The 223,398-nt window shown below is 66.1% G+C and carries 229 protein-coding genes, 2 tRNA genes and 1 pseudogene (2 of these 232 cut by a window edge); 135 read left to right on the forward strand and 97 right to left on the reverse strand.

The genetic code is table 11. The features are described from left to right. The 9 genes from coaBC to WD430_RS03025 all read left to right on the forward strand — a co-directional run. Positions 1–866, forward strand: the 3' portion of a protein-coding gene (gene coaBC, locus WD430_RS02985; RefSeq protein WP_339104546.1) for a bifunctional phosphopantothenoylcysteine decarboxylase/phosphopantothenate--cysteine ligase CoaBC. It extends 355 nt beyond the left edge of the window; 866 of the gene's 1,221 nt are visible here — the last part of the coding sequence; its start codon lies beyond the left edge, outside the window; it ends in the stop codon at positions 864–866. Positions 867–1,048: 182 nt separating this feature from the next. Then, the gene (locus tag WD430_RS02990) at positions 1,049–1,741 is read left to right on the forward strand and encodes a hypothetical protein (RefSeq protein ID WP_407067134.1); all 693 of its coding nucleotides are present in this window, start codon (positions 1,049–1,051) and stop codon (positions 1,739–1,741) included. A gap of 101 nt (positions 1,742–1,842) precedes the next feature. Then, positions 1,843–2,412, forward strand: a complete 570-nt coding sequence (hpt, locus tag WD430_RS02995) for a hypoxanthine/guanine phosphoribosyltransferase (protein WP_339104547.1) — start codon at positions 1,843–1,845, stop codon at positions 2,410–2,412. A 121-nt stretch (positions 2,413–2,533) separates the two neighbouring features. Further along, positions 2,534–4,177 carry an ABC transporter substrate-binding protein gene (locus WD430_RS03000; protein WP_339104548.1) on the forward strand — a complete coding sequence of 548 codons (1,644 nt, stop codon included), beginning with the start codon at positions 2,534–2,536 and terminating at the stop codon, positions 4,175–4,177. A gap of 22 nt (positions 4,178–4,199) precedes the next feature. Then, a complete protein-coding gene (locus WD430_RS03005) occupies positions 4,200–5,153 on the forward strand; it encodes an ABC transporter permease (protein WP_339104549.1) in 954 nt (317 codons plus the stop codon). A 24-nt stretch (positions 5,154–5,177) separates the two neighbouring features. Then, entirely contained in the window at positions 5,178–6,248 is a 1,071-nt protein-coding gene (locus WD430_RS03010; RefSeq protein WP_339104550.1) for an ABC transporter permease, read from the forward strand. 1 nt (position 6,249) lies between these two features. Next, positions 6,250–7,335: an ABC transporter ATP-binding protein gene (locus WD430_RS03015; protein WP_339104551.1), complete on the forward strand. Its 1,086-nt coding sequence runs from the start codon at positions 6,250–6,252 to the stop codon at positions 7,333–7,335. Next, entirely contained in the window at positions 7,332–8,684 is a 1,353-nt protein-coding gene (locus WD430_RS03020; protein WP_339104552.1) for an oligopeptide/dipeptide ABC transporter ATP-binding protein, read from the forward strand. The genes WD430_RS03015 and WD430_RS03020 overlap by 4 nt, the downstream gene beginning before the upstream one ends. Further along, positions 8,681–9,214, forward strand: a complete 534-nt coding sequence (locus WD430_RS03025; RefSeq protein WP_339104553.1) for a hypothetical protein — start codon at positions 8,681–8,683, stop codon at positions 9,212–9,214. Before WD430_RS03020 ends, WD430_RS03025 begins: the two co-directional genes overlap by 4 nt. A gap of 3 nt (positions 9,215–9,217) precedes the next feature. On the opposite strand, the gene WD430_RS03030 is transcribed toward WD430_RS03025, so the two are convergent. The 6 genes from WD430_RS03030 to WD430_RS03055 all read right to left on the reverse strand — a co-directional run bounded on the left by WD430_RS03030 (position 9,218) and on the right by WD430_RS03055 (position 16,962). Beyond that, positions 9,218–10,198, reverse strand: a complete 981-nt coding sequence (locus WD430_RS03030; RefSeq protein ID WP_339104554.1) for a phosphatase PAP2 family protein — start codon at positions 10,196–10,198, stop codon at positions 9,218–9,220. Then, positions 10,198–11,973: an ABC transporter substrate-binding protein gene (locus WD430_RS03035; RefSeq protein WP_339104555.1), complete on the reverse strand. Its 1,776-nt coding sequence runs from the start codon at positions 11,971–11,973 to the stop codon at positions 10,198–10,200. The genes WD430_RS03030 and WD430_RS03035 overlap by 1 nt, the downstream gene beginning before the upstream one ends. A 438-nt stretch (positions 11,974–12,411) precedes the next feature. After that, positions 12,412–12,486, reverse strand: a tRNA-Met gene (locus WD430_RS03040). A 66-nt stretch (positions 12,487–12,552) separates the two neighbouring features. Next, positions 12,553–12,999: a GtrA family protein gene (locus WD430_RS03045; protein ID WP_339104556.1), complete on the reverse strand. Its 447-nt coding sequence runs from the start codon at positions 12,997–12,999 to the stop codon at positions 12,553–12,555. A 302-nt stretch (positions 13,000–13,301) separates the two neighbouring features. Then, positions 13,302–13,568: an HAH_0734 family protein gene (locus WD430_RS03050; RefSeq protein WP_339104557.1), complete on the reverse strand. Its 267-nt coding sequence runs from the start codon at positions 13,566–13,568 to the stop codon at positions 13,302–13,304. A 133-nt stretch (positions 13,569–13,701) separates the two neighbouring features. Beyond that, complete coding sequence (locus tag WD430_RS03055; protein ID WP_339104558.1) at positions 13,702–16,962, reverse strand: cbb3-type cytochrome c oxidase subunit I; 3,261 nt, start codon at positions 16,960–16,962, stop codon at positions 13,702–13,704. Positions 16,963–17,140: 178 nt separating this feature from the next. Between WD430_RS03055 and WD430_RS03060 the strand changes: the two genes are divergently transcribed. The 5 genes from WD430_RS03060 to WD430_RS03080 are packed head-to-tail and all read left to right on the forward strand — an operon-like array spanning position 17,141 to position 19,364. After that, positions 17,141–17,422, forward strand: coding sequence for a 50S ribosomal protein L44e (locus WD430_RS03060; protein ID WP_339104559.1), 282 nt, complete (start codon positions 17,141–17,143; stop codon positions 17,420–17,422). A gap of 5 nt (positions 17,423–17,427) precedes the next feature. Continuing rightward, complete coding sequence (locus tag WD430_RS03065) at positions 17,428–17,601, forward strand: 30S ribosomal protein S27e (RefSeq protein WP_339104560.1); 174 nt, start codon at positions 17,428–17,430, stop codon at positions 17,599–17,601. Then, the gene (locus WD430_RS03070; RefSeq protein ID WP_339104561.1) at positions 17,598–18,398 is read left to right on the forward strand and encodes a translation initiation factor IF-2 subunit alpha; all 801 of its coding nucleotides are present in this window, start codon (positions 17,598–17,600) and stop codon (positions 18,396–18,398) included. The genes WD430_RS03065 and WD430_RS03070 overlap by 4 nt, the downstream gene beginning before the upstream one ends. Positions 18,399–18,401: 3 nt before the next feature. After that, positions 18,402–18,581: an RNA-protein complex protein Nop10 gene (locus tag WD430_RS03075; RefSeq protein WP_008896252.1), complete on the forward strand. Its 180-nt coding sequence runs from the start codon at positions 18,402–18,404 to the stop codon at positions 18,579–18,581. Positions 18,582–18,587: 6 nt separating this feature from the next. Then, positions 18,588–19,364, forward strand: coding sequence for a proteasome assembly chaperone family protein (locus tag WD430_RS03080; protein WP_339104562.1), 777 nt, complete (start codon positions 18,588–18,590; stop codon positions 19,362–19,364). A gap of 84 nt (positions 19,365–19,448) precedes the next feature. Here the strand turns inward: WD430_RS03080 and WD430_RS03085 are convergent, their stop codons facing one another. Next, positions 19,449–19,580 (reverse strand): hypothetical protein, encoded by a 132-nt coding sequence (locus tag WD430_RS03085; protein ID WP_339104563.1) that lies wholly within the window; start codon positions 19,578–19,580, stop codon positions 19,449–19,451. A 379-nt stretch (positions 19,581–19,959) separates the two neighbouring features. Next, positions 19,960–20,787, reverse strand: coding sequence for an amidohydrolase family protein (locus WD430_RS03090; protein WP_339104564.1), 828 nt, complete (start codon positions 20,785–20,787; stop codon positions 19,960–19,962). Positions 20,788–21,086: 299 nt separating this feature from the next. On the opposite strand from WD430_RS03090, the gene thsA reads away from it, so the two are divergent. Together thsA and WD430_RS03100 are read left to right on the forward strand one after the other, a co-directional pair. Beyond that, positions 21,087–22,631 carry a thermosome subunit alpha gene (gene thsA / locus WD430_RS03095; RefSeq protein WP_339104565.1) on the forward strand — a complete coding sequence of 515 codons (1,545 nt, stop codon included), beginning with the start codon at positions 21,087–21,089 and terminating at the stop codon, positions 22,629–22,631. 163 nt (positions 22,632–22,794) lie between these two features. Next, complete coding sequence (locus WD430_RS03100; protein ID WP_339104566.1) at positions 22,795–23,133, forward strand: HalOD1 output domain-containing protein; 339 nt, start codon at positions 22,795–22,797, stop codon at positions 23,131–23,133. An 8-nt stretch (positions 23,134–23,141) separates the two neighbouring features. Here WD430_RS03100 and WD430_RS03105 read toward each other — a convergent pair whose 3' ends face one another. After that, positions 23,142–24,023 carry an SAM-dependent chlorinase/fluorinase gene (locus WD430_RS03105; protein ID WP_339104567.1) on the reverse strand — a complete coding sequence of 294 codons (882 nt, stop codon included), beginning with the start codon at positions 24,021–24,023 and terminating at the stop codon, positions 23,142–23,144. A gap of 142 nt (positions 24,024–24,165) precedes the next feature. Beyond that, positions 24,166–24,684: a nicotinamide-nucleotide adenylyltransferase gene (locus WD430_RS03110; protein ID WP_339104568.1), complete on the reverse strand. Its 519-nt coding sequence runs from the start codon at positions 24,682–24,684 to the stop codon at positions 24,166–24,168. Between the two features lie 268 nt (positions 24,685–24,952). Here WD430_RS03110 and lonB point away from each other — a divergent pair, with 268 nt between their 5' ends. Genes lonB through WD430_RS03125 form a run of 3 tightly spaced genes read left to right on the forward strand, consistent with a single transcriptional unit; the run spans position 24,953 to position 28,608 of the window. After that, positions 24,953–27,145, forward strand: coding sequence for an ATP-dependent protease LonB (gene lonB / locus WD430_RS03115; RefSeq protein WP_339104569.1), 2,193 nt, complete (start codon positions 24,953–24,955; stop codon positions 27,143–27,145). 13 nt (positions 27,146–27,158) lie between these two features. Continuing rightward, positions 27,159–28,223 carry a type II CAAX endopeptidase family protein gene (locus tag WD430_RS03120; protein WP_339104570.1) on the forward strand — a complete coding sequence of 355 codons (1,065 nt, stop codon included), beginning with the start codon at positions 27,159–27,161 and terminating at the stop codon, positions 28,221–28,223. 25 nt (positions 28,224–28,248) lie between these two features. After that, the gene (locus WD430_RS03125) at positions 28,249–28,608 is read left to right on the forward strand and encodes a hypothetical protein (protein WP_339104571.1); all 360 of its coding nucleotides are present in this window, start codon (positions 28,249–28,251) and stop codon (positions 28,606–28,608) included. A gap of 91 nt (positions 28,609–28,699) precedes the next feature. Here WD430_RS03125 and WD430_RS03130 read toward each other — a convergent pair whose 3' ends face one another. Next, a complete protein-coding gene (locus WD430_RS03130) occupies positions 28,700–29,170 on the reverse strand; it encodes an MGMT family protein (RefSeq protein WP_339104572.1) in 471 nt (156 codons plus the stop codon). A gap of 508 nt (positions 29,171–29,678) precedes the next feature. On the opposite strand from WD430_RS03130, the gene trpC reads away from it, so the two are divergent. From trpC to WD430_RS03160, 6 genes are all read left to right on the forward strand, one after another. Then, positions 29,679–30,467, forward strand: coding sequence for an indole-3-glycerol phosphate synthase (trpC, locus tag WD430_RS03135; RefSeq protein WP_339104573.1), 789 nt, complete (start codon positions 29,679–29,681; stop codon positions 30,465–30,467). A 31-nt stretch (positions 30,468–30,498) separates the two neighbouring features. Beyond that, positions 30,499–31,776, forward strand: coding sequence for a tryptophan synthase subunit beta (gene trpB, locus WD430_RS03140; RefSeq protein WP_339104574.1), 1,278 nt, complete (start codon positions 30,499–30,501; stop codon positions 31,774–31,776). Continuing rightward, positions 31,773–32,642: a tryptophan synthase subunit alpha gene (gene trpA / locus WD430_RS03145; RefSeq protein ID WP_339104575.1), complete on the forward strand. Its 870-nt coding sequence runs from the start codon at positions 31,773–31,775 to the stop codon at positions 32,640–32,642. Before trpB ends, trpA begins: the two co-directional genes overlap by 4 nt. A 24-nt stretch (positions 32,643–32,666) precedes the next feature. Further along, a complete protein-coding gene (locus tag WD430_RS03150) occupies positions 32,667–33,464 on the forward strand; it encodes a 2-amino-3,7-dideoxy-D-threo-hept-6-ulosonate synthase (RefSeq protein WP_339104576.1) in 798 nt (265 codons plus the stop codon). Positions 33,465–33,797: 333 nt separating this feature from the next. Further along, a complete protein-coding gene (locus WD430_RS03155; protein ID WP_339104577.1) occupies positions 33,798–35,039 on the forward strand; it encodes a divalent metal cation transporter in 1,242 nt (413 codons plus the stop codon). 41 nt (positions 35,040–35,080) lie between these two features. After that, positions 35,081–35,671 carry a poly-gamma-glutamate hydrolase family protein gene (locus WD430_RS03160; RefSeq protein WP_339104578.1) on the forward strand — a complete coding sequence of 197 codons (591 nt, stop codon included), beginning with the start codon at positions 35,081–35,083 and terminating at the stop codon, positions 35,669–35,671. Positions 35,672–35,883: 212 nt separating this feature from the next. On the opposite strand, the gene WD430_RS03165 is transcribed toward WD430_RS03160, so the two are convergent. Together WD430_RS03165 and WD430_RS03170 are read right to left on the reverse strand one after the other, a co-directional pair. Further along, on the reverse strand, positions 35,884–36,711 hold the full coding sequence (locus WD430_RS03165) for a hypothetical protein (RefSeq protein ID WP_339104579.1): 828 nt from the start codon (positions 36,709–36,711) through the stop codon (positions 35,884–35,886). A gap of 103 nt (positions 36,712–36,814) precedes the next feature. Next, a complete protein-coding gene (locus WD430_RS03170; RefSeq protein WP_339104580.1) occupies positions 36,815–37,804 on the reverse strand; it encodes a phosphorylase in 990 nt (329 codons plus the stop codon). A gap of 397 nt (positions 37,805–38,201) precedes the next feature. On the opposite strand from WD430_RS03170, the gene WD430_RS03175 reads away from it, so the two are divergent. The 8 genes from WD430_RS03175 (at position 38,202) to WD430_RS03210 (ending at position 46,676) form a co-directional block, all read left to right on the forward strand. Further along, a complete protein-coding gene (locus WD430_RS03175; protein ID WP_339104581.1) occupies positions 38,202–39,986 on the forward strand; it encodes a hypothetical protein in 1,785 nt (594 codons plus the stop codon). A 268-nt stretch (positions 39,987–40,254) separates the two neighbouring features. Continuing rightward, on the forward strand, positions 40,255–40,827 hold the full coding sequence (locus tag WD430_RS03180; RefSeq protein ID WP_339104582.1) for a SprT-like domain-containing protein: 573 nt from the start codon (positions 40,255–40,257) through the stop codon (positions 40,825–40,827). Positions 40,828–40,952: 125 nt separating this feature from the next. Further along, positions 40,953–41,489, forward strand: a complete 537-nt coding sequence (locus WD430_RS03185; protein WP_339104583.1) for a hypothetical protein — start codon at positions 40,953–40,955, stop codon at positions 41,487–41,489. Positions 41,490–41,657: 168 nt separating this feature from the next. Then, complete coding sequence (gene pyk / locus WD430_RS03190) at positions 41,658–43,412, forward strand: pyruvate kinase (RefSeq protein ID WP_339104584.1); 1,755 nt, start codon at positions 41,658–41,660, stop codon at positions 43,410–43,412. An 82-nt stretch (positions 43,413–43,494) separates the two neighbouring features. Next, positions 43,495–43,872, forward strand: coding sequence for a hypothetical protein (locus WD430_RS03195; RefSeq protein WP_339104585.1), 378 nt, complete (start codon positions 43,495–43,497; stop codon positions 43,870–43,872). A gap of 153 nt (positions 43,873–44,025) precedes the next feature. Then, positions 44,026–44,604, forward strand: a complete 579-nt coding sequence (locus WD430_RS03200) for an NfeD family protein (RefSeq protein WP_339104586.1) — start codon at positions 44,026–44,028, stop codon at positions 44,602–44,604. Positions 44,605–44,676: 72 nt separating this feature from the next. Then, a complete protein-coding gene (locus WD430_RS03205) occupies positions 44,677–45,882 on the forward strand; it encodes an SPFH domain-containing protein (RefSeq protein WP_339104587.1) in 1,206 nt (401 codons plus the stop codon). A 176-nt stretch (positions 45,883–46,058) separates the two neighbouring features. After that, on the forward strand, positions 46,059–46,676 hold the full coding sequence (locus WD430_RS03210) for a MarR family transcriptional regulator (RefSeq protein ID WP_339104588.1): 618 nt from the start codon (positions 46,059–46,061) through the stop codon (positions 46,674–46,676). A gap of 58 nt (positions 46,677–46,734) precedes the next feature. Here WD430_RS03210 and WD430_RS03215 read toward each other — a convergent pair whose 3' ends face one another. The 3 genes from WD430_RS03215 to WD430_RS03225 all read right to left on the reverse strand — a co-directional run bounded on the left by WD430_RS03215 (position 46,735) and on the right by WD430_RS03225 (position 48,507). Continuing rightward, entirely contained in the window at positions 46,735–47,385 is a 651-nt protein-coding gene (locus tag WD430_RS03215) for an HAD-IA family hydrolase (protein WP_339104589.1), read from the reverse strand. Between the two features lie 120 nt (positions 47,386–47,505). Beyond that, positions 47,506–47,739, reverse strand: coding sequence for a hypothetical protein (locus WD430_RS03220; protein WP_339104590.1), 234 nt, complete (start codon positions 47,737–47,739; stop codon positions 47,506–47,508). Between the two features lie 240 nt (positions 47,740–47,979). After that, positions 47,980–48,507 carry an inosine/xanthosine triphosphatase gene (locus WD430_RS03225; protein ID WP_339104591.1) on the reverse strand — a complete coding sequence of 176 codons (528 nt, stop codon included), beginning with the start codon at positions 48,505–48,507 and terminating at the stop codon, positions 47,980–47,982. Positions 48,508–48,725: 218 nt separating this feature from the next. Here WD430_RS03225 and WD430_RS03230 point away from each other — a divergent pair, with 218 nt between their 5' ends. Continuing rightward, a complete protein-coding gene (locus tag WD430_RS03230) occupies positions 48,726–49,715 on the forward strand; it encodes a transcription initiation factor IIB (RefSeq protein WP_339104592.1) in 990 nt (329 codons plus the stop codon). 594 nt (positions 49,716–50,309) lie between these two features. Here WD430_RS03230 and WD430_RS03235 read toward each other — a convergent pair. Both WD430_RS03235 and WD430_RS03240 read right to left on the reverse strand, forming a co-directional pair. Next, the gene (locus WD430_RS03235; RefSeq protein WP_339104593.1) at positions 50,310–50,456 is read right to left on the reverse strand and encodes a hypothetical protein; all 147 of its coding nucleotides are present in this window, start codon (positions 50,454–50,456) and stop codon (positions 50,310–50,312) included. Positions 50,457–50,517: 61 nt separating this feature from the next. Beyond that, positions 50,518–50,925, reverse strand: coding sequence for a PPC domain-containing DNA-binding protein (locus WD430_RS03240; RefSeq protein ID WP_339104594.1), 408 nt, complete (start codon positions 50,923–50,925; stop codon positions 50,518–50,520). A 148-nt stretch (positions 50,926–51,073) separates the two neighbouring features. Here WD430_RS03240 and WD430_RS03245 point away from each other — a divergent pair, with 148 nt between their 5' ends. Both WD430_RS03245 and WD430_RS03250 read left to right on the forward strand, forming a co-directional pair. Further along, on the forward strand, positions 51,074–52,246 hold the full coding sequence (locus WD430_RS03245) for an MFS transporter (RefSeq protein ID WP_339104595.1): 1,173 nt from the start codon (positions 51,074–51,076) through the stop codon (positions 52,244–52,246). A 344-nt stretch (positions 52,247–52,590) separates the two neighbouring features. Next, positions 52,591–53,499 (forward strand): NAD(P)-dependent oxidoreductase, encoded by a 909-nt coding sequence (locus WD430_RS03250; protein WP_339104596.1) that lies wholly within the window; start codon positions 52,591–52,593, stop codon positions 53,497–53,499. Positions 53,500–53,568: 69 nt separating this feature from the next. Here the strand turns inward: WD430_RS03250 and WD430_RS03255 are convergent, their stop codons facing one another. Then, positions 53,569–54,009 (reverse strand): universal stress protein, encoded by a 441-nt coding sequence (locus tag WD430_RS03255; protein WP_339104597.1) that lies wholly within the window; start codon positions 54,007–54,009, stop codon positions 53,569–53,571. Positions 54,010–54,189: 180 nt separating this feature from the next. Between WD430_RS03255 and WD430_RS03260 the strand changes: the two genes are divergently transcribed. Next, entirely contained in the window at positions 54,190–54,792 is a 603-nt protein-coding gene (locus WD430_RS03260; protein ID WP_339104598.1) for a GNAT family N-acetyltransferase, read from the forward strand. Positions 54,793–54,853: 61 nt separating this feature from the next. Here the strand turns inward: WD430_RS03260 and WD430_RS03265 are convergent, their stop codons facing one another. Both WD430_RS03265 and WD430_RS03270 read right to left on the reverse strand, forming a co-directional pair. After that, positions 54,854–56,335: a tripartite tricarboxylate transporter permease gene (locus tag WD430_RS03265; RefSeq protein WP_339104599.1), complete on the reverse strand. Its 1,482-nt coding sequence runs from the start codon at positions 56,333–56,335 to the stop codon at positions 54,854–54,856. Further along, a complete protein-coding gene (locus tag WD430_RS03270) occupies positions 56,335–56,850 on the reverse strand; it encodes a tripartite tricarboxylate transporter TctB family protein (RefSeq protein WP_345786459.1) in 516 nt (171 codons plus the stop codon). The genes WD430_RS03265 and WD430_RS03270 overlap by 1 nt, the downstream gene beginning before the upstream one ends. 223 nt (positions 56,851–57,073) lie before the next feature. On the opposite strand from WD430_RS03270, the gene WD430_RS03275 reads away from it, so the two are divergent. Further along, a complete protein-coding gene (locus tag WD430_RS03275) occupies positions 57,074–57,754 on the forward strand; it encodes an MBL fold metallo-hydrolase (protein WP_339104601.1) in 681 nt (226 codons plus the stop codon). A gap of 191 nt (positions 57,755–57,945) precedes the next feature. Here the strand turns inward: WD430_RS03275 and WD430_RS03280 are convergent, their stop codons facing one another. Further along, positions 57,946–58,989 carry an alcohol dehydrogenase catalytic domain-containing protein gene (locus tag WD430_RS03280; RefSeq protein ID WP_339104602.1) on the reverse strand — a complete coding sequence of 348 codons (1,044 nt, stop codon included), beginning with the start codon at positions 58,987–58,989 and terminating at the stop codon, positions 57,946–57,948. Between the two features lie 182 nt (positions 58,990–59,171). Here WD430_RS03280 and WD430_RS03285 point away from each other — a divergent pair, with 182 nt between their 5' ends. Next, a complete protein-coding gene (locus WD430_RS03285; RefSeq protein WP_345786457.1) occupies positions 59,172–60,173 on the forward strand; it encodes a tripartite tricarboxylate transporter substrate binding protein in 1,002 nt (333 codons plus the stop codon). Positions 60,174–60,214: 41 nt separating this feature from the next. Here WD430_RS03285 and WD430_RS03290 read toward each other — a convergent pair whose 3' ends face one another. Beyond that, the gene (locus tag WD430_RS03290) at positions 60,215–60,865 is read right to left on the reverse strand and encodes an MBL fold metallo-hydrolase (protein WP_339104604.1); all 651 of its coding nucleotides are present in this window, start codon (positions 60,863–60,865) and stop codon (positions 60,215–60,217) included. Positions 60,866–61,070: 205 nt separating this feature from the next. On the opposite strand from WD430_RS03290, the gene WD430_RS03295 reads away from it, so the two are divergent. From WD430_RS03295 to WD430_RS03315, 5 genes are all read left to right on the forward strand, one after another. Continuing rightward, positions 61,071–61,760 (forward strand): 4-carboxy-4-hydroxy-2-oxoadipate aldolase/oxaloacetate decarboxylase, encoded by a 690-nt coding sequence (locus tag WD430_RS03295; RefSeq protein WP_339104605.1) that lies wholly within the window; start codon positions 61,071–61,073, stop codon positions 61,758–61,760. A gap of 182 nt (positions 61,761–61,942) precedes the next feature. Further along, positions 61,943–62,719, forward strand: coding sequence for an IclR family transcriptional regulator (locus WD430_RS03300; protein ID WP_339104606.1), 777 nt, complete (start codon positions 61,943–61,945; stop codon positions 62,717–62,719). Between the two features lie 246 nt (positions 62,720–62,965). Further along, positions 62,966–63,907: an NAD(P)-dependent oxidoreductase gene (locus WD430_RS03305; protein WP_345786460.1), complete on the forward strand. Its 942-nt coding sequence runs from the start codon at positions 62,966–62,968 to the stop codon at positions 63,905–63,907. 779 nt (positions 63,908–64,686) lie between these two features. Next, positions 64,687–65,334 (forward strand): rod-determining factor RdfA, encoded by a 648-nt coding sequence (rdfA, locus tag WD430_RS03310; RefSeq protein ID WP_339104608.1) that lies wholly within the window; start codon positions 64,687–64,689, stop codon positions 65,332–65,334. Between the two features lie 93 nt (positions 65,335–65,427). Further along, entirely contained in the window at positions 65,428–67,389 is a 1,962-nt protein-coding gene (locus WD430_RS03315) for an archaea-specific SMC-related protein (protein WP_339104609.1), read from the forward strand. A gap of 955 nt (positions 67,390–68,344) precedes the next feature. Here WD430_RS03315 and WD430_RS03320 read toward each other — a convergent pair. Beyond that, the gene (locus WD430_RS03320) at positions 68,345–69,346 is read right to left on the reverse strand and encodes an LLM class flavin-dependent oxidoreductase (RefSeq protein WP_339104610.1); all 1,002 of its coding nucleotides are present in this window, start codon (positions 69,344–69,346) and stop codon (positions 68,345–68,347) included. Between the two features lie 937 nt (positions 69,347–70,283). Between WD430_RS03320 and WD430_RS03325 the strand changes: the two genes are divergently transcribed. The 6 genes from WD430_RS03325 (at position 70,284) to WD430_RS03350 (ending at position 74,253) form a co-directional block, all read left to right on the forward strand. After that, positions 70,284–70,847 (forward strand): amino acid-binding protein, encoded by a 564-nt coding sequence (locus tag WD430_RS03325; protein WP_339104611.1) that lies wholly within the window; start codon positions 70,284–70,286, stop codon positions 70,845–70,847. Next, the gene (locus WD430_RS03330; RefSeq protein WP_339104612.1) at positions 70,847–71,794 is read left to right on the forward strand and encodes a homoserine dehydrogenase; all 948 of its coding nucleotides are present in this window, start codon (positions 70,847–70,849) and stop codon (positions 71,792–71,794) included. Before WD430_RS03325 ends, WD430_RS03330 begins: the two co-directional genes overlap by 1 nt. A gap of 485 nt (positions 71,795–72,279) precedes the next feature. Beyond that, entirely contained in the window at positions 72,280–73,023 is a 744-nt protein-coding gene (locus WD430_RS03335) for a type I 3-dehydroquinate dehydratase (RefSeq protein ID WP_339104613.1), read from the forward strand. A gap of 253 nt (positions 73,024–73,276) precedes the next feature. Continuing rightward, complete coding sequence (locus WD430_RS03340) at positions 73,277–73,417, forward strand: hypothetical protein (RefSeq protein ID WP_339104614.1); 141 nt, start codon at positions 73,277–73,279, stop codon at positions 73,415–73,417. Positions 73,418–73,530: 113 nt separating this feature from the next. Further along, the gene (locus WD430_RS03345) at positions 73,531–73,944 is read left to right on the forward strand and encodes a zinc ribbon domain-containing protein (RefSeq protein WP_339104615.1); all 414 of its coding nucleotides are present in this window, start codon (positions 73,531–73,533) and stop codon (positions 73,942–73,944) included. Positions 73,945–74,094: 150 nt separating this feature from the next. Then, a complete protein-coding gene (locus WD430_RS03350) occupies positions 74,095–74,253 on the forward strand; it encodes a hypothetical protein (protein WP_339104616.1) in 159 nt (52 codons plus the stop codon). Positions 74,254–74,275: 22 nt separating this feature from the next. Here the strand turns inward: WD430_RS03350 and WD430_RS03355 are convergent, their stop codons facing one another. Further along, positions 74,276–75,394 (reverse strand): NADH dehydrogenase subunit, encoded by a 1,119-nt coding sequence (locus WD430_RS03355; RefSeq protein WP_339104617.1) that lies wholly within the window; start codon positions 75,392–75,394, stop codon positions 74,276–74,278. Positions 75,395–75,611: 217 nt separating this feature from the next. Then, complete coding sequence (locus WD430_RS03360; RefSeq protein ID WP_339104618.1) at positions 75,612–76,817, reverse strand: 3-dehydroquinate synthase II; 1,206 nt, start codon at positions 76,815–76,817, stop codon at positions 75,612–75,614. Positions 76,818–77,027: 210 nt separating this feature from the next. Between WD430_RS03360 and WD430_RS03365 the strand changes: the two genes are divergently transcribed. Then, positions 77,028–77,600: a hypothetical protein gene (locus WD430_RS03365; protein WP_339104619.1), complete on the forward strand. Its 573-nt coding sequence runs from the start codon at positions 77,028–77,030 to the stop codon at positions 77,598–77,600. Between the two features lie 343 nt (positions 77,601–77,943). On the opposite strand, the gene WD430_RS03370 is transcribed toward WD430_RS03365, so the two are convergent. Next, positions 77,944–78,786 (reverse strand): DUF6293 family protein, encoded by an 843-nt coding sequence (locus tag WD430_RS03370; RefSeq protein ID WP_339104620.1) that lies wholly within the window; start codon positions 78,784–78,786, stop codon positions 77,944–77,946. 195 nt (positions 78,787–78,981) lie between these two features. On the opposite strand from WD430_RS03370, the gene WD430_RS03375 reads away from it, so the two are divergent. Further along, a complete protein-coding gene (locus WD430_RS03375) occupies positions 78,982–79,674 on the forward strand; it encodes an HAD family hydrolase (protein ID WP_339104621.1) in 693 nt (230 codons plus the stop codon). Between the two features lie 599 nt (positions 79,675–80,273). Here WD430_RS03375 and metG read toward each other — a convergent pair. Then, positions 80,274–82,379, reverse strand: a complete 2,106-nt coding sequence (metG, locus tag WD430_RS03380; RefSeq protein WP_339104622.1) for a methionine--tRNA ligase — start codon at positions 82,377–82,379, stop codon at positions 80,274–80,276. A 258-nt stretch (positions 82,380–82,637) separates the two neighbouring features. Between metG and WD430_RS03385 the strand changes: the two genes are divergently transcribed. Next, complete coding sequence (locus WD430_RS03385; RefSeq protein WP_339104623.1) at positions 82,638–83,984, forward strand: sodium-dependent transporter; 1,347 nt, start codon at positions 82,638–82,640, stop codon at positions 83,982–83,984. A gap of 305 nt (positions 83,985–84,289) precedes the next feature. Here WD430_RS03385 and mfnA read toward each other — a convergent pair whose 3' ends face one another. Beyond that, entirely contained in the window at positions 84,290–85,375 is a 1,086-nt protein-coding gene (gene mfnA / locus WD430_RS03390; protein WP_339104624.1) for a tyrosine decarboxylase MfnA, read from the reverse strand. A 229-nt stretch (positions 85,376–85,604) separates the two neighbouring features. Between mfnA and WD430_RS03395 the strand changes: the two genes are divergently transcribed. The 3 genes from WD430_RS03395 to WD430_RS03405 all read left to right on the forward strand — a co-directional run bounded on the left by WD430_RS03395 (position 85,605) and on the right by WD430_RS03405 (position 87,922). Next, positions 85,605–86,897, forward strand: a complete 1,293-nt coding sequence (locus WD430_RS03395; RefSeq protein ID WP_339104625.1) for a glycosyltransferase family 2 protein — start codon at positions 85,605–85,607, stop codon at positions 86,895–86,897. Between the two features lie 82 nt (positions 86,898–86,979). Then, the gene (locus WD430_RS03400) at positions 86,980–87,642 is read left to right on the forward strand and encodes a bacterio-opsin activator domain-containing protein (RefSeq protein WP_339104626.1); all 663 of its coding nucleotides are present in this window, start codon (positions 86,980–86,982) and stop codon (positions 87,640–87,642) included. An 88-nt stretch (positions 87,643–87,730) separates the two neighbouring features. Continuing rightward, positions 87,731–87,922 (forward strand): hypothetical protein, encoded by a 192-nt coding sequence (locus tag WD430_RS03405; protein WP_339104627.1) that lies wholly within the window; start codon positions 87,731–87,733, stop codon positions 87,920–87,922. Between the two features lie 94 nt (positions 87,923–88,016). Here WD430_RS03405 and ppsA read toward each other — a convergent pair whose 3' ends face one another. The 4 genes from ppsA to WD430_RS03425 all read right to left on the reverse strand — a co-directional run bounded on the left by ppsA (position 88,017) and on the right by WD430_RS03425 (position 92,508). Then, entirely contained in the window at positions 88,017–90,362 is a 2,346-nt protein-coding gene (ppsA, locus tag WD430_RS03410) for a phosphoenolpyruvate synthase (RefSeq protein ID WP_339104628.1), read from the reverse strand. A 170-nt stretch (positions 90,363–90,532) separates the two neighbouring features. After that, the gene (locus WD430_RS03415) at positions 90,533–91,363 is read right to left on the reverse strand and encodes a methyltransferase domain-containing protein (RefSeq protein ID WP_339104629.1); all 831 of its coding nucleotides are present in this window, start codon (positions 91,361–91,363) and stop codon (positions 90,533–90,535) included. A 1-nt stretch (position 91,364) separates the two neighbouring features. Next, positions 91,365–91,745 carry a nascent polypeptide-associated complex protein gene (locus tag WD430_RS03420; RefSeq protein ID WP_339104630.1) on the reverse strand — a complete coding sequence of 127 codons (381 nt, stop codon included), beginning with the start codon at positions 91,743–91,745 and terminating at the stop codon, positions 91,365–91,367. Between the two features lie 268 nt (positions 91,746–92,013). After that, positions 92,014–92,508: a PUA domain-containing protein gene (locus WD430_RS03425; RefSeq protein ID WP_339104631.1), complete on the reverse strand. Its 495-nt coding sequence runs from the start codon at positions 92,506–92,508 to the stop codon at positions 92,014–92,016. Between the two features lie 174 nt (positions 92,509–92,682). On the opposite strand from WD430_RS03425, the gene WD430_RS03430 reads away from it, so the two are divergent. Continuing rightward, positions 92,683–92,865, forward strand: coding sequence for a hypothetical protein (locus WD430_RS03430; RefSeq protein ID WP_339104632.1), 183 nt, complete (start codon positions 92,683–92,685; stop codon positions 92,863–92,865). A 22-nt stretch (positions 92,866–92,887) separates the two neighbouring features. Here the strand turns inward: WD430_RS03430 and WD430_RS03435 are convergent, their stop codons facing one another. From WD430_RS03435 to WD430_RS03445, 3 genes are all read right to left on the reverse strand, one after another. Next, positions 92,888–93,385, reverse strand: a complete 498-nt coding sequence (locus WD430_RS03435; RefSeq protein WP_008896190.1) for an NYN domain-containing protein — start codon at positions 93,383–93,385, stop codon at positions 92,888–92,890. Between the two features lie 118 nt (positions 93,386–93,503). Then, the gene (locus tag WD430_RS03440; RefSeq protein WP_339104633.1) at positions 93,504–94,397 is read right to left on the reverse strand and encodes a M48 family metalloprotease; all 894 of its coding nucleotides are present in this window, start codon (positions 94,395–94,397) and stop codon (positions 93,504–93,506) included. Between the two features lie 129 nt (positions 94,398–94,526). Then, positions 94,527–95,351 carry a M48 family metalloprotease gene (locus WD430_RS03445; protein WP_339104635.1) on the reverse strand — a complete coding sequence of 275 codons (825 nt, stop codon included), beginning with the start codon at positions 95,349–95,351 and terminating at the stop codon, positions 94,527–94,529. Between the two features lie 329 nt (positions 95,352–95,680). Between WD430_RS03445 and dapA the strand changes: the two genes are divergently transcribed. The 7 genes from dapA (at position 95,681) to WD430_RS03480 (ending at position 102,858) form a co-directional block, all read left to right on the forward strand. Then, the gene (dapA, locus tag WD430_RS03450; RefSeq protein ID WP_339104636.1) at positions 95,681–96,628 is read left to right on the forward strand and encodes a 4-hydroxy-tetrahydrodipicolinate synthase; all 948 of its coding nucleotides are present in this window, start codon (positions 95,681–95,683) and stop codon (positions 96,626–96,628) included. Further along, on the forward strand, positions 96,625–97,392 hold the full coding sequence (dapB, locus tag WD430_RS03455) for a 4-hydroxy-tetrahydrodipicolinate reductase (protein WP_339104637.1): 768 nt from the start codon (positions 96,625–96,627) through the stop codon (positions 97,390–97,392). Before dapA ends, dapB begins: the two co-directional genes overlap by 4 nt. Next, positions 97,389–98,225, forward strand: coding sequence for a 2,3,4,5-tetrahydropyridine-2,6-dicarboxylate N-succinyltransferase (locus tag WD430_RS03460; protein WP_339104638.1), 837 nt, complete (start codon positions 97,389–97,391; stop codon positions 98,223–98,225). The genes dapB and WD430_RS03460 overlap by 4 nt, the downstream gene beginning before the upstream one ends. Positions 98,226–98,396: 171 nt before the next feature. Beyond that, positions 98,397–99,773, forward strand: coding sequence for a diaminopimelate decarboxylase (gene lysA / locus WD430_RS03465; RefSeq protein WP_339104639.1), 1,377 nt, complete (start codon positions 98,397–98,399; stop codon positions 99,771–99,773). A gap of 4 nt (positions 99,774–99,777) precedes the next feature. Then, positions 99,778–100,608: a diaminopimelate epimerase gene (gene dapF, locus WD430_RS03470; protein ID WP_339104640.1), complete on the forward strand. Its 831-nt coding sequence runs from the start codon at positions 99,778–99,780 to the stop codon at positions 100,606–100,608. Next, on the forward strand, positions 100,605–101,801 hold the full coding sequence (locus WD430_RS03475; protein ID WP_339104641.1) for a M20 family metallopeptidase: 1,197 nt from the start codon (positions 100,605–100,607) through the stop codon (positions 101,799–101,801). Before dapF ends, WD430_RS03475 begins: the two co-directional genes overlap by 4 nt. Before the next feature lie 124 nt (positions 101,802–101,925). Next, positions 101,926–102,858, forward strand: coding sequence for a hypothetical protein (locus WD430_RS03480; protein WP_339104642.1), 933 nt, complete (start codon positions 101,926–101,928; stop codon positions 102,856–102,858). A gap of 81 nt (positions 102,859–102,939) precedes the next feature. On the opposite strand, the gene WD430_RS03485 is transcribed toward WD430_RS03480, so the two are convergent. After that, the gene (locus WD430_RS03485) at positions 102,940–103,713 is read right to left on the reverse strand and encodes a CPBP family intramembrane glutamic endopeptidase (RefSeq protein WP_339104643.1); all 774 of its coding nucleotides are present in this window, start codon (positions 103,711–103,713) and stop codon (positions 102,940–102,942) included. 70 nt (positions 103,714–103,783) lie between these two features. After that, the gene (gene purB / locus WD430_RS03490; protein WP_339104644.1) at positions 103,784–105,169 is read right to left on the reverse strand and encodes an adenylosuccinate lyase; all 1,386 of its coding nucleotides are present in this window, start codon (positions 105,167–105,169) and stop codon (positions 103,784–103,786) included. A gap of 177 nt (positions 105,170–105,346) precedes the next feature. Here purB and purH point away from each other — a divergent pair, with 177 nt between their 5' ends. Both purH and WD430_RS03500 read left to right on the forward strand, forming a co-directional pair. After that, positions 105,347–106,984 (forward strand): bifunctional phosphoribosylaminoimidazolecarboxamide formyltransferase/IMP cyclohydrolase, encoded by a 1,638-nt coding sequence (gene purH, locus WD430_RS03495; protein ID WP_339104645.1) that lies wholly within the window; start codon positions 105,347–105,349, stop codon positions 106,982–106,984. 462 nt (positions 106,985–107,446) lie between these two features. Continuing rightward, entirely contained in the window at positions 107,447–108,295 is an 849-nt protein-coding gene (locus WD430_RS03500; RefSeq protein ID WP_339104646.1) for a hypothetical protein, read from the forward strand. A gap of 215 nt (positions 108,296–108,510) precedes the next feature. On the opposite strand, the gene cysK is transcribed toward WD430_RS03500, so the two are convergent. After that, complete coding sequence (gene cysK, locus WD430_RS03505; protein WP_339104647.1) at positions 108,511–109,452, reverse strand: cysteine synthase A; 942 nt, start codon at positions 109,450–109,452, stop codon at positions 108,511–108,513. Between the two features lie 130 nt (positions 109,453–109,582). Between cysK and WD430_RS03510 the strand changes: the two genes are divergently transcribed. The 3 genes from WD430_RS03510 to WD430_RS03520 all read left to right on the forward strand — a co-directional run bounded on the left by WD430_RS03510 (position 109,583) and on the right by WD430_RS03520 (position 112,656). Then, on the forward strand, positions 109,583–110,347 hold the full coding sequence (locus WD430_RS03510) for an SIMPL domain-containing protein (RefSeq protein WP_339104648.1): 765 nt from the start codon (positions 109,583–109,585) through the stop codon (positions 110,345–110,347). Between the two features lie 133 nt (positions 110,348–110,480). Then, positions 110,481–111,665, forward strand: a complete 1,185-nt coding sequence (locus WD430_RS03515) for an ABC transporter substrate-binding protein (RefSeq protein WP_339104649.1) — start codon at positions 110,481–110,483, stop codon at positions 111,663–111,665. Position 111,666: 1 nt separating this feature from the next. Continuing rightward, complete coding sequence (locus tag WD430_RS03520) at positions 111,667–112,656, forward strand: NAD(P)/FAD-dependent oxidoreductase (protein ID WP_339104650.1); 990 nt, start codon at positions 111,667–111,669, stop codon at positions 112,654–112,656. A gap of 5 nt (positions 112,657–112,661) precedes the next feature. Here WD430_RS03520 and WD430_RS03525 read toward each other — a convergent pair whose 3' ends face one another. Together WD430_RS03525 and carA are read right to left on the reverse strand one after the other, a co-directional pair. Next, positions 112,662–113,105 carry a DUF5518 domain-containing protein gene (locus tag WD430_RS03525; protein WP_339104651.1) on the reverse strand — a complete coding sequence of 148 codons (444 nt, stop codon included), beginning with the start codon at positions 113,103–113,105 and terminating at the stop codon, positions 112,662–112,664. 175 nt (positions 113,106–113,280) lie between these two features. Beyond that, entirely contained in the window at positions 113,281–114,360 is a 1,080-nt protein-coding gene (gene carA / locus WD430_RS03530; RefSeq protein WP_339104652.1) for a glutamine-hydrolyzing carbamoyl-phosphate synthase small subunit, read from the reverse strand. A 102-nt stretch (positions 114,361–114,462) separates the two neighbouring features. Between carA and WD430_RS03535 the strand changes: the two genes are divergently transcribed. Next, positions 114,463–114,876: an Lrp/AsnC family transcriptional regulator gene (locus tag WD430_RS03535; RefSeq protein ID WP_339104653.1), complete on the forward strand. Its 414-nt coding sequence runs from the start codon at positions 114,463–114,465 to the stop codon at positions 114,874–114,876. A gap of 577 nt (positions 114,877–115,453) precedes the next feature. Here WD430_RS03535 and WD430_RS03540 read toward each other — a convergent pair. After that, positions 115,454–116,161, reverse strand: a complete 708-nt coding sequence (locus WD430_RS03540) for a PHP-associated domain-containing protein (protein WP_339104654.1) — start codon at positions 116,159–116,161, stop codon at positions 115,454–115,456. A gap of 54 nt (positions 116,162–116,215) precedes the next feature. Between WD430_RS03540 and WD430_RS03545 the strand changes: the two genes are divergently transcribed. From WD430_RS03545 to WD430_RS03565, 5 genes are all read left to right on the forward strand, one after another. Further along, positions 116,216–117,166, forward strand: coding sequence for a YegS/Rv2252/BmrU family lipid kinase (locus WD430_RS03545; protein ID WP_339104655.1), 951 nt, complete (start codon positions 116,216–116,218; stop codon positions 117,164–117,166). Between the two features lie 85 nt (positions 117,167–117,251). Beyond that, positions 117,252–117,812, forward strand: coding sequence for an NUDIX domain-containing protein (locus WD430_RS03550; RefSeq protein ID WP_339104656.1), 561 nt, complete (start codon positions 117,252–117,254; stop codon positions 117,810–117,812). Between the two features lie 245 nt (positions 117,813–118,057). Then, positions 118,058–119,431, forward strand: coding sequence for a glycosyltransferase family 4 protein (locus WD430_RS03555; protein ID WP_339104657.1), 1,374 nt, complete (start codon positions 118,058–118,060; stop codon positions 119,429–119,431). Positions 119,432–119,433: 2 nt separating this feature from the next. After that, entirely contained in the window at positions 119,434–120,156 is a 723-nt protein-coding gene (locus WD430_RS03560) for a methyltransferase domain-containing protein (RefSeq protein ID WP_339104658.1), read from the forward strand. Continuing rightward, positions 120,153–121,208, forward strand: a complete 1,056-nt coding sequence (locus WD430_RS03565; protein ID WP_339104659.1) for a prenyltransferase — start codon at positions 120,153–120,155, stop codon at positions 121,206–121,208. Before WD430_RS03560 ends, WD430_RS03565 begins: the two co-directional genes overlap by 4 nt. A gap of 398 nt (positions 121,209–121,606) precedes the next feature. Here WD430_RS03565 and WD430_RS03570 read toward each other — a convergent pair whose 3' ends face one another. The 3 genes from WD430_RS03570 to WD430_RS03580 all read right to left on the reverse strand — a co-directional run bounded on the left by WD430_RS03570 (position 121,607) and on the right by WD430_RS03580 (position 123,698). After that, on the reverse strand, positions 121,607–121,783 hold the full coding sequence (locus tag WD430_RS03570) for a hypothetical protein (protein ID WP_339104660.1): 177 nt from the start codon (positions 121,781–121,783) through the stop codon (positions 121,607–121,609). Positions 121,784–121,863: 80 nt separating this feature from the next. Beyond that, positions 121,864–122,610, reverse strand: a complete 747-nt coding sequence (locus WD430_RS03575; RefSeq protein WP_339104661.1) for a class I SAM-dependent methyltransferase — start codon at positions 122,608–122,610, stop codon at positions 121,864–121,866. Continuing rightward, entirely contained in the window at positions 122,607–123,698 is a 1,092-nt protein-coding gene (locus tag WD430_RS03580) for a hypothetical protein (RefSeq protein WP_339104662.1), read from the reverse strand. The genes WD430_RS03575 and WD430_RS03580 overlap by 4 nt, the downstream gene beginning before the upstream one ends. A 213-nt stretch (positions 123,699–123,911) precedes the next feature. Here WD430_RS03580 and WD430_RS03585 point away from each other — a divergent pair, with 213 nt between their 5' ends. After that, a complete protein-coding gene (locus WD430_RS03585) occupies positions 123,912–124,235 on the forward strand; it encodes a hypothetical protein (RefSeq protein WP_339104663.1) in 324 nt (107 codons plus the stop codon). 87 nt (positions 124,236–124,322) lie between these two features. On the opposite strand, the gene WD430_RS03590 is transcribed toward WD430_RS03585, so the two are convergent. Together WD430_RS03590 and WD430_RS03595 are read right to left on the reverse strand one after the other, a co-directional pair. Beyond that, entirely contained in the window at positions 124,323–124,613 is a 291-nt protein-coding gene (locus tag WD430_RS03590; protein WP_339104664.1) for a hypothetical protein, read from the reverse strand. Positions 124,614–124,877: 264 nt separating this feature from the next. Further along, positions 124,878–125,903 (reverse strand): zinc-binding dehydrogenase, encoded by a 1,026-nt coding sequence (locus WD430_RS03595; protein WP_339104665.1) that lies wholly within the window; start codon positions 125,901–125,903, stop codon positions 124,878–124,880. 142 nt (positions 125,904–126,045) lie between these two features. Here WD430_RS03595 and WD430_RS03600 point away from each other — a divergent pair, with 142 nt between their 5' ends. The 6 genes from WD430_RS03600 to WD430_RS03625 are packed head-to-tail and all read left to right on the forward strand — an operon-like array spanning position 126,046 to position 130,261. Then, the gene (locus WD430_RS03600; RefSeq protein WP_339104666.1) at positions 126,046–126,918 is read left to right on the forward strand and encodes an ABC transporter permease; all 873 of its coding nucleotides are present in this window, start codon (positions 126,046–126,048) and stop codon (positions 126,916–126,918) included. Further along, positions 126,909–127,817 carry an ABC transporter ATP-binding protein gene (locus WD430_RS03605; RefSeq protein ID WP_345786458.1) on the forward strand — a complete coding sequence of 303 codons (909 nt, stop codon included), beginning with the start codon at positions 126,909–126,911 and terminating at the stop codon, positions 127,815–127,817. Before WD430_RS03600 ends, WD430_RS03605 begins: the two co-directional genes overlap by 10 nt. Positions 127,818–127,838: 21 nt before the next feature. Continuing rightward, complete coding sequence (locus WD430_RS03610; protein ID WP_339104669.1) at positions 127,839–128,417, forward strand: hypothetical protein; 579 nt, start codon at positions 127,839–127,841, stop codon at positions 128,415–128,417. 1 nt (position 128,418) lies between these two features. Beyond that, a complete protein-coding gene (locus WD430_RS03615) occupies positions 128,419–128,715 on the forward strand; it encodes a transcriptional regulator (RefSeq protein ID WP_339104670.1) in 297 nt (98 codons plus the stop codon). Between the two features lie 60 nt (positions 128,716–128,775). Next, positions 128,776–129,519, forward strand: coding sequence for a molybdopterin-binding protein (locus WD430_RS03620; RefSeq protein WP_339104671.1), 744 nt, complete (start codon positions 128,776–128,778; stop codon positions 129,517–129,519). 1 nt (position 129,520) lies between these two features. Further along, positions 129,521–130,261 (forward strand): 5-formyltetrahydrofolate cyclo-ligase, encoded by a 741-nt coding sequence (locus WD430_RS03625; RefSeq protein ID WP_339104672.1) that lies wholly within the window; start codon positions 129,521–129,523, stop codon positions 130,259–130,261. A gap of 494 nt (positions 130,262–130,755) precedes the next feature. Here the strand turns inward: WD430_RS03625 and WD430_RS03630 are convergent, their stop codons facing one another. The 4 genes from WD430_RS03630 to WD430_RS03645 form a co-directional block, all read right to left on the reverse strand. Next, positions 130,756–131,082 carry a CTP synthetase gene (locus WD430_RS03630; protein ID WP_339104673.1) on the reverse strand — a complete coding sequence of 109 codons (327 nt, stop codon included), beginning with the start codon at positions 131,080–131,082 and terminating at the stop codon, positions 130,756–130,758. After that, entirely contained in the window at positions 131,079–131,996 is a 918-nt protein-coding gene (gene guaA, locus WD430_RS03635) for a glutamine-hydrolyzing GMP synthase (protein WP_339104674.1), read from the reverse strand. The genes WD430_RS03630 and guaA overlap by 4 nt, the downstream gene beginning before the upstream one ends. Further along, positions 131,996–133,690, reverse strand: coding sequence for a glutamine hydrolyzing CTP synthase (pyrG, locus tag WD430_RS03640; protein WP_339104675.1), 1,695 nt, complete (start codon positions 133,688–133,690; stop codon positions 131,996–131,998). Before pyrG ends, guaA begins: the two co-directional genes overlap by 1 nt. A gap of 175 nt (positions 133,691–133,865) precedes the next feature. After that, the gene (locus WD430_RS03645; RefSeq protein WP_339104676.1) at positions 133,866–134,291 is read right to left on the reverse strand and encodes a hypothetical protein; all 426 of its coding nucleotides are present in this window, start codon (positions 134,289–134,291) and stop codon (positions 133,866–133,868) included. A gap of 244 nt (positions 134,292–134,535) precedes the next feature. Between WD430_RS03645 and WD430_RS03650 the strand changes: the two genes are divergently transcribed. Then, a complete protein-coding gene (locus WD430_RS03650) occupies positions 134,536–135,438 on the forward strand; it encodes a PH domain-containing protein (RefSeq protein WP_407067144.1) in 903 nt (300 codons plus the stop codon). Positions 135,439–135,464: 26 nt separating this feature from the next. Continuing rightward, positions 135,465–135,839 carry a cyclophilin-like family protein gene (locus WD430_RS03655; RefSeq protein ID WP_339104678.1) on the forward strand — a complete coding sequence of 125 codons (375 nt, stop codon included), beginning with the start codon at positions 135,465–135,467 and terminating at the stop codon, positions 135,837–135,839. A 9-nt stretch (positions 135,840–135,848) separates the two neighbouring features. On the opposite strand, the gene WD430_RS03660 is transcribed toward WD430_RS03655, so the two are convergent. Beyond that, the gene (locus WD430_RS03660; RefSeq protein ID WP_339104679.1) at positions 135,849–136,052 is read right to left on the reverse strand and encodes a hypothetical protein; all 204 of its coding nucleotides are present in this window, start codon (positions 136,050–136,052) and stop codon (positions 135,849–135,851) included. Positions 136,053–136,136: 84 nt separating this feature from the next. After that, on the reverse strand, positions 136,137–137,936 hold the full coding sequence (infB, locus tag WD430_RS03665; protein ID WP_339104680.1) for a translation initiation factor IF-2: 1,800 nt from the start codon (positions 137,934–137,936) through the stop codon (positions 136,137–136,139). Between the two features lie 301 nt (positions 137,937–138,237). Between infB and WD430_RS03670 the strand changes: the two genes are divergently transcribed. Both WD430_RS03670 and WD430_RS03675 read left to right on the forward strand, forming a co-directional pair. Beyond that, complete coding sequence (locus tag WD430_RS03670) at positions 138,238–138,483, forward strand: PRC-barrel domain-containing protein (protein ID WP_339104681.1); 246 nt, start codon at positions 138,238–138,240, stop codon at positions 138,481–138,483. Between the two features lie 4 nt (positions 138,484–138,487). Then, positions 138,488–138,946 (forward strand): NOB1 family endonuclease, encoded by a 459-nt coding sequence (locus tag WD430_RS03675; protein ID WP_339104682.1) that lies wholly within the window; start codon positions 138,488–138,490, stop codon positions 138,944–138,946. A gap of 33 nt (positions 138,947–138,979) precedes the next feature. Here the strand turns inward: WD430_RS03675 and WD430_RS03680 are convergent, their stop codons facing one another. The 5 genes from WD430_RS03680 to WD430_RS03700 form a co-directional block, all read right to left on the reverse strand. Further along, complete coding sequence (locus WD430_RS03680; protein WP_339104683.1) at positions 138,980–140,104, reverse strand: type II CAAX endopeptidase family protein; 1,125 nt, start codon at positions 140,102–140,104, stop codon at positions 138,980–138,982. A 166-nt stretch (positions 140,105–140,270) separates the two neighbouring features. Beyond that, positions 140,271–141,572, reverse strand: a complete 1,302-nt coding sequence (locus tag WD430_RS03685; RefSeq protein ID WP_339104684.1) for a glucose-6-phosphate isomerase — start codon at positions 141,570–141,572, stop codon at positions 140,271–140,273. Between the two features lie 63 nt (positions 141,573–141,635). Continuing rightward, positions 141,636–142,451: a helix-turn-helix domain-containing protein gene (locus WD430_RS03690; protein ID WP_339104685.1), complete on the reverse strand. Its 816-nt coding sequence runs from the start codon at positions 142,449–142,451 to the stop codon at positions 141,636–141,638. Between the two features lie 384 nt (positions 142,452–142,835). After that, on the reverse strand, positions 142,836–143,306 hold the full coding sequence (locus tag WD430_RS03695) for a response regulator (RefSeq protein ID WP_339104686.1): 471 nt from the start codon (positions 143,304–143,306) through the stop codon (positions 142,836–142,838). A 38-nt stretch (positions 143,307–143,344) separates the two neighbouring features. Continuing rightward, positions 143,345–143,647, reverse strand: coding sequence for a hypothetical protein (locus WD430_RS03700; protein WP_339104687.1), 303 nt, complete (start codon positions 143,645–143,647; stop codon positions 143,345–143,347). Positions 143,648–143,822: 175 nt separating this feature from the next. On the opposite strand from WD430_RS03700, the gene WD430_RS03705 reads away from it, so the two are divergent. Continuing rightward, on the forward strand, positions 143,823–144,296 hold the full coding sequence (locus tag WD430_RS03705; RefSeq protein ID WP_339104688.1) for a DUF5812 family protein: 474 nt from the start codon (positions 143,823–143,825) through the stop codon (positions 144,294–144,296). A 23-nt stretch (positions 144,297–144,319) separates the two neighbouring features. Here the strand turns inward: WD430_RS03705 and WD430_RS03710 are convergent, their stop codons facing one another. Then, positions 144,320–144,592 carry a hypothetical protein gene (locus WD430_RS03710; RefSeq protein WP_339104689.1) on the reverse strand — a complete coding sequence of 91 codons (273 nt, stop codon included), beginning with the start codon at positions 144,590–144,592 and terminating at the stop codon, positions 144,320–144,322. A gap of 181 nt (positions 144,593–144,773) precedes the next feature. On the opposite strand from WD430_RS03710, the gene secF reads away from it, so the two are divergent. Continuing rightward, positions 144,774–145,658 (forward strand): protein translocase subunit SecF, encoded by an 885-nt coding sequence (gene secF / locus WD430_RS03715; RefSeq protein ID WP_339104690.1) that lies wholly within the window; start codon positions 144,774–144,776, stop codon positions 145,656–145,658. Beyond that, positions 145,655–147,280 carry a preprotein translocase subunit SecD gene (locus WD430_RS03720; RefSeq protein ID WP_339104691.1) on the forward strand — a complete coding sequence of 542 codons (1,626 nt, stop codon included), beginning with the start codon at positions 145,655–145,657 and terminating at the stop codon, positions 147,278–147,280. The genes secF and WD430_RS03720 overlap by 4 nt, the downstream gene beginning before the upstream one ends. A 663-nt stretch (positions 147,281–147,943) precedes the next feature. On the opposite strand, the gene WD430_RS03725 is transcribed toward WD430_RS03720, so the two are convergent. The 3 genes from WD430_RS03725 to WD430_RS03735 all read right to left on the reverse strand — a co-directional run bounded on the left by WD430_RS03725 (position 147,944) and on the right by WD430_RS03735 (position 151,256). Beyond that, on the reverse strand, positions 147,944–148,957 hold the full coding sequence (locus tag WD430_RS03725) for a sodium:calcium antiporter (protein ID WP_339104692.1): 1,014 nt from the start codon (positions 148,955–148,957) through the stop codon (positions 147,944–147,946). Between the two features lie 89 nt (positions 148,958–149,046). Beyond that, the gene (gene rnhB / locus WD430_RS03730; protein ID WP_339104693.1) at positions 149,047–149,796 is read right to left on the reverse strand and encodes a ribonuclease HII; all 750 of its coding nucleotides are present in this window, start codon (positions 149,794–149,796) and stop codon (positions 149,047–149,049) included. A gap of 86 nt (positions 149,797–149,882) precedes the next feature. Next, positions 149,883–151,256: a tRNA pseudouridine(54/55) synthase Pus10 gene (locus tag WD430_RS03735; RefSeq protein ID WP_339104694.1), complete on the reverse strand. Its 1,374-nt coding sequence runs from the start codon at positions 151,254–151,256 to the stop codon at positions 149,883–149,885. A gap of 179 nt (positions 151,257–151,435) precedes the next feature. Between WD430_RS03735 and WD430_RS03740 the strand changes: the two genes are divergently transcribed. From WD430_RS03740 to WD430_RS03750, 3 genes are all read left to right on the forward strand, one after another. Next, a complete protein-coding gene (locus WD430_RS03740) occupies positions 151,436–152,551 on the forward strand; it encodes a trypsin-like peptidase domain-containing protein (RefSeq protein WP_339104695.1) in 1,116 nt (371 codons plus the stop codon). Positions 152,552–152,836: 285 nt separating this feature from the next. Further along, positions 152,837–153,028 carry a hypothetical protein gene (locus tag WD430_RS03745; RefSeq protein WP_339104696.1) on the forward strand — a complete coding sequence of 64 codons (192 nt, stop codon included), beginning with the start codon at positions 152,837–152,839 and terminating at the stop codon, positions 153,026–153,028. A gap of 16 nt (positions 153,029–153,044) precedes the next feature. Continuing rightward, entirely contained in the window at positions 153,045–153,233 is a 189-nt protein-coding gene (locus WD430_RS03750) for a hypothetical protein (RefSeq protein WP_339104697.1), read from the forward strand. A gap of 126 nt (positions 153,234–153,359) precedes the next feature. Here WD430_RS03750 and WD430_RS03755 read toward each other — a convergent pair whose 3' ends face one another. Continuing rightward, positions 153,360–153,545, reverse strand: coding sequence for an HVO_A0556 family zinc finger protein (locus tag WD430_RS03755; RefSeq protein WP_339104698.1), 186 nt, complete (start codon positions 153,543–153,545; stop codon positions 153,360–153,362). 210 nt (positions 153,546–153,755) lie between these two features. Here WD430_RS03755 and trmY point away from each other — a divergent pair, with 210 nt between their 5' ends. After that, entirely contained in the window at positions 153,756–154,355 is a 600-nt protein-coding gene (trmY, locus tag WD430_RS03760; protein ID WP_339104699.1) for a tRNA (pseudouridine(54)-N(1))-methyltransferase TrmY, read from the forward strand. A gap of 91 nt (positions 154,356–154,446) precedes the next feature. After that, positions 154,447–154,519 (forward strand) — tRNA-Pro (locus WD430_RS03765). A 189-nt stretch (positions 154,520–154,708) separates the two neighbouring features. Here the strand turns inward: WD430_RS03765 and WD430_RS03770 are convergent. Both WD430_RS03770 and WD430_RS03775 read right to left on the reverse strand, forming a co-directional pair. Further along, the gene (locus WD430_RS03770; protein WP_339104700.1) at positions 154,709–155,497 is read right to left on the reverse strand and encodes a hypothetical protein; all 789 of its coding nucleotides are present in this window, start codon (positions 155,495–155,497) and stop codon (positions 154,709–154,711) included. Positions 155,498–155,621: 124 nt separating this feature from the next. Next, positions 155,622–157,202: an acetolactate synthase large subunit gene (locus WD430_RS03775; RefSeq protein ID WP_339104701.1), complete on the reverse strand. Its 1,581-nt coding sequence runs from the start codon at positions 157,200–157,202 to the stop codon at positions 155,622–155,624. 135 nt (positions 157,203–157,337) lie between these two features. Here WD430_RS03775 and WD430_RS03780 point away from each other — a divergent pair, with 135 nt between their 5' ends. The 3 genes from WD430_RS03780 (at position 157,338) to WD430_RS03790 (ending at position 158,689) form a co-directional block, all read left to right on the forward strand. Beyond that, complete coding sequence (locus WD430_RS03780; RefSeq protein ID WP_339104702.1) at positions 157,338–157,628, forward strand: hypothetical protein; 291 nt, start codon at positions 157,338–157,340, stop codon at positions 157,626–157,628. Between the two features lie 22 nt (positions 157,629–157,650). Further along, on the forward strand, positions 157,651–158,130 hold the full coding sequence (locus WD430_RS03785; RefSeq protein WP_339104703.1) for an Lrp/AsnC family transcriptional regulator: 480 nt from the start codon (positions 157,651–157,653) through the stop codon (positions 158,128–158,130). Positions 158,131–158,458: 328 nt separating this feature from the next. Continuing rightward, entirely contained in the window at positions 158,459–158,689 is a 231-nt protein-coding gene (locus tag WD430_RS03790; protein WP_339104704.1) for a hypothetical protein, read from the forward strand. A 24-nt stretch (positions 158,690–158,713) separates the two neighbouring features. On the opposite strand, the gene WD430_RS03795 is transcribed toward WD430_RS03790, so the two are convergent. Continuing rightward, complete coding sequence (locus tag WD430_RS03795) at positions 158,714–159,121, reverse strand: PPOX class F420-dependent oxidoreductase (RefSeq protein WP_339104705.1); 408 nt, start codon at positions 159,119–159,121, stop codon at positions 158,714–158,716. 130 nt (positions 159,122–159,251) lie between these two features. On the opposite strand from WD430_RS03795, the gene WD430_RS03800 reads away from it, so the two are divergent. From WD430_RS03800 to WD430_RS03825, 6 genes are all read left to right on the forward strand, one after another. Further along, positions 159,252–159,500 (forward strand): hypothetical protein, encoded by a 249-nt coding sequence (locus WD430_RS03800; RefSeq protein WP_339104706.1) that lies wholly within the window; start codon positions 159,252–159,254, stop codon positions 159,498–159,500. 152 nt (positions 159,501–159,652) lie between these two features. Continuing rightward, positions 159,653–159,970, forward strand: a complete 318-nt coding sequence (locus WD430_RS03805; protein WP_339104707.1) for a hypothetical protein — start codon at positions 159,653–159,655, stop codon at positions 159,968–159,970. Positions 159,971–160,092: 122 nt separating this feature from the next. Continuing rightward, positions 160,093–161,310: a polysaccharide deacetylase family protein gene (locus WD430_RS03810; RefSeq protein ID WP_339104708.1), complete on the forward strand. Its 1,218-nt coding sequence runs from the start codon at positions 160,093–160,095 to the stop codon at positions 161,308–161,310. 64 nt (positions 161,311–161,374) lie between these two features. Further along, positions 161,375–162,103, forward strand: coding sequence for a hypothetical protein (locus WD430_RS03815; RefSeq protein ID WP_339104709.1), 729 nt, complete (start codon positions 161,375–161,377; stop codon positions 162,101–162,103). Between the two features lie 156 nt (positions 162,104–162,259). Further along, a complete protein-coding gene (locus WD430_RS03820; protein WP_339104710.1) occupies positions 162,260–163,552 on the forward strand; it encodes a DUF4397 domain-containing protein in 1,293 nt (430 codons plus the stop codon). A 205-nt stretch (positions 163,553–163,757) separates the two neighbouring features. Further along, on the forward strand, positions 163,758–163,997 hold the full coding sequence (locus tag WD430_RS03825) for a hypothetical protein (RefSeq protein ID WP_339104711.1): 240 nt from the start codon (positions 163,758–163,760) through the stop codon (positions 163,995–163,997). 88 nt (positions 163,998–164,085) lie between these two features. Here the strand turns inward: WD430_RS03825 and WD430_RS03830 are convergent, their stop codons facing one another. Beyond that, on the reverse strand, positions 164,086–164,361 hold the full coding sequence (locus WD430_RS03830) for a PadR family transcriptional regulator (protein ID WP_012941940.1): 276 nt from the start codon (positions 164,359–164,361) through the stop codon (positions 164,086–164,088). 176 nt (positions 164,362–164,537) lie between these two features. Here WD430_RS03830 and WD430_RS03835 point away from each other — a divergent pair, with 176 nt between their 5' ends. Next, positions 164,538–165,092 carry an NUDIX hydrolase gene (locus WD430_RS03835; RefSeq protein ID WP_339104712.1) on the forward strand — a complete coding sequence of 185 codons (555 nt, stop codon included), beginning with the start codon at positions 164,538–164,540 and terminating at the stop codon, positions 165,090–165,092. A 165-nt stretch (positions 165,093–165,257) separates the two neighbouring features. Here the strand turns inward: WD430_RS03835 and WD430_RS03840 are convergent, their stop codons facing one another. Then, complete coding sequence (locus WD430_RS03840) at positions 165,258–166,304, reverse strand: hypothetical protein (protein WP_339104713.1); 1,047 nt, start codon at positions 166,302–166,304, stop codon at positions 165,258–165,260. 320 nt (positions 166,305–166,624) lie between these two features. Beyond that, positions 166,625–168,001, reverse strand: coding sequence for a hypothetical protein (locus tag WD430_RS03845; protein WP_339104714.1), 1,377 nt, complete (start codon positions 167,999–168,001; stop codon positions 166,625–166,627). A gap of 465 nt (positions 168,002–168,466) precedes the next feature. Here WD430_RS03845 and tgtA point away from each other — a divergent pair, with 465 nt between their 5' ends. After that, positions 168,467–169,942 carry a tRNA guanosine(15) transglycosylase TgtA gene (gene tgtA / locus WD430_RS03850; protein ID WP_339104715.1) on the forward strand — a complete coding sequence of 492 codons (1,476 nt, stop codon included), beginning with the start codon at positions 168,467–168,469 and terminating at the stop codon, positions 169,940–169,942. A 345-nt stretch (positions 169,943–170,287) separates the two neighbouring features. Here tgtA and WD430_RS03855 read toward each other — a convergent pair whose 3' ends face one another. Then, on the reverse strand, positions 170,288–170,623 hold the full coding sequence (locus WD430_RS03855; RefSeq protein ID WP_339104716.1) for a HalOD1 output domain-containing protein: 336 nt from the start codon (positions 170,621–170,623) through the stop codon (positions 170,288–170,290). A gap of 134 nt (positions 170,624–170,757) precedes the next feature. Further along, positions 170,758–171,231: an Lrp/AsnC family transcriptional regulator gene (locus tag WD430_RS03860; protein WP_339104717.1), complete on the reverse strand. Its 474-nt coding sequence runs from the start codon at positions 171,229–171,231 to the stop codon at positions 170,758–170,760. 114 nt (positions 171,232–171,345) lie between these two features. On the opposite strand from WD430_RS03860, the gene WD430_RS03865 reads away from it, so the two are divergent. After that, on the forward strand, positions 171,346–171,723 hold the full coding sequence (locus WD430_RS03865) for an RNA-binding protein (protein ID WP_339104718.1): 378 nt from the start codon (positions 171,346–171,348) through the stop codon (positions 171,721–171,723). 348 nt (positions 171,724–172,071) lie between these two features. Then, positions 172,072–173,829 carry an archaeosine synthase subunit alpha gene (gene arcS, locus WD430_RS03870; RefSeq protein ID WP_339104719.1) on the forward strand — a complete coding sequence of 586 codons (1,758 nt, stop codon included), beginning with the start codon at positions 172,072–172,074 and terminating at the stop codon, positions 173,827–173,829. A 363-nt stretch (positions 173,830–174,192) separates the two neighbouring features. Here arcS and WD430_RS03875 read toward each other — a convergent pair whose 3' ends face one another. Both WD430_RS03875 and WD430_RS03880 read right to left on the reverse strand, forming a co-directional pair. After that, positions 174,193–175,128 carry a 2-dehydropantoate 2-reductase gene (locus WD430_RS03875; protein ID WP_339104720.1) on the reverse strand — a complete coding sequence of 312 codons (936 nt, stop codon included), beginning with the start codon at positions 175,126–175,128 and terminating at the stop codon, positions 174,193–174,195. A 73-nt stretch (positions 175,129–175,201) separates the two neighbouring features. Continuing rightward, on the reverse strand, positions 175,202–175,348 hold the full coding sequence (locus tag WD430_RS03880) for a hypothetical protein (protein WP_339104721.1): 147 nt from the start codon (positions 175,346–175,348) through the stop codon (positions 175,202–175,204). Between the two features lie 155 nt (positions 175,349–175,503). On the opposite strand from WD430_RS03880, the gene WD430_RS03885 reads away from it, so the two are divergent. After that, a complete protein-coding gene (locus WD430_RS03885; RefSeq protein WP_339104722.1) occupies positions 175,504–176,346 on the forward strand; it encodes a formyltransferase family protein in 843 nt (280 codons plus the stop codon). 424 nt (positions 176,347–176,770) lie between these two features. Next, positions 176,771–177,172, forward strand: a complete 402-nt coding sequence (locus tag WD430_RS03890; protein WP_339104723.1) for a metal-dependent transcriptional regulator — start codon at positions 176,771–176,773, stop codon at positions 177,170–177,172. A gap of 30 nt (positions 177,173–177,202) precedes the next feature. Here the strand turns inward: WD430_RS03890 and dpsA are convergent, their stop codons facing one another. From dpsA to WD430_RS03910, 4 genes are all read right to left on the reverse strand, one after another. Then, complete coding sequence (dpsA, locus tag WD430_RS03895; protein WP_339104724.1) at positions 177,203–177,748, reverse strand: DNA starvation/stationary phase protection protein DpsA; 546 nt, start codon at positions 177,746–177,748, stop codon at positions 177,203–177,205. 178 nt (positions 177,749–177,926) lie between these two features. After that, the gene (locus WD430_RS03900; protein ID WP_339104725.1) at positions 177,927–179,621 is read right to left on the reverse strand and encodes a bacterio-opsin activator domain-containing protein; all 1,695 of its coding nucleotides are present in this window, start codon (positions 179,619–179,621) and stop codon (positions 177,927–177,929) included. Further along, positions 179,618–180,082: a response regulator gene (locus WD430_RS03905; protein WP_339104726.1), complete on the reverse strand. Its 465-nt coding sequence runs from the start codon at positions 180,080–180,082 to the stop codon at positions 179,618–179,620. Before WD430_RS03905 ends, WD430_RS03900 begins: the two co-directional genes overlap by 4 nt. Positions 180,083–180,653: 571 nt before the next feature. Continuing rightward, positions 180,654–181,673 (reverse strand): Cdc6/Cdc18 family protein, encoded by a 1,020-nt coding sequence (locus WD430_RS03910; protein ID WP_339104727.1) that lies wholly within the window; start codon positions 181,671–181,673, stop codon positions 180,654–180,656. Between the two features lie 1,069 nt (positions 181,674–182,742). Here WD430_RS03910 and WD430_RS03915 point away from each other — a divergent pair. Next, positions 182,743–183,228, forward strand: coding sequence for a ParA family protein (locus WD430_RS03915; RefSeq protein WP_339104728.1), 486 nt, complete (start codon positions 182,743–182,745; stop codon positions 183,226–183,228). A 207-nt stretch (positions 183,229–183,435) separates the two neighbouring features. On the opposite strand, the gene WD430_RS03920 is transcribed toward WD430_RS03915, so the two are convergent. Then, positions 183,436–183,642, reverse strand: a complete 207-nt coding sequence (locus WD430_RS03920; RefSeq protein ID WP_339104729.1) for a hypothetical protein — start codon at positions 183,640–183,642, stop codon at positions 183,436–183,438. A gap of 160 nt (positions 183,643–183,802) precedes the next feature. Here WD430_RS03920 and WD430_RS03925 point away from each other — a divergent pair. The 10 genes and pseudogenes from WD430_RS03925 to WD430_RS03970 form a co-directional block, all read left to right on the forward strand. Further along, positions 183,803–184,042 (forward strand): annotated as a pseudogene (locus WD430_RS03925) (transposase); the annotation flags it as partial. A 430-nt stretch (positions 184,043–184,472) separates the two neighbouring features. Beyond that, positions 184,473–185,351, forward strand: a complete 879-nt coding sequence (locus tag WD430_RS03930) for a GNAT family N-acetyltransferase (RefSeq protein ID WP_339104730.1) — start codon at positions 184,473–184,475, stop codon at positions 185,349–185,351. Positions 185,352–185,458: 107 nt separating this feature from the next. Continuing rightward, entirely contained in the window at positions 185,459–185,839 is a 381-nt protein-coding gene (locus tag WD430_RS03935) for a hypothetical protein (protein ID WP_339104731.1), read from the forward strand. Positions 185,840–185,986: 147 nt separating this feature from the next. Continuing rightward, positions 185,987–186,373, forward strand: coding sequence for a hypothetical protein (locus tag WD430_RS03940; RefSeq protein WP_339104732.1), 387 nt, complete (start codon positions 185,987–185,989; stop codon positions 186,371–186,373). Between the two features lie 152 nt (positions 186,374–186,525). Beyond that, entirely contained in the window at positions 186,526–187,044 is a 519-nt protein-coding gene (locus WD430_RS03945) for a hypothetical protein (RefSeq protein WP_339104733.1), read from the forward strand. A gap of 63 nt (positions 187,045–187,107) precedes the next feature. After that, complete coding sequence (locus tag WD430_RS03950; RefSeq protein WP_339104734.1) at positions 187,108–187,458, forward strand: hypothetical protein; 351 nt, start codon at positions 187,108–187,110, stop codon at positions 187,456–187,458. Positions 187,459–187,553: 95 nt separating this feature from the next. Beyond that, positions 187,554–187,844: a ubiquitin-like small modifier protein 1 gene (locus tag WD430_RS03955; protein WP_339104735.1), complete on the forward strand. Its 291-nt coding sequence runs from the start codon at positions 187,554–187,556 to the stop codon at positions 187,842–187,844. Positions 187,845–188,057: 213 nt separating this feature from the next. After that, the gene (locus WD430_RS03960; RefSeq protein ID WP_339104736.1) at positions 188,058–189,434 is read left to right on the forward strand and encodes a carboxylate--amine ligase; all 1,377 of its coding nucleotides are present in this window, start codon (positions 188,058–188,060) and stop codon (positions 189,432–189,434) included. Between the two features lie 99 nt (positions 189,435–189,533). Further along, a complete protein-coding gene (locus WD430_RS03965; protein ID WP_339105788.1) occupies positions 189,534–190,304 on the forward strand; it encodes an AzlC family ABC transporter permease in 771 nt (256 codons plus the stop codon). Continuing rightward, complete coding sequence (locus tag WD430_RS03970; protein ID WP_339104737.1) at positions 190,297–190,611, forward strand: AzlD domain-containing protein; 315 nt, start codon at positions 190,297–190,299, stop codon at positions 190,609–190,611. The genes WD430_RS03965 and WD430_RS03970 overlap by 8 nt, the downstream gene beginning before the upstream one ends. Positions 190,612–190,692: 81 nt before the next feature. On the opposite strand, the gene WD430_RS03975 is transcribed toward WD430_RS03970, so the two are convergent. Both WD430_RS03975 and WD430_RS03980 read right to left on the reverse strand, forming a co-directional pair. Further along, positions 190,693–192,342 (reverse strand): ABC transporter permease, encoded by a 1,650-nt coding sequence (locus WD430_RS03975; protein ID WP_339104738.1) that lies wholly within the window; start codon positions 192,340–192,342, stop codon positions 190,693–190,695. Then, on the reverse strand, positions 192,343–193,224 hold the full coding sequence (locus WD430_RS03980; protein ID WP_339104739.1) for an ABC transporter ATP-binding protein: 882 nt from the start codon (positions 193,222–193,224) through the stop codon (positions 192,343–192,345). Between the two features lie 142 nt (positions 193,225–193,366). On the opposite strand from WD430_RS03980, the gene WD430_RS03985 reads away from it, so the two are divergent. The 3 genes from WD430_RS03985 to WD430_RS03995 all read left to right on the forward strand — a co-directional run bounded on the left by WD430_RS03985 (position 193,367) and on the right by WD430_RS03995 (position 194,587). After that, complete coding sequence (locus WD430_RS03985) at positions 193,367–193,627, forward strand: hypothetical protein (RefSeq protein WP_339104740.1); 261 nt, start codon at positions 193,367–193,369, stop codon at positions 193,625–193,627. Next, positions 193,627–194,070: a hypothetical protein gene (locus WD430_RS03990; protein ID WP_339104741.1), complete on the forward strand. Its 444-nt coding sequence runs from the start codon at positions 193,627–193,629 to the stop codon at positions 194,068–194,070. The genes WD430_RS03985 and WD430_RS03990 overlap by 1 nt, the downstream gene beginning before the upstream one ends. A gap of 64 nt (positions 194,071–194,134) precedes the next feature. Continuing rightward, complete coding sequence (locus WD430_RS03995) at positions 194,135–194,587, forward strand: pyridoxamine 5'-phosphate oxidase family protein (RefSeq protein ID WP_339104742.1); 453 nt, start codon at positions 194,135–194,137, stop codon at positions 194,585–194,587. Positions 194,588–194,626: 39 nt separating this feature from the next. On the opposite strand, the gene WD430_RS04000 is transcribed toward WD430_RS03995, so the two are convergent. Then, positions 194,627–194,776: an FmdB family zinc ribbon protein gene (locus WD430_RS04000; protein WP_339104743.1), complete on the reverse strand. Its 150-nt coding sequence runs from the start codon at positions 194,774–194,776 to the stop codon at positions 194,627–194,629. Positions 194,777–194,914: 138 nt separating this feature from the next. Then, a complete protein-coding gene (locus WD430_RS04005) occupies positions 194,915–195,583 on the reverse strand; it encodes a helix-turn-helix domain-containing protein (RefSeq protein WP_339104745.1) in 669 nt (222 codons plus the stop codon). Positions 195,584–195,810: 227 nt separating this feature from the next. Between WD430_RS04005 and WD430_RS04010 the strand changes: the two genes are divergently transcribed. Then, positions 195,811–196,194, forward strand: a complete 384-nt coding sequence (locus WD430_RS04010; RefSeq protein ID WP_339104746.1) for a helix-turn-helix domain-containing protein — start codon at positions 195,811–195,813, stop codon at positions 196,192–196,194. A 435-nt stretch (positions 196,195–196,629) separates the two neighbouring features. Here the strand turns inward: WD430_RS04010 and WD430_RS04015 are convergent, their stop codons facing one another. Continuing rightward, the gene (locus tag WD430_RS04015; RefSeq protein WP_339104747.1) at positions 196,630–198,555 is read right to left on the reverse strand and encodes an aldehyde ferredoxin oxidoreductase family protein; all 1,926 of its coding nucleotides are present in this window, start codon (positions 198,553–198,555) and stop codon (positions 196,630–196,632) included. A 225-nt stretch (positions 198,556–198,780) separates the two neighbouring features. Here WD430_RS04015 and WD430_RS04020 point away from each other — a divergent pair, with 225 nt between their 5' ends. Next, the gene (locus WD430_RS04020; RefSeq protein ID WP_339104748.1) at positions 198,781–199,635 is read left to right on the forward strand and encodes a hypothetical protein; all 855 of its coding nucleotides are present in this window, start codon (positions 198,781–198,783) and stop codon (positions 199,633–199,635) included. A gap of 170 nt (positions 199,636–199,805) precedes the next feature. Here the strand turns inward: WD430_RS04020 and WD430_RS04025 are convergent, their stop codons facing one another. The 3 genes from WD430_RS04025 to WD430_RS04035 all read right to left on the reverse strand — a co-directional run bounded on the left by WD430_RS04025 (position 199,806) and on the right by WD430_RS04035 (position 201,768). Continuing rightward, positions 199,806–200,216 (reverse strand): helix-turn-helix domain-containing protein, encoded by a 411-nt coding sequence (locus tag WD430_RS04025; protein ID WP_339104749.1) that lies wholly within the window; start codon positions 200,214–200,216, stop codon positions 199,806–199,808. 143 nt (positions 200,217–200,359) lie between these two features. Continuing rightward, positions 200,360–201,469, reverse strand: coding sequence for a molybdopterin dinucleotide binding domain-containing protein (locus WD430_RS04030; protein WP_339105789.1), 1,110 nt, complete (start codon positions 201,467–201,469; stop codon positions 200,360–200,362). Beyond that, positions 201,466–201,768, reverse strand: coding sequence for an amphi-Trp domain-containing protein (locus WD430_RS04035; RefSeq protein ID WP_339104750.1), 303 nt, complete (start codon positions 201,766–201,768; stop codon positions 201,466–201,468). The genes WD430_RS04030 and WD430_RS04035 overlap by 4 nt, the downstream gene beginning before the upstream one ends. A gap of 113 nt (positions 201,769–201,881) precedes the next feature. Between WD430_RS04035 and WD430_RS04040 the strand changes: the two genes are divergently transcribed. Continuing rightward, positions 201,882–202,175 (forward strand): winged helix-turn-helix domain-containing protein, encoded by a 294-nt coding sequence (locus tag WD430_RS04040; protein ID WP_339104751.1) that lies wholly within the window; start codon positions 201,882–201,884, stop codon positions 202,173–202,175. Between the two features lie 77 nt (positions 202,176–202,252). Then, positions 202,253–203,356, forward strand: a complete 1,104-nt coding sequence (locus WD430_RS04045; protein WP_339104752.1) for a GTP-binding protein — start codon at positions 202,253–202,255, stop codon at positions 203,354–203,356. Between the two features lie 14 nt (positions 203,357–203,370). Here the strand turns inward: WD430_RS04045 and WD430_RS04050 are convergent, their stop codons facing one another. Next, positions 203,371–203,529 carry a hypothetical protein gene (locus WD430_RS04050; protein WP_339104753.1) on the reverse strand — a complete coding sequence of 53 codons (159 nt, stop codon included), beginning with the start codon at positions 203,527–203,529 and terminating at the stop codon, positions 203,371–203,373. A 149-nt stretch (positions 203,530–203,678) separates the two neighbouring features. Between WD430_RS04050 and WD430_RS04055 the strand changes: the two genes are divergently transcribed. After that, on the forward strand, positions 203,679–203,846 hold the full coding sequence (locus WD430_RS04055; RefSeq protein ID WP_339104754.1) for a hypothetical protein: 168 nt from the start codon (positions 203,679–203,681) through the stop codon (positions 203,844–203,846). Between the two features lie 91 nt (positions 203,847–203,937). Here WD430_RS04055 and WD430_RS04060 read toward each other — a convergent pair whose 3' ends face one another. Next, a complete protein-coding gene (locus WD430_RS04060) occupies positions 203,938–205,098 on the reverse strand; it encodes a glutathione-independent formaldehyde dehydrogenase (protein ID WP_339105790.1) in 1,161 nt (386 codons plus the stop codon). Between the two features lie 345 nt (positions 205,099–205,443). Here WD430_RS04060 and WD430_RS04065 point away from each other — a divergent pair, with 345 nt between their 5' ends. The 3 genes from WD430_RS04065 to WD430_RS04075 all read left to right on the forward strand — a co-directional run bounded on the left by WD430_RS04065 (position 205,444) and on the right by WD430_RS04075 (position 208,413). After that, complete coding sequence (locus WD430_RS04065) at positions 205,444–205,863, forward strand: heme-binding protein (RefSeq protein WP_339104755.1); 420 nt, start codon at positions 205,444–205,446, stop codon at positions 205,861–205,863. Positions 205,864–206,091: 228 nt separating this feature from the next. Next, positions 206,092–207,189, forward strand: a complete 1,098-nt coding sequence (locus WD430_RS04070; protein ID WP_339104756.1) for a sodium:proton exchanger — start codon at positions 206,092–206,094, stop codon at positions 207,187–207,189. 81 nt (positions 207,190–207,270) lie between these two features. Then, positions 207,271–208,413 carry a sodium:calcium antiporter gene (locus WD430_RS04075; protein WP_339104757.1) on the forward strand — a complete coding sequence of 381 codons (1,143 nt, stop codon included), beginning with the start codon at positions 207,271–207,273 and terminating at the stop codon, positions 208,411–208,413. 132 nt (positions 208,414–208,545) lie between these two features. On the opposite strand, the gene WD430_RS04080 is transcribed toward WD430_RS04075, so the two are convergent. From WD430_RS04080 to WD430_RS04090, 3 genes are read right to left on the reverse strand one after another with little or no spacing between them, the layout of a single operon-like run. Further along, a complete protein-coding gene (locus WD430_RS04080) occupies positions 208,546–210,069 on the reverse strand; it encodes a plastocyanin/azurin family copper-binding protein (RefSeq protein ID WP_339104758.1) in 1,524 nt (507 codons plus the stop codon). A gap of 40 nt (positions 210,070–210,109) precedes the next feature. Next, positions 210,110–211,819 (reverse strand): PQQ-binding-like beta-propeller repeat protein, encoded by a 1,710-nt coding sequence (locus tag WD430_RS04085; RefSeq protein ID WP_339104759.1) that lies wholly within the window; start codon positions 211,817–211,819, stop codon positions 210,110–210,112. A gap of 7 nt (positions 211,820–211,826) precedes the next feature. After that, entirely contained in the window at positions 211,827–212,729 is a 903-nt protein-coding gene (locus WD430_RS04090) for a hypothetical protein (protein ID WP_339104760.1), read from the reverse strand. A gap of 288 nt (positions 212,730–213,017) precedes the next feature. On the opposite strand from WD430_RS04090, the gene WD430_RS04095 reads away from it, so the two are divergent. The 4 genes from WD430_RS04095 to WD430_RS04110 all read left to right on the forward strand — a co-directional run bounded on the left by WD430_RS04095 (position 213,018) and on the right by WD430_RS04110 (position 216,605). Beyond that, positions 213,018–214,292, forward strand: a complete 1,275-nt coding sequence (locus tag WD430_RS04095) for an ABC transporter substrate-binding protein (RefSeq protein ID WP_339104761.1) — start codon at positions 213,018–213,020, stop codon at positions 214,290–214,292. Beyond that, on the forward strand, positions 214,289–215,083 hold the full coding sequence (locus WD430_RS04100; RefSeq protein ID WP_339104762.1) for an ABC transporter ATP-binding protein: 795 nt from the start codon (positions 214,289–214,291) through the stop codon (positions 215,081–215,083). Before WD430_RS04095 ends, WD430_RS04100 begins: the two co-directional genes overlap by 4 nt. Beyond that, complete coding sequence (locus WD430_RS04105; protein WP_339104763.1) at positions 215,080–215,856, forward strand: ABC transporter permease; 777 nt, start codon at positions 215,080–215,082, stop codon at positions 215,854–215,856. The genes WD430_RS04100 and WD430_RS04105 overlap by 4 nt, the downstream gene beginning before the upstream one ends. Before the next feature lie 236 nt (positions 215,857–216,092). Further along, positions 216,093–216,605: a hypothetical protein gene (locus WD430_RS04110; protein ID WP_339104764.1), complete on the forward strand. Its 513-nt coding sequence runs from the start codon at positions 216,093–216,095 to the stop codon at positions 216,603–216,605. A gap of 182 nt (positions 216,606–216,787) precedes the next feature. Here the strand turns inward: WD430_RS04110 and WD430_RS04115 are convergent, their stop codons facing one another. From WD430_RS04115 to WD430_RS04140, 6 genes are all read right to left on the reverse strand, one after another. Then, positions 216,788–217,693, reverse strand: coding sequence for an ABC transporter permease (locus tag WD430_RS04115; RefSeq protein ID WP_339104765.1), 906 nt, complete (start codon positions 217,691–217,693; stop codon positions 216,788–216,790). A 111-nt stretch (positions 217,694–217,804) separates the two neighbouring features. Continuing rightward, the gene (locus WD430_RS04120) at positions 217,805–218,881 is read right to left on the reverse strand and encodes an ABC transporter substrate-binding protein (protein WP_339104766.1); all 1,077 of its coding nucleotides are present in this window, start codon (positions 218,879–218,881) and stop codon (positions 217,805–217,807) included. A gap of 132 nt (positions 218,882–219,013) precedes the next feature. Beyond that, on the reverse strand, positions 219,014–219,778 hold the full coding sequence (locus WD430_RS04125; protein ID WP_339104767.1) for a class I SAM-dependent methyltransferase: 765 nt from the start codon (positions 219,776–219,778) through the stop codon (positions 219,014–219,016). An 87-nt stretch (positions 219,779–219,865) separates the two neighbouring features. After that, positions 219,866–221,788, reverse strand: coding sequence for an aldehyde ferredoxin oxidoreductase family protein (locus WD430_RS04130; protein ID WP_339104768.1), 1,923 nt, complete (start codon positions 221,786–221,788; stop codon positions 219,866–219,868). A gap of 229 nt (positions 221,789–222,017) precedes the next feature. Beyond that, the gene (locus WD430_RS04135; protein ID WP_339104769.1) at positions 222,018–222,209 is read right to left on the reverse strand and encodes a DUF1328 family protein; all 192 of its coding nucleotides are present in this window, start codon (positions 222,207–222,209) and stop codon (positions 222,018–222,020) included. Positions 222,210–222,307: 98 nt separating this feature from the next. Then, a protein-coding gene (locus WD430_RS04140; RefSeq protein WP_339104770.1) for a bacterio-opsin activator domain-containing protein crosses the window boundary here: on the reverse strand, positions 222,308–223,398 show its 3' portion. Its footprint extends 835 nt past the window's final position; 1,091 of the gene's 1,926 nt are visible here — the last part of the coding sequence; the start codon falls outside the window, past its right edge; its stop codon occupies positions 222,308–222,310.

Here is a 223,398-nt window from a genome sequence, read left to right on the forward strand (position 1 = left end):
TGATCGCCCCCGCGATGCACGAACCGATGTACGACCACCCAGGCGTCCTCGAGGCCATCGACACCGTCGCGGAGTGGGGCGTCGACTTCGTCGACCCGCGCCTCGAGGAGGGGAAGGCCAAGATCGCCGGCGAGGACGCGATCGTCACCGACGTCGCCCGCGCGGCCGGCGAGCGCCCGCTCGAGGGCCAGCGCGTCGTCGTCACCAGCGGCGCGACGGCGGAGTCGATCGATCCGGTGCGCGTGATCACCAACCGATCGTCGGGGAAGATGGGACGCGCGGTCGCGAGGGCCTGCTACGCTCGCGGCGCGGACGTGACGCTGGTCCACGGCGTCGTCGGCCCACGATCGATCGCGGCCGACGGCGGACCGCCCGAGACCGACGGGGAGGGCGACCTCCCCTACGCCGCGGTTCGGAGCGTCGAGAGCGCGAGCGAGATGCTCGCGGCGACCCGCGAGGCCTGTGCGGACGCGGACGCGCTGGTTTCGGCGGCCGCGATCGGCGACTACACGGTCGAGGGCAGCGACGAGAAGATCCGCTCGGGCCAACAGCTCTCGCTCGACCTCGAGCCGACGCCGAAACTCATCGACGAGATCCGCGAGGAGCGACCCGACCTGCCGATCGTCGGCTTCAAGACCGAGACCTCGGGAGACGAGCGGGCGATGATCGAGAAGGCCCGCGAGACGCTCGAGCGCGCGGGCCTGGCCTTCGTCGTCGCCAACGACGCGAGCGTGATGGGGGCCGATCGGACCGCGGCGCTGCTGGTCCACGAAACCGACGCCGCCCGCTACGAGGGGACGAAGGCGGGACTGGGCGGCGAGATCGCCGACTCGATCGCGGCGGTCGTCGACGACAACTCTTTGTAACAGAACTGAAGTTTCCGAAATCGGGGTCAAGCGGGGCAAGAGAATTATATACGAGGCGTTCGTGCGACGACGTAACAGCTATGCGAACAGTCTCAATGGATGGTTCGATCACGGGATGGGTGTCCTTCGCTACCGCTAGCGGTTTCGAGCGGGACTCGATCGACGGCGCGAGGTGACTCGACGTGGCCCAACAACAGCGACGACGACCCGAGGAAACCGACGGAACGGACAGAACGGACGGAGCGGACAGAACGGATGGAACGAACAGAACGGACGGAGCGGACAGAACGGACGGGGCTGACGGAGCCGACGAGCCCGACGAGAGCGGCCCGCTTTCGAAGGGCGAAATCTTCGAAGTGCTGCGCAATCAGCGGCGACGCTACGTCCTCCAGTACCTGAAACAGGACAGTCGCCCCGTCGAACTCGGCGATCTCGCCCAGCAGGTCGCCGCCTGGGAGTACGACACGGTCCCCGAGGAGGTGACGCCCGAACAGCGGAAACGCGTCTACACGACCCTTCAGCAGACTCACCTCCCGAAGATGGACGAGTCGGGCATCCTCGTGTTCGACTCCGACGAGGGCGTCATCGAGGCGACCGACCGAACGCGGGACATCAGCATCTATCTGGAGATCGTCCCCGGCCACGAGTTCGCCTGGCGCGAACTGTACCTCTCGCTCGGGGCGATCAGTTCCGCGCTGGTGGCCGCGCTGTGGCTCGAGATCTATCCGCTGACGCTGCTGTCGGACCTGACGTGGGCCGCGATCATCGCCCTGACGGTGACGCTGGCGGCGGCGGCCCACATCTACCACGAGCGGAACATGCGACTCGGCCACGGCGATCAGCCGCCCGAACTCAGTTTCACGAGCGAAAAGTAGCGGCGGCCGTCGACGCCGGGCCGCCGTTCGTCCGTGGGAGTCGACCGCATACGGCTCGAGCGGATCGTCAACTTTTACTCCGCCACCGTCCGACCCACGGCATGGATCAGTTGAAGCGGTCCCTTCTCGAGGCGCCGATCATCGAGAAAAACGGCTACCACTACTTCGTCCACCCGATCAGCGACGGTGTCCCGAAGCTCGACCCCGGCCTGCTCCGAGAGATCGTCATCCGAATCATTCGGAAAGCGAAACTCGAGGACGTCGACCGAATCGTCACGCCCGCCGCGATGGGCATTCACATCTCGACCGCGGTCTCGCTGATGACCGACATCCCGCTGACCGTGATCCGGAAGCGCCAGTACGGCCTCGACGACGAGGTCGCCATCTCCCAGAAGACCGGCTACTCGGAGAACGAGATGTACATCAACGACGTCCGCGAGGGCGAGCGCGTGCTCGTCCTCGACGACGTCCTCTCGACGGGCGGCACGCTCGCGGCCGTCCTCGACGCCCTCGACGAGATCGGTGCGGAGGTCATCGACACGGTCGCGGTCATCAAGAAGGTCGGCGGCGAGAACAAGGCCGCCGACGCCGGCTACGACGTCAAGACGCTGATCAACGTCGACGTCGTCGACGGCGAGGTCGTCATCGTCGACGAGGACGGCGACTCGTAGGCGTCGCGCATCCGGCGAGTCGATCGGTCACGAATCGATCGGATATCACTATTAGTGACAAAATCGACAGCTGAGCGCTCGGTGACAAGGAATATAGTAGCGGACTGGGTATCCATTCCCAATGGGACACACTGGTGAGGGTGATTCCGTCCGACTCCCTCGTCGATCGGTGCTCGCCGGACTCGGGGGGTTCGGCGCCGTCGGCACGGCCGGCTGTATTAGCACCGACCAGGGGATCGAACTCGATAGCGATCCCGAGAGACTCATCTTCGAGGGGTTCCGGGAGGCGGGCGTCGAACCGCCCGTCGAGACGACGATTTACTCCAATGCCGAGACGAACGGGCGGAAACGGTGGGCGCAGCTGGTCAAGCGCGAACTGGACAGTACCGACCTGTTCACCGTCGAGTTCGAGACTCTCGAGTGGACCTCGTACATCGATCTGGTCAACAACATGGCCGCCAACGAGGAGAACGCGCTGGTCTGTCTGGGATTTATCGGCGGCTGGGATCCGCATCAGTACGTCTATCCGGGCTTTCACTCCGACAGTTTCGCCCCGACCGGCCTCAACATCAACCACTACGAAAACGAGCGGGTCGACGACCTCATCGACGAGGGGGTCGCGACCGTCGACGGCGACGAGCGCGTCGAGATCTACGAGGAGTTACAGGAACTACTCGTCGAAGAATCGCCGCTGTCGTTCGTTCGCGCCCCCGAAGAGATCGTCACCTATCGAGCCGACGCGATCGAGGGATTCCGGACGTATCCGGTCCCCGGTGACGAGTACAAATCGATCTACGCGCCGACGCTCGGAACCTACACGGAACTCACCACCGGAGCGACCGAACTCGTCGGCGACGCGGGAACGGAGATCGACAGCTACGATCCGGTCCAGACGGCCGACGACGTCTCGTATATGGTCACCGGCCTCGTCTACGAACAGCTCCTCGAGATCGACTTCGACGGGAGCGTTCGGCCGCTGCTCGCGACCGATTGGCGCCGAATCGACGAGACGACCTGGCGGTTCGACCTGCGAAAGGACGTCCGATTTCACACCGGCGAGCCGTTCACCGCCGCGGACGTCCGTGCGACCCTCGAGCGATACGAGGGGACGCCGAGCGAACGGGACGTGTACAACTGGTACGAGAGCGCGGAGATCCTCGGCGACCACGAGATCGAGATCTCCCTCCGAAAGCCGTACGGACCGCTGGAAACGGCGATCGCGCAGGTGCCGATCCTCCCGGAAGCCGTCGCGGACGGTACGCACGACATCTCGAAGCGGCCGGTCGGAACCGGCCCGTACGCGTTCAAGAAACACGAGCCCGCCACGCTCTGGCGGCTGGTCGCCAACGAGGACCACTGGCACGACGGGAGCAACGGCGTCCCCGCGACTCCGCCGATCGAGACCGTGACGATGCGGATTATCACCGACTCGTCGGCCCGACGCGGCGCCCTCGAGGCAGGCGATATCCACCTGACCACGGGGCTCCCGAACGAGAGCCTCGAGACGTTCGAAGCCGACGACGCGTTCGTCGTCGACCGGACGACCGGCGCCGCCGTCGACTTCCTGGGCTATCCGAGCTACCTCGAGCCGTTCTCCAATCCGAAGGTCCGGCGGGGGATCGGCCAGCTGATCCCGCGCGAGCGGATCATCGAGGACGCGTTCCACGGCGCCGGAACCGCGGCCTACACGCCGATCTCTCCGATGCACGAGCGGTTCGTGGATCCGGAGTTCGAAGCGCGCATCGTCGACGAGTACTTCAGCTGAGCACCGATCGAACTCGGTTCAGATGACCCTGGCGAACTACGTCGTAAAGCGGGTGTTGGTGACGGTTCCGGTACTGCTGGGTGTGACGGCCCTGACGTTTTCGCTGCTCCACCTGACGCCGGGGAGTCCGGTCGACGCCGCGCTCGGGTTTCGGGAGGTCGACCCGGCCGTCAGGGAGGCGCTGGAAGCCGAGTACAACCTCGACCGCCCGATCTGGGAGCAGTACCTGCTCTGGCTGCGCGACGCGATCGTCCTCGAGTTCGGCGAGTCACCGATCACCGGTCGCGACGTCGGGGCGACGATCGCCGATCGGTTGCCCTACACGCTCGCACTCGGCGGCGCGGCGTGGCTCTGTTCGCTCCTGATCGGGATTCCGGCGGGTATCATCGCGGCCGTCAAGCGGGGCGAGCCCGCCGACGAGGTCAGCCGCGTCGCGGCCCTCGCCGGCATCGCGACGCCGAACTTCTGGCTGGGCCTGGTTCTCCTGTTCGTCTTCGGCGTCCGCCTCGGCTGGTTCCGGGTCATTCCGCCGGACGCGCCGCTGCTGAGCCTCGAGACCCTGCGGTTTCTGGTCCTGCCGACGATCACGCTCGGCACGGCCTCGGCCGCGCTCATCACTCGCCTGCTGCGCTCGTCGATGCGCCGGGAACTGAACGCGGCGTACGTCCGGACCGCCCGCGCGAAGGGACTGCGCGAGCGGACGGTGATCTGCAAGCACGTCCTGCGCAACGCCCTGATCGCCGTCGTCACCGTCGCCGGCCTCCAGTTGACCCTCCTCATCGACGGCGCGGTGGTCGTCGAGCAGGTGTTCTCCTGGCCCGGCACGGGGCGGCTCCTCGTCGGCGCGATCGGACGGCGCGACGTCCCGACCGTCCAGGCGACGGTGCTGGTCATCGCCGTCTCGGTCGTCGTCGCGAACCTGCTCGTCGATATCGTCTACGCAGCGCTCGACCCGCGGATCAGATACGAACGGTGACACACGACTGATGACACACGACCGATGACACGCGAAACACGGGACCGATCCACGACCGATCGCGGCCGCATTCGAATCGAGGGGTTCGACGAGGCCGTCGCGGCCGACCGCGCCGACGCCGCCGGCGACCCCTGGGCCGACGGCCGGTCGACCGATGACCGAGCGATCGAGCCAGATACCGTCTCTCGAAGGCGTCTCGAGGACTTCTGGCGCCGCTTCCGAGCGAACCGAACGGCCGTACTCGGGCTCGCGATCATCGCGGTGCTCTCGGTCGTCGCGGTCTTCGCCCGGCCGATCGCGTTCTCGGTCGCCGAGTACACGATCACCGTCCAGCCGTTCTCGCTGGCGCCGTACGATCCCGCCGAGATGTACGTCGGCCCCACCAACGCCGGTCCGTCGCCGGCCCACCCGTTCGGAACCGACTGGGCGGGCCGCGACCAGTTCTCGCGGGTCCTCGTCGGCGGCCGGTTCAGTCTCAGCATCGGGGTCGTCGCCGTCGCGCTCGCGCTGATCGTCGGGGTCCCGCTGGGCGCGATCGCCGGCTACTTCGGCGGCTGGGTCGACGAGATCATCATGCGGCTGGTCGACATCCTCTACGCGTTCCCGTTTCTGGTGCTCGCGATCGCCGTCGTCGCGGTCGTCGGCCGGGGCTACTGGAACGTCGTCGCCGCGCTCGCGCTGACCGGCTGGATCGGCTACGCCCGCCTGTTGCGCGGCGAGATCCTCTCGGTTCGGGAACGCGAGTACGTCACTGCCGCGAAGGCCCTCGGGACGCCGGACCGAATCATCATCGCCAGACACGTCGTTCCGAACGCCGTCGCCCCCGTCGTCGTGCAGGCGACGCTGAACGTCGGGACGGTCGTTCTGACGGCCGCGGCGCTGGGCTTTCTCGGCCTCGGACTCGAGCCGAGCACCGCCGAGTGGGGGTCGATGCTGGCGGACGGACGAGACGCGATCGCCAGCGGTCACTGGCATCTCACCGCCTTCCCCGGGCTGGCGATCTTCCTGTTCGTGATGGCGATCAACCTCGTCGGCGACGGGATCAACGACGCGCTGGATCCGCGGGGCGACACCGCCGAACGGAGGCGTCGATAGCGTGGCGCTGCTCGAAGTCGAGGACCTCGTCGTGCAGTTCTACACCGACGACGGCGTGGTCCGCGCGGTCGACGGGATCAGCTACGAGGTCCACCGGGGCGAGACGGTCGCCGTCGTCGGCGAGAGCGGCGCCGGCAAGACCGTCACCAGCCTCGCCCTGCTTCGGCTGATCGAGGGGCCCGGCGAGATCGTCGGCGGCGAGATCCGCTTCGACGGCCGCGACGTCCTCGAGTGCTCCGACGAGGAACTCCGAAGGGTTCGCGGAAACGAGATCGCGATGGTGTTTCAGGACCCCGAGACGGCGCTCAACCCCGTCTACACCGTCGGCGAACAGATCGCCGAGGCGATCCGCGCCCACAGGGACGTCACCGACGAGCGGGCACGCGAGCGGGCGATCGAGCTCCTCGAGCGCGTCGGGGTTCCCGACGCCGCGAGCCGCTATACCGACTACCCTCACGAGTTCTCCGGCGGCCAGCAACAGCGGGTCGTCATCGCGATGGCGCTGTCCTGCGATCCCGACCTGCTCGTTTGCGACGAGCCGACGACCGCACTCGACGTCACGGTCGAGGCCCAACTCCTCGAGTTGCTCGAGGACCTCGCCGCGGAGTTCGACGCGGCGATCCAGTTCGTCTCGCACGACCTCGGCGTCGTCGCCGAACGCTGCGATCGCGTCCTGGTCATGTACGCCGGGCAGGTCGTCGAGCGCGCGCCCGTCGACGACCTCTACTACGACCCGAAACACCCCTACACGGTCGGACTGATGGCGTCGATCCCCCGGCTCGGCGACGACCGCGACCGGCTACCGACGATTCCCGGGACGCCGCCGGATCTCGTGGACGCGCCGACTGGCTGTCGATTCCACCCGCGCTGTCCCTACGCCGAGGACTGCTGTGCGATCCGCGAGCCGTCGCTCGTCGAGGCGGAGACCGGCAGCGCCGCGACGCCGGTCGACGTACCGCCCGACGACCACCTCGCCGCCTGCCACGAGTACACCGGCGACCTGGAGGGGGGACTGGACTACCACGTCGTCGTCAGGGACGCGGACGGAGACGGGGACGGAAACGGAACCGGAGGCGAGTTCGAATGAGCGACGGCGATACCGACAGAGACGGCGGGTGCGATCGAGACGACGAACCGCTGCTTCGCGTCGAGGGCCTCGAGAAGGAGTACACGACGTCCGACGGCTTCCTCGATCGACTGCTGGGCAACGAACGCACGGTCACGGCCGTCGACGGCGTCGACCTCGAGGTCCGCGAGGGGGAGACGCTCGGGCTGGTCGGCGAGAGCGGCTGCGGCAAGAGTTCGCTGGCCCGGTCGCTGCTCCGGCTCACCGAGCCGACCGCCGGCGCGGTGTCCTATCGCGGCACCGACCTGACCGATTGCACCCGGTCCGAACTCCGGGCGATGCGGACGAACGTCCAGTACGTCTCCCAGAACCCCGGCGCGAGCCTGAACCCGCGGCTACCGGTCGGCGACATCGTCGGCGAACCCCTCGAGGTGCACGACATCGTCCCGCCCGAGGAGCGCGACGCTCGCGTTCGGGACCTGCTCGAGACCGTCGGGCTCGCGCCGAACCACGCCGATCGATATCCCCACGAGTTCTCCGGCGGCCAGCGCCAGCGGATCGCCATCGCCCGCGCGCTGGCCGTCGAACCGGAGTTCGTCGTCTGCGACGAACCGGTGTCGTCGCTGGACGTCTCGGTACAGGCCCAGATCCTCAATCTATTGGCCGACCTGCAAGACGAGTTCGGCCTCTCCTATCTCTTCATCGCTCACGACCTCTCGGTCGTCGAGCACGTCGCCGACCGGGTCGCCGTCATGTACCTCGGCGAGATCGTCGATATCGGCCCGACCGAGGCGGTCTTCGACGGGCCGTCACACCCCTACACGGCTGCCCTCCGCTCGGCGATCCCCGAACCGGACCCGCGCTGGGAGGGCGACCGGATCGTCCTCGAGGGCACCGTCCCCGATCCCAGCGACCGCCCGTCGGGCTGTCGGTTCCACACCCGCTGTCCGAAGGTGCTCTCGCCGGCCGAGTACGACCTCGAGTCCGACACGGTCCGGGCGATCCTCCGCCTGCGGAGACGGCTCGCCGACGCCGAGGACGGTCTCGAGTCGATACTCACCACATCGGCGGCCGACGCGGACGTCCCCGCGGCGATCCGCGACGCGTTCGATATCCCGGTCGAACTCCGGGACGATGCCGCCGAGCGTGTCCTCTCGGACGCACTCGAGGTCGTCGCGGCCGGAGAACTCGACGACGGGCGGGCCCGACTCGCGTCGGCCTTCGCGACGCCGTGCGAGACCGATCGGCCGCGGCTCGAGTCCACCGATGACGGCGAGAGCGACGGCCGCTCGATCGCCTGTCACCGGTTCGACGAAACGTACGCGGACCACCTGTCGGACGAGTCCGAGACGGCACCGTTCCACCGATGACGCGAAAACGAGCCGACGACTCGAGCGCGCTCGAGCGAGACGCGGACGATCCGTTCGCGCCCGCGGCGAACGCGGGCGAGAACGGTCGTCGCTCGATCGACTGGGACGCGTTCAGCCACGCGTTCGCGCCCGTCGCGCTTCGCACGCGGGCCATCGAGGTCTCGATCGCGACCGACCGCGACGTCTACGAGCGCGGCGAGTCCGTCGCCGTCGGCATCGAGTTCCGCAACCGGCTCCCGTTCCCGGTCCGACTGCGGACCGACTCCCCGGAGCGCTGGACCTGGACCGTCGACGGAGCGACGGCCGCCTCGCGGCTCGAACGGTCGATTCCCGACCGTCCCGACGTGTTCTCCTTCGCTCGAAGCGAGCGCAAGCGATTCAGTCGCGAGTGGCCCCAGCGGATCCGTATCGCGGAGAACGAGTGGAAACCCGTCGATCCCGGACGCTACACGCTCGCGGCGCGGGTCAATCGCGAGGACGCGGCCGACCGCGGACTCGTCGCCGCGACCGAGATCGAGATCCGGGAGTGACGGTCACGTCTCCTCTGACCGTCGGCCCGTCGGCGGCTCGTCGTTCGACGGACTCTCGACGTCGGCCCCGTCGTCGGCGTCGCCGTACTCGTCGTCCTCGGCGGACGGAGACGGATCGACCGGCGCGTTCGTCCCCGTGAGCCGCCGGAGTCGGGCCGCGTACTCGTCGACCTCGAGGCCGAAGTCCTCCGAGAGCGACCACCGGCCGACGAGCCGGTCGGCGGCGTACACCGTGAAGGTCGCAAGCAGGATACCTGCGACGACGTCGATCGCCCAGTGGATGCCCAGATACATCGTCGAGATCGCGATACTCGCCGCCAGCGGAACCGCGACGGCGAACCAGATCGGGTACTCCTCCCTCGTTCGATAGGCGAAGATCGCGATCGTCGCCGACAGCGAGGTGTGCAGCGAGGGGAAGACGTTGGTGTTGTGGTTGACCTCCCCAGTCAGGTACTGATACTGCGGCCGGAAATCGTACAGCACGGTCCCGATCTCGGTGGGCATGATGTTTCGCGGCCCGTAGGCGATCACCAGGAGGTAGAGGAACAGTCCGAGTAGGTAGTTGAGCGCGTAGGCGGACAACAGTTCTCTGAGCGGTCGCGTATCCGACAGCGCGAAGTACGCGATCACGGGGAAGATCAGAATGAAGACGTAGCCGTAGATGTAGACGAACGAAAAGTACCGCGTGACGGGCGGGCTGGCGAACTGCTGAAACCAGACGATCGCCTCTCCTTCGATGGCGTAAAACGTCGGCGTCAGGTTCCAGTCGATCGCCCAGGAGAGATCGGGAAGGTGCTGTCGAGTGAACCGGTTCGCGAGCAACACGACGAGCACCACGCCCGCGACGGGTGCGGACTCTCGCATCCGGTCCCGCCACTCGCGGCGGGTCCTCCGAAACCGGTGTCGGCCGATACAGAGGGGGACGAACCCGACGAGCAGGACGACGATGACGACCGCTACCTGCGTCAATAGCTCGGCGAGCATCAGGACCTCACGATGTATTCTCCGTCTTCGTCGTACTGAAATCCGTGCCGTTCGAAGGCTCGCTTCGCCCGTTCCACGTCCAGTTCACTCGTACCCTCACTGTCCGTTTCATCACGGAAAAAGGGCGCGTATGGTGCCTCGCCGTCCCACTCGAGGTCGTCGGGAACCCACTCCGCTGCGACCGGTGTGACGGTCGGGCTCGCCTGCCCGTTGAAGACGTCCGCCACGATCGATTCCCTGTCGATCAATCGGGCGACGTTTCGCCGGAAGTGGAGGTTGCTGAACGGCGAATTCCTGACGTTGAACCCGATGTGGTAGAACGTCCACGATTCGGACTCGACGAGTTCGAGGCCCGACGGGACCTCCCCGACAGTCTCCGATCCGAGAATGGAGGCCGTCATGTCGGCGTTCCCCGCCTCGAGCTGGTTGACGGCCGCACCGCTGTTCGGTTCGACGTGAAAGACGAGTTCGTCGACGTGCGGTTCCGGAAGGTCGACGTATCCGCGGCGGGTGAAGTGGTCGTCGAAGCGCTCGAATCGGAGGTGCGAACGCGGTTCCTGCTCGGTGAGCGCGAACGGACCGCTGCCGATCGTCGGGATCTCGTCCGTGGTCACGATCTCCCACGTCCCCTGTATGGGCTTCGCACCGCTCTCGAGGCTGTCTTCGACCGCCGTCTTCCAGATGTGTTTCGGGAGGATCGGCACCGTAAACGCCAGTTCGCCGACCTCGTCGCTCGTACTGAATCGCATCCGAACGGTTCGATCGTCGACGGCCGTGACCGATTCGACGGCGTCTCCCAGTCCGCGGTACCTCGGCGCCGGCGACAGCCCCTCGCGCGCTCCGAGCGAGGTGTCGTTCAGGAAGTCGTACGTGAACTTGACGTCGTCGGCGGTGACCGGTTCGCCGTCGTGGAACCGACAGTTCGATCTGAGCGTGACCGTCGCGACCGCGTCGTCCCACTCCCAGTCCTCGGCGAGCCACGGCCGAATCTCGCCGTCGTCCTCGGTCGCCACCGAGTCGTAGAGGAGATCGACGAACGCGCCCCGATAGCGGTACGGCGCGGCCAGCGGGTTGATGTTTCTGGAGGGGCTCGAGTCGGTGATGACCGCGTTCAGGACCACGTCGTCCTCGAACGCGTCGTCCTTGGGCTCGAGGCCGAGAAAGCCGAGTCGCGTCCCGAGGTGGTGGTCGTTCCAGCCGTCGAACCGATCCGTTCTGACGAGTCGACGCTCGTCGGGAACGCAGATCGGGACGATCGGATGCGTTTGCGCCAGTCGGTCGAGAACCTCGCCGACGGCTTGCTCGCGTTCCGAGCCCGCCGTCGAGCGCTGGCGCTCGAGCGCGTCGTCGATCTCGGTGTTCACGAGGCCGTAGGGGTTCTGCCAGCCGGCCTCGGGGGCGAACTTCGAGTGAAACGTCTCGTAGAGATAGTCGGGGTCGTGGCCGCCCGGATGGCGACTGATGTAACAATCGAAGTCGTGCTCGAGCAAGACCGTCTGCAGCAACTCGGGATCGGCGCGGGGCTCTATCCGAACGTTGATACCGACCGCCTTGAGCTTCTCCTCGAGTCGGCGGGCGATCTTGATGGCCTGCCGATCGTTGTCAGTCGGCAGCGTCAAGATCGTTATCGAGAGCTGATCGCTGGCGGTGCCGGTGATGAGCTGCTGTATTCGGTCCGTACAGCCGGCTACCGAGCCGGCGATTCCTGTACTTCCAGCGGCGAGCACGGCACGTCTACTTACTCGGTCGTTAGACCGATCCGACGGGAGGGTCATCCAGGGCTACTAGTTGGGTCTGCGTTTCAAATATAACAATTTTGCGAACCGGTGCCGTGATATTTAGATCCGTGTACCGCTCGCATCGGGCGAGCGTTACGCCGTCTCGTCTCGAGTACGGATCGGGACGCGCTAGTGAACCATCTCGTTATCCTCACTCTGTTCGAGAGCCGCCCAGTTAAACTCCGCCCATGCTATGGATGGCGCTCACTGTTTCGTTTGCGCCGAAGCATCGAAGGAGGGAGGTTTGAACTACGCCGAGACGTGCTCGCGACCGCTGTGCGCGTCTCGTCTGGTTCAAATCTACTCGTCGTCTTTTCAGCGACTCAGGACTCTCTCCTCGTGGTTCGAAAGACGCTACGCGTCTTTCGTCATCACGAAACAGCGAAGCTGTTTCGAACGACTACGCTCGTCGTTCGTCGTTGAATCCCTGAAAAGTAGCGGGAGGTAGATTTGAACTACCGATCTGCGGGTTATGAGCCCGCCGGAATCTCCTGGCTATCCCATCCCGCTACCACATCATACCCGAGTGCACTAGTTAAGGGTTGTGATTCGACTGCCGTATGGGGATTTCTACCGTCAGTCGTGATGGACTTTCCACGTGTAGAGGCTTTCGCAGGTGTAGTTGACGAAGAAACCGATCGCGATCCCGATTATGTTCGCCACTAAATACCAGACGTCGAACCGATCGACGAGCACTGCGTACACCGTCAACGTCACCAGAAAGCCCGCGAATCGAACCGCGTTCGAGCGCAGAAACCGCCGCGCCAGCGCTCGAGGCGTCATGACGCCGTAGTTGGCGAACGTCCAGCGCTCGTTGATCGCGAAGATGACCACGATCGACAGCTCCCACGAGATCGTCTTCGCCCCCAGATACCAGAGCTCGAGCACGTCGACCAGCAGCGCGAGACCGACCATATCGACGGTCGCACCGACGATCCCGACGCCGGCGAACTGGCCGAACCGCGCCGTCGAGAGCAACGCGCGAAACCGGGTCCGAACGGCCTCGGCGAGCGAATCACTCATCGTCGGCTCTCTCGGGGGATCGTTCGGCGGTCTCGATCGACGTACGCACGATGGTACCGACTCCTGACTCGAGCGTCGGTATCGGTTTTGCGACCCCGCCGGGGACTCGATCGCCGGCCGCGACGGCCTCGAGTCGGTCCGCGTAACGGAGCGTTCGGGCGCGTTCAGCGTCGCCTTCCTCGCACGTCGCCGGCCGGGTGTCGTGGGAGCTACACATCTGTCCGTGGCCGCGACAGTATCGACCGTGGACACAAAAGAATTCGGGGATGCGTCGGCGCCGACATCGGATCGGCGGGCAGCGTTCAGACCGCGAGGTTGGCTTTCGTCCGGACGACGTCGACGTCCTCGGCGTCGACGCGGTCGACATCGAGGAAGTGGGGCGTGTAGTTGCGCTTCTCGTAGTCCTCGTACTCGTCCTCGGTGCCGACGGTACACCACAGCTGGACCTCCTCGGGACCGTGCCACTCGCCGTTGCGATTGATCCCGAAGCAGACCAGTTCCGTCCCGTCGTAGTCGACGATGGCCCCCTTCCGGATCCCGGGATCGCCGTGGATGATGAGCCGCTTCATACCGGCGCCTTCTCGCGAGAACGGATTAAGCCTTCTGACTCCGGTGCTATCGGTCGAACGACGGGTACAGCGGAGATCGGACCGACGTCGAGCGACGCGAGAAACCGCGAGGGCTCGAGCGACCCGCGAGCCGTCACTGGGTCGCCAGCCGCTGCTTCCGGGCGTCCCAGAGGTGGCGTATCGACGCCGCGGTGAACGCGAGCGCACCGAGGATCATCGGCGTGTCGCCGAGCGTTCGGGCCCACAGCAGCGTCTGGACGTGGTCCTGTTCGTAGAACTCGAGGTCGCGCGCGGCGGCGTAGCCGTCCTGATAGGCGGTCTGCAGCTGTAGGAACCCGATCGGGAGCAGCGAGGCGACGGTCATGACGGTGAGCCCGATATTGGTCAGCCAGAACGCGCCGCGGAACCACGTCGGGTTCCACGCCGATTCGGGGGTGACGACCCGCAGGATGTAGGTGCCCAGTCCGAGCGCGAGCAGGCCGAAGGCGCCGAACATCGACGTGTGCGCGTGGGCGACGGTCAGGTAGGTCCCGTGCTCGTAGTAGTTGATCAGCGGCAGGTTGATGAAGAAGCCGAGCACCCCGCCGCCGACGAAGTTCCAGACGGAGGAGCCGACGATGAAGAGCAGCGGGAGCGTGTAGGGGAACTCCTCGCCCTGGGCCCGCAGCGAGCGGTACTCGCCGATGCTCCGGTAGAGGACGAAGACGAGCGGGACGAACTCGAGCGTCGAGAACGTCGTGCCGATGGGGACCCAGACGTCGGGGAGGCCGACCCACCAGTAGTGGTGCGAGACGCCGACGATGCCGGCGGCCATGATCGCGAACACCTCGAAGAGGATCGCCTTCTCGGCGTCGGCCTTCTCGATCAGGTCCATCGACACCAGTGCGGCGGAGATGACGGCAGTGACGAAGAACTCGAAGACGCCCTCGACCCACATGTGGACGACCCACCAGCGCCAGAACTCGGTCACGGCCATGTTCGTCTCGGGCGTGTAGAGCATGCTCGCGGCGAACATGAGCGCGATCGAGCCGCCGGCGTAGGTCATGAAGTGTCCCAGGCCGGTCGGCGATTCGTCCAGTTGTCTGACGCCGCGGAGCACCAGCCCCGTCCAGACGCCGAAGCCGGCGAGCAGTCCCAGTTTCCAGACCCGACCGACCTCGAGGTACTCGAGGCCCTCGCTGCCGAGCCACCACCAGAGGTCGCCGTCGTCACTGCCGCTCCCGGGCGAACCGAACGCGCCGCGGGTACCGAGCCAGACGCCCGCGAACGCGCCGACCGTGATGGCGACGAGCGCGCCCAGCAGCGCGGTCGCGCCCTCGGCCTGCCACGGCGGATCGCACTCGCTGAACAGCCCCGGCAGGAAGAGCCCGCCCGCGAGCCACAGCGTCGTGATCCAGAGGATGCCGAGATTGACGTGCCAGGTGCGACCCACCGAGAACGGCACCAGCGACACGAGATCGATATCGAGCGCGTCGCCGATCCCGTAGAAGCCGGTTCGTTCGACATAGTAGTGGGCCAGATAGGCGCCGACGAGGACCTGCGCGACGAACAGCGCGCCGGCGACGGGAACGTACCGCGCCGCGGCGTACTGGCTCGGCGTCACGGAGACGGAATCGGGCGAGGGAACGTCGACGAGCTCGGTCGTCGGTTCGGCCACGTCGAAGGAGTGGTAGGCCCAGACGCCGAACCCGCCGCCGCCGATGAGCAGGACGACGGCGATCGTGCTCCAGACGACGACCTGTCCGGTCGGCCGATTCCCGGCCGCGGGCACGTACGGCCAGTCGTTCGTGTAGGAGTGGTTCGAATCGGGTCGGTTGGTGTGGGCCATCCACGCCGTCCAGCACGCGAAGTCGGCGATACGGGCGGCTTCCTCGGGCGAATCGACGTACCCCTGCGGGATTCCGCGCTCGGGGGAGCCCCCGTAGTAGCGGTCGACGTACTGGTCGCGAATCCGGCGATGGGCGAACACCTCTGCGTCGGAGTAGCGGGCGACCGACCCTTCGGGCGCGTCGGAGTCGAGCTCCCGTTCCACGCGCCGTTCGACGGCCGCCTGATCGCCGTCCGCGAGCTCCTCGAACGAGTCGCTCCCGCGCTGGCGCGCGTAGTACTCCCGCATGTACTCGGCTTTCAGGTCGAGCGCGTCGGCCGTCAGATCGACGCCGAAGTACGAGCCGTTCCCCAGGATCGACCCCTGATTCATGAGCCCGTTGGCCTGGAACGCCTTCTTCCCCAGCTTCACCTGCTCGTCGGTCACGACGGTCTCGCCGTTCGGCCCGCGGATCTCGTCGGGGATCGGCGGCGCCCGCTCTCGAGAGACGTAGGCCCCGAGCGTCATCGCGGCGAGGTTGGCCACGAACAGTCCCACGAGCGCCAGCGAGCCGGTCGAGTTCGACCGGAGCGCGTCGAGGTCGAAGCCGAGGTCGCTGTTCGCCCCCGTCTGCAACAGTAACGGTACCAGTTCGCTGAGAACCCGTTCGGTCGGGACGCCGCTACCCCCGTCACTGGCCTGTAACAGCCCCGTCGCCAGCTCCCCGACCGCGGGATCGACGCCGTCGCCGTCCGAGAGCATCGTCGTCGCCGCGACGGCCATCGCGACGGCCGATCGGACGCTCCCCGAGTGGACGCGTCCCGACCGACCGTGCGCCGTCGAGCCGCCGTCGCTTCCCTCGTTCGGGGCCACATTGAACGACCTCGTTCTCGAGCCCGCGCGGTCTTCGGCCTCTAGCTCCGCCATCTCCGATTCCAGTTCCGCCGCGAGCGCCGGCAGTTCCTCCGTGAGCACCCGCTCGAGTTCGTGGCCGACCGCGATGGCGTCGCGCTCGAGGAGGTCCTCGAACAGACCGTCGACGGGTCGGTCCGCCGTCCCGTCCAGTCGCGCGCGGAGTCGCGAACACGCTTCGGCGAGCGGATCGTCGGTCGGAAGCTCCGTCTCGTCGGCCGAGTCGGATCCCGACGTCGACCGCCCGCTCAGCACCTGCTCGAGTAGTTCCTCGGGATCCACGTCGGCCCCGGCGACCGACAGCCGGGTCCGGATCGCGTCCAGCGTGCGGTCGTCCAACCGATCCTCGTCGAGACCGTACCGTCGCAGGAAGTCCTCGAGCGCGCGATCGAGCGGATCGGTCGGTCCGAACTCGGACTCATCGTCGCCGCGGCCGAGTCCCGATTCCGTGAGCAGTTCGTCGGCGCTCCGATCGATCGCGCGCTCGAGCAGTTCGTCGACGGCCCGCTCGGCGGCGTCGGTCGCCCGCTGGCTCACCGCGTCGCGGACCCGCGTCGACAGTTCGCCGACCGCTTCGGTACTCGACTCGAGTCGATTCGTCACGGAGTCGGTCACTTCCCGGCGGCCGTCCGTCCCGAGACGGTCGGAATCCGGGAGGAGATCGCTGATACCCATCGCTTGCTGTCACACTCTGTTACCGTGGTACAAATTTCCAAACATTGGGATAAGAGTACACGCGTCAGTCGCCAGTCACTTATTCCCGGGTGACAGTTTCCGCACCCGATCGACTGACGGCGACGAACCAAACGGGTTTTAAACAGCGCTGCCTTAGCCCACGCCAAGTGAGATAACCATGCAGATGCCACGCCGATTCAATACGTACTGTCCGCACTGCAACGAACACCACGAACACGAAGTCGAGAAGGCCCGAACCGGCCGTTCCTCGGGCCTAAAGTGGGACGCTCGCCGAACTCGGCGAAGCACCTCGAGCATCGGTAACTCCGGTCGCTTCTCGAAGGTGCCCGTCGGCGAGAAGCCCACCAAGAAGACCGACCTCAAGTACCGCTGCAGCGAGTGCGGCAAGGCCCACCTCCGCGAGGGATGGCGTACCGGCCGACTCGAGTTCCAGGAGTGATTCCAATGGCAGGAAATTTCTACAGCGTTCGATGCAGTGACTGCGAGAACGAACAGACCGTCTTCGGCAAGGCCTCCTCGGAGGTCGCCTGCGCCGTCTGCGGCACGACGCTGGCGCGACCGACCGGCGGCAAAGCCGAGATCGAACACGAGATCGTAGACACAGTCGAGTCACGATGAAATACAGCGGCTGGCCCGACCCCGGCGAACTCGTCGTCGGGAAGATCGACGAGATCGAGGACTTCGGCGTCTTCGTCGATCTCGAGGAGTATCGGGACAAGCGCGGCCTGATCCACATCTCCGAAGTCGCGAGCGGTTGGATCAAGAACGTCCGCGATCACGTCCGCGAGGGCCAGATCGTCGTCTGCAAGGTCCTCGAGATCGACGAGGAGTCCCAGCAGATCGATCTCTCGCTGAAAGACGTCAACGACCACCAGCGCTCCGACAAGATCCAGGAGTGGAAAAACGAGCAGAAGGCCGACAACTGGATGGGTATCGCGCTGGGCGAGGACGTCGACGACGAGACCTACACCGCGATCGCCAACGAACTGATCACCGAACACGGGAGCCTCTACGACGGCTTCAAACAGGCCGCGATCCACGGCGAGGAGGCCCTCGAGAACACCGATCTCTCCGACGACGAGATCGAGTCGATCGTCGACACGGCCCGCGAGAACGTCTCGGTGCCGTACGTCAACGTCACCGGCTACGTCGACCTCGAGAACCCGTCGCCGAGCGGCGTCGACGGCATCCGTACCGCCCTCGAGGCCGCCGAAGGCAACGGTGAAGTGCCCGACGAAGTCGACCTCGAGGTCAGCTACGTCGGCGCGCCCGAGTATCGCATCGAGGTGCAGGCGCCCAACTACAAGACCGCCGAGAGCCAGCTCGAGGAGAGCGCACAGCGCGCGGTCCGAGCGATCGAGAGCGAAGGCGGTTCGGGCGAGTACCACCGCGAGCGTCGCACCGACGACGAATAACGCATGAAGTCGGATATCCGGGTGTGTTCGGCGTGGCGCGACGCACACGACCGCCCGGTGTATACCCTCTCTGACTCCTGTCCCGACTGCGGCGCCGACGCGGAAAACAGCGCGCCGGCCCCGTTCGATCCGAACGATCCGTACGGCGAGTACCGACGCGCTCTTAAACGTCGCCGTCGCTGATACGGTATGGACGAACTCGAGATCGACGCCGTCGCCGAGGTCGAACTGGACGACCCCGTCCTCGTCGAGGGGCTGCCGGGTGTGGGACACGTCGGAAGCCTCGCCGTCGAGCACCTGCTCGAGGAACTCGAGGCCGACAGCACGCTCGTGCGCCGGGTCTACTCCCGGGAGTTCCCGCCGCAGGTGAGCGTCGAAGACGGCGTCGCGGACCTCACGTGTGCCGAGATCCACGCCGTCTCCGTCCCGGAGGGTCGGGACCTGTTACTGCTGACCGGGGATCATCAGGCCCAGACCAACGACGGGCACTACGTGCTGACCGACGCGTTCCTGGATATCGCCGAGGAGTTCGGCGCGAGCGAGATCTACGCGCTGGGCGGCGTCCCGACGGGCGAACTCATCGAGGAGTACGCCGTCGTCGGCGCCATCAGCGACGAATCGATGCTCGAGGAACTCGAATCGCTCGGCGTCGAGTTCCGCGAGGACGAGCCCGCCGGCGGCATCGTCGGCGTCTCCGGGCTCCTGCTCGGACTGGGCCAGCGGCGGGGCCTCAAGGCGGCCTGCCTGATGGGCGAGACCAGCGGCTACCTCGTCGATCCCAAGAGCGCCCGCGCGGTCCTCGAGGTCCTCGAGGATCGACTCGGCTTCGACCTCGAGTACGAGTCGCTGGACGAGCGGGCCGACGAGATGGAGGAAGTCATCGGCAAGATCCAGGAGATGGAACAGCAACAGCAGCAACAGCAGATGGACGTGCCGACGGACGACGACCTGCGGTACATCGGCTGAGCGAGCGCCCACGGAACGATCTCCCGTACTGTCGGTCGCTGAACGACCCGGAGCGACGGGTGTCGTCCGGCGGGCGCCGCTCGCTCAACCGACCAGCGCCACCGCGAGGAAGCCGACGGCGATCGCTGCCGTCAGCGTGATCGCGACGGAGAGACCGACGCCAACGACTGGTGAAATGGGGCGTGCCGAACCGCGCGTCGCCGATCTCGGAGCCATATCTTCTACCTCTACCGGAGTCTCGAGTCCCTCGGGAGAAGAACGTACGCATCGACTCAGCGCTCGATTCGCGCGCTGTACCCGCCGGCGGTCAGTATCGCTTCGCTCGGCGGTCGTCCCGTGTCGGTGCCGGATCGCCACAGCCGATCGGTCGGTTACCGTCGGCACGTCGGCGATCGACTTACGGTTTCGCCGCCGGAGACCGAAACAGCGCGCAGTTCGGACACCAGATCGAGCCGTCGGCGCGTCGCTTTCGCTTCCCGTTACAGTCGGCACAGCGCTCGGCCGCGTATTCCACCATGCGGAATCGAAGAAACCTTCGTCCCTCGAGCTATGAACCTTTCGGCGACGTGAAATTTAACGAGCACGTTCGACGCAGTCACGCGTCTCCGTCCGGTGCGAGCGCGTCGATGACTCGGCAGGCGTTCTTCGAAAATACCCGCCACAGTTTGTCCTCCGAGACGTCGAGCGTGAGGATTTCCATGACGGCGACGTCGGGGTGACAGGCGGGCGCGCCGCTGCCGAACAGGACCCGATCGGGGTGTTCGAGCAGCGCCCGCTCGAGGGGGTCGCGGTAGCGGACGAAGCTCGTCTCGAGGTAGCAGCCGTCGTACTCCTCGAGCAGGTCGATCAGGTCGTGCATGAGCGACCGATCGAGGGGGTGGCCGCCGAAGTGCGCGACGATAACGGGAAACGAGCGCTCGAACAGGGTGTCCGCGAGGGTTTCGGGGGTGGCGTCGGCGCCGCCGCGAACGATGACGGGGAGGTCGACGGCCTCGAGGGCCGCGAGGACGTCCTCGTCGGGGTACTCGTCGGCACCGGGGTCGAGGACGAAGCCGTGGAACCGGTCGTCATAGGCGTAGCGTTCGATGTCCGCCGGCGACGTGTGGTGGTCCTCGCGGCTCCGGACCGCGTTGCGCAGGCGGTCGGTCGCCGACGCCGTCGGCCGCCGCGTGCCGTTGATCCGCGCGAAGGCGACGAACGGGCGGTCGACGCTGCGGCGGGCGACGCCGTTGTTCGGCGCGAGGTAGCGCCGGTCCGGCCGCACGGGCGGGAAGACGACCGATCTCGTGATCCCCGACTGGTGCATCTCCCGCTCGAGCTGATCGGGCGTGACCGAGCGACCGTCGACGCGGGAGCCGGTATCGCCGGGGGAGAGCCGCGCGTAGACGTCGACGACGCGAAACCCGTGTTCCAGCTCGAGCATTCCTGTCGGCCCTTTCCACCGGAACCATATCTCCCTACCGGCCCGCGGAGCGGTCGGCGTCGACGGTGGGTGAGTCGCGTCTCGGTACGTCCGACTGCGACCGGCACACCGAACCCGATACCTGAGTCCGCGATTCGCGGGCCGAAGACGGGGAATCCGGGATACAGTGGGTGACGTTCTCATCCGTGCAATCGCCAGACGGAGCGGTGACGAGTGGGAAACTTTTATATAGAAGTGCTGACGACATAGGTAGTGAGGATTCAACTATGGCACAACAGCGACGCATGGGCGGACAGCCTATGTTCATTATGAGCGAGGATAGTCAGCGAACGCAGGGCCGCGACGCCCAGTCGTCCAACATCATGGCCGGCAAGGCCGTCGCCGAGTCGGTACGCACGACACTGGGTCCCCGCGGGATGGACAAGATGCTCGTCGACTCCAGCGGCGAGGTCGTCATCACCAACGACGGCGCCACGATTCTCAACGAGATGGACATCGAACACCCCGCGGCCCAGATGATCGTCGAGGTCGCCGACTCCCAGGAGGAAGAGGTCGGCGACGGGACGACGACCGCGGCCGTGATCGCTGGCAACCTGCTCGGTGAGGCCGAAGACCTCATCGAACAGGACGTCCATGCGACGACGATCGTCGAGGGCTACCACGAGGCCAGCGAGATCGCCCTCGAGGCGATTTCGGAACAGGTCAGCGAAGAGGTCGTCGACGACGAGGTGCTCAAGCAGGTCGCCGAATCGAGCATGACCGGCAAGGGAACCGGCGGTCTCACCGCCGAGTCGCTGGCCGAGACGGTCGTCGAAGCGATCCGTCACGTCGAACTCGAGGACGGCGTCGCCCGCGACAACGTCACCGTCCACACCCAGATCGGCGCCTCCTCGAACGCGACGGAGCTCGTCCCGGGGATCGTCATCGACGAGGAGCCCGCCCACGACGGCATGCCGAGCGAGGTCGAGGACGCCTCGATCGCCGTCCTCGACGTCGAACTCGGCGTCCGCACCGGCGAGATCGACGCGGAGTACGCAATCGACTCGATCGACCAGCTCAACAGCGCCATCGACGCCGAGGAGAGCGAGGTCCGCGGCTACGCCGAGACCGTCGCCGAGAGCGGCGCCGACGTCGTCTTCACGACCGAGGACGTCGACGACCGCGTCGCCTCGTATCTCGCCGGTGAGGGCGTGCTCGTCTTCGAGGGCGTCGGCGACAGCGACGCCAAGGACATCGTCTCCGCGACCGGCGCCACCCGCGTCGGCGCCCTCGACGACCTCGAGGAGGCCGACTTCGGCGCGGCCGACCGCATCAGCGCCGAGAACTACGGCGACGACGACCTCGCGTTCGTCGAGGGCGGCGCGGCCGCCGAGACGGTCACCGTCTTCGTCCGCGGCGGCACCGAACACGTCGTCGACGAGCTCGAGCGCGCCATCGGCGACGCGCTGGACGTCGTCGCGACCGCGCTGGCCTCCGGCGAGGTCGTTCCCGGCGCCGGCGCGACCGAGATCGCCATCGCGGACAAGATCCGCGAGGAGGCCGCCGGCATCGAGGGCCGCAAGCAGCTGGCCGTCAACGCCTTCGCCGACGCGCTGGACATCGTCCCGCGCACGCTGGCAGCCAACACCGGCCGAGACCCAATCGACGCGCTCGTCGATCTCCGTTCCGCCCACGACTCGACGGGACGGGCCGGCCTGATCACCAGCGGCGAGGAGGTCACGATCGACGATCCGTTCGACTACGGGGTCGTCGACCCGGCCGACGTCAAGCGCGAGGCCATCGAGAGCGCCACCGAGGCCGCGACGATGATCGCCCGCATCGACGACGTCATCGCCGCCGAATAACGCACCCGCCACACCGTCGCTCGGCCCAGTTCCGTTTTTCTCGTTTCGATGCGTTCGGTCCGTCTTCGCGCCGTAGACGGCGGTCCGTCGGTCGGCCATTATCGTTAAGTGATATCACACGACAGCTTGAATTATCATGTCCAGAACCGATCCGAGAGGAAGGTTGACGCCGATCGACGACACCGCCGGACACACGATCTACTACGACGAGGATCGGAAAACCTACCACACGTGGTGTGACGACGCCGACGACTCGGCGATCACGGCCGTCGTCGCCGCTATCGCGTCGGCGCTCGAGGTCGAGCCCGACGAACTCGACCCGCTCTCGGACGCGATCGATCCGGACGCACTGGACGCGCTGGTGGACCACTGGCGAGGCACCGCGAGGGCCAGCGACGGCGCCGTCACGTTTCCGTTCGCCGACCACTCGATCGCGGTGCGCTCGAGCGGCGAGGTCGTGATCGAGCCGATCGACCGGCGCGTCCGCGCGAGCGACGACTGAGTCCGTCCTCAGTTTCCGCCGTCCGCGACCGGCTCGAGGACGACCCGATCGCCGGCCTCGAGTCCGAACGCCGCCGCGCCTCGCCCCCGATTGACGTCCAGTTCCACGTAGCCGTGGCTCCCGACGGTCGCGAGCCACTGGCCGGCCGGGACGGCAGCGAAGGTCTCGCCGACGGGAACCGTCTCGCCGTTCGCAATGATTTCGTCGCGCCCCGCCAGAAAGCCGCCGGGGACGTTCGTGACGACGTTTCCGAACCCGTCGACGACCAGCACCTCGCCCGTCGCGCGGTCGTCCTCGAGGGTCGCGTCGGGGAGGCGACAGTCGACGGGACCGCCGTCGAGCGGGGCGAGCCACTCGAGGTCAGCGAGGGCCTCGAGTCCGGCCTCGTGGACGTCGCCGGCGGCGGGCGCGAAGACGTCTCGTCCGTGGAAGGTGGCGCTGGCCGGCCCCTCGCGATCGTCGCCGCTGTCGTCGTCGCCGGTCTCGCCACCCCTCGAGAGCGTCGTCGCGCTCGGACCGACCGGGCCGCCGGCGGGCTCGACCGGCTCGAGACGGTTCTCGTCGACCACGTAGGGCTCGAGGCTTCCGCCGCCGGCGAGTCGGCGCGCGGCGGGGAGCAGGACGCCGTTGTCGGGACCGACGAGCGCGTGGTCGCCCGCGCGGACGACTACCGCGTTGCGGTCGGTGCCGACGCCGGGATCGATCACGATCAGGTGGATCGCCGGCGGGAAGTAGGGCAACACCTCTCGGAGCCAGAAGGCGGCGGCGCGAACGTCCTGCCGGGGGAAATCGTGGGCGACGTCGACCAGTCTGGCGTCCGTTCGCCGACAGAGGACACCCTTCATCGCCGCGGGATACGGCGTGCCGAAGTCCGACGCGAGCGTGATCATGGGCGGCGATACGAGGCGAACGATGAAAATCGATGCGTCTCGGTGTCGGCCGGCCGTCTCGAGGGTGTTCGGGCGGTCTCAGGAGCGGTCGGGCGGTCTCGGTAGCAGCCCGGGACCGCGATCGGCCGTGACTCGAGGGCGGTCAGGCGCCGTTCGAGTCCGAGTCGCTGATCATCTGAATCCGTTCGATACCGCCGATCTCGGTGACGACGTCGGCGACGGCGGCGGGAACCAGCGACTCCCAGTCGCCGCCCGTTATCATCCGCTCGCGGACCTCGCTGCCCTCTAGGACCTCCCGGTTGAACATCGGCGACTGGCGGATCTCGATATCGGCCTCGCGGAACAGCTGGATGACCAGCGGGTTGTTCGAGTAGGCGACGTCGAAATCGGGGCTCATGCTCTGGACGTGGCTCACCCACACCGAGTTCCGTTCGAGGTCCTCGATCGGCACGGCGTAGGTGACGAGGTCGTAGTCGACGAGCGACTTCGTGATCATCATGATGCGTTCGCCCGCCGTGAACGGGTTGCGGACGGTGTGCGAGTCGTCGGCGCTCCCGATCCCGAGCACGAGCTCGTCGACGTCCTCGGCGATCTGTTCGACCATGCTGAGGTGGCCGTTGTGGAAGGGCTGAAACCGGCCGATGTAGAACCCCCGGGTCATGCCGGAAACTGCTCGGGCGGCGTGCTTAAGCGTGGCGAGTTCGGCGACGCGACGACCGGGTCGCGGAGAGCGGGACGACAGCGACGTACTGTGAGTTATGCTACCAAACGTTTCGCTCCGAAATACCGCTCGACGAGAACGCCACACCGAAACGCTGAACCACCCCGTCGGGCGCTGTGGGGCCGGGTTTCAGCCACTGTCACCATCCTCCGCATGGAGAAAGTATATCAGTCCCAATCCCTTCGAATCAGGTACTGAACAGAGTTCTATGAGTAACGATACGAACGTTGACGACCCTCCCGAAGACGCCACCGACGCTGGACCTGACGAGGAGCAGGCCCAGCCACGGCCCCAGGACACGGAGCCGGAGTCGGAGCGTCAGGGAGATCGGTCGCCGCTCGAGGAGGACGGTGACCAGCGCGACGACGTCGACGACGGGGACGAGTTCGACGATCCGATCGACGAGTTCGAGCCCGACTCGAGCGAGGACGACATCGAAACCGTCGAAGACCTCGGCAGCGAGGTCGAGGTCGATCCGGGCGTCGAAATCGACGAGGACGCCGCCGAGGACGATCTGCTCGGCGGCCTCCAGATCGATTCGACCGAGGAGATCGAGGTTCCCGACCGACTCGTCGACCAGGTCATCGGCCAGGACGAGGCACGAGATATCATCATTAAGGCAGCCAAGCAACGTCGCCACGTCATGATGATCGGCTCGCCGGGGACCGGCAAGTCGATGCTGGCGAAGGCGATGAGTCAGCTGCTTCCCCAGGAAGATCTCCAGGACGTCTTAGTCTATCACAACCCGGACGACGGCAACGAGCCGAAGGTCCGTACCGTCCCGGCCGGGAAGGGCGAACAGATCATCGACGCCCACAAGGAAGAGGCTCGCAAGCGCAACCAGATGCGCTCGATCCTGATGTGGATCATCGTCGCGATCATCCTCGCGTACGCGATCCTCATCGCCCAGAACATTCTGCTCGGCATCCTCGCGGCGGGGATCGTCTGGCTGATCTTCCGCTACACGAACCGCGGAAGCGACGCGATGGTGCCCAACATGATCGTCAACAACGGCGACAAGCGCACCGCGCCCTTCGAGGACGCGACCGGCGCCCACGCCGGCGCGCTGCTGGGCGACGTCCGCCACGACCCCTTCCAGTCCGGTGGGATGGAGACCCCGAGCCACGACCGCGTGGAACCCGGCTCGATCCACCAGGCCAACAAGGGCGTGCTGTTCGTCGACGAGATCAACACGCTCGACATCCGCACCCAGCAGAAGCTGATGACCGCGATCCAGGAGGGCGAGTTCGCCATCACGGGCCAGTCCGAGCGCTCCTCGGGCGCGATGGTCCAGACCGAGCCCGTCCCCTGTGACTTCATCATGATCGCGGCGGGGAACCTCGACGCCATGGAGAACATGCACCCCGCGCTCCGGAACCGTATCAAGGGGTACGGGTACGAGGTCTACATGGAGGACACCATCGAGGACACCCCCGAGATGCGGCGCAAGTACGCGCGCTTCATCGCTCAGGAGGTCGAACGCGACGGTCGCCTCCCCCACTTCACCGACGAGGCCGTCGAGGAGGTCATCCTCGAGGCCAAGCGTCGCTCGGGTCGGAAGAATCACCTCACGCTGCACTTCCGGACCCTCGGCGGACTGGTCCGCGTCGCGGGCGACATCGCCCGCTCGGAGGACCGGGAGTTCACCACCCGCGAGGACGTCCTGCAGGCCAAGGGCCGCTCGCGCTCGATCGAGCAACAGCTCGCCGACGACTACATCGAGCGCCGCAAGGACTACGAGCTCGAGGTCGCCGACGGCGGCGTCGAGGGACGGGTCAACGGCCTCGCCGTCATGGGCGAGGACTCGGGCATCATGCTCCCGGTCATGGCCGAGATCGCGCCCGCACAGGGCGGCGGTCAGGTGATCGCCACCGGGAAGTTAAAGGAGATGGCCGAGGAGTCGGTCCAGAACGTCTCCGCGATCATCAAGAAGTTCTCCGACGTCGACCTCTCGGAGAAGGACATCCACATCCAGTTCGTCCAGGCCGGCCAACAGGGCGTCGACGGCGACTCCGCCTCCATCACCGTGGCGACCGCCGTCATCAGCGCCTTAGAGGACATCCCGGTCGACCAGTCGGTCGCGATGACCGGCTCGCTGTCGGTCCGGGGCGACGTGCTCCCGGTCGGCGGAGTCACCCACAAGATCGAGGCCGCCGCGAAGGCCGGCTGCTCGAAGGTCATCATCCCGAAGGCCAACGAGCAGGACGTGATGATCGAAGACGAGTACGAGGAGATGATCGAGATCATCCCGTGTTCGAACATCAGCGAAGTGCTCGACGTCGCGCTGATGGGCGAACCGAAGAAGGACTCGCTGGTCGATCGCCTCAAGTCGATCACCAGCAACGCGTTCGAGGGGAGCCAGGGGTCCGTCGGCAGCGGCTCCAACCCGAGTCCGCAGTAACGACCTACCGAGAATGGCCCAGTGGGCGACGTTCGCGGGCGTTACGGGCGTCGTCCTCGTTTTGCTGCTCGCTCTCTCGCATCTGACACAGAGCGCGTTCTCCGACGACGATTCGACCGCCAGCGGCGGCACCGTTTCCGATACCGACGCCGCATCGTCACGGTCGGCGTCCGCCTCGAGCGCTCGAGGCGACGCGTCGCCGCCCGAATCGACGACCGACGACGCGTCCGAACCGGACCTCGATCGTCGCGACTCGAGCGGGGATACAGACGCGGGAACGGGGATCGGATCGGATTCCGACGGCTCGTCCGGTCGTAACGCTCCGTCCAGCGGCGACGTCGATCGGACGGCCGCCGCCGAACGCGCGGCCGAGAACGGGGTCGGTCAGTCGCCCGAATCCGCGACGCGATCCGGATCCGAATTCGGCACGCGCTCCGGCGACCGACCGCGGCAGGGAGTCGATCCGCAGTCGCTGTCGCCGGGGGAACTGCTGGCGAACGTCGCGCTCTCGCAGGGGCTGTTCGCGAGCGTCCTGCTCGGAGCGGTCCTCTACACGGGCATCCCCGTCGATGCGCTGGGGATCGAGTTCTCGACGGCGTACCTCCTACAGGGGCTCGCGTGGGGAACGGCGGCCGGCCTCGTCCTCTACGCGGCCAACGAGGTCGGTGCGGCGGCGGCGACGCACCTCGGGTTCGACCACGACGAACAGTTGCGGACGCTGCTGGCGCCGGACACGGCGCGGGGATGGCTGGTGCTGCTGGCGTTCGTCCTCCCGCTGATCGCCGGCTTCGAGGAGTTGCTGTTCCGCGCGGCGCTGATCGGCGCGCTCTCGGCCGGCTTCGGCGTCGACCCGTGGCTGCTGGCGGTCGTCTCCTCGATCGCCTTCGCAATCGGTCACGGGATGCAGGGGTCGGTCGGGATCGTCGTCACCGGCCTGCTCGGATTCGTCCTCGCGGCGATCTTCGTCGTCACCGGGAGCCTCCTGGTCGTCGTCGTCGCCCACTACCTGATCAACGCCCTCGAGTTCGCCGTCCACGAGGGCCTCGAGTTCGACTGGGCAGAGACCCTCGAAAGCTAAGGGTTTGGACTCGGTCGGTACTGGTATGGCTACGAACGGGCTCGACGAGGTTCCGGCGGCGGTCTACCGCGGGATCTTCCTCGCCGTCGTCTTCTACTTCGTCCTCCTGCTCTACGGGCAGGTGGCGGCCGAACCGCTGGCGACCTACGCCGCCGAGTTCGTCTTCGGGGTGATCGCGATCGGCGTCGGAACGGTCCTCTTCCTGCAACGCGAGGCGACTCGCGCCTCGCGGGCGACCGTCGGCGCGGCCGCCTGCCTCGTCGCCGGCGGCGTCCTCCAGTTGACGTTCCTGTTCACTCGAGTGCCGTCGCTCGATCAGGCGTCCTCGCTGGTCGTCTTCGCCGGCATCGGACTGTACATCTACGCCGTTTGGATCGTCGACTAACGGGGAACTCAGGGATAGTCAATACGGGACCGAGAAACCGATCTGCTGCTTCGAGCGCCGTCCGCCGGACGTCGAGGGGGTCGCGGTGGGGTTACAGCCCCTCGAGCGACCGCAACTTCTGTTCGACGGCCGGCGGCGCGGCGCTGGGGCCGTCGCGCACGCGATGGTCCGGGATCAGAATCGGTGCCGGGTTCTGATCCAGCGCGGTTCGCACGAGGATGACGTCGTCCTCGTCCTCGTGATCGAGTCCGGAGGTCATCCGCGCCAGCGTGTCGACGGTGACCTGGTCGCCGTAGGGGATCTCCCGGACCGACTCGAGGACGGCCCGCTGGTCGGTCGGCACCGTCAGGGCGACCTGTACGTCGTCGAAGGTGATCTCCTCGAGGCCGTCGAGGTACTCGAAGACCCGATCGAGCACGGGGTGGTCCGCCTCGGCGTCGTCGTCGGGCCGATCGGGAAACGTGACGCTCAGCACGCGCCCGCTGGCGGCGCCGAGCTGGACGTATCGATCGAGGTACGACGATTCCCGCGCGTAGATTCCGGCGTCCGTGACGTCCTCCATACGTCGTCGTAGGCGATAGGGACTTGAATAATCGCCGGTCGCCGTTCTCGGACCGGGACCGATAGGAAGCCGGTCCGTAGCAGCTCCGTATCCGACGAAGACACGAGTGTTCCGCAGCTCCTGGCAACGATGAGGGCCACCCCTCCCCAACCGACTGCGGTCCTCGCTCACGGGCCGTTCCTCCCCGTTCGCTGTCCGAGGCGCGAGCGCCTCGCGATGCTCCCACGGGTCGCTGCGGTCCTCACCCACTGGAAGACGCTTCGCATCTTCCAAGCCGTCACTCGCTCCGTCTGCTCACGGGCCGTGCGCGGCGCGCAGCGCCGCGAATTCGAGGCGGTGAAACCGCCTCGTACGGCCGTTCGCACGGTATGCGAGACCGAAGGTCTCGCACTACTCGCGACGACCTCGCACGCTGTCGCCGATCGATGCGAGCGGATGTGGGGATCGATCGACCGCGCGTTCCGATGGCGCAAGCCTTTTGTACATATGAGTACGTCGATGTACAACAATGGAGACTGATACGGATCTCGCACCGGCGGTCGAGTCGATCCTCGAGGCCGCCCGGGAGCGCACCGGGGGCGACGAGGTCGTCGACGTCGACGCGCGGTCGCTGCCCGACGCCGTCGCGCGGGCCGAGGCCGACGGCCGGGTCCCGGTGATCGCCGAGGTAAAGCCGACGAGTCCCACCGCCGACGGGACGCGCGACGACGACCCCGTCGAACTCGCGGAAGCGATGGTCGAGGGCGGGGCGACGGCTATCTCGGTGCTCACCGAACCGAGCCACTTCGGCGGGTCGCCCGAGGCGCTGACCCGGATCCGCGAGGCCGTCGACGTCCCCGTCCTCCGGAAGGACTTCGTCCTCGAGGAGGAGGGGATGGACGTCGTCGAGGCCGATCTGCTGCTGCTGATCGCCCGCTTCGTCGATGACCTCGAGGGCCTCGTCGCGGCCGCCCGCGAGCGCGGCTTCCAGCCGCTCGTCGAGGTCCACGACCGGGCGGAGCTCGAGACCGCCGTCGAGGCGGGCGCCGAGATCATCGGGGTGAACAACCGGGATCTGGCGCGACTCGAGGTCGACCTCGAAACCTTCGAGTCGGTCGCGCCCGAGGTTCCGGACGACGTGACGCTGATCGCCGAGAGCGGCGTGTCCTCGCCCGCGGACGTCAGGCGGATGCGCGCGGCGGGCGCCGACGCCCTGCTGGTCGGCAGCGCCATCATGGACCACGGCGCGGGCGACAGCGACGTGACCGAGAACACCCGGCGATTGGTGCGGACGGGAGACGGAGACGATCAGACATGAGCGACCACACGCACGACCACGGAGACGAGACATGAGCACGAGCGACCACTCGGACGACCGCAACCGTAATCGCGACCGCGACAGCGAGGCCACCTTCGGTGACTACGGCGGCCAGTACGTCCCCGAGGCCCTGATGCCGGCCGTTCAGGAGCTCGAGGACGCCTACGAGCGCTACGTCCTGAACAACGAGGACGGCTTCATGGACGAGTTCCGCGAGCGGATGCGCGATTTCGGCGGGCGACCGACGCCGCTCCAGCGCGCGGATCGCCTCAGCGAGCGCTACGATCGGGAGGTCTACCTCAAGCGCGAGGACCTGGTCCACGGCGGCGCCCACAAGCTGAACAACGCCCTCGGACAGGTGCTGCTGGCCAAGTACATGGGCAAGGAGCGCGTCATCGCCGAGACCGGCGCCGGGCAGCACGGCACCGCGACCGCGATGGCCGCGGCCCACCTCGACATGCCCTGCGAGATCTACATGGGGCGGACGGACGTCAACCGACAGCGGCCCAACGTCTACCGGATGCGGATGAACGGCGCCGAGGTCAACCCCGTCGAGGCCGGCAGCGGGACGCTGAAGGAGGCGATCAACGAGACGTTTCGCGACTGGGCGACGACCGTCGAGCGGACCCACTACGTCATCGGTAGCGTGGTGGGGCCACACCCCTTCCCGAAGCTGGTCCGGGACTTCCAGGCCGTCATCGGCCGGGAGGCCCGCGAGCAGATCCGGGAGAAGACCGGCCGCCTCCCCGACAGCGTCGTCGCCTGCGCCGGCGGCGGTTCGAACACGATGGGGACGTTCCACGAGTTCATTCCGGACGACGGCGTGGATCTGTACGCGGTCGAGGCCGGCGGCTCGAGCCTCGAGATCGACGCCGAGGAGGGGCTCGCGCCCAACTCCGCGACGCTCTCGACGGGCACCGACGGCGTCCTCCACGGCGCGATGACCAGACTCCTCCAGAGCGAGGAGGGTCAGATCATGGAGTCCCACAGCGTCAGCGCGGGACTGGACTACGCCGGTGTCGGTCCGGAACTCGCCCATCTCGTCGAGACCGGTCGCGTGACGCCGGTCAACGTCGACGACGAGGCCGCGCTCAACGGCTTTCACCGACTGTCGCGACTCGAGGGGATCATTCCGGCGCTCGAGTCGAGCCACGCCCTGGGGTACCTGGAAGAAGCGCACGACGAACTCGGTGACCTCGTCGTCGTCAACGTCTCCGGCCGCGGCGACAAGGACCTCGAGACGGTGCTCGAGGAGACGGAGAAACGCGATCTCGAGGCGGCGCCGGACGTCGAGGTGTTCGACGGATGAGCCGCGAGGATCGACGACCGGCGGGACGCGGCAGCGACATCGAGGCCGCGATCCGCGAGAATCACCCCGCGCTGATCACCTACCTCACGGCGGGCGATCCCTCGCTCGAGGACACGAAGGCGTACGTCGAGGCCCTCGACCGGGGCGGCGCGGACCTGATCGAACTCGGGCTCCCGTTCTCGGAACCGGTCGCCGAGGGGGCGACGATTCAGGCCGCGATCAACCGCGCGCTCGAGGCCGGCACGACGCCCGAGGGCTTCTTCGAACTGGTCGACGACCTCGAGACGGAGGCGCCGCTGCTGGTGATGACCTACTACAATATGATCCTGCAATACGGATCCGAACCGGACGTTCGGCCCTTCGTCGAGCGGGCCGCTGAGGCGGGCCTCTCGGGGATCATCGTCCCCGACCTGCCCGCCGAGGAGGCCGATCCGCTCCGCGACGCGTGCGATGAGCACGGCCTCGATCTCGTCTTCATCATCGCGCCGACGACCGAGGGCGAACGCCTCGAGCACATCATGTCGCAGGTCTCCGGGTTCGCCTACGTGCAGGCCCGGCTCGGGACGACCGGCGCCCGCGCGGACGTCTCGACGGCGACCCACGAGAGCCTCGAGCGCCTGTCCGACTACGACGTTCCGAAGGCGGTCGGGTTCGGCGTCAGCGAGGGCGACCACGCGGCCGAAATCGTCGAGGCCGGCGCCGACGGCGTCATCGTCGGCAGCGCGCTCATCGATATCGTGGCGAGCAGCGACGATCCGGCGGCCGACCTCGAGGCCAAGGCCGAGGAACTCAAACGCGGCGCGGTCCGCGGTGCGGAGTCCCTCACGGTCGATACAGAAGATACACCGGAACCAGAACAGCCATAACCGCAAGATTGCTACACACTCGCAATGACTACCACAGGCATTGACGCGCGACTCGACAGGATCGGTACAGACGACTCGTACGTGATCATCCCGATGGACCACGGCATCACGATGGGCGCCGTACAGGGGCTGAAGGACATCGAATCGACCATCGACGGCGTGACCCGCGGCGGCGCGGACGCCGTCCTCACCCAGAAGGGGATCGCCCCCCGCGTCCACGAGAACAAGAACGACAAGGGATACATCGTCCACCTCAACGGCTCGACGACGATCGGTCCCGACGAGCAAGACAAACGGATGACCGGCACCGTCGAGGAGGCCGTCCGCGTCGGCGCCGACGCCGTCTCCTTCCACATCAACGTCGGCTCCGATCACGAACCCGACCAGATCGCCCAGCTCGCGGAGGTCACCGAAGACGCCCAGCGCTTCGGCATGCCGGTCCTCGCGATGGCCTACGCCCGCGGTCCGGGCGTCGACTCCGCGGACCCCGAGGCGCTCGGCCACGCCGTCCGCCTCGCCGAGGAACTCGGCGCCGACATCGTCAAGACGGGCTACAGCGGCGACGCCGAGAGCTTCCAGCACGTCGTCGAGTCGACCCGCCTGCCGGTCATCATCGCCGGCGGCTCGAAGGGCACCGACCGCGAGACGATCGAGATGGTCCGCGGGACGATGGACGCCGGCGGCGCGGGCATCTCGATGGGCCGTTCGATCTTCCAGCACGAGGACCCAGAAGCCATCGCGACGGCCGTTTCGGGCGTCGTCCACGAGGATCTGTCGACCGAAGAGGCGCTCTCGAAGGCCGGGCTGGCCCTCGAGGCCTGAACTGCGTCGGTCCCGCTCCCCACCGACTCGAGGCGATTCCGTTTCGATATCTGTTCGATAACCGGTGTAATCGACCCACAGCGGAGACTACAGTCGACGTGTACTGGATTTCGTGACGTACCGCGAGCCGTTCCAAGCGACTCGTCTCCGAGACCGACTGTCCGGCTATTTTTGATATGAGGCGGCTTGCAGCTGCCGGCCGCTTATCCGTCGGTGGCCGGTGCAAGCCGAACCCACTCCCCCATCTTGGCGCATTGCTCTGTATGGAATCACGTTCCGCTGCGGTACCCCAGACAATCGCGCCGTCCGATCGGTATCCGGAGGTGGTCGTCGATGGCAAGTGAAACGTACCGTGTCGGCGGCGTGCAGGCGAAGGTCGCCGATCTCCTGGAAACGTACGGGCTCGGCGTGCTGTTCGCGGCGAACGTCTTCGGAGCGGGATCGGTCTACATTCTGGCCGACACCGGCGCGAACTTCGCGTTCGCGCTGCTGTGGGTGCTCCCACTGGCCTTCCTCATCGACATCGCCCTCCACGACATGTCGGCCCGACTGGCGGTCTCTCGGGAACCGCTGACCGACTACATCGTCGACTACCTGCCCGGCGCCAGCGGTCGCGCCCTCATCGTCTTGATGGCCGCGATGAGCGCTCTCTGGTCGATCTCGAACTACGCGATCGCCGGCGCGGCGCTGGCGTGGCTCGTTCCGGGACTGGACAACGTCCTCATCGGCATCCTGCTGGCGGCCGGCGTCGGCGTCGCACTGGTGCAACTGCGGGTCTACGAGCGCATCGAGGGCGCGATCGCCGCGATGGTGATCACCGTCTTCGCCTCCTACGGCCTGCTACTGGTCGGACTCGATATCCCCATCGGTGACGTCGCCGCCGGACTCGTTCCGGCACTGGTCAGCGATATCGGTTATCTCACGGCCGTCATCGCGCTGCTGGGGACGACCGTCTACTGGCCGAACTTCTTCATCCAGTCGAGCATGGGCCCGACCAAGGAGTGGACCGACGTCAACAGCTACCGGCGCGACAACGCCGCCGGGATCATGACCACGCTCACGATCGGCGCGTTCGTGATGATCGTCTCGGCGATCACGCTGACCGAGGGGACGATGACGCTCACCGGCCCCGGCGAACCGCTGGCGGCGTCCCTCGGGCAGGGCGCGCTCTACGTCTTCCTGATCGCGGCGCTGCTCGCCAGCTTCAGTTCGGCGACCGGGACGCTGTTCGGCGCCGGCTACATGGTGCCACAGGCGCTCGGCCACCACACCGTCTTCGGCGACGCGCGGTTCCGCGCGACCGTCGTCGGCCTCATCGTCCTCTCGGCGCTGGCCGCGTTCTGGCTGCTGCTCAACACCGGCCTCACGCCCGTCCGGATGGCGATCATCATGCCCGCGATCAACGGGCTGATCGCCCTGCCGGTCACCGTCCTCGGACTCATCGGCGCCGTCAACCGGTACGGCGACGTCTCGAAGAAAGAGAACGTCGCCTTCGCGCTCGTCGCGCTCATCCTGTTGGTCGGCAGCGCCATGACGGCCGAGTCGCTCGCGACGACCCTCGCCGGCTGGCTCTAGACGGGCCGAGAACTTTTTCGGACGATCGCGTACCCGACGTCGTGACTCGAGCGACGGTTCGGACCCGCAGACTCGAGGAGACCGACACCGGCCACTACACCGAGTTCCTGTCCGACGACGGCGAGAACGACGAGGTACTGGTCTGTGCCGCCCACGGCGGCCAGGTCGAGCCCTGGACTGCAGAACAGGCGATCGACCTGAGCGCCCGGCTCCCGAACGCCAGCTGCTGGGCCTGTCTGGGTTTCGACGACCGGCGGCAGCCGTTCGAGCTGTGGCACCCGCCCTCGAGCGCCTTCTCCCCCGAGGAGTACCCGCTGCTCGGCGAGATCGCCGACCGCGGGTTCGAGACGGTCGTCAGCTTCCACGGCCTCGGCGACGATCGCGTGCTCGTCGGCGGCGCCACCGACGCCGAGACGAAACGACGCGTCAGCGACCGCCTCGGGACGGCGGTCTCCGATCCCGTCGAACCGGTCTCGTCGGGGCCGTACGCCGGCGTCAGTCCGAACAACTTCGTCAACTGGCTCTCGCGGGACGGCGCCCTGCAACTCGAGCAGAGCCGGGCCGTCCGCGACGACGAGCGCGAGGCCGTCGTCGCCGCGCTCGAGGCCCTCCGGGACGACGGCGTGCTCTGACGTTCGCAGGGACGAGTTACCGGATCGGGAGCGGTATCAGTAGTCGGTACCCGGGCTCGTTACTCGGAGTTGGCCGTGAAAACGGCGCCCAGTACGGGCGACGTAGATACCGAAGCGACGAGCGAGTTATCTGGAAGATCGCAGAAACTGCGTGCCGAATACAGCGGATGGATCGATCAACCGGGCGACCCGGTCGGTATCGAGCCGAGTAGTTACGACCCCGCCGCGTCCGCCACCCAGTCCGGTTTCTCGACGTCAGTGCTCCCCACGTCGGACAGGGTGTACGCCCGCGAAAACTTCAACCGAGTACGGCGTTCGGGAGGTTTCTCGAACGTGTACTCGTAGTGGCGGATGACGCCGTCTTCATCGAGCAGGAGCGTCGCGGAGAACTCCTCGAAGTTCGAGCTCGCGTTCTCGCCCCCCGCCCACCGGTCGGGCAGCGCGTCGACGCCGGTGGCCTCGTACCGCATCACCGGAACGCCCTGGAACCACTCGACGCCCTCGCGCTCGTAGGTGGCGTTAATCGCAGCGAAATCGTACCCGGGGTCGCTGTCGTTGTTGAACCATCCATTCCAGAGATAATACTCGCCCGATTCGTTGAACACCGACACTCGGGAGAGTTCCCTCACCTCCGTCCAGTCGTTCTCCCGTGACAGCACGTACTCCGCACTTCCGTTCGAGTAGGTGGAACCGTTCCCCGAAAAGTAGCCGGTGGTGTGTTCGAGGTACTGGGAGGCGTCGGGCTCGACGAGAGTCCGGCTCGTATCGTTCATGTGGCTAAAATCACCCTCTCTGCCTGGGAGACTTCGGTCTGTCCGGTTTTGCTGGAACGTGAGCGTGAAACTCGTGTTCCCCATCTCGGTCGCGTGGGTGTCGAACACCGACGGACCGATCTCCGACGCGTTCGGGAACTCGTTGGGGGACACGTCAGGGGGCGTGTCGGGCGACGACTGGTTCTCACTCGCGTTCGGAAGCCCAACACACCCCGCGAGGACCAGCAGGGCGACAACGGCGATCACTGAGAGCGGAGACGTACGCATAGGAAACTATTCAATCCTATTATAATTAAATCTATGGATGATTCAGCGGTCAGAGAGGATCGTTGCCACCGTAACCCGGTGTCGTGGCTCTCAGGAGCTACTGTTACGCGGAGCGCTCTGCGCCGATTCCGAGCGGATCCGCCTCGATCAGGGCCTCGACGATCGCGCTCCCGACGCGGGCGGCGTTGTCGATCGCCAGTGCCAGACTCGCCGGGTCGCCGTCGAAGCTCTCGGCGACGGACTCGCCGGGGGCCGGACGGTCGTAGTTCGAGACGGCCCGCACGCTCAGGTAGCGATCCCCGAGATCGAACCGCTCGAGGGCGGTCGCCGTCGCAGCGTCTTCCATCTGGGTCGTCACGTACGGGCCGACGCCGTACTCGTCGCAGAGCCACGCGACCTCCCGCGCGTAGCGGGGCCCGTGCCAGAACTCGTCGCCGCAGACGGTCGTTCCGCGCTCGATCGTCGGCCCCGAATCGGGCGCCGCGGGATACGTCCGCTGGTACGCTCGAGCGTCGTCGTCTTCGAGCAAGTCGACGTCGCCGGCGGCCGCGAGTGCGCGCTCGACGAGGGCGTCCTCGAGTCGGTGGACGTAGTCCCGCGGACGGTAGGCCAGCAGATCGATCGGGCGTTCGCGTTCGTCAGCCGAGTCCCCGATTTCGCCGGTGTCGTTCCCGTCCGTGTCCCCGTTCCCGTGATCCCACCGGTGTTTCCGGTCCCAGTCGACGACCGCGTCCGCGATTGCGACCGAACCCAGCGCGGTAGTGTTGGGCGACGACCCCGCGATGCCACAGGAGACGACGTAGGCCGACTCGAGGTCGATGCCTGGCGCCGCGAGCAGGGCGGTGACGGTCGTCGCCGCGTCGCTCTTGCCGATGCCGGTGGTCGTGACGGCGATTCCCGCGTCGGTCAGGTAGACCGGCGTCTCGGCGCCCGGAACCTCGAGGGCGTCGGTGATCTCGTAGCGCTCGAGCCATGGTCGGCGCTCGTCGAGCGGGTCCTCGAACGCTGCAGTGAGGACGAGCGCAGCGGGGACGACGGGGTCGTCCGGGTCCGGACTGCGAGCGATCGAGAGCGCGTTATCGCTGGCGGCCATGGGTGGTCCTCGCCGAAGCAAACGGTCCGTTCAGTTGCACGGCTACCGAGTAACGCGTCTCCGCGAGACGATAAATCATTTCGACTCGGTATTCGTCCTCGATAGCGAGCTGACCGTACGGCGTAGATCAGTTCTCCTGCGCTGTCCCGGATATAATCTGGCAGTATGGGCATTTATTCACGATTCTATGAGCGGTATAAGCACCTATCACAGGGCGATACCGGAATGGAAGTAAATCACTGATTTTTACCGAGGGATACGTAGAACATTACCAGCAGAATAGTTAGGACGCAATCGGATACTTATAAGTCTTCTAGGAGGTACTGACCATGGTATGGGGAATCAAGGCATACGTGACGACCTTCGAAACGTCAGTAGACGTCGATTTGTAGCGGCGTTGAGCGTCGCGACGGGGAGCGTTCTCGCAGGCTGTTCGGACGGGAGCGTCGAAGGGCAGTCGGAACCGAACGATCCTCCCGAACCGGGCGATCGGATCACAGACGCACGTCGTATCGGCCCGCGCGACGTCAGCGACTTCGGATACAAGGATCTGTGGGGATACCGAAAGCGACAGGCCGTCGAAACGGTGCTCGCAGATCCAGCGGTGAACGATGTAGCGAGCGAGTGGGTGGCGTCGTTCGAAGCCTACGATCCGCTAACCAATGATCTCGATGCCATCAGCGTCCAGGGGACGACCGGAATGAGTGTCGATGGTAGCCGCGAATCCGGGGAGTTCGAGGTCACAGCGGAGCAACGGCAGGTCGCTTACGGTCTCGTCGATCGGCACACGGAGGAGCTACGGGCACTCCACATCACCGATCCAATCGATGTAACGTGGAACCGCGACTATCCGGACGAAGAGGGGCGTCGACGCCACGAGTACGTCCTCGATCACGACGAGGTCTGGCAACACCTCGAGGGGAATGACTGGTATCCCATGGAGAAGGCCGCGGAGATCATCACCGCGTACGGCGACTACGCCCACGGGGAGGTCTCGCCCGCGATGTACTACGTGATGCAGGACGGCGAACTCAACGTCGTAAGCACGTTCATCAACGTCGCGGGCGACGATATCGAACTCCTGGACGTGGTCCTCGTCGAGGATTTCGCCGAACATCCACCGCAGCAACTCGCGAGAGAGATGAATCCGGACGGCGAAACGGTTCTCGGCAGCGTCCCAGAACCGCCGATGCTGCAGCGGCCGCAGATCACTGCACCGGAAGGATACCACCGCGTCGAAAGCGTCGACGAAGTCATCGAGGACGCGGGGTGGTCCGTCGAGTGGTCGGGTCCGCGAACCGTCGGTGCGGAGGTCAGTGCGACCTACAACGGCAAACCGGCGTTCGAGTACATCGCTCCGGTGAGCACGTCGACCGGCTACGCCCTTCCGGAGCGGAACGGCCGCAACACCCGCGAGTTCATGTTTCCCGACGACGAGCCCGTCTTCAGCGGGGAACTGCTGTACTGGGACATCCACAGCAACGACTTCGGTGGACCCGGTGTGCTCGGGACGACCGAGTATCCGGAGACCCCCGAGCACCCGCGCGGGTTCCGACTTCGGACGCACTTCCACACGGGTGCGGTCCCGAACGCCCGTGACTTCCACTCCGGACATCGGTTCGCCCCGTACAACTACTACATCAACTACGACTTCTACGAGGACGGCGTCTTCATGCCGGTCTGGCAGCGTCAGGGCCCCGGCTACGTGACGGAGTTCCAGACCTACCGCGACGTGGAGTACGGCGGACCGACGATCTTCTACGTCTCGAAGTGGGTAACCCGACCGACTCCCGGAACGACGGACGGCGTCGAGACACAGATTTTCGACGGGAGCGAGTGGACCACGCCGGAGACGGAATTCTACCTCACGGGCGACGAGGAGACGCTGGTCCGGTTCCGGAACCCCGACGGCCCCGAGAGCATCACCCTCGCGCTCGACGATCTCAAGGAAGTCGTCGTCGTCCGCCCCAAGGAAGGCGAGATCGGCGAAGCCATCCGCGCCCTCGATCCGGAAGCCGAGTTCGAGTTCTACCATCCCGCCCAGTACGTCGACGACGAACTCATCCAGGGCGAGGAGGTCTTCGCCTGGCTGCTGATGGAAGGCCGACCGGACGAGGTGCCCCATCCGTCGGGAATAACCACGTACACGAGGCTCGGCGAGTTCACGCTCAGAGGCTATTGACTGGAACACTCCGGTCCAATCACGATCGGGTCTTCCCGATCACGCTTCGGCCAAACCGCTTCGCATGATTTGAGTAGCGCGTCCATCGTTTCGTGTCTGAAAACCGGCTCTTCCAGAAGCGGTACTCGAACGTCAATTCGCGCCCATTCCGCTCGATGTAGCGCGTTACGCATCACCTCGATTCGAGTGAGGAATCGCCGAAATTCTCACTTCATTGCGCTCGAGTTCGATCGAAACACTCTCGAGATCCGCCTTCGTTCGTCGGTCCGTGACCGACGAGGACGACCTCACGGTCGACGACGAAATCGTCGCCCGCGCCCGCATCCACGCCCGCGAGGTCCTCGCGTCCCACGACCTCGAGATCGACCGCGACGCCCTCGAGTGGGACGTCTCGACGCGCGCCCGTCGACGCGCGGGCGCCTGTCGATGGGACGCCGACAGCGAGGTGGCGACGATCGTGCTCACGCGGGCGGCCTACCGGCAGTACGACTGGGAGACGTTCGCCGGCGTCGTCAGACACGAACTCGTCCACGCCTGGGAGTTCCAGCGGTTCGGCGAGTCGGGGCACGGGTCGCGATTCCGAGAGCAGGCGGCGCGACTCGAGGCGCCGCGCCACTGCGAGTCGTTTTCGGACCCCCGGTACGTCCTCCGCTGTCGCAGCGCCGACTGCGACTGGGAGGCGCGGCGCCACCGCGCCTCGAGGCCCGTGAAGGCGCCCGATCGGTACCGGTGTGGCGCCTGCGGTGAGGCCTACGAGGTCGAACACGCGGAGAGCGGACGGACGTGGACGACCGCGAGCGAGTTCGGCGGCGCGAAGGCGGCGCTCGGTTCCGAGTGGTGAGTCGCAGCCGGCTCGCGGCGAGCGACGGGCGACGATCAGCAGTCGGCGGTCCCGAACCGAAACCCGATCCCGAACCGCGAGACGGCCACGGAACACTTATTCGACTTCCGGTGTCTCTTTCGAGTATGGGCATACTCGAGTTGATGCTGGGCGAATCGGGCCCCGGCGAGAGCGGCGTGGAGGGTCGATCGTACAAACTGCCGAAGGAGAACCACGACTTCGTCTACCCCGTCGCCGTCCGCCGGTCGGAGATCGAGGCGTTTCGCGAGTTGCTCGCGGCCGACGCCGACGCGCCGTCGGCCGCCGACGACGCCGAGGAACTCGAGGCGGCCTTCGATCAGGTCCTCGGCGAGACCGATATCGACGCGGAGGAGTTGGCCGAGCGACAGCGGAAACCCCGACTCGAGACGGAGGCGATCATCGACCACTGGGACGAGCAACTGAGCGAGGAGATCGGCGTCGTCTACGCCCGACAGGGAACCTATCCGACGCTGCTCTCGTTCGTCAAGCGCTGCAAACAGCGCGACGAGGACGGTACCGACCCCTTCGAACTGCCCGAGAGCGTCTCCGACGGCACTGCCTTCCTCGGCCGACTCGAGACCGCGACGAACGAACAGTATCGGGCCGTCGTCCACACGGATCTGTTGCCGTCGAGCGCGTAACGGCCTCGACGGCGTCGCCGATCGCCACCGTCTGCGCCGACGGCCAGTGTCGACGGCGTCCGCTCGACGAGCGGAACCCGATTCGCGCGGCACGGGACGGCACAACGGGAACTCGAGTCCGAGTTCCCTACCCCACCCTTTTTGGCCGTACTCCCGCAACGTCGATCCATGCGCAACGCGAAGATCGTCTGTACGCTGGGGCCCGCCTCGAGCGATCGGGGCACGATTCAGGAGCTCGCCGATGCGGGGATGTCCGTCGCGCGATTGAACGCCAGCCACGGCAGCCGGGAGGACCGCGCCGAACTGATCGATCGCGTTCGGGCCGTCGACGAGGCCCGTCCGGAGCCCGTCGCAGTGATGCTCGACATGCAGGGGCCGGAGATCCGGACCGCGCCGCTGCCCGACGGCGAGACGGTCACCCTCGAGACCGGTTCCGAGATCCGGTTCGTCGAGGGCGACGAGGCGAACGCGGAGACCGTCGGGCTCTCCCTGCCCATCGGCGCCGTCGAGGAGGGCGACCGGATCCTGCTCGACGACGGGCTGATCGAGACGACCGTCCTCGAGCACGACGGGGACTCGGTCCGCGCTCGCGTCGACGCCGGCGGCGAACTGGCCGGCCGCAAGGGGGTCAACGTCCCCGGCGTCGACCTCGATCTGGACATCGTCACCGAGAAAGACCGGAAGGACCTCGAACTGGCCGCCGAGAAGGAGGTCGACTTCGTCGCGGCGAGTTTCGTCCGCGACGCCGAGGACGTCTACGAGGTCAGCGAAGTGCTCGAGGAGTTGGGCGTCGAGATCCCGCTGGTCGCGAAGATCGAGCGGGCGGGCGCGGTGGCGAACCTCGAAGAGATCATCGAAGCGTCCTACGGGATCATGGTCGCCCGCGGCGATCTGGGCGTGGAGTGTCCGATGGAGGACGTCCCGATGATCCAGAAGCGGATCATCCGGAACTGTCGCGAGGCGGGGTCGCCGGTGATCACCGCCACGGAGATGCTCGACTCGATGGTTCACGCCCGGCGGCCGACCCGCGCCGAGGCCTCGGACGTTGCCAACGCCGTCCTCGACGGCACCGACGCGGTGATGCTGTCCGCCGAAACCGCCATCGGCGACCACCCCGCCGAAGTCGTCGACGCGATGGACAGCATCATTCACGAGGTCGAGGAGTCCGACGAGTACGACGAGTTACTCGAGCAACGCGTCCCCGCCGCCGGTGAGGCGCGGACGGACGCGCTGGCGCGCTCGGCGCGCTTTCTCGCGCGGGATATCGACGCGGACGCCGTCGTCGCCGCGACCGAGTCCGGATACACGGCGCTGAAGACGGCCAAGTACCGGCCGGGCGTACCGGTCGTCGCCTCGACCCCGAGCCACCGCGTTCGCCGGCAACTGTCTCTCACGTGGGGCGTGACGCCGCTGTACGCCCAGGTGTCTGATCAGGGCGCCGGTGCAGTCGTCGAACGGGCCGTCCAGGCCGCGCTGGAGGCCGGCGTCGCCGACAGCGGCGACACGGTCGTCGTCCTCTGTGGCATGATGACCGAACTCGAGGGCGCGAACACGACCAACATGCTGAAGGTCCACGTCGCCGCGGAGGCGCTGACGACCGGCCGCGTCGTCGTCGACGGTCGGGTGACCGGCCCCGTCGTCGAACTCGCCGACGGCGACCTCACGGACGTGCCCGAGGGGGCGATCCTCTCGCTGCCGACGGACTTCGACGACGAGTTCACGGGCGATCCGACGAAGATCGGCGGAATCGTCGACGCCCAGCGGGGGCTGACGGGCTACCCGGCGCTGATCGCCCGCGAGATGGACATCCCGATGATCAGCGGTGCCGACCTCTCCGAGGCCGACGGAGACGTCGTGACGCTCGACGCCGAACGCGGCGTCGTCTACGGCGGGGATCTCGGCACTCGAGCCGATCGGCCGTAGCCGCCTCGACGGCCGTCACGACCGCCCGGCCACCGACTCTCGTGACCGCGGGTTTTTGACGCCGGGGCTGTTATGGCCTCGTATGGCAGACGACGCGGCCGGGACCGACGACGGCGCGGACCGGCGACGGCGGTCACCGGGGTCCGACTCGGACACCGGCTACTCGATCGACGACCGGTCGGTCTTCGATGCGGGGGAGTCGACGGAGCGCGACGACGGCGACGGAGTCGACGACCGTTCACGCGGTGACGACGAGTACCGCGTTCCGCTGGATCTCTCCGGAGACGACGACACGGCGACGGACGACGGCGACGCGGACGGGGACGACCAGTACGCTCCCGAACCGAACTCGACGCCGATCGAACCCGGCGACCCGGATCTCGAGAGCGCGATCTTCGTCGTCCTCGGCGCGGTCGCGATGACGCTCGTCCTGCTCCGAGTCATGACCCTTCCGCTGTGACCGTCCGCAGTGCCCGCGTCGACGGCTCTCCGCGACGGCAGGCGTCGCTCCCCTACTCCTCTGTCTCCGTCACGCCGGACGGCCCGTCTGACTCGCATCCCGCGCCACCGTCGCTCGCCAACCTTTAATTCGGGTGAGAACTTAGCTGACAGTATGCTGGAACTCCTCGTCGGGAACATGCCGCTCGCGCTCCTGATCGCGGGGCTCGTACTCATGGGTCTCGAGGCGCTTTCGCCGGGCGCACACCTCATCGTGATCGGGGTCGCACTGGTCGGCGCGGGACTGATCGGCGTGCTCGTCCCCGTCGCCCTGAGCCCGATTATTCTGGCGGCGTTGACGCTCGTCATCGGCGTCGGGGCGGCCTACGTCTACCGCGAGTTCGACTTCTACGGCGGCAAGGGGACCGCCCAGACCTCCGACTCGAGCTCGCTGTCCGGTGCGACGGGATACGTGACCGAGACCGTCACGGCGCGCGAGGGACAGGTCAAACTCGAGGAGGGCGGGTTCTCGCCCTACTACAGCGCCCGGTCGACGGGCGGAACGATCGAAGAGGGAGAGGAGGTCATCGTCCTCGATCCCGGCGGCGGCAACGTGTTGACGGTCGAAGCGCTCGGCTCGATCGGCGAGGACGAGATCGATCGCGCGCTCGCCGAGGACCGAAGCGACGACGCCGCCGACGAAAATCTCCAGTCCGAATCCGAAGCGGAGACCGAGACGGAGAAATCGAGCTGAATCGATCGAACCGGCGAAACATGTTGACGAAATAAGGGAACGTTTTTCCCTCCACCGCCGCAAGAGCGAAATATGGTCGTAGAACAACTCCCGTTGCAATCCGTCGCCGGAGGTGCCCTGCTGTTCGTCGGCGCGCTCGTCCTCCTCGTCGTCATCGCCGCACTGCTCAGTGCGATCGAGATCGTCGACGCCTACGAGAAACGCGCCCTGACCGTCTTCGGCGAGTACCGCAAACTCTTAGAGCCGGGGATCAACTTCGTCCCGCCGTTCGTCTCGAACACCTATCGGTTCGACATGCGAACGCAGACCCTGGACGTTCCCCGCCAGGAAGCGATCACGCGCGACAACTCCCCCGTGACGGCCGACGCCGTCGTCTACATCAAGGTCATGGACGCCAAGAAGGCGTTCCTGCAGGTCGACAACTACAAGAAGGCCGTCTCCAACCTCGCCCAGACAACCCTTCGCGCCGTGCTGGGCGACATGGAACTCGACGACACGCTGAACAAGCGCCAGGAGATCAACGCGCGCATTCGCCAGGAACTCGACGAACCCACCGACGAGTGGGGCATTCGCGTGGAGAGCGTCGAGGTCCGCGAGGTCAACCCCTCGAAGGACGTCCAGCGCGCGATGGAGCAACAGACCTCCGCCGAGCGGAAACGGCGCGCGATGATCCTCGAGGCACAGGGTGAACGCCGCAGCGCCGTCGAGAAGGCCGAAGGTGACAAACAGAGCGAGATCATCCGCGCACAGGGTGAGAAGCAGAGCCAGATCCTCGAGGCACAGGGTGACGCGATCTCGACGGTCCTGCGCGCGAAGTCCGCCGAGTCGATGGGCGAACGCGCGGTCATCGACAAGGGGATGGAGACGCTGGCCGACATCGGCCAGGGCGAATCGACGACGTTCGTCATGCCCCAGGAGCTCACCTCGCTGGTCGGCCGCTACGGCAAGCACCTCTCGGGGAGCGACGTCGAGGCCGACGGTGCGGAGCTCGAGAGCCGCGAGTTCGACGACGAGACGCGCGAACTGATCGGCCTCGACGACATCGCCGAGATCATCGGCGAGATCGACGAGGAGGCCGAGATGGATCTCGAGGCGATGGAACAGGAGGCCCAGGCGATCAAGGAGGGGAAGGACGCCGGTACCATCTCCGATCCCGACGCGGTCATCGAGGAGATGGATCAGGACTTCCAGGGACGAACCGACGGCGGCTCCGAGACGGCGAGCGAGACCGACGCCGAACCGTCTCCCGACGACGGCGACGACTCGACGACGAACTGAACTCCCGCTCCTCGTGACAGTTCCGCGTTCGAACCGCCGTTTCCGAGTCCCCCGGCCGGTCACCGCCGGGAAACCGATTCCGCCACATACGTCGAGTAGAGACTGTCACGGTTCACGAAACGAATCGGAGCGAAACCTGTTTTACGTCCCGCCGCATTACTCGTAGTAAGCACAGCATGACGACATCAAACGGGGTCGACGACGAGAAACGAGCGACCCTCCGCCGCTTCGCCGCGCTCGGAGCGGCATCACCGCTCGCCGGCCTCTCCGAGTCAGCCGCGGCCGACACGGGCGAGAGCGACGCTCGCGACGCGATCGCCGGCTATCTCTCGACGACGCCCGGCGCACACTTCTCGAAGATTCGGGACGACCTCCAGTTGGGGACCGGGGAGACCCAACACCACCTGCGACGCCTCGAGGAACTCGAGGTAATCGAACGTTACCGCGACGGCGATTACAAGCGGTTCGTGCCGGCCGGCCGATTCGACGAGTTCGAGAAGCAGGCGCTTGGCTATCTCCGCCGGGAGACGCCCCGCGGGATGCTGATCGAACTCCTCCGGAACCCGGCGGCGACCGGCGGCGACCTCGCGAGCGTGCTCGACGTCTCGCCGCCGACCGTCAGCAAGTACGCCGGCGAGCTCGAGGACGAGGGACTGCTCTCCCGGGAGGACGGCTACGCCGTCGAACGACCCGAGACGGTGCTGATCCTGGTCGTCCGTCACGCCGACTCCTTCGGCGACGCGGCCCGCCGACTCGCGCGGAACGCCGATCAGTACCTCACCTACGACGGCTAAGCGCGCGCTACCGGCCGGTAATAGCGTATTACGCCGTCCGTCGCGGCGGTTTTATCGATCAGACCACGTCGTCGAGCGCCGCCAGCGACTCGAGTTCGACCGTCGCCTCGGCGGGCCGATCGAGGTCGCGATTGTGCGGGCGGCGGAGGAACGCCGTCTCGAGGCCGGCCGCCCGGCCGGCCGTGACGTCTTTGATCGAATCGCCGACGTAGAACCCCTCACTGACGCCGAGTTCGTCGAGCGCTTCCTCGATGTAATCGGGCTCGGGTTTGCGCCGCCGGTAGCCCTCGAACGTGGGGTCGCGGCCGCGGACGACCTCGAAGTCAATGCCGACGTAGTCGGCGACGAACTCGGCGGTCTCGTGGCGGTTGTTGGTCACGAGTCCGATCGTGGTTCGTTCGGCTAGGCGCTCGATCGCGTCGATGTCGTCGTACAGTCCGCGCGCGCCGGTCCGGAGGCGCTCGTGGGTCCCCTGCGAGGCGTAGCGCTCCTTCAGTTCCCAGAATCGCGCCGGATCGATACCCAGGGCCTCGCAGTGATCGATGACGTTTTCGAGACCGTTTCGCCGGAGATTGTCCCGCTGCGTCGGCGTGGGGTCGGCCTCGAGTTCGGCGAGGGCGGCGTCGGCCGCGTCGGCATAGACCTGCGGATCGGTCCCCGGACCCTCGAGGATAACCCCGTCCATATCGAACAGAATCGGCTGTGGCATTGCTCGCCGGAGCCTACGCCGTGGCCCGTGAAAAAACGGCTGCTGCGCTACCGGATGCGTTACGAAACGGAAGAGACGGGGAGGGGCGCCGAATACCGGCGCCGCCCGGTGTTACGAGCGTTAAACGTCGACTTTCCACGTCGTACTCGAGGAATAACCCCATTTTTCGATTTCGACGTCGAAGTTGCCGTCCTGCAGCGCCGTGATGTTCGATCCGACCTCTTTCGCGGTCATCCCGAGTTCCTGGCCAATGAGACGGGATTTGAAGTAGGTCTTCGTTCCAGCGTTGTCGCGGAGGTACTGGAGAATACGGCGTTGCTTGCTCGTGAGGTCGGCGGCCATTGCAGTGCTCATACTTCGTTCGATGGCAGGAACACTCTTAGGGGGTTTGGTACGCGCGGTTAACCCGACGCCCGCTTGCGGTTTCCCCGGTGGTTAATGGGAGCATAATCGACGAGAAAGCTCCCGTTGGTACGTGCGGTTAATATATGTCTTACGATGACCATCCCGAGGGAGAGACCATCACGGGCGGCTGACGGTGCTATCGGGGTTGATATCGGTTCTACTGACCAATTGCGCTGTGATACGGCAGCGCTATCCGCGGTCGGGAGCTGACTCCCCCGCGACGAACGGACCGAACGCACACGCGACCGCCTCGCCGAGCGCTCGCGTTCGGTTCGTCAGGCCGGCCGTCAGGACGCCGGCGGCGCCCTCGGTCTCGGCGATTCCGTCCGTCCCGAGACGGTCGTCCATTACCGGCCCCAGCTCGGCTCCGTCCTCGAGACGAGCCGCGACGTCGTCCGGGAGGCGAAGCGTCGGTCCGCCGCCGCGTTCCAATCGGTCGCCGTTCGTGGCGGCGGCCCACATGATCAGTGACAGCCCCGGGACGCCGTCGATGCGGGCGACGCCGCCCTCGAGACCGATCCCGTAGTCGGCGTCGGTCGTCGCGAGCGCGCGCCGAGCGCGGTTCTCGGCGCCGGTAACGGTCTCCTCGATCGACCACGGCTGCTCGGGGACGCCGGAGTCGACCGCCGCGTCGACGACGGTCGGCTCGAATCGCTCGAGGGTCCGTTCGACCGCGTCGATCTTGACCGGGTTCGTGCTTCCGACTGCGACCTTCATAGCGGCGGTTCGAACGGGCCGAAGTTGGGGCCTCCGGTTCGGCAGTGCACACTGTATGACTGTTGTGATCGTTCATACTAGTTCCGACGAATTACCCGCTCTCGAGAGGTGTCTGCTCGCGATTTCGAAACCCTTAACCATCGAGTGTCTGAACGTGGAAGGTAACGAATCCGTCCGGGCTTTTGCAGCTAGTTCGGCCGGTCAGCATTCGCCATCGTATGAGCAACACACCATCGAACACGAGAGTACGGCGTACCGAGCGCGAAACAGACGACACGACCGAAACGACGGACGAAAGCGAGCAGAGCGACCTCGACTGCCCCGAGTGTACGGGCAACCTCGTCGTCGACGACGAACACGGCGAGACCGTCTGCGAGGACTGCGGACTGGTCGTCGAGGAGGACTCGGTCGACCGCGGTCCCGAGTGGCGGGCCTTCGACGCCACCGAGAAAAACGAGAAGTCCCGCGTGGGCGCGCCCACGACGAACACGATGCACGACAAGGGGCTCTCGACGAACATCGACTGGCGCAACAAGGACGCCTACGGGAACTCCCTCGGGTCGCGCCAGCGCGAGAAGATGCAGCGCCTGCGCAAGTGGAACGAGCGGTTCCGCACCCGCGACTCCAAGGAGCGCAACCTGAAGCAGGCGCTCGGCGAGATCGACCGGATGGCCTCCGCGCTCGGTCTCCCGACGAACGTCCGCGAGACCGCGTCGGTCATCTATCGGCGCGCGCTCGACGAGGACCTGCTCCCCGGCCGTTCGATCGAGGGCGTCTCGACGGCCTGCGTCTACGCCGCCGCCCGCCAGGCCGGCGTCCCCCGCAGTCTGGACGAGATCGCCGACGTCTCCCGCGTCGAGAAGAACGAGATCGCCCGCACCTACCGCTACGTGGTCCGGGAACTCGGACTCGAGGTCCAGCCCGCCGACCCCGAGAGCTACGTCCCCCGCTTCGCCTCGGGACTCGACCTCTCGGACGAGGCCGAACACCGCGCCCGCGCGCTGCTGCAGAACGCCAAGGAGAAGGGCGTCCACAGCGGCAAGTCGCCGGTCGGCCTCGCGGCCGCCGCGGTCTACGCCGCCGCCTTGCTGACCAACGAGAAGACCACGCAGGCCGCCGTCAGTGACGTCGCCGACATCTCCGAAGTGACTATTCGGAACCGGTACCACGAACTCCTCGAGGCCGAGGAGACGCTGGGTCTCGCGTAAGCGCTCCGCTCGACTTTTCGTCGCCGTTTCGACTGACCACGCTCCCGATCCGCTGCAGTTCGCGACGCACTCGCTCGCGGTATTGAACTCCGTTCTCGATGGACTCCATCTCAATCGGTAGCATCGCCGCCGCGGACCGACCGGTAGAGTCCTCGATCCAGTGACCAGTCCGACAGCGTTTTTCTGGAACGCCGAGACCAGATCCCAATAGGCCGTCTATACACCATATTCCAAATACTTCTTGAGACTTATCTTCTAAGTTACTATATTTAGAAGAATAGCCGATAGACAACTCTAATACGATATTTCTGGATATAGAGGCCCATTCAGACAGAACCGGTGGCTGTAAACCAAAATATACTCTATCTAAGTTCGATTCTACCCATCTACTCTAGCTCCCCTTTATCTTCGGCCTACTATTCCAAATACCTCTCGAGAAGCAGTATATGCCCCATCATTCGCCGACCTGCAAATCCACAGCGGTCTCGGATATTATTCTGATATCTGTTTCCCGACTATTCTCTCATTCAGTTAGTTCTGCTTTCCTCGATCGAGACAGGGAAGACGAACAGCGGAATGTGGCCACAGCGACGATCAGCCGGCCGCCGTTTCGAGCAGTGGACCATCCGGTGTCCCGGCCCAGTGCCACGACGTCGCGACGGTCCCGGCGGGCGCGATCAGTTCGAGTACGGCCCCCGAAGCGGCGATTATCTCCTCGAGTTGCGTGCGGTGTCGATTCATACCGACGCTGCACTGTCGGCGAGAACGGAGACCGGTATCCGTATCCGGTTCGGCGCGACGCTCAGAGGTCGAACACGTCGAGCCCCGTCCGCTCGTCCAGTTGGTGGGTGAGCGAGGTCTCGCCGGGGAAGACGACGATCTCGAACGTGCCGGAGACGACCGCTTCCGAGCAGTGACCACCGAGGGATTCGAACTCCTCGTTCCCGAGTTGAATGTGGGTGTGGATCTTGTCGGGACCGATGTTCCCGAGGAAGCTCGTCACCTCGTACTGGCCGGTGAACCGCCCCTCGCTGTACGCCTGCTCGGACACGTCGTAGTGACCGAGCACGACCTCGTCGACGGCGCCGATCCCCATCAGAAAGCCCTGCTCGAGTCCGCGGTCGTCGCGGAGCGTCTCGAGCGACGCCAGCACTTCGTCGCCGGGGTCCAATCGAACCACGAGTCGGTCGGATTCCTCAGTGTACTCCATTGTGCGTCGACCTGACGGGAGACGAATAAATAATAGTGTCCCTCCGTTCGACTCGGGCGTCGTTCCGACATCGTCGGAGACGGAGTTCCGGAACGCGTCCGGACGCTTCACAGCGTTTAGATAGCTGTTCCTCGAAGCCCCGCCCAGAATGCGGTGGCAGTATCGCGACACGGTGTTGGTCGTCTGTACGTTCGCCCTCTTCGTGACGGTGTTCGGTCGGGTCGCGCTCAGCCCGGTCGTTCCCGACGTCGCCGCCGAGTTCGGGCTCTCGAACGCGGTGATCGGCCTCGCACTGACGGGAATGTGGTTCGCCTACGCGCTCACGCAGTTTCCCAGCGGGATCCTCGCCGAGTGGTACGGCGAACGACCGGTCGTTCTCGCGTCGGTCAGTGGCACCGGCCTCGCCACGTTCGTGATCGTCGGCGCGCCCGGGTTCGTCGTCTTCGCGCTGGGAGCGATCCTGCTGGGCGGCCTCGCGGGGCTCCACTACAGCGTCGCGACGACGCTGCTCACTCGCCTCTACGGCGACATCGGGACGGCGATCGGGATTCACAACTCCGGGGCGCCGCTGGCCGGCCTCGTCACGCCGGTCGTCGTCTCGTGGACCGCCGTCCGGTACGGCTGGCGCCCCGCCGTCGCGCTCACCGTGGTCGCCGCGCTCGTGATCTTCGCGCTCGCCGTCCGGAGCCTCCGGCCGACCGAGCCGCGCAGCCCCGACCGGCCGCTGAGCGAACTGCTCGAGACGGGACCGATCCTGAACCTGCTCTCCCGACCGCCGATCGTTTTCACCGGCGTCATCGCCATCGTTGCGGAGTTCACCTGGCAGGGGGTGGCGTCGTTCCTGCCGGCGTTTTTCGCTCAGTACCACGGCTACTCGACGACGCTCGCGGGGACCCTCTTCGGCGCGTACTTCGTCACGCAGGGCGTGTTACAGGTCGGCGTGGGGATGGTCGCCGATCGCTTCGGTCGCGACCTCGCGATCGGGATCTGTATGACGACCGGAATCATCGGCTTCCTGTTACTCGTCGCCGGTCCCGGACTCGTCCCGATCGTCGCCGGCGCTCTCCTCCTCGGCGTCGGGATGGGGTGGGGCGCGGCGGTCTTCCCGCGGTTCATGGATCGACTCGCGGACGCCGAGCGATCCTTCGGGTTCGGGCTCTTTCGGACGGCCTACATGACCGTCGCGGCCAGCGGTTCCGTCGTCGTCGGGCTCCTCGCGGATCTGTTCGGCTGGCCCGCCTCCTTCGGATTCCTGACTGCTCTGCTCGGTCTCGTCTGCGGGCTTCTCCTCATCAATCACGTCCTCGGTCTCGGCTACTGAGCGACTCCCGTCGCGGCGGACGTCCTCGAGCGGAACAGAACGGAGCCATCCGAGTTACCTGCGAACTCGTCAGTCCCGGTGCCAGTCGCGACACCGGAGCATTGCCGAATGCGTTTCGACAATATTGAATCACTATTAACTACTGGCGCAGAAATGGCACGGTTGTTTACAACCATACTATAGTAATTCCCTGCCAGAGTTCGACGCACTATTTCAATAGTATTGAATCATATCCTCACCCCTACAACGCCATAGATGACCGACTCGAGGGTCGTAGCCGACGGCGAGCGCGAATTCGATGACGCTAACTATTAAATAGCGTTCGTCCGTAGACGGGCGTATCGATGGCGACGCAAAACGTACTCGTTACCGGACCGTACGGCGAAGCCGGCGAAGCGATTCTCAACCACCTGCTGGACGACGAGCGGTACGAGTTCACCTTCCTGAACCGCAGCGACCACCCCGACTACGAGACTCACGTCGCCGACATCGCCGACTACGAGGCGATTCGGCCGGCGTTCGACGATCAGGACGCGGTGATTCACCTCGCCGCCCAGTCCGACGCCGGTGCGGAGTTCGAGGAGGTCGTCGAGCCGAACATCATTGGCACGTACAATATCCTGAAGGCGATGGAGGACGCCGGGGTCGAGAAACTCATCTTCGCGTCCTCGCAGCGCGTCATGGGACTCTACGAGGAGGATCACGCGCCGGAGCTCTACGAGGAGGACTACCCGAGCGAGTTCGATCCGTTCCGACTCACCCACGAGACGCTGCCGAAGCCCGACGGCTACTACGGTGCCACAAAGGTGTTCGGCGAGAACATCTGTCGCGTCCACGCGCGACGCGACGGCGCGCCCGAACAGGTGTACTCGCTTCGCATCTCGAGCGTGCGAACCGAGGAGTACGATCACCCGTACGGTGATGCCGAGCGCGGCGTCGACCGCAGCGAGGAGCACAAAGTCGACGAGGACGAGGTCTGGGACCAGTCTCAGACCGGTTCCTGGGAACGGGGCAGCGAGGAGTACCAGGAGATGGTCGACCGACTGAAGGCCTCCTGGACCTCCCAGCGGGACTTCGCGCACATGCTCGAGTGCTGTCTCGAGGACGAGTCGGTGACCTACGACACGTTCTACGCGGTCAGCGGAAACGCCGCCCGATGGTTCGGTATCGAGCACGCGAAAGCCGTTCTCGGCTACGAGCCGCGGGACGACGCCTCGGAGTGGGACAGTCCGCCGGCCGACGCGACGGAATAATGGAATCGATGTCGGAATCGCCGTCGTCTTCGGAATCGACCTCGTCTCGAAACGGACGACCGATCGCCGTCAGTTCGTCGTAACCGTTACCGGCCCGTCGAATCGGAGGAGCACCGCCTGGGCGATGTCGCCGAACAGCGCCTTCCCCGTCGGCGAGCGTTTCCGACCGGAGACGAACACGTGGCCGCAGTCCCGTTCGTCCGCGACCTCGATGATCTTCTTCGGAAGTTCCCCCGCCGCGCCGATCGCCGTGTAGGAGACGTCGGCGTCCGCGAAGGCCCGATCCGCGGCGGCCGTCGCTTCCTCCTCGGCCTCTTCTTCGATCATCTCGATGGTCTGAACCTGCTTGCCGTCCCGCGCCTCGTTGCGGGCGTCGCTCTGGTACTCCTTTCGATCGATGAACCGACAGACCAGGAGTTCGGTGTCGGTCCCCGTCGCGTATCGTTTCGCCGCATCCAACAGTCGTTCGTCCGTCGATTCGTCGGTAAGCACGACTAATGCCGTGTGCATACCGGATACTGTTCGGCCGAGTACAAAAAAGTACGCTCCCGATCAGGTTCGGAACCCCGCGAGACGGCCGCAGCCGTTCCGATCGCCCCATCTCGAGGCACGCGCCGCGACGACCCGATGGCGTCGCGATCGAAGATGTTCCCGCGAACGCTTACGTCGCCGTGTCCCGCAGCATCTCACATGAGTACTCGAGAGGAGTCGACCGTCTGTGCCTACTGGGACCCCTCGGCGTGTGAAGGAACGGTCGGCTGTCCGCCGCGGTGTCCGCGAGCGATCGACGAGCGGGGCGTCCCGTTTCTGGTTCGACCGTATCGATCGGCCGATTTCGAGCCGCTCGTCGAGATGTACGAGGGCCTCGACGAGTCGGCGGCGACGATGGGTCTTCCGCCGTTCACGCGCCCGCGAATCGAAGCGTGGCTCACCGAGCTGACGTCGAACGGCTGGAACCTGGTCGCGCTGCTCGACGACCGAATCGTCGGTCACGTCGCCGTGACGCCGGCCGACGATCCCGATCCGGAGTTCGTCGTCTTCGTCGACAGCGACGTGCAGGACCGGGGGATCGGGAGCGAACTGCTCAAACAGCTCATCGCCTACGCCGACGACAGGGACCACGAGGCGCTGTGTCTGGATGTCTCGACCGACAACCAGCGCGCCGTCACCGTCTACGAGAACGTCGGCTTCGAGACGATCGGTCAGTCGGACCTGAATCGGACGATGCAGCTCCCACTGGACGGTCCGATCGCCGATCGCGTCCAGCGACCGCCGGCAGAGCGACTCGAGTAGGGACGCGTCGGTCAGTATCGAACACGCGGGAAAACGGGGAGGCGACTCGGAACCGGCGTCCCTAGCTTCGCAGCGCTCGCGCAGCCGGGACCAAGAGCGCGGCCACGCTCAGCAGGAGGACGACGAGCGCGATCGGACTGGTATAGAAGATGTCCAGCGAGCCGTTAGAGAGGACCAGCGAGCGCCGGAGGTTCTCCTCGGCGATCGGCGCGAGGATTAGTCCGAGCACCATCGGTGCCAACGGATAGCCGCGCAATCGCATCACGTACCCGAGCCCGCCGGCGGCGAGCATGATCCACGCGTCGAAGACGTTCCCGCGAAGCGCGATCGCTCCGATCACGCAGAGGACGAAGATCACGGGCCAGATGAGCGATTGCGGGATGTTGATCAACCGTGCCCAGTAGTTGGCTCCGAGGAGCCCGAAGATCAGGATGAACACGTAGATGAGGAGGAATCCGACGAAGATCGTGTACAGCAGACCGGTCTCCTCCTGATAGAGCGCGGGTCCGGGGTTGACGTCGTGGACGAGCAACGCGCCGATGAGGATCGCCGAGACGGAATCACCGGGAATCCCGAGCGTGAACGTCGGAATCAGTGCACCGCCGGTACTGGCGTTGTTCCCGGACTCCGCCGCGGCGACGCCCCGAATGTTCCCGTCACCGAACGACGGTGTCGTGTTCTTGAGCCACCGCGTCGCCTCGTTGTAGGTGATAAACGATGCGATGTCGCCACCGGCGCCGGGAACCGCCCCGACCAGCGAGCCGAGGATCCCCGAGCCAATCGAGACCGGCGCGATAGACTTGACGTCCGCGAACGACGGCAGGACGCCAGTGATCTTCTGGTTTACCCTGTCCTGTTCGTCACTGATTCCCAGGGAGTACGTCCGGAGTCCCTCGGCGATGCCGAACAGTCCGATCATCACCGCGATGAACTCGACGCCGGTGAGGAGTTCGGGAATTCCGAACGTGAACCGTTGATAGCCGGTGACCGGATCGATTCCGACGGTCGCGACGAGCATACCGAGCAGGCCCGAGACCATTCCCTTCGCGAGCGAGTCGCCGCTCACGCTTGCGATGATCGTCAGCCCGAATACGGCCAGCGCGAAGAACTCCGGTGAGCGGAATCGGAGCGCCGCATCCGCGACGACCGGCGAGAAGAACATGAGCACGAGCACGCTGATGATACCGCCGACGAACGACGCGACGGTGCTGATCCTGATGGCCCGGCCGGCTTCCCCCTTCTGAGAGAGCGGATAGCCGTCGAAGATCGTCGCCGCGGCCGACGGCGTCCCCGGGGTTCGGATTAGAATCGCCGGAATCGACCCCGCGTAGACCGCGCCGCCATAGATCCCGAGCAGGAGCATCATTCCGGTCGCCGGCTCCATCGTAAACGTAAACGACAGTAGGACTGCAATGGTCATCGTCGCCGTCATCCCGGGGATCGATCCCATCAGCAGGCCGAGGAAGATCCCGGTGATCATCAGGATCAACACGACCGGATCCATGACGTTCGCGAACCCCTGTAGAATGTGTTCGACCGCCATTAGAGCACCACCAGCGGAAGCTGTGGCAGGAGCCGCGAGACGGGGAGTATCTGACTTTCGGGTAATCGGACCAGGAAGATACGACTGAAGACGTAAAACAGCAGGATCGGGAAGCCGATCGAGATGGCGCCGATCAGGAGTTTCGACCGCACGTCAGAGTAGTATAGCACGGTCGGGAGGAACAGCATCGTCCCGACTAGAAACCCCGTATACGGCATCAGAAAGACGTATGCGAATAGAATTCCGCTAACGATGACGATCGGCGCTACGTCGACGTCGCTCAGGTCGAGTTCCGTCTCGTCGTCGGTCGCCAGGTCTACGATAGCGAACAGGATAATCCCGACGGACAGCATGATCGGGAAGAATCCGGCACCGATTTCACCCCCGTCGGGGAACTGGTTCGCGTAGTAGATAACCACGAGCGAGAACAGTATGAATGCTATCGAAAGCGGATTCGACTTCACCGTATCCGCGTCGATCTGACGGATATTGCGCGTTACCTTTTTTATAATCATTAATCTCCCGTCCTCGTAATACACTCCCTTTCACGGATCAGCATAAAATTACTGGTCTTGGCATCTCAGGCGTGATCTCTCGGACAGTTCGGTTCCGTTATCGGTTGTCTACGGCGATCCGGCGAGACTCGTTTGGACTCGAGCCGATCGCTCGACCGACTCCGCGAACGGGTGGGATCACCGACAGGTTTAATTAGGGATGTGCCGCAATTAGTAACTGCTAATGAGCCTGAGTAGCGTAACCGACGGTATCGATCAGGTCCAGTTCGACCACGTTCGGGTGTTAGTACTCGAGGACGTGCCGGAAGGTCAGACGACCCTGGTCGACACTGCGTTCGACGAGAACGGCGAGGAACTCGTGGAGACGCTCGAAGCGGAGTACGGAGACATCGACCGCGTCATTCTCACCCACGGCGATCACGGTCACCACGGCGGTCTCGAGTACGTGATGGAGGCGTTCGATCCGAAACTCGTCATGCCGGCCGACGAGTCGAAGCTCTACGAGCACCTCGAGGAGGCAGGGCTCGACTTCGAACCCGACGTCGCCTACGAGGACGACGACCTGCTCGAGGGCAATATCCGTATCATTCAGATCCCCGGGCACACGGAGGCGACATCGGCCCTGTTGCTCGAGGATCGCGGAATCCTGATTTCCGGCGACACGCTGGATGGGTCCGACCGCGGCGGAATGCCACCGGGGTATCTCCTCCCACCGCCGGCCCTGTTCAACATCGATCACGAGGCCGCCGAACTCAACCTCTACGACCTGCTCGGCTATGACTTCGATACGGTGCTGGTCTTCCACGGCTCGCACGTCTTCGAGAATCCGAAGGAGAAACTCGACGACTTCCTCGTCGAACGGGAGTGGAACGACTGGGACCCGCGTACCGACGACGACGATTGATCAGTCTGTACGGTCGGTGAACTGCCGCGCTCGTTTTCGGCTGGTTCGGTTCGAGCGGACCGTTTTCTATATCGACGCCCGACGCGGTCACTTCGGAGAACGGAAGCCGGGGCGGAATCGGAACGATTCGATGCGACCGACTACTTCTTCGCCGTCAGCGGACGGAATCGCTGTCGACCGTGCTGACGGACTCAGTCACGCAGCACGGAGACGTCGAAGACGGGCTTACAGGTGTCGCCCTCGAGGAACGTTTCGAAGGCCTCGTCGGCCTCGAGCAGACTGAAGCGGTCGTCGAGGAAGGTCGCGTGATCGACGTCGCCCGAACCGATCAGTCGCAGCGCGCGTTCGAAGTCCTCGTACATCGCGCTGTAGGTACACTGGAGGTCAATCTCCGACCGGACCAGCGGCGTGAACTCCATCGTCGTCTCGCCGGTCTGGCCGACGAGGACGATCTGGCCGCCCTTGCGGACCTCGTCGACGGCCATCGTCAGTCCCGACGGGTGACCGGTCGTGTCGAAGACGACGTCGTAGCCCACGCCGTCGGTCAGCTCCTCGCGATAGGCCTCGAGATCGTCGGCCTCGACGTTGAGCGTCTCGAAGCCGAGCTCCTCGGCGAGCGGCAGCCGGTACGCGGTGTCCCGCCCGACGCCGGCGACCACGACGTCGGCACCCTGCGCGTTCGCGACCTGGGCGGCAAGGATACCCATCGGTCCCGGGCCCGCGACGAACACGCGGTCGCCGGGCTTGACGCGCGAGTTCCGGATGACCGCTCGAGTGGTGATCGCCGTCGGTTCCACGAGCGCTGCGTGTCGGGGTTCAACGTCGTCGGGGACCGCGTGCAGGTCGTCCTCGGGAACGGCGATGTATCCCGCGTACGCGCCGTCGTGATCGACGCCGGTGATCTCCTTGTTCGGACAGACGTTCGCCTGACCGACCTCGCACTGGTAGCAGTCGCCGCAGCTGCGGATCGGTCGTTCGACGACGCGGTCGCCGACCGAGAACTTCGAGACCTCGTCGCCGACCTCGACGATGCGGCCGGTGTACTCGTGACCGATGATCGTCGGCAGCTCCATCCGTTCGAACGACGACTTGAAGGCGTAGATCCCGGCGTCGCTCCCGCAGAGTCCGGCGTACTCGACTTCGATCAGCGCCTCGTCGGCCGCCGGTTCGGGCGTCTCGACGTCGACGAGTTCCATACTCCCAGCACTACGACTGGTCTTAGCTAACCCGCGCATAGACCCAGTTCGGCCCGGGCCAGCTATAAACTTACGGATGGTATCTCGTCTCCAGCGATCGGTTCGAGCCGACTGGCGGCGCGATTATACTATTAATATAATATACGTTCCCTTTAGAAATGAGGGATGCTACCGTACTTTCCGAAGAGTTTAAATACTTGGCTCCATCTGCTATGAGTAGAATGGTATCGAATACCAATAGCGAGCGAAGGGTGCTGAATCGACGGACTGCCTTGAAGACCCTGGGTGCGACGGGTCTCGCGATGACGGCGGGCTGTATCGGCGATTTACAGGGCGGCGAGTGGCCGTCGCGACAGGTCGAGATTGTCTCCCCGTGGGCGGCCGGTGGCGGCGCCGACCGGACGAGTCGTGCGGTCGCCGACGCGGCCGAAAATCACACCGACGTCTCCTGGAACGTCAGCAACCAGACCGGCGGTTCCGGTTCGGTCGGAATGAACGCGGCCGCGAACTCCGATCCCGACGGCCACACCCTGGGCTGTACGGCTCCAGAGATCGCGCTGTTCCAGCACCTCGGTATCGCCGAACTCGGTCCCGACGACATTACGCCGATCATGCAGTACACCGAGTTCCCGGCCGCCCTCGTCGTCCATCAGGACTCGGACATTTCCTCGCTCGACGACTGGATCTCCTACGGGGAGGACAATCCTGGCGAGATGCAGATGGCCAACTCCGGGAACGGCTCCTCGTGGCACATGGCCGCTGCCGGTATCGCCAGCGAGGCGGGTATCGAGGTCGAACACGTCTCGTACGACGGCGCTAGCCCCGCGATACAGGCCGTCGTGAACGGCGAGGCCGACTGCACGGCCGTCGGTGCTGCCGAAGTGGCACCGCAAGTCCGGGACGGCGACCTCGAAGCCCTCGGCGTCGCGTTCAGCGAACAGGTCGACTCGCTACCGGACACGCAGACGATGAAGGAGCAGGGACTGGACATCGAGATCGGCTCCTGGCTGGGGCACTTCGCGCCGGCGGATATCGACGACGAGACCCGCGACGCGATCGTCGACGTCTACGAATCGATCTACGAGGACGACCAGTTCATCGAGTTCATGGAGAACAACAACTTCATGCGCGTTCAGCGCGGTCCCGAGGAGTTCAGTACCTTCCTCGACGAACAGTACGAGTACTACGGCAACCTCGTCGAGGAACTGGACATCAACGCGTAACGTAATCGATCATATCCGACGACGATTTTCTCTTCGCGGCGTTATGAGTACGTCAACGTCCACTCCCGATCGAGCAACCAGTCGTTGAGTTTCTCCAGGGGATCCTCGTGGACGCTCGTCCCGTGGTAGACCAGTACCGCGTCGATCTCGTAGTCGAACAGTTTGACCAGGTTCCGTTCCGCGGCGGCGTGGCTATCGTCGTTGAACTGCTCGGCCGGCGGCACGAGATACCCCGGCGGCAGGCCGCGCCGATCCGACCCCTCGAGCGTATCGCCGGCGATCAGCGTCCGGTCGTCCTCGAGGAGGAACGCGGTCGTCGCCACCGTATGGCCGGGAATCTCGATCGCGCGGATACCGCCGGCCAGCGGGTCCCCGTCGACGAACTCGACGTCGGGATCGACATCCAGTGCCTCGTAAAAGACCTTCGCGCCCGCCGGAACAGCGAGTTCCGGATCGAACCGGTCGACCAGCGCCGGGACGCCGCCAAAGTGGCCCTCGTCCCCGTGGGTGACGAGGAGTCGATCGAGGCCGCCGAACTCCGACTCGAGGACGTCGGCGAGTTCCTCGCCGTCGTCGGGAAACGCCGCGTCGACGAGCGTCACGGTGCCGTCGGGTCGGTCTTCGAGGACGAAGACCCGGATGTGATCGAACTCGACAGCATGGATGCCGTCGGCAATTTCACTGACTGACATTGCGTTCGAGGGGTCGGTGCCCGTCGGCATAAAGCGAGAGCGGAATTCCCAGCGATCTGTAATTCCGATACGCTCGTAAAACGCGTCGGTGATCGACGATGGATCGGCCGATCCGCCGCGACGCCTCGTCTCTCGAGCGACCGAGAATGCGAGCCGTTCTCCGAGGATCGATAGATTAACGGTGTTCACTGCTGTCGATCGGACTATGCATACGATAGAGCACGATGTAGAGCGACCGGACCGCGACGTCGTAGCGGCCTTCGAGGAGATCCCGAGTACCATCGTTTCCGACGTGACGGGGAACATCGGGCTATCGATGGATTCCGGACTGCAGCCCGCCTACGACGACATCGAGATGGCCGGCTCCACGATCACTGTCAACGCTTCGCCCGGAGACAACCTGATCATCCACAAGGCGATCACGATGGCGGAACCGGGCGACGTCCTCGTTATCGACTCCGAGGGGTTCACCGAGACGGGCCACTTCGGCGAACTCATGTGCAAATCCTGCCAGGTGAACGGAATCGGCGGAATCGTCATCGACGGCGCCTATCGCGACAGCAAGGCGATCGCCGAGATGGAGTTCCCGGTCTACGGCCGCGGCACCCATCCCCGGGGCCCGCTCAAGCAGGATCCGGGTTCGATCAACGTCCCGATCTCGTGTGGCGGCGTCACCGTCGAGCCCGGCGACATCGTGGTCGGCGACGACGACGGTCTCGCCGTCGTCCCGGGCGAGAGCGCCGAGGAAATCCTCGATCGATCGTACGACAAACTCGATTCCGAAGACGAGGTCCGCGGGGAACTCGTGGAGGGAGAGTACCTCTTCGAACTCAACAACTACGATACGCTGTTCGAGGAGATGGAAGTCGTCGGTCCGGAAGACTCGATCCAGTAACCGTTCGATCCATTCCGTTCGCTTTTTCGAAACGTCGTCCCGATCGGCTCGGAGTCGACAGACCGGTCGGTGACAGCTGACCGTCCCTGATGAAATGGCTGGCCCGCCCGCTGGCCGAGAGCGGTTTCAACATGATCGAAACAATACAGAGGGCTTAAGAGATCACGTACCGATGTAATACCATGACCGACAGCGAGCAAACGGGGACGCGGCGGCTGAAGAGCGTTGCCCAATCTTTCACGATTATCGAATACCTTCGCGAACGCGACGGGGCGACGCTGTCCGAACTCGCCGAGGACCTCGAGATGGCGGTCAGCACGGCCCACATCCACCTATCGACGCTCGTCGAGACCGGCTACGTCGTCAAGGAGGACAACGAGTACGACTGTAGCTTCCGGTTCCTGGCCACCGGCGGGGAGATGCGCGACGGGATGGCGCTCTACCAGGCGGCGAAGCCGGAAGTCGACGACCTCCGAGAGAAATCGGGAGAACACGCGAACCTGACGGTCGAGGAAAACGGGTATGCGGTGCAGTTGTACAAGTCGCAGAGCCCGGAATCGATCGACGACAACGCGCCGCTGGGTCGCCACCTCCATCTCCACTCGACGGCGACGGGGAAAGCGATCCTCGCTCAACTCTCCGCGGCGGAACTCGACGCAATCGTCGAAAAGCACGGCCTGCCGGCCGTTACCGACAATACCGTCACAAGCCAGGACGCTCTCGAGAACGAACTCCGGGAGATCCGGGAACGAGGATACTCCATCAATCGCGGCGAGCACTTCCCCGGCGTCAGCGCGGTCGCGACTTCAATAATATCGGAACCGGACGGCATGATCGGCGCGATCAGTATCAGCGGCCCGCGCAGTCGAATGGGGACCGATCGGATCGACGCCGAACTCGCTCCCGAACTCCTCAACAAGAAAAATATAATCGAGTTGAAAATTAGACAGTACGAGTAACGCTCCGTTCTGCCGGTCTCAAGCATCACAATATTGCCCGTTGACTACCTGAAATAACCACTCGTCGATACAACCGGAGTCATCGACCTCCGTCTTTTACAACCATACTCTCGTAATACACGTGGTAGAGTCGAGCGGGATTGTTTCGATGATATCGGAAGATTTCGGGTCCCGTCGATCGCCGCCGCGAAGTAACACCTCTCGACGAACGGGCGACAGACCCTTTCGACGACCCGATAATACGAGATAGCGTCATCGGCTCCTCGGTTAGTAGAACCAAAGTCTAGGCAGAACGTGTTAGTCACGGGTTCGTACGGCGAAGCCGGGGAAGCGGTGCGGAAATATCTCATCGGGAGTGACGAGTACAAATTCACGCTGCTCGACCGAGAGGATCACCCCGAATACGAGACTCACGTCGCGGACGTCAGCGATTACGAGGCGATTCGACCCGGCTTCGAGGACCAGGACGCGGTAATCCACCTCGCTGCCCAGTCCGACGCCGGTGCGGACCTCGAGGAAGTCGTGCAGCCGAACATCGCCGGTACGACTACCGTTCTCGAGGCGGCGAAAGACGCGGGCGTCGAGAAAGTGATCTACGCCTCCTCGCAGCGGGCGATGGGACTTTACGAGGAGGAACACGCGCCGGAACTCTACGAGGAGGACCACGATCTGCTGCTGGATCACGAGACGCTGCCCAAGCCCGACGGCTTCTACGGTGCGACGAAGGTCTTCGGCGAGCACATGGGCCGTGTCTACGCGAACCGGAACGGAGCGCCGTCGCAGTTCTACTCGCTGCGCATCTCGAGCGTGCGAACCGTGGAGTACGATCACCCCTACGGCGACGCCGAGCGCGGCGTCGACCGCGGCGAGGAGCACAACGTCGACGAGGACGAGGTCTGGGACCAGTCTCAGACGGGCTCGTGGGAGCGCGGCAGCGACGAGTACGAGGAAATGGTGAAGCGGTTGAAGGCTACTTGGACCTCGCAGCGGGACTTCGCACACCTCCTCGAGTGCTGTCTCGAGGACGAGTCGGTGACCTACGACACGTTCTACGCGGTCAGCGACAACGCTGCGCGGTGGTTCGACACCGAGCACGCGAAGGAGGTCCTCGGCTACGAGCCGCAAGACGACGCCTCGGTGTGGGACAGTCCGCCCAAAACCGAGAGCGTGGCCCAGCCGTCAGATTAGATGACCGTCGATCCGATGACGGTGACGATCCGCAGCGCGGCTCGATGACTTCGGTCCGGACGACGTCCGGAAGCTGACAGTACACCGAAACGCCGGCCGTCGTCGTCCAGGAGGACGCTCCCTGCGAGACGTTCGACAAACCCGTTGTGCCTCCGTTACGTTTGATCCCCAACGGCTTCGGTACCGCTTCGATTCCGCCGGGTTCGCTGAACCGTTTCTCGGACTCCTCATCGTCGTGATCGAGAGCGACTGCCGAACCGTTGTCCGGGACGAGATCGAAAGTCATGACGAAAAAGATATCGCATTATTTGATTTATCGCTCGCTCTGTCCGATACGTTCGCTGATCGAATACCCGTCGAGAGCATTCGGTCGACCGTTCGGAAACGCGTTCGAGTCCGAGAACTAGGCGACAGGACCTGAAAGCCGATCGTGACCGAATTGCGCTCGATACGGTCGTTCGGACGCAAGGTGAACAATTATACGCACGGCCGCCGAGACTGACACGTATCGCTTTTATATCTGTGGGAATCACAAATTACAAAAGTACCTCTGTAATCGACCATATCGATTATACACATTAGATTCGACATACGATACAGTTCGTCCCTACGACTAGTGCCGATTTTCACGCGTTCTGCAACTGATAATTCGGCGTTCTATCGGTGAGACTAGACAGTGGACCGGATCTAGGTCCGCTCTGTTCCAACTTCGAACTCGCGGTCTCTAGAGACGACGAGGATCCGAACGTTTTTCGTCTCCTGACTGCTACAGCCACGTAGTGACAGATCGTTCCAGTTCGACCGATTCGGAGGCAGTGTGTACGTGTAAGCTCGGCCGAGTCGCGACGCAGTACGAGCTCGCGGGCCTCGACGACGACCTGGTCGCCTACTGGACCGGCGACGGGGACGAACAGCGCAGCACGCGCGAGCTCGCGACCTACGTCAATCACCGCGTTCTCGAGGCCGCGCTCGAGGACGCGGACATTCCGCCCAAAGAGGGCGAAGTCGAGAACACCTACCGGCTGTTGACCGACGACGACGTCAGCAGCGGGACACAGGTTCAGACGCGAAACGAACTCCAGCGAGACGGCGTTCCGATCGACCGAGTCGAATCGGACTTCGTCTCCCACCAGACGGTCTATAACCACCTCACTGACTGTCTCGGCGCGAAACTCGAGACTCCGAGCGACGAGGAACGGCTGGAGCGAAGCAGCGAAAAGCTCGGCGCGCTGCAGAATCGGACCGCGGCCGTCACGACGGACACCGTCGCCCAACTCGAGCGCAACGACGTCGTCGCCATCGGCGACTTCGACGTGACCGTCTCTATCACGGTGACCTGCGAGGACTGTCTCCAAGAGTATACTATCAGGGAACTCCTCAACAACCAAGCATGTGATTGCCATACAGTGGAAACGGACGACGCGTAATCACAACCCGGCCGTTCGATCCGTAGACTAGGGTAATTCCCACGAGTGGCTGAAGTGGGAATATCTATATGTGTGGGGACAGTACACCGGTGCATGGAACCTGGACTGGATACGAAACAACGGGATATTCCGGGAGCGGCCACCCTTTCAGTCGATAACATTGGGGGAATAGACGAGACGGAGGTCACGTTTCACCGCGGGGTGACGGTGCTCTCCGGTCGCAACGCGACCAACCGGACATCGCTGTTGCAAGCGATCATGGCGGCGCTCGGGAGCGAACAGGCGAGTCTCAAAGCCGACGCCGAGGAGGGCCACGCGGCCCTCGAGTTCGGCGACGAGACGTATCGACGGACGCTCGAGCGGCGAGGCGGAACGATCGTCACCGACGGCGATCCCTATCTCGACGACCCGGAACTCGCGGATCTGTTCGCGTTCCTGCTCGAAACCAACGAAGCGCGACAGGCCGTCGCCCGCGGCGACGACCTCCGCGAGTTGATCATGCGGCCGGTCGACACCGACGCGATACAGGCCGAAATCGAGCAGTACGAACAGCAGAAACGAGACCTCGACGAGCGGCTGTCCGAACTCGACGATCTCGAGGGACGGCTGCCCGACCTCGAGGCGAAGCGGACGCGCCTCACCGACGAGATCGAGTCGCTGCGGGCAGATCTCGAGTCGGCCCGCGAGGAACTGGAGGAGACGAATGTCGACGTCGAACAGCGACGGGAGGAGCAGTCCGAACTCGAGGAGAAACTCGCGGAGCTTCGCGAAACCCGCTCGGAACTCGAGACCGTCCGCGAGCGGATCGAGACCGAACGCGAGAGCATCGAGGCCCTCGAGGACGAACGCGACGAGGTCGAGGCGAGCCTCGAATCGCTCTCGTCGGGCGACGAGACGGAAGTCAGCCGCCTCGAAGCCGAAATCGATACCCTCCAGACGGAGAAGGCGGAACTCTCCGACGAGATCTCACAGTTACAGAGTACGATCCAGTTCAACGAGCAACTGCTCGACGAACAGGAATCGGTACTCCCCGACACCGCCGCCGACGAGGACGACGGCCCGGTTACGGACCAGTTGCTCGAGGACTCGGAGACGGTCTCCTGCTGGACCTGCGGCTCGTCGGTCCCGCGCGAACAGATCGAGACGACGATCGAACAGCTCCGGACCGTCCGACAGGAGCGCATCGAAGAGCGCTCCGAAATCAGCTCCGAACTCGACGAGCGCCGGGAGACGCTCTCGGAAATCAACGAGAACAAGACCGAATACCGACAGACTCAGCGCCGCCTCGAGTCGATCGACGACGAACTCGACCGGCGATCGGATCGACTCGACGACCTGACCGACGACCGCGAGGCACTCACCGACGAGATCGACGATCTCGAGTCGACAATCGACGACCTCGAAACCGACGACTACAGCGGGGTCCTCGATCAGCACAAGGAGGTCAACCAGCTCGAGTTCGAACTCGAACGCAAGGAACGCGAGCGCGAGGAGATCGACGAGGAGATCGACGAGATCGAACAGCGCCTCGATGAACGCGGCGATCTCCAGGAACGTCGCGACGACGTCACCGACGAGCTGACGGATCTGCGGACGCGCATCGACCAGATCGAGGCGGACGCCGTCGAGGAGTTCAACGAACACATGGAGAACCTCCTCGAGGTGCTGGAGTACGACAATCTCGATCGAATCTGGATCGACCGGACGCGCCGCGAGGTCCGCGAGGGACGCCGGAAGGTCGAGCGGTCGTCGTTCGATCTCAAGATCGTCCGCAGCACCGACGACGGCGCGGCCTACGAGGACACGATCGGCCACCTGAGCGAGAGCGAGCGAGAGGTGACCGGTCTCGTGTTCGCGCTCGCGGGCTATCTCGTCCACGACGTCTACGAGACGGTCCCGTTCATGCTGCTCGACTCCCTCGAGGCGATCGACTCCGAGCGGATCGCGAAGGTCATCGAGTACTTCGAGTCCTACGTCCCGTATCTCACCGTAGCGCTGCTGGACGAGGACGCACAGGCCGTCGACGTCGAGCACGAAGTGGTTTCGGACATCTGATCGCGGCAACGCGGTGTCCGGATTTCTTTTAAGCGCCGTTCCCCGCAACGAGCCGATAGCAGTCCACAGTTTCGGAGGAGCGGATGGTTTTGAGTCGAATCTCCGTCGACTCATGGTTCTCATCACCGATCAAGCGTCTATTTCGAACCCCATGGTTGCAACTATTGTCCGAGTGGAAAACTGGGTTGTTTTGACGCTGCTGACTGGTGTTGCCGCTCCCGAACAGCGGACTTAGTCGAGGCGTCGGTCGGTTAGTCGGGCGGAATCAACGCCGACGCGACAAGTTCGACGTTCGCCTGCGGACGACACGAACGCGTAGTCATCATTCTTAGAAAATGTTCCGAGTCTTATGAAGCCATCCGCCGAAACTGTGCCAGTCCGTTTGCCACCCCAATAAATCCTACACTGCTATATAGAATATGCCGGCCGGTACTGATCCGCACTTTCGGAGGATGGGTCGTTTCCACCCATATTGGATGGAAACCACCTCGCTGAGGGAGAGAAATCGTCTAATACTCGCGTGGATCCGTCCCACAACCCCATGACAGGCCGATAAACTGAGACGGGCCGACCTCACACTCGGCAAAGTCCTATCGCTGTGGTCGAAGCCGACGATCGTCTTCACCCCGATCGTCGCGGTACTCTCGGATTTCCTGTGGCGAGCGGTTGCTTCGTTTTGCCCTTCGTTTTCATTCAGTACCACGGGCTCCAACCGGACACGATCCGCGGGTCCCCTTGGCGGACCAAGGATGCAGCTATGGCCGCGAGCTCTCGGAAGCAGGGATTACGGAGGCGAAAGACAGTGTGGGACGAGTAGTCCACGGGGGTTCCGACTCGAGCATCGACAGTAGACGAGACGGACCGCCGCACAACGAGACTACATCACCGACTCTACGGGCGACCGTGGGGTACGGATAAACGAGGCGAGAGATGGTACCGTTACTGAATCGGAGCGCTACTGGAACTGCGGGGCGATCTCGTTTCCGATCAGCTCGTTCGTGCGACGCATATTCTCAGTCCCGATGCCGGGATGGTACGTGCGGAGAATCATGTGAATATCATCACCTAAGACGTCCTCGTACTCGGCGATTTCTTCGGCGATTTCCTCGGGGGAGCCGACCATCGTATAGTCGCGGATTTCCTGTTTCCGCTCCTGTGAGAGACCATCGTCACCGAGACCGAACCACTCGTCGTACTTGCGCTGTACGTGAAATAGACTGTCCTGAATCGTTTCCCACGCCGCTTCCTCCGACTCGCCGACGTAGCAGTACCGCTGGATATACACAGTGAAGTCGCCAGACTTCTTCTCCACCTCGCGGAGTCGCTCGATGTATCGCTTCCGCTTCGCGATATCGTCAAGCGAAATCATCTCGGGTGCCGTCCAACCGTCGGCCATCTGCGCGGCACGGCGAACCGCGTTCTTCGATACCCCTCCCATCGTTATCTCGGGAGCGATATCGGGTTTCGGTGTGACCGTTGCGTCCTCGGAGACGTCCGCGAACAGCGGCTGGTAGTCGAGCGGACCATCGCTCCACGCGCGGCGCGCAATCTTGACAGCTTCCTCTGTCCGACTCGCGCGTTCCCGTTTCGGGACGCCGAAGTTTTCGAACTCGACGTCCCGATAGCCGTTCGCGAGACCGAGCGTGAAGCGTCCCTTAGACAGCAGGCTCAGGGTCGCTGCGTTCTCCGCCAAGCGGACCGGATTGTGTAGCGGGGCGAGGATCATCGACGAACCGATTTGGATATCGTCAGTGGCCGTCGCGAGGCCCCCGAGTGTCGTAGACACCCCTGGTAGATAGGCGTCTTCTGCGAAGTGGTGCTCAGACGCCCAAAGGCTGTCCAGGCCGACGTCCTCAGCGTGTTTACCGAGCTCAACCATCTCGTCGTAGATTTCGGTCATCGATCGGTCATCGCTCGGACGTCGTTGGCCGCTGAACAGTCCAGTTCCAATGCGCATACTCTACCATTCTCGCCGGATCTATTGGCTCTGTTGAAGCCCAGAGCAGAAATCACGCAGGAAGAAGAATCGGAACGGAACGATACTGAAGACGACGAAGATGCGGCCGTCACCAACGGGCAGCTCTTTCAAGCGACACGGGTAGCCCGAGAGCATGAGGTCGGGGCGTTCGACTCGGGGCGCGCTCAGAACTCGACGTGCGATGATTCGCAGTTCTTTGAACCTCCGGCCACACATGGGGATGGTCGGGTGTGGAACTGCTCAGGGCGCTGCTCGCTTCCAGCTCCAGCGTGGTCGCGTTCGTCCTCGCCGCCTCGAGTGAAAGACCGCGTATTACCGATTCGACCTACTACTATCTAATCAGACAAGTTTGTAATAGCCGAGTCCGTCGATATGGATACCGTTTGTTCGATACTGTTACCCGAATCCCGAAGACGTACAATACAGGGGATAGAAGTGACGGTTATTCCTCAGAAAATCTATTTTTCGGTATTTTATCGCGATTGTTCTCAATGACGGACTCACGGATGCGTTTTCGGGAGCGCTCGCCGGTAGCTCGCATCTCCTATCGATGCGAAAACTGCTGCTCGAGAGTTACCGGTCCGGCGTCCGAACTGAGTCAACGATACGTCATGTTCGTTCTATGGTGTTTTCCCAGATATATCTACTAACCATCATTCAGGAGCCTCGAACCGAGGCGAAAAGACGGGGCCGGCACGGCCAGTGGATAGCCGTCGCTCCCGATCCGAGATCGATACCGGTCGAACGAACGACGCTCGAGCGTCTCTCTGACGGCCAGCGACGAAACCCGTCGCAGCGCCCGCTCGAGTCGGTCTCTCGGCCTGTGAGGATATCTATACGCTTTTACGTCCCCGTTACGGACACGATAGCATGCCCACGATGACGGACAACCACGTGCCGGGAGGCGGTGACACCGATGGGTGACACACCGACACCACCGGGTGACCTCGGCACCGAGACCGACGGCGGCGTTCGAACTTATACCGTCCGCCTCGAGCTGGTCGACGAACCCGGCGAGCTGCTCGATGCGCTGGCACCGATCGCCGAAAACGGCGGCAATCTCATGAGTATCCACCACGAACGCGGCAATATTACGCCGCGCGGACACATTCCCGTCGAGGTCGACCTCGGCTGTCCGCCGGACCGCTTCGACGACATCGTCGCCGGACTCCGAGAGACCGGCGTCAACGTCATTCAGGCCGGTGCCGAACGCTACGGCGAGGAGATCAGCGTCGTACTGGTCGGTCACCTCATCGAGACGGACCTCTCGGACACCCTGCTTGCGATCGAGAACGAAACGAGCGCCGCGGTCCTCGATCTATCGCTGTCCGCACCCCAGGGAACCGGTGACATCTCGAGCGCCCGCATCCGACTCGCGATCGACTCCGGACGGTCCGAGGCGGTCTTCGAGACCATCCGTTCGGTCAGCGACGAGAAGGACCTCACGGTCGTCGAACCGCTGCTCGGAGGTGACGCCTGATGCGACTCGCGATCCTCGGTGCGGGCGACGTCGGGCGGTCGGTCGCCGACCTCGCCGACGAGTACGGCCACGAGGTCGTCGCGCTCGCCGATTCGACGAACGCCGTCATCGACGACGACGGCATCGACGTCGAGGGCGCTCTCCAGCGCAAACGCAGCGACGAACCCGTCGGCGTTGACGACCCCGACGACGTCTTCGAGGGCGAGTACGAGGTCCTCGTAGAGGCGACCCCCACGACGCTGGGCGACGCCGAACCCGGCTTCTCCCACGTCGAACGCGCCCTCGAGGACGACCGCCACGTCGTGTTGGCCAACAAGGGCCCCGTCGCCGAACGGTACGAGGAGTTGCGGGCCCTCGAAGCCGACAGCGCGGGCTCGGTGCGGTTCGAGGCCACCGTCGGCGGCGCGATCCCCGCCCTCTCGACGGTCGAGGACTGCATGCCGGAGAACGTCACGGCGGTCCGCGGCGTGCTCAACGGCACCGCGAACTTCATCCTGACGCGGATGGCCGCCGAGGGGCTGGACTACGAGCACGTCCTCGCGGAAGCTCAGGATCTGGGCGTCGCCGAGGCCGACCCGACCTTCGACGTCGACGGCACCGACGCCGCGCTCAAGTTCGTCATCCTCGCGAACGTGCTTTCCGAGGGCGGCTTCGCCCTCGAGGACGCGGACGTCGAGGGGATCCAGAACATTCCGGGGAGCGCGCTGAATCTGGCGGCCGAAGACGGCCGAACGATCCGACTGATCGGCGAGGCGACCCGCGAGGGCGTCCGAGTCGGACCGCGACTCGTCCCCGAGAACGGGCCGCTGGCCGTCACCGGTACCCGGAATATCGTCCAGATCGAGACCCGAAACGCCGGCTCACTCCACGCCAGCGGACGCGGTGCCGGCGGTCCCGAGACCGCTACCGCCGTCCTCTCGGACGTCAATCGACTGGCGGGTCGCTGACGGAACCGCCGCGCGACGGTCCGCCCGAATTGTGATACTATCGGTCGTTTCGAGTAGTCGGTCGCGGTCGTATCGCCGCCCGTTTTCGGATCGTCGTCTGAAAGGAGGTCGAGAGGGCTTTCGTCGATAGCGGTCACTCGAGGAGACCCTCGAGCGAGTACGATCTTCAACGCCTGGTTCGTCCTCGCTCGCGCGCGGGCGACGCGGCACGGCGATTCGCACTGCGGGAACGATGATCTCCCGCCATAAGTGAGTGAATTGTGATACTATCGGTCGTTTCGCCTCGAGTTCGACCAGAATAATGATGACGAATGGAGCGCGACGATTTCGGATCTCATCACTCAAATTACGACGCATAACGGCCCACGACGGTTGTTTCTCGGTGTTTCTCTCTGATCACTAGTCGCGACGTCACGCCGACCGCGGTAGCCGCCGCGGTCCGAACTCTCGAAATATTTTTATGCGGAGGATTGGTAGCCCGTATCATGACTGCCGACGGTTTCGCCCTCGCCGCGACAACGAACGATCTGACACGGGAGCCGAAAGCTCGTGACACCGCTGACATCATCGAGTTCCGGATGGACAGCGCGGAGGACCCGATCGAACAACTCGCCAACTACGACGGCGAGCTGCCGATCCTCGCTACGAATCGATCGCGGTGGTTCGGCGGCCACGCGGCCGACCGCGGCCGACTGGACCAGCTGATGGCCGCTGCCGAGTTCGACGTCGTCGAGATGGTCGACGTCGAACTCGAGACGGCACGTGGCATGCAGTGGGTCTTAGAGGAGTTTCGCGAACAGGACGTCGAACTGGTCATCTCCTTCCACGAGTTCGACGAGACGCCCGATCAGGAGACGCTCGACGCGATCATCGCGGAGTGTGCCCGGTACGGCGACGTCGCCAAGGTCGCCACGTACGCCGAGAATCGCGCGGACTGCCTGCGGATCCTGACGGCGATCGATACCGCGACGCAGAACGGGATCCGGGCCGCCGGCATCGCGATGGGCGAACTCGGCAGTCACACCCGCGTGATCGGCCCGCTGTACGGCTCGGCACTGGGCTACGCGCCCCTCGAGTCCGACAAGAGCGAGTACGCACCGGGGCAGCTCCCGCTACACCGGCTCGACTCGCTGGTCGAGATGATCGAGGAGAGCGGCACGGACAGCAGGATCTTCGAGCAATTGGACGAGGAGTATCCGAGTCGGCAGGAAGTTACGCAGACTGAGTGAGCGAGCGGGGACCCCCAGCAGGGAGCAACCGCGATCGGCATCGTCGTGACGACCCACACAGAGTAGCTTTGGCACGCGCTTGATACTGCGCACTTGAGACGATCGGTTCTCCGAGTGTGAGCCGTTAGATCGATCGATTTCAACTCGAGGAGAGACCGAGAACGCGCTCAGAGTGGCTCGTACTGCGAGATCTGCGCCGGCCTCGATCGGGGGTCGGTGACCGGCGAGGCCGCGCTCCGATATCGATGTCGAGGTGCTCGAGACGCTCGAGTCGGGCGAGACGGAGTCGATATCGGTGACCGGCGAGTGCGAGAGTGATCTCGAGATCGCCGTCACGCGTCGGGGTGACGGAGTCAGGACCGACCGAGCGGCGGAACTCGACTGCGGCGGCTGACGGCCGTCGGTCGTCGAGCCGCTCCCGTTCGGAACTGTTTGAGGGATGAAATTACAATCGCCCTCGAAAGAAATCGGAATGTTAAGGACGAGGGTCCCCTACGACCACGTACGATGACATGGCTTCGCGCGGTCGTCGCCGCTGGCCTCTCGATGGTCTTTCCCGGTGCCGGACACGTCGTGATCCGGGACTGGCTTCGAGCCCTGCTCTTTGCCGGACTCTACCTCGTCACGTTCTGGCTCTTCTTCCCGGTGGATCAGATCGCAACGGCGGAATCGTTTTCCGAGGCGATGACGATCACCAGCGAGGTCGACATGCTGTCCCAGCTGACGCTCCTGTTCGTCAACCTCATCGCGGCGTTCGACGCCATCATTCGAGCGTTCGAGTTCTCACCGAACGCCGCCGGCGACGACGGCGGGGCCACCTGTCCCGAATGCGGCAAGGAACTCGACGAAGACCTCGAGTTCTGTCACTGGTGTACGGCCCGCCTCGAGCCGAATCCCGACGAGGAACCGGCCCAGCCGTGAGCCGGGCAGTCTCGCTCGAGTGAGCAACGGTACCGCGTCGCGTCCGCGATATAACCACACTAGTAGTACATCGACGGAGCGCTTTTCCCCGACCGCTGGATACGACGGATAACAGGTCGGTCGCGGCGAGACCGACGGACGTGATCTCGAATGCACGCGAACGGAGACTACGACGAGCGAGAGACGACGACGGATCGCGAGTTCGACCGCTACGTCAGCTACGCGGACGGCGACGGCACCGTCATCTGCGATCGGCGGACTCCGTCCGCGTGGATTCGATCGACGACCGTGTGGTCGTGTCACCGGTGAGCCCGTAGCCGCGGCGTCGGTCTCAGCCCGACGTCGATCGTTCGTCGCGCTCGATCGTGATCGATCGATCGTCGACGCCGGTGACCGTGCCGTCGATCGGGGCGTGGTGGGCGATACTGATCCCGTCCGCCGGTCGGGCGATCATCTCGCCGGTCTCGAGGTCGTCGCCGACTTTGACGATCGGCTCGCTGGGCGTCACGATCCCCTCGAAATCGGGGTTGGTGATCAGGGGGACCTCGACTCGATCCGGCCGGAGCGCCTCCGTCGGGGCCGTCTCGTGGACGGATTGCTTCCACGCCGCCGGCGCGAGGACGTTGACCCGACCGCCGCTGCCGATCGTGTTCGCCTCGACGACCGACTCCTCCATCACGAGCAGGCAGTTCGTTCGCTTGCGGACGCCGAACGCGTCGGGAGCGGCGTCGATCTCGAAACACCACCCCGGACCGCCGTCGAGGATGACCTCGTTGTCGTCGAGCCCGTCCGTTCGACCCGCCGCCTCGAGCAGGTCCGTCGCGGGCGTGCCGATCGGCACCTCGAGGAACCGGTGGGTCGGCACCCGGCCGTCGACGTGGACGAACTTCCGGGTCGTCGGCGCCCCGTCGACGAGCGCGCGGTAGACGTTCGAGAGCGTCTCGGTGTTCTGGACGATCCAGCCGTGGTCCATCGGGAGGTCGTCGCCTCCCAGGACCACGCCCGCGACGAGTCGCATGAGGACGCTCTCCATCCCGAATTCGTACTTGTCGTCAGTATAAGCGATGACGATTCCAGACTCGTCTTCGGGGACCGGCAGCGCGTCCGGGGCGTAGACCGTCGCGTCGGTCGCCGCCTCGAGGTCGCCCATCCACTCGTCGCGGTCGGGCCACTTGGCGGCGATGACGATCCGATCGAACGCCCGCTCGAGGAGCCCGTCGAACAGCGCCGCCAACTCCTCGGTTCGCTCGCGACCCAGCCACTTGTCCATGTAGTAGTTCGGTTCGCTCTCTTGGTGGTTGACCAGCAGCGAGTCGACCTCCTCGAGGCGCTCCCACTTGGCGTAGGTCGGGAACCCGGCGCCCCCGGCGCCCGCGAGGCCGGCGTTGCGAAGCGTCACCGCGAACTCGGGCGGTTCGACCGATCGAATGGCCTCTCGAGTGATGCTCATCGTTCGACACGTGTAACGGTAACAACCACCATAGAAGTTGTTCGCCGCCGCTCGGAATTACCGATACAAGTGATGATTTCGCCGTTTCAGCGTGTCTCGACGGGATACTGTCCGCAAAACTGGCAACTGAGCGACGCGACGTACCGAATCCGACCGCAGACCGTGCGGTAAGTTACCAAATACCTATACTAGCTGTTCGAGAGATCAGCGAAACCGATTATTTCTCGATGATACTCTCTTCGACGGCCTCGCCGAAGTGGCGGGCCGTGTCCTCGGTGTACAGCAGGAGCTCGTCGCCGGCCTCGAGGTCCGTGACGGCGGTCCGTCCCTCGCTGGTGGCGACCTTGATGGTCTCGGCGTTCTGGAGGAGCGTCTCGATGCGGTCGCCGTCGTCGGTCTCGAGGGCGACCCGGAACATCGGCCGTTTCTCGATCTTGACGCGACCGACGATGGCCTCGCGGGTGTTGCCCGCGGTGTCGACGACCTGGACCTCGTCGCCGCTCTGGAGCTCCGAGAGGTACTTCGTGCCGCCGTCGGGGGTGCGGATGTAGGCGTGGACGGCGCCGGCGTTGACTCGGAAGGGCCGGGAGGCGACGTAGGGCGATTCGGCCGTCTCGGCGTGGACGAACACGAGGCCGCGGGCCATCGAACCGACGAGCATCCCCTCGTCGTGTTCCAGCAGGCTTCCCGTATCGACGCAGACCCGGTCGGCGCTCCCGATCTGTTCGATGTCGAGCACCTCGGCGTACTCCAGGTCGAGGGACTCGCGCTCGGCCTCGTCGCGGACCTCGACGGTCTCGCGGATCTCGTCGGGATCGTCCGAGTCCAGCAGGACCGCGTCGGCGCCCAGTTCGAGGGTCTCGAAGGCCGTCTTGGCCTCGTCGGCGGTGGTGACGCCCGCGACGAGATCGGTCTCCTCGCCGATGCGGGCGATCAGGTTCTCGAGGGGGATGATCGTCCAGTCCTCGCCGACGACGATGGTGTGGTCGGCCTCATCGGCGGCCGTCTCGGCGAACCGTTCGTACTCCTTGCCGAGGATGCGGACGTAGGCGCCCCGTTCCAGATCGCCGTCGCGACGTCGGAGCGTCGAGAGGTCGGCCGATCCGGAGAAGTCCTCGGGGAGGTCGATCGTCGCGTCGCCCTCGCCGCCTTTCCCGACGATGACGGCGTCCGGCCGCGCGGACGAGTCGGCGTCGTCGCCGCCATTGGTCTCAGCGTCGTCGATGTCGTCGACCAGCGTCACGTCGCCGTCGTTCCGGAAGGCGGCGACGTTGATATCGCCGAGTTCGCGCACGCGGGAGACGTCCGCTTCGTCGACCAGTACCCAGTCTGCACCCGCCTCGAGCGCGGCGGTGATCCGCGCCCGGCGGTCGTCCCAGTCGCCGACGGTGTCGTCGGCTTTGACCCAGACAGATCGCGTCATATCTCGACTCTCGAAGGGAACCGGCTTGAACGTGGCGAATGCCGCAGGGCAGGCGGACCCGTCCGCGATCGACGCTGACGGTCCGGGATGGTCCGTGCCGTCCGGCAGAAACGTATTGGAAGGATCGATTGTACGAGGAGTACCGAAAGTAACGTTAGTATCGATACTTTCTCAGAAGTAGATAATACGTGCTGATGAGATGACACGCATATGGGTCAGCGACATTCCCACGTGGGCGACGGTTCCGACATCGCGGACGACGAGCTGACGATCGACGAGGCGGTTCGCCGACTCGAGGTCGACCCGGTCGCCGACGTCGCCCGCGCAGCGTTCGACCACGCCGGCGAGCTGGCGGCCCTGCAACACGGCCACGTCCCGGCCGTGCTGGGGGCCGTTCGGCTCGCGACCCGGCGGAGCCGGCGCCCGACGGTCGACCGCGAGGAGCTCGCGGCCGCCTTCGACGTCGACCCCGACGACGTCGTCGCGGCCGAATCGGAGCTGTCGCGCCGTCTCGGGTCTCCGGCGTCGGAGTCGGAGATCGCGGCGTTGCGGCGGCGATTGATCGTCGCCCGCGAGCTCTTGGCCGCCGCCGAGAGCGGGGGTGTCGCTGGCCCCGACCTGCCGGGCTCGTATCTCGCCGACGCCGCTCCCGACCTGCTCGCTCGAGGAGGGACGTCGGAACTCGACGAGGCGAGCCTCCGCGCCCACGTCGAGCGACTCGAGGCCGACCTCGAGTGCGCCCGGCTGGGAACGGAGTTGGCCGCGCTGGTCGCCGACGAATAGGGCGCCGCCGGCGGTCGCCCGTCCCCGCTGCCGGCGGGCGCCAGTCCCGCCGCCGGCCGCGCTAACGGCTGCCATCCGCACCGGCTGCGGGATCGTCGTCCGCGTCGACGCCCGCCCCTCCGCGCCGATTTCCGACCGCCCGATCGGCCGGTCACCGCTGCTTCGGCCCTCCACCCGCCGACGCGCCGGCGTCGACGCACCGACCGATCCGCTGGTCGCCCCTTCCCGCCCCCATCGGACCGCCGTCGATTATCGTAGTTATTCCCACCCTCGAGTGGCCACGGTCTCGAGCGTCCCGTCCTCGGCCTCGAGCGTCTCGCGCTTACCTTCGAGCGTCCCGCGCTTACCCTCGAGCGTCGAGTTCGTACTCGTACTCGACGCCGTCGACCGCCGCGAGCTTGTGCTTGAACGCCCGGTAGGCGTTTTCCCCCTGCTCGGTGAGTTCGACCACCCGACGCCGGCCGACCGATTCGATCGTGACGTAGCCGTCGTCCGCGAGCGGCTCGAGGACGTGGGTGTCGAGGACTCGGAACGCGCCCTTGTCCTCGCCGCCGCGGTCCTCGGGCGGCCGTCGATCGGCCATGAAGGAGAGGTTCCGATCGCGAGCGTACTCGATCAGGTCCTTCTTCTTCGGCGGCGTCGTCCGCGCGTCGTGGTACCCCTCCCAGTCGGTCGGATCGGCCAGGAACCCCATGATCGCGACCTGATCCGGCGTCGGCGAGTCGATCGGATACGCCGGGAGCTGTTCGATTTCCTCGACGCCCGTCGAGATCGGTTCGCGCTCCCCGTCGTGGCCGTACGATTCGGGCTCGACGTAGTAGGCGCGGGCGTCCGTCGAGACGTCCATACACGCCATCGTCGCCCCGATGGCGGGGATCGTTCCCGCGCCGGAGACGTTAACCGAGACGTCGTCGTCGGCGTGTTTCGCGGCGATAGTCGTCACGATACCGAGAACGGCGTAGACGTCCGTCAGGTCACAGTCACGGATCCTGACCTCGGGAACGGCCGCCTCGAGTTCCTCGCGGAGGTCCCCGTGGTAGTCCGCCGTCCCGGTCCGCGCCCCCGCGTCGGTGCCGTCGTCCTCGAGTAGGTAGACGAGGTCGGCACGTTGGTTCCGGATCGGCTCGAGGATCCGCTCGTACTCGTAGCCGAGCGGCACGACGTGTACCCGTTTGACGACGTCCATACACCGACGGGAAGCTCAGTGAAAATAACGACTTCGGAACGTCAATGCGTTCGCACGTCGACCGCCGGCTCGAGATCGAGTGGGTGTCGATCGCTACCGGGCGCGATCAGCGCAGGCCTCGTTTCGTCGATCGTGTTGAGAAGACTCACACAGCCGTCGAAAGGTTAAGGACGCTCACACGCCTACTCGAGCGAGATGGCTGCGTACGATGCGATCTGTTTCGATCTCGATAGCACGCTCTGCGAGCCGACGCGGGACGCCGGGGCGGTGCTCGAGACGGCGTTCGAGCGGGCCGGCATCGACCCGTTTTGCGCGCCGGCGGACCTGCGAGCGGCCGTGCCCGCGCTCCCGACGGCCGAAACGGATCGCGAGTTCTACGAGAACCTCTTCGCCGAGGTCGCGCGCCGGACCGCTGGCGTCGATCCGTCCGTCGCGCCGACGCTGGCCGCGGCGTACCTCGAGACCCAGGATCCGACCGCCGTGCGGTTCCGTCCCGGGGCGAAGGCCGCCCTCGAGCGCGCCCGCGACCTCGGGCCGGTCGGGCTGATCACCAACGGCGGTCGGCCGACCCAGACGCAAAAACTCGAGGCGCTGGGCATCGCCGACGCCTTCGACGTCAGCGTCTTCACCGAGCCGAGCGCGGGGATCTACCCGAAGCCCGACGCGGCCCCCTTCGAGCACGCCCTCTCGGAACTCGACGTGGCTCCGGACGCGGCGATCCACGTCGGCGACTCGATCCACGCCGACGTCGCCGGTGCGAACGCGATGGGACTGGACTCGGCGTGGGTCGACCCCGGCCACGACGAGTACGGTGCCGGTGGCGATGCGCGCGAACACGAGCCGACCTACGAACTCTCGACGCTCGAGGCGCTCGAGACGGTACTCTGAGTTCGGTATCGCGTCGGTACGCTCTCCGCTCGTATCGATCGATCACCGGCCCAGTTTCGTTCGGTAACGGCGGGGCCCTCACTCGAGGGGGAGATGTCACATTTCGACGGGTTACTCGAGTCGCCGAATTGACGTGCAGTGGCGCGCGCTGTGCCGCGGCGAGCGAGCAGCGAGACGCGACACGAAGCCGTGCGAGGGATGAGCGAGCGAAGCGAGCGAATCGGTTGGGGAGGGTGTGGTAATTCCTCGCTGCCAGAACGAGCAGAACACTCGTTTCCGTCACGGTCTCGTTTGCGTTTACCGTTCAGTAGGCAGTCGCCGTATCAGCGATTCGACTATCTCTGTCTAGAGTATCCCTTACGGAATGCCCGCTCTACTTCGCTCGCGTGGCGACGGGGACTTCCACGTCCTCCCCAACCGATTCGCTCACTCACTGCGGTCATTCGCTCATCCCTCGCGCGGCTCCGTGCCGCGGTTCACCAGCAGTTCACCGCGGCACAGCGCGCGCCACCCACATCGGGCGAACGGGTTGGGAAGAGTGACGCGAATTCACTACTCCACTCCAAATGGACAAACAAGAAGTCGAGCGAACGGCCGCGTCAGCGGACCTTCTCGCCGACCTCGGCGTCGCCGTGGGTCGTCAGCAGGTCGGCCTCCTCGCCCGCGGCGAGGATCATCCCGTTGGACTCGACGCCGAACAGTTCGGCCTTCTCCATGTTCGCCAGCAGGATGCACTTCTCGCCGGGGAGCTCCTCGAGGTCGTGGAGCTGTTTGATCCCGGCGACGACCTGCCGGGTCTCGAAGCCGATATCGACCTCGAGTCGCGCGAGGTCGTCGGCGCCCTCGATGCCCTCGGCCGATTCGATCCGGCCGACGCGGATGTCCAACTCCTGGAAGTCCTCGAAGCCGATGCGCTCGTCGGCGAGCGCCTCGAGGTCGTCGGTGTCTGCCATGGATTCGGATTCGTCCGCGCCGGTGTCGTCGCTTTCGGTTTCCTCGTCCGCGTCCGCCTCGTCATCGCCCGCGGCCGCGACGCGCTCCTCGAGCTTCTCGTTCAGTTCGTCGACGCGGTCGTCCTCGATCTTCGCGAAGAGTTCGCCGGGTTCGTCGAAGTTCCGCGGCGGCGCCTCGAGGGCGTCCTCGAGGTGAGCGTCCGCGATAGCGCCGTCCTCGCCCAGTTGCGCCCACAGCTCCTGGGCCTTGTCGGGCGCGATCGGCTCGAGGAGGACGCCGACGGCCTTGGCGATCTGGACGCAGTCGCGGATGACCTGCGTCGCCTCCTCGCTCTCGGCGTCGAGCTTCCAGGGCTCGTTGCGCTGGATGTACTCGTTGCCGAACTGCGCGAGTTGCGTGGCCGCTCCCCCGATGCCCCGCAGGTCGTAGTCGTTGACGCTCTCGCGGGCATCGCCGATGGCGCCCTCGATGCGCTCGCGGACCTCCTCGGAGACCTCCGTCTCGGGCGTTCCCTCGTAGTTGCGGTAGGCGAAGAGCAGCGAGCGGTACCAGAAGTTGCCGACCGTCCCGACGAGTTCGCCGTTGACCTTCTCCTGGAAGGCGTCCCACGAGAAGTCGACGTCCTGCTGGAGGCCGCCGGTCGTAGTCAGGTAGTAGCGCAGCAGGTCGGGGTGGAACCCTTCGTCTAAGTACTCCTTGGCCCAGATCGCGCGGTTGCGGCTGGTCGAGAGGCCCTTCCCGTTGATCGTGATGAAGCCGGTCGCGGCGATGCCGCGCGGTTTGTTGTAGCCGACGCCCTCGAGCATCGCGGGCCAGAAGATGGTGTGGTGCTGGATGATGTCCCGGCCGATGATATGCATGATCTCGCCGTCCTCTTTCCACACCCGCTCCCAGTCGTACTCGTCTTCGCCGACGCGTTCGGAGTACTGTTTCGTGGAGGCGATGTACTCGATCGGCGCGTCGACCCAGACGTAGAGGACGAGGTCGTCGCCCTCGGTGTCGCCCCCGTTGGGGTAGTCGATCCCCCAGTCCATGTCCCGGGTAATACACCAGTCCTGGAGGCCGTCCTCGATCCACTGGCGCGGCTGGTTGCGCGCGTTCGAGGTGCCCTCGAGGCCGTCGAGGAACTCGGTCAGGAAGTCGGCGAACTCCGAGACCTCGAAGAACTTGTGGGTGCGCTCGCGGTACTCGGCGGGGTTGCCCGTGATCGTGCTCGTCGGGTCCTCGACCTCGCCGGGCTCTAAGTGGCGCTGACAGCCCTCGTCGCACTCGTCGCCGCGGGCCTTCTCCCCGCAGTAGGGGCAGGTGCCCTCGACGTAGCGGTCGGGGAGGTACTGGTCGGCCTCGGGGTCGTATGCGACCTGAATCTCCTTCTCGTAGATGTAGCCCTCGTCGTCCAGCGTCCGGACGATCTCTTGAGTCAGTTCGGTGTTCGTCTCGTCGTGGGTGTGACCGTAGTTGTCGAACTCGACGTTGAACTGCGGGAACGTCTCCTCGTACTGCTCGTGCCAGTCCAGCGCGAAGTCCTCGGGATCGACGCCCTGCTGTTCGGCGTTCACGGCGACCGGGGTGCCGTGCATGTCCGAGCCACAGACGTACGCCGTCTCCTGGCCGAGCGTCTCGAGGGCGCGGGAGAACGCGTCCGCGCCGATGTACCCCCGCAGGTGACCGATGTGGAGGTCGCCGTTGGCGTAGGGCAACCCGCAGGTCACGACCGCTGGTCGGTCCGTCGGGAACTCGTCGTTGCTCATATGCACCACGAGGCGATGCCGGGCGTAAAACCCGCCGGTTTTCGATCGCCCGCGACGGCGCGTCGGTCTGCGGCCCGAACCTGAGTCCGGCCTCGAGCGGCGTAGCCGCGGTCCCGGGTCGGGAGTTCCGAACAAGAGACATATCGAACCAGTTCTCCGATCGAGATCGCGTTATCACCCGAATACCGCCCGAAAAGCACAGGTTACCGGCCTTGACAATCACGTGACCTTTTGACATATCCCGTCCTGACGACGGATATGAGCACCATCGACATCCCGCGCGAGCAGTGGGCGACCCGTGCCGGATTCATTCTCGCCGCCGTCGGTAGCGCGGTCGGACTCGGGAACATCTGGCGGTTCCCGTTTCTGACGGGGGAATCGGGCGGCGCAGTGTTCGTGGCGGTCTACCTGCTTCTCGTCGCACTCGTCGGGCTTCCCGTGATGCTCGTCGAGTTCGTCATCGGACGACGATCGGAACGAAATCCGATCGGCGCGTTTCGGCGTCTCGGCCACCCCTCCTGGAAGTTCGCCGGGGTGATCGGCGCGCTCGCAGGGTTCATCATCCTGTCGTACTACAGCGTCGTCGGGGGCTGGGTACTCCAGTACATCGTCGCCAGCTTCACGGGCGGCTACGGCGGCGACGCGGAGACCTTCTTCCTTCAGACCGCGTCCGGAACGAACGCCATCGTCTACCACGCCATCTTCATGGCGCTCGTCGCCGGTATCGTCTCCCTCGGCGTCCGCGAGGGACTCGAGAGAGCGGCCAAGGTGATGGTGCCGAGCGTCGTGATCCTCCTCGTCGGTCTCGCCGCCTACGGCGCCACGCTCCCGAACGCGAGCGAGGGATACCAGTTCTATCTCAACCCGGACGTGGGCACGTTCGTGTCCGACGCCGTTTCGATCCTTCCGGCCGCGGCGGGACAGGCGTTCTTCACGCTGTCGCTCGGGATGGGCGTCATGATCACCTACTCGTCGTATCTGGGCGAAGACCGCAACCTGCTCTCCGATTCGCTCATCATCGTCGCGATCGACACGTTCATCGCGCTCCTGGCGGGGCTCGTCGTCTTCCCGTTCCTCGCCTCGCAGGGCGTCGACCTCGAGACCGGCGGCGGCGGCGCCGGCGCCGTCTTCATCAGCCTCGCGGGCGCGTTCGAGACCATGCCCGCGGGCAACATCGTCGGCGGCATCTTCTTCATCATGCTGGCGATCGCCGCGCTGTCTAGCGCGTTCAGCATCCTCGAGGTCGTCGTCTCCTTCGTGATCGATACGTTCGGCGTCGGCCGCGTCCCGGCGACGATCGGGCTCTCGGTCGTCATCTTCCTCTTCGGTATCCCGACCGCACTCGACCTGAACTACCTCGACGCCTACGACCTGTTCGCGAACAACATCCTGCTCATCGTCGGCGGGCTGGTGCTCTCGATCTTCATCGGCTGGATCTACGCCTCCGACGCGCTCGAGGAACTCGGGCAGGGCCGGTCCGGGGGCGGTCCGTTCGACACGTACTGGATCACCGTCGTGCGCGTCGTCGTTCCGCTAGTGCTGCTCTATACGGTGTACCTCGCGATCGTGGAGTACGTCGAGTTCATTCAGGGCACGTTCCTGTGAACTACCCCACCTTACTCGCTCACTTCGTTCGCTCCTCGAGGTCGGGGGCTCCACCTTGTCGTATGCTGAACGGTCTCCCTACCGGTCGTCGATCGCCCCTCGATCGGCGTCCCGGACCGCCGACAGCAGTGCGAGCCGGCCGGCAAAGAGCAACCCAGTCCGACCGGTAACGGTCCGAGAAACAGCACCGCGACGCGACCCTCCCCGATGCGAGGACCGGCGCGACCGCGGCGCCGACCCAGTGCCATACACGCTCCTCGGGGTGGCGGAAAAACGGGTATCGATTCGCTCGAGCGGCCCCGGCGTCAGTCGTCGCTCGCGACGGGCACGCTCGCGCGCACCTCGAGGCGGTCCAGCTCGCCGATAAAGGAGGCCAGCATCTCGCGGGTGACGTGGGGCATGCAGACGATCCGCAGTTCGCCGGTCGCGGTCCGGGAGATCCGCCAGCCCTTCGCGCGTAAGGCGTCGAACGTCGATCGCGGGACGTCGGCCGCGACCAGCGGCAGCGTCGGGTCGACGACCTCGTATCCCCGCTTCTCTAAGGCGTCGGCGAGCCACTCGGCGTTGTTCTGCGAGCGGACGTACTGGCGCTTGTAGCCCTCGGGCCACAGCTCCTCCATCGCGGCGACGGCGCTCGCGACGCCCGCACCGGAGCGAGTTCCGGTCAGCGTCGCCTGCGAGGTCGACTCGAGGTAGGGCGTGTCGACGGCGAGTTCGTCGAGCAGCTCGTCGGAGCGGGCCAGCAACCCCCCCGCGGGGACCGCGGCCTGGCCCATCTTGTGGGGATCGATCGCCATCGTGTCGACCGGCGCGTGCTCGAAGTTCCACTCGTAGTCCGTGAAGGGGAGGACGAAGCCGCCCCACGCGGCGTCGACGTGGAGCATGGCGTCGACCGAGCGGGCGATCTCGCCGAGTTCCGGAATCGGATCGACGCGGCCGTACTCGGTCGTCCCCGCGACGCCGATCACCAGCGCGGTGTCCTCGTCGACCGAGGCGCGGACGGCCTCGAGGTCGGCCCGATGCGCGTCGTCGGTCGGAACGATTCGCAACTCGACGCCGAGGATGTCCGCGGCCTTCTGGAAGCTGAAGTGGGCCGACTCGGGCATGACCGCGTTGGGACTCGAGCTCTCGGCGCGGTCGCGGGCGATGCGGACGGCCTGAATGTTCGCTTCCGTCCCGCCGCTGGCGATGTAGCCGGACGGGTCCTCGAGGCCGGCGATCGTTCCCAGCATCGCGATCGCCTCCGCCTCGAGGGCCGAGACCGACGGATACGTCCCCGGATCGCCGGGGTTGGTCGCGAGGAACCGTTCGGCCGCGTCGCGCGCTACCGGGTGGGGCTCCGTACACATCGACGACAGCACCCGGTCGAACGCTTGCGGCTCGGATTGCATATCACGCACAAGTACGTTCGCCCGTTTAGACGTTGCGTTTAGCCACCATGATTCCGCGTGTCGCGATACGGGACGACACGCGCTTCGAATCCCGACCCGCCGTCGGGAACTGACGCGAAATATCACCGCTCGAGTCGGCGCTCGACGGGCCGCCGCACTCGGTCGCGGTGGGTCGACCCGCGAACGGGGGCCCAGAACGTTGATACCCCGTCAGTCGAAACTCCCGATAATGAGATCGACCGCGTCGCGGTTCGCCGAGTATCTCGGCACCGGTGGCGGTGCCCTCGTGCTGTTAGTATTCGGCTTCGTCGACGCGACGGAGGTACAGTCGTTCACGATCGACCTACTGGCGATCACCGTCCGCTTCGTCTTCCTCGAGGCGCTGTCGGCCGCCGCGGTCTTCACGTTCTTCGTCGGCCTGACCGGCCTGCTGCTGGTTCGGGAGGTGTGGTCCTCGCGCGACGACCTCGAGCGGGTCACCGACGGCCCGAAACTGACGGCGATCGTCCCGGTCTACCGCGATCACGAGGTGATGGCCGAGAGCGTCGAGAGCCTCTGTGAGAGCCCCTACGAGAACCTCGAGGTCGCGATCGTCGCCGAACCGAACGACGAGGTGACGCTCGCGCGGGCTCGAGAACTCGCGGCCGAACGCGACCGCGTGACGTGTCTGATAAACGGCGAACCGGGATCGAAAGCGGGCGCGATCAACGACGCGGTCCGCGAGAGCGACGCCGACCGTTTCGCGGTCTTCGACGCCGACGAGTGGATCGCCCCCGAGTTCGTCCCGACAGCGGTGGGCGAACTCCGCGACGGCGCGGACGTCTTTCAGGGCCGGCGCGTCCCGCGGCCGACCGGCGTCGTCGAGACGGTCGCCTACTGCGAGCGGGTCGTCTTCCACGCCAGCTACAAGCTGGTCGAACTGGCCGGCTTCACGAACTGCCGCAGTTCCTCGACGGCGTTTACCCGCGAGGCCATCGAGCGCGTCGGCGGCTACGACGACGTGCTCACCGAGGACCTCGACTTCGCTCACGCCTGCTACCGCGAGGGCCTCGAGGTCAGACAGGCCCGCCAGTGTACCAACACGATGGAGGCACCACACACCTGGAGCGACCTCTGGGGCCAGCGCAAGCGCTGGCGCGTCGGCCAGGTCGAGGTGCTCCACGCCACCCTCGTCGACCTCCTGCGCGGTCGGGTCGGCCACCGCGGCGCGGTCTCGATCGGTCGGATGTGCTCGAGCCTGTTCGGCAGTCTGTTCACCCTCGCGCTGGTCTCGAAGCTCCTGTTCCTGCTCGTCCTCGACGTCGAATCCGCCGTCCTGCTCCCGTCGGCGGCCCTCGTGGCCACGATCGGCCTCGTCGCCGTCCGCGACCACCGCGACGGTCGGATCGACGGGCTCTCGTGGAGCGTCGCCCTCGCGCCGCTGTGCTACCCCGCATTCGGGGTGCTCACGCTCAGGTCCGTCCTCGCATACGGGCTGAGCTGGGACGGGAGCTGGTACCACGTCGAGAAGACGGGCTCGTAGCCGACGGGACCTCGAGCAGCGGTCGGGAACGAGACGCCGGTGCAGTCCGCGGATTTATTCAGCGCAACCGTGAACGAGTCGTATGAGCGTTATCGCCGAGTTCTCGGTCAAATCCGACGATCTGGCGCTCCATCACGCCCTCACGGCGGCGCCGCAGATGGTCGTCGAGATCGAGCAGGTCGTGGCGACGATGGAGGACAGAGTGATGCCGTACTTCTGGGTCAGCGGCGGCGACCACGCCGAGTTCGAGGCGGCGTTTCAGGAAGACGACTCCGTCACGGGCGTCACGCCGATCGACGAAGTCGACGACGCCGTACTGTACCGCGCCGAGTGGACGCGGAACGTCGAAACGATCGTCTACGCCTACGTCGAACTCGGGGCGACGATCCTCCAGGCGGTCGGGCGGGACGAAAGCTGGGAACTCCGGATGCGATTCGACGATCGGGACGGCCTCGCGAAGTTCCAGGACTACTGCGAGGACAACGGGATCGCGTTCGAACTCAATCGCATCAAGGACCAGGAACAGCCGATGGCCAGCGCCCAGTACGATCTCACGACGAAGCAACGCGAGACGCTGGTCACGGCGCTCGAGGAGGGGTACTACGAAATCCCACAGGGGATCACGATGACCGAACTCGCCGACCGAATGGACGTCTCCCAGCAGGCGCTCTCGAAGCGATTTCACGCCGCCCATCGGAACCTCATTACGAGCACGCTGACGTTCTCCCATCCGGACGACGAGTGACTCCCGCTCTCGGCGACACCGACCGTTCGCTTTCGTGGTGGTGTATACAACCACCTCTCTCTTCCGCAAGGGTCGTCTTTATCCGTATATGACAGGCCACCGCCAGAGACAGGAGACCGGCGAGCCCGCGACCGACGAATGGGAGAAAGTAGCCGCGCAATGTCGCGACTGCGAGGCCGTCTACTCCGCGTGGGTCCTCGCCGACGGCACCGTCCAACCGATCGGCCGAAAGGACGGCTGTCGCTGCGGGTCCTCGGAGTTCGACGCGCTCTCGAGGTGACGAGGCGACTCGCGGACCGCTGCGTCGCAGTTCAGTCGCGACACGATAGCTAACGGACGGCGGCGGGCGACGACAAAAACGGCGAACGGAGCGGTTAGCGAACCGAATCGAGCAGGAGCTTCTGTTCGACGCGCTTGACCTCGTGTTGGACGTCGCGGACGGCGTCGATGTTCGCGGAGATCGACGTAACGCCTTCCTTGGCGAGGAACTGGACCATCTCGGGCTTGGAGCCGGCCTGCCCGCAGATGCTCGTGTCGACGTCGTGTTCGCGGCAGGTCTCGATGACGTCACCGATCAGCTTCAGGATCGCGGGGTGGAGTTCGTCGAAGCGGTCGGCGACGTGCTCGTTGTTGCGGTCGACCGCGAGCGTGTACTGGGTGAGGTCGTTGGTGCCGAAGGAGGCGAAGTCGATACCCGCCTCGGCCATCTCCTCGACCGACAGCGCCGAGGCCGGCGTCTCGATCATCGCGCCCCAGCGGCGCTTCTCGGGGTCGATTCCGGCCTCTTTCATGAGCGACTTGGCCTGATAGATGTCCTCGGCGTCGTTGACCAGCGGGAACATGATCTCGACGTTGTCGTAGCCCATCTCGTAGAGCCGCCGGAACGCCTCGAGTTCGTGGGCGAAGACGTCGGGGCGGTCGAGCGACCGCCGGATGCCGCGGTACCCCAGCATCGGGTTGTGCTCTTTCGGTTCGTCCTCGCCGCCCTCGAGCTGGCGGAATTCGTCAGTCGGGGCGTCGAGGGTGCGTACGCGGACTGGACGGGGGTAGAACTCGTCGGCGACCCCGCGGATCCCCTCGACGAGCTCCGTGATGTAGGCGTCCTCGCCGTTCTCGTCGATGAACTTCGCGGGCGTCTGGTTCAGCGAGAGAATCATGTGCTCCATGCGGAGCAGTCCGACGCCGTCGGCGCCGGTCGCCGCCGCGCGTTCGGCGGCCTCCGGGATCGAGACGTTGACCTTGACTTCGGTCGCGGTCATGGGCTTGACCGGCGACTGCGGGCGGACCTCCTCGACGGGTTCGGTCTCCTCGTCGGGTTCGACCGCAGAGCCCTCCAACACGGCGCCCTTGTCGCCGTCGAGCGTGACGACCTGCCCGTCCTCTAAGACGGACGTCGCGTTGGTCGTCCCGACGATGGCGGGGACGCCCAGTTCGCGCGAGACGATGGCGGCGTGGCTGGTCATGCCGCCCTCGTCGGTGATGATCCCCGACGCCCGCTTCATCGCGGGGACCATGTCCGGCATCGTCATCTCGGTGACGATGATGTCGCCCTCGCCGACCTTATCGAGGTCGTCGAGTTTCGTGACGATCCGCGCGGCGCCGCTGACGGTGCCCGGACTCGAGCCCAGGCCGTCGACGATGACCTCGCCGGAGGCGTCCGTCCCCGAACTCGAGGACTCGCCGCCGCTGGAAGCCTGAACGCCGCCGCTGCCGTCGGTCAGGCCCTTCGAGACGTCGACGCCGCCGGTCGCCTCGGCGGCAGTTGCACCGCCGTCGCTCTCGTCGATGGTGGTGATCGGGCGGGACTGGAGCATGTAGACGTCGCCCTCGACGATGGCCCACTCGACGTCCTGGGGTTCGTCGTAGTGGTCCTCGACGCGCTCGCCGAGATCCATCAGGGCGCCGATCTCGTCGTCGCTGAGCACTCGCTGGTTGCGCTTGTCCTGCGGGACCTCGGTCTCGACGGTCTCGCCGGTCTCCTCGTCCTTTTCGTGCATCACCTTCTTCTCGGCGACGGTGACGTCGATCGATCGATCCTCGCGCTCGACGACGTAGTTGTCCGGGGAGACGGCTCCGGAGACGACGGCCTCGCCGAGCCCCCAGGCGGCCTCGATGATCATCGTCGGATCGCCCGTCGAGGGGTGGCTCGTGAACATCACGCCGGACTTCTCGGCGTCGACCATCTGCTGGACGACGACCGCGATGTTCACGGCCGAGTGGTCGAAGCCCTGCTCCTGGCGGTAGTAGATCGCTCGTTGGGTGAACAGCGAGGCCCAGCACTCCCGGACGCGATCGAGCAGCGCCTCCTCGGTGACGTTGAGGAACGTCTCCTGTTGGCCCGCGAAGGAGGCGTCGGGCAGGTCCTCGGCCGTCGCCGACGACCGCACCGCGACGAACGCCTCCCCGTCGCCGACCTGTCGGTAGGACTCGAGGATTTCCTCGCGCAGTTCGTCGGGGAACGGCGTCTCGAGGATGAGTTCCTGGGCGCGGTCGGCGGCGTCGGCCAGCGCCGACGAGTCGTCGACGTCGACGTCGACCGCTTCGAACAGTTCCTCGTCGATTTCGGCTTCTTCGATGAACGATCGATAGGTCCCGGCGGTTACGACGAATCCCGGGGGCACGGGCAGCCCAGCACCCGTCAACTCGCCCAGGGAGGCGCCTTTGCCGCCGACCTTCTCGAGGTCGCCGGCACTGATCTCGTCCAGCCAGAGTACAGCCATTGCTATCTGTCTCGACACCCGAACGAATAAAGAAGGTTGCGAACAGTCGCAGCCATTCGCAACTCGAAACTGAATGAAAATCTGCGGTAAGTGCCAGTTTACGGCCGGATTCCGGCGACGGTGATGTAACGCCGCGAACAGTTCCGATCGTCACCGGTCGGCTCCCGACCTCAGACGTTTCGGGCGATCGTCAGGTAGCCCGTGTGACCCACCGGCGCGGTCGACGGCCGCGAGCCGCGGTCGTCGAACTGCATCTCCCGCTGGATCGTCTCGCGCGTGCGGACGTTCGACAGGTCGACCTCGCGGGCCGCCGCGACGACCTCGCGGGTCGACTCGATGAACGGGCTGTAGACCGCGATGAAGCCGCCGTCGACCAGCAGATCGGGCGCGTGCTCGACGACGGCCGCCGCGTCGCCCGTATCGAGGGTCAGCACGTCGAACGACGAGGGCTCGAGCGCGTCGATCTCGTCGGTCAGATCGCCGGTCCGGACGTCGACGCTGTCGTCGACGCCGCCGAGTTTCATGTTCTCTCGGGCGACGTCCGCGAACTCCGGATCGCGTTCGTAGGTCACCACCTCGGCGCCCGCGCGGGCCATCGAGGCCGCGAGCACGCCCGTTCCGGTGCCGGTGTCGAGCACGCGGTCGCCCCGCGAGACGCCGGTCTCGCCGATCACCAGTCCGACGTCGCGGGGGACCATCGGCGCCCCCGTCCGCTCGAACTGGTGAAACAGGTCCGGGCCGCGAAGCCGGCGCACCCGAAACGCCTCGCCGAGATGCGTCTCGACGGTGTCGCCCGGCTGGACGTCCTCGGGGACCTCGAGCACGCCCAGATCCGTTCCCTGCTCGCCGCCGGGTCGGATCAGGTACTCGCGGTCGCCCTTGACGAGCAGGACGGGGACGCGGTCGTCCGCGTCCACATCTGCATCCGCGTCCGCAGTCCCGTCGGCGCTCGCGGTTCCGTCTCCGTTCGCGTCGGTCTCGGAAGCGCTATCGTCGGTCACGTCACTCGAGACGCTCGACCGCCGCGGCGAGATCGCCGTCGACCGCCTCGAGCGCGTCGCGGGCGTCGTCCTCGCTCACGCCGGCGCGGGTGGCGACGAGTTCGACGTCCTCGTCGGGGATCGCGTCCCCGGCGTCCGCGTCGGCGCCGGCGCTGGCGCCGGCGGCACCGGACTCGACCTGTTCGGGCGAGCCGATGATCTGGTAGGTCTCCTCGCCGCGGGCGTCCATCTTGGTGACCTCGGCATTGTTGAAGACGAGGTCGTACTCGTCGGTGCGGATGATGACCTCCTCGGCGTCGATATCCTCGACGTCGATCCCCATCTGTTGCATCATCTGTTCCATCTTGCGCGGATTCAGACCGCCGCCGCCTCCTCCAAACATACCCGATACGTCGCCACCCGCGACCTTTTACTCTGCGGTTCAAACTTTTACTCTGTGTGCGGTCGCTTCGCGACCGCACTCGGTAAAACTTTGATGAAAAGCGCTCCTCCCTCCGTTCTCTCACTCCTTTCAGTCGTTCGGTCACATCGGTCGTCGGCCCGCTCGCTCCCTTCGGTCGCTCGCGGTCGGTTTCGTGTGACGGCCTGCCCTCCCCCGAGTCACATACCCTCACATTCGTTCGGGTATGCTCCCGGCCACGTATTCTGGTTTAGTTCTCCGCTGGCGCGCCCTCGCGCACGTTCACCGCCATCCCGGTCTCGAAGTCCGCGATGGCGTCGGCAGCCAGTTCCGCCGTCCCGACCGCGATCAACTCGCCGCGCTCGTGGACCACCAGCACCTCGTCGCCCGGCCGGATTTCGGGGCCCGCCTCGAGGACGAACTTCGTGAAGACGTTCTTCTCGTCGCGGACGAACGGTTCGCTCTCGTCGTCGACGACGACGCGATAGGCCGGGTGCTCGAGGGCCGCGTGGAGCCGACGACCGCCCTCGAGGCCGAGGGTGAATCGACCGTCGGTCCCGAAGGAGACGAGCCGACCGTCGTCGGCGTGGACCTGCTGGGGCCGACCCGAGGAGGTGCGCTTGATCGCCAGTGACTCCGCGGACGGAAAGAGGGCCGCGCCCGCGCCCGCTCCGAACTGGTAGTCCGCGATGGTCCGCAGTTCCGGCAGTCCCGCCTGTCCGTGCCCGTCGGCTGGATCGCTCATTGGGCGGAATTTCACGCGCGCGGTCGAAAGCCCTTCGACCTCGCACCGGACTCGAGCGGCCGATCTCGATTCCCGCGGTCGCATCACCGACCCGTATCGCCCGAGCTATCGAAATTTCTGACAGAACGGAAATAGCGAACGTTATAATACTCGATTCAGTAATTCCGATATCGAATGGACGCCACGCAAATCGCCCTCGGGGTCGCGCTCCTCCTGTTCGGCACCCTGACGCTGGCCGGGCCGGCAACGCTCGTCTCCGGGCCGCTCGTATACGTCCTGACGGGAGCGATGTTTCTCATCACCGGATACGCACTGGTAGTCGGACTCTGGACGGAGCGATCCCCGGACCGATCCTGAGTCGCGGAGACGCGTCCCGCGCTCAGAGGAGGAACGTCTCGTGGCGTTCGCCCAGGTCGACGAAGGAATCGGCCGCCGCGATGAGTTCCTCGGCTGTTGAGGATTCGAACGCCATCACCTCGACGCGGACGCCCTCGTGGCGCAGATGCGAGCAGAGCCGCGAGAAGTCGCCGTCGCCGGTACAGAGCACGATCGTATCGACGTGGTTGGCCAGCGTCACCGCGTCTAAGCTCATCCCGACGTCCCAGTCGGCCTTCTTCGTCCCGTCCGAGAACGTCTTGATGTCCTTGATCTTCGGCTCGAAGCCGATGTCGATCAGCGCCTCGAAGAAGCTCTCCTCCTCGGGGGAGTCCGCGCGGATGACGTAGGCGATCGCGCGAGTGAGCTGGCGGTCCTGGACGGCCTTGTCGAGCAGCGCGGAGTAGTCGATATTCCGGCTGTGGAGACTCTGTGCGGTGTGATAGAGGTTCTGGGCGTCGACGAGAACGGCGACGCGCTGGCCGGGATGAATTTCGGTCATGAATTACACTGTGCAGAGCAACCGTAAAAACCGCGGCGTTCCGCGGGTCGCACGATCGCCGGTTTCCGTCTCGAGCGTCGCGACGATCGTCCGCGGCGAGAGACGACGGTACAGCGAGTCACTCCAGTTGGCGCTCGAGGCGTTGCAACCGCTCGATTCGCCGGTCGACCGACGGATGGGTCGAGACGAACCGGCCGACGAAGCCCGACTTCACGGGGACGACGAAGAAGGCGTTCAGTTCGGCGACACCGCGCAGGTCCTCGTCGGGAACGCGCTCGAGTTCGTCCGAGAGCGATCGCAGCGCGGCGGCCAACGCCGACGGGTCGCCGGTGATCGCGACCGCACCGCTGTCGGCGGCGACCTCGCGGTGGCGAGCGAAGAGGCGAACGAAAACGGAGCCGACGAGCCAGGCGACGATCGAAACGGGGGCGAGTACGACGACACCGCTCGGAACGTCGTGGCCACCGTCACGACCGCCGAGGGCCAGACCGCTCGCCACGAGAATCATGAGCGCGATCGTCGGGAGAAACGAGGCGAGGGTCATCGCGATCGCGTCCCGATTCTTGACGTGGGCCAGTTCGTGCGCGATGACGGCCTCGCGCTGTTCGCCCTCGAGCGTCTCGAGCAGGCCGCTGGTCACCGTGATCGTGGCGCTCCGGCGGCTGTAGCCGGTGACGAAGGCGTTGGGTACCGCGGCGTCGACGACGGCGATCGTCGGAGCCGGGAGGTCTGCCTGCCGGGCGAGCCGCTCGACCGTCGCGTAGAGGTCGGGATGCTCGTCAGGACCGACCGCGGTCGCGCCCAGACCCCGCGGGAGAAGCCGCGTAGCGTACCAGTAGTGGACGCCGGCGAAGCCGAGCGCGAGGAGCCCGTAGACGACGATACCGGCGCCGTTGGTGTAGCTGACGATCACGGTAGTACTGATGGCCCCGACGGCCAGATACACCGCCACCAGCAGGACCATCGTCACGAGCATACGGACTCGCAGTCCCCAGTCCGTCGGCCACTCCATACCTGAAATCTCAGGTGACACCTGAAATAGGTGTTGGTCGGTTGACTGAACGAGAACGGGTCGCCGGCGCAGCGGCTCTCGGTGTGAGAACGATATCGTCGGTGCGGAACGGTCGAGGAGCGGGACCGCTTAGCTTCGGAGCTTCTCGATGCGCTTCTCCGTCGGCGGGTGGCTCGCGAACAGCTTCTCCATGAGGCCGCGGTCGGTGTTCATGATACAGAGCGCGCTCATGCTGTCGTCCAACTGCGACTCACGGCCCTGTGCGCCGCTCGAGATCTTCTCGAGGGCGCGCGCCAGCGGTTCGCCGGTGCCGATGTACTGGCGGGCGTCCTCGTCGGCGACGTACTCGCGGTACCGCGAGATGGCCAGCACGAAGATCATCACGAGCATGTTCGCCAGCGAGGAGGCGACCATCGCGAGGATCCAGGTGCCGATGTTGCGTTCACCGCCCATCAGGACCGCGAAGTAGGCGACGTAGCCGACCATCATCCCGATGGACTGGCCGATGACCATCGTGATGACGTCGCGGTTCTTGATGTGGGCGATCTCGTGGGCGATGACGCCCTCGAGTTCGTCGCGCTCGAGGATCTGCATGAGTTCCGTCGAGACGCAGACGACGCCGGCGCCCTTGCGGCCGACGGCGAAGGCGTTGGGGACGCCCATGCTCATCACCATCAGCTTGGGCTTGTCGACGCCCATATCGCGGGAGAGCGATTCGGTCATCCGATGGACCTCGCGGTACTGGCCCTCCTCGGGCATCTCCTCGGCGCCTCTGAGCGCCATCCACTTGCCGAGTTTGTACTGGATCGCGGGGAGAATGACGATCCCGGCGGGAAGTATCAGAAGCGGGCTAACACCGAATAGCAGGGCCAAAAACGTCGCTGCACCGACGTAGAAGGCGAACAGGATGGTGCCGACGACGACCATCCGAAGTTTCAGTCCGAAATCCGTCATAGGTGATGCTATGTAACCCTCGGGGATAAATTACGCGGAACATCATGTCAGCTTCTGGCACATACTGGGGACGATCGCTGATCGAAGACGCAACCGATAAGGGATTCCGGATCCGTGGGTCAGGTATGCGTCACGTCGCTCACCGATCCGTCGGCTCCGTCTCGAGCGGCGTTACCCCTCGTTTTTCGAAACGTAAACGTGTGTGAGAGTGCTCGTAGCGGGTGTAGCAGCCCCGTTTCGGGCGCGGTCTCGGTCCGCACACGAGCGACGATCGATCACGGACGATCGAACCACCACCACCACCACCGATACGACACAGCCATTCCACAATGACAGCACTCGACCTTTCGGGCGTCTTCCCGGCCATGTGTACGCCCTTCGACAGCGACGAACGGATCGACTTCGAAACGCTCCAGACCGACGCGCAGCGACTCGAGGCCGCGGGCGTCGACGGGCTCGTCCCCGTCGGCTCGACCGGCGAGTCGGCGACGCTGACCCACGACGAACACGTCCAGGTCGTCGAAGCGGTCATCGAGGCCGTCGACGACGTCCCCGTCATCGCGGGCACGGGCTCGAACAACACCCGCGAGGCGCTCGAGCTCTCCGAACGCGCGGCCGACGCGGGCGCTGACGGACTCCTGCTCATCTCGCCGTACTACAACAAGCCCGAACAGCGCGGGCTCGTCGAACACTATCGGACGATCGCCGACGCGGTCGACCTCCCGCAGATCGTCTACAACGTCCCCTCGCGGACGGGCCAGAACATCGAGCCCGACACCGCCGTCGAACTCGCGAGCCACGAGAACATCGCGGGCTACAAGGCCGCCAGCGGCGACCTCGGCCAGATCGGCGAAATCGCCGAGCGAACGACCGACGAGGAGTTCGCGGTGCTTTCGGGCGACGACGCGCTCACGCTGCCGACGATCTCCGTCGGCGGTACCGGAACGATCAGCGTCGCCGCGAACATCGAACCCGAACGCACGTGCGCGATGGTCGGCGCGGCCCTCGACGGCGACTACGAGCGCGCGCAGCGACTCCACCACGAACTCGGGCCGCTGTTCCGCGAACTGTTCGTCGAGACCAACCCGATTCCGGTCAAGGAAGCGATGCAGATCCGCGGCTACGGCCCCGCTCGCATGCGCTCGCCGCTGACCCGCCTCTCCGAGGAGTACCGCGAGGACCTCGAGGCCGTCCTCGCGGATCTCGAGGACGAGTCGTGGACCGCCGGCACCACCGACGCGAGCGACGACGGAACCGCAGTGGAGGGCGATCGATGACGGTCCGGATCGGCGTCACCGGCGCGACCGGTCGAATGGGCCGGGAAGTGATCGCCGCCGTTGTCGGCCGCGACGACTGCGAGGTCGTCTTCGCGGTCAACCGCGACCCCGACGGCGAGACCGTCGACGGCGTCGAGATCGAGCCGGCCGACGAGTTCGACTCGCTGGTCGTCGACCGCGAGCCCACCGCCGTCATCGACTTCACCGGCCCCGAGTCGGCCGTCGACTACGCCGCGGCCTGCGCTGACGCCGGCGTCGCCTTCGTCACGGGAACCACCGGGTTCGACGACGACCAGCGCGAGGCGCTCGAGGACGCCGGCGAGGATGTCGCGGTCCTCCACGCGCCGAACTTCGCCCGCGGCGTACAGGCGCTGGTGAACGTCGTCGGCGAAGCGGTGCAGAACCTGCCGGGCTACGACGTCGAACTCGTCGAGACCCACCACAACGGGAAGCGCGACGCGCCCAGCGGGACCGCGAACCGACTGCTCGAGGAGATCGAGGCCAACGGGGAGTTCTCCGAGCGCACGCACGGACGCGAGGGCGAGGCCCCCCGCGAGGAGGGCGAGATCGGCGTCCACGCGCTTCGCGCGGGCGACGTCACCGGCGAACACGAGCTCGTCCTCGCGGGCAACCACGAGGAGGTCCGACTCACGCACCGCGCGGAGGACCGGGGCGTCTTCGCCGCCGGCGCGGTCGACGCGGCGGTCTGGATCGCTGGACAGAAGGCGGGTCAATACGACTTCGCGGACGTGATCAGCGAATGAGCGCACTCGAAACCGAGATTTCGGAGCTGTGGACGCGATATCAGAACGGCGACGTCGACGCCGAGACGGCCGGCGAGGACGAGTACGCGACCCTCGAGGCCTTCCTCGAGGCCCTCGAGGACGGCGAGGTCCGCGCCGCCGAGAAGCGGGGCGACTCGTGGGAGGCCAACGAGTGGGTCAAGCAGGGCATCCTGCTGAACTTCGGCCTCCGGGAGATCCAGCAGTACGAACACGGGGCCACGACGTACAACGACGTCCTGCCGCTGGCCGACTCGAGCGAGTACGGCGACCGCGGGAGCCGCAACACGCCCGACGGCACCGTCGTCCGACAGGGCGCTCACATCGGCTCGGACTGCATCATGATGAGCCCGTCGTTCGTCAACATCGGTGCCCACGTCGGCGACGGTACGCTCGTCGACTCCTGTGACACCGTCGGCTCCTGCGCCCAGATCGGGGAAAACGTCAAGCTCGGCGCCAACACCCTCATCGGGGGGGTTCTGGAGCCCGTCGAGAACGCGCCGGTCATCGTCGAGGACAACGTCTCCCTGGGCGCCGGCTGTCGCGTCACCAGCGGCTTCGTCGTCGGCGAGAACAGCGTCGTCGGGGAGAACACCCTGCTGACGCCGCGCATCCCCGTCTACGACCTCGTCGAGGAGGAGGTCGTCTACGGCGAACTGCCCGCCGACCGCCGCGCGTTCACGCGCTTCGTCGAGTCCTCGATCAGCGACCACGACCTCTTCGACGGCGGCGCCTACAAGCCCGCCGTGGTGGCGACCGATCTCGAGACGGAGACGCTCGAGGCCACCGAGCGCGAGGACGCGCTTCGGGAATAATCGGTTCGAGCGGGACTACGCGGCTATTTTTGGCAGGCTGGTTCTACAGCGGCGATTTCAGTCACGGAACTCTCGAGCCCACCGCGAAGCCCCCAATCCGTACGTCCAGACGGATACGATCGAGAACTGGAACCCAAACGCTTGAATCCTCGCGGTCACTTGCAAGTGACAATGAGTACCCTCGCGGATTCGCCGGCCGTCCGCCGGCTCGCCGACTGGGACGTGACTCGCCTCGAGTCGCTGGTCGGCGACTACGGCTCGCCGCTGTACGTGCTCGACGTAGAGCGCGTGCGCGAGAACTATCGTCGCCTCGCGGCGGCGTTTCCCGACGCCGAGATCATGTACGCCGTGAAGGCCAACGCCCTCGGAGACGTCCTCGAGGCGCTCCACGAGGAGGGAGCGGGCCTCGAGTGTGCCTCGGCCGGAGAAGTCAAGCGCGCGCTCGCGGCCACCGAGTCGAGCGATAGGAGCGACGCATCCGGCGCTGACGTCCACTACACCGCGGTCAACCCGCCCGCGCGGGATCTGGACTGGGTCGTCGACGCCTGGGAGGAGTACCCCGACCTGACGATCACCGTCGGCGCCGCGGACACGATCGACCGCCTCGAGGAACGGGGCTACGACGGCCGGCTCTGCCTCCGCGTGAACCCCGGTATCGACGCCGGCCACCACGAGAAGGTCAAGACCGGCGCCGCCGCCAAGTTCGGCGTGCCGATCGAGCGCGCCGTCGACGTGCTCGCCGACGCCGCCGATCGGGGCTTCGACGTCGTCGGGATCCACGCCCACGTGGGGTCGGGCGTCTCGAGCGACCAACTGGACGACCACCGGCAGTTCGTCGCGCGGATGGGTGAGCTCGCGCGTGAGGTGAGCGAGGCCCTGGACGGCGACCTCGAGTTCGTCGACGTCGGCGGCGGCTTCGGCGTCCCCTACCGCGAGGACGAGGCGCCGCTCGATCTCGAGGCGGTCGCCGAGGCGACACGCGAGGCGCTCGGCGACGTCGACGCGCGGCTGACGATCGAACCCGGCCGCTACTTCGTCGCCGACGCGGGCGTCCTCCTGACCGCGGTCAACACCGTCAAGGAGGCCCGCGACACCCTCGCGGTCGGCGTCGACGCCGGGATGACGACCCTGCTGCGGCCCGCGATGTACGACGCCTATCACCCGATTCGAAATCTGACGGCGGACATCGACGTCGACTCGAGCGACGAACCCGTCGAATCGGCCGATACCGGTCGCGAAACGGTCCCGCAGACGATCGCCGGCCCGATCTGCGAGAGCGGGGACGTTTTCTGTACGGACCGTCAACTGGTCGCAAGCGAGCGCGGGGACGTCCTCGCGATCGGCAATGCGGGAGCCTACGGCTACGAGATGGCCAGCCAGTACAACTCCCGGCCGCGACCCGCGTCGGTCGTCGTCGACGGCGACGACGTGCGACTCGCCCGGCGACGCGAGACGTTCGACGACGTAACGCGACTCGAGACGAACCGGTCCCGTCCGGCGGACGCGGACCGAGAAGCCCATAACGATGACGACCGCGACACACGATAGCACGATGAGCGTTCCATTCCAGAAGTACCACGGCACCGGCAACGACTTTCTAATCATCCACGCGGACGAGTACGTCCCCGATCGGGGCGCGCTCGCCGAGCGCGAGTGCGACCGCGACGACGGCGTCGGTGCCGACGGCGTCCTCTATCTCGCCTTAGAGGAGCGGTTCCAGCCCCCGCGGGTCATCATGACGCTGGTCCAGCCAGACGGCGCGACGGCCCCGATGTGCGGCAACGGCGCGCGCTGTGCCGCCGACTGGGCCATGCGGAAGACCGGCGCCGACAGCGTCATGATCGACACGCAGTCGGGCACCCTCCGAGCGGACCGAACCGACGAGACGATCACCATCGAGATGGGCACGCCGACGTTCGATCCCGCGGAGGTCCCCGTCAGGGCCGACGAGCCCGTCTTCGAGGAGGAGATCGAGGGCCTCGAGGTGACGATGGTCAACACCGGCGTCCCCCACGCCGTCGCGTTCGTCGACGACGTCGACGAGGTAGACCTCGAGACGATCGCCCCGCCGGTCCGCTACGGCGACGCGTTCCCCGTCGGAACGAACGTCACGCTCGCCAGCCCGGACGGCGCGGGCGGCTTCGACCAGCGGACCTACGAACGCGGCGTGGAGGGCGAGACCGACTCCTGTGGCACCGGCGCGGTCGCCATCGCCGTCGTCGCGCGCCGACTCGGTCGCACTGACGCCGACCCGGTCGACGTCCACCCGCCGGGCGGTGACCTGCAGGTGAGCTTCAACGACCGCGGGAACGCGACCCTGTCCGGCCCCGTCGAACACGAGTTCGACGGCGAGGTGACCGTCCGATCGCCGACTGAACTGTGAGCGGGGACGACGGAGCGATAGCAGCCGAAGACGCCGAATTCGCTGGCTTCGATCCCATCGAGTTCCTCGAGACGGCCGTCCAGCACCCCTCTCACGAGGACGTCGGTCCGATGCGGGCGTTTCTGTGCGAAACGCTCGAGGCCCGCGGCGTCGAGCCCCGCGTCGACGACGGCGGGAACGTGCTCGCGACCCGCGGGGCGGCCGACGCCGAGACCCAGGTCGTGCTGAACACGCACATCGACACCGTCTCGCCGCACGTCCCGTTCGAACGGGACGCGGGCGTTCCCGAGGGAACGGGTGAGACCGAGGTCGACACCGGGAACGGCGAGAGCGACGTAATCCGCGGGCGAGGCTCCTGCGACGCGAAGGGACCGCTCGCCGCGTTGCTCGCGGCCTTCTTCGCCGTCGATCCCACCGAAGGGCATGTCACGCTCGCGATCACGCCGGACGAGGAGGTGCTCTCGACCGGCGCCTACGAACTCGTCTCCGGCGACGAATCGCCGACTCGAGACGCCGACGCCGTGATCGTCGGCGAGCCGACCGATCTGGACGTCTGTACGGCCGCGAAGGGACGCTTTCAGGGAACGATCCATCTGACGGGAGCCAACGCCCACGCCGCCGAACCGGAGACCGGAACCAACGCCGTCGGGGCGCTCGAGCCCGTCCTCGCGGCGATCCGCACCTTCGGCGAGCGCGACGACGCGCCGCCCGAGCATCCCCAACTCGGCGCCGCGACGCTGACCCCGACCGTCGTCGAGGGCGGCGAGGCGACGAACCAGGTGCCGGCCGACTGCGCGCTGACGGTCGACCGCCGCAGCGTTCCGCCCGAGACGGCCGACGAGTTCCACGCCGCGCTGACCGACCAGTTGCGTCGCGCCGTTCCCGAGGACATCGGCGTCGAGTTCCGCTTTACCGACCGACCGACGCCGTTCCTCGAGGCCTGGGACACCGACCCCGACGCAGCGGTCGTCGACGTCCTCGCGGACGCGTCCGGCGGCGCGGTGCGCCCGTTCACCGCCGCGACGGAGGCCTCCTACTTCGCGGCCGACGCGCCGACGGTCGTCTTCGGCCCCGGCGTGCTCGCCGACGACGAGGGCGCGGTCGCCCACGCCCCGCGGGAGTACGTCCGCGTCGACGCCGTGCGGGACGCGGCGCGGGCGCTCGAGGAGACGCTCCGAACGCTCGTCGCATAGCCCGCCTCCTCGTCGCGTAACCCGTCCGTGTGTGCGACCGGGCGCTCGAGCGGACGTTCCGACCGATGGAGCCGATCCGATCGGGCGTTTTTTGTCGATACTTCCACATCTATCCGAGACGTACGTGTCTCCCCTCGCCGTCGCCCCCGAAACCGCGTTCGCTCCGGTGACCCTCCCCGCCGTCGGTCCGGACTCGACGGCTCCGTTCGCCGCCTCAGACCTCGCCGCCTCGAGCGTCGACGCCCCCGTTCCGCGCCCGTTCTGGCTCGCGATCGGCGCGACGGTCGTCGCGGTGCTCGTCGGCGTCGTTCTCCTCACCGCCGCCTCGTCGTTTGCGCGAACGATCAGCGACGACATCGCCGAGCGGCCGGATCGCTCCTTTGCCGTCGGATTCCTCGGCCTGTTCGGACTGCTCGTCGCCGTGACGCTGCCGTTGGTCCTCTCGACGGCGTTCGATCACGCGGTGGTCTCCGCCCTGACGGCGACCGTGGCCGCGCCGGGACTGTTCGTCTGGGGGCTCACCGTGGTCGTCGGCGGCTGTCTCGGAGCCGTCGCGATCGGCGACCGACTCGTCGGACGGCGCAGCGATTCGGCATCGCTCGTTCCGGCGGTCGTCGTCGGCGCCGTCGTCCTCGGTGCGAGTCAACTCGTCCCCGTGTTCGGCGCGCTGGTGGCGATGGGGTTGGCGACGGTCGCAATCGGCGCCGTCGCGAGACGGTGGTTCGACGTCGACGAGCGCCTGTTCGGCGGCGACGCGGCCCGCGGGTCGACCGGGAGGTCGGAAACCGGTCGCTCGAGTGCCGGGCGGGAGACCGAATCGGACCGGGCGCCGTCCGCCGTGGCCTGGAACAGCGGAGACGAACCTGCCGAACCGTCGGCAGACCGCGAGGAACGTTCGTGGCCGGACGGAACGGAGGCCGTCCTCGAACGGGACGGCGATGACGGTGCCGGCCGGGACGAGATCGACATCGTCGGGGACGACGAGAACTGGACCGTCGGTGGCTGGCGGTGGGACGCCGACGCGGACGACGATGGGGGCGGCGACGGGACACAGTAGTCGTTCGCAGCGGGGCTCGAGTCGCAAGTCATCGAAATCACCGACGGGCGACTCGGACCTCTCGGTCGCTGCGGCCCGATCTCAGGCGTACGTCAGGTAGTTCGAGAGGTAGACGATCGCGTTGTAGCAGCCGTGGACCAGCGCCGGGACGAGCAGGCTGCCGGAGAGTTCGTACAGCGTGCCGAGGTAGAGTCCCAGCGCCAGCACCGTGCCGAGACTCACGAGGACGGCGCCGAACTCCTCGCCCATGTAGACGGGGAAGTGGACGGCGGCGAAGACGAGCGCGGACAGGGGGACCGCCAGCGGCGTCGGGAACGACTCGCCGAGTCGCGACTGGACGACCCCGCGGTAGAGCAGTTCCTCCCCGGGACCGGTGAGGAGGAGCGCGATCGGAATGCCGACGAGAAACAGGACCGGACGTCGGCGGTTCTCCTCGATGCTCGAGTGGGTCTCGCCCTCGCCACCGGTGCCGAACGGATCGACGTACTCGACGAGGCCGTGATAGCCGACGACGACGATAAACGCCCCGACCAGTCCGAGGACGATCCACGCCAGATCCCAGATCGTCGGGTTGCGGAGTCGGAGGAACGTGCGGACGAAGTCGCGGTCGAAACCCTCGCGGCGAACGATCAGATACGTCAGCGCGAGACCGCCGGCCCCGACGACGTTGAACGCGACCGACGTGGCGATCTGGGTGATCGCCTCGACCTCGTAGCCGAGCGCGAACACCTGTCCCTGGACGCCCAGCGCCGCGGCGTAGCCGGTCAGCCAGCCGCCGAACGCGAGGCCGAGACAGAGGACGACGACGCGGACGCGCGCCGGAACCGTTCCGACGATCGATCGACTCGAGGACACGGTCGATCCTACCCACTACGGATAGAAATAGGTACTGACACGTCGGGTGGCCCCCGTCGGGCGATCCTCGTTACTCGAGGTCGTCGACCAGTTCGTCGGCGACGCCGACGTAGTCCGTCGGCGTCAGGGCCAGCAGTTCCTCGCGGACGTCCTCGTCGACGTCGAGGTCGTCGAACAGCTCGCGGAAGTCCTCGATCGAGACGTCCTTACCCCGGGTCACGGCCTTGACGCGCTCGTAGGCGTCCTCCTGGCCCTCCCGGCGGAGGATCGTCTGGACCGCTTCGCCGATGATCTCGGGGGTCGACTCGAGCTCCTCGCGCATCACCCGCTCGGTGGGGACGACCTTCTCGAGGCCGGCGGCGGTCTTGGTGTAGCCGATCAGGCAGTGGGCGAAGGCGGCGCCGATGTTGCGCTTGACCGTCGAGTCCGAGAGGTCACGCTGGAGTCGCGAGGTGGTGACGTAGTCGGCGAGGAAGGTCAGGTCCGAGTTGGCCTTCGAGAGGTTGCCCTCGCTGTTCTCGAAGTCGATCGGGTTGACCTTGTGGGGCATCGTCGAGGAGCCCGTCTCGCCCTCGACGGCCTCCTGGCCGAGATAGCGGTCGGAGACGTAGAGCCAGACGTCCAGATCGAGGTCGAGGATGACGTCGTTGGCTCCGCGGAAGGCGTCGAAGAGGGTCGCGAGGTCGTCACACGGGTTGACCTGCGTCGTGAGGGGTTCGAACTCGAGCCCCAGCCCCGTGACGAAGTCCCGGGCGAACGCCGGCCAGTCGACGTCGGGGTAGGCCGCGTGGTGGGCCGCGTAGGTTCCGGACGCGCCGCCGAGTTTCCCCCGCAGGTCGTCGGTCGCCCGTCGGATGCGACCCGTCGCGCGGGCCAGTCGAGAGGCGTAGACGGCCATCTCCTTGCCGAAGGTGGTCGGCGTCGCGGGCTGGCCGTGGGTGCGGGCCAGCATCGGGACGGCCCGGTGTTCCCGCGCCATCTCCGCCACCGTGTCGCGGACGTCGTACAGTTCGGGCAGGAGCACCTCGTCGACGGCGTCCCGGACGAGCAGCCGATGGGCGAGGTTGTTCACGTCCTCGCTGGTCAGCCCGAAGTGGATCCACGCCGAGGCGTCGCTGTCGGCGGGGAGTTCGTGGCGGACGAAGTACTCGACGGCCTTGACATCGTGGTTGGTCGCCTCGAACTCGTCGTGGCCCTCGGTCTCGAGTTTCTTGATCAGACGGGCGTCCTCCTCGGCGAAGTGCTTGTAGAGACCCCGGAGGTGTTCGCGCTCCTCGAGGTCGAACTCCAGCGGCGTCGCCTCCAGATCGGCCAGCGCGATGAGGTACTCGACTTCGACGCGAACCCGCGCTCGCATGAGCGCGGCCTCGCTGGCGTAGGGCGACAGCGGTGCGGTCCGGCTGCTGTACCGACCGTCCAGTGGCGAGACGGCGTACAGGGCGTCGGTGTCGGTCATAGTAGTCCGTCCGCAACCATCGCGAAAAAGGGTATCGAAACCGCGACCCGCTCGGGGCCACGAGCGTGTATATCTCGGCGATCCGATACGGTAATATCGGGATAAGTATACACAACTATGCATACTCGAGGGATCGAGACCGCAACCACTTTGCCGTTCGCGGGCGCCACTCCGACCATGACGCGAATCGCCGGGATGGCCGGCAACCGAGGGCGCAACCTGTTGAACATCGCCGATCGCAACCCGGGCGGGGCCGAACTGGCCGTCGTCCTCACGAACGACGCGGACGCACCGGTGCTCGAGGCCGCCGCCGAGCGCGGGATCCCGACCGAGGTCGTGCCGCTCGAGGACGACATGAGTCGGAGCGAGCACGAGGAGGCCGTCCTCGATGCGCTGAGCGAGCACGAGTTCGACCTCGTCTGCCTGGACGGCTACATGCGCATCCTCTCGGACACCTTCCTCTCCGAGGCGCCGACGACGCTGAACGTCCACCCCGCGCTCCTGCCCGCGTTCCCCGGGATAGACGCCTGGGGTGACGCGCTCGAGGCCGACGTCTCCGTCACGGGGTGTACGGTCCACGTCGTCACGGACGCGACCGACGAGGACGGCGACGTCGTCGAGGACGAGGTCGACGCCGGCCCGATCGTCACCCAGGAGCCGATCCCGGTCTACGAGGGCGACGACGAGGAGACGCTCAAGGAGCGGGTCCTCTACGAGGGCGAGTTCCGCGCGTACCCGCGTGCAGTGAAGTGGTTCGCCGAGGACGCCGTGGACGTGGACCTCGAGGCGGGCGAGGTCACCGTCGAGAGCGACGTGGCGGGAGTCGAGGACGCCGATCACGATGGTCTTCCGAGTCGACGCATCGTCTCGAACGACCGCGCCGACACCCTTCGCTACGGGGAGAATCCCCATCAGGATGCCGCGGTGTACACCGACTACACCACCGACGAGGCCAGCGTCGTCCACGCCGACCAGCTCAACGAGGGCGCGAAGGCCCTCTCGTACAACAATTACAACGACGCCGACGGCGCGCTGAACCTCATCAAGGAGTTCGACGAACCCGCCGCCGCGGTGATCAAGCACACCAACCCGGCCGGCTGTGCGACCGCCGACTCGCTGGCCGAGGCCTACGAGAAGGCCCTCTCGACGGACCCGATGAGCGCCTTCGGCGGCATCGTCGCGCTGAATCGCGAGTGCGACGCCGCGACGGCCGAGCAGATCATCGACTCGTTCAAGGAGGTCGTCGTCGCGCCCGGCTACACCGACGACGCCCTCGAGACCCTCTTCGAGAAGGACAACCTGCGCGTGCTGGACGTCGGCGAACTCGGTGAACGGACGGAGCGCTTCACCGAAAAGCCCCTCGTGGGCGGCCGCCTCGTGCAGGAACGGGACCTGCAGTCGATCTCGGTCGACGACCTCGAGGTCGTCACCGAGCGCGAGCCCACGGAGGAAGAGCTCGAGACGATGGTCTTCGCGTGGCAGACCCTCAAACACGTCAAGTCCAACGGGATTCTCTTCGCGGACGGCACCGAGACGGTCGGCATCGGCATGGGCCAGGTCTCCCGCGTCGACGCGGTCCGACTCGCGGCGATGAAGGCCGACGAGCACGCCGAGGGGAAGGACGCCGAGGGCGCGGTCATGGCCTCGGACGCCTTCTTCCCGTTCCCGGACGGCATCGAGGAGGCCGCCGAGGCGGGCATCGAGGCGGTCGTCCAGCCCGGCGGGTCGGTCAACGACGACGACGTGATCGAGGCCGCGGACGAACACGGGATCGCGATGGCGTTCACGGGCCAGCGGTCTTTCAGACACGACTGAGCGAGAGCGGCGCGCCACTCGCCTCTCGTCGCACCCTCTCGGTCCGTCAGGAGCGCACGACGCACCGAATGAGGATTTCTCGACGCTACTCGATGGCTGATATTCGTTGCTGCGAATTGCTATACATATACGTGGCCGTGAATTACATAATGTCTGAAAATAGTTGGAGCGTGTATGTATAGGAGAACGGCACTCACAGCGGCAGTTTCGCTGATAGCGGTGTCTGCTGGCTGTACCGGTAGCGAAGACGAGCAACCGAGCGATTCGGAACCGGGGGACTCCGACGGTAACCAGACAGACGGAGCTGAGAGCGTCAACGAGACTGAGGAAGAACTAACGCTCGAGACGTTCGAGTATCCGGAAGCGGTCAACCAAGACGGATTCCGGCGGAATCTGGCCTCCGTCCATGCCGACCGGCTGGATGAGGCTGGATCGTTTCAGTTGACTCGAGAGAGGGAGGAAATGAGGGGACGGCATGACTCAGAGAACGAAGCGACAACGACCGTCGACGGGGACACCCTCCACCTCACATACGACGAAGACGGATTTCTGAGCACGGACGTGTGGTTCGACGCCGAGACAGACGGACCCACTGCTCTCGTCCGTAGTTCGAACGGTTCCGAAGAACGGTATCGGAGAGAGGACCGACCTCAGCTGAGAGAGAACGCCGACGCCGCCGATACGCTCGGTGCGCTGATCGACGCCGCGATGTTCGAAGCGACGGAACTCGACGAGCGCGACGACACGCCGGTCATCGTCTTCGAATCGGTCGACGTGATCGACGCGAGCGCGCTCGAGAGCGTTCAGCGTATGGACCGATACGACGATCTCGAGGCGTCAATCGCTGTCTCAGAAGCGGGGGTAGTCGGCTATCAGTACGAACTGGAAGGCGAGCGGTTCGACGAGCCGATGATCGTGACCGAATCGGCGACGTTCGAGGACGTCGGCGAAGCGACTCTCGAGGAACCCGACTGGGTCGACGAGGGCCGAGAGCGCGCACTCGAACTGTCGATCGAACCGGCCGCGGACGAGTCGTCGTTCATCGTGACGGTCGAACGCGGGGAGCCAATTCCGTCGGGTGCACAGATCAACTTCTTCGCCGGCACTCATCTCCGCGGTGAACTCGACGGGGAGATCACGCGAGAGGACACGCTCTACCTGTACAATGACGGGGGACAACTCGGAACGTCAATCAATAGCGAACCGAACAGCGGTTCGGAGCTCCAGACCGACTTCGCTGATCTCGGTATCAGAACGGAAAGCGGACTCATCGTGTATGAAGGGAAGTACGACGCGTACACCGAGGAATAACCGGTCGATCGATCGTCCGACCTGAGGGCGTCGATCGCGTGTCGCAGACCGGAAACCGGATCGACGAAGAACCGACGAGACGCGACCGAACGCGATACCAAGCAGTACGTAGCGAACGCCGATTCGAACGCCGTGAGTACAGGAACTGACCGGTTCCGATCCGTATTCACGTTGAAGGTCGGACGAGTGAAAGTCGTCGGCAACGGCAGTCCGAACTAGTCCCGTTCGTAGAGATCGGTCGAGAGGTACCGTTCCCCGGTGTCGGGGAGGACGGCGACGACCAGTTCGTCGGGGTGTTCGGCCGCGTAGTCGGCCGCGGCCGCCAGCGCCGCGCCCGCAGAGATACCGACCAGGACCCCTTCTGTGCGACCCAGTTTCCGGGACGCTTCCTTCGCTGCGTCCCCCTCGACTGACCGCACCTCGTCGACCAGTTCGGTTCGGAGGATGTCGGGCACGAAGCCGGGACCGATCCCCTGAATGTCGTGGCCGTCGCTGCTCAACTCCGAGAGGGTCGGCGACGCGGCCGGTTCGACGGCGACCGACGTGAGGTCGGTCTTCCCCCGCTCCTCCTTGATGTACTCGGAGACGCCTGTGATCGTCCCTCCGGTGCCGACGCCCGCGACGACCGCGTCGACCGCGCCGTCCGTCGCGTCCCAGATCTCGGGCCCGGTCGTCTCCCGGTGGGCCGCCGGGTTCGCCTCGTTCTCGAACTGGCGGGCCATGATCGCGTCCTCGCGCTCGGCGACGAGCTCCTCGGCGCGCTCGTTCGCGCCGCCCATCCCGTCCTCGGCGGGCGTCAACTCGAGGTCGGCGCCCAACGCCTTCAGGAGCTGGCGGCGCTCGGTCGACATCGAGGACGGCATCGTCAGCACGCAGTCGTAGCCGCGGGCGGCACAGACCGCGGCCAGCCCGATGCCGGTGTTGCCGCTGGTCGATTCGACGACGGTGTCGCCGGGCTCGAGCGCGCCCGCCCGCTCGGCGGCGTCGACGATCGCCCGCGCGATCCGATCCTTGACCGAGTAGGGGTTGTGCGCCTCGAGCTTTCCGAAGCAGTTGTCGGCGAACGCGTCCAGTCGCAACAGCGGCGTTCGACCGATCAGTTCGTCGACGGTCTCGGCGGCGTCGATCTCGGCCGCGGTCTCGAGTGATGGTCCCATCAGTTCAGACACTCGCGACGACCCCACTACCAGTTGCCCCGAACGGATTCGGGTCGTGCGGACGCTCGCGGTTCGGCGGACCGTTCGAGCACGGGCGGGGCTTTTTTCCGCCGCTCGTCGTCCGTCAGCTATGGATCGACGACAGTTCCTCGCGGCCTCAAGCCTCGGAACCGCGGCGGCGATCGCGGGCTGTATCGGAGGCGGTCGGAGTGACACCGACGCCGGGACCGATGCCGACGCGCGGACCGAATCGGCCGCCGACGAGCGCGAGCGCGCGGACCGCGGCGAGATCACGGTCAGTGCCAGCGGCGACGTCGAGGCGGACCCGGATCGGGCGGTCGTGACCGTGGGCGTACAGGCGAGCGGCGAGAGCGCCGACGCCGTGACCGACGAGCTGGCGACGGGGGCCGACGGGCTTCGCGACACGTTCGACGACCTCGGCATCCCTTCGGAGAACGTCGAGGAGGGGCAGTACCGAGTGCACCCGGTACACGATCGGGACGCCGAGGGGTTCGAGGGTACGCACTCCTTCGAGGTGACGGTCACCGACGTCGGCCGCGTCGGCGAGGTCATCGACGCGGCGATCGAGGCCGGCGCCGACGACGTCGGGCGAGTGCGCTTCGCGCTGCAAGAGGAGACGCGAGCGACGCTGCGACGGGAGGCGATCGACGCCGCGCTGGCCACCGCCGACGAAGAGGCGGCCCACATCGCCGACGACCGGAACGTCGAACTCGAGGGGACGACGGCCGTCACGACCGGTGATGTTCGAGTTCAGCCGGTCGAAGAGAGTCTCTCGAGCGCAGACGCGGCGGCGGACGCGCCGCCGACGGAGATCGAAGCCGATCCCGTCGGCGTGAGCGCCAGCGTGACGGTCACGTACGCGTTCGCCACCTGATCATGCACGCGTTCGCCGCCTGATCACGCACGCGCTCGCCGCGTGACCGCGGTCGACCGAGCACCGTCGACGCAGTGGTTTCAGCCGGCCAAAAACCGAACGACTTTTGATTTGTTAGGCGAGCCTAAATCGTATGAGATCGATACGGCGGCTCGACCAAAGCCGACGGGAGTTCGTGGCGACGGGAATCGCGGCCGGGAGCGCGGCAATGGCCGGGTGCATCACCGGTGGTGATGTCGGCGACTCGGAGGACGGCTCCGACTCGTACACGGTAACGATGGCGCCGATGGGGGAAATGGAGTTCGATTCCGTCCCCGAGGACGCCTTCGTCACCTTCACGCAGTACGCGGACATGGCGGTCGCGCTCGGCCACGGCGACGCGGTGAACACGCTGTTCTCGCCGGAGATGTCGGGACCGACGATGAACGGGTTCTACGACCGGCTCGAGGGCGTTTCCTTCGACTGGGAGGGCCTGGAGAACCCGCTCTCGGACACCGTGACGGAAGAGCAACTCGTCAGTGCCGACAACGACGTGCACTTCCTCGATCCGTCGTACCTGCTGACGAACCAGGACAATCTCGATCAGTCCCAGATCGAACGAATCGCCGAGACGGTCGGTCCGTGGGTCGGAAGCTACCACAGCGGGGTCCACACCGAGCCGGCGAAGGCCTACGCCGACAGCTACGAGTACTACACGCTCTGGGAACTCTTCGAGAAGATCGCGGCCGTCTTTCAGGAGCGGGACCGCTACGAGGCCCTCGCCGAGATCGCCGACGGGGTTCACTCGGAGATCGAGGAGAACCTGCCGCCCGAGAGCGAGCGGCCGACCGTCGCGCGGGCCACGTACGATTGGAACAACGACGCGTTCTACACCTACCACCTCAACACGGACGGCTTCTGGCACGCGGATACGCGCCCGCTGGCCGCCCGCGACGCCTTCGCCGACCGGGAGTGGTCGGGCGACTGGGGGAACTACAGCTACGAGACGATGCTCGAGGTCGATCCGGACGTCCTCATCCACCTCTGGGGGATCACGTCGCAGTACCCCATCGGCGACGCCCGGACTGCCCTCGAGGAACACTCCGTGGGCAGCGAACTGCAGGCGGTGCGAAACGACCGCGTCGTCGCCGGCGGCATGCGCTACCAGGGACCGATCATGAACCTCTTCCAGCTCGAGATGACGGCCAAGCAGCTCTACCCCGAGCAGTTCGGCGAGTGGCCAGGCTTCGAACCCGGCGAGTCGTACCCGGACATTCCGGCGGACGAACGGCTGTTCGACCGCGACCGCGTCGCCGAGATCATCACCGACGGAGCGTGAGATGATCGGCGAGGCTCCCAGCGGCGACGGTGGCGCCGACCAACCGTTCGACGCCGACGTCGCCGTCGTCGGCGGCGGCCCCGCCGGCTGCTCGGCCGGCGTCTTCACCGCGCGGTACGGCCTCGAGACGGTCGTCTTCGACCGCGGTCCCTCCTCGCTGCGCCGGTGTGCCTGCCTCGAGAACTACCTCGGCTTCCCCTGCGGGATCGACGTCGAGCGGTTCCTCGAGTTGGCACAGACTCACGCCGAGGAGGCGGGGTGTCGCCTCCGGGAGGGACTCGTGGAATCGGTCGTCGCGCTCGAAGAATGCGAAAATGGCGAGAGCGGAGGGTTCCGACTCGAGACACAGGACGACGGGACGATGACGGCCCGGTTCGTGATCGCGGCGACGAAGTACGACGGCGAGTACCTCCGCGGACTGGACGACGACGAGGCGCTGTTTATCACTGAGGAGAAAAACGGCGAGCAGGTCGAGCGGTTCGACCGCAACTATCCGGACACCGAGGGTCGAACGTCGGTCGACGGACTCTACGTCGCCGGCCCGCTGGCCGGCTGCGGCGATCAGGCGATCATCGCGGCGGGCCACGGCGCGACGGTCGCTCGAGCGCTGCTCCGGGACCTTCGCCGAGCGGACGGCTACTGGGGTCGCTTTGCGGAGCGGTACGACTGGCGTCGGTACCTCGAGAACCGACAGGAGGAGTGGGCCGATCCGGAACGCTGGGTGGAACTCTTCGCGGCCGAGGCGCCCGACGGACTCGAGGCGGACGAGGTCCGGCGGCTCGCCGAGGCGTACGCCGACGAGCGCGACGACACCTATCTCGACGACGAGACCGCGACGCGGCGGGCCGAACGGGGCCAGCGGCAGCTGGCGGATGCGCTCGACGACGAGGTCCTCCTCGAGGCCGTCGACGACGCGGCGATCCTCGAGCGGGCCGAGCGACTCGAGGGCGCCGAATCACTGACGGATGACGACGACCGCCCCGACAGCTGACCGCCTCACCCTGCGGCGACGGACGGCCCGTCCCGGTCGAGTTTTCCGCGCAACCAGCCACCGATTCTCGCACCGATCGTCCCAGCGAGGGCAGCGAGCGCGATGATGCCGGCGACGCCCACGACTGCGACGGCGGACTGGAGCAACCGCGACGGTGCCGACCCTCTGAGTTCGACGTGGATGAACCACAGCAGATCGACCAGCAGCCAGGCCGTCGGCAGCGCACCGACGAGGCCGGCCCGAACGCCGACTCGGGTCCGCTCGGCCGCCGATCCCTCGAACCAATAGCCCGCGAGAAGTCCGCCGAGACCGATCGGCCAGAGACCGATTTCGCTTCCCGTTTGCCAGTAGGAGAGCGTCGTCAACGGGACCGCGACGAGACCGCCGACGATCGCGTACCGCCAGCGCTCGTTCGCTAGCAGGGACCGGAAGCGGCGATCGAGAGTCATACTCGAAGATTCTGTTAGCTATGGCATAAATATATCTAGATGACACGAGAACGGGGCGACCGTGCACAATCGATCGACGCGGCCCGGTCGACCTGGCCTCGTCCGCGGCGAGCCGATCCAGTCGCTACGTGGCGATGCGGTTCGAACGGCAGAAAACGAAACTCGCGTCCGCCGATCAGTCGTCGGCGGGAACCGCCTGCGTGTCCGCTCGCTCGGAAGCCATCGCGAGCACGTCGTCGAAGAAGTCCAGCGTGTCCTCGGGGCCGGGGTTGGCTTCGGGGTGGTACTGACGGGTGATGACGTCGTACTCGATGCCGTCGATCCCCTCGGGCGTGTCGTCGTTGACGTTGATCTGGGTGACCTCGAGGTGCTCACCCGGCTCGGCGACCGTGTAGCCGTGGTTCTGAGTGGTCATGACGACCTGACCGGACTCGAGGTCGAGGACGGGCTGGTTGACGCCGCGGTGGCCGAAGTCCATCTTCTCGGTGGTGCCGCCCAGCGCCTCGGCGACGATCTGCTGGCCGAGACAGATGCCGGCGACGGGCGTGTCCTCGACGAACTCCTCGACGAGCGTGATCGCCTGTTCGAAGTTGACCGGATCGCCGGGACCGTTCGAGATGAACAGCACGTCGGGGTCGACGGCCGCGACGTCGTCGACGCTCGCGTCGTGGGGGAGCACGTGGACCTCGGCGTCGCGGGCGAGCAGCGAGTCGACGATCGAGCCCTTCGCGCCGCAGTCGACCAGCGCGACGGTCTCGCCGTCGTTGTCGGCGCCGTAGACTTCAGTCTCGTCGACGCTGACCTGTTGGCCGATCTCGGTGTGCTCGCTCATCCCCTTGCACTGCTCGAGTTGCTCCTTAGCGTCTTCCTCGGTGACGTCCTCGCCGACGGCGATGCCACACTTCATGGCGCCGCCGTCGCGGATGGTGGTGACGACCTCTCGCGTGTCGAGGTGGTCGACCGCCGGGACGCCCTCGCTCGCGAGCCACTCGGCGACGTCCTCGGTGAACTCCTTGGCGAGCGCGGCGCGGGGGTGGACGCGGTCGTCCTCGAACCGCTCCTCGCGGACGCCGTAGTTTCCGATCAATGGGTACGAGAAGGTCAGGACCTGCTCCTCGTAGGAGGGGTCGGTCAGACTCTCTTCGTATCCCGTGTACGCTGTCGTGAAAACGAGTTCCCCGCGAGCCGTGCCCGGAGCGCGACCACGTCCCTCGAGTACGCGGCCGTCTTCCAGTGCGACGTAGGCTTCCGTCATTACGATCTACGTATCGGATGCACCATCATAAGTGTTGTCTTCGAAGCTCAGTTACGATTTTCGTAATCGGTAAGTGCGGGTCACGCGTAGCCACGCATCTCCATGGACGATCTGGACCGACAGATTCTCGATATCCTCCGGCGGGACTCGCGGACGCCGTACACCGAGATCGCCGACGAGGTCGGGACGAGCGAGGGGACCGTCCGCAACCGCGTCGAGCGGATGATGGACGAGGACGTCATCGAGCGATTCACGATCTCGACCCGGACGGGCAACGTCCAGGCGATGATCGAGCTCAGCGTCGCGGTCGACGTCGACACCAAGGCCGTCTCCGAACGGATCGCCGAGTGGGACGAGGTGGACTTCGTCTGGATGGTCTCGGGCGAACAGGACGTCGTGCTCGTCGTCGACGCCGCGGACACGCGCGGGGTCAACGATCTGATCACGAAGGCCCGAGATCAGGAGGAGGTCGTGAGCACGAAAACGCGGCTAATTCTGGACGAAGAACTCGGCTAAGCTAGATCGCCTCCACGACCGTAAGCGCTGACAAAACGAGCAATCACGGTGGCGCGCGCTGTTGATCGGCCAGAGCGAATACGAGGGCCGATCGACGACATCGTGCGAGGGATGAGTGAGCGAGCCTGCGAGCGACGCGAGGCGCAAAGCGCCTCGGGATAGCGAACGGGGAGGAACGACCCGTGAGCGAACGAATCGGTTGGGGAGGATGTGGCGATTCCTTGCCGCCAGCACGAGTGAACCGCTTATCTTCCAGGTATCTTGATGTTCCTACTTCGCCGAATTGGCCTCAAAGAACGCTCCTGCGAGCGATATCTCTGTGGACCAACCGTCCCCGAGTACCTCTGGGAAGCGACTGCTTCGACGGTACCGAGAAGACGAGTCGCGACCCTCTTATCTTGACAACAGGGAGTAACCACTGCCTCCCCAGCCGATTCGTTCGCTCGCAGGCTCGCTCACTCATCCCTCGCGCGGCTTCGCATCGAGGTTCGCTGTTCGCTCACCACGATACGGCGCGCGCCACCGCAGAATTTCCCTGTTCGTCACTTGCTCCGGCAGGGAGACGCTTCATCTCCGATCAGTCCTCTCCCGGCGGCGGGCCGACGCCGGGCGTCGGCCGCTCGATCGCGTCGATCACGTGCTTGCGGCGGTGGATCGCCCGATAGCCCCGGCGCAGCAGTCGGTCCAGCAGCGACTCGGAGACGCGCGCGCTCACGCGACCGTCGCGGATCGCGTCGACGATCGACTCGGGCGTGAGCTCGTCGGCCTCGACGACCGTGTACGCCCGCCCCACCTCGAAGGGATAGTGAGCGTCGCTACCGCCGACCAGCGGGAGATCGCGCTCTTCGGCCAGTTGCTCAACGAGCGGCCGCGAGCGCGGGTGTTTGCCGTTGACCTCGATCGCGTCGAAGGGGATGTCCTCGAGTTCTCGCACCGTGCTGTTCCGGAAGGGGTGGGCGACGATCGCGGCGCAGTCCCGGTCGTGGGCCAGCGCGACCGCCTCCTCGGGGGAGAGCGCGCCGGGTTTCGTCGCGGCGGGCGGGTCGGGGCCGACGACGAGGACGTGGCCGCGGTCGGTCGTGATCTCGATCCCCGGCAGCGTCTGCGCGCCGCCGGGCGGCTCGAGCGGCGTGTAGTAGTCGTGGTTGGTCGTCGCGACGCCCGCGAGGCCGCGGCGGTCGGCGGCCCGGGCGAGCAGTCGGACGCCAAGCGGGTCGAACCGGTCGCCGAGGCGTCGCCGACCGTGGAAGAATCGCGTGTGCGCGTGGAGGTCGACCGAGTACATACTGGGGCAAACGCCGGGCAGACCCTTTTGCGTGCGGCCGGCATGTCCTGCAGTATGGGATCCGACGGTGCGAGCGACCGCGTTCTCGTTCTCAATCCCGTCAGCGGCAGCGGGGATCACGTCGACGACGTCGTGGAACTGGCGACCGCTCACGGTTTCGAGATTCGAAAGACCGAGAAAGGCGGCGACGCGAAGCGGTTCGCCCGCGAGGCCGCTCCCGACGCCGACCTCGTCGCCGCGGCCGGCGGCGACGGGACGGTCAACGCCGTCGCCAACGGCGTCGCGGCGGCGGACGCCCTCGAGTCGACGACCGTCGCGGTCGTCCCCGCGGGGACGGGGAACAACTTCGCGGCCAATATCGGCGTCGAGAGCATCGAGCACGCCTTCGAGGTGATCGAGGACGGCCGCCGTCGGCGGATCGACCTCGGGATCGCGAACGATCGCGTCTTCGCCAACTCCTGTGTCGGCGGGATCACCGCCGCGGCGAGCGGCGAGACCTCCTCGGAGAGCAAGGCAGAGCTCGGCGTGCTCGCGTACGTGAAGAACACGATCGAGACGGTCGGCGAGTTCGACTCGCTCCCGCTGCGGGTGAAGACGGCCGCGGGACCGAACGGCGAGCGAGCGCGGGCCTGGGAGGGCGAGGCCCTGTTCGTTCTCATCGGGAACTGCCGGCGGTTCACCGGCGCGCGGACCGCACAGGCCGACGTCGAAGACGGCCTGCTCGAGGTCACGATCGTCGAAGATACCGCGGCCATGAATCTGCTCAGCGGTGCGGCCCGCGAGGGGCTGTTCGACGGCGACAGCGACTGTATCATCACCCGGCGGACGCCGGCGCTCGAGATCGAGAGCCGCCGAGACGCGGTCGAGTACAGTCTGGACGGCGAGATGCTCGAGACCGAACACCTCGCCCTCGAGACTGAGCCGAACGCGCTCGAGATCGCCGTCGGAAGCGAGTATCGGGTCGACCCGGACGACGAGGAGGCGGCGGACGACGGACTCGTCTGACGCGCGTGACGGGCTCGACGCCGAGCGGGTTCCTCCCGGACGACGAGACGATACTGGTTTCAAGACCCTCTGCGATTGTGGTGATATGAGCACGCCACGGGACGAGCTGTCCCACGAGAACGCCGAACAGGACGTGATCGCCGTCGACGCCGACGACAACGAACTCGACCTCGTCAACCGACTCGAGGCCCACACCGGTGACGGGATTCGCCACCGGGCGTTCACGTCGCTGGTCTTCGACGGCGAGGGGAACATCCTGCTGGCCCAGCGCGCCCCCGACAAGCGTCTCTGGGGGACCTACTGGGACGGAACCGTCGCCTCCCACCCCGTCGAAGGACAGAGCCAGGAGGAGGCGACGCGCCAGCGACTCGAGGAGGAACTGGGGATCTCCCCCGACCAGTACGGCGACCTGCGGCTGACCGACCGCTTCGAGTACAAGCGCTACTTCGAGAACGCGGGCGTCGAACACGAGGTCTGTGCCGTCTTGCAACTGACGCTGTCCGACCGCGACCTCGACCCCAACGAGGAGGAGGTCGCCGGCCTGATGTGGGTTCCCTACGAGCGACTCCACTCGAACCCGGAGTGGTACCGCCAGCTCCGCCTCTGTCCCTGGTTCGAGATCGCGATGCGGCGAGACGTCCAGTAACCCTCCGGATCGTCGTTCGATTCTCGGTTTTCAGACACTTCGGCCGAACAGTCCGGTCCGAGCCCCGTCGGGACCGATATTTCGAACAGCGCCGTATCGGGCCTCTCGAGGCCCTATGTCCAACGATCCTCGCGAACGAGAACCGGCGCCCTGGACGGTCGTCTCTCGCGACCGGACACCGTCTAGAAACAGTACACTAGCGGGAGGTTTATTAGTGAGTGCCCACACATGAAGGATAGACTGCGATGGTCAGTGATACGTTCAGGCGTCTTCTCCGGGGGAGCGTCCTCACCTCGTCCGCGTCGGCAGGGGGGTCGACCGCTACGGAAGCGACAGCGGAGACCGGGCCGACGCCCGGATCGGCGCGACTCGAGGGCGAACCGCTGGATATCTGTCTGTTGAGCTACCGATCGAACCCCTACTCCGGCGGCCAGGGCGTCTACGTGAAGTACCTGAGCCGGGCGCTGACCGACCTCGGCCACTCTGTCGACGTGATTTCGGGGAAGCCCTACCCCGAACTCGACGACGACGTCGGGCTGGTGAAGCTGCCCGGCGAGAACGTCGTCGACGAACTCGACCGACTCGGCCAGTTCGAACCCGCCTACCTCCGCGATCCGCTGGCGATGTACGAGTGGCTGAGCGCGCTCACCGGCGGCTTTCCCGACCCCTACGCCTTCGGCCGCCGCGTGGTCGACTACTTCGAGGAACGGCGACCCGAGTACGACGTGATCCACGACAACCAGTCGCTGTGTTACGGCCTCCGGACGCTGCACGAACGGGGCCACCCCGTCGTGGCGACGGTCCACCACCCGATCACCGTCGACCGCGACGTCGCCCTCGCCGCGGCCGACGGCTGGGGCGAGCGGCTGCTGATCCGCCGCTGGTACCGATTCCTCCGGATGCAACGCGAGGTCGTTCGCGAGCTCCCCCACGTGCTGACCGTCTCCGAATCGGCCAAGCGCCGCACCGTCGCCGACTTCGGCGCCGATCCCGACGCGCTCCGCGTCGTCCACAACGGGATCGACACCGACCTGTTCGAACCCGTCGACCGCGAGCACGACCGCCCGCGCGTGATGACGACCGTCAGCGCCGACGTCCCGCTGAAGGGCGCCCGCTATCTGCTCGAGGCCTTCGCGGACGTTCGCGAGACCGTCGACGCCGAACTCGTCGTCGTCGGCGAGTTCGACGAGGGCGGCGACTGCGACCGGCTGATCTCGGAGTTGGGAATCGAGGACGCCGTCGAGACCCACAGCGAGATCAGCTACGATCGAATGGTCGAACTCTACGGCACCGCCGACGTCGCCGTCGTCCCTTCGCTGTACGAGGGCTTCGGCCTCCCCGCGGGCGAGGCGATGGCCTGTGGCGTCCCCGTCGTCGCCACCACCGGCGGCGCCTTGCCCGAGGTGGTCGGCGACGCCGGCGTCCTCGTCGACCCCGGCGACGCCGCGGCGATGGCCGACGCGATCCGCGGCCTGCTCGCGGACGACGACCGGCGCCGCCGGCTAGGCGAGCGGGCCCGTGATCGAATCGTCGAGGAGTTCGACTGGGAGCGGGCCGCCCGCGAGACCGTCCGCACGTACCGAACCGCGATCGAGGCCCGACGGAACCGGGAGGCCTGACCGTGGAGACGATCGACTTCGACCGGCTCACGCTGACGCCGGGGATGCGCGTCTTAGACGTCGGCTGCGGCGAGGGCCGACACGTCCACGCCGCCGCCCTCGAGAACGTCCGCGAGGTCGTCGGTATCGACCTCGAGCGATCGAATCTGACGGCGGCCCGAGAGGACTACGAGGCGTACATCGCCCCCGAGACGGACGTGCCGGTGGCGTTCGCGACGGGCGACGCGCTCCGACTCCCCTTCGAGGACGGCGCCTTCGACGTCGTCTGCTGTACCGAAGTCTTAGAGCACCTGCCGGACTACGAGTCGGCGCTGGACGAACTCCGGCGCGTCTGCAAGCCGGGGGGCACGCTGGCGGTGAGCGTTCCCCGCGAGGGGCCAGAGCGGGTCTGCTGGGCGCTCTCGGACGAGTACCATCAGGTCGAGGGCGGCCACGTCCGCATCTTCGACCGCGAGGAACTGCGCGAGGCGATCGAGCGGCGCGGCTTCCGGCGCACCGACGGCCACTTCGCCCACGCGCTGCACGCCCCCTACTGGTGGCTGAAGTGTCTCTGGTGGGACCGCGACGAGCGCGGCGAGGCGCCGCTTCCCCTGCGGGCCTACGACCGCTTCCTCGAGTGGGACGTCCTCGAGTCGCCCCGGCCGGTGCGACTGCTCGAGCGGGCGCTCGATCCGCTGGTGGGCAAGAGCGTCGTCTACTACTTCGAACTGGAGGGGCCAGCGTGAGCGACGGCTCCGGGCCGCGGTCGCTCGCCGACTGGGGCCTCGAGCCCGCGGTCGACTACATCGAGCGCGTCCAGCGCGCGGACGGCCTGATCCCCTGGTATCCCGACGGCCCCGCCGACCCCTGGGACCACGTCGAGAGCGCGATGGCGCTGTCGATCGCCGGCCGCCCCGACGCCGCCCGCCGCGCCTACCGCTGGGTGGGCGAGGCCCAACACGACGACGGGGCGCTGTGGGCGACCTACGGCGAGCCGGAGGACGGCGACGGTGCCCACGACGGCGACGAACCGCGCAAGGAGACGCATCGGAGCGCCTACGTCGCCGTCGGCGCGTCCCACCACTTCCTGTGTACCGGCGACCGCGAATTTCTCGAGATCCTCTGGCCGACCGTCCGCGACGCCCTCGAGTTCGCCTGCGATCACCAGGCCCCAACGGGCGAGATCTACTGGACCGTCGACCCCGACGGCGAGGTCTACGAGGACGCGCTGATCGCCGGCTGCGCCTCGATCTACAAGAGCCTGGCCTGCGGCGCCGGGATCGCGGACGTTCTCGGCCGCGCCGAGGTCCGCGACCGCTGGCTCGAGGCCCGCGCCGCCCTCGGCGAGGCGATCCGGAGCCGCCCCGACCGGTTCGACCGCACCTGGGAGAGCAAGTCCCGATACGCGATGGACTGGTTCTATCCCGTCCTCTGTGGCGTGGTGACCGGCGACGCGGCGCGCGAGCGCCTCGAGGCCGGGACGGAGCGCTTTCTCGAGGAGGGGCTGGGCTGTCGCTGCGTCGCCGACGAGCCGTGGGTGACCGTCGCCGAGTCCTGCGAACTCGTGCTCTCGCTGGCCGCGATCGGCCGAACGGAGCGCGCTCGAGAGATCTACGACTGGCTCTTCCGATGGACCGACGACGACGGGATCTTCTGGACGGGCTACCAGTTCGAGGACGAGGCGTTCTGGCCCGGCGAGCGGCCGACCTGGACCGGCGCGGCCGCGGTGCTGGCCGCGGACGCCCTTTCGGGGCTGTCCCCCGCGGGGGATCTCTTCACCGACCCGCGGCCGGAGTGAGATCGGATCGGTGACGCTCCTCGAGCCGGATACCGTTCGAACGCACTATTTGTCCGTGAACACTCTGAGCGCGATCCCGGCGAGTATCAGGGTCGCTCCGAGAACGATCCCCAACGGCGGCGGGAGCGGCGTGAACCGCACGAGTCCGACGAGGATGACGATAGTCGAGAGTCGAACCACGGGGTCCCTAGCACGAACGCACTGAAAAGGTCGCTGCGCGCGTTACGCAAGGGAACGTCGTCCGAGCGCGTCCCCGCGCGTCACTTAGGTGAGTTCGCTCAGTCCGTCCCCACGGACGCGTTCGCTCACTCCGTCCTCACGGACGACGGAATCCGTGCGAGTCCCATAGGGACAGCGCGGATGAGGAGGTGGGGAGTCGTACCTGGCGCGACTCACCGTCAGATAGCTGCATCGTCCACGACGAACTCAACGAGTGAAAGAACGACGAAGCCTCCCGCCAAGAGAACGCTTTCCAGGAATCCATACTGGAAGGGATAAACGGAGAGTCCGAGGAAAATCAACGCACCGATGAATGCGATCACGCTGATCAGAATCGTCTGCGTCATCTGCTCCATACGCCAGCTATGGGACTACAGTAAAAAAATGTGCGTCTATCAACCGATTCGCCGCCACCGACACGAGTTCGCGTCGAGCGCTATCGTGATTGCCGCCCGATTCCCGTATCGCAGACCACGCACGACTGTAATCCGTTTTCCTCGGTAAACCGATCGAACAGTCGCGAGAGCCGTACGTCGTGACTCGCCAGCACCCCGCCTGGCTCGAGGTGGGAGAGCGCCGTCTCGTACTCGAAGCGCATGTGGGGTAGCCGGTGGTCCGAGTCGTGCAGGAAGAGGTCGACGGGGCCGACGCTCTCGAGCAGGTCCGGCAAGACCGCCCGCGCGTCACCCCGATGCAGCTCCCAGCGCTCCCGACACCGATCCGGAATCAGATGGCCGTACTCGAAGGGGCCGGGCGGCCCGCCGGGGAGGTCGACCGAATGCAGCGTCCCGCCGCCGTTGGCCTCCATCGCCGCCAGCACGTGCGCGTCGAACGAGCCGAACAGGACGCCCGTCTCGACGGCGGTCTCGACCTCGAGGGCACGACAGACGACGTAGAGCGTCACCCCGTCGCGCCAGTGAGTGGTGTTGGTCGCGACGCCGGCATCGTGGATCTCAGCGACGCGGTCGGCGTAGGTCTCGTGGAACCACTCGAGGGCCTCGTACTCCCGTTCGTATTCGCGCAGTTCCGCGACGGAGGCTGGAAGGACGCCCGCCAACCGCTCGGCTCGCTCCTCGGTCTCGCGACCGTAATCGAGACGGCGGCGCTCGAGGCCCAGCCGTGCCGTCCGGAGCGCGTAGACGGCGTCCCGCAGGCGACCGGGTAGCGGGTCCGTCGCCGTCACCGGTACCCCAGCGCCTCGAGGCGCGATTCGACGTCATCGTCGCCGTCGCGCTCGTCGCTCGCGCGGCCGCCCGCGCCGTCGCGGTCGCCACCTTCGCTGATCGCGTCCGGGAGCGCCGGGTCGCAGGTCCCCCGATCCACCCCGTCGCGGACCACCCACGGGACGCGTCGCACGGCGGGCACCGGCGTCCCGGGCGGGTGCGACCAGACGCCGAACTCGCCGAGGGCGTTACCGTGGTCGCTGGTCATCGCGACCCGGCCGTCGCAGTTCTCGAGCAGGCGCGCGACGTCGTCCAAGACCCACTCGAGGTTGTCCCGGTAGGCCCGCCAGACCGCCTCGACGGAGAGGTCGCCGTCGCGGACCCGCAGCCAGGGGTCGTTCGTCGAGCCCTCGTCGTCGTCGGCCTCGGCGAAGGCCTCCAGCGCCTCCCGTTCCTCGGGCGTGAGGTCCTCGAGGTCGAGGTCCGCGTCGTCGCCCTCGACGTCCCCGCCGTCGGTGAACTGGCCCCAGTGTTCGATGTCGGCCGAGCCGAAGAACCACTCCGGCTGCGATCGGAAGGGCGCGTGGGGCTGCATGTAGTGGACGAGGACGCGATCGACGCCGAGCTCCTCGCGGCGGCGCCAGATCGCGACCGCGGCGTCGGTCAGCGACTCGGGCGGGATCGTCGAGATGTCGTCGTCGACCCAGTCGTCCCGCCAGGCCTCGTGGAAGACGCCGAAGTCGGCGTCCGAGAGCGGTAACACCTCGTCGGAGGTGACGAGGATGTGTTCGCAGGACTGCGAGGAGAAGGGATTGCCGGTCACGTAGGCGGTTCGATCCATCTCCGCCCGGTGTGCGGGCGCGAAGGTCCGGTCCATCCACTCGGCCGACTGCGAGCCGACCGACCACAGCGAGTCGACCCCGTCTGGCCCCGGCAGCGTCTCGTGGCCGGCCGCGGCCGCCTCGCGCATGAGATCGAGGCGACAGCCGTCGAGAACACAGCAGACGTCCCACTCGCGGTCCCAGACGGCCGTCGCGGGCACGAGCCGCGAGAGCGCGCGGCCGAGACGACCGGTCGCGATCGGTTCGGATAGCCTCGCGAGATCCATCGGCGTCGGCTCCTGTCTACTGGCTCGAGGCGATTCTGTTAGTAGCTTTTGATCGGCGAACCGACCGGTCGCCGACTCGACGGTCGGCCGTCGCCGCCGAGCGTCGGCTCGAATCGCATCCCGAGACGGAGATATGTGATGCGGTAACAAGGCTTATAATATATCAGTTCGTAGCGTTGGCTGAGGACCGACGAAACAGGTCCGTGTGACGTAATGAGTTCACAACCACCGGAAACCGAGACGCACGAAGTCACGCTCTCCAGAGACGAGCAATGGGTCGTTCACGCCGTCCTCGTCGGGTATATCGACGATTCCCTCGACGAGGACGAGACGCCGCCGGCGTGGGCGCTCGAACTGCTCGAAGCGATCGAAGCCAGTGACGGCACGGAAGTGTTCACCGGGCTTCAAACGCGACGACTCGCCGACGTGATGGACGACTATCTCGGGCGCGAGGAGATTCCGGATCAGGACTACGTCCACGGATCGGACGTCGCCGACCGACTCGAGGGCCACCTCGAGTCCCCCGGGACGGCGTAGTCCGTCCCGATCGACGGCTCGAGGTAGCGGCGACGACGCGCACTTCGGTCGAGTACGTATTTTTCGAGACGGAATGCGAAGCCGGCGTCAGGGACGGGTCGTTCCCCAGACGGCGGTAAGGGCGAGGAGCACTGCGGGGAACAGCGGCAGGCTCAGCAGTGCGAAGCGGTAGCCGACGTCCGGCGGCCAGAACGTGATCGCCACCGGTGCGACGATGAACGTGACGACGATCATGCCGACGACGACCCAGCCGCGCCAGTCGAACTCCCGGTCGACCGCGTCGGGATGAGGCGGGTCAGCGGCCGACTCGGTCTGCGTCCCGTCCTCGTCGAACGCGGCCGGATCGTGGACGTAGCCGCCCTCGTCACTCGAGGTCATACGCGGCGCTTCCGAGGCTATGGTGAAAGCCCTCACGGTTCCGGACGGATTTCGCGACGACCGAATTTGTTCGGCCTGGAACTCGAAAAATTGAGACGGAGAGAGTGGGGCTGCTATCGCGGAACGGGGATCGTGGCTCCCGCTTCGACCGATTCGCTCGAGCAGTGTCGTCGGCTCCCCTCACCTGCTCGGTCGGCCGACAGCGCGCGAGAGCGCACCGGTCCGGAGCGGTCTTTCTCAGTCTCTACCGAACGGGAGTCGCGTCTACAGTTCGCTGTCTGGCCTCACGACGACCTTCCCGAATCCCTCCCGGTTCTCGATGATCTCGTGGGCGCGGGGCGTCTCGCTCATCGGCAGCTCCTCGCGGATCGCGGGCTCGAAGGTGCCGTCCCAGACGAGGTCCATCACCTCGTCGACCTGGTCGGGCGTGGCCATCGTCGAGCCGATGATCTGGAGCTGTTCCCAGAAGATCCGCGGGATGTCGGTCTCGGGGTTCCCCCCACCGGTACCGCCGCAGGTGACCAGCCGGCCGCCCTTGGTGAGGCTCTTCAGCGAGTCCTGCCAGGTGGGCGCGCCGACGTGTTCGACGACGACGTCGACGCCGCGGCCGTCCGTCTCCGCTAAGACCCAGTCGGCGAAGTCCTCCTCCTCGTAGTTGCAGACGTGGTCGGCGCCGTGCTCGCGGGCGTAGTCGAGTTTCTCCTCCGTACTGCCGGTCGCGTAGACCTCCGCGCCCGCGTAGTCGGCGATCTGGAGGGCGGCGTGGCCGACCCCGCCGCTGGCGCCCAGCACGAGGACCTTTTCGCCGGCCTCGAGGTCGGCGCGGTCGATCAGCATCCGCCACGCGGTCTGGAACACCAGACAGCTCGAGCCGGCGACCGCCCAGTCGACGTCCTCGGGGACGGGGATCAGGTTATCTTCGGGGACCGCGGCGTACTCGGAGTGGACGCCCTGGACGTGCTCGCCGATGATGTGGAACCGGGGATCCAGCGTGGGATCGTCCATCCGCAGGTCGCCGACTCCGGCCGTGACGGCGACGCGGTCGCCTTCCTCGAAGCGAGTGACGTCGGCGCCGACCTCCTCGACGACGCCGGCGGCGTCGCTGCCCGGAACGTGGGGCATCTCGAGGTCGATCCCCGGCATTCCCCGTCGCGTCCAGATGTCGAGGTGGTTCAGCGCCGCCGCCTTCACGTCGACCAGCACCTCGTCGCGGTCGACCTCCGGGTCCGGATACTCCCCGTACTCGATGACGTCGGTGTCGCCGTGCTCGGTGATCTTGACTGCCTGCATACTCGCGTATGACGGAAACTCCGTCCATAACAGTTGGGCTACCAGCACGCCGTCGGCGGTCGACGCTCGGACTTTGTGACACAAAGTAACTTTGTGACGGAAACTATTATGTGCTGAGAACGTGTCAGCAGTAATAAGAATAATGTCAACGGAGACACACGGCGGTCGCGACCCGACCGACGACCTCGAGGGGAGCCGACGGGGGCGAGACGTCCGGCGCTGGCTCGCACAGGCGAGCGCGTTCACCGGACGGAGCATACAGGAGGTCCGCAACAGCTGGCTGATGCTGGGCTGGGTGATCGCGTTTCCGGCGATCATGTACCTGTTTTTCGTCGCACAGGGAACGGAGGGGCCGGCGACGGCCGACGCGATCACATCGATCGGCATCGGCGTCATGGGCGCGCTGTTCGTCTGTCTCTACCTCTTCGGCGACCAGCTCGCGGGCGACCTCGAGGACCGTCGGTACGCGGCCTACCGGTCGATGCCGCTGTCGCCCGCGGCCGATCTCGCCGGACGGATGGCCGCCGGACTCGTCCTCGCGGTCGCCGCGTTCGCGGCGACGATCCTCGCGGGGGCGGCGACCGGCGCCGAGTACGGGCTGCGCGGGCCCGAGTCGATCCCGATCGTCGCCGTCGCGGGGCTGCTGACCTGCGTCTTCTGGATGGTCGTCGCGATCCCGATCGTGCTGGCCGCCGACAACGAGCGCGTCGCCGAGTGGCTGACGTCGATGGTCGCGGTCGGCGCCTTCGTCCTCACCGGCTTCAACGGCGCACTGGCCGAGCTCTCCCCGATCGAGGGCGAGGTGCTGAACTACCTCCCGAACACCCTTCCGACGCGGCTGCTCGTCTACCATCTCGTCCCCGCCGAAAACTGGGCCGAACTCGGCGCCGCGCCGCCGGCGATGCCGACCGGCCTCGAGTTCGTCGCCCTGCTGGCCGGCTACGCGATCCTCGCGCTCGCCGTCGGGACGGCCCTGTTGAACCGGTACGGCTACGACCGGGGGTGGTGGCCGTGAGCGACGCCGTCGTCACCGCGACCGGCGTCCGGAAGTCCTTCGACGAGGAGGGCGTCCTCGAGAACGTCGATCTCACGGTCGAGGACGGCGAGCTGCTGGTACTGATGGGGCCGAACGGCGTCGGGAAGTCGGTGCTGCTCTCCTGTCTGGCCGGCAGCGACCGCCCCTCGAACGGTTCGGTCTCGGTCCTCGGCGAGCCGGCGACGGCCCGCACGGACACGACGAGTTTCCTCCTGCAGGACGCGCTCTGCCACGAGAAGCTCACCGGCCGGGAGAACGTCGCGTTCTACGACCGGCTCCACCCCGACTTCACCGACGCGTGGCGCGACTACGTCGAGCGGTTCGAAATCGACGACGCCCTCGCAAAGCCCGTCGAGGACTACTCCGGCGGAATGAAACGCAAGCTCGAGCTCTCGATCGCGGCGAGCATCGACGTCCCGATCTACCTCCTCGACGAGCCGACCGCCGCGCTGGACCTCACGACGATCCAGACGGTCCACGAGCTGTTCCGCGAGAAGCGGGCCGCGGGGAAGACGCTCGTCGTCGCCAGCCACCGGCCGATGGACGCCGACGTCGCCGATCGGATCGCCTTCCTCGCCGACGGCGGTATCGCCGCGACCGGCACGCCCGACGAGCTGCTGGCGTCGCTGCCGGCGATCGTCGAGACGGGCACCGCGCACACCGGCGAGCTGACCGACGCGATCGCGGGCGAGCCCTACGCCGTCGCCGGCAACGTCCGCGGATTCCTGCCGGCCCGCGGCGACGTGGACGACCGCGACGGGGCGGCGCTCGTCACCGAGACGGCCGCCGCGGCCGGCATCGAACCGGACGCGCTCGAGGTCGTCGAGCCGACCTACACCGACCTCTTTAACTACTACACGAACGCTGATGCGAACTAACGCTCGCGGGAGGTGACCACGATGACCGACGAAAGGAGAGACGTCGATCCGGCCGCTCTCGAGGCGGAACTGGCCGAGATCAAGGGAGCGATCGGACTCGCCGAGGACCACCCCTACTGGTGGCGGTTCTGGCTCGTCGAAGGGGTCGGTGCCGGGCTCTGTTTCACGCTCATTCAGTTCTGGTTCCGCGGCGGTCCCCGCCTGTGGATCCTCGCCGCCGTCGCCGGCCTGCTCGGTCTCGAGACGCTCGTCAAACGGCGAATCAAGGCGGCCTACGAACCGCCGACGAGGGGACTGCACGATACGCGGCTCTGGCTGCTCGCCGCCCTCGCCGGCATCGGCGCCGTGATCGTGGGTCTCCTCCCGGTCTTCGATGCGCTCGGCGACCGGAACGCGATCCGGCTCGCGCTGGTCTCCGCGGGGGCGATCGTCGGCAGCGGCTACATCTATATGGGCCAGTTGCTCGGCGCGTACGACATCCGCGCGATCGACCGCTACGCGTTCTACGCCGGCGGCGCGTGGATCCTCGTCCTCGCGGCCGTCATCCCCCACGTCCCCGCCGCCGAGGGCTGGGAGTACGCCGTCCTCGCCCGGCGCTAACATGGAACTCGACAAACTCGTCCACCAGCCGACCCGCCTTCGCATCTTCGCCCACCTCTACGCCACCGGCGAGACGAGCTTTACGGAACTGACCGAGGAACTGGAAATCACCGAGGGGAACCTCGCCACACACATCGAGCGGATGGAGGACGCCGACTGCGTCGCCGTCGACAAGGAGTTCGTCGACCGCAAGCCGCGGACCAGCTACCGGCTCACCGAGCGCGGCGAGGAGCTCTTCGAGGACCACATCGAGACGCTCGAGGCGCTGATCGACGGCCTCGAGACCGACGACGCGTAGCGGTCCGCGCGTGAGGGCGGGTGGACAGCGTTTTACCCGCCGGCGCTCGAACGACGGGACATGACCGAGACGGACTCGAGCGAGGACCGGGAGACCGAAGGGACCGAGGAGGCCCCGGAAGCGCCGCCGGGGGAAAATCGCGACGCGGACGAGCAGCGATCCGACGAGAGAGACGAGATCGACGGCCGCACGCTCGGCGTCAGCGTCGTGACGATCGCGACGGACCGGTCGCTCGAGTCCGACCCGGCCGGCGAGGCGATCGTCACGGGGCTGAAGAAGGCCGACCACGAGATAGTCACGCGGGAGCACATCGGGAGCGAGCACGACCGCGTCCAGTCGATCATCTCGCGGATGCTCGACCGCGACGACATCGACGTCATCGTCACCGGCGGGTCGACCAGCGTCGAACCCGGCGACGTCACCGTCGAGGCCGTCGAACCGCTGCTCGGGAAGCGGCTGGCCGCGTTCGAGGACCTGTTCACCTCGCTGGCCTACGAGGCGGTCGGCACTCGCGTCATCGCGGCGCGGACAATTGCCGGCGTCACCGAGGGAACGCCGGTGTTCTGCCTGCCCGGGAACGAGGACGCGGTGCGACTCGCCCTCGACGAGATCATCCTGCCGGAGATCCACAACCTCGTCAGCCTCGCTCGCGAGGACATCGCACAGGACAGGTGGGCCGTCGACGAAGCCGCGCTCGAGGACGGCGAGGCGACCGAGGACGAACGCGAGACCGAGACGACGGACGCGGACGAGAGCGAGCCCACCGAGGAACCCGCATCCGAACCCGACGACGGAGGCGAGTGAGATGGGCGGTTCCGATACCACCGAGACCACCGACGGCGTCGACAAGGAGACGATCCGCGAGCGCGTCTGGGACGACCTCGAGGAGAGCGGCGAGGCGCGGTTCCCCTTCCCGCCCCACGGCCGCATCCCGAACTTCGCCGGGGCGGACGACGCCGCCGGCCGCCTCGCAGAGCAGCCCGAGTGGGCGGACGCGACGACGATCAAGGCCAATCCCGACGCGCCACAGCTGCCCGTCCGGCGGCGCGCACTGCGCGAGGGGAAGACCGTCTACATGGCCGTCCCGCGACTCGCCGACGAGGAGTGTTTCCTGAAACTCGACCCCGACGTCCTCGAGGACTACGACGCGGCGACGACGGTTTCGGGCTCGTCGAAACACGGCGAGCGGGTCGGTCCCGACGCGGTCGACGAGATCGATCTGATCGTCTCGGGGAGCGTCGCCGTGACCGGTGACGGCGGTCGAGTCGGCAAAGGAGAGGGGTACAGCGACCTCGAGTACGCGATCCTCCGGGGGCTGGACCTCGTCGACGACTCGACGACGGTCGCGACGACGGTCCACGAACGACAGCTCGTCGACGACGCCGTCGCGATCGGCGACCACGACGTCTCGATGGACCTCGTCGTCACGCCCGAGCGGACGCTCCGCCCAGAGAGCCGCGCCCAGCCGACGGGGATCGACTGGGAACTGCTCGACGGCGAGCGTCTCGAGGAGATTCCGGTCCTGCAGCGGCTGCAGCCGTCGTAGTCCGATTGGAGGAATCAGCGACGTCCGCGGTCGTCACTGCGAGTGCGAAGCGCATCGAGAACCATCTCGAGGGCCGGAAAACGCCGGCGCCTCGAGTGCCAACCGCAGGTGGAGACGCAGGCGGGTGCAAGGCCTGCGTCGGTACCGGGAATCGGTACGGTGTGGCAGTGGTGGGGGAAGGGTGCTGTGGGTGGATTGGAAGTCACGGGAACAGGCGGTGGATGCCTCGGTGGGGTCTGCCCGTCGACCTCCATCTATCGATAGCCGCGGAAGCCACTTCAACGGGGGCGATGGTATTCGACGGTTATCCCGGATTCCGGCGGTTTCAATCCCAGTTTACGCGGTCGATATCGCCCTCGAGAGCGTTTATCACGTGGCTCCTCGAGTCAACGAGCAGTTATCCGAGACTGATCGGTTCGCGTACTGGTCCGAAGCCGGCGTGAACGGCGACGGTCCGAGCAGAACTACGGGAACGGGTCGATCGCCGCCGGCAGTTAGCCGGTCAGTTCGTCGGCGACGATCGCGGCGTCCATCAACTGCGGGTCGACGGCGAGGTCGAGCTGGCCCTTGACGAACTCCGGCACCGTGTCGCGGGCGTAGACGACCGTCCGAACGTCCTCGGAGAGGTCACAGACGATCGGGATCGTCGTCGCCTGCCCGATGTCGGTCAGGACGTAGAGGTCGGCGTCGACGATCCCGGCTTCCTCGAGGGCGGGCCGCGAGATGACGCCGTTGAGGCGGGCGACGGTGGCCCCCTCCTCCTCGAGGGCGGCAGTGATGTCGTCCTCGTCGGGGCCGGCGACGATTACGTCCATGCTCATTCGTACTCGATCGTTGCCGGGGGTTTGTGAGTCACGTCGTAGACGACGCGGGCGACGTTGTCGTTCTGGCCGGTGATTCGCGACTGAATGCGCTGGAGGGTGTCCCAGTCGATCTCCTGTGCGCGGGCGGTCATCCCGTCGCGGGACTCGACCGAGCGAACGGAGACGACCCAGCCGTGAACGCGGTTGTCGCCTTTCACGCCCGTCGCCTTGCCGATCACGGCCGCGAGCGCTTGCCACGGCTCGTACTCCTCGAGTTCCTCCTCGACGACGTGGCAGGCGTGGCGGGCGACCTCGAGTTTCTCCTCGGTGACCTCGCCGATCACTCGCACCGCCAGGCCGGGGCCGGGGAACGGCATCCGCTCGGCGACGATCTCGTCCAGACCGAGGTGGCGCGCGACCTCGCGGACCTCGTCCTTGTAGAGGTCGCGGACGGGTTCGACGATCCCTTCGAAGTCGACGACCTCCGGCAGACCGCCGACGTTGTGATGGGACTTGATCCCGCCCTCGCTCTCGATGCGGTCGGGGTAGATCGTCCCCTGGACGAGGTAGTCCGCGTCGGCGTCTTTCGCCTCGCGCTCGAACTCGCGGATGAACTGCTCGCCGATGATCTCGCGCTTCTCCTCGGGGTCGGTCACGCCCTCCAGGGCGTCGAGGAACCGATCCTTGGCGTCGACGATCCGCAGCGACTCCATGTAGTCGAAGGTCTCGCGGATCTGGTCGGTCTCGCCCTTGCGCATCAGGCCGGTGTCGACGTAGACGGGCGTCAGTCGGTCGCCGATCGCCTCGTAGGCCAGCGCCGCGGCGACCGACGAGTCGACCCCGCCGGAGAGCGCGATGACCGCGTTCTCGTCGCCGATTTCGTCGCCGATCTCTGCAACTGCCTCTGGAACGAACGTCTCGGTGTCTACCATCAGTGGGTTACCTCCGTTTCCGCGTCGGTGTCAGCGTCTTCGTCTGCGTCTGCGGACTCCGCGCCGTCCGCATCGGGCCCCTCGAGGACGGCCTCGACCAGCCCGAGGAACGGCGGACTGGGCTGGCCGGGACGGGACGTGTACTCGGGGTGGAACTGCGTCCCGAGGAAGTAGGGGTGGTCCTCGAGTTCGAGGATCTCCATCCGGTTGCCCGCTGTGCCGGAGAAGACGAGCGGTTCGTCCTCGAAGGCGTCGAAGTACTCGGGGTTGACCTCGTAGCGGTGGCGGTGGCGCTCGCTACAGGAGGTGTCGCCGTACAGGTCGTAGGCGAGCGTCTCGGGTTCGATGACGGTCGTATGCTCGCCGAGTCGCATCGTCCCGCCCATGTCCTCGACCTCGTACTGTTCGGGCAGGATGTCGATGACCGGGTGGGGCGTGTCCTCGACCATCTCGGCGGAGTGGGCGCCCTCGAGGCCCAGCACGTTCCGGGCGTACTCGACGACGGCCATCTGGAAGCCGAGACAGAGCCCGAGGAACGGAACGTCGTTCTCGCGGGCGTAGCGGACGGCCTCGATCTTGCCCTCGGAGCCCCGCATCCCGAAGCCACCGGGGACGATGATCCCGTCCATTCCCTCGAGTTGGCCCTCGTGGCCGTCGGCCAGTTCGTCGGCCGGCACCCAGTGGCGCTCGACGTCGACGCCGACCTCGAAGCCGGCGTGCTTCAGCGACTCGTGGATCGACATGTACGCGTCCTCGAGGTCGTACTTGCCGACCAGCGCGATGTCGACCGTGCCGCTCTTCTCGGTGGTGACGATCTCCCGCCAGTCGTTCGCCCGCTCTCCCTCGGGCAGGGCCTCGTCGGCCAGCCCGAAGTGTTCGAGGACGTACTGGTCGAGCCCCTCTTCTTCGACCATCAGCGGGACGTGGTAGACGTCCTCGACGTCGGGGTTCGAGAACACCGCTTCCGTGGGAATGTCACAGAACAGCGCGATCTTCTCCTTGGTCTCGGGGTCGAGGCGGTCCTCGCAGCGGCCGACGATGATGTCGGGCTGGAGGCCGATCGAGCGGACCTCCTTGACCGAGTGCTGGGTCGGCTTGGTCTTCTGCTCGCCGTTCTTCGAATAGGGAACGAGCGTGACGTGGGTGAAGAGGACGTTCTCCTCGGGTTCCTCGTGGGCGAACTGGCGCAAGGCCTCGAGGTAGGGCATCCCCTCGATATCACCGACGGTGCCACCGACTTCGATGATACAGACGTCAGTGCCTTCGGCGGCCTCCCGAATGCGACGCTTGATGTCGTCGGTGATGTGGGGGATGATCTGGACCGTCTTGCCCAGGTAGTCGCCGGCGCGTTCCTGCTCGATGACGTGCTGGTAGGTCTTCCCCGTAGTGATGTTGTGATCCGAGGTCATGTCGATATCGAGGAACCGCTCGTAGTTCCCCAGATCGAGGTCGACCTCGCCGCCGTCCTCGAGGACGTACACCTCCCCGTGTTGGTAGGGATTCATCGTCCCCGCGTCGACGTTCAGGTACGGGTCGATCTTCACCGCGGTGACGTCGAACCCGGCGTTCTTGAGGAGTCGGCCGGTGCTCGCGGCCGTAATCCCCTTGCCGAGTCCCGACATGACGCCGCCGGTGACGAAGATGAACTTGTTCCCCAGCGAGGGGTCATAATGAGTGTCCGATTCCGTCGGCATACCGAGTGTGCGCGCGACCGGTTGAAAACGATTTCGGGACCGCACCGCCTCCGACAGGCGTTGTCATCCCTCGAGTACGGGACCGACCGCTCGACCGCTGGCTCCCCGGCCCACGGTCGCCGAACGGGGCCGATGACCCGTCCCGTACTCGAGGCGACGTCTAGCGAATCGGGGCCTACGGTTCGTCGTCCATGGGCGCCTTCCCCTGGGGATCGTCCTCCTTGGATACTTTCCCCTCGGCTTCCTCCTCTCGTACTTCCATGTCTTGTACTTCGACGATCTCGGCCTGATCGATGAACTCGATGCCGCCGCCCATGCGCAACTGGAGCGTCTGCCCCGGCAGGTCCGGATCGTCCTCGTCGGTCGGTTCCTGCGGGACGGAGACGGCGGTGACCCCCTCGATCGTGACGGAGCGGCGCTCGATCGGGTCGCCCTCGTACTCGATCGTATCCCACGTCTCGACGTCGAACTCGTCCATGTCTTTGCCGAAGTAGTCCTCCGCGTCCGGGTTGACCGCGTCCTCGGTCTGGGACTCGCCCGTCGTCCTGTTATCGTCGAACTGGACCTCCTCGTGTTTGTACTGGCGGAGATGCACGAGCATAGTGGGTGCCACCAGCAACACCCAGTTAATGCTTTTAGTGGGAGGTTCAACCGTTTCATAGGTGCCGCGGAGGGATCGCCGGTCGAAACGGCGGATACTCGCCGACAGCGATCGCACCGATGGCGAACTCTCGTCGCGTCCGCGATAGTGCGACTCGAGCCCGTCGGTCTCCGGACCGATGCGTTAGCTATTCGTCACGTCCGCATTTATTTTATACCCGGCGTTCGTAGTACACCAACGTATGGTGGCGTCTCACGAACGACGAACGGCCCTCGAGTTCGACGAGCCGGACATCGGCTTTCAGGCCGGGTTCGGGTTCTACCTCGGTCTCGTCGCGGCCGGCGTCGCGGCGATCGCGGGGCTCACGGCCGGCACCGCTACCGAAACGCTGCTCGGGATCCTGCCGACGACGGTGACGGCGGTGGCGATCGTCGGCCACATCCTCGCGAGACGGGCCCACGGCCTGCCCGAACGGATCGGTCGGAGCCGACGGCGCCGGCTGGCGTGTTACGCGCCGCCGATAGCGTTCGCGGCGGCGCTGGCCGTTCCGCTCGTCGCACCGCTCGAAGCGTCCGGTCGGTTCGTCGTCGTGACGCTCGCGGTGACGGTCGTGACCGGCGTCGCGGCGTTCGGGGTCGATCGGATGGCCCGCAACCGGTACATCGACGCGATCACCGCCGACGAACCCGTTACGACCTGGACGTGGCAGCGGACCGGCTTCGCCTCCGGCGAGACCGTGTTCGCCGTCTGTATGATGATCACGATCGGCGGTGGCCTCGCCATGGCGTGGTCGGGGTCAGTCTACGGCCTGTTCATGGCCGCCTACGGCGTCTTGCTCTACGGCATGGATCGGTTCGATCTGGGCGACGAATGGAGCGCGTTCGATCCCGCCGAGCAGTGGAACCCGCCGACCATCCGCGCTCACGAGGCGGGGCTCGTCCTCGAGCGATCCGCCTCGAACGCGTTCGTCCCGTGGGACGACATCGCGGACGTCCGGCTGACCGACGACGCACTCGTCCTCGAGCGCCGGTGGCTCGACCTCCGCTGTGACCGCGCGACGATCGACGACCCCGAGTCGGTGCTCGAGGCAATCCAACGCGCTCGCGGGCGAGCGGACGCGACGCGGCGGACGGACCTCGCGGATTGAAGGGACGTCCGTCCGTGGACCCTCGCATGACCGATCTCACCGTTACCGTCGGCGATCGAACGCTCGCGGCCGACTGGACCGACGACGCCCCCGAGACGAGAGCAGCGCTCGAGGCGGCCCTGCCGGTCGCCGGCGACGCCGTCCGCTGGGGCGACGAGTTGTATTTCGGCGTCTCGCTCGACGTCCCGCCAGAAAACGCCCGCGAAGTCGTCCCTGAGGGCGCGGTCGCGTACTGGCCGACGGGCGAGAAACTGTGTCTGTTCTGGGGCGAGACGCCGGCCAGCGTCGACGGGGAACCGCGGGCCGCCGCGCCCGTGACGGTCGTCGCGCGCGTTACCGAGACGAAGCCGCTGACCGGTCTCGAGGGCGGGGCACGGATGCGACTCGAGCGCGCGGAGTGAGTTCCGTCCTCAGGTGCGATTCCGCGGCGTCCGTCCCGGCGTCCGCACTCGACTACCGGTTCTCGAGAGGAGCAGCCACTGGGGAACGCCCAGCAGCGCGAGTAACGCGGCAGCGCCGAGAGAGACCGCCGCCGAGTCGATCGCGAGCCCGTAGAAGAGCGCGGTCCCGAGCGCGACGTACGACGTGGCGAGTATCCAGACGATACGGTTCATGAGAGTCATAAGGAAGACGTCACAATAAGGGTAGCGGCCCGTCGGACGTCGGTTCCGCCGGGGTCGGCCGACTCCGCGCCGTCCCTACTTGCCCCAGAACGGGTCCCGGTTGCGCTGCTTGTCGAGGTACATGTTCAGCGCCTCGAGTTCGTCGGCGGGGATCTCGTCGGCCAGTTCCTGCTCTAGGATCTTGGCGTGTTTCTCGGGGATCTGGATCCAGAGCTCGTCGTCCTCCTCGATCTGGCGGCCGACGGTCGGTCCGTCGATGGCGACCGAGACGCGGTTGCCGGCCCGGGCCTCGTCGACATCCTCGCCCTGTTCCTGAATGCCCTTGATCTGGCCGACGCGTTCGGGCTCGTTGCCCTCGAACTTCACGACGTTGGCGTTGTTCTGGACGGTCCCGGAGTTGACCTCGACGCCGACGACCGCGGGGTCGTTCTGGCGGAACGTGTGATCCGGCAGGATGCGGAACCGCGCGGGCCGCGAGATGTTCTCGAGGATGGTGTCCTGCTGGGCCTGCTCGATCCCCTCGACGTACTCGTCGTACTCCTCGACGAGCTGGTAGATGACCTCGTCGGTGAAGATCGTCACGTCGTCGGTCTCGGCGCGGTGCTCGGCGTCGGAGAGGACGTCGACGTTGAACCCGAGGATGACCTGCTGTTTCGGGTCCTCGGCCGTCGACGCGACCGAGATGTCCCGCGGCGCGACGTCGCCGACCTCCGCGCGGACGATCGGCACCTCCGCCTCGTCCAGGGCGTCGGCCATCGCCTCGAGGCTCCCCAGCGTGTCGGCCTTGACGACGACCCCCTCTTCGGCGGTGTCGACCGCGATCGAGGCGAGTTCGGCCTGGACCTCCTCGATGACGTCCTCGAGATCCCGGTCGCGGACGACACGGACCGGCGCGCCGGCCATCGCGTCACCGAGTTCGGGCGCGGCGACCTTGATCCCGGCCGCGGCGCCGACCTCGTCGACGTTCTCGAAGCGGCTCTCGGTTCGGATCTCCGCGAGCGGCCGGGGCTGGAGCAGCGCGCGGACCTCGGTGACGATCGGATCGTTCTGGCCGCCGACGACGATCGTGTCGTCTTCCTTGATCGTCCCGTCGTAGAGGACGATGTCGACCGTCTTCCCGAACCCTTTCTCCTCTTTGACCTCGAGGACGGTGCCGACGCCGGGGCCGGAGACGTCGATCTCCATCTCCTCTTTCATGTACCGCTGGGAGAGCCCCATCATCACGGTCAGCAGGTCAGGGACGCCCTCGCCGGTCATCGCCGAGACGGGGACGACACCGACGTTGCGCTGGAAGTTCTGGACGCGCCAGTAGAGGTCGGCGGAGAAGCCCTCGTCGCTCAGATTGCCGATGATCTCGTAGAGTTTCTCGTCGAGTCGCTGGCGGACGCGGTCGGACTGGTCCTCGTAGGTGTCGTTGATCGGCGTGTCCTCGTTCGGGTCCCAGCCGGGGACGGTGTCGATCTTGTTCGCCGCGACGATAAACGGCGTCTGGGAGCGCTTGAGGATGTCGAGGGCCTCGAGGGTCTGGGGCTGGAAGCCGTCGTTGACGTCGACGACGAGGATGGCGATGTCGGCCAGCGCGCCGCCCCGGGAGCGCAGCGTCGTAAAGGAGTGGTGGCCCGGCGTGTCGATGAACAGCAGGCCGGGCAGGTCGAAGTCGTCGGGGTCGACGAGGTCGCCCGCGATCGTGGAGATGATATCCAGCGGAACGGCCGTCGCGCCGATGTGCTGGGTAATCGCGCCTGCTTCACCCTCGATCACTGCGGAACCGCGTATTTTGTCGAGGAGACTGGTCTTGCCGTGATCGACGTGTCCGAGGACGGCGACGATCGGAGTTCTGAGAGATGTTGGGTCGTGCGTATCCGTATTCGACATGGTGAACCACCCGAGAAGGTCTTATCTAAGAGGTCGGTAGAGCGGTAGTTAAACCCATCGTCATCCGCGCTGTTCTCGCCGGTCTGACTGGTCGCTCGACGCGAAACTGAGTCCGTCCGAACCGGCGCCGATCGGACGTCCCTCGAGCGGCTATCGAACCGGAACCGGGTCGCTTCGAACGGGCCCGGCTCGAGTCGAATCGCCGTTCGGCGGTCTCGCTCGAGCGGCGCGACGATGGCGGAAACGGCGGCTCGCTACCGACCCCGTGGACTTTAATACCGATTAGTAAGTACGGGTACGCATGAGCGATATACTCGCTGAAAATCTCTCGGGGAAGTCCGTCATGGGTTCCGACGGCACCGAGCTCGGACTGCTCTATAACATCACGATGGACCTCAAATCCGGCAAGCTCCACGATCTCGTTATCGATCCCGACGACGAAGTGTCCCAGCGAACGGTCGACTTCGACGTCGACGACGCCGGCCGCTTCCTCGTCCCCGTCAACCGCGTCCAGGCGGTCAAAGACTACATCGTCGTCCAGCGCTAACGGTATGTACGTTCTCGACTCCTCGGCGTTTATCCACGACTTTCACACGACAGAACAGACTGCAACCATCCCGCTCGTCCGCGAGGAACTCGAAGACGAGAGCGCCTATCGCTACGACGCGATGGAGGGCTCGGGGATGCACATCCACATCCCCAACGACGACACCACCGAGAAGGTCCAGCGCGCGGCCCGCGAGTCCGGCGACCTCGACGTCCTCTCCGACACCGACGTTCGCCTCGTCGCGGCGAGTTTCGAACTCGACGGGACGCTCGTGACCGACGACTACGCGATGCAAAACGTCGCGGAGAAGCTCAACGTCGACGTGGAGGTGATCGCCCGCGAGGGCATCGACGAACAGCGCCGCTGGCAGTATCAGTGTCAGGGCTGCGGTCGCGAGTTCGACGAACAGAAGGACCGCTGTCCGATCTGCGGCTCGGAACTGGCCCGCAAGAACCCGTCATAACTTCGTAATTATCGACGACGATCGACGAGTTTCTCACACGAGATACTCGACGAAGATCAGCGCGTTGTAACAGCCGTGGACCAGCGCCGGCACCAGCAGATTGTCCGTCCGCTCGTAGATCGCTCCGAGGACCAGTCCGAGCGCGAACACCAGCGAGAGGCTCGCGAGCATCGCTCCCGGTCCCGCGGTCGCGTACGCGGTCACGTGGACGAGCATGAAGACGAGGCTTCCCACGAGGACGGCGCCGGCGCGCGAGAACCGCTCGTAGAGGGACTTCTGGATCACGTTCCGGTAGAACAGCTCCTCGAACGGGCCGACGAACAGGAGCATCGACGGGACGGCGACCATCGCCAGTTCGGGATTCTCGGCCAGCCGCTGGGTGGTGCTGTGATCCGAGGGATCGATTCCGAGCGCCGTCATGAGCTGCGAAATCGCGATGTTCGCGGCGAATATCAGGACCAGCCCGAGCACGATCCAGCCGACCGTCCGGAGCGTCGGTCGCTCGAGGTCGACGAACGACCGGTCGCGACCGCGGTAGGCCAGATAGCCCGCCGCGACCCCGCCGAGGCCGAGCGCGTAGGCGGGGTACTCGATCAGTGACTGCTGGAGCGCCGTGGGTTCGCCGACGAGGGCGCTCACCGGCAGCGAGAGGAACAGCGCGGCGATCGAGATGCTGAACAGTCCGACGACGGCGAGTACGCTCACTTCGACCGTCAGTACGAGTCGGCGGTACAGTCCGCGGCCCGAGATGCCGCCGCGATCGGCGATCCCGACGCCGACCGTCCCGATCGCAGCGATCAGCGCGACGAACAGCAGCGAGATCGACCCCTCGAGGCCCGGAACGACGATCGATCCCAGCACGCCCTGGGTGATCGCGTACCCCGCGAGGGCGACGACGAGGAGGCTCCCGCCCGCCGCGGCCGGACCGCTGACGCGGCGCTCGAGCAGTCCGTGCCGACGACCGACGAAGGCGCCCGTGGCGACGAGGGCGCCGACCGCCGCGAGCCAGACAGCGGGAGCGTCGACGCCGCGGCGGACCGGAAGCAAGAGCGCGACGAGAACGACGGCCGAGAGGACGGTACCGACGGTCGGGACGACGGCGGACGCGGCCGAGCCGGCGTCGCCGTCACCGTCGGCGGAACGGGTGAGATCGCTCATACGTGATCCTTCGAGCGCGTGCCCATAGGCGCACCGCAACGAAACCGTCGGCCGCCGGCTTCGGTCCCGTTCGGTGTGGGACTCGAGGCGTCGCGAGTCGGTGCTGGGCGGCTCGGATCGCCACTGCGGGGAGCGAGTCGTCGCGAGTCTCCGGCGGCCCGACGCGCTACCGTTCGATTCGAAGTTCGGTCTTCTCGGCGACGGCGTCGGCCTCCTCGAAGTCCCCGCCGCCGAGCAGGCCGCGGGTGGCCTTCTTGGCCCACTCGACGGCCGGCTGTTCGAACGTGTTGACGCCGTAGAGTTCGCCCGCGAGGACGCAGGCAGCCTCCATTCCGTACAGGAGCCCGCCGAGTTCGTACTCGTCGACGCCCTCGAGTTCGATCCGGACGTTCGGCCGGTCGGCCGCCGCGAGGCTGGCCTCGGTCGCCTCGAACTCCGCCTCGAGCAGTTCGCCGAGCGTCGCGTCGCCGAGGTACGCCAGCTCCTCGACGTCGGTGTCGGGGATCGGTCGGTCGTCGGTCTCGCCCGGCGAGACGAAGGTGACGAGCTTGTCCCGCGGACCCGCCCGATAGAGCTGTAACTGGGAGTGCTGGTCGGTCACGCCGAGGGCTCGCACCGGCGTCTGGCCCAGGTCGTCCTTCCCCAAACTTTCGGCCCACAGCTGGGCGAACCACTCGGCGAAGGTCTCCAGCGACTCCGCGTAGGGGACCATGGCGTTGATTCCAGCACCGCGCTGATCGAGCGCGTAGGCCGTCGCCCCGTAGGCGTAGGCCGGGCACTCGAACAGCGAGCCGGTCAGGGTCTCGCGCTCGGCGGCGGCGCCCTCGAGGAGCGCCTCGAGGTCGTGGCCGCAGACGGCCGCCGCGACCATGCCGACCGCCGACAGCGCCGAGAAGCGACCCGGAACGCCGTCGGGGACCTTCAGCGACGGCAGGTCGTGGCGGTTCGCGAGGTTCCGGAGCGGGCCGGACTCGCCCGTCGTGACGATCGTGCGCTCGGTCCAGTCGACGCCCGCGGCCTCGAAGGCGTCGCGGACGACGAGGAAGTTCGCCAGCGTCTCCGCCGTCGTTCCCGACCGCGAGACCACGTTGATCGCCGTCTCCTCGAGGGGCAGTCCCTCGAGGTGGTTCGACACCCACTCGGGATCGACGTTGTCGAGGTAGACGGCCTCGGTGTCGCTCTCGTCGGCGAGCGCGTCCGTGATCGTCGCCGCGCCCAGCGCGCTGCCGCCGATGCCGACCGTGATCAGGGCCTCGGCGTCGGCGACCGGTTCGACGGCCGCTCGGATCTCCTCGGGGTCGGTTCGCTCCGGGAGGTTGAGGGCCTCGTAGCCGTGCTCTCCGTTTTCCATGCCCTCCGCGATGCGCTCGTGAGCGTCCGCGACCTGTTCGTCCAGGCGCTCGAGGGCGTCCCTCGAGGCGCCCGGCGACGCGACGGACGCGAGCGCGTTACCAATGTCGACGTGCATACGCGAGAAGGCGACCGCCTGCGGTAAAGGCGTTCCGTCAGCGAGCGACCGTCGACGCGGGCGTCACGCTCCCGGGTCTTCCATCGCGGAGAGGCCGGCCGTTACGAGTCTGCGCAGGAGCACGACGACCCCGTTCTGGAGTCCCTTGGCGAACACGGCCTGCTCTTTCGCTTTGCCACTGTCGGCGTCGGGATAGTAGGTACCGATCAGCAGCGTCTCCCGGTCGACGAGCAGGATCCGGCTGATCGCGACCTCGGCGTCCAGTTCGCTTCCGGTGAGCCAGTCCATATCGGTTTCGAACACGCGCGTCTCGGGGAGCCGCGCCTCCAGCGTCGCCGTCGTCTCCGTGGTCTGGCCGCCGAGAACGACGGTGAGGTCGCGCCCGATCGCCTGCTGGACGCCGTCGAACAGCGCCTCGGAGAGAACGTCGTCGTCGACGACGAGCAGCGCGATCTCCGACTCCGCGTTCCCGATCAGTTCGAGCGTCCGCGACTCGATCGCCTCGTGGCCGCTCAGCGACCAGATCTCCTGGACGTGATCGTCGTCCTCGGGCTCCTCGACGTCCGCCTCCTCGAGATACGTCTCGAGCGTGTCGATCCGATCGTTGTACTTCTCGCGCAGAATCCGCGTCGCCTCGCTGATCCCGACGGCGCGGTACCGCTGGGGGCTCGAGTGCTGGACTTCGACCAGGCCCTGCGACTCGAGGACGCGAATGGCGTCGTACACCCGCGTTCGCGGCACCTCGGAGATCTCGTGGATCTCCTTTGCGGTCCCGTTGGGGAGTTTATTCAACGCTATAAAACAGCGTGCTTCGTACTCCTGCAGACCGAGGTCCTGTAACAGACTAATCGCCTCTACCGTTGTTTCGTCCTGTGTCATGGCCCAACCACGAATTCGGATAACCGAACACCGGATATACGGCGCGCGCATGGAAAAGAATTCGTGTTCTCGAAAACAGCGTTTGACTCCGACAAACCGTGAAACCGACGAAACGTGGAATTTTCCCGTTCACTCAGATTATCACACAAGCTACTTGGGGATCGGTTCAGTAGAGGGTAGTGGCAGGTCCCATTAGGCCCAACCACGATGGGGCCTGTCGATTCTCTGAGGAACGACTATCCGTGAGTCCAGTAGCTACGTCTCAATAGAACTCCATTCCCGATACCCGCTCACGGGGCGGCCGAGCCGATAATCGGATCGGACCCGGCCAGTCGGGTGTTCGATCGCACCGGCCGCGTGGTTCGGGCGAGCGACGGCCTCAAATCACGCTGAAACCGGGGGGAGGCGCGCCTGCTCGAGCCAGAAGCGTTCGATCCCTTCGACGAGCGAGACGTACCCGCTCAGGTCGGTCGGCTTCGGTAGAGACGCGTTGGCTCGGGCCTCGTAGCAGCGCACGATATCGTCCGTCCGATCCGCTTCGGTGAGGGCGACGACCGGAAGCCGCCGCAGTTTCGGGTCGTCGGCGAGCGCCTCGAGGATCGCGACCCCGTCGTGGGTCGGCACGTTCAGATCCAGAAGAGCGAAGTTCGGCGGTGAGTCCGACTCGGACTCGACCGATCGACAGAGGAACGACAGCGCGTCGCTACCGCTGGTTACAGCGTGCAGTCTGGTCTCGCGATTCCGCTCCGCGATCGCGAACGCTTCCCGAAGCAGGTCGACGTCGCGCGGGTCGTCTTCGACGAGCAGGACGTCGATCGGTTCGTCGGCACCGCTTCGATGAGTGAAGGAGGACATATACTATCTCTAATGTCTTTTCGGTCGGCACCGGTCCGCTATCCCCGTATGGCCGGCAGGAGTTCCCGGTTGTCGGCGACCACTCGCAACATCGGTTCGATCTCCGCGAACCGAGGCCCCCGCACGACGGTGTCCGTTCGCCGATCCCACTCGATAAAGCCGTACTCCTCCAGTTTGGGGAGGTGAACGTGCCGTCGCTCGACCGCCGCGCTGTACCGCTCCTCGATGCCGTCCGGCGGCGAATCGATATCGACCCCCTCCCGCTCGAGCAGGGCAAACAGTATTCGTCGCTGTTGCCCGTCCGACAGCGCATCGAACAACAGGTCTCGTATCTCTCCCATGCGGAGGGCTATTTGGTTCAGATACGGTTGACACCCCGTCATTTTCACGCGAATCTGAGTTTTGAGTAACTGAGTGAACGTCTCCGTCGCGAGTGATGCAGTCGGCGAGCGGCGCCCGTCGCCGTCTCGATCGAAAGCCGAAACCCCGAAACCCGACCACCGCCTACGACCGTTCATGACCGAACAGACGAGCACGTTCGTCGTCACCCACGCCGAGAACGAGTCGGCCGTCGTCCGCGACGTCGAGACCGCACAGGTCCACACGCTCGGCTCGAACCCCGGTCTCGAGGTCCACGACGTCCTCGAGGCGACCGTCGCTCCCGAGCCGCCGCTGGAGGTCACCTGGGAAGTGATCGACGTCGCCGACCGACGATCGATCGAGCTAGTCGACAGCGACCTCGCGCCGACCCAGCACGCGACGGAGCTGGCCGCCGACGCCGACGTCGGTGACCTGATTCAGGAGGAGCGGGCCGGAACCGGCGAGATACACGTCTTCCGCGTTCCCGAGGACGAGGTGGAGTCGGCGGCGCAGGACGTTCTCGACGACGCGGAGACCATCGCGCGGGCGGCCCGACTCGAGGCGGTCCGCGTCGAGGTCCGTCGGTCGGCCGACGACGGCGTGTTGAGCGTGCGGTATCTTCCCGACTGAACTGGCCGGCCCCGCGCCGGGCGTCACTCGTCCTCGAGTCGTCCGTCCTCGCGAGTCACGTAGCCGAGTTCGGTCTCGTCGACGATTTCGGCGCCGCCGTCGACGCGTTCGACCCGCAGCGACACGTCGCGCGTGGACCCACAGCCCACGCCGACGAACTCTTCCCAGACGTCGCCCACACGGGCCTCGTCGTGGGTCTTGTGGAGGTACGACCGGAACGACTGCGTCTCGAGTTGCCGCCGGGCCGTCTCCGAGAGGGCGGCCGAATACGAGACTACGACGCGTTCGGCGGTCACCTCGTCCGACCGATCTGACCGCGCGCCTGATCGTCCGGACTGCCGATTGGATTCGGTCACGATACTCGAGCGGACGGCCTCGAGCGGCTTCAGCCTACGGTATTTCTCACTGCCGGTCTGATTGAAACATGCTGCAGAAATTGAGAAGGCTTACCTCAGGGGCCATCCAGTGGTCGAGTATATGGGGTATTTCGACGTACCGGAACTTCCCTACACCCGGTACAGCAACCGCCAACTCGCGGCGGTGCCGCTCGCGGTACTCGCGGTTGCATTGCTCGTTCTCACCGGCACGTTCCTCATGACGGGAACGCCGGTACCGCTGGGGATGGACTTCGCCGGCGGCTCCGAACTGACTATCCAGACGACCTCCTCGCAGGAGGAGATCGCGAACGCCTTCGACGAGGAACCCGAGTCGATTCAATCGGTCTCGGCGCCCAACTCCCAGAACCAGTACGTCGTCCAGTTCACCTCGACCGACCTCGAGTCGCTGAGCCAGCAGGCCGAGGAGAACTTAGAGCAGGACGGCGACAACGACGTCGTCCAGCTCCAGTCGACGGTTTCGGGGAGCTTCGGTCAACAGACCCAGCAGACGGCGCTGCTGGGGATCGCCGTCGCCTTCGTCGGGATGAGCGTCATCACCTTCCTGCTGTTCCGGACGTTCGTGCCGTCGATCGCCATCGTCCTCTCGGCGTTTTCGGACCTGGTGATTCCGCTGGCGTTCATGACGATCGCCGACATCTCCCTGTCGCTGGGAACAGTCGCGGCCCTACTGATGTTGATCGGCTACTCGGTCGACTCCGACATCCTGCTGAACAACCACGTCCTGCGTCGGCAGGGTGACTTCTACGAGAGCACCCACCGCGCGATGCGGACCGGGATCACCATGACGGTGACGTCGATGGCGGCGATGCTCGTCATGGGCGTCACCGCGGGGCTGTTCGGCGTCGAACTGCTCTCGTCGATCGGGATCGTCCTCTTCGTCGGTCTCGCGGCCGACCTGATGAACACCTACATGCTCAACCTGAGTCTGCTTCGCTGGTACAAGTTCGAGGGGATCCGCTCATGACTGGGCCGGTCGCGTTCGTCAAAGCCCACTGGCGGCTGCTGCTGCTTGCCGTCTTCATCACCGGCGCGATGGTCTCCCTGTTCGTCCCCGGCGGCGTCATGGGGGACAACAGCTACGTCGAGACCCAGGACAGCGGGGCCACGAACCTCGAGTACGGGCTCGACCTCGAGGGCGGGACGCGAATCAGCGCTCCGGTCACCGGGATGACCGCCGAGAACATCGACGCCGGCGCCGTCAGGGAGAACGGCAGCGTCGATCGGGAGCGACTCACCGAAATCGAGCGGACGCTGTACGACGAAACCGGCCTCGAGACCGGGAACGTCCGCGTCAGCGTCGACGACGACGGGAACGCCCACGCGGAACTGTTCACCGAGAACGTGAGCGAGGCGGAGTTCGCCGCCGCGCTCGCCGAGGCCGGCGTCGAGGTCGATCCCGACGAGGACATCCGCGACGGCGTGACGGCGGAGACCCGCCAGCAGATGGTCGATACGATCCAGTCGCGGATCAACGCGGCCGGGCTCTCCGGCGGCAACGTCTACGAGTCGGCCAGACTCGGCGGCGGCTACTACATCGTCACCGAGGCACCAGACATGGGCGCCGAGGAACTCCGAAACCTGCTCGCCGAGCGAGGGATCGTCGAGGTGCGGGCCTACTACCCGACCGACGACGGTAACCACACCAACGAGACGGTCCTGACCGGAAACGATATCGCGAACGTCGATCCGCCGGAGATCGACCAGAGAACCGGGAGCAGCGTCGTTCCCGTCCAGGTCGACAGCAACGCCGCACCGGAGTTCCAGTCGCGGTTGAACGAGCTCGGCTTCACCGATGAGGGCATCGGCCAGTGTGATCTCCGTGGTAACGGTGAGACCATCTCCTTCCAAGAGGAGTACAATCGAGATCAGTACTGTCTCGTGACCGTCATCGACGGCGAGCCCGTCGACGCCCACTCCATGGGACCTGATCTCGCGAGCTCGATGAGCGCCGGCTCCTGGGAGAACAATCCCACGTTCCAGATGGGCGCACAGAACACCGAGCAGGCCCAGTCGCTCTCGGTGAACCTCCAGTCCGGTTCGTTGCCCGCGCCGCTCGACTTCAGCGAGGACCAGACCTACTCGCTGTCGCCGGCGCTGGCCGATCAGTTCAAACTCTATTCGCTGGTGATCGGCGCACTGGCGGTGATCACCGTCAGCGGCGTGGTCTTCCTGCGATATCGGAACCCACGCGTCGCCGCGCCGATGATCGTCACCGCGATGTCGGAGGTGATCATCCTGCTCGGCTTCGCGGCGCTGATACGCATGCCGCTGGATCTCTCCCACGTCGCCGGGTTCATCGCGGTGGTCGGCACCGGGGTGGACGACCTCGTCATCATCGCCGACGAGGTGATGGACCAGGGCGACGTCAGCTCGAGGCGGGTGTTCGAGTCCCGCTTCCGCAAGGCGTTCTGGGTCATCGGCGCCGCCGCGGCGACGACGGTCATCGCCATGTCGCCGCTGGCCGTCCTGAGCCTCGGCGACCTCCGCGGGTTCGCCATCATCACCATCCTCGGCGTGCTCGTGGGCGTGCTCATCACCCGGCCCGCCTACGGGGACATCCTCCAGCGGCTGCTGACGGACAGGTAACCCACACGCGATCCCAGCGGTCTTTTCAGCGCTCGTCGACTTCGCTCGAGCGCCGGCGAATCGATCGGACAGCGACGCGCAGTGGAGACCGAGCCTCAGTAGCTCAGTCTGATCCCGAAAGACGACGTGCAGTCCCGCTACCTCGCCGACCAGGCTATCCGTCGGTGGCGCGCGCTGGCGTCGCACCTGAGCGTTGCGAAGGTGCGTCGGTAAATCCGCGCGAGGGATGAGCGAACGAGCAGAGCGAGTGAGCGAATCGGCTGGGGAGGGTGTGGCAATTCCTCGTCACCGCGAGAGCAGAACGCTTCTCATCACCGTCCGTATCGATCGAAGCGCCGTTCGACTCGAGTCGTTCACAGAGCGGCTCCGCCGCTCGATCCGTCGTGCGACACGGCACGGTGCCGAGAACTCCCCGCTACCGCTCGCGAGCAGAGACGGTTCGGATACCGACGTTACGTCGCGTCTCGGCACCGCGGGCACCAGTTGACGGTTCCGTCGTCACCGTAGACGCGCTCGAAGTCGAGAGAGACGGGGTTGTCGCAGTTCGTGCAGACTGGCATATTGAACGTCGCAACTGATCGCTCCGACGGGAAAAGCGGAGCGCCTGCGAGTGCAGCGACGGGTCGGGAACGCGAGGAGCCGCCGATCGCTGCGATCCGCGTCTCACGTCGGGACGACGTTCGTCGCGCCGACGCTCTCGAGGAGCAGCCAGACGACGAACAGGCCGTAGAGCCCGAGCAACAGCCGCGCCTCGCGCTTGGAGAGCAGCATCTCTGTCCGGATGACGGTGAAGAAGACGATCGTCGCGAGGATCAGGAAGCCCATCATCGGAACGATGTGCGTGAAGGTGATCGACAGGGTCCCGGCGACCAGCACGCCGGCCGGCACCGCGACGAGCAGGTCGAAGACGTTACTGCCGAGCACGTTCGCGAGACTGACCGACGAACGGCCCGACCGGGCGGCGGCGACGCTGACGAAGGCGTCGGGGACGCTCGAGCCCGCGGCGACGACGGTCATCCCCCAGAGGAACGCGGGGGTGCCGAAGGCCTCGCCCAGCCCGACCGCGGCCCGGACCAGTCCCTCGACGCCGACGACGATCACCGCCAGTCCGAGCCCGAACCAGAGCCAGGCCCGCCCGAGGGCGACGTCGCCGTCGGCCGTCGTCTCGTCCTCGGTAGTGTCCAGATACTGGGTAAACACGTAGAGCCCGTACAGGACCAGCGGGAACAGCGCGAGCGGTCGGGTGACGTCTCCCTGCAGCCCCGCTCCTTCGGCCGGGTAGTAGATGACCGCCAGCGAGAACGTCAACAGCAGGGAGGCGACCGCGAGCATGTAGAACAGCGCCTCCTTGTACACCAGATCCCGACCCGTCGACATCCCGCCGTCGTCGGCCGCGAGGACCGAGACGGCCGGGATCGCCAGCAGGTTGAACACGGCCGAGCCGACGATCGTGCCGATACCGATCTCGAACTCACCGTGTAACAGCGTCGAGACGAGCACGCTCACCAGTTCCGGCATGCTCGAGCCCGCGGCGGCGATAATCGCCCCCTGGACGACCGCCGGCACGCCGTAGCCCGCCGCGAGACGGTTCGCGGACGTCTCGAGCCACGTGCTTCCCTTCCAGACGACGGCCGTTCCGACGGTCGCGAGCGCGAGCAGTCCGACCACGTCGAGCATGCTCGAGACGTGGGTCCACGAGTATTATAAAACGGTCGACACGTGTTCGCCGGCACCGATCGGCCCGCCTCGAGCGCGCCAGTCGACGTTCAGAACTGCTCGAGGCCCGTTTGCTGAGCCTCGGCGAGCAGATCCTCGCAGGTCGACCACGTCTCGCGCGCGAACGGGGGCAGGTCGCCGTGCTCGTCGACGTAGGACGCGAGGAACTCGCGGGTGTTCGGATCGCTCGGGTAGCCGCTGCCGACGGGGCCGTACTCGTCGGCGATGGCGGCGACGTGAGCGTCGCGTTCGACCTTCGCAACGACGCTGGCCGCGCCGACGATCGGCGACTCGTCGTCAGCGCCGTGGCGGGCCTCGATCTCGAGGGCGTCCGCCAGCGGGTCCGGGAGCGAGGGGCGTGACCCACAGGCCGACGCGACGCGGCGAGCGAAGCGGTCCTCGTCGGTATCGCAGGCGTCACAGAGCCCAGTGATTCGGTCGGACGTGGCCTCGAGCGCGTCAGTGGGATGGGCCTCGAGCGCGTCGGCTTCGGCTCCGTCCGACTCGAGATCGAGGTCCTCGAGCGCGCCGCCGATCGCCTCGGCGTGGGCCGCGACGGCCAGCGAGTTCATGTCCGTCTCCGGATCGTCGATCCGCGTTGGCGTGATCTCGGCGACGCCGACGTGAAGGCGCTCGTCATCGCGGATCGTCGCCGCCAGTTCCTCGCGGCGCTCGGGCGCGAGTCGCTTCGAGTCCGCGATTCCGTCCGGGAGATCGGCGGGATCCTCGCAGTAGACGGCCGCGGCGAACATCGACCCGAGCGCGGGTCCCTTCCCGGCTTCGTCGACGCCGAATGGCATACCTCGAGGGTCCGTGGCCGACGGCTAAATCGTTGCGCTGTTCGGTCGTGGGCTCGCAAAAGACTAACCGCCGATAAGTCGTCTCGTCAGGCGTCCGCCGAGGCCGCCTCGCCGTCGTCCCGCGGCTCGTCGAGGAAGTACTCCTCGAGTTCGAACGGCTCGTCCTCGCCTTCGACGCCGGTGACGTCCAGCGCGGTCACCTCGGCGTCGGTCTCGAGGACGCCCGCCAGACTCGGCTCCGTGCGGCCGTCGTCGCTGCTGATCAGTTCCTTGACGTACAGTCCCCCTTCGCCGTGGAGGCGGACCTCGGCCTCGGTCGGCGACCGGAGCTCGCCGTCGATGTCGTAGACGGTCCGCTCGCGGGTGAGATCGGCCCGCCGGTGGTCGACGCGCTGGGGCGTGTCCTGCTGGACCGTGGTTCCGGTCAGCTCCTCGAGGGCGGCCTCGAAGTCGGCCTCGTCGACGGGGTCGGCGAACTCGACGTCAGCGCGGTAGCGCTTGCTCGCGTCGTGTTCCTTGACGCGCTCGACCATCTCGTAGGTCGCGAGGCGGAGTCCCTCGACCTCGACGCTCCCCTCGGCGGCGTCGTTGATCTCGCGCTCGAGTTCCGCGGCGTCGGGGTCGCGGGTCTTGGGTCGCTTGACCTCGAGGACGAACGGGCGACCCTCCTCGAGCATCCGGGCGTCGACGTCCTCGCGGCCGGCGCCGTGGAAGGTGCCCTCGTCGCCGTCCATTGCGTCGACGACGTGCGGGCGGACGGTCTGTTCGACGCTGGTGTCGTACATGTAGCCCGAGCCGCCACAGTAGTCGCAGGGTTCCTCGCCGTCGTCGCTCAACTGCGTTCCGCTGCCGCCACACTCCCGGCAGGGCCACTCGGTCTGCGGGATGTCCCGCTCGAGTTTGCGGTAGCGGCCGTAGACGAAGGCGGGGTTGAGCTGGACGTCGACCGCGTGGCCCGTGACCGTCCCCGACTCGAGGGCCTCGAGGGGATCGAACGCCTCCAGATCGACGATCGCCAGCACGTCGGGGCGATCGAAGTCGACGTCGGTACCGGTCTTCGCGCCGACGCGCCGACCCACCTCGCGGTTGATTTCGCGTTTGAACGACTCGCCGACGTCGGGCTCGAGGCCGGCGTCCTCCCGGAGGAGCCGGTCGTTCTCCTCGACCAGCGGCGGGACGCGGCTCCCGACCTGATAGGTCGCGAAGTCGGCGTCCTCGAGGGCGTCGACGACGGTCTCGGCGATCGCGTCGACGGCCCCCGAGTACCCCTCGCAGACCCAGCAGTCGGCGGGCTCGTCGGGCTCGAAGTCGGCGTCGTCGGCCATCGCGATCGTCGTCCGCAGCGCCCGGCCGCGCTCGGCGTTGGTCAGTCCGAAGCTCCGCTCGGCGAAGGGGCGACCGAGACAGGAGTCACAGACCGGCCCCGTCTCGAGCAGCGCGCGGGCGTCTTCCGTGATCATATGGCGGGAATCGGGCGGCCGCGGGTAACACGTTTTCCCTTCTGGCCGTCGGCCCGCGGAGACGAAATCGCGAGGATCGATCTCCCGACCGGCGTATCGTTCTGCCTCGACTGATAGTAATGATAAACAGACGGTCACGCGTCCCGGACGTTCAAATGGGTCGAGTGCGAGTCCCGAGTATGAACGGATTTCGACCGGATCGCCGCGAGTTCCTCGCGCTCGCCGGTTCCGGTCTCGTCGGTGCTATCGCCGGCTGTGCCGAGCCCCGCTCGGCCGACTCGATGGAGGGCTCGTCCTCGGCTTCGATCGAGCGGACGATCGACCCGGACGACCGCGCGGACGGCTCGACGTTCACCGACGTCTACGAGGGGGTTATCGACGCAGTCGCACAGGTACGAGCGCTGGGCTCCGGGAGCCCGTACAGCAGCGAACGGGGCGGGGGACAGGGCTCCGGCTTTCTCGTCGACGACTCCCACCTGGTCACGAACGAACACGTCGTCGCCGACGCCGACACCGTCGATCTCCAGTACATCAACGGCGACTGGTCCGACACCGAGGTCGTCGGCACCGACTTCTACAGCGATCTGGCCGTCCTGAAAGTCGACCAAGTCCCCGACGAGGCGACGCCCCTCGAGCTGGCCGCCGAACGCTCCGTCGTCGGTCAGGAGGTACTCGCCGTCGGCAATCCCTACGGGTTCCGGGGGTCCATGTCGAAAGGCATCGTCAGCGGCGTCAATCGCACGCTCGACATGCAGGGCCGGGCGTTCTCGTTTTCGAACGCGATCCAGACGGACGCCGCGGTCAACCCGGGCAACAGCGGCGGGCCGCTGGTCGATATGAACGGCGAGGTCGTCGGCGTCATCACCGCCGGCGGCGGGGACAACATCGGCTTCGCGATCCCGGCGACGATCGCGAGTCGCGTCGTCCCCTCGCTGATCGAGACCGGGACGTACGACCACGCCTACATGGGGATCACCCTCGCGACCGTCGACCGATACATCGCCGAGGCCAACGACCTCGCCGAGGCGACCGGCGTCATCGTCACGGGGGTCGAGCCCGGCGACCCGGCCGACGGCGTCCTCCGGCCCGCGAAGCCCCGCCCGCGGGACTCGATCCCCGTCGGCGGCGACGTCATCTACGCGATCGACGGCAAGCCGATCCCCGACCGCCACGCGCTCTCGAGCCATCTCGCGTTACGGACCAGTCCGGGCGACACGATCGAGATCGAGTGTCGGCGCTACGGCGACGAGACCACGGTATCGCTGACGGTGGGGTCCCGACCCCCAGCCAGATGAGAGCGCGCGGACGCGGCCGCCAGCCGCCGGCATCGCTGGCGATGAACCGATCGAAACCGTTTGAAATCGATGCTTAGCCGGACGGAACCGGTAGTTTCACAACTGCAATCCGCCGTATTCGGGCCGTACAGGTCAGATTACGTGTTCGTCAGGAATTCGTGAACGATTGGGGTGAACTGGGACTGAACTGACCGTAATCGGTACGCGTTGCGGTTTAGCGGGTCGATAACAATAGGTGAGACTGCGGTAGCTATCGGTAGCGCGATCATCCATCGCCTGTCACGCATGACTCCGGACGCCGACACCGCCCGCCAGACCGACGCATCGCTGACCGAACTCGATCACGTCACGATCGAGAACGACGACGCCCCCGACGAGTGTGCGATCTTCCCTCGGGAGGCGAGCGACGAGAAACTGGACTCCGCCTGGATCGTCGCCTACGACGACGGGTTCGTCCCGCTCGAGTCGATGCGCTAAGCTCCGATCTCCGAGAATGCACTTCGGCAACTCCGTCACCGCAGTCGGGTTCTGGATCGGCACCCTGTTGCCGGTCGTCTATCTACCCGTCTTTCTCTCCGGCATCGACTCCGCCGGATCCCTGTCGCTCGTCGTCGGCCTCCTCGCGACCCACGCCCTCGCTCTGATCGTCGGCCACGATTACTCGGGATCGCGATCGCGGTGACGGAGCGAGGAGCCGACACCGGACGGTCTCTGAATCAGCTATTCGACGCGTTCAGATGATCGCTGCGACTGTTCTCGTCCGCGCTCAGTTTGCGAAAAGCGTGAAATCGGCAAATCGCTGCCGGCGTTAATCGCCCGGCTGCCACAGCTGGGCGTGCGGCGTGTCGCAGCTGTCACAGATCGCCGCCTGCTTGTCCTTGTAGCTCCCGCGCTCGAGTTCGCCGTCCGAGCAGTACGGACACGGTCTGCCCTCGAGGATCGCAAGCAACTTCGGATCTTCGCTGTCCGTCGCTGACGACTGTGATTTCGCCATAGTAGCATTTCACTCCCGAGAGGGGGGAAACGGTTGGCCATGCCTATGCAGTGTTAACGAGGACGAAATACCGCGTCTCGGCGACACGGAGCGACGGTGTTCGCGGGTACGGATCCGACTACCGCGCGATCCGGTCTCTGAACGGGCAGTCGGCGGCGCTCGGTCGCGACGAACCGTGGCGGCTATCCCCCCGGACCTCCGCGTACCGGTATGCGCCAGTTCGTCTGCATCGGCCACGACGTCCCGACCGAGCCCGACTTCTCGCTGGACGACCTCGCGGGCGGGGCCGGCCGCCTCGACGCGCTCTGTCGATCGATCACCGCCTCGTTCGTCACCTCCCACGGGATCCGCGAGGACGTCCGGACGCATCTCGTCGTCCGGGACGAGCTCACGATCACCTTCGACGGGAGCGAGCTGCGCCGGCTCAACCCCGACGAGCGAAGCACCGCGGCGCTGGTTCGGACCGCCCTCGAGCACCGGGACGAGGCCATCGGCGCGCTGCCCGCGGAGCCCAGTCCGGGCATCGAGGTGTATCGGAGAGGGTTCGAGGGGACGCTCGAGGCGATCGCCGACGGAACCGTCGTGCAGTTACACGAGGACGGCGACGCCGTGGTCGACGTCGGCGTGGAGGGCCTCGCAGACCCCGTCTTCGTGTTGTCCGACCATCGGGACTTTACTGACGCGGAGGAACAGGTACTCGAGGAGGTCGTCGATCAGCGCCTGCGGCTGGGTCCGGAGCTGTTGCACGCCGATCAGGCGATCACGGTCGCACACCATTACCTGGACACCGAGGGCTACGAACGGTTTTAGGGCAGGGGCTCGAGGCAGTGAATCGCTAGCGGGCGGCAGGGGGACTCCTTTCGCAAGCGTTAAACAATCGGACGCTCTCAGTTGGAGATGCGGGCCGGTGGGGTAGCTTGGTATCCTTCGGCCTTCGGGTGGCCGTAACCGCGATTCGAATTCGCGCCGGCCCACTTTTCCCGCATCGCAAACCGAGGAGCGACGCGTGGCGCATTAGCGCTACGGATACGCGAATGGCGAAGAAGTGAGTAAAATGATAAGTCTGCGGTGCAGGTAACTAGACCCAAGCAGATTCGAATCAGGGAGGACTCTGTGTCTACCTGGTTGAAAGAGCAAGTTATCGAAAATGGAGTGGCCCTTCGTCACATACAACTGTTTTCTATAGCAGATTCTATACCCTCGTCTTCTATCCCGACTATGAGAATATGATAGGGTTTTCCCATTTCCATTGCCGACGGTCCCTCTGTATAATTTTCGAATGCGTGAAGAGCATTGTAATATTCTGAACCAAATTGATTCAACTCAATATGTTTTACCTCAGAATTCCTACTATCGTTAACGTACCAATCAAATGATGCAGATACCTCTGGCCGAGGGCTAAAAGCTCTTAGCACATCACATTTCTCGAACTTTTGAGATATTACAAACTCAACTGCAAGGGTATTATCTGGAGCTAATTTCTCCTTTTTTATCCTAAACGAGCAATTTTTCTCACTTACACATGCATCTCCTGTAGTTTGGACTCGCGTTGTGAGGAGAGGGTAGATCACATAATTACCACCGATTGTATCGTCATCTGTATTTGTATAAACACTATATCCAGGTAGAGGAATATCTAATTTCAAATTTTCAATATCAGATTCTCCATTATTGGACGCGACGAAGCGATAAACACTATACTCATTGTCCCACTCTAAACCATCATAGCATTCGACAGACTCTCCTTCTTGGTATATGGATCTCTCTTTTACTACGGTTACATCTAATTCAGGTGACTCGTATTTTGGCGCCTCGATAGAGACATACATGGATGTGACAATCGAGGATACATACGGTCCGATAAAGGCTTGAAGTATCATTCCGACAAGTGCACCCAATACGATGCTGATTAGGTTAAGATCCCAAGCAACCGGGTCCAGTAATTGTGCCATAAATTAATTAGATCGTATGTCTGCTTCGCTATGAAATATATCTTGATAAAATGACGATAGCAGGATTACGATCGACCGTACGGGCTCGTCCCCGTGGGTTCCCTCAATCCTGTCGCGTATCGACTCACTCGAGCACAACCTCAATCAACGCCAACTCGTCCGACGGCACGGCCTCGCTAAACGCGTCCGCCACCTCGTCCCACCCCTCGGGTCGATACGCTTCGATACCGAAACTCTCCGCGAACGTCACCAGATCCGGATTCGACAGTTCGGTCCCGGTGTGCTCGCCGCGGTGACCCTCCTGCTTCTCGGAGATCAGTCCGTAGTCGTTGTCGTTGAACACGACCGTCGTAAAGCTACAGTCCAGCCTCGAGGCGGTCTCGAGTTCCGCCGCGTTCATCATGAACCCGCCGTCGCCGGTCCCGGCCACCACGTTGGCGTCCACGGCCAGATCGGCCGCCAACGCGCCGGGGACGGCGATGCCCATGGTCGCCAGCCCGTTCGAGATCACGCAGGTGTTGGGCTCGTAGGTCGGGAACGACTGGGCGATGGCCATCTTGTGGCTGCCGACGTCCGAGACGAGGACGTCCGAGTCGGCCATGGCCTCGCGCAACAGGGGTAGGGCGTTCTCGACCGTGACCGGATCGTCCTCGGCCGGCGGCTCGGTCACCGACTCGAGGAGGCGGTCGTGCAGGTCGTCACACCACAGCGAGCAGGCGTCGTCGGACAGGCGCTCGTCGATGGCCGACAGCGCGGCGCCGACGTCGGCGACGATCTCCACGTCGGGGTTGTAGTGGCGGTAGACCTCTGCTGGTTCGGAGTCGACGTGAACGATGGTCTTCTCGAGGTCGGGGTTCCACCCTTCGGGGTCGTGCTCGGCGATATCGTAGCCGACCGCGATCACGCAGTCGGCGCGGTCGATCGCCAGCGCGGCCTCCTCGTCGGGCCCCGAGTCGAGGGTCATCAGCGAGGCCGACTCGCGGTCCGAGATCGCCCCCTTGCCCATGTACGTCCCGACGACGGGGAGCCCGACGCGGTCGACCAGCGCGCGGATGGTCTGGGACGCGCGCGTCCGCACGGCGCCGTTGCCCGCGAGGAGGATCGGCCGCTCGGCCTCCTCGAGCAGTCGCGCCGCGCGCTCGGCGGACTCGTCGTCCGGGTCCGGCCGGCGGACGGGGTCGCGGACCTCGATCGGCTCGGACTCGATCTCCTCGGCGGCGACGTCCTCGGGAAACTCGAGGTGGGTCGCGCCGGGCTTCTCGTACTCGGCGAGCTTGAACGCCTTTCGGACCGATTCGGGCGCGATTTCGGGCTCGCCGATCTGGGTGTTCCAGGTGACGATCGGCTCGAAGACGTCGACGACGTCCAGCGCCTGGTGGCTCTCCTTGTGCAGTCGCTCGCGGCCCCCCTGACCGGTGATCGCTACCAGCGGGCTCTTGTCCAACTGGGCGTCGGCGACGCCGGTCATGAGGTTCGTCGCGCCGGGGCCGAGCGTCGACAGGCAGACGCCGGCCTCGCCGGTCAGCCGGCCGTGGACGTCGGCCATGAACGCCGCCCCCTGTTCGTGGCGCGTCGGGAGAAAGCGGATCGGCGACTCGCGCAGCGCGAACAACAGATCCTCGATCTCTTCGCCCGGCACGCCGAAGACGCGCTCGACGCCTTCCGCCTCGAGACAGTCGACGAGCAGTTCGGCTGTGGTCGCCATGGGAATCCCGTCCACACCGCTGTCATTAGTCGTCCGCCCTGCATACACGGCCCGGCGGACCGTTCGGGCAACCGCTCGCTACGGCGTCGCACCGTCCGCCCGCCGAGCGGGTAGGGACTGCCGATAGGCCGCGGTGTGGGACGGTCCTCGCTCTCGGTTCGAAAGCGAAGGGAGGGGGCGGTCGATATCGCCGGACTCGATCTCGACGACCGGGAGACGTCGGTGACCGTCACCCGCGACGGCGACGCGGTCAACATGGAGAAGGCCAACATCGAACGGCGTGTGCGGACGACGACGGCAACACGGAAGCGACGCTACGCGCCGCTGGTTCCGGTCCCCCTTTTGAAGGGGAACCGATCGACGCGAGACGCGGTCAGGTGTGTGCGTACGCCCCGCTTACCCGCCCCAGACCCGAAGGCCCTTTAGCGACTGCTCGGATACCCTGAGTATGGCCGCCGACGGACTCGACGAAATCGATTACGGAATCCTCTATCTCCTCCAGCAGAACGCCCGAGCGACGACGCCGGTCGACATGGCCGAACAGTTACCGGTGACGGACACGACGATCCGCAACCGGATCGAGCGACTCGAGAAGGACGGGGTCATCGAGGGCTACGTACCGATCATCGACTACGAGAAGGCCGGATTCCCGATCCGGCTCCAGTTTTCCTGTACGGCCGCGACCGAGGACCGCCACGAGGTCGCCGAGCGAGCGCTCGAACTCCCCCGCATCGTCAAAGTCGACGAGATGTTGAGTGCACGGGAGAACATTCAGGCGCTGGCGGTCGCCAACGACACCGAAGAGGTCAACGAGGTCACCGCCCGACTGGACGACCTCCCGCTGACGATCGAGCGGGAACGCCTCTTACGGAAGACGCGGAGTCTCCCCTTCGACTATTTCGCCGGGGACGCCATCGGGGAAAAGTGAGTGGGAGCGCCGGTCAATAAATCTCCCTCTGATAGCTTCGAAATTTAAAACTCATATAAGTAACCGGTTACTCTCCAAATAGTTTAGGGAGAGGGTTTTTGTGGTGTCGAACAAGTCGTGGACAATGACTGTCGTATCGAGTCAAAGAGTGGCCGCCTCCCGACACCATATCTTGACCGGAAGCACCGACCAGCACGAGAACGCGAATCGTTCGTCGACCATCACGAGACACCCGGACAGTCCATGAACAGCACTGCATCCGTCCCCGCGACCGTCACCCGCCTCGTTCCACCGATAGTCAGTACCCGACCCTCACGAGCGTCGATCGATGAGTGAGGACCTCTACAGGTGCGTCTGTCATACCTGCGGCACGGAACGACTCGTCGAGGGCCTCGAGGACGCACAGGCGTTTTTCAATCGGCACGCCGAGCGCACCCACGAGGTGGAGCTGCTCAACCAGCAGACTCGGTGCCGGTATTCGAACGCGTCGTCCGCTGGCGAGAACGAGACGGACGATTCGATCGGCGACGCGACGGATACCGACGTCGATGAGGCGTGACGGCGATGGACTCGACGGGAGCGGTCAACTCGAGTCCTGGGCGTCGACGATTTCGTCGACTCGGATCCGCAGAACGACCCGCTCGGTTTCGATCGGGGCCCCGTACTCGTCTTCGCCCGTATACCGCTGGGCGAGTTCGTCGATGTGATCTCGAGCGCCCTCGGTCGCGAGCTCCTCGACCTCGCCGATGATCGAGAGCCGCCGGTACGGGTCCTCCGGATCGATCATGCTGACGCCCACCGACGGATCCTCGCGGACGTTGCGCTCCTTGCGGCGGCCGCGTTCGGTGTTGATCAGGAGGCGCTCGTCGTCGGCGTCGTAGTCGATCCAGACCGGGGTGACGTGGGGATCGGTCTCCTCGGTCAGCGTCGCGACGTGAGCGAACGTTTGCTTCTCGAACAGATCGTGGAAAGCGTCGGGAATGGACGTCACGGACGACGCTTCACTCGCGTCGGGTTTTTGCCTACTGCCTACGTGGGGAGGCACGACCCACTGATTCCCGTCGCCACGCGCGAGAGAAGATTAATAGCTATCGTCGGGAACCGGCAGCTAATAATAATACATGTACGCGCGCAACCCCGAGCGCGACGCGATATGGAACGACGCCCTCGAGTGGATGATCTGCCGGGGACTCCCGTTACGTCCCCGCGAGATCGAGGGCTACGATCCGACGCTCGTCCGGGGGGTGTTAAAAACGATGGTCATCGAGGGCTGGGTCGCTTCCGACGAACGCGGGGACTTCTTCGAACCCGGGCCTCGAGTCGAGCAGTTCGACGCCGGCGGGAGATCCCCCTGTCGACGCACCTGGTAACCCCACGGGCTGTGAAGCAGCCGGCTCCAGCGTTCGCCTCTCCTTCGTGACTCCTCGAGTCGACCCGTCGCCGTCCGCTCCCTTAGCGACGGAGTTCGACCCACGCGAGTGTCGGCTATCGACTTATCGGCCTCGGGATAGTTGCACGTGATATGAGTCCACGGAATCGGACGCGACGACGGCTGCTGCAGGTAACGGGTGCGACGGCGGCGACGGCGCTGGTCGCCGGCTGTGGCGGCCCGGGCAGCGGTGGCGGGGGAGACGACGAACCGGCCGCCGAAGAGGGAACGGGGAACGGACAGGACCAGGACGAAGACGAGGGACTCGTCAACGACAGCGGCGGGAGCAATCCCGAGGTCGGCGAGGACGAGGACGGGAGCCCGACGAGGGAAGAGGAGGGGGACGCCGGTAACGACAGCGGCGGCGAGAACAACGGTACCAACGAGAGCAACGACAGCGAATCGGAGTGACGTGACGGTCCGCAGCGCGGCTCGAGACGCCGGATCCGAACTCGAGGAGCGGCGGCAGCTACGGGTCCGCGGTCGCGCTATCGCGCCAATAACAATCCCCTCGCGGGTTCGATCGGGTCCGCATGAGACGGCGGACGTACCTCGCGGCGGCGACCGCGGCCGCGATGGCCGGCTGTACCGACGGCGATGACTCCGGCGCGACGGGAGCCACCACCGACGACGACCCGCCGCCGCTCGAGGGGCCCGACGCGGACGGAACGATCGACGACTTCGCCGACTTCGGCGCGTGGTCGGTGCTTGCCGGACGGGCGTCGCTGGTCGACGACGAGGCGTCCGTCGGTGATCGATCCGTTCTCCTCGCGGCCGACGGCGACGACGAGGCGGCCCGGATCGTCCGCGAACTCCCCGAGCCGGTCGATTTCTCCGGGGTGAGCCCCGGGCTGGCGGTGGCGACCGCGGAGACGGCCACGCCGATCGTCCAGCTGTTCGACGGCGACGGGAACGCGATCGAGTTCCGAGCGACGGTCCACGGCGGGACCGACCTGCGACGGTGTAATTTCGGCGTGACCGGCGTCGAGAGCGAGGCGAACCTGCGCGAAATCACCGAGATCCACGTCGCCGTCGTCGCCGCCGGCGACGCCGAACGCGAGCTCCGACTCGACGACCTCCACCTCGTCTCCCGACCCGATGACGGACTGGTCACCCTCCAGTTCGACGGCGGCGACGAGTCGATCCACGGCGAGGCGCTCCCGGTGCTCGAGGAGTACGGCTTCTCGGCGACGGCGTTCGTGCCGACGGACCTGATCCGCGCGTCGCCCGATCACGACGGCGATCGGATGACGGAATCGCAACTCGAGGAGCTCGCCGACGCCGGTTGGACGATCGGCAGCTACACGGCCAACGGGAGACTGCTTCCGGAGCTCGGCCCCGACGAACAGGCCGCCCAACTCGCCGACGCTCGCGAGTGGCTCGAGGAGGCGGGATACGGGGACGGCGCCCGGTTCGTCTCCTACCCGGCCGGGCGGTACGACGACGACGCGCTCGAACTCGTCGGCGAGACCTACGACCTCGGCTTCGCCGCGGGCCAGCCGGTCCAGGGTCGCGTCGTCGATCCGGTTCGCTATCCGCGCGTCGTCGACCCCGACGCCGCCGAGGAACTGCTCGAGCGGACGGCCGATCTGGGCGGCATCACGGGGCTTTGTTACCACGGGCTCGAGGGCGACGCCATCGATCGCTTCGAGGAAACGATGGCGTTCCTCGACGCGCTCGTCGCCGAGGGCGACCTCGAGGTCGTGGGGCCGGACGCGATCGCGTCCGAGTACGCCGCCGAGACCGGGTAGGTTCGACGTCCCGAGACCGATCCGAGACGCAACTGGTATCGGGCTCCGGTCCCTCTCACAGCTGATGACCGAGGGACTCGAGACGGACGTCGAGGGGATGGCAGACGTCGCCCAGCGACGCGACGAACTGGCGGCCCGCGTCCGGACCCACGCCGGCGAAATCGCGCGAGAACTCGCCGTGTTTCAGGGCGGCGACTACGGCCAACAGGCGTTCCAGACCGACGCGGGAACCTGGACGATCAAGTACGAGGCCGGCGACGTCCAGTACCTCCGGTTCGAGCCGAAATCGGGCGAGGAGACGTACGTCGTCTCGAGCAAACAGCCGCCCGAACCCGAGGCGCTCGAGACGGCGATGGCCGACTACGGGGCGTTCGTCGCCGCGTACAACGAGTACGTCCGCTCCTTCGAGGGGATGCTCGCGGACGTTCCCGACGAGTTCCCCGAGATCGAATCGACGTCGGAGCTGGTCGCCGAGCGCGATCGAATCCTCGAGCGGATCCGAGACGTCGGGAACGCGATGGCGAGCGAACTCTACCGCTACGAGGGCGAGTACGGCACCTACGCGACGACGGTGTCGGGCAGTCGCTGGGAGCTCAAGTTCGACGGCGACACCGCGAGCTACCTGCGGGTCGGCGGATCGGACGGCGTCTACCTCATCTCGCAGTACGGCCCCCCGCCGGCGACCGAGGTGCGGCGGCTCGCCGACGACGTGGCCGCGTTCGTCGAGTCGTTCAACGAACACGTCGACGACCTCGAGGCGGATCTGTCGACGGTGTCGCTCAGGGATAACTGACACGGCCATCACTGGTCAGTCCCGAGACGCCGCTGTAGGGTCGTCTTTCGCTCGTTACGGGACGATTACAGCGGACCGATTCGAGTAAACGAGGCGACAATCAGGCCAACTGACTGAGCCGTTTTTGCCGATTTCGCTCCCCCTGATTGACGTAGTATGACACTATCACGACGTTCGACAATCAAGGCGATCGGTGTCGTCGGAACCGGATCGACGCTCGCCGGAACCGCCCTGGGTGTCGCCCAAGACGACGAACAGGCCACCGACGAGGCGCCGGCCGGCGACGAGGAACTCGGCGCGATTCGCGTCGGTCACTTCCTCCCCGACGCGCCGAACGTCGACATCTACGTCGACGACCAGCAGATCCTCTCGGATGTCGGCTACGCCGAGCTCTCGCCGTATCTCGAGATCGTTCCCGGCACGTACTCGATCGCGATCACGCCCGCCGGCTACGACGACGCGATCTACGAGGGGACCATCGCCGTCGGGTCGGAGTTTTACACGGCCGCCGCGGTCGGCGAGTTCGAGGGCGGATCGGCTCCCGGAGGGACGGGCGATGACAGCGGCCTCGGCGGCGCAGGAAACGAGACCGCCGCCAACGAGTCGGCCGCGCTCGCGAACGAGTCGAACGACCTCGCGAACGAGTCGAACGGGCTCCAGAACGAAACCGCTGCTAACGAGTCGGCCACCGGGACCGGTATCGACGCCGAGGAGGGGTTCGACGCGAACGGGTTCGACGTCCTGCTGCTCGTCGATTCCCAGACGGACGACGCCGAGGAGGGGACGGCGCCGCTACGGCTGGTCCACGCGGTCCCGGACGCGCCGACGATCGACATCGCCGACGGGGAGACCGGGCAGACGATTTTCGAGGACGTCGGCTTCACCGAACCGTCGGGCTACGTTCCCGTCGAGCCGGGGACGCAGACCCTCGAGATCTTCCCGGCCGACGAGGACGACCGCGCCGGAGACACCGAGAGTGAATCCGACGGCTCGGACGCGAACGCCACCGAGACGGACGGCGGAAACGCGACCGACGGCAACGAGACCGATGTCGGGAACGGGATCATCTCCCAGCCGGACCCGGTCGTGACCGTCGACCTCGAACTCGAGGCGGACACGGCGTACACGGCGTACGCCATCGGGTACCTCGAGGAACAGGACGACACGGAGCTGACGGTCGACGAATCGGAGGGCGCGACCGACGGCGAGTCCAACGACGGTGAGGGCGATGGGGAGACCAACCGCGCGTTCGACGTGTACCTCGCCGTCGACGGCGAGATGAGCGACGGGCAGGAGACCGACGGCTCGAGTGCCGAAAACGAGGGCGGTGAGTCCGACGACGAATCGATGGACGCGAACGAGTCGACTGCCGACGAACTGGAATCCGACGACGGGATGAACCGCACGGACGAGCGCGCTGCGAACGAATCGGCGACGGCCGACCACTGAGATCGGAACGGCGCTGACGGTCGAGTAGCCCCTTTTCGATCGATTCTCGCTGCACACGTCGTTCTCGCACGGCCGTTCGTCTCGACCGGCCGGTGATCCCGGAGACGCGGTGGCGACCGGTCGTTCGTGACCGGTCGCGATCAGGAGCCGTTTTGTCCGTTCCGCTCCTAGAGACGGTGTTGCGTCAGGGACGCTTCGGACGATCATGGACGAGATACCCGATGGACGGATGGAAACTGACACTGCCGACGCGTGGACGACCGACCCCGACGAGCGGCGAGACGGTCCCGAACGGGACGACCGGCTCGAGGCGATCGTCGTCCGGTACAGGAACGGACGGGATCGCTGTACGTTCGTACCGCGAGACGGGGCGCCGGAGTCGATGCTGACGGCGTGGCTCAGCACGGACCTGGAGGCGGTCGTCGCTCTCGAGGAGGCCCGGTAGTCGAGACGAGCCGCGACGGACGACCGGTGATGGACGCTCCGCTGGACGGCTGAGTACGTGCGTCAACGTGGAGAACGCTCAGGAGCGGTTAGACGTCGACGTACTGGTCGACCCACTCCTGGCGGCGCTGGAGGGCCCGTCGCCCCTTCGGCGTCAGCGCGTAGTAGTTCGTCCGCCGGTCGAGTTGCCCCTTCTCGACGAGTTCCTTCTCGACGAGCGTGTCGAGATTAGGATACAGCCGGCCGTGGGTGACCGGCTGATCGATATAGGTGTTGATGTCGTCGAGTATCTCCTGACCGGACGGCCGGTCTTTGCCTGCGATCACGTACAGCAAGTCGCGTTGGAAACCAGTTAGTTGATCCATGGATCACCCTCTGAGTAACGACGTTCACTCATCTGTGACTTTGTTATAGAGCCGGTACGGGCGCCCGGCGAGTCGGAACGTTCGACGTAGGCCCAGTAACGACTCCCATCACCCGGCAGATTCGAGCCGCCTCCCGTGACGGGGCGTTTTTGAGAGCCACGGCCGTACGGCCCGGTATGCCGACGGATCCACTCGCCTGGGAGACCCGCGATCGACAGATAGCCTATACTTGTCCGGGCTTCGACGTCGTTAACGAACGCGTTCGACTGCCCGACGGTACCGAAACGGAGTTCGACTACCTCTCGGAACCCGCGAGCGTCTGCGTCCTCCCGTTCACCCCCGACGGCGACGTCGTCTGCATCGAGGAGTGGCGCCAGGCCGTCGACCGGGTCAACCGGGGGCTTCCCGTCGGCGGCACCGAACCCGACGACGACGATCTCGAGGCCGCCGCCCGGCGCGAACTGGCCGAGGAGACGGGTCACGAGGCCGACCGGCTCGAGCCGCTAGTGACCGTCGAGCCCGCGAACGGAATCGCCGATTCCGTCCTGCACTTCTTCGTCGCCCACGGCTGTCGGCCGACCGCCGAACAGCGACTCGATCACAACGAGAGCATTCGGGTGGCGCCGACGGCGTTCGAAGAGTTGCTCGAGGCCGTCCGCGACGGCGAGATCCGCGACGGACGGACCGTCCTCGCGATGTCGTATTACCAGCTGTTCGCGGCCGAGGCGTAGCCTCGAGACCGGTCGGTCGACCGACACTGACGCGAAAATTGATCGGCGGGTCGGGCGGTCGATTGCGCGATCGGTGCCCCCGATCGAACCGACCGCGCTCGCGTTCGGACCGACCGGGTCGAAGCCGTGGTAGACTTCTCCGTCTCGTTCCCGTCGATGACGGTACTACGTCTCGTTCCCGCCGGTCTCGTTAGCGCCCGTCTCGTTGGCAGCGGTTTCGTTCGCTTCGCCGCTCGCCTGTACGGCGGCCTCGAGATCGCTCGCGTCCTCGAGGGCGACGGTGTTAGCGTCCAGCGTCTCGATCGAGATCGCCGTCGCGGAGGCCTCGGAGACCGTCTCTCCGGTCTCGTTCTCGGCCGTCGCGTTGTCCGGAGCCGTCTCGTTCGCTTCGGACGCGTTCGCGTCGGTCTGATTGCCGGCCTCCTCGATCGACTGGATCGACATCGTATCGACCGAGACGGTCTCGACGTCGAACTGCTCGATCGTGAGCGCCTCGATCTCCTCGCCGGTCGACTCGTTGGCGGTGTCGTTCGCCGAACCCTCACCGTCGCCGCCACCGAAGATACCGCCGATGAAGTCACCGATCTCGCTCAGGATCCCGCCGTCCTCTTCGGTTTCGATGGAGTCGATCGTCATCTGCTGGACGTCCATCGTCTCGATGGTGAGGTTCTGGACGGAGAGCGTGTTGGCGTCCTCGCTGATCACCGGTTGCTGTCCGTCGGTCGCGTTCTCGCTTTCGTTCTCACCGGTCGCGTTCTCATCGGTCGCGTTCCCGTTGGACGCGTTCTCCTCGGTGCTTCCCACCGGTTCGCCGTCGAACTCGAGGTCCGTCAGCGAGACGTTCTCGAGCGCGAGCCGCTCGAATTCGACGTTGGAGATGTTCACGCCGGTTCCGGTATCGTTCTCGGCGCCGGTCGCGTTCTCGCCCTCGCCGGATCGTTCGACCGACTCGTTGAGCTGCTCGAGGTCCTCCTGTGCGGCGTCGAGCTGCTCGATGTTCAGCTCCTCGATGGTCGCGTTCTCGACGGTCGCGTTCTCGAGTTCGAGCGTCGCGACCTGTACGTTCTCGAGCGTCGCCGCGGTGCTCGCATCGCCCATGTCTCCGGTGTCGGCGTTCGTCCCCGTCGCGGCACCCGCGAGGGCGGGCCCCCCTGCGAGCGCGACTGCTAACGCGACGAACACCGCACCGAACGTTTTCGCTCGTGAAGCCATTGCAGTCGGACGTACCGGCGGTCTCCGGCTAAAACGAGGCGACTGTTACAGGGTTGTGGCGGGGAAACGCTGCGTTTGAGATTGACTAGCGGCCGATAATCAGCCGTTCATTCCCCGGCTAACGGCGATTTCGTCGACGATTCGAACCGATCGAGACCGGTGGCTCGCGGCTGCCAACGACGGAACCCGCGCCGGCGACGATAGCAGTTCGCCCGCGATCGACGACGGGCGGAGACGTCACTCTCGATCGGTGGTGTCCGGCAAAAAAGCGCAATTACAGGGTGGTCGGAACGGAAGCGATCGCGTGGCGTTCGTTCCGATCAGCCCAGCAGTCCGCCGTCGTCCTCGCTGTCGTTCTCGGAGTCTTCGGTCTCCGTCATGTTGTCGTCAGTCGCGTTGTCGTCAGTCGTCAGGTTGTCTTCTTCCGTCTCGTTGTCCTCAGTCGTCGTCACGTTGTCTCCGGGCTCCTCGCTCCCGATCTCGTCGAGTTCGCTCGCGTTGCCCAGCGTCAGCGTGTCGACGCTCGAGTTACCGATCGTGATCGAGGAAGCGGAGAGGTTAGCGATGGTTTGACCCTCGCTCTCGTTTTCCATCGTCGCGTTCGTCTCGTTGGTCGCGTTGTCTTCCGTCTCGTTGTCGTCCTCGAGACCGATGCCGTCGTCCTCGTCTTCCTGGATCGCCGCGGCGGTGTCGGTCTCGTTGTCGTCCTCGAGGATGCCGAGACCGTCGTCGGACTCGTTGTCCTCGGTCGCGTTCATCTCGTCGGTCGCGTTCATCCCGCCGTCGGCCTCCTCGACGGAGGTGACGTTCATCGACTCGATCGTGATCTCCTCGACGTCGAAGTGTTCGATCGTGAGGTTCTGGAACTCCTGCGTCGCGTTTTCGGTCTCGTTCGTCTCGTTGGTCGCGTTCGTCTCGTTGGTCGCGTTGTCGTCCTCGTCGTCGAGACCGATGCCGTCGTCTTCGTCTTCCTGGACCGCCGCAGCGGTGTCGGACTCGTTGTCGTCTTCGAGGATGCCGAGACCGTCGTCGGACTCGTTGTCCTCGGTCGCGTTCATCTCCGACTCGTTCGCGGAGGCGTTCATCTCGGCGTCGTCGCCGACGTTCAGCTCGTCAACGGTCAGCTCCCCGACCTCCATCGTCTCGATGGTCAGGTTCTGGATCGTGACGTTCTCGGTGCTCTCGTTGATCAGATCCTGACCGGAGGATTCGTTTTCGGTCGCGTTGTCTTCCGTCGCGTTGTCGTCCTCGTCGTCGAGACCGATGCCGTCGTCCTCGTCTTCCTGGACCGCCGCAGCGGTGTCGGACTCGTTGTCGTCACCGAGGATGCCGAGACCGTCGTCGGACTCGTTGTCCTCGGTCTCGTTCTCGGACGCGTTCATCGCCGAGTCGTTCGTCGACTCGTTCTCCGACTCGTTCATCTGCTCGAATTCCTCGAGTTCGACGTCCTCGAGTTCGAGCGTCTCGAACTGGATGTCGGTGAGGTTCGCTTCGCCAGTCGCGTTGCTCTCGTTAGTGGCGTTCGTCTGGTTACCGTCCAGTTCCTGCTGTAGCGCCGTCACGTTCGCGTCGAACTCCGAGACGTTCAGCTCCTCGATCGTCGCGTTCTCGACGGTGACGTTGTCGAGCTCGAGCGTCTCGACCTGCACGTTCTCGAGTGTCGCGCTCGACTCGCCTACGTCTCCGGCGTCGCCCATGTCTCCGGCGTCGTCGTTCGCGCCCGATGACGCACCAGCCAGGGCAGGACCCCCGGATAGTGCGACCATCAGTGCGACGAACGCAACGCCGAGCTTCTGTAGTCGTGAAACCATTGCGATAGATCCTACCACCGGTTTCCGGCTAAAACGAGGCGACTGTTTCGAGATTATCTCGGAGAAAAGCAGTGTTGGAATCGTGCAACGGTCCCTAACCTCGCGTTCACCTGTCTCGATCGATGATGATCATGGCTCTCGAGATGAACGAGGCGAATCGGATAGTAATTGTCACCTCGGTGAGTGAAATCGAACTTGTGCTTGCAGGCGATGGTTGATTATATCAGCCCGGAGGGAACGAGACATTTACCGGCGCGTTCGGCGCCGTCATCCACAGGAGTTATAGATTCTCGACAGCTGATCGGTTGCAAACCTTTACTGACTTACGTCCGACGGCCGAAGGGGCGGTCGATGCGCGAGTGCTTCGAACTCCGGGACACCGACGCCGGCGGCCGCATCGGCGAGCTCACCGTGCCGCGGGCCGACGTCACCGTCGAAACGCCGGCGCTGCTCCCGGTGATCAATCCGAATCTGGACACGATCGCCCCTCGTCGCCTCGCCGACGAGTTCGGCGCCGAGATCCTCATCACGAATTCGTATATCATCCACGGGACCGACGACGTCCGCGAGCGGGCCCTCGAGGACGGCCTCCACGAGCTGCTCGATTTCCCGGGCGCGATCATGACCGATTCGGGCTCCTTCCAGCTCTCCGAATACGGCGATATCGACGTCACGACCGAGGAGATCCTCGAGTTCCAGCGCGCGATCGGCTCCGATATCGCCACGCCCGTCGACATCCCGACCCCGCCGGACGTCCCCCGCGAGCGCGCCGAAGCCGAACTCGAGACGACCCAGGAACGCCTCGAGGTCGCCGAGGACGTCGACACGGGCGACATGCTCGTCAGCGCGCCCGTGCAGGGATCGACGTATCCGGACCTCCGCGAGGCGGCCGGACGTCACGCCGACGGCACTGACCTCGACGTCTTCCCCGTCGGTGCGGTCGTCCCGCTGATGAACGACTACCGCTACGACGACATGGTGGACGCCGTCGCCGCCGCCAAACGCGGCCTCGGCGCCGACGCACCGGTCCACCTCTTCGGCGCCGGCCACCCCATGATGTTCGCGCTCGGCGTCGCGATGGGCTGTGACCTGTTCGACTCCGCCGCGTACGCGCTCTACGCCCGCGACGACCGCTACCTGACGGTCCGGGGGACGCGGCTGCTCGAGGACCTCGAGTACCTGCCGTGTTCGTGTTCCGTCTGTACCAGCCACTCGCCGGACGACCTCCGCGCGCTCCCCGACGACGAGCGCGAGGAGGAACTCGCCGCCCACAACCTCCACGTCACGTTCGCGGAGATCCGCCGGATCAAGCAGGCCATCCGCGCGGGCAACCTGCTGGAACTGGTCGAGCAACGCGCCCGTTCGCACCCGACGATGCTCGACGGCTACCGGACCCTGCTCGACCACGCCGAACAGCTCGAGCGCTCGGATCCCGTCTCCAAGGGCGCGTTCTTCCACGTCTCGTCGGAGAGCGCCCGCCGGCCGGAGGTCGTTCGCCACCACCAGCGCCTCGAGCGCCTCTCCGTCCCCGACTCGCTGTTTCTCACCGAGGGACAGCCGGCCCGGGGCGACGAGTTCGACGACTCCTGGCGGGTCGAACCGCCCTTCGGTCCCTTCCCGCGGGCGCTCTCGCGGTCCTACCCGCTCACGGCCGAGGTGCCCGACCGGACCGACCGCGCGGCCCTGTCGGCCGCGGCGGACGGCGTCGCGCGACTCGCGGAGGCGAATCCGGACGCCGCTCTCACGCTCGGCCACCGCAGTTGGCCCGCCGGCGTCCTCGAGCGCGTTCCCGAGTCGGTCGAGTTGATCGATCTCACCGCGGATTGAGCGGGTCGCTGCTTTTCGGTTCATCCCGTCTCGGAGAGATCACGCCGATCAGTGCAGACGGAGGCGTTACCGCTGCGGTCGAACCGCAAGCGCCGCACCCGCGAGCGACCAACGGGAGCGAGCGGCCTTTTTCATCGAAGTTTTTGCGCCCAGCGAGGGACGCTCCGCGTCCCTCGAGCCGTGTGAGCGGACTCCGTCCGCGAACAGAGAGCGGTTCCGTGCGAAGCGCGGAATCCCGAGGCAGAAAGAGTTCGTTGTGCTATAACTGCGGACGATCGAAAAGGCGTAATTCAACGGTTGGCTGACAAGTGGGTGCGGCGGTGGCGCCAGCGGCCGATCGGCGCTTCAGGCGTCGGTACGGGATTCGGCGAATCGCTCGGACCTGCCGGCCGAAACCGGTTCGGCCGTCGTCGAGGTGCCGTCGACCGAGATCTCGAGGTCGGAGCCGCACTCGACGACGACCTCGTGGCCGGCGTAGGTGAACTCGAGTCGGCCGCGCCGGGGGCCGCCCGTTCGCGTCGGCGCGAAGAGGGCGTCCAGGGCGTCGGGGTCGAGCGACTCGTAGAGGGGCGGCAGTTCGGTCGGCTCGACGCCACGTTCGGACGCGATCGCAGTGACGACGGCGATACTGATGTCCCCGTCGAACCCGTTGTCGGTCGAGCCGATGAATGAATTACTCACGTCGTACTCAACCGCCCCCATGCATAAAAGGGCAGCGGGTAAACCTAACTTACCGAAGCGATTGTAGAATATATATCGGTTTCCGAAATCTATTCAGTATTTTGCTGTGAAACCGACAAGGGGCGAGATTCCGATTAGCTATCGACGGCGTCGGTCCCGAAGTGATCGAACGGTTGGTGGTACTCGGCTTTGATGAGTTCCTCCTCCTCGATCTCGAAGCCCGCGCGCTGGAGGCGGCTGACGGCGGCCGTGATCTCGTCGCTGTTCTCGGCGGCGAGATCGATCCGGAGGTTCCGATGGCCGGTCATGAGTTCGCGGACGCCGATGACGCCGTCGATCTCGAGCGCCGTCTCCGCCAGCTCGCCGCGCTCGTGGATCGGCACCGTACACTGGACGACCATGTGCATCGACTTCGCCGTCCGCTCGTAGTCGATGATCGGCACGTAGCCGGCGATCACGCCCGCGTCCTCGAGCCGCCGGATCCGGTTTCGGACGGTGTTGGCCGTGACGCCGACGTCGCCGGCGATGTCCGCCGCCGTCGTGTGGCGGGCGTCGTCCTGCAACCGGTGGAGGATCCCTCTGTCGATCTCGTCGAGTTCGAACGCCATACCCCCAGTTTCGGAGCCAGCAGCAAGCGCTTTCGGTTCCGGCGCCGTCGCGGGCCGCGACGACGGCGGCGAGGCATCGGAACAGCAAAGGTGCGGGCGGCGCCACCGTCGCGTATGTTCGGCGTCGCGTCGCCCGTCGGTGCGCTCGTCCTGGTCGCGGGTGTGTTCGTCGTTCTCGTCGTCGGATCGCGGCTGCGCAAGCGCGTCCGGGGCGGTCGATCGGCGGGACGACGACAGTCCTACGAGAAACACAAGGCGGCCCAGGAGCGCGAGCCGCCGGTCGATCTCGGCGACGTCAGGGAGGCCGCCGTCCGCGAGTTCACGGAGCACCACTCCGGCGAGCGACGGGCCGTCTGCAAGATCGAGGGGTTCGTCGTCTTCGTCGAGGAGATTCCCGGCGACCTCGCGGTCGGCGACGTGATCGAGATCGAGATCCTCTCGTTCAACCGCGGACACACGTCGGCGACGGCGCGGTTTCTCGGAACCGCGTGAACTGGCGCGGTTTCTCGGCCCCGCCTGAACCGATCGCGTCGCTCGTCGGGAGGAGTAATCGACGCGAGAATCGACGAATTCGTCCTCTAGTCGGCGCTGTGAAGCGGGACGGTTCCGCAGTCGGGACACCCGTTGTGCTTCGTCGTCTGATAGTGGAGTTCGGACCCGCAGTGCGTGCACTTGTAGTGAGTCGCTGGCATTGAATGGAGGCAGCGCGGCGATGATTATATGGCTTCTGGGAGACGGGTTCGCAAGCGATACTGTGACATCCTATCGCGGCCCAATCCCTCGCGAACCGACCGGACCGCGACCGACAGCCTCTTTCGCGCTCCCCCGCCCATATCGGGTATGACCGACTACTTCGAAGTCCACGAGCGCGACGGGGCCGCTCGCGTGGGCGAACTCCGCCTCGAGTCGCCCGTCACGACCCCCGCGCTCGTCGACGACGTGCTCGAGGACGCGGGGTCGCTGTGGAGCGCCGATCGGGACCTCCCCGAGGGCGACGAGTCGACGCTCACCGTCCTCCCCCATCGGGCGTTCCCCGGCGGCACCGCCGACGAGGTTCGGGAATCCTTCGCCGTCGACCAGCCCGACGTCGACTACCCCAGCGTCGCCGTCGTCTCGAGCGAGAGCGCCGAGGCGCAGGGCACCGACGCCTACGCCGTCTCGGACGTCCAGTCGATCACGGGCCACGGCGCGGCGCTGGTCGAGGCCGTCGTGAACGTCCGCGAGGCGATTCCGACCGACACCGCGCTCTACTTCTCTGGCGTCGCCACGCCGCGCAACGTCGCCGTGCTGGCCTACGCCGGGGTCGACCTCTTCGACGAGACCGCGGCCGTCGTGAAGGGCACCGAGGGGCGCTATCTCACGACGGACGAGGCGTACTTCCTCGAGGACCTCGAGGAATTACCCTGCTCGTGTTCGGCCTGTCAGAAACCCCGCGAGGAGTTCACGCGCGAGGACTGCGCCGAGCACAACCGAAACGCCCTCGCGGCCGAACTGGCGATCGTTCGCCGGCGGATCCGCGACGGCCGCCTCCGCGATTACGTCGAGGGGCAGGCCCGCCACGACCAGTGGCTCACCGCCGCCGTTCGCGAACTGGACTCGGAGTGGGGCTACCTCGAGGAGCGCACGCCCATCCTCCGGGACGCGGAGATCGACGCCGCGACCGAGGACACCCTCCGCCGCGTCGAGATCCAGCGGTACGCCGACCGCGTGACGACGCGGTACCAGAATCGCTTCAAGAATCCGTTGGTGCTGGTCCCCTGCTCGGCGACGAAACCGTACAGCGAGTCCCAGAGCCACGGCCAGTTCCACGACGTCATCCAGTGGCGCGCCCACCTCGTCTCCATGACGAGCCCCATCGGCGTCGTCCCGCAGGAACTCGAGACGACCTACCCGGCCCAGCACTACGACACCGTCGTCACGGGTCGCTGGTCCGAAGACGAGAAGCAGTTCGTGAGCGAGGTCCTCCGGCGCTACCTCGAGCGCAACGACTACCCCGAGATCATCGCCCACGTCCCCGACGAGGGGTACCGCGACATCGTCTCCCGCGTCGAGGAGGCCCTCGACCTCGACATCACGTACACGGTTCCCGAGGGCGGTCACCCGACCGACGACGAGTCGCTCTCGAATCTCGGAACGGCGCTGGACGGCGAACTGAAGTACTCCAAGCGCGAGCGCGAGCACAACACCGTCCGCGCCATCGCGGACTACCTGCTCGGCGACGGCGCCGGCGACGACCTCTTCGAGGACATTCAGACGACGAGTCGCTACCCGAAGATCCAGGTACGGGACAGCGAGGAGACCCAGCTGGCGACGATGGTGCCCCAGTACGGCACCCTCTCGTTCACGCTCGAGGGCGCCCGACGCTGGGTCGAGAGCGATGCCCCCACGAAGCGCGTGGAAATCGACGGCTTCGTTCCCCACGGCAGCGTGCTCGCGCCGGGCGTCGTCGACGCCGACGACGAGATTCGCGTCGGCGACGAAGTCGTCGTCGAGGGGCCGTCGGCCTTCGCCGTCGGTCGCGCGGAGATGTTCGGCCGCGAGATGCGCGAGAGTTCCCGCGGGATCGCCTGCGAGATCCGCCACGTCGAGGAGAAGTAACGACGCCCTCGAGCCGTCGACGACGCCTGCACCGCGTGAACCGAAAACCGACGCCCGTGACTCGAGGCGGGACTGCGCGATCAGGCCGTGAGAACCGTCTCGCAGCCACACTCGTCGCTGACGGTCTCCCGACAGGACGGACACCGACAGCCGTTCACGAAACGGTTCACCGATCGGCCACACTTCGGACACTCCCAGAGCCGAGAGCCGTGCTGTCCCGTCACTGGTCAGTGTGAGTCCAACGGTCCGCATAGCGTTTTCCCCGCGTCTCACTGCGAGAGAACGATTCCGTACCCCCACGAACGATGGAAAAACGCGATCGTACGGATTCGTCCGCACGCCCTCGAGACGCCGGTCCGCTGCTCACGCGCCGTCGTCCGTCCGGTTCCGGTCGGCCCAGGGGCGGAGGATCGCGTGGACGGCCTCGTTCATCGGCGCGTCGACGCCGCAGTCGGCCGCGTGCCGGACGACCGAGCCGTGCAGCGCGTCGAGCTCCATGGGCTTCTCGTGAGTCAGATCGTACTGCAGCGAGGAGTACATCTCCGGATCCAGCTCCCGCGCAAAGTCGAGCCACTCGTCGACGAGTCCGTCCGGGAGATCGACGCCTTCCGCCCGCCCGACGGCGGAGACTTCCTCGAGGAGCCGACGATACATCTCCCACGAGGCGTCGGTGTCCCGGATCTCGCCGACCGGGAGCCGGGTCGCGGCGGTCATCCCCGCCTGCGCGCAGATGAAGGCGAACTTCCGCCACAGCTCGACGCGGACGTCGTCGGCCAGCACCGCGTCGACGCCCTCGCACTCCGACAGCGCGTCGTCGAGCGCCTCGATCCGGTCCGTTCGCCGCCCGTCGAGTTCCCCGTAGACGAATCGGGCCGGACCGCCGGTGTGCTCGACGACGCCCGGCTCACCGATCGTCGAGAAGATGTAGGCCACGCCGCCGACGACGTGCTCGTCACCGATCTCCTCGGCGAGCCACCGCTCGTTGTCGACGCCGTTCTGGAACGAGACGACGGCCGTTCCGTCCTTGAGCAGCGGCTCGAGATCGGCGGCGGCGTCGCGCGTATCGTACGACTTCACGCAGAACAGGACGCAATCGCACGGACCGATCTCGGTCGGGTCGTCGGTCGCGGGCAACTCGACCGTCGCGTCGCCGGCGACGCTCTCGAGTCGCAACCCGTCGCCCCGAAGGGCCTCGAGGTGGTCGCCACGCGCGACGAGGTGGACCTCGTGGCCCGCGTCGGCGAGTCGCGCGCCGAGGTAGCCGCCGACACCGCCGGCACCGAACACGGCGAATTTCATACGGGCCGTACGGACGGCCCGCTGAAAGCGATTGCGGGCGGCGTGAGGTCGGCGTTCGGACTCGGATCCGCGATCAGCGGCCCGGACACTCCTTCAGCAGGTGCTCGCGGTAGATCGCCGCGGGCACGGACTCCCCGCAGACCTCGCACTCACGACGGGCGTCGACCTCGTCGCTGTCGTCGTCGCTGCGAGCGTCGGGCCCGTCCGTCTCGTCGGTCACGGCCGAGCGTACGCTCGACGGCAACCTCGACCTTTCGGTCGCCGAACCCGTCCCTCCCGTGGAGTGTCTCGATTTCGGACGAATATTCGGCCCGAATGGCGCGAGTAACAAAGGGTGGAATGCCGGTAGTCCGCTGCATGTCCGGGGGTGGACAGATGGCGGTCGGCGTACTGGCGGAACCGTCCCTCTACGAGTGGCAAGTCCGCGCGCTCGAGCGACTCCGCCGCGAGACCGCGGTCGAGATTCCGCTCGTCGTCCACAACGCCGCCGGCACGGAAGTCGGGGACGAGTCGTGGGACGAGGGGAAGGATCGCCTCTCGCTCGCGGACGTCGTCGAGTTCGTCGACGTCTTCCGCGAAGAGCGAGCGTGGACGTTCGTTCTCGCGGAGCGGAGTCTCGGACGAGTGTTCGGCGACGAGCGGCCGCTGTGGCACCGACGCGCGACCGCGAGCGTCGACGCGCTCTCCGACGCGGATCACGTCCGGTGTCGGCCGCGGACCGACGACGGCTGGAACGAACTCCCGCCGGGGATCGTCGCCCGGATCGCGGATCGCTGCGACGTCGTCGTCCGCTTCGGATTCGGCCTGATCCGCGGCGACGTCCTGACCGCGCCGGAACACGGCGTGGTGAGCTTCCATCCGGCGGACATCCGTCGCTATCGCGGCATGGGGCCGCCGGCGATCTTTCACGACGGACGGGACCGCGCCGGAGCGACGCTCCAGCGACTGAACGAGTCGATAGACGGCGGCGAGATCGTCGCCTACCAGGAGACGAGTATCGCCGACTGTCGGACGCTCTGGGACGTCTTCGACCGCCTCGCGGCGCTCCAGATCCGTCTCCTGCCCGAGGGCATCGAGGCCCTGCGCGAACCGACCGTCGAACCCCAATCCGTCCCCGATGCGGAGCTCGGACCGTTCTATTACCGGGACCGGCGGCGGACGCTCCGATTCTCGAGTCGCGTCCTCCTGCGGAACCTCGCCGGTCGACTTCGCCGCTGACTCGAGCCGGTGCGGTCGTCGGACGGAACGACCGACGCGATGACGGAACCGTCGAGCGAGTGAGCGCCCGGCCGATGACGGCGGCCGCGGGGATCGACGAACGCCGTCGTACTCCGTCGCGATCGGCCTCCGAACGGTCTCGGTCGCGGGCGAATCCGATCGTCCGGTTGCGTTCCCGAACGCGTACTGCATCCCGCCCGAGGCCCCTCGGCGGTTCGGCGTCGAGCGACCGTCGGCGTGGGCGAGCGGCCGAACGAGATAGTCGCAACTACTTTAACGGTTTAGGTTAGCCTAAATCGTATGGACAAGGATTCGGTCCGGGGACGGGCGACGAGACGCTCGTCCGCTCCGTCGTCGCACGGTTCGCCGCTCGAGTCGGTCTATCGGGGTGCAGCAACTCGTCTGCGCGCCCCACTCGTCGCGTATGACTGACGCGCCCCGGTACCTCCTCGCGATCTATCTCGCGACGCGGGAGGGCGGCGAGACCGAACCGATCGCGCCCGGCTACGTCGCGAGCGAACTCGACCGGTCGCCGTCGACCGCGACGGAAACGCTCCAGCGACTCGAGGAGCGGGGGTATCTCACGTACGAACCGTACGAGGGGGCGACGCTCACCGATCGGGGACGAGAGACGGCCGCCGAGCTCCACGAGCGCTACGTCGTCCTGTCGACGTTCTTTCGGGAGGTGCTCGAACTTCCGGATCCGGACGAAGAAGCGATGGAACTCGTTGGAAGCGTCAGTTCGGTCGTCACCGAACGAGTCGCCGAAACGCTGCTCGAAGCAGGAACGGGGGGAGACGACGAACGTCTCCCTCGTGTCGAGTAGTCGCGAGCGGTCCGTCGACTGCGAGCCGCGTCAGTTTGTCGCCGACTCGAGGACGAGCGTGTCGTCCTCGAGGTAGTGCTCGATGTGGTGAGCGTGCTCCTCGATAGTCGTGAGTTGCTCGCGGAGCATCTGGGCGGTCGCGTGGTCGCCGAGGTTCTCGGCGAGTTCGATGTGCTGGCGGTTGCTCTCGATGATGTCGCCCATCATCTCGAGGTCGTTTTCGAGCGACGTCCGGATGTCGTAGACGTCCTCGTCCTCGGGCTCGACGGTCGCCTTCTCGGCCAGCGTCGTCATGTTCGCGTGCGGAACGCCGCCCAGCGCCTGCAGCCGTTCGGCGAGGTCGTCGGCGGCCTCCTCGACGTCCTCGTAGACCTCCTGGAGGAAGACGTGGATATCGAGGAACTCGGCGCCCTCGACGTTCCAGTGGTGCTTGTGGAGCTGGTGGTAGAGGACGTAGGAATCCGCGAGGTCGCGGTTCAGCGCCTCGATGATCTGTTCGGCCTTCTCGGGCTCGAGTCTGAGCGCGTTCTCCTCGACGGTGCCGGCTTCCTGCTGAACGGACTTCTGCGTATTCATTACATCCTAGTAGATGGCTCCCACCTACATATAACTTTTCAAAATCTTTATAATTTTTCGCATGACCTAAAACTCCGCTCGCGGTCGGTCCGGCGTCCGGCTAGCGAGTACGCGGAGAGATCTCTCTCGATCGTGATCGGTAGTCAACCCGAATCGAAAACCGGGATGCGGTCAGCGACTACTGTTCGCCGAGCACCGAATCGAAGAACTTCCGCTCGGCCGTCCGGAGGTGCTGGTTGAAGGTCGCCGGCGCGATACCGAGTCGCTCGGAGATCTCCTCGCCGGTGCTCTCGCGGGGCCAGTCGAAGTAGCCCGCGAAGTAGGCCGTCTCGAGGGCCGCCCGCTGTTTCTCGGTGAGGTCGTCCTCGAGGACCGACGACGAGCCCGAATCGCTGCGGTCGCCGCGCTCGCGGGTCCGCTGGGCGAGGTAGGTGACGTCGTCGCGCTGTTCCCTGATGAGTTCGATCATCTGGCGGGTGTCCCGACCGCGCGGGAGTTCGACGACGAAGCGGAACTCGCCGTCGTCGACTGTCGCGGACTGGACGCGACCGCCGTGGGTCGCGATCGTCTCGAACAGCGAGACGGCCGCCGGCGCCACGAGTTCGAACTCGAAGGCGTCGCGCCTGACCGCGAGGAAGCGGACGTCACCGAACCCGTCGGTCTCGTCGACCGCTTCGCGGAACTCCTCCTGATCGACGTCGTGGGCCGAACCGTACGCGAGCAACGTCTCGTCCCCGTGGATCAGCTGCTCGAACTCGATCGTACACTCCTCCGCCGTCGACAGCTGAATCAGCGGCTGGGCCAGTTCCTCGACGCGGAACTCGAGTTCGATGACGGCGTCGCTGACCAGCGCGTCCTTGCGCTCGATCGCCGTGATCGCGTGGGCGATGACGTCGCCGATCCGGGAAAGGATGGTCGTCTCCGGCCCCTCGAACGCCCGCGGTGACTCGGAGTAGACGTTCAACACGCCGTAGACCAGGTCCTCGTGGACGATCGGGATCGCCGCCGAGGAACGGTAGCCGCGCTCGACCGCCTCCTCGCGCCACGGCTCGAACTCGGGATCCGATTGGATGTCGCTCATCACCTGCACCGAGCCGGTTCGAATTGCCGTTCCGGCCGGCCCCTGACCGGTTACGTCATCCTCGGCGACGCTGACGTCGATGGCGTCGAGATAGCCGTCCTCGATTCCCGCTGCCGCCTTCGGAACCACGCGGTCGCTGCCGGGGTTGACGCCGCCGATCCACGCGAACCGGTAGGCGTCGGACTCGGCAAGGCGGTCGCAGACCCGTTGCTCGAGGTCCGCTCGCGTTTCGGTCGTGATCACCGCGTGGGTGATGTCGTGGCCGATCCGGTTGAGCCGGTTGAGCGCCTCGAGTTGCTCGCGCTGGCGCCGGCGTTCGCGTTCCTGCCGGGCGCGTTCGATGGCGTGATGGATCGTCCGCACGAGCAGTTCGCTGGTCACCTCGTCCTTGACGAGGAAGTCCTGTGCGCCCCGCTGGATCGCCTGCACGCCGACCTGCTGGTCGCGGACGCCCGTCAGCACGACGATCGGCGTCGACTCGCCCTCGGCGTGGACCGTCTCGAGGGTCTCGAGTCCCTCGCTGTCGGGCAAGTTCAGGTCCAGTAGGACGACGTCGACCGGCGTCGCCTCGAGCGTCTCGAGACCGTCCTCGAGCCGGTTCTCGCGGGTGATCTCCGGCGTTCGGCCGGCCGACTCGTCGGAGCTGACCCGCTGGGCGAGCTCCTCGGTTCCCCGGAGCATCTCCTGGATCAGCCGCGCGTCGCCGGGGTTGTCCTCGATCAGCAGGATTTCCAGCGTGTCGACCTCGGCGGTCGCCTCGTCGGTGTCGGCCCGCGTGTTCGTCTCGCTCATTGGCCCTCACCCTCGGGCGGGAGCCGAACGACGGAGAACCAGAACTTCTCGAAGGCCCGAACCGTCTCGATGAAGTCGTCCGGATCGACCGGCTTCGTGAGGTAGGCGTTGGCGTGGAGTTCGTAGGACCTGACGACGTCCTCCTCGGCCCGGGAACTCGTCAGGACGATCACCGGAATCGATCGCAGTTCCTGATCCCCCTTGAGCTCCTCGAGGACGTCCTCGCCGTCCTTCCGGGGCAGGTTGAGGTCCAACAGGATGAGATCCGGCCGCGGCGCGTCCTCGTACTCGCCGCGCTGGTAGAGGAACTCCAGCGCCTCGTTGCCGTCCGAGACGACGTGGAGGTCGTTCTCGATGCGGCCCTGTTTGAACGCTTCTTCGGTCAGTCGGACGTCCCCGGGATTGTCCTCGACTAACAGGATCTGTGCTGGCTCCGGCTTGAACTGTCTCGAATCACTCATTTTCGATCGTGGTTCCAGTCGCGGTCTCGGCGCCGTGGCGCTCGACGATACAGTGACGGAGCGTACCCGATCCCGGTGCCCTCGTACTCCTGACCGCCGTGGAGTCGATCGAACACCTGGAGACGCGATCTGCGCCCATCGGATCGATCCCGATCCCCCGATCGCGAACTGAAATCGTCCACTCTTGTCCCCACTTATCCGCGAGCACAGATATACGTGGGGTCTGCCGACCGGCGCACGCGATCGCGTCGTTCGGCAGCCCCCGCTCGCCGAGGTCCGTGACGGCCTCTCGACGGCGAACGCGAGACCGAAACCGGCGAGTCGGGGAATCAGAGGGTGCCATGTACGATTGCTATCCAAAAATCGACTGACGAGTATAAAGGTAGTGCTCGAACGCGTCGCCCGCGATCAGTCTCATCATCGCCCGACAGTCGCTGGGACGGACATTAGGTTCGCCGTCGACCGCCCTCCAGTCGACGATTGCCGGCGGAGCGACTCTCGCCGGCTGTTCCCCACGCTTCGCGGGCCCAATCCGATCCGGCTTCGACCCCGATCGACCCCGATCGACTCGCTATTCCCGGCCGATCGCGTCGTCGACGAGCCGGTAGGTCCGCCCGCGGCGCTCGCCGACGGCCTCGATCAGGTCGTAGTGGACCATTTTCGTCAGATAGTTGCGCAGCGTCCGCTCGGTCTTGGGGTCGTCGACCCGACGCTCGTACTCGTCGTAGAGGTCGCCCGGATCGATCTCGCCGGCCTCGGCGATGACGTCGTACAGCACCCGCTGGTGTTCGATCAGTCCCTCGACGGTCTCGCGCCGGATCGCCGTCCGCGCGTCCGGGATCGCCGCCTCGAGGACGTCGTCGGTCACCGACTCGAGTCCCTGCCGGCTCGCTCGGCGGGCGGCCGACCGGAGGACGCCGATCCCCACGCGGGCGTCGCCCGACGCGGCGTCGGCGATCGTCCGCAACTGGCCGTCGCTCACGGCGCCGGGCTCGAGGGCCTTGTCCGCCCGTTCGGCCAGGATCGCGGCCAGTTCGTCGGTCCCGTAGCGGTCGAACCGGACGCGGGTCCCCGCACGCAGCCGCGACCGGACCCGATCGTCGAAGCTCGCGAACAGTTCCTCCTCGCGGTTGGCGATCAGCACCAGCGAGACGTGACCCAGTCGGTGGAGGTCGTAGAGCGCGGCCGTCTCCTCGAGCTGGTCGACCTCGTCTAAAATAACCACCACGGGTCGGGCGTCCGTCTCGCGCAACCGATCGAACAGTTCGTCCTTCGGCGTCGACCGGTGGATGTCGACGGTTCGGCCGACCGCCTCGAGGACGCCGTAGAGCACTCGAAACCGGGTGTACTCCTGCCAGCAGTTAACGTAGGCGACGTCGATCGACGGCTCCTGTTCGCGCAACTGGCCGAGGGCGTACCTGGCGATGCAGGTCTTCCCGACGCCGGTCGGGCCGAACAGGAACGCGGGGTCGGCCCGCCGATCGGACAGCAGCGGCTCCAGCGATTCCGAGAGGAGGTTCACCTCGTCGTGTCGGTGAACCACCTCGCTGGGCACGAAGTCCTCGCGCAGGACGCGACCGTCGACGATCACACCGATTCGGTTACACGTCGGTCGTTGTAAACGATGCCGTCCCGATTCCGAAATTTCCGAAACGATTGGGGATTCTATATCGCTATATGTGGTTTATGGAGGGTGTTTCGGCTCATTACAGGACGGGAGCCGCAGACTCGAGCAGCGTTAATTGGGGAAGTCTATCGGACGGTACGGTCGCTCGCGGATGCGAACGCGGCCGTTCGACGGATGCGAGCCCAGCCGACCGACGGACGTGAACCCGTCCGTCCGATACAGTGATCATCGTCCGGCCGATCCGAGCGAGAAGCGGTCGGTCCAACGCGCTCGAAGTCGGCCGTCGACCGAACCAGCGAACTTCGCCGATCCAGCCGTTACTCGGGACGGATACCGGTTCGACGACCGACTCGGTCGCGCGGTGATCGATACGGGAACGGTCGCCGATCCGCGGTCGCCGAACCGAGATCGTCCGGCACCGAACCATGCAGAACCATCGCATCGCGGCCGACGGCGCTCGGTTCGGGAACGCCGGCGAGCGCCGGTCGATTCGACCCTCGAACCCCGTAGCTCGAGGCGGTAGAATGGTCCTCGAGATCAGAATACCTGATATCGCGTCTCGCGCACTCGTCGGACCGAAGCGATGGGGCTGCCGGGCAGCCAATCCCGTCGGAACGCCCATAGTGTAACACAAACTAAACGTGCTTCTCCAGTCGATCGGTCGATCGTTGACCTATAGGATCTGGTCGACAGCGTGGCTCGGACGATCGGTCGCGTTCGCTTGCACAGTCGACGACGCTGTCTGTCCGTCGGCGAGCGGTATGGACCCGGTTCCCGCGTTCGATACCGCATTCTGAATCGATTCGAACCGGGTACACCGCTAAAATCACCCCCGTGTGGTCGGGAGACGAGAACCGCGAGCTGCCGTGGCGAGGGAATCGACTCGAGAACCCGTTCTCAGTCCGTTTTTTCCGAGTCTACGACGAGTCGCTGCGAGTGAATCCACAGCCCTACCAGCACTCGATAAATTACATAGCGCGATATAGAATAGCTCTTCCGACGGTATGCGAATTCGAAGAACGGAGGACCGACAATGAGCGACGATATTCTCTCGGCGGCGTTCTCCGTCCCGAAAGGCGGCATCGCAAAGACAACCAGCGCTGGGCATATGGCCGTCTCGGGACTCCACGATCACAATCTCAATACGATCTTGATTGATCTTGCTGGCACGCAGAACGCTCTCGCCACTCAGTTCGGACTCAAAGACGAGGTTGCGGATCCAGATATCCCGATATCGATCGTCTTCAGTGACAAGTGGGATTCGCTTCGGGACAACGCCGACGAGGTCGTCGACCGGATGGTCTATGAGACCGCTGAAGGCGTCGACCTCATTCCCGCGGACGACAGCCTTTCCGCGGAGGACAACGATCTCGTGAACGTCCCCCTCGAGGATCGGTATGATCGACTCGCATCGTTCATCGACGTGGAGATCACACCGCGATACGACCTCGTGCTATTCGACCTTCCGGGGAAGGGGACAATATCACGATTAGCGGCCTCCACGCCGCGGAAAACGTGATCGCACCGCTGAAACCCGGCGCGTTCGAACGGTCACAATTGGAGAACCTCGAAGGAGAACTCGAGACGATCGCCGCCGACGACGACCACGATGCCGAACCGGAACTTCAGCTCGTGTTCGCGCGATGGTTGATCAGACGACGAACCTCTCGAGTGAGTTCGTTGACCGACTCGAAGAAGACTATCCGGGAATATTTCGAGCACTGTACTATGGAGTCATGTCCTTAAATATAATATAAGCGCCAGCCATCAAAATGAAATATGAAAGTATTCCTCCGAGAAGGAATAATAAAAAATCTGTTGAAATATTAATACTGATTATGCCAAGGGTATTGAATGTATATGTGAAAAATGGAATGCCAAAAAATAACGCACTGAACATCGCACCTAGCTTTTTAAAATCCTCTTTCTCCATATATCCTGTATGGATTGAATAATATTAAAAGTTTTGACCAAATTTAGCTAATGATTGTAATCGTCGGGATGAAATTTACCTTGCTTTAGTGGAATTAGCAGTCTATCCATGCCTAAAGCCTGCGACGCCGCGATCTCTTCGAGCGGGCGCTCGGGTAGGTCGTCTGCAGCTCGAGAACGAGTACAAGAGCATCAAGAACGACTTCTTGGCAGAGACCTCCTCGAAAGATTACCAAGTGCGGTTGTTCTACTTCGTGTTCGCGGTGCTGCTGCACAATATCTGGCGGCTCACCGATTTTCTGTTGAAGGCTGGTGTCGGTGGTGAGATCGATTATGCGCCGGTTCTGACGGCTGGTGAATGTGTCGAGTTGGTTTGCTCACCACTACTCCCACCCGACTAGCGCTCTACACCAGCTCGGACTGCCTGTTGTGAGTGGCGACACTCTGCGAGTGGTCGAATTTTTGGCTGTTTTCGCGTATTCGATGGCGTCTCACCGAGAACGGTGGTTGATGCGACACCGATGTGGCCGTCCGAACCACGAAAAGCCCTAGAAAAGCACAAAAATAACCCATCCCCCGAAACTCTGACGGTAACAATCAGCGACTCGTGGCCGAACTACTACCGGCGGTTTCAGCAGCCTCGATCGGTCACTCGAGACGAAACCCGGTTGGCACCGCCGCGAACGGGGACCAACGCCCCTTCGTGGACGGATCCAACGAACAATTAGCGGTCCGCGGCCGCGAGGAACGACGGATTTCGATCGGCGTCATGGCCGATTGCGGAGCGATACGCCGTCCATAATAATACCGGCCGTCGGTGGTCATGGGGGTATGAGCGCCCAGCCGCGGATGTCGCCCGAGGATCTCGACGACGAACTGGAACGGACGGTCTACGAGTACGTCGAACGAAACGGGGCCGTCGAGCCGGCCGAACTGGCGCGCGCGATCCGCATCGAATCGGGAACGACCCACTCGAAACCGGCCCGATCCGGCACCTACACCGAATCGGTCTGCCCGCCCGCCGAGGACCTCGAGTCCTGCATCGAGAGACTCACGGACCGGGGGTACCTGACCGAAACCGACGGGAAGGTCCGCCTCGCGCTCGGCGCGACGCCGACGGAACTGGACCTCGAGGACGCCACCGTCACGGTTCGACCGGCGCGGGAGGAAGACCGCGAGGGGATCGTCGAGACGATGCGCGAGGTCGCCGACGAGGGTCCCTACATCGTCGCCGAGAACGTCGCGACGCGACTCGAGCGCGACTCGGCGCTCGTACGGGCCAACGAGGAGCGCTCGCGGGTCTGTTTCGTCGCGAGTCTCGAGTCGGAATCCGATACCATCGACGACGAATCGGCCGCGGACGCGACCGACGAACCGGGCACTGAGGACGCCGACTCCGACGTCGTCGGCTGGCTCCACGTCGACGCCCACGAACTGCCGTCGCTGGCCCACACGGCCGAGCTTACCCTCGGCGTCGCACCCGAGTACCGCCGCGAGGGAATCGGCTCGAGCCTCCTCGAGTACGGCCTCGAGTGGGCCGGCGACGCCGGCTACCGGAAGTGCTACCAGAACCTGCCGGCGACCAACGAGACCGCCATCGAGTTCCTCGAGGAGAACGGCTGGCAGCGCGAGGGCGTCCACGAGCAGCAGTACCGCATCGACGACGCGTACGTCGACGAAGTGATGCTGGCCAGACACCAGTCGGCGTAGCGGAATCGAACAGCGAGTACTCGCCGGTTTGATGTCGTCACTCACGAGCGGTAGTCGCGACCATACTCACGATCACATTTATAACCAGACACGACGTATAGGGAACTATGGCAACGGAATCAGTCCTCCAGACGGGATTCTACGTCGTGACAGGACTGGCCGGGATCACCGTATTCTGCGACGGGTTACTCTTCCGGCGAACCGAGCGAGGTGGATCGCATCCCGCGCTCGTTCCGATGTTCCTCGGCGGAATCGCACTCGCGGCGATCGGTATCAGCGGCGTCGTCGGACTCGCGCCGAATTGGATCGGGACAGTGGCCGAGTTCCTGCCTCGGCTGGACCGAGTCGATCAGTTTCATCGACTCGCGACGAGCAGTATGCTCACGCTGTTGCTGTTCGTCGTCCTACCGAGACGGATCCTCGGAATCGATAACAGCCTCACGATGCGAGCGCTCTCCGACGCCGTCGCCGCGGACGGCAGCGACTGACCGCGCGGACCGACCGCACGGCAGGCGTATTCCACGGCTCTCGCCGATAGCTCGAGTCGTATCGAGCGTACGCGACACGACGGCTCTGTGGAACGGGACTCGTAGGGCAGCCGTAGTTTCTTCCCGACCGCGGCCCATACTCGCGGTATGGACGAGATCACACTCGGTGTGCCGAAACCGGTTCTGGAGCGACTGCCCGAGGACGACGAGACCGCCGCGGCGGACATGCAGGAGGCCGTCGCCGGCTGGGAACAGCGACTCAACCGCGCGATCGAGGACGCCGACGACGACCGCGAGGCGGCGGGTCGCGTCCTCGAGGCGATCGAACGGTTCGAGGACCGCCGCGAGACCTACGACGACCTCGTGCCGGAGCTGCGGGCGTGGGGGCAGTCGCCGATCTACGCGATCGCGTGGCGGACGCTGTACGCCGACGTCATCGCCCAGCTCTACGACCACGACGACCTCGCCGACCACCTCGAGCGCGAGCGGAACGCCCGGCTGGTCGAGGACGGCATTCGATTGCAGGATCTGTAGGCGGGCCGTACCGATAGCCGCTGCCTCGAGGCGCCCCTCCGGAGGGCTATATATCCCTCCGGGAGCGTAATTCACGGCAGTCGACGGATGCCGTGCGCCGGATCGCCGGGAGCCACAACGATTTTGCGCTCGCCCGTGACCTGAGACCTACCGTGGCCTCGACCGACGACCGCGACGCCGCCGACGCGATCGATCTGACGACGCGCGTGCGCCGTCGCGTTCTCCCGACGCTTCACCGCATCAAGGAACCGTTCGGTGGGTTCGCGCAGTGTCTCCAGCACCCCGACGAGTACGTGGGGACGGTCCCGCACGGCCTCGAGGCGTTCCGCGCGGACCTCGAGGCGATGGCGTTCGAACCGGAACCGATCGCCTCCCTGAAGATCCATCGAGACGGGCGACCGTCGGCCGGCAGCTGGGTCCGACGGCGGTCGCCGCTCTCGTCCTGGCAACTGCACGTCGCGGTGTTTCAGGACGGCAACGGGGCGGTCGACGTGTTCGCCCACCGCGAGTACTCGTGGCTGCGCCACCCGTACAGACACTACACGTGCGAAGGATGGGACACCGAGGGCGGCGTCGAACGGATGCGATCGCTGCTCGCTGACCACGACGTGACGTACCGGATCGACCGCCCGCGGTCCGGAGACGACGATTTACCCCAGTTCGACCACTAACGAGCTCGACGGCGTGTGAATACAGACCAAGGCTTCAAACCCGCGCGGTCGATAGGGATAGGTATGGAGTTTGCAGTTTCGCGGGCCGGAACGACCCGTATCACCCTCCACGGGGGAAGCGACACGACCGCCTGCGACGACGCGACCGAGCAACTCGCCGAGAACCTCGAGCGCCTCGCGGCCGAGGGAACCATCGCCGACTGGGAGATCGACGACGCCGACGTGTACGAGCACCCGACCGCGCCCTTCGACCCGTACACGATCACCCTCGAGTTCTCCGTGACCGTCGTCGTCGACGCCGCGGACGCCGACGCGGCGGCGGAGATCGGTGCCAGCGCGATCGCCGACGCGCTCGAAACTGCCGACGTCGACGCCGTCAGCTACACGTCCGCGGCGGCGGCCTCGGTCGCCTGACGACCAACAGAGCGGGCCGACGATCGACGGTCGACCGTCGACCGTCGCCGCGGTCGGCCACCCGAACTTATGCGATTCCGCGACCATCACTCGGTATGGAACTCGAATTGCGGTTTTTCGCGACCTTTCGGGAGGCCGTCGGCGAGAAGGAACGGACGGAATCGTTCGACGACGACGCCGCGGTCGGCGACGTGCTGGCCGCTCTCGAGGCCGAGTACGAGGGCCTCGAGGGCCAGTTGCTCGAGACGGACGGGTCGGACCGCGCGATCAGGGCGCAGTTGAGCGTGCTGAAGAACGGCCGCGACGTGACCCACATGGCGGGTCCGGAGACAGACCTCGAGGACGGCGATCGGCTGTCAGTGTTTCCGCCGGTCGCGGGCGGGTAGCGGTATCGCGCGTCCGTCGGAACCGTTGGATCCTGACGACGCTGGTCGTCAGTCACCGTCGAATCGGTTTTCGAGGGTCGACCGAATCGTACCGAGACCGCCCACGCTGGTTACCTGTTAGATTGGTTGGGAAACTTAATTCCGGCACTTGCAGTCTCACGCGACTCTTCTTTCGTCGGTGGTAGCGGAGACGTCACTCGAGTCTCCAGATACATGTCTGATCCACTCACTCGCGACTCGATCGTCGTCCCGGCCGTCTCCGTCCCGAGTTCCGACTGCTGTCTCCGCTCGCTGTCGCCGACCGGCGTTCACACGATCGTCGTCTCCGAGGAGCCGACGGCGAAATCGTTCTGCTCGAGACACTGCGACGAAGCCGTGCTGGTTCCCGACCCGACGACGGACCTCGAGGGGTACGCCACGGCCCTGTTCGCGCTCGCTCGGCGCGAGGACGTTCGGACCGTCGTTCCCACCCGCGAGCCGGACGCGTTCGTCCTCTCGAAGTACCGGGACGCCTTCGCCGAGCACGTCGCGACGCCGTGGCCGACCCTCGAGACGCTCCGCCGCGTTCACGATCGGGTCCGGCTGGCCGAGGCGGCCGAGGCCGCCGGCGTCCCGGTTCCCGAGACGCGGCCGCTCGAGGCGGTCGACACGATCTCTCGACCGTCGGTCGTCAAGTCCCGGTACAACATCCTCGTCGACGAGTACGTCGAATCGGTTCCGCCGGGGCGAGTGCGACGGAGCAAGACCGTCGAACACCTGCAGCCGGGCGCGGCGGTGGAGCCGGCGTCGCTGCGCGAGACGTTCGGCCACGATCCGATCGTCCAGGAGTTCGTCCCGATCGACGAGGAGTACATGGTCGGGGCCCTCTACGAGCGCGGCGAGCCCGTGGCGACGGTCCAGCACAGACAGTTCCGCGGGACGTCCTACACCGGCGGCGGCGGCGTCTACCGCGAATCGATCCGCGACGACGACCTCGAGGACGTCGCGCTGTCGTTGCTCGACGAACTCGAGTGGCACGGCCTCGCCTGCATCGAGTACATGCGCCACCCCGGGACGGGCGAGTTCTACCTCACGGAGATCAATCCCCGCCTGTGGACCTCGCTCGCCGCGAACGCGCGGATGGGCGCCGACTTCCCGCGGTACTACTGGCGGCTGGCGACCGACCGCGCCGACGAGATCGACGCCGGCTACGACGTCGGCGTCGGCTGTCACTACCTCAAGGGCGAACTGGCCCACGTCTTGAGCCACCTCCACGACGACTCCGACCTGGTCGATCGCCCGTCGATCGCGGACACGCTTCGGGCGATCGGCCGCTCCTGTTACGACCAGCCCAACTTCGATCTCCTGAGTCGCGACGACCCCTGGCCCTTCGTACAGGACGTCCTCACCGAACTCGACCGGGGCGTCCTCGAGGGAGTTGGACCGGCCGACCTCGGCTATCGCGCCAGCGGCGCCGAGCGACCGGTCGACTGGCGCGAAGCGGCGCCCGCCGACGCGGTGACGGACGCGAACGCCGACGTACACGCGTCCTCGGGGCGAGACCGACGGCCGCCGCTGCGCGAGTCAGCCGAGGACCGGGGCTCCCCGTGAGCTGATCGGCTCCGAGTCGAACGAGAACGAGACACAACCCGACGCCGGTTCCGAGAACGTTTAGGCGGCGATCCGCCGAGAGTGAAACAGAACGACGCGATGGCGACGGACACCGAATCGGACGCGGCCGCTCGAAGCACCGCGAGCGACGCGACTGGCGACGACGGACCGGATTCGGACCCGGAGCGCGTCACGTTCGGCTGGGACGGGCTTCGCGCCGGCTTTCTGGCCTGTCTGCCCGTCGCCGTCGGCGTCGGCGGCTACGGGGTCGCGTTCGGCGTCCTCGCGAATCAGGCGGGGCTGAGTCTCGCGGAGGCGGCGCTGATGAGCATGACCGTCTTCGCGGGCGCCTCCCAGATCATCGCCGTCGAACTCTGGGCGGATCCGATCCCGATCGCGGCGATCGTCGCCACGACGTTCGCGGTCAACGTGCGCTACTCGCTGATGGGGGCGGCGCTGCAGCCGTGGTTTCGCCACCTCTCGCCGAGCCAGATCTACTCGAGTCTCGTGTTGATGGCCGACGAGAACTGGGCGCTGTCGATGCAGGAGCTCGCGTCGGGGAGTCGCCGCGGCGCCTTCCTGCTGGGCAGCGGCGTCGCGCTCTGGCTGTGCTGGGTCGGATCGACGATCCTTGGCGTCCTCGCCGGGGAGTCCGTCGGCGATCCGGCGCAGTACGGCGTCGACTTCATCCTCGCCGCCGTCTTCGTCGCGCTCGCCGTCGAGCTCTGGGACGGGCGGTCGACGCTGGCGCCGTGGCTCGTCGCGCTGGCCACGAGCGTCCTCGCGGCGAACGCCCTCCCGGGCCAGTGGTACATCCCCCTGGGCGGGTTCGCCGCGGCCGTCGTCGAGGTGGTGAGACACGATGGCTGACGTCCTCTCGCTGGAGCCGCTGGTCGTCGGCGTCATCCTCGCGATGACCGTCGTCACGGTCATCGCGAAGGTCGGCGGCATCTGGCTCGTCCGCCACGTCGAGGTGAGCGACCGGCTGCAGGCGGGGCTCGACGTCCTGCCGGGCGCGATCGTGATCGCCGTCCTCGGACCGGAGCTGGCGGCCGGCGGGCCGGCCGAGTGGGGCGCGGCCGCGCTCGTGCTGGTGGTGATGTGGCGGACCGAGAGCATCGTCCTCGCGCTGGTGACCGGCGTCGTCGCCGTGGTCTCGCTCCGGACGCTGCTCTGATCGACGAGAACGGCGAACGAACAGCTCCTCTGAGACATCACGGCTGCGAGTACTCGAGGCGAAAGTGGACGCAGACGGCAGCTACGTCCGGAGATACCGATGTCCCAGCGCGGTGCCGAGCGCGACCAACCCGACGGCACCGAACAGCAGCGGCGTCGCGGTACCGACGGTTTCGGTCGTCGCCCCGGCGAAGTCGATTGGAGCGACGCCGTTCAGCGGGCCGGCGTACCAGAGCGCGAGATAACCGAGTTCGAACACCCGTCGCGTCCGGCTCCAGAGGCCGAACGCCTGGGCGACCGAGGGGACGAACAGCACCGCACCGACGATCACGAGCAGTCCCTCGAGACCCGCCTCGAGGACGGTCGGCCAGATGGCGACGCCCAGAAACGCCGCCGTCACGGCCGCGCCGGCGGCCCACTCCGCGAGGAGTTGTCGATACGGCTGTTTCGAGGAAACGATGAAGGGCGTCATCCGGTGGGCGACCGACCGGTAGCCCATCCCCGACCAGACGAACAGCGGCCAGATCGCCGCGGCCGAGACGATCGCCTCGGGCGGCGCGGCACTGGTGAGTCCGATGATAGCGATGACCGCTGCTCCGATATACCACCAGCGGGCGTGGCCGCGAGTCAGGAGCTTGAGTTCCTGAACGAACAGCCGTCCGAATCCGCCGGCCGAGCGGTCGGTAACCGGCGTCAACGAGACGTCCGCGGGATCGGTCGCGTCGGACCCGTCCGCGTCCTCGCGGGAGAGGACGGACGGAACGAACCGACCGAGCCGGTCGCCGAAAGTACGACCCGGCGATTCGTCGCGCGGTGCGTATCGGTCATACGGCAGGGTCGCCGCGAGCGCCAGTCCGGCGCCCGCCAGCGCGAGCCCGAGGCGATTCGCGTAGAACCACGCGGGCCAGGAGCCGCCGTTCCACTCGTACGTGACGACTTCGCCGTCGATCGTGCCGGTCCCGTAGTTCGCGACCGGTGGACCGTCGTAGTCGGGAGCGACCGCGAGCAACGCGTCGAACGTCATCTCGCCGGCCGCGACGAGCCCGATCGAGTCGACGGCCCGAATCCAGACCGGAATCGATGACGTTGCACCATCGTCCCCCGCGAACGCTGCCGCTACCAGCGACAACAGCGCGACCGCGCCGAAGAAGTACGTCACGTTCCCGGCCGTGCCGCGCAGCCGGTCGGTCGACTGAAAGACGAGCGTCACGCCGGCGACGAAACAACCGATCGGAAACCCGACCAGAAAGACCGCACCGACGATCCAGACCGGGTCGGTCGAGCCGACGCCGTGAACGGCGTGATTGACGAGCGCAGCCGCGGCCAGCGTCGCGAGGACCGCCGCGACGACGCCGACGTGACTGAGCCACTTGCCCAAGAGATAGGTGCGGTCGCTCACGGGCGTGCTCGCGAGGAGTTCGTCGAACCCCGTCGATCGATCGCGCTCGAGCGAACTCGCGAGAACGTAGTAGCCGAAAAACAGCAGGAACGTCGCCCCGGTGAGCCCGGTCGTCAGCCCGACGTACGGTGCGGTCGGCTCGCCTCGGTAGTCGACGGTGGCTCCGTCGACGGTATCCTGGTACAACAGCTCGAACGTCCCGACGTTCAGCTGGTGGCCGACGTACGCGACGATCGCCAGGACGAGCAGAAACCGCCGGGATCGGGTCCGCTGAAGGAAATCGGCTCGAGCGATACGGATCGCGGTCGGAACCGTCTCGAGGACCGGGGCCATCTACGTCACCTCTATCGCTCGCGGTCCAACGTGGTTGAGATAGGCGTCCTCGAGCGTCGGGGTCACCGGTTCGGCGTCGGGAGTCGGGCGCTCGTCAGCGACGAGTCGCACACGGACGCCGTCGGCCTGCTGGACGGTACTCGAAACCCGGTACCGATCGCGCAGTCGTTCGAGGTCGTCGCGGGGAGCCAGCAGTTCGTAGACCTTGCCGTCGGTGGCGTCGATGAGCGATTCGGGATCGGTGTGGGCCAACAGCTCGCCGTCGTCGAGCAGCGCGACTCGCTTGGCCGTCGCCTCGACGTCGGGAACGATGTGCGTCGAGAGGAGAACGACGCGGTCGCTGGCCACCGAGGACAGCAGGTTCCGAACCTGCACCCGCTTTTCGGGATCGAGTCCGACGGTCGGTTCGTCGACGACCAGCAGGTCGGGGTCGTTGAGCAGCGCCTGTGCGATGCCGACGCTCTGGCGCATCCCGCCGGAAAAGGTGCGGAGCTTCCGATCCCGCGCGTGCTCGACGCCCGTCAGCGCGAGCAGTTCGTCGATTCGAGCGTTGGCCGTCTCCCGATCCAGCCCGCGCAGCGCGGCCACGTACTCGAGAAACTCCGCGGCGGTCAGATCAGGATAGACGCCGAAGTCCTGCGGGAGATAGCCGAGCACCTCCCTGACGACGTCCGGCGACTCGGCGACGTCGGTTCCGTTCCAAGTGACGGTTCCCGTGGTCGGCTCCGCGACCGTCGTAATAATGCGCATCAGCGTCGACTTGCCGGCCCCATTCGGTCCGAGCAGTCCGTGGATGCCCGTATCTAACTCGAGATCCACGTCCCGGACGCCCCACAAGCCGTCTCCGTAGCGCTTTCCGACGGAGTCGAGATGGAGACTCATTGACAGAAATATTGTATCCGAATGACAAAACGGTGGCGCTATTTTGACACTCCGGTCGCTGGCCGAGATCGACGAGGACGACGCGGTCCACGGGCTCGGAGTCAACACGCGAGTTTATCCGATCGGCCGCCGTATTGCGAGTATGGCAACGCGCGTCGAACGCTCCTTTCGCGGCATCTCGGAACGGCTGGCGATCCGCTACCTGACGAACCTCGGCGGCGAGCAGGTCGACGACGATACCGTCGCGGGCGAGGACTGGACGGCCACCCTCTCGTCGGAGCAGGTCGGCATCGGCCCGTCGCTGAAGCTGACCGAAGTGACGGTCGTCTTCGAGGGCGACGAGGACCGCCTCGAGCCGCTCGTCGACGACTTCGCGCAGAAGGCGATGCGCGCGGGTGGCTGATGGCGGGGGAGCCGATCGAGGGCCAGATCCTCGTGCTCACGGCGGCGAAGGCCAGCGTCGCGCCGACGCGACTGCCGGAGCTCGTCGACCGGGCACAGGGCCGCCTGGCGGCCGAGCGCGAGCGCTACCGGCGGGAGTACGAGCGGGTCCACGCGGACGACCGGCGCGAGGCGTTTCTGGTCGAGTGGGGCCACTGGGAACGGGTGGGCGACGAGCTCGGCCTGACCGATCGCGAGCGATCGGCCGTCCGTCGCGCACACGAGGAGCAACTGCTGCGGATCGGGCGCCGAACCGACCGCGAGGACGCGTTCGAGACGGCCCTCGAGATCCGGGAGCCGGTCTGTATCGGAACGAACGATGCGAACGGCGCGAACGAGGACGAACCGGCGGACGCGGACGGGAGCGAACCGAGCGGTGGGGCCGCCGACGAAACGAGTCAGTGAACCGCGGTCGACGGCGATGGCAACTATAAAGAGCGTGTTCGCCCTTGCTCAATGCACTGAGACGATGGCTATCGATCAGGAGACCGACATGGCCGACGCGGAGATCGACGACTTCCTCGGTCAGCACGAGACGGGGGTGTTATCGCTCGCGCGCACGGACGACCCCTACGCGATTCCGATCTCGTACGGGTACGACGACGCCGAGCGAGTGTTCTATATGCGGCTGGTATCGACGCCGGAGAGCGAGAAGCGGGAGTTCCTCGAGTCCTCGCCGGCGGCGCGGCTCGTCGTCTACGACGAGCAGGATTCGACCTATCGGAGCGTCATCGCGACGGGGAATTTAGAGGACATTCCGCCCGCGGAGTTGACGCCGGACCAGATCGCCCAGTACGGGGAGGCGAAGCGACCGCTGTTCGAGATCTGGGCGCAGGGCAAGGAAGATCTGGATATCGAACTCTACCGGCTCGATCCGGACTCGCTCGACGGACGGCGAACCGAAGTCGATCGCGAGGGGTGACGTCGGTCGGGCGGTGCCATCGGCGTGTGAGATCGAGCGTCAGTTCGTCTGTTGCTCGGCGGCGAAGTCCGCGGTCGTGACGTCGGCACCGCAGACCGGACACCCGTGTTCGAGCGTGGCCTCGCGCATCTCCTCGTTGACCTCGATCGCTTGGCCGCATTCGGGACAGTTGAATTCGTATCTGCTCATGAGGGTGGCGTAATCCGTGTGTCTCGTGGGTCGTCTACGTTCATAGCTGTGCGTCCACTATATATAGGGTTGCGGTTCGACGCCGAACCGCAGTAGGTCCCGAAGCGTTTTTGAATCACGAGCGAACGGTCGGCGCGATCAGTCGTCGTACTCGAGGATCGCATCGAGCAGTTTCGTCTGCGCGGCCGCGAGGTGCTCGGTGAACGTCGTGCTGGTGATCCCGAGTTCCTCGGCGACCTCGCCGGCGTTGGCTCGCTTCGGGTGCTCGAAGTAGCCCATCCGGTGGGCCGTCTCGAGGACCTCGAGCTGCCGGGCGGTCAGCGTGCTCCGGTCGACGAAGACGAGGTTGCGCTCGTCGTGGTCCTGCTGGGACTGCAGCAGCCGCTGGACGTCGAGGTTCGCGTACCGCTCCTTGAGATCGCCGATGATCGCCTGTAGGCCGTGCATGTCCGACGCGTGGAAGGTCAGGTACAGCGACGCCCCCTTCGTGCGGACGTCGACCAGCGGCGAGTCGTGGCGTTCGATACACTCGCAGGGACAGCCCCGGCCCAGTTCGCGACTGAACCGATACACCTCGCTCGAGCCGTAGGAGAAGACCGGCGCGATGTCGACGTCGGCGTCCACGTCGAACGCGTCGGGATACTCTTCGGCCTCGAGCATGAACTCCTCGGTCACGCGCTCGGGCGCGTCCGGGTTCGTGCTCCTCGAGACGGAGAGGACGCGACCGCTCGCCGCCGCCGAGGCCGCCGTGACGACGCAGTCGGCCGGATCGTCGATCTTGATCTCCGCTCGAATCCCCGAGGGCATAGCTACTGGTGGGGGAGCCGGCCTCGTAAAGCCTGTGTCTGGCCGGGAGACCGCGTCCGCGCGGCTCCGCCCGTCTCCCGCCGGTGAGCGAGCGACCCGTCATTCGTCCCCGCTGGGAACGCGTGTCAGGCTGCCTCACGCGCCGATTTTCGCATCCGTATATAAAGGACCCAGATTTAGTGGGACTCATTTGGAGGGGGTCGGGCCAGTAGGTAGGAGTGAAGACGATGTCCGCTACGAACTCACCCAAGCGAGGATGGCCCGCAACCGACGACGCGATCGACGCCGGCGCAGTGCTCGGCGCGTTAGACGACGACGCCTGCCGCGCCATCCTCGAGGCGACGAGCGAGGAGTCGCTGACCGCGACGGAACTGTCCGAGCAGTGCGACATCCCGATGTCGACGGCCTACCGGAAGGTCGAGAAGCTGACGGAGGCCGAACTGGTCGAGGAGCGCGTCCGGATCAACACCTCCGGCAAGCACGCGACCGAGTACCGCAAGTCCTTCGACGACGTCCACGTCTCGATCGACGACGGCGAGGTCGCCATCGAGATGACGAAACCCGACGCCGAAACCGACGCCAGCGCGAACTACGCCGTCGCCGACGACTGAACGTCCCCGACGTGACCGGACGAGCCGCTGGGAACACCACTGCTCGGATCACGTCGTAGCGGACGTCCCGACGGCCCGCGGATCGATCTTTTGAACCGACCGGACCCGACCTGAGCCGCGCGAGTCGTTTCGCTCGTTCCGACCAGACCAAGAGCGAGGGCTCACTCGGCCGTCCGCTCGAGGTCGTCCTCGAGGGGAGCGGCCGCTCCGGCACGATCGAGCGGACGGCGTTCGGCGCGCTCGAGGAGCCGACCGGCGACGCGGACGAGCGGTTTTCGGGTTCCCCTTCAGCTCGCGGACCCTGACGACGGACCGTTCCGTCCCCATACGAGTGGTTCAGCAGTCACGTCCTTGGCACCGGGGCGTTCGCTCGGTCAGTCGAGTATCTACTGATCGGCTACCAGTTCGTCGCGAAAGAGGGAGGACGGACGCTCGTCAGTCGTCGGCCGCCGCCGGCGAGTCGCCCGCGGAGACGCCCGTGCCGGGGCCGATGTCGATACCGAGATCGTCGAGTTTCTCGTCGGGAACGACGCCGTCGACCCAGCCGCGGTGGTCGTAGTACTCCCCCTTCATCTCCTCGAGTTCGCAGTACTCGCCTTCGGAAGCGCCCTGGCCGTGGATCCCGTCCTCGAGGAAGCGCTCGGGCAGCGAGTCGTCACTGCCGTCGAAGCCGACGAGGTTGTTGTAGTAGCGCTCCAAGTTGTAGATGCGCTCGCCGGCCTCGAGGAGTTCGTCCTCGTCGACGTCGCGGCCGGTCATCCCGTTGTACTGGGCGACGTACTCCTCGATCCCCTCGGCGAAGGCGTTGAACTTGCAGATGTCGAAGCTGTCCGAGATGGCGTGGAGGTCCTGGAACTGGGCGGTGAGCTCGCCTTTGCCCTCCCACTCGTAGGGGTCGACCTTCTCCGGGATCCCCAGGATCTCCGCCGCGGGCGTGTAGCCCCGCAGGTGACAGGCCCCGCGGTTGCTGGTCGCGTAGCCGATCCCCATCCCCTTCAGACAGCGGGGGTCGTAGGCGGCGATGGTTTCGCCTTTGACGTCCAGTCGGCAGTCGTGGGCGTCGAACCGCTCGGCCGCGCCCTCGGCGCCCTCCGCGAGCGCGTCGGGGAGTTCGCCGTCGCGGCGGGCGATCCGCTCGATCATCTCGACCATCTGCTCGGTGTCGCCCCAGTCGATCGTCTCGTCGACGTACCCCTTCTCGCTCATCTCCATGGCCATCGCGAGCATGTTGCCCGTGTCGATGGTGTCCATCCCGAAGTCGTTACAGCGGTCGATCATGAGGGCGATCTGGTCTCGGTCGTCGTTGGCCGAGTTCGTCCCGAGCGCCCAGGCGGACTCGTACTCGTAGGACTCCATCCGGACGTTCAGCTCCTCGCCCTTGTGCATCACGTCGACTTCGACCTCCTTCTTGCAGGCGACCGGACAGGAGTGACAGGTCGGCTCGTCGACGAGGATGTTCTCACGGACGTTCTCGCCGCTGATCCGGTCGGCGTCAAGGTCGTGCGGTCGGTCGGGTTCGCTCTCGTTGTAGGCGTTCCCCGAGGTGTAGACCCCGTTCTTCGTCGGATGGCCGTCCATCTCCTCCGTGACGTTCATCAGGACGTTCGTCCCGTACATCGAGAGGCCGCCCTCGTTCGGTGCGGTGACCTCCGACTCCTGGATGGCCTGCATCGCCTGCTGGTGGCCCTCCATGAACGTCTCCTTGTCCGCCGGTTTGGGCATCTTCGTCCCCGATTTCACGACGACCGCCTTGAGATTCTTCGACCCGGCGACACAGCCCGTGCCGCCCCGGCCGGAGGCCCGATCGTCCTCGTTCATGATGTTCCCGAAGCGAACGAGGTTCTCGCCCGCGGGACCGATCCCCATGATCGAGAGGTTCTTGCCGAAGGCCCCCTCGACTTCGTCCTCGATTATATCGCGGGTCTCGTGGACGCCCTTCCCCCAGAGGTGGGAGGCGTCCCGGAGTTCGACCTCGCCGTCCTCGACGACGGCGTAGACCGGTTCGTCGGCCTGTCCCTCGAACAGCAGGCCGTCGAAACCCGCCCACTTCAGCCGAGCACCGGACCAGCCGCCGTGGTGGCTGTCCGTGACGGTCCCCGTCAGGGGCGATTTCGTGCAGACGGCGATCCGGCCGCTCATCGTCACCTGCGTTCCCGACAGCGGTCCGTTCATGAAGGCAAGGAGGTTGTCCGGCCCGAGCGGATCGACGTCGGGGCCCTGTTCGAAGACGTACTTCACCCCGAGACCGCGCGCTCCGATATACTTCTCCGCGTCCTCGTCGTCGATCGACTCGTAGTTCACCTCCTCGTCGCTCAGATCGATACGTGCGACGTTGTCTTGGAATCCACCGAGTTCAGTCATCGTCGTTCACAATCGTTCTCTTCCCGCCGAAGTGTGTTAGGTGTTACCACACATTCGTAACGAACGACCGGTATTCGTGGCACTATCAATAACGATCGAGTCCGAAATCATACCCGAAAGCTGTCGAATCTAGCGAGGGTCGGCGGCTCAAGTCGACGCCGCGGAAGGGAGACGAGCGGCGGCCTTTTTTCGCCGTTCGGCGCGTAGTCGTCGACGGTGTCCCCGGTGATCGACGTTCCGGCCATCGTCGCGCGACTCGAGCGGCCCGAGTACACCGGAGAGAATCGGTGTCTCCCCTGTACGGTCGCGAACGTCGCGATCGCAGCCCTCCTCGCGGTCGGGCTCGGCGTCGCGACCTCCACGCTCGCCGGCGCGCTCGCGTTCGCGTGCGCTCTGCTCCTCGTCTACCTCCGGGGGTATCTGATTCCGGGAACGCCGACGCTCACGCGACGGTATCTGCCCGACCGCGTCCTCTCGTGGTTCGGCAAAGCCGACGCCCCGGAGCCCGAACGACGGCCGACGATCGAGACGGCAGACCTCGAGGCCGCCGTCGAGACCCTCTCAACGGCCGACGTAGTGCGCTCGACGGCGAACGGTGACGGGCTCCGCCTGACCGACGACTTCCGAGAGCGATGGACCGACCGCCTCCCGGCCGGCGGTGCGGTGGAATCGCCCGCCGACGCCGTTGCGTCCCTCGTCGACGCCGACGAGATCGACTCGTGCGGCGAGGCCACCGTCGAACTCGACGGGACGAAGCGGCTCCGATGGGAGTCGGACGCGGCGCTCGCGGCCGACGTCGCCGCGGACCGAGAGCTCCGGACCCGACTGGACGGCTGGGAGACGCTCGAACCGGCGGATCGCCGCGACGTGCTCGCGGGGCTGCGACTGCTCCGGGAGCGCTGTCCCGCCTGCGACGGCCGCCTCGAGACGCGCTGCGAGCGCGTCGAACACTGCTGCCGACGGCCGCGGGTGGCCCTCGAGACCGACTGCGAGAGCTGCGGGCGATCGATCGCGGCGCTCGCCGTCGGCGAGTCCAGTCCGCTCCTCGAGTGGGTGCCAGCGGGGGACGGCGGGGCGTGACCGCCGGCGACGATTCCGACCACCGGATCGTCGCTCCCCTCCTCGCCCTCGATACTGGCCGTCGACGGACCGTCCAGTACGTATCCGATCTGGGTGTTCTCGCGATCGCTTCCAGAAGCGTCGCTCCCGGTTCGATCCGCCAGTAGAGCACCCTCGTCCGTCGAGCGGGATCAGTTCCCGGTCCGACTGCTGTCGTACGCCTCGCGGAAGTCCCGTTCGCGTCGGATGAGCTCCTCGACGCCGTGCTCGAGGATGACGTCGCCCAGAATCGTCGATCTGTAGTACGTGTACAGTCCGTCGCGGTCTCGCTCCGTCCGAACGCGCTTCTCGACGAGCCCCACGTCGCGGAGTTCGTTGAGATGGTAGTGAAGCGTGCTGTCGTCGACGTCCATGACCGCATCGAGTTCTGTCGGCGTCAATTCGTCCGCGTGAGAGAGCCGATAGACGATCTCGAACCGCGTCCGGTTCGAGATCGCGGCCTGCATGTCGAGATACTCCTCGAGAGAGAGTACGCTCCGCTCCGGGAGGAGATCTTCCGGATCCTCCGGTGCGTCGTCGCCGATCCTTGGGCGAGTCACCATCGTCTCTCGAGAGGGACGGCTTCGACTTAGTTTTTGAGTGTATCGTCCCTAACGGAAATATTCGAACGTCGCAACTGGATGAACCGCGAGCGGTTCGGCGACCTCGAGTTCCCGGACTGACGACACCCCGCTGTGAGCGCCGATCAGTCGTCGGCCACCGGATCGGCCGTCTCGCCGAGCGGTTCGACGTCGACCTCGATCTCGGCGGCCGCGGCCTTGTACTCGGGGATCTTCGCTCGCTCGTCGAGGACGTGATTGGTGAGTCGGTTGGCGGAAGCGGCCGCGAAGTGCGGCGTCGTCCAGACGACCCCCTCCTTGGTGTCCTCGGTGACGCGGGCCTCGAGCGTGATCTCGCCGCGCCTGGACTGCAGCCGGACGTACTCGCCGTCCTCGATCCCGTAGCGCTCGGCGTCGTCGGGATGGACGTCGACGAAGTTCTCCGGCGTCTGGCGGTTGAGCGTCGGCGAGCGGGTGCTCATCGTGCCCGTGTTGTAGTGTTCCTCGAGGCGCGCCGTCGTGAGGATCAGCGGGTACTCGTCGTCCGGGGTTTCGGCGGGCGGGGTGTGCTGGACCCCCTCGATGTGGCCCAGTCCGCTCTCGGTCTCGAACTCCTCCTCGTAGAGGAACGGGTCACCCTCGTCGCCCGGTTCGTAGCAGGGCCAGTGGACGCCCTCCTCGCCGAGCCGGTCGTAGGTCATTCCGTGATAGCTCGGACACACCTGCCGGAGTTCCTCGAAGACCTCCTCTGGATCCTCGAAGTCGAACAGGTCGTCGCCGTCATCGAACAGGCGCCGACCGACCTCGCACAGGATTTCGAGGTCGTGCTTCGTGTTCTCGTGGACCTTCTCGACGCCGCGCATGCGCTGGACGCGACGATCGGTGTTAGTGACGGTGCCGCCGCGCTCGGCCCAGGTCGTCGCCGGGAGGAGCACGTCGGCGAACTCCGCGGTCTCGGTCGGGAAGATGTCCTGAACGACGGTGAACTCGAGGTCCGCCAGCCGCTCGGCGACGGCGTTGGCGTCGGGTTCGCTCATCACGGGGTTCTCGCCCATGATATACAGTCCGTGAATCGAACTGCGCGACTGCGGAGAGCTGACGGAACCGTACCCGGCCCCGCCGTCGACCGCGGAGTACGAGGCGTACCTCGAGACCTGACGGTCGCTCGGGGATCGATTCGACTGCGAGCTGTGGACGCTGTACCGTGCGCTCTGGCGACTGTGGAAGGACCGGAACTGAACCCCGCCAGTGGTCAGCGGACGGAGAGATCCGACCCGTCGCCCCGCTCGGTGAACTCGAGTTCGATCTCGAGTTCGCGCTCGCGCTTGCTCGCGAACTCGATCTCGACCTCGATCGGATCGCGGTACTCGAAGGGGATCTCCCACGTCGACCCCGCGACCGTCACCGTCGTGTCCGCCTCGAGCTGATCGGCGAGCTCTCGGAGGAAGGCGGCCGTCTCCTCGCGCGAGAGGTACACCTCCCGTTCGAAGAACCCGTCGGTGATCGTCCGGCGTTCGCGATCGCGGTCCTCCGGAAGGGTGACTCGGTCAGACATGCCATTTGATACCATGCGCGGTGGCATAAACCTGGACCAACGTCCTTCGAATCCTGTATGTAGGGTGACCGTACCTGCGAAATCCTTCTTGGGACGGCGACCGACGTGGGACCATGTCGCTGATCGAGGTACTGGGGAACGGGACGCGACTCGAGATCCTCCGCGAACTCTCTCGGGAGCCGAAGTACGTCTCCGAACTCGCCGAGGCGGTCGGCATGGACGGGACGAGCGCCGTCCACCACCTGTCGACGCTCGAGGACGCGGACTTAGTCGAGTGGTACATGCGCGGCAATCGGAAGTACTACCGACTCACGAGTTCGCTCGAGTTGCGGATCGCGCCGCCGCCGGAGCGGACGTTCGTCCTGCAGGCCGACGATCTCGACGCGTCCGATCCGTCCGATCAGTGAACCGTCACGGGGCCGCTACTGTCGGCGGATTCCGACCGGTCACTTAGTACCGTTCCCGTTGTGAGAAGAGATATCATATGACAGAGAACGGCGCAATCCCCGTCACCGTCGTCAGCGGCTACCTCGGTGCGGGAAAGACGACGCTGATCAATCACGTGCTATCGAATCCGGGGGAGCGGCGGGTGGCGGTGATCGTCAACGACATGGGCGAGATCAACGTCGACGCGGAGCTCATCGCGCGGGAAAACGACGATGAGGGGATCGTGGACCTCTCGAACGGCTGTATCTGCTGTCGGCTACAGGGAGACCTCCTCGCGGAAGCGGCCCGGCTGGCGGAGAGTCGCGCGTTCGACTACCTGATGGTCGAGTCCTCAGGGATCAGCGAACCGATCCCCGTCGCACAGGTGTTCACCGAGGGGACCGACGAGAGCGACGTGGATCCGACGACGCTGTTCCGACTGGACACGATGGTGACCGTCCTCGACACGTACGGGTTCTGGAAGGAGTTCGACGCCGGAGAGCGGCTTCCGGAGGGCGCTCAACCCGACGCCGACCGACCGTTGAGCGAGGTCCTCGTCGAGGGGATCGAGTTCTGCGACGTCTTGCTGCTCAACAAGTCCGATATGGTCCCCGAAGACGTCCTCGAGGAGATCGAAGCCGTCGTCGAGACCCTCCAGCCGCGAGCGAACCGACTCCGAACGAGCTACTGCGAGGTGGATCCGGACGTCGTCCTCGACACCGATCGGTTCGACTTCGAGCGGGCGAAGCGCTCCCAGGGGTGGAAACGTCACCTGCGCGGGGACGCGGACGGACACGATCACGAGGGGCGAAGCGCTGCCGAAACCCACGGCGTCTCGTCGTTCGTCTTCCGGTCCGATCGACCGTTCCACCCGGAGCGACTCGCCGACTGGCTCGAGGACTGGGACGGCGCGATCGTCCGCGCCAAGGGCGTCTGTTACGTCGCGGACCGCGAGGAGGTGATCGGCGTCAGCCAGGCGGGTCCGTCCGTCAGGGCCGGCCCGATCGGCGAGTGGCGGCCCGACGACGATCGGCGCACGCAACTGGTGTTTATCGGCCGAGAGATGGACGAAGAGCGGATTCGCGAGGAACTCGAGGCGTGCGTGATCGAGGGCGACGAAGCGGCGGCGACGGATGCGATGGCCGATCCGTTCCCGCTATGACCGCTCCCCGGTCCCTACGACTCCAGTTGGTCGCTGAGTTCGTCCCAGGACTCGTGGAAGCCGTGGGTCGACCGGTCCGTCGCTCGGTCGGGGAGCGCGTCCTGGTAGACGTCGTCGTACTCGAGCAGCCGCGTCCAGCCGTCGTGGAGGGAGTAGCTGCAGTACTGGCACATGCGTCGGGCTACGCCGGCCGGCGGTATACCCGTTTCTCCGCTCGAGTTCGCTCCGGCCGATCGCGACAACGGAGCGAAGTCGCGGCGGCATCGAACGCGAGTGACCGTCGAACGAGCCGGACGCGCTCTGCGATCGCGAGGGAGCGACGATGAACACGAATCGGAAGGGCGGATACGTCAGTAGCGCGGACGATACGGTCGAACGGGCGTGCGAGCACTGCGAGTGGCACGTGATCGCGGGATCCTATCCGGAGCTGATCGAACGGTATCAGGATCACCTCCGCGACGAACACCCGACGGCGTGGATGCGAAGCTGACGTCGGGGCTCGCCCGCGGACCGCGGTGAGGACCCGGTCCGATCGGTCGCTTCGAGACGACCGCTACCGACCGGAACCGACGGCGAGACGGCTACGGCTCGAGCAGGACCTTGATGACGCCCTCCTCGCGCTTGTCGAACTTCTCGTACATCTCCGGAGCGCGATCGAGGTCGACGCGGTGAGAGACGACCCAGCTGGGATCGGCCCGCCCCTCGATGATCATGTCGCGCAGCTGCCGGTTGTACTCCTTGACGTTACACTGGCCGGTGCCCACCTTCAGCCCCTTCTCGAAGAGTTTCCCGAAGTCGATACCGAGTCGGCCCTGGGCCGCCATCTCGTCGGGCGCGCCGGGGTCCGACGGGACGTACAGTCCCGGAATACCGAGTTCGCCAGTCGGGCGGACGGTCTGGATGAGCTGGTTGAGCACGACCGCCGGGTTTTCGCGGGCCGGATCGTAGGCGTCGTCGGTCGGATCCGTCTCGGGGTCGATCGCCTGATAGCCCACGGCGTCGACGCCCGTGTCGACGCCGCCGCCGTGGAGGTCTTTGATCTGTTCGACGGGATCGCTCTCCTCGAAGTTGATCGGGCGAGCGTCGCAGTGGTCCTCGGCCAGATCGAGGCGACTCTCGACGCGGTCGACGACGTAGATCTCGGACGCGCCCTGGATCTTGGCGCTGTAGGCGGCCATCAGCCCGACCGGGCCGGCCCCGAAGATGGCGATCGACTCGCCGGGTTGCAGGTTCGCGAGTCGGGTGCCGTGCCATCCCGTCGGGAAGATGTCCGCGAGGAGCGCGAAGGCGTCCTCGTGCTCGTCGCCCTCCGGCAGCTTCAGCGCGTTGAAGTCGGCGTAGGGTACTCGGAGTTTCTCGGCCTGACCGCCCTTGTACGGTCCCATCGCGACGTACCCGTACGCGCCGCCGGCGAAGCCGGGATTGACGTTGGTACAGAACCCGGTATAGCCGTTCTCACAGTTGCGGCAGAACCCGCAGGCAACGTTGAACGGCATCACGACGCGGTCGCCCTCCTCGAGCGACGTGACGGCGTCACCGGTCTCGATCACGTTGCCCATGTTCTCGTGGCCGAAGACGATCCCCGGATCGGCCGAGGTCCGCCCCTCGTACATGTGGAGGTCCGACCCACAGATGCACGTCGTCGTGATATCGACGATAACGTCGTTCTCGTGTTCGATCTCGGGCTCGTCGACCTCCTCGATGGCTACGTCCTGTGGTCCCTGATAGACGACGGCGTCCATTGACATTGTGTATCAAACCTCGATGAACGGACCACGAACTGCGTTGTAAACCTTCGCGTGGTCGCTGTGCTCGAGGGGGATCGTCGCGCGCCCGTCGGTTCCGAGGGGAAGACACGCCGGTACGGTCCATCCGGTCACAGCCGGAGCGTTCCATCGACTGCACCGGACTCACTCATCGAGGGCGCACGACTACCATCGTCACGGGGACCGCATATCGCGACACGTGCCGGAACCCCCAGTGAGAGCGATAATTCAGCCGCTCGATGTCCCATTTATCACCGGCAGTATAGCGTCGGTTTTCCACGACGGGTATTTATGAACCCTGGTGATGTGGTAGTACCCCGCATGGTTGAGTCAGTACAGCTCGAAACGGCGAAGGAGGTCATCGAGGCAGCCGAACAGCGAGCGGAAGAGATCGACAATCCCATGGTGATCACGGTCGCGAACTCGGAGGGAAATCTCGTCGCCCAACATCGAATGGACGGCGCGTGGCTGGCGTCGGTCGACATTTCGCGGAACAAGGCCTACACGGCGGCCGCGCTGGACATGCCGACGCACGAACTGGCCGATCCGACCCGGCCGGGCGAATCGCTGTACGGCCTGCAAAACACCAACCAGGGGCGGATGGTCATTTTCGGCGGCGGATATCCGCTGATGCGAGACGGCGACGTCGTCGGAGCGATCGGCGTCAGCGGCGGCGCGGTCGAGCAGGACATGGACGTCGCGGAGTCGGGGGTCGACCGCTTCGAAGAAACCTCTCCGTAACGAGTCACGGCGGTCGGCGTTCGTCGCGCGCCGACCCGAACGGCGGATTTCACGTCGAAAACGGACAGAACTAGCTCCACCGACGACGTCGCGGTTCACTCGACGGCCGGCGGTTCGTCAGTCCCGACGATCGCGCCGCCGGCCGATCCGCGACGCGTGTATAGATTTCCAACGGAATTCCCTCTCCGGGTTGTTAGTTATATGTTGGCAGATAGCATGCAGTGGGCTATGGTAGAAGATCTCCTCGAGAGCGCCATCGAGGGCCAGGGGCCGTGGGCCGCATACGTCGTCCTCGTCGTCGGCGCAGTTGTACTCACCTACAGCGTCGAGAAACTCATCAGCTACCTCACTCGGGCCGCGATCGGTCTCGGCGTCTCGATCTTCACGCTCGCGATCATCTTCACGGGGTTCGAGTTCGACGACACCGTCGTCGCGCTGGTGTTCGGCGCGGGCGGCCTCGAGCGCGTCGCGCTCGGCACGGCGTTCGGAACCGCGCTCGCGATCACCGGGATCACGCTGGCGGTCGCGGCGATCGTTCGGCCGTTTCCCGTCGAGGTTCCCCGGGATTACCTGGCGCTGTTCGTCCTCTCGCCGTTTCTCCTGGTTCCGTTCGTCCTCGCGGGCACGCTCGGCGTCGTTCACGGCCTCGTCCTCGTCGCGGCGTTCGTCGCCCTCCTCGGCTACGTCGTCGGTCGGGAGTACCAGCGCGACGTCCCGGTGTTCAGGGACTCGGAGATCGCGGAACGCATCGAGGCCGACGGCGGCGTGCCGATCGACCGACTCGACCTCGCGAACATCGACCGCGGAACGGTCCTCGAGGAGATTCCCGAGGACCGGTTCGTCACCGGATCGGGTCACGAAGGGGCGTTCTGGCTCGGCCTGTCGCTGCTCGCGCTCGTCGGGGTCGCCGCGGGCGCGCTCCTGCTCGAGGCGGGGTCGGAAGCGATCGTCGCGTCGTGGGGGATCGAGGAGACGGTCTTCGGGGCGACCGTGCTCACGCTGGTCCTGACGTTCGAGAACCTGCTGTTGACGATCGAACCGGTCCGACGGGGGATCCCGGAGATCGGGATCGGTCACGTCGTCGGCAGCGTGATGTTTTCCGTCACGGCGAACGTCGGTGTCATCTCGCTCGTCGCCGACGTCGTGATTCCGTCGTCCGTGCTCGTCTTCCACCTCCCGGCAGTGATCGTCCTGACCGCGGTCGCCGCCGCCGCCATCGCCACGGGGCGACTCCGACGGGGACACGGCTACCTACTGATCGGACTGTACGTCGCGTACTGGCTCGTCGCACTCCTCGTCTTCGGCGGCGTCCCGGTTCCGGACTGAGCGTTCGGATCGGCGACGGTCGTCTCGAAACGCCGAACGCGGCTTCGGGAATTAAGTTCGCCGGCGCCGTTCGGCCTCCGTATGAGCGCCGCGGAGCTCGTCGGTCTCGTCGCCCTGTTCCTGACGGGCGTCGTCCTCGTGATCTGGTGCGTCGAGGTCTTCATCGAGGCCGTCGCCCGGAGCGCCGTCTCGCTCGGTATCTCCGGGTTCTTCCTCGCGGTCGTCCTCGCCGGGATCGACCTCGAGAACGCGATCCTCGGCGTCACGGCGGCGTTCGTCGACCTCCCGACCCTCGCGCTCGGGACGGTGTTTGGCGAGTCGCTGTTCGTCCTCGCGGTCGCCGTCGGCGTCGCGGGGCTGGCCGTCCCCTTTCGGATGGCCGTCCCGCGGATCTACCTGCTGTTGCTCGTCCTGGTACCGCTTCCGGCGTTCCTCCTCTCTATCGACGGGACGCTCGACTGGACGGACGGCGCGCTCCTGACGGCCCTGTTCGTCCCCCTGCTCGCCGGCATCTTCTGGCGCGAGCGGCGGTCGGAGACGACGTTCCTGCTCTCGGGAGAGGTCGAGGAGGTCGTCGACCTCGAGGCGGACGCGGAGACGGCCGGAGCGTCGGGAACGACGGCGAACGCGGATGCGGGAGCGGAACCCAACGGCGGCGATCGAGCGCCCGCGCCCGACCGCGACCCCGAGCGCGCGGCGGACCGGCACGCGCGTTCCGACCGCGACGCCGATCTCGATCTGGACCTCGACCTCGACGAGTTCGTCCCCGACCTCGAGGGGAAGAGCGGTCGGTTCAGCCTCGCCGTCGCCCTCCTCGCGATCGTCGGCATGACGGTCGGCTCCGGACTCACCGTGGTGAGCGCCGAGGGGATCTTCGTGGCGCTGGGCATCTCGGGGCTCGCGTTCGGCGCGACGGTGCTCTCCTTCATCGCCTCGATCGAGGAGTTAGCGCTCACCGTCGAACCGGTCCGACAGGGTCGGGCGCACCTCGCAGTGGGGAACGTCGTCGGGAGCACGGTGTTCTACGTGACGGCCAACGTCGGCGTCATCGCGCTGCTGCGCCCCGTCGATACCGCGGGCGCGGTGATGACGGTCCACTGGCCGTTTCTCGCCGCGTGCCTGCTCGTCGTCGCCGGACTGTTCGCTCGCGGTCGCGTGACGCGGGCGGGCGGCGCGGCGCTGCTCGCGCTGTACGTCGGGTACTGGATCGCGAACTACGCGTGACGGAGCGCGGCTTCGCTCGCGAATGCGCGAACGCGGAGGGCGACGCGCTCGAACGGGTTTCGACCCGGCGGACGCGCTCTGCGCATCGGAGCCACACCGAAAAAACGTACGGCGCCGGACGGACGACCGTCGTCAGTCGTCGTCGCCCGTCTCGTTGCCGGGGGCCTCGAGCGTGTCGTTGCCTTCCGTCTCGTTACCGGTCGTCTCGAACGTCTCGTTGCCGGCGGTCTCATTGCCGGCCGTCTCGTTGCCGGCGGTTTCGACCGTTTCGTTGCCGACGGTCTCGTTACCGGCCGTCTCGTTACTCGCTATGTCGGTCGTTTCGTTACCAGACGTCTCGTTGCCGTCCGTCTCGGCGGTCACGTCGTCGGGGGCCGCCTCGTCGTCGGTCGCGCCGCCGACGGAGATCTCGCCGACCGCGTCGAGTTGCGACTGATCCAGGTAGACGCCCATCTGCTCGTTCGCGACGAACTCGACGGTCTGGGTGGCGCCCTCCTCGCTCGTGAAGTCCGAGCGGACGTAGGTGTTCCAGTCCATGGTGTCGCCGTCGCTGGCGATCACGAAGTTGTGGCCAGGGAGGGGTTCGAACACCCGGTTCTCGCCCTCGGGCTGGAGGCGACCGATCGCGTTCTCCCACTCGATCGCGTAGCTCTCGCCGGCCTCGAGTTCGAGCGTCGGATTCGTTTGATCGGCGATCGCGTCGGGTCCTTGGCCGACCCACTGGCCGTCCTCGAGACGCATCGAGAAGGTCTCGGTCGGTTCGCCCGGATCGATGGCGGGCAGCGTGACGGTGAGCTCCCGGTCCTCGCCGTCGATCGTCACCGTGTCGGTGACCCGCTCGTGGCCGTAGGTCCAGACCTCGAGGTCGTACTCGCCGTTCTCGAGCATGTCGAAGCGGGCGATCGCGGGCGGTTGCGTCTGTTCGCCTTCGACGTCGCCGTCGCCACCGCCGCCACCGCCGTCGCTCTCGTTACTAGCGTTACCGCCGTCGCTGTCGCTGGCGTTACCCGGCTCTTGGGACTCCGACTCTTCGCTCTGTCCCTCCTCCGCGAACGGATCCGGCCGGGCGGCGAGGTCCGAGTACGAGTGCATGTCGTCGACGAAGACCTCGGCGCCGAGGGGCTCGCCGTTCTCGTCCTCGACGTGCACTACCAGTTCGTGGACGTCGCCGGGATCGATCAGTTCGACCGGACCGCGCATCTGGGCCGGGTGCGGCTGGCAGTAGTACTCCTCCATCTCCTCGGTGGCGGTGAACTGGAGGGTGGTGAACTCTCCCTGTTCGGTCACCGTCTCCGTGACCTCGAGCACCTCGACGTCGTCGCCGACGGCGCTCCCGGCGGCGATGTTGAAGTTGTGGGTCGATCCGTCGCCGTTGACCCAGATGACCTCGTGTTCTTCGCCTTCGACCAGTCGCAGCGGCGGGTTGGACTTGCCGTCGATTTCGTGCGGCGCGACGCCGAGCCAGCCGCCGACGATGCCGACCAGTGTGAGCGTCCGAGCCATCTCGCCGTTCTGCGCGACCGGGAGGGGGAAATCGAACGCGTCGCGATAGGCGCCCGCCTCGCCGGTGAGCGCGGCCGTACTCGCGAGCGCCGCGGTCCCCTTCAGCACGCCGCGACGGGATACGTCTTCGCGTGAGGGTCGTTCGTTCGTCATGAGTGTATCGTGTGTGAGTGATTTCGGTTGTCCGTTCGGTTCAGGCCTCCATCGAGAACACGGCGAGCGTGTCGCCGCGGGTCCCCTGTCGGAGCCAGCCGCTGCCGCCGACCTGCACGGCGACGTACTGCTTCTCCTCGCCGGGATCGTACCAGCTCATCGGCGAGGCGCTGATCGGGACGTCGAACTCGTACTCCCAGAGGCGCTCGCCGCTCGCGCCGTCGTAGGCGACGAGGTTTCCGTTCTGGGTCCCGTTGAAGACCAGTCCCGTCGCCGTCGACATCGAGCCGCCCCACATGTAGAACTCGTCCTCGCTCTGGATCCAGTCGCGCCAGACGCGCTCGCCCGTCGCGGGATCGACCGCGGCGAAGGCGGTGATGTTCTCGTTCCACTCGTCGGGCATCTCCGAGGCCGGATCGTCGAGGCCGCCGCCCCAGTAGGGGTTGCCCTCGCTGTACTCCTCGTACCGCCAGTAGAGGTCCTGCGGGAAGTTCTGGTGGACGACGTAGACGTACCCCGTCTGGGGGTTGTACGACGGCGGCTGCCAGTCGTTACCGCCCGGTGCGCCGGGGACGAACGGGATCCGCTCGTCCGAGCTGATGTGGGGAATCATCTCCCACATATTGATGTGCTGGCAGATCTCCTGGCTGCGCTCGTGGAGCTGCCCGGACTCGGCGTCCAACATGTAAACCCACCCGGCCTTGTCGGAGCCGACGACCATGTCCATCGACTCGCCGTCGACCTCGACGTCGCGGAGCAGGACCCGCGGTGCCGCCGCGTCGTAGTCCCAGACGTCGTGCGGGCTGCTCTGGAACCCCCACACGTGCTCGCCGCTCTCTAAGTCCAGCGTGAGCGTCCCGCAGGTGGGGAAGTTCGGACCCGGACGGACGGTCCCGTCGAAGTCGGGGCCCGGGTTCGCGACCGGCGAGTGGAGCACGCCGCGCTCCTCGTCGATGGTCGGCGTCATCCAGCTGGTCCCGCAGCCGTGCGTGCGGCTCTCGCCGACCCACTCGTCCTCCGGGAGCGTGGAGGTTTGCCACATCATCTCGCCGCTCTCGGCGTCGAGCGCGGCGATGAACCCGAGGACGCCGTACTCGCCGCCGGCGCTGCCCGTGTAGATCGTTCCGTCGTGGACCACCGGCGCCCACGTCGCGGAGTAACCGACCTCGTGGTCGGCGGTCTGCGTGTACCACTCCTCCTCGCCGGTGTACCGATTCAGCGCGACGACGCCCGAGTCGAGCGTCGTCATGTACACCTTGTCGCCGAGGACGGCTGCACCGCGGTTGTTGTCGTCACAGCAGAGTTCGACGCCGATCGGCGGCGCGTACGTGTAGCTCCAGAGGACCTCTCCCGCGCGGGGATCGATCGCCTTCATGTGGTTCGGCCCGTTGGTCTGGTACATCACCGGCGGATCGCCGGGTACCACGATCGGCGTCCCCTCCATGCTCGAGCCGGTGCCGACCGACAGCTCGTACTCGAGCTCGAGGTCGCCGACGTTGTCGGGCGTGATGACGTCGGCGGTCGTGACCCGGTGTTGCTCGTAGTTGCCGCCGTACATCAGCCAGCCTTCGGGCATCTCGCCCGAGTTGCTCAGCATCTCCTGTGTGACGTCGCCCTCCGGAATGCGGTCGCTGTCGTGTTGCTGCGTGATCGATTCCTCCGGCCCACCGACCAGCGTATAGCCGTCTTCGATCTCTACCAGTTCGATGTCGCGTGCGGCCTGAACGGCCCTGTCGTTGCGAAGTGCCATGGGGTGATCACCTCAGTTCGCTCGGCGCACGCATCTCGTCCGTGATGTAGAAGACGGCGTGCAGCAGCTCTTCCTGACTGACGATCTGTACGGCCGTCCCCGCGGTGAGCGCGGCGGTCAGCTGTTCGTCCGTGAACCGTTCGGCCGCGGCGAGATCGTGAGCGGCGGTCGCCGTGACGAACAGGCCGCCCAGCATCGCCTTGACGTACCACGCCGCGTCGTCGAGGATCTCCTCGGTGACGAGCACCTCGTTCTGCCAGAGGTGTCTGTCGAGGCCACGGATCCACAGCAGCGCTCCGCCCATCGCCCGCTGATGTAACGGGGGTATCGTCGACGTCTCGAACTCGACGTCCTCCGGGATCTGATTCGACGGTACCCACCGGGAGAGCCGTTCGCTGTCGTTGGCGACCGCGGAAAGCAGCGCCGTCTTCTCGCCCTCGTCGAAGCCCGCGTCGTCGAGGGCCGACGAGAGCCGATCCGTCAGGACCAGTTCGCGCGCCGTCGTCTCGACGTGGTCGGCCGTGAACCGCGGCAGGGTCTCGTCGAGGCGCTCGAAGAACCCCACCTCGAGGAGGTGATCGTAGAGGCGCCAACCGGGTTCGGCGACCTCCGTATACAGTCCCTCGGGCTCGTCCGGAACGCCCGCCGCGCGGACGTCCGGCAGACGACCGATCTCGTCCGCGATTCGCCCGCGCTCCCGCTCGAGCAGGTCGGGATCGAGCCGGTCGCCGAGGTCGGCCCGGATCGTCGCCCCGCTCGAGGCGAACGTCGAGTCCGGTCGCGGTTCGACCTGCCCCGCGAGGTTCGTCCACGTTACGTCCTCCTCTCCCACTGTATCGACGCCGAGCACCGTCGCCAGATCGCCTCGTTCTGCGAGTTTCGTGTTCGACGCGGTTGGTGTCTGACTCATGCTACCACTACACACGAAAGGGCACCACCCGTTTGGATAATACTTGTCAATGGAATCGGTATCAAAATATAATATCTAAATCAACATGAGGGCAGTAGAAATGAATGTCCAATTGAACGCGCTGTTTTGCGGTAGTAGAACCCTACAGTTACGCGAGCGTAGTCCGTGCGTGCCGGTTCACCGGTGGCGTCTCCGAGACGGACCTAGTGCGTCGCCGCCGCGTTCGGTGTCGCTTCCCTCGCGTAGTGCTAGCCTTATGCAGTAGGAAGTCGATCGGTAGCACATCCCATGCGAACGCGTTCCGTCTGGGAACTCGACGACGAGGACGAACCGGTCGTCGACAGCCTCGCGGCCGGACTCGGACGGACGCCGGCTCGGCTCCTCGCGTATCTGCTCTTGCGGGCCGAGCGCGAGGCCGATCCGACGACGACCGTTCACCTGCAGGTCGGTACCGGGGCGAACCGGACGGCGATCAGCGAGGCGATGTCGCGACTCGAGTCTCGAGAGCTCGTCGAACGAACGACGGTCAGCGCGGTCGAATCCGGCGGTCGGCCCCGGACGGCGTGGCGACCGACCGCCGACGTCGAGTCGACGATCGAAGCGACATACGAGAGCCACGCCCGCGCCCTGCTCGAGCGCGCCGAGACCGTCCGCGTCGGCACGGCGACGGAATCGCGGTCCGGACCGGCAGCGCCGCCCGACTCTCCGATCGAACTCGCCCTGAACTGGCGGCCGAACGCCCTCCACGTCCCGATCTACGCGGCGCTCGCGGCCGAGTGGTACGACGCGTTCGGGGTCGACGTCCGGATCGATCACTGCGACGGCTCCCGGCGAGCGCTCGAGCGGGTGCGTTCGGGAGCGGCCGACCTGGCCGTCGTCGGCGCCGCGACGGTCGTCCGCGCCCGCGCGGCCGGCGAACCGATCGTGCCGCTCGCCATCTGCTACCAGCGGGCGATGACCGTCCTCTACACCGTCCGAGAGGCGTTCGGCGAGCCGCTGCGGAGCGTCGACCAGCTCGAGGGTCGGCGGCTCGGAATGCCGCCGGACTCCGAGACGCGACTGCTCGGCAGACTCTTCCTCGCCCAGACGTCGTTCGACGAGGACGTCACCGTCGTCGACACGAACGGCGAGGAACGGGACGCCCTCCGGCGCGGCGAGGCCGACGTCGTGACCGGCTCGTTCGCCGATCCGCGACAGCTCGAGCGCGACGGACTGACCGTCGACGCGTTGCACCTCACCGACCACTTCCCCATCTACGGGCCGACGATCGTCGTCCCCGAGCGGACGCTCGACGAGCGACCGACGGCGCTCGAGGGCGTGCTGGCGGGAACGACCGGCGGCTGGGCCGCGGCGCGTCGGGATCCCGGTCCGGCGGCCGAACGGATCGCGGCGGTCAGCGACGATCCGCCGGAGCGGATCCGCCGGACCTTCGAGCGGGCCGCGTCGACGTTCGGCGAGAGCGACGCCGTCCGCGAACGCGGCTGGGGCTGGCAGCGACCGGAGATGTGGGATCGCCTCCGAACGGCCCTCGAACAGGGAGCGGTGCTCGGTGATGCCGCGTGATCGATCTCGCGGACGTCACGGTTCGGTTCGACGACGTCACCGCGATCGAAGACGTCGACCTCCGGATCGACGACGGCGAGTTCGTCACGGTCGTCGGCCCGTCGGGCTGCGGGAAGACGACGCTGCTGCGGACGATCGGCGGCCTCCAGAAGCCGACGACCGGCCGCGTGCGCCTCGACGGGAGGCCGCCCGCGGCCGCACAGGCCAGTGCCGATCTCGGCTTCGTCTTCCAGCGCCACACCCTCTTTCGATGGAAGACCGCCCTCGAGAACGTCACCTTTCTCCGGCGACTGGCCGGCGAGGAGCCCGACGAGGCCGACGCGCGGGCGCTGCTGGAGACGATGGGCCTCGAGGGGTTCGAGGACGCCCGGCCCGCGGCGCTCTCCGGCGGGATGCGCCAGCGGGTCGCGATCGCTCGCGCGCTCCACCTCGGCGCGGACGTGCTCCTGATGGACGAGCCGTTCGGCGAACTCGACGAGATCACGCGCGACGAACTCGGGGTCGAGATCCGGGACGTCTGGCGCCGCGAGCGGAAGACGGTCGTCTTCGTCACCCACAGCGTTCCCGAAGCGGTATTTCTCGCCGATCGCTGTCTCGTCGTCTGCGGGCGACCGGGCCGGATCGAGGCCGCCTACGAGATCGACCTGCCCGAACCGCGGGACGCGGACGTCTTCGGCTCACGGGCGTTCCAGGAACAGGTCGCGACCGTCCGACGGACGCTCCACGAGGCCCACGACCGAGACCGGGAGCGGGATCGAGAACGAGAGCGAGATCGGGGGCAAGGTCGATGACGACGCGAATCCGGACGCTCGCGGGCGACGTTTTCCTCCCGACCGCCGCGCTGGCCGTCGCCGCGCTGTGCTGGTGGGCGGTGACGATCGTCGGCGACGTGCCGTCGTTCGTCCTGCCCTCGCCGGGCGCCGTCGTCGCTCGACTGACGGGGAATCCGACGCTGTACGCGCACAACGCCTGGTATACCCTCGAGAAGGTGGTCTACGGCGGCAGCGTCGGGATCGCCGCCGGGTTCCTACTGGCAGTGCTCGTCGCCTCCCTCCCCTGGTTCCGGACGGCGGTCTACCCCTATCTGGTGACCGTCAGAGTCCTGCCGAAGATCGCCGTCGCGCCGCTGCTGTTGATCTACCTCGGGACGGGAACGGAGACGGCCGTCATCTTCGTCGCGCTCATCACGTTCTTCCCGCTCGTGCTGAACACCGCCGCCGGCCTCGAGCGCGCCCCGTCGGCCCACCGCGACCTGCTGCGGTCGGTCGACGCCGGCCCGCTCGAGCGGATCGTCTACGTCGACCTCCCGTACGCGCTGCCGGACGTCTTCGCGGGGCTCAAGCAGTCGGTTACCCTCGCGGTGGTGGGCGCGGTCGTCGCGGAGTGGGTGATCGCGGATCGCGGACTGGGGTTTCTGATCCTGATGGGCTCGGAGAACGTCCGCCCGGACGTCATGCTCGCGGCGCTCGCGGTGTTGCTGGCGCTGGGGCTGGCGCTGTACGGGACGGTTGTGCTCGTTCAGCGTGGTGTGAAGCGGTGGCTGGGGCTCGAGGCGTCGGGTTGATTACGGCAAGTAGCAGTCCTCGGTGGTCGGTTTCTTTCTCCATCATCGCTCGCGAATCCCACGACTGGTACAGAAAACTCACGTACCGGTCAGTGTCGTTCTCATCGCAGTTCCAGTTTTTCTCACGATCGGCCGCCTGATGCGCGACTATTCGTTCTCCTGGGGCACTCCGCCTAAGTAAAATGGACGTGACACCTTGTCGGATTCTTTTAAATGTCGGCAGAGTAGACGCCGTCATGAGACGACGAAAATATATTGTAGTACTCGGCGCGAGCATCCCCGTCGCTGGGTGTCTGTCGGAGATCAAAGCCGCCGGTCCGAACGCGAACGAATCGAGGCCGGACGGTACTGAGACGGACACGAACACGAGGGATGACTCGGACACCGAAACGTCCGACGAAGCGTTCGGCGTTGGCAATACGACCGGTGAGGCCAACCCTCATAAGCTGACCGTCCAAAACGACGGCGATCGCTCGTGGACAATAGCCCTCCGTATCACCGACGCCGAAACTGACGAAACGCTCGTGGAGCGGTCGTATTCCCTCGGCGGCAGAGAGGACATCAACGGCGAACTTCGAGGGCCAGCCGAGTACAGGGTGACGGTCACCGTACCCGATACTGGAACGGAACACGTCAGGAAGGTCGGATACTTCGACACCTGTAACGACTACCGGACGACCGTAACGATCTCCCCCGACGGAACGGTCACGAGTGACTCTATTCGGACAGAGGCCGGATGTGGCGTCTGAACACCACCGAATCTCGGCACCTCAAAACAAGGGAGTCACTGGGACTCTATTCTCCTCGACCAACCGCAAACACGCAGTACAGGTGAAGCACAGAATAGCAAACGTAGCAGCTGATTTGTACTATCGCAGATAGACTACGGGGTTCGAGCGTTCCGTGCAGGTGCGCCTTCGAATGCCACCGTTCACGACTCTCGTTCGGAAGCCGACCACAGCAACCGCTCGAGCGCCACCGGCACCAGATAGAACCCGATACCCAGCGCCGAGAGGACGACCAGCGCGGCGTAGGTCTCGGCCGTCTCGAGGTACGTCGCCGTGTCGAACACCCGGTAGCCCAGTCCGGCCCGGAGCGTGACGAACTCGGCGACGACCGCGCCGATGACCGACAGCGTGGCCGCGATCTTGAACCCGGCGACGACGCTCGGCGCGGCGGCCGGCACGCGGACGAACAGGAAGGTCTCGAGCCGCGACGCGCCCACGGAGTCGGCGAGGTCGAGGTACGCCGCCGGCGTCTCCCGCAGTCCGTCGAGCGCGGCGATCGTCATCGGGAAGACGGTCAGCGTCGCGACGAGCAGCGCCCGCGCCGGGATTCCGCGGCCGAACCAGAGGAACAGCAGCGGCGCGACGGCGATCAGCGGCGCGATCCGTAAGGCGACGACGTAGGGCACTAGCGTCCGCGTCGCCGTCCGCGAGTAGGTCATCGCGAACGCGAGCGCGAAGCCGACGAGGCCGCCGGCGAACAGCCCCGCTGCGGCGGTGACGCCCGTCACGACCGCATCGCCGAGCAGGGTCGGATACGTCTCGAGCAGCGCGGTCGCGACGTCGGTCGGCGACGGGAGCAGCAGCGTCGGGAGCCCGGTGACGACGACGGCCGCCTGCCACGCGGCGAGCAGAACGACGAGGACGAGCGCCGGCGGTCCGACGCGTTTCCCGACGGGCGCGACTCGATCGCGGACGGATCGCGATCGCCCGATCGACGGCGTCCGGACCGAGCGATGGCGGCGGGAGTCGGTTCGCCCGTCGGACATCGCTTCCGCTCCCGTTCTCGGTCCGTCACCGTCGGGCATCGACTCGCTCCGTCCGTCGCTCATCGATTTCGCTCCGTTTCCGGCGTCGGTTCGGTGCCGTTCCGTCGGCTCCGTCGAATCCGCTGCCCCTCGGTCGGCCGCCGGTTCGCAGCGGTCCTCGAGGCCCGCGGTCGGTTACGATTCGACTCGTGCAGCGTAGTCGGCGATGTGTTCGGAGTCATCGTCGAGGTAGTCGTTCGTCCACACCGCCTCTGGATCGACGTCGTCCTCGAAGACGTCGGCCGCCGCGAGCGTCTCGTAGGTGGTTTCCCACGGACCCGACTCGCTGTACCCCCAGCCGCGCTCGCGGACGGTCTCCGAGAACATGTACTCGGCGTGCATCCGGCCCCACTTGTCGGCCTGGTTCTCGCGGACTTCCTCGAGTTCGGGCTGAACGTCGACGAGGAGGTCGATCGCGTCAGCAGGGTTGGTGCTCGCCCAGGCTGCGCCCCGCGCGGTCGCGCGGAGAAACGACCGGACGGTCGCCTCGTTGGATTCGGCGAAGTCCGCGTCGGTCGCGACGAGGTGGCCGTACGAGCGGATCGTCTCGTCGATCGAGAGCACGTCGACCGTCGCGCCCTGCTGTTCGGCGTCGACGACGTCGCCGAACACGCCGCCGGCGGCGTCGAGGTCGCCTCCGAGCAACTGCTGGACGGTGTCGAAGCCGGCGTCGACGTAGTCGACGCTCTCGAGGACGCCGTGGTGCTCGAGGTACGCCTCGGTCATCTGGCGGACCATGCCGGGACCGCTGCCGACGGTCGTTCCCTCGAGCTGCCCGGGATCAGTCAACTCGCCGAACCCCTCGCGGGTCGCGAAGACCACGTTCGGGTTGCGCTGCATGACGACCGCGACGCAGCGCGGCGAGAGGCCGCGGCTGTTGACGTTCAGCAGTTGATCGGCGCTCGTGATCGCGAACTCGACGTTTCCCAGTCCGGCCTGGTTTGCGGCGAAGTCCGAGCCGTCCCCGCTCTCGATATCGACGCTCTCGAACCCCTCGTCCGCGTAAAACCCGTTCTCACGGGCCGCGACGTAGGGCGCGTGCAGCCCGCTGATCCGCCAGTTGAGCAGCAGCGAGACGTCGGTGACGGCGGGCTCGCCGTCGGCGCCGGTCGAGCCCTCGTCACCGGGACCGCCGATACACCCCGCGACGGTCGCGGTCGCGGCCCCCGCAGCGGCGAGGAACCGACGCCGATCACATCGTGCGTTTGTCATTGTCTCCCACGGAAAGGGCTAACCACGAACGACGAAATAAAGGATTTGTCCGTTCCGTTAAGTAGTCCGTCTCCGATGACCGTCTCGAGGCGACGCCGGCCGCCCGCCGGACGAAGGAGCGCCGCGAACGGCTCAGCCGTCGGTCTCGGTCCGCGGGGTCGCGACGATCGCGATGTACGGCTCCCGACCGTCGCGCTCGAGGCGGTCGAACGACTCGATCCGGAATCCCGCCGCGGTGACGCGATCCGCCCAGTAGGATTCGGGATCGCGCGCGACACCGTCGGGCGTCAACGGCAACTCGAGGACGCCGAGCGCGCCGTCGGGCCGACAGACGCGTCGCGTCTCGCGAAGCGTTCGATCCGCGGCCGCCGCCTCGAGGTCGTGGAGGACGCGACAGGCGGTGACGACGGGGATCGAATCGTCGGCCAGCGGGAGCGCCGCCGCGTCGCCGACGATCGGGGTCGCCGCGAGACCGGCCCGGTCGGCGTTCCGTCGCGCGAGCGCCGGCCCGTTCCCGAGAACGACGCGGTCGTCGAAGACATCGAGACCGATGGCGTCCGCGTCGGGCGGCACGTGCGGGGCGAGGCCGACGAGCGACCGTCCCGTGCCGCAGCCGACGTCCAGAACGCGATCCGCGTCGGCCAGCGGGAGTCGGTTCGCCAGCGCGTCGTACTTCGCCCGCTCGAGCGCCCACGGCGGCGGCGACAGGAGGCGGCGCAGCACGCGGACGGCGTGGACGACCGCACCGATCGCCGCCCCGCCCGCGGCGAGTCGAACGCGCGGGTCGTCCGTCCGCCGTCGAACGGCGACGCCGAGCACGGCCGCGAGGAGCGCGGCGGCTATCGAGCGGAACCGCCGTCGCCAGTGATAGACGCCGAAGTCGTACCGGGGAGCCATAGTCGAAACGCGATGAGCTGAAACCCTACCGTCCGAAAAACCGACGTTCGAACGACGACCCGACGGCCGGGTCGCCCGCGTCGGCGATCAGTCGTCGGCCGGTGCCGGCGAGTCGCCCGCGGAGACGCCCGTTCCGGGCCCCACGTCGATGCCCAGTTCGTCGAGCTTCTCGTCGGGGACGACGCCGTCGACCCAGCCGCGGTGCTCGTAGTACTCCTCCTTCATCTCCTCGAGTTCGCAGTACTCGCCCTCGCTGGCGCCCTGACCGGGGATGCCGTCCTCGAGGAAGCGCTCGGGCAGCGAGTCGTCGCTCCCGTCGAACCCGTTGAGGTTGTTGTAGTACCGTTCGAGGTTGTAGATGCGCTCGCCGGCCTCGAGGAGCTCGTCCTCGGTGACGTCCCGGCCGGTCATTCCGTTGTACTGGGTGACGTACTCCTCGATGCCCTCCGCGAAGGCGTTGAACTTGCAGATGTCGAACGAGTCGCTGATGGCGTGGAGGTCCTGGAACTGGGCGGTGAGTTCGCCCTTGCCCTCGTACTCGTAGGGGTCGACCTTCTCCGGGATGCCGAGGATCTCCGCCGCGGGCGTGTAGCCCCGCAGGTGACAGGCGCCGCGGTTCGAGGTGGCGTAGCCGATGCCCATCCCCTTCATGCAGCGGGGATCGTAGGCGGCGATGGTCTGGCCCTTGACCGCCAGCGAGTTCTCGTGGGCGTCCCGCCGGTCGGCGACGCGGCGGGGGCCCTCGGCCAGCAGGTCCGCGAGGTCGTCCTCGCGGCGGGCGATCCGCTCGATCATGTCGATCATCGTCTCGTAGTCGCCCCAGTCCAGTTCGCCGACGCCCTCGAGTTTGCCCTCCTCGGACATCTCCATGGCCATCGCGAGCATGTTGCCAGTGTCGATGGTGTCGACGCCCATGTCGTTACAGCGGTCGATCATGAGCGCGATGGCGTCGCGGTCGGTGTGGCCGGAGTTCGGGCCGAGCGCGTAGGCCGACTCGTACTCGTAGGACTCGGTGCGGACGTTCATCTCCTCGCCCTTGTGCATCGCCGTCACCTCGACCTCCTTCTTGCAGGCGACCGGACAGGAGTGACAGGTCGGCTCGTCGACGAGGATGTTCTCCCGGACGTTCTCGCCGGAGACGCGCTCGGCGTCGATGTCGACGCCCTCGGCCTCGCGCATGCTCTCCGTCGAGGTGTACCGACCGTTCTTCGTCGGGAGGCCGTCCATCTCCTCGCCGATATTCATGAGGACGTTGGTGCCGTACATCGAGAGGCCGCCCTCGTTGGGGGCGGTGACTTCCGACTCCTGGATGGCCTGCATGGCCTGCTGGTGGCCCTCCATGAACGTCTCCTTGTCCGCGGGTTGTGGCATCTTCGTCGAGGACTTGACGACCACCGCCTTGAGGTTCTTCGACCCCATGACGCAGCCGGTGCCGCCGCGGCCGGAGGCCCGGTCGTCCTCGTTCATGATGCAGGCGTACTTGACGCCGTTCTCGCCGCCGGGGCCGATCCCCATGATCGAGAGGTTCTTGCCGTAGGCCCCCTCGACCTCCTCCTCGATCGCGTCGCGGGTGTCGTGGAAGCCCTCGCCCCAGAGGTGGGAGGCGTCCCGGAGTTCGACCTCGCCGTCCTCGACGACGGCGTAGACCGGCTCGTCGGCCTCCCCTTCGAACAGCAGGCCGTCGAAGCCGGCCCACTTCAGTCGAGCGCCCGACCAGCCGCCGTGGTGGCTGTCCGTGACGGTGCCGGTCAGCGGCGACTTCGTACAGACGGCGATCCGGCCGCTCATCGTCGTCTGCGTCCCCGACAGCGGTCCGTTCATGAAGGCCAGGAGGTTGTCCGGCCCGAGCGGGTCGACGTCGGGACCCTGTTCGAAGACGTACTTCACCCCGAGGCCGCGCGCTCCGATATACTTCTCCGCGTCCTCGTCGTCGATCGACTCGTACGCGACCTCCCCATCCGAGAGATCGATGCGGGCGACGTGATCTTGGAATCCACCGATATCAGTCATGATAACTCCTCACCGTTCAATTCATCGTCTATACTGTTAGTCGTTCTCACCCGGAAGTAACCGAATCCGGTTACGGTCGCGTCCGCGGCGTCGGACGAGCGATCGCTGGACGGTCAGACGAGACCGTGACGTCCCGAGCCGAGTGAGGGGCGAAAATACTGCGCCCTCGTAACTGAAACTACTCGAGGCGAAGGACCGAAGCCGTCGATTCCGCGCCGAGCGCCGCCCGCTACAGCAGCAGGGAGACGATCGCGAGGATGATGAAGATCAGCACGAAGATCCGTGCGACCTCCATCGAGATGCCCGCGACCCCGCGAGCGCCGACCGCGGCCGCGACGATCGCCAGGACGAAGAAGATCACTGCCCAGTACAGGAGCCCGCCGCCCGTCTGAAGCGGTATCGACGTTGCGAGTTGGAGCATACGTCGGCCTATCACGGAGACACAGATAAACCTCGGCGACCGTCCAACGGCTAGCGCCGGGCTACAGTCCGTTAAGAGGGGCATTCGGCCCTGCAGTGTCAGCCCGAAGACTCAGTGTCTCCGAAGAACGCCCGACACAGCTTCGCTTCGGCCGTTCGAAGGTGTTCGTGGAACGTCGGCCGCGAGACGCCCATCGACTGGGCGAGTTCCTCGCCGGTCGTCGGCCGGGGCCACTCGAAGTAGCCGCTCAGATACGCCCGCTGTAACGCGGCGAACTGGCGGTCGGTGAGTTCGCGCTCGAGTCGCGCCGCGAACTCCTGGCGCGTCTCGCCCTCGCGCTCGCGCTGCCGGAAGGAGATGACGTCCGTGCCGGCGTACCGGTCCTCGAGGGCCTCGACGATCGATCGGACGTTGGCCGAGCGCGGGATCTCGAGGGTCACGCGGGCCTGACCATCGTCGCTCTCGATGGCCTCGAGCCGGACGCCCCGCTCGGAGAGCCAGCCGACGAGGTCGTCGCCGCCGGCGAGTTCGACCAGACACTCCCCCTCGCGCTCGACGACGACCCGGCAGTCCAGATCGACGGCGTCGGCCGCGTCCGCGAGGGCGGCCGCGGTGGCGTCGGACCCCGTGACGGTGAACATCGACGTCGTCTCGTCGTCGGTGCGGTGGACCGAGCGGCGGTACTCGAGTCGGCAGTCGGCCGCGGCCGAGAGGGCGACGGGCGCGACCGATCGATCGGTCAGCGCGACCTCGACGGCGACGACGGCGTCGGTCTCGAGCACGCGGCTGGTCTCGCGGGCGTTGACGCCGCTGGCGACCGCGCGGGCCAGCGCCGAGAGGATCACCCGCTCGCGCTCGTCGACCTCGCGGTCGCGATCGATGCGAACGGTGAGCACGCCGTACTCGATACCGTTGTACGAGAGCGGGAACGCGGCGCGAGTTCCGCCCTCGAGCGCGTCGGTCGCGGCGGCGTTCTCCGCGAGCGCGGCGGCGGCCGGGTGGTCGGTGTCGATCGGCGTCCCGTCCGCGTCGTCGCACGCGCCGGCGCTCGCCCGGACGTCGACGATCCCCGTCGCGGGGTTGCGCTCGCCGATCCACGCCCCGTCGTAGCCCGCCTCCGCGGCGATCCGCTCGCAGACCGCGGTCTCGAGCTCCGATCGGTCGGTCGAGCCCGCGACGACGTCCGTGA

It is taken from the genome of Haloterrigena sp. KLK7 (assembly GCF_037914945.1).
GTDB classification, from domain to species: Archaea; Halobacteriota; Halobacteria; order Halobacteriales; family Natrialbaceae; genus Haloterrigena; species Haloterrigena salinisoli.

Coding starts and splice junctions, on each gene's coding strand:
- WD430_RS03725 (WP_339104692.1), bottom strand. CDS start 148,957: ATGCTCGACGTGGTCGGACTGCTCGCGCTCGCGACCGTCGGAACGGCC.
- WD430_RS03940 (WP_339104732.1), top strand. CDS start 185,987: ATGGACGAGATCACACTCGGTGTGCCGAAACCGGTTCTGGAGCGACTG.
- WD430_RS03315 (WP_339104609.1), top strand. CDS start 65,428: ATGGAACCTGGACTGGATACGAAACAACGGGATATTCCGGGAGCGGCC.
- WD430_RS03690 (WP_339104685.1), bottom strand. CDS start 142,451: ATGACACAGGACGAAACAACGGTAGAGGCGATTAGTCTGTTACAGGAC.
- arcS (WP_339104719.1), top strand. CDS start 172,072: ATGACCGACTACTTCGAAGTCCACGAGCGCGACGGGGCCGCTCGCGTG.
- dpsA (WP_339104724.1), bottom strand. CDS start 177,748: ATGAATACGCAGAAGTCCGTTCAGCAGGAAGCCGGCACCGTCGAGGAG.
- WD430_RS04085 (WP_339104759.1), bottom strand. CDS start 211,819: ATGGCACTTCGCAACGACAGGGCCGTTCAGGCCGCACGCGACATCGAA.
- WD430_RS03835 (WP_339104712.1), top strand. CDS start 164,538: ATGCCGACGGATCCACTCGCCTGGGAGACCCGCGATCGACAGATAGCC.
- WD430_RS03755 (WP_339104698.1), bottom strand. CDS start 153,545: ATGGCGAAATCACAGTCGTCAGCGACGGACAGCGAAGATCCGAAGTTG.
- WD430_RS04005 (WP_339104745.1), bottom strand. CDS start 195,583: ATGCCCTCGGGGATTCGAGCGGAGATCAAGATCGACGATCCGGCCGAC.
- WD430_RS03225 (WP_339104591.1), bottom strand. CDS start 48,507: ATGAAGGTCGCAGTCGGAAGCACGAACCCGGTCAAGATCGACGCGGTC.
- guaA (WP_339104674.1), bottom strand. CDS start 131,996: ATGGTAGACACCGAGACGTTCGTTCCAGAGGCAGTTGCAGAGATCGGC.
- WD430_RS03860 (WP_339104717.1), bottom strand. CDS start 171,231: ATGGCGTTCGAACTCGACGAGATCGACAGAGGGATCCTCCACCGGTTG.
- WD430_RS04130 (WP_339104768.1), bottom strand. CDS start 221,788: ATGACTGATATCGGTGGATTCCAAGATCACGTCGCCCGCATCGATCTC.
- WD430_RS03150 (WP_339104576.1), top strand. CDS start 32,667: ATGACTACCACAGGCATTGACGCGCGACTCGACAGGATCGGTACAGAC.
- WD430_RS04090 (WP_339104760.1), bottom strand. CDS start 212,729: ATGAGTCAGACACCAACCGCGTCGAACACGAAACTCGCAGAACGAGGC.
- dapB (WP_339104637.1), top strand. CDS start 96,625: ATGACGGTCCGGATCGGCGTCACCGGCGCGACCGGTCGAATGGGCCGG.
- trpA (WP_339104575.1), top strand. CDS start 31,773: ATGAGCCGCGAGGATCGACGACCGGCGGGACGCGGCAGCGACATCGAG.
- WD430_RS03520 (WP_339104650.1), top strand. CDS start 111,667: ATGATCGGCGAGGCTCCCAGCGGCGACGGTGGCGCCGACCAACCGTTC.
- WD430_RS03245 (WP_339104595.1), top strand. CDS start 51,074: ATGCGGTGGCAGTATCGCGACACGGTGTTGGTCGTCTGTACGTTCGCC.
- WD430_RS03445 (WP_339104635.1), bottom strand. CDS start 95,351: ATGACGGATTTCGGACTGAAACTTCGGATGGTCGTCGTCGGCACCATC.
- trpB (WP_339104574.1), top strand. CDS start 30,499: ATGAGCACGAGCGACCACTCGGACGACCGCAACCGTAATCGCGACCGC.
- WD430_RS04025 (WP_339104749.1), bottom strand. CDS start 200,216: ATGGTGACTCGCCCAAGGATCGGCGACGACGCACCGGAGGATCCGGAA.
- WD430_RS03320 (WP_339104610.1), bottom strand. CDS start 69,346: ATGCGCATTGGAACTGGACTGTTCAGCGGCCAACGACGTCCGAGCGAT.
- WD430_RS03125 (WP_339104571.1), top strand. CDS start 28,249: ATGGCTACGAACGGGCTCGACGAGGTTCCGGCGGCGGTCTACCGCGGG.
- WD430_RS03820 (WP_339104710.1), top strand. CDS start 162,260: ATGACACTATCACGACGTTCGACAATCAAGGCGATCGGTGTCGTCGGA.
- WD430_RS03365 (WP_339104619.1), top strand. CDS start 77,028: ATGGGTCAGCGACATTCCCACGTGGGCGACGGTTCCGACATCGCGGAC.
- WD430_RS03290 (WP_339104604.1), bottom strand. CDS start 60,865: ATGTCAGTCAGTGAAATTGCCGACGGCATCCATGCTGTCGAGTTCGAT.
- WD430_RS03745 (WP_339104696.1), top strand. CDS start 152,837: ATGACTCCGGACGCCGACACCGCCCGCCAGACCGACGCATCGCTGACC.
- WD430_RS03655 (WP_339104678.1), top strand. CDS start 135,465: ATGACCGATCTCACCGTTACCGTCGGCGATCGAACGCTCGCGGCCGAC.
- WD430_RS03285 (WP_345786457.1), top strand. CDS start 59,172: ATGGTATCGAATACCAATAGCGAGCGAAGGGTGCTGAATCGACGGACT.
- WD430_RS03970 (WP_339104737.1), top strand. CDS start 190,297: ATGGCTGACGTCCTCTCGCTGGAGCCGCTGGTCGTCGGCGTCATCCTC.
- ppsA (WP_339104628.1), bottom strand. CDS start 90,362: ATGGCTGTACTCTGGCTGGACGAGATCAGTGCCGGCGACCTCGAGAAG.
- WD430_RS04135 (WP_339104769.1), bottom strand. CDS start 222,209: ATGCTCCAACTCGCAACGTCGATACCGCTTCAGACGGGCGGCGGGCTC.
- WD430_RS03350 (WP_339104616.1), top strand. CDS start 74,095: ATGCACGCGAACGGAGACTACGACGAGCGAGAGACGACGACGGATCGC.
- WD430_RS03535 (WP_339104653.1), top strand. CDS start 114,463: ATGGACGATCTGGACCGACAGATTCTCGATATCCTCCGGCGGGACTCG.
- WD430_RS04060 (WP_339105790.1), bottom strand. CDS start 205,098: ATGGACGCCGTCGTCTATCAGGGACCACAGGACGTAGCCATCGAGGAG.
- WD430_RS03890 (WP_339104723.1), top strand. CDS start 176,771: ATGACTGACGCGCCCCGGTACCTCCTCGCGATCTATCTCGCGACGCGG.
- WD430_RS04035 (WP_339104750.1), bottom strand. CDS start 201,768: ATGTCTGACCGAGTCACCCTTCCGGAGGACCGCGATCGCGAACGCCGG.
- WD430_RS03355 (WP_339104617.1), bottom strand. CDS start 75,394: ATGAGCATCACTCGAGAGGCCATTCGATCGGTCGAACCGCCCGAGTTC.
- WD430_RS03200 (WP_339104586.1), top strand. CDS start 44,026: ATGCTGGAACTCCTCGTCGGGAACATGCCGCTCGCGCTCCTGATCGCG.
- WD430_RS03030 (WP_339104554.1), bottom strand. CDS start 10,198: ATGCTCGCCGAGCTATTGACGCAGGTAGCGGTCGTCATCGTCGTCCTG.
- WD430_RS03995 (WP_339104742.1), top strand. CDS start 194,135: ATGGCTATCGATCAGGAGACCGACATGGCCGACGCGGAGATCGACGAC.
- WD430_RS03675 (WP_339104682.1), top strand. CDS start 138,488: ATGTACGTTCTCGACTCCTCGGCGTTTATCCACGACTTTCACACGACA.
- WD430_RS03680 (WP_339104683.1), bottom strand. CDS start 140,104: ATGAGCGATCTCACCCGTTCCGCCGACGGTGACGGCGACGCCGGCTCG.
- WD430_RS03595 (WP_339104665.1), bottom strand. CDS start 125,903: ATGCAGGCAGTCAAGATCACCGAGCACGGCGACACCGACGTCATCGAG.
- WD430_RS03545 (WP_339104655.1), top strand. CDS start 116,216: ATGGGATCCGACGGTGCGAGCGACCGCGTTCTCGTTCTCAATCCCGTC.
- WD430_RS04040 (WP_339104751.1), top strand. CDS start 201,882: ATGTCGCTGATCGAGGTACTGGGGAACGGGACGCGACTCGAGATCCTC.
- WD430_RS03965 (WP_339105788.1), top strand. CDS start 189,534: ATGGCGACGGACACCGAATCGGACGCGGCCGCTCGAAGCACCGCGAGC.
- WD430_RS03540 (WP_339104654.1), bottom strand. CDS start 116,161: ATGTACTCGGTCGACCTCCACGCGCACACGCGATTCTTCCACGGTCGG.
- WD430_RS03620 (WP_339104671.1), top strand. CDS start 128,776: ATGACCGAGACGGACTCGAGCGAGGACCGGGAGACCGAAGGGACCGAG.
- WD430_RS03975 (WP_339104738.1), bottom strand. CDS start 192,342: ATGGCCCCGGTCCTCGAGACGGTTCCGACCGCGATCCGTATCGCTCGA.
- WD430_RS03120 (WP_339104570.1), top strand. CDS start 27,159: ATGGCCCAGTGGGCGACGTTCGCGGGCGTTACGGGCGTCGTCCTCGTT.
- WD430_RS03325 (WP_339104611.1), top strand. CDS start 70,284: ATGGGTGACACACCGACACCACCGGGTGACCTCGGCACCGAGACCGAC.
- WD430_RS03400 (WP_339104626.1), top strand. CDS start 86,980: ATGAGCGTTATCGCCGAGTTCTCGGTCAAATCCGACGATCTGGCGCTC.
- lysA (WP_339104639.1), top strand. CDS start 98,397: ATGAGTACCCTCGCGGATTCGCCGGCCGTCCGCCGGCTCGCCGACTGG.
- WD430_RS03045 (WP_339104556.1), bottom strand. CDS start 12,999: ATGAGTGATTCGCTCGCCGAGGCCGTTCGGACCCGGTTTCGCGCGTTG.
- WD430_RS03070 (WP_339104561.1), top strand. CDS start 17,598: ATGAAATACAGCGGCTGGCCCGACCCCGGCGAACTCGTCGTCGGGAAG.
- WD430_RS03500 (WP_339104646.1), top strand. CDS start 107,447: ATGAGGGGACGGCATGACTCAGAGAACGAAGCGACAACGACCGTCGAC.
- WD430_RS03705 (WP_339104688.1), top strand. CDS start 143,823: ATGACCGAACAGACGAGCACGTTCGTCGTCACCCACGCCGAGAACGAG.
- WD430_RS03155 (WP_339104577.1), top strand. CDS start 33,798: ATGGCAAGTGAAACGTACCGTGTCGGCGGCGTGCAGGCGAAGGTCGCC.
- WD430_RS04120 (WP_339104766.1), bottom strand. CDS start 218,881: ATGACAAACGCACGATGTGATCGGCGTCGGTTCCTCGCCGCTGCGGGG.
- mfnA (WP_339104624.1), bottom strand. CDS start 85,375: ATGCAATCCGAGCCGCAAGCGTTCGACCGGGTGCTGTCGTCGATGTGT.
- WD430_RS03235 (WP_339104593.1), bottom strand. CDS start 50,456: ATGAATCGACACCGCACGCAACTCGAGGAGATAATCGCCGCTTCGGGG.
- WD430_RS03430 (WP_339104632.1), top strand. CDS start 92,683: ATGGACGCCACGCAAATCGCCCTCGGGGTCGCGCTCCTCCTGTTCGGC.
- WD430_RS03580 (WP_339104662.1), bottom strand. CDS start 123,698: ATGGATCTCGCGAGGCTATCCGAACCGATCGCGACCGGTCGTCTCGGC.
- WD430_RS03905 (WP_339104726.1), bottom strand. CDS start 180,082: ATGAGTGATTCGAGACAGTTCAAGCCGGAGCCAGCACAGATCCTGTTA.
- WD430_RS03670 (WP_339104681.1), top strand. CDS start 138,238: ATGAGCGATATACTCGCTGAAAATCTCTCGGGGAAGTCCGTCATGGGT.
- WD430_RS03980 (WP_339104739.1), bottom strand. CDS start 193,224: ATGAGTCTCCATCTCGACTCCGTCGGAAAGCGCTACGGAGACGGCTTG.
- WD430_RS03360 (WP_339104618.1), bottom strand. CDS start 76,817: ATGACGCGATCTGTCTGGGTCAAAGCCGACGACACCGTCGGCGACTGG.
- trmY (WP_339104699.1), top strand. CDS start 153,756: ATGCGCCAGTTCGTCTGCATCGGCCACGACGTCCCGACCGAGCCCGAC.
- WD430_RS03685 (WP_339104684.1), bottom strand. CDS start 141,572: ATGCACGTCGACATTGGTAACGCGCTCGCGTCCGTCGCGTCGCCGGGC.
- WD430_RS03600 (WP_339104666.1), top strand. CDS start 126,046: ATGTCAACGGAGACACACGGCGGTCGCGACCCGACCGACGACCTCGAG.
- WD430_RS03020 (WP_339104552.1), top strand. CDS start 7,332: ATGAGCGACGGCGATACCGACAGAGACGGCGGGTGCGATCGAGACGAC.
- secF (WP_339104690.1), top strand. CDS start 144,774: ATGGGGTATTTCGACGTACCGGAACTTCCCTACACCCGGTACAGCAAC.
- WD430_RS03845 (WP_339104714.1), bottom strand. CDS start 168,001: ATGGGCGACGCCGGAGACGTAGGCGAGTCGAGCGCGACACTCGAGAAC.
- WD430_RS04050 (WP_339104753.1), bottom strand. CDS start 203,529: ATGTGCCAGTACTGCAGCTACTCCCTCCACGACGGCTGGACGCGGCTG.
- WD430_RS03960 (WP_339104736.1), top strand. CDS start 188,058: ATGTCTGATCCACTCACTCGCGACTCGATCGTCGTCCCGGCCGTCTCC.
- WD430_RS03810 (WP_339104708.1), top strand. CDS start 160,093: ATGAGACGGCGGACGTACCTCGCGGCGGCGACCGCGGCCGCGATGGCC.
- metG (WP_339104622.1), bottom strand. CDS start 82,379: ATGAGCAACGACGAGTTCCCGACGGACCGACCAGCGGTCGTGACCTGC.
- WD430_RS03425 (WP_339104631.1), bottom strand. CDS start 92,508: ATGAGCGATCCAGCCGACGGGCACGGACAGGCGGGACTGCCGGAACTG.
- tgtA (WP_339104715.1), top strand. CDS start 168,467: ATGCGCGAGTGCTTCGAACTCCGGGACACCGACGCCGGCGGCCGCATC.
- WD430_RS03420 (WP_339104630.1), bottom strand. CDS start 91,745: ATGTTTGGAGGAGGCGGCGGCGGTCTGAATCCGCGCAAGATGGAACAG.
- WD430_RS03840 (WP_339104713.1), bottom strand. CDS start 166,304: ATGGCTTCACGAGCGAAAACGTTCGGTGCGGTGTTCGTCGCGTTAGCA.
- WD430_RS03800 (WP_339104706.1), top strand. CDS start 159,252: ATGTACGCGCGCAACCCCGAGCGCGACGCGATATGGAACGACGCCCTC.
- WD430_RS03195 (WP_339104585.1), top strand. CDS start 43,495: ATGGCAGACGACGCGGCCGGGACCGACGACGGCGCGGACCGGCGACGG.
- WD430_RS03405 (WP_339104627.1), top strand. CDS start 87,731: ATGACAGGCCACCGCCAGAGACAGGAGACCGGCGAGCCCGCGACCGAC.
- WD430_RS04065 (WP_339104755.1), top strand. CDS start 205,444: ATGGTTGAGTCAGTACAGCTCGAAACGGCGAAGGAGGTCATCGAGGCA.
- WD430_RS04115 (WP_339104765.1), bottom strand. CDS start 217,693: ATGAGCGACGGACGGAGCGAGTCGATGCCCGACGGTGACGGACCGAGA.
- WD430_RS03165 (WP_339104579.1), bottom strand. CDS start 36,711: ATGCGTACGTCTCCGCTCTCAGTGATCGCCGTTGTCGCCCTGCTGGTC.
- WD430_RS03060 (WP_339104559.1), top strand. CDS start 17,141: ATGCAGATGCCACGCCGATTCAATACGTACTGTCCGCACTGCAACGAA.
- WD430_RS03335 (WP_339104613.1), top strand. CDS start 72,280: ATGACTGCCGACGGTTTCGCCCTCGCCGCGACAACGAACGATCTGACA.
- WD430_RS03085 (WP_339104563.1), bottom strand. CDS start 19,580: ATGGCTCCGAGATCGGCGACGCGCGGTTCGGCACGCCCCATTTCACCA.
- purB (WP_339104644.1), bottom strand. CDS start 105,169: ATGACCGACACCGACGCCCTGTACGCCGTCTCGCCACTGGACGGTCGG.
- WD430_RS03065 (WP_339104560.1), top strand. CDS start 17,428: ATGGCAGGAAATTTCTACAGCGTTCGATGCAGTGACTGCGAGAACGAA.
- WD430_RS03585 (WP_339104663.1), top strand. CDS start 123,912: ATGAGTTCACAACCACCGGAAACCGAGACGCACGAAGTCACGCTCTCC.
- rnhB (WP_339104693.1), bottom strand. CDS start 149,796: ATGCCATTCGGCGTCGACGAAGCCGGGAAGGGACCCGCGCTCGGGTCG.
- WD430_RS03865 (WP_339104718.1), top strand. CDS start 171,346: ATGTTCGGCGTCGCGTCGCCCGTCGGTGCGCTCGTCCTGGTCGCGGGT.
- infB (WP_339104680.1), bottom strand. CDS start 137,936: ATGTCGAATACGGATACGCACGACCCAACATCTCTCAGAACTCCGATC.
- WD430_RS03300 (WP_339104606.1), top strand. CDS start 61,943: ATGACCGACAGCGAGCAAACGGGGACGCGGCGGCTGAAGAGCGTTGCC.
- WD430_RS03930 (WP_339104730.1), top strand. CDS start 184,473: ATGAGCGCCCAGCCGCGGATGTCGCCCGAGGATCTCGACGACGAACTG.
- WD430_RS03280 (WP_339104602.1), bottom strand. CDS start 58,989: ATGCGCGGGTTAGCTAAGACCAGTCGTAGTGCTGGGAGTATGGAACTC.
- WD430_RS03510 (WP_339104648.1), top strand. CDS start 109,583: ATGGATCGACGACAGTTCCTCGCGGCCTCAAGCCTCGGAACCGCGGCG.
- WD430_RS03735 (WP_339104694.1), bottom strand. CDS start 151,256: ATGATCACGGAAGACGCCCGCGCGCTGCTCGAGACGGGGCCGGTCTGT.
- dapF (WP_339104640.1), top strand. CDS start 99,778: ATGAGCGTTCCATTCCAGAAGTACCACGGCACCGGCAACGACTTTCTA.
- WD430_RS03985 (WP_339104740.1), top strand. CDS start 193,367: ATGGCAACGCGCGTCGAACGCTCCTTTCGCGGCATCTCGGAACGGCTG.
- WD430_RS03260 (WP_339104598.1), top strand. CDS start 54,190: ATGAGTACTCGAGAGGAGTCGACCGTCTGTGCCTACTGGGACCCCTCG.
- WD430_RS04095 (WP_339104761.1), top strand. CDS start 213,018: ATGCGAACGCGTTCCGTCTGGGAACTCGACGACGAGGACGAACCGGTC.
- WD430_RS03440 (WP_339104633.1), bottom strand. CDS start 94,397: ATGGAGTGGCCGACGGACTGGGGACTGCGAGTCCGTATGCTCGTGACG.
- thsA (WP_339104565.1), top strand. CDS start 21,087: ATGTTCATTATGAGCGAGGATAGTCAGCGAACGCAGGGCCGCGACGCC.
- WD430_RS04000 (WP_339104743.1), bottom strand. CDS start 194,776: ATGAGCAGATACGAATTCAACTGTCCCGAATGCGGCCAAGCGATCGAG.
- WD430_RS03775 (WP_339104701.1), bottom strand. CDS start 157,202: ATGGCGACCACAGCCGAACTGCTCGTCGACTGTCTCGAGGCGGAAGGC.
- WD430_RS03055 (WP_339104558.1), bottom strand. CDS start 16,962: ATGGGTATCAGCGATCTCCTCCCGGATTCCGACCGTCTCGGGACGGAC.
- WD430_RS03625 (WP_339104672.1), top strand. CDS start 129,521: ATGGGCGGTTCCGATACCACCGAGACCACCGACGGCGTCGACAAGGAG.
- WD430_RS03630 (WP_339104673.1), bottom strand. CDS start 131,082: ATGAGCATGGACGTAATCGTCGCCGGCCCCGACGAGGACGACATCACT.
- WD430_RS03230 (WP_339104592.1), top strand. CDS start 48,726: ATGAGCAACACACCATCGAACACGAGAGTACGGCGTACCGAGCGCGAA.
- WD430_RS03130 (WP_339104572.1), bottom strand. CDS start 29,170: ATGGAGGACGTCACGGACGCCGGAATCTACGCGCGGGAATCGTCGTAC.
- WD430_RS03555 (WP_339104657.1), top strand. CDS start 118,058: ATGGTCAGTGATACGTTCAGGCGTCTTCTCCGGGGGAGCGTCCTCACC.
- WD430_RS03075 (WP_008896252.1), top strand. CDS start 18,402: ATGAAGTCGGATATCCGGGTGTGTTCGGCGTGGCGCGACGCACACGAC.
- WD430_RS03720 (WP_339104691.1), top strand. CDS start 145,655: ATGACTGGGCCGGTCGCGTTCGTCAAAGCCCACTGGCGGCTGCTGCTG.
- WD430_RS03435 (WP_008896190.1), bottom strand. CDS start 93,385: ATGACCGAAATTCATCCCGGCCAGCGCGTCGCCGTTCTCGTCGACGCC.
- WD430_RS03645 (WP_339104676.1), bottom strand. CDS start 134,291: ATGCTCGTGCATCTCCGCCAGTACAAACACGAGGAGGTCCAGTTCGAC.
- WD430_RS03900 (WP_339104725.1), bottom strand. CDS start 179,621: ATGAGCGAGACGAACACGCGGGCCGACACCGACGAGGCGACCGCCGAG.
- WD430_RS04055 (WP_339104754.1), top strand. CDS start 203,679: ATGAACACGAATCGGAAGGGCGGATACGTCAGTAGCGCGGACGATACG.
- WD430_RS03825 (WP_339104711.1), top strand. CDS start 163,758: ATGGACGAGATACCCGATGGACGGATGGAAACTGACACTGCCGACGCG.
- WD430_RS03815 (WP_339104709.1), top strand. CDS start 161,375: ATGACCGAGGGACTCGAGACGGACGTCGAGGGGATGGCAGACGTCGCC.
- WD430_RS03875 (WP_339104720.1), bottom strand. CDS start 175,128: ATGAAATTCGCCGTGTTCGGTGCCGGCGGTGTCGGCGGCTACCTCGGC.
- trpC (WP_339104573.1), top strand. CDS start 29,679: ATGGAGACTGATACGGATCTCGCACCGGCGGTCGAGTCGATCCTCGAG.
- hpt (WP_339104547.1), top strand. CDS start 1,843: ATGGATCAGTTGAAGCGGTCCCTTCTCGAGGCGCCGATCATCGAGAAA.
- WD430_RS03295 (WP_339104605.1), top strand. CDS start 61,071: ATGCATACGATAGAGCACGATGTAGAGCGACCGGACCGCGACGTCGTA.
- WD430_RS03220 (WP_339104590.1), bottom strand. CDS start 47,739: ATGAGCACTGCAATGGCCGCCGACCTCACGAGCAAGCAACGCCGTATT.
- WD430_RS03005 (WP_339104549.1), top strand. CDS start 4,200: ATGACCCTGGCGAACTACGTCGTAAAGCGGGTGTTGGTGACGGTTCCG.
- purH (WP_339104645.1), top strand. CDS start 105,347: ATGACGCGAATCGCCGGGATGGCCGGCAACCGAGGGCGCAACCTGTTG.
- WD430_RS03750 (WP_339104697.1), top strand. CDS start 153,045: ATGCACTTCGGCAACTCCGTCACCGCAGTCGGGTTCTGGATCGGCACC.
- WD430_RS03830 (WP_012941940.1), bottom strand. CDS start 164,361: ATGGATCAACTAACTGGTTTCCAACGCGACTTGCTGTACGTGATCGCA.
- WD430_RS03385 (WP_339104623.1), top strand. CDS start 82,638: ATGAGCACCATCGACATCCCGCGCGAGCAGTGGGCGACCCGTGCCGGA.
- WD430_RS04015 (WP_339104747.1), bottom strand. CDS start 198,555: ATGACTGAACTCGGTGGATTCCAAGACAACGTCGCACGTATCGATCTG.
- WD430_RS03210 (WP_339104588.1), top strand. CDS start 46,059: ATGACGACATCAAACGGGGTCGACGACGAGAAACGAGCGACCCTCCGC.
- WD430_RS03395 (WP_339104625.1), top strand. CDS start 85,605: ATGAGATCGACCGCGTCGCGGTTCGCCGAGTATCTCGGCACCGGTGGC.
- WD430_RS03920 (WP_339104729.1), bottom strand. CDS start 183,642: ATGGAGAAAGAGGATTTTAAAAAGCTAGGTGCGATGTTCAGTGCGTTA.
- WD430_RS03265 (WP_339104599.1), bottom strand. CDS start 56,335: ATGGCGGTCGAACACATTCTACAGGGGTTCGCGAACGTCATGGATCCG.
- WD430_RS03770 (WP_339104700.1), bottom strand. CDS start 155,497: ATGGCACAATTACTGGACCCGGTTGCTTGGGATCTTAACCTAATCAGC.
- WD430_RS03255 (WP_339104597.1), bottom strand. CDS start 54,009: ATGCACACGGCATTAGTCGTGCTTACCGACGAATCGACGGACGAACGA.
- WD430_RS03610 (WP_339104669.1), top strand. CDS start 127,839: ATGACCGACGAAAGGAGAGACGTCGATCCGGCCGCTCTCGAGGCGGAA.
- WD430_RS03515 (WP_339104649.1), top strand. CDS start 110,481: ATGAGATCGATACGGCGGCTCGACCAAAGCCGACGGGAGTTCGTGGCG.
- WD430_RS04070 (WP_339104756.1), top strand. CDS start 206,092: ATGGTAGAAGATCTCCTCGAGAGCGCCATCGAGGGCCAGGGGCCGTGG.
- WD430_RS03740 (WP_339104695.1), top strand. CDS start 151,436: ATGAACGGATTTCGACCGGATCGCCGCGAGTTCCTCGCGCTCGCCGGT.
- WD430_RS03695 (WP_339104686.1), bottom strand. CDS start 143,306: ATGTCCTCCTTCACTCATCGAAGCGGTGCCGACGAACCGATCGACGTC.
- WD430_RS03935 (WP_339104731.1), top strand. CDS start 185,459: ATGGCAACGGAATCAGTCCTCCAGACGGGATTCTACGTCGTGACAGGA.
- WD430_RS03185 (WP_339104583.1), top strand. CDS start 40,953: ATGGGCATACTCGAGTTGATGCTGGGCGAATCGGGCCCCGGCGAGAGC.
- WD430_RS03615 (WP_339104670.1), top strand. CDS start 128,419: ATGGAACTCGACAAACTCGTCCACCAGCCGACCCGCCTTCGCATCTTC.
- lonB (WP_339104569.1), top strand. CDS start 24,953: ATGAGTAACGATACGAACGTTGACGACCCTCCCGAAGACGCCACCGAC.
- WD430_RS03010 (WP_339104550.1), top strand. CDS start 5,178: ATGACACGCGAAACACGGGACCGATCCACGACCGATCGCGGCCGCATT.
- WD430_RS03250 (WP_339104596.1), top strand. CDS start 52,591: ATGGCGACGCAAAACGTACTCGTTACCGGACCGTACGGCGAAGCCGGC.
- WD430_RS03170 (WP_339104580.1), bottom strand. CDS start 37,804: ATGGCCGCCAGCGATAACGCGCTCTCGATCGCTCGCAGTCCGGACCCG.
- WD430_RS03205 (WP_339104587.1), top strand. CDS start 44,677: ATGGTCGTAGAACAACTCCCGTTGCAATCCGTCGCCGGAGGTGCCCTG.
- WD430_RS03275 (WP_339104601.1), top strand. CDS start 57,074: ATGAGCCTGAGTAGCGTAACCGACGGTATCGATCAGGTCCAGTTCGAC.
- carA (WP_339104652.1), bottom strand. CDS start 114,360: ATGACGGAAGCCTACGTCGCACTGGAAGACGGCCGCGTACTCGAGGGA.
- WD430_RS03110 (WP_339104568.1), bottom strand. CDS start 24,684: ATGACCCGGGGGTTCTACATCGGCCGGTTTCAGCCCTTCCACAACGGC.
- WD430_RS03950 (WP_339104734.1), top strand. CDS start 187,108: ATGGAGTTTGCAGTTTCGCGGGCCGGAACGACCCGTATCACCCTCCAC.
- WD430_RS03805 (WP_339104707.1), top strand. CDS start 159,653: ATGAGTCCACGGAATCGGACGCGACGACGGCTGCTGCAGGTAACGGGT.
- WD430_RS03025 (WP_339104553.1), top strand. CDS start 8,681: ATGACGCGAAAACGAGCCGACGACTCGAGCGCGCTCGAGCGAGACGCG.
- WD430_RS03375 (WP_339104621.1), top strand. CDS start 78,982: ATGGCTGCGTACGATGCGATCTGTTTCGATCTCGATAGCACGCTCTGC.
- cysK (WP_339104647.1), bottom strand. CDS start 109,452: ATGGGACCATCACTCGAGACCGCGGCCGAGATCGACGCCGCCGAGACC.
- WD430_RS03460 (WP_339104638.1), top strand. CDS start 97,389: ATGAGCGCACTCGAAACCGAGATTTCGGAGCTGTGGACGCGATATCAG.
- WD430_RS03215 (WP_339104589.1), bottom strand. CDS start 47,385: ATGCCACAGCCGATTCTGTTCGATATGGACGGGGTTATCCTCGAGGGT.
- WD430_RS03270 (WP_345786459.1), bottom strand. CDS start 56,850: ATGATTATAAAAAAGGTAACGCGCAATATCCGTCAGATCGACGCGGAT.
- WD430_RS04125 (WP_339104767.1), bottom strand. CDS start 219,778: ATGGCTCCCCGGTACGACTTCGGCGTCTATCACTGGCGACGGCGGTTC.
- WD430_RS03990 (WP_339104741.1), top strand. CDS start 193,627: ATGGCGGGGGAGCCGATCGAGGGCCAGATCCTCGTGCTCACGGCGGCG.
- WD430_RS03090 (WP_339104564.1), bottom strand. CDS start 20,787: ATGCTCGAGCTGGAACACGGGTTTCGCGTCGTCGACGTCTACGCGCGG.
- WD430_RS03330 (WP_339104612.1), top strand. CDS start 70,847: ATGCGACTCGCGATCCTCGGTGCGGGCGACGTCGGGCGGTCGGTCGCC.
- WD430_RS03570 (WP_339104660.1), bottom strand. CDS start 121,783: ATGGAGCAGATGACGCAGACGATTCTGATCAGCGTGATCGCATTCATC.
- WD430_RS04045 (WP_339104752.1), top strand. CDS start 202,253: ATGACAGAGAACGGCGCAATCCCCGTCACCGTCGTCAGCGGCTACCTC.
- WD430_RS03590 (WP_339104664.1), bottom strand. CDS start 124,613: ATGACCTCGAGTGACGAGGGCGGCTACGTCCACGATCCGGCCGCGTTC.
- WD430_RS03035 (WP_339104555.1), bottom strand. CDS start 11,973: ATGACCCTCCCGTCGGATCGGTCTAACGACCGAGTAAGTAGACGTGCC.
- WD430_RS03700 (WP_339104687.1), bottom strand. CDS start 143,647: ATGGGAGAGATACGAGACCTGTTGTTCGATGCGCTGTCGGACGGGCAA.
- WD430_RS03660 (WP_339104679.1), bottom strand. CDS start 136,052: ATGAACCGTATCGTCTGGATACTCGCCACGTCGTACGTCGCGCTCGGG.
- WD430_RS03080 (WP_339104562.1), top strand. CDS start 18,588: ATGGACGAACTCGAGATCGACGCCGTCGCCGAGGTCGAACTGGACGAC.
- dapA (WP_339104636.1), top strand. CDS start 95,681: ATGACAGCACTCGACCTTTCGGGCGTCTTCCCGGCCATGTGTACGCCC.
- WD430_RS04080 (WP_339104758.1), bottom strand. CDS start 210,069: ATGACGAACGAACGACCCTCACGCGAAGACGTATCCCGTCGCGGCGTG.
- WD430_RS04110 (WP_339104764.1), top strand. CDS start 216,093: ATGAGACGACGAAAATATATTGTAGTACTCGGCGCGAGCATCCCCGTC.
- WD430_RS03955 (WP_339104735.1), top strand. CDS start 187,554: ATGGAACTCGAATTGCGGTTTTTCGCGACCTTTCGGGAGGCCGTCGGC.
- WD430_RS03370 (WP_339104620.1), bottom strand. CDS start 78,786: ATGGACGTCGTCAAACGGGTACACGTCGTGCCGCTCGGCTACGAGTAC.
- WD430_RS03105 (WP_339104567.1), bottom strand. CDS start 24,023: ATGATCACGCTCGCGTCGGACTTCGGCACGCCGTATCCCGCGGCGATG.
- WD430_RS03915 (WP_339104728.1), top strand. CDS start 182,743: ATGAGCGACGATATTCTCTCGGCGGCGTTCTCCGTCCCGAAAGGCGGC.
- WD430_RS03885 (WP_339104722.1), top strand. CDS start 175,504: ATGGCGGTCGGCGTACTGGCGGAACCGTCCCTCTACGAGTGGCAAGTC.
- pyk (WP_339104584.1), top strand. CDS start 41,658: ATGCGCAACGCGAAGATCGTCTGTACGCTGGGGCCCGCCTCGAGCGAT.
- pyrG (WP_339104675.1), bottom strand. CDS start 133,690: ATGCCGACGGAATCGGACACTCATTATGACCCCTCGCTGGGGAACAAG.
- WD430_RS04105 (WP_339104763.1), top strand. CDS start 215,080: ATGACGACGCGAATCCGGACGCTCGCGGGCGACGTTTTCCTCCCGACC.
- WD430_RS03000 (WP_339104548.1), top strand. CDS start 2,534: ATGGGACACACTGGTGAGGGTGATTCCGTCCGACTCCCTCGTCGATCG.
- WD430_RS04010 (WP_339104746.1), top strand. CDS start 195,811: ATGTCCGCTACGAACTCACCCAAGCGAGGATGGCCCGCAACCGACGAC.
- WD430_RS03550 (WP_339104656.1), top strand. CDS start 117,252: ATGAGCACGCCACGGGACGAGCTGTCCCACGAGAACGCCGAACAGGAC.
- WD430_RS03790 (WP_339104704.1), top strand. CDS start 158,459: ATGAGTGAGGACCTCTACAGGTGCGTCTGTCATACCTGCGGCACGGAA.
- WD430_RS03785 (WP_339104703.1), top strand. CDS start 157,651: ATGGCCGCCGACGGACTCGACGAAATCGATTACGGAATCCTCTATCTC.
- WD430_RS03240 (WP_339104594.1), bottom strand. CDS start 50,925: ATGGAGTACACTGAGGAATCCGACCGACTCGTGGTTCGATTGGACCCC.
- WD430_RS03345 (WP_339104615.1), top strand. CDS start 73,531: ATGACATGGCTTCGCGCGGTCGTCGCCGCTGGCCTCTCGATGGTCTTT.
- WD430_RS03525 (WP_339104651.1), bottom strand. CDS start 113,105: ATGACTCTCGATCGCCGCTTCCGGTCCCTGCTAGCGAACGAGCGCTGG.
- WD430_RS04075 (WP_339104757.1), top strand. CDS start 207,271: ATGAGCGCCGCGGAGCTCGTCGGTCTCGTCGCCCTGTTCCTGACGGGC.
- WD430_RS03050 (WP_339104557.1), bottom strand. CDS start 13,568: ATGAAGCGGCTCATCATCCACGGCGATCCCGGGATCCGGAAGGGGGCC.